The following is a 230686-nucleotide window of genomic DNA, read 5'->3' as shown; positions in this document are numbered from 1 at the left end:
TATTTTGAATGTATGAAAACTTTAAAAAATTTAAATTATACATTATATATTCACCTCGCACGTCAGCGCGGAACGACCGCATTGCTTGAGATAACTGATGGAGTTATAACACCAATATATGAAAAGGCCTTTAAAAAATAGCTTTCATCACCTTTGATACATAAAGTTATCTGATATACTGGCAACCAACGTAGTGTCCCTCCTACTTCACTTGACCATACTGACAAATCTGTTAACGTATCTGACTCTATATCTTTAACTGGTGCACAGATCACTGGATTTAATGAACTTGATTTAGTGATGTTAATCGTTTTGCTACTATCAATAACCTTATTATTTTCTGTTGACGAACTATCAAAATATACAGCCTGTACATTTAAACTTACCTTGTTGGCTAACTGACTGTCGTTTAGCAACTCATTAGTAATATCATAAATCATATTCACCTGAGACTGAGTCACAACCTCATCTTTCCCATATAGTAGCGTTCGTTCACGTAAAATAGACGCCAGAGAATAACCACTTCTAGCCAGACGACTTTCATTAGCATACAAGGTAGTAAAATCTAACAAAATTAAAGCAAGCATAATTAAAACAGGGAAAATAATTGCAAACTCAATTGTTACACTACCTCGAGTACGCCATGCGAGATCATTTAACGTAGATCTAAGAAAGGTCATTTTATCCACGCTTTGCCTCCTGAATATAAATAATCTTTCTTGTAAAAAGTGAGTCAAAATGTCCATCATTAAAAATAAAAAATAAAGGTTTATAATGATATTTTAAAGAATAGAGTGCCAGCATTTTGCTTCCTGCTGTATCATCAATAGTGCAACTACTCGTTGTATTAACCAAATCAGAAATTGTATCGCAATGAAGAACAGTAGCGTCAACGGACTGTCCAGATGCTAATAATGGCCATAACACAATATTGTCATTAAGCATTTTATTGAAAGATTGTTCATAATCAGTAACTGATGGCTCAAGTGAGGTATAGCGAGCTGATTCTGCTAACACGAGATCTATAGCAGCTGTGAGGTACATTATTCGGCATAATTCCAAAATAAAAAGTACGGACGCCAAAAAAGGAATGAGCACCAACGAGAACTCAATAGAAGCAGTACCATTATTACTAAAAATCATCCTGCATTTAGATAATAATCGAGTCATTTGATATCCCAATGATCAGCGTTAAAAAGTAACCAGTTCCGATTGACAATGCGTAAGGTACACTCACAAATTTTCCCTTTAACCGAGGAAAAACAAGCATAAATGTAGCAATAACCCCCCCGCTAAGAGACATCAATAAGAGGAAAATGAACATTAAATCGGAAGGTAATGACAGTGTGAGTGCGAAAGAAAATTTCGCATCGCCGGCCCCCCAAAAATTTAATACAAACAATAAAAAACCAATTATTAACACCATAAATGGAACAAATAGAGATAACTCAGCTCTACAATAAAATAACAATATAGATAATAAAATAATAATTAAAGAATTATAATTATATATCCTTCTATAAATAACATCTGTAATCATCGCATGAACGACGCAGAGGCAGATCAATCCGTAAATGAAAAACATAATTAACGTCTTCTACTTCTTATACCCTTACGTTTCTTTTTAGTAACAGTCTTTTTAATAGAAAAAACAATCTGTTCAACAGTATTACTCATGGATATACTGTTCTGACTAAGATTGATACCAGAGGATTTTTCAGTGATAATGTGTAAGTAAGAATCAAAATACTGATGAATCAAAGCATCTCGTTCAAGCAGAACAGGATTTAGTGGTATTGCACCAGAAATCATATCGGCATTAACCAAGAAGGCGATATCACAAAGTATACTTTCCCTAATGGAAGGGTCTGAAATATGTTGAGATAATTGTTCATTCCATATATTATACTTCTCCGGAATATTTCGTAGATAAAATTCCAAACGTTCTTCGATTAGCTGTTCACGATTATCCAGAACTGGTTTTAACGGTATAAAACCAGAACTCATATCACCTGCACATAAAATCAATGCCACCTTCATGATACAATAGTTGAGTACCATATATATCCTCCAAAGTTAGATATACGATTTAATATCATCGGAAAGTTTATTAATTAACCACAAAGCCTGTCCCAAAGAATCAATTTCTCCAGAAATAGCCATCAGTACAAGTTCCATCGATTTACCTGAAATTAAATAAATAAAAACAGAACGCTTAGCGCTGTTGAGATAAAGATATTGGTAAGTCGGGGCACCAATCTCCTGAAGCATTGCAGAGCCAATCGACTGTAGTGAACTTGACATCGCAGCAACGCGACGTAAACTTTCTTTTTGATACTCTTCCAAAACCGAAGATACCTCAAACCCATCAACCGTTGTCAAAATAACATTCTGGATATCTGGATATTTTTTAACAAACATCTTTAAAGTCTGATCGAGGCGATTCTTGATTTCTTCACTGATAACAGACTCATCCACAGGTAGGGGATACTCATGCTCATCTTCTCTTGGATGAAGAGAATTATCTGGCTCTACCTCTTGTTCTGACAGAGGATCAGCTTCTGTACTATTAAATCTGGTACGCAGTGGAAACGGCAGACCTTGTTTGGTGGGCATATCAAGCTCCTGAACCTGTAATCATATACAACAACTTATTTAAGACATTCTCAATCGTTTCTGAAGCTCTGGCATCAATCCAGAACATCGGAAAATTACTTGCTGTCGCATCAATGCGGTTTTGTAGCTGCTGTTTCTCTAATGTATTGAGTAAATCATGCTTCATAATTGCGATAACCATTGGCGTTACACCAGAACTCTTATTAATTGCGTTTGTATAATAAATGATATCGTCAACCAATGATTTATGAGTAGCGTCAGCAAGTAGAATAATTCCGGAACAACCTTTTTGTAAAATTTCCCATGAATAGGCAAATCGTTCTTGTCCAGGTACACCATACAAACGCATTAAATAATTTTGATTGGAATGCTTAACCGTAAATTCCCCATAATCTAATCCAACGGTAGTCGTATTTTTTTGCTCGCTGTAGCCTGTTGTCATTGCCACATCAGTGGCAATGACTTTACTTTGGCTCACTGCATTAATAGCGGTTGTCTTGCCCACGCCCGTACGACCGATGAACAAGATCTTATAGTCATTTTTCATGAACCAAATATCCAGCAGTTAAATATTTTCGACAGTCCCCTCAACATCCATAACTCTTCGACGAGCAAGAGCCAGGTTACTGTCACGCCGGGAAAGAACCAGATAAATAAATACAGAATCAACCTTCTGTAATGGACGTAAAATATGATACTGATTTTCAAGTGTGATAAGAATATCCTCAATCACTTCATTAATACCGAGCAGCTTAATTGTCTTAATTTTCGCTTTAATTACATCAGTATTACCTGCCGCAGCGATTTCAATGTCAATGCCCGAACCAACATGGCCCAAGATCATGCCATTACGTGTATCCACGACTGCAGCGCAAATAGCGCCATCAAGTGTCATTAAAGAATCCAGAGAATCAGTTAACTTACTCATTTTGTAACTCCTTTCAATTATAAATTATATCAAACACCAATTTATTGGTAGAAACTTTAGATAACGCTGAATTATATACACGTACTCTTTTAATTTGACGTGTTGTATCAAAGCTTAAATCTAGTGAACCACCGACTTCCTTCACAGAAATAGCATTTACAGACCTCGTGAATTTTCTTATATCACCAATGGCTCTATCAATTACTTTATTATCTTTTACATCATTAATTATTAATGAAACATGATTATCTTTCTTCCCTTGATTAGCTATACCTTTAAGTGGCTGCGGGCTTATAAAAACAAAACGAACGAATTTACCATGATCTCCAATTAGAATATTAGTGATTTCATTGTCAGTATAACCTGATAAATTTGAACTTGACAATTGACTATCTTTCTTTATTGGCATCGGTTTAATATCCGTATCTTTACTTGCTTGTCTTGCATCACTTTTAAGAGCTTGCTCTGAGTGAGATTTCAATACTGGGTTAATATTTGCCAGTCTGGAAGCCAATGCCCCCGTCGTATCATCAAGGGAATTCTGGCGGATCAGAGAATCAGCTGTAACATAGTCTCCCTTTTTAATTAGCACAAAAATTAAGTTATGTACTATTTCTGGAGAATTATAACCTCGCGAATATAAAGGCATCAAATATGAATATGCCAATGAATAATCTTCCTCTAAAATAGCAAGCATAGCTAGATTATTATTGACAATTTCTTCTGCTATAAATAGTGACCTGGCTTTTTCAAAATCCTTCTTTGCTTCTTCATATTCACCTTTTCTGGCAAGAATTTCTCCTCTGACATTATAAGCGCCTCCATTATTTGGTTCTTTTTCAAGTGCCTTTTTTACCATTACTAATGCACTATCATCATCTTCAAGAATGAGATAATTTTTGGCAGCTAACAAGTAGGACTTATCAGTGGGTGAATTATTAAGCAACTCGCGAAGGCAGCTTTGAGAAGAAGGTATATCATTTACCTTATTATAAATTTCACAAAGTTTAAATCTTACTTCAGCGGTATCTTTTTTACTTAATTGTTCACGATAAAACTGAATTAGCCCCTGATAATTGTTTACTTTTGTTAGAATATATTCCTTATCATCATTATTCAATCCCTTATTTGTACTACATGCCGCAAGTAAAAAAACAAAACATAAACTTATAATTAATTTGACCATATAGATAACATCCTAATAAACCCAGGGCCAGCCACAATTGCAAGAATAGGAAACATAATAAATAAAATCATTGGTGCAGACATTTTCGCTGATAAACTTGCAACCTTTTCTTCAACAGCAATCAATTGCATCTCCCTTATTTCCTTCGACAGTTCAACAAGTACGGGATAGATCGACGAACCAAACGAAACACTTTGCTGTAAGGTAGAACAAAACATACGAATCTCTGTACTTGGGACCTCCTCATACAGTTGATCGAGAGCCTGCGAGATGCCGTTGACTTCTGTTTTCAGGGCCGTACGTTCAAATAAAATAGCGATATCAGGGTTAATATTAGTGATATTCTTAGCTATGTAATTGAATGAACTTTCAATAGTCATACCAGACCTTACACATATTGCCATAATATCAATAGCATAGGGCAGATCTATATTGACTTTTTTAGTTTTTTGAGAAGATATTTTCTTTTTAACCTGCGCAGGGACTAGAATCACCATAAATATTGAAAATGTGCATAAAAGGACTCCTGTCTTAAAAGAAAAATTAAATATGCCAAAATAGTGAATTAAAACAGCGATAGTATTAATTAAAACAACAAGAGCAATTTTTAAAAAAGACTGTTCTTCAAAAAAATCAATTGCAGTAATAGCTTTACTGGTTCGTTTTTGAATCTTAATTAATACCGGCTCAGGATTTTCTTGACTCGTTTTACTCTTGGCTTTAGCACCAGATAATTTTTCCTTGATAATATTCTGTCGAATATCATTTCGTAATCTATGTATAAGTAGCATAACCCCAATAATAACGAAGCCGCACATAATCATTGTATACATAGATACCTCAGACAGCTTTATTCATCATATTCCAGACAATGAAAAGTCCGAACAAAACACTTGCTATTGCATAATATAAAATCAGCTGTCCTGTTGGATGATTAATTAATATTTCGAAATTTTCCGGACTTAATATTTTAAGAATGAAAGTAAAACCTACAGGTATACAAGCCAGAACTTTGACTGACATACGAGCCTCCGCAGTCATAGCATATTTTTTTCTCTCCATTACTTTGCTATCCGTAATTAATTTACTAAGTCGTGACATGACTTCTTTCACTTGTCCCCCTCCATTAATATTAAGTAGCACAGCAAGTATAAAGAAATAATATTCGCGGTATGGTAAATGTTCATAAGAATCTAGAAATATCTGTTGTGGTTCTTCACCAATACTGAGACGTCGTGACATCATCTTAAATTCCTCACCCACAATTCCAGAAATTTTTTGGCCACATTTTTCTATACCATACAATATTGTATTACCTGAACTAAGCGAACTATTTATGATAGTAAGCGCTTCCGAAAACCCATCCTCAAATTCTTCTCTTAACTTTTTTTGCCCTTTTTTATAAAAAACAACAAGGAGAAATACAATTAAAATAATCGCCACTACAAACTTGTTAAATTTAATATATTCTGTATTTATAAACATTCCTATGCAAAACGCTAATAAATATGGTACTGCTATATTTAATTTTGCGCCTCTTATAATAGAACTGACTCTTCGTTTATATTCAGAAAATATAAATAAAACCCTATCTATCAGTACAATGTATATGCTCTTGCTATTTTTGTTTATGAATATATTTCGGTGTGACTTTTCAGTCTTTATTTTCTCAACTTTTTTCAAATAGATATAAAATGCGAATATATTGATTAAACCAAGTATAATAAGCATCAGGAATAAATATTTCATAATATCCGCCCACCAAATAATTCAACCAGCGTATCAGTTAATCCGTAAACTATACTCTGTCGATATACAACCGAACGTTTTAAAAGACCATGAAATACAAATTCACCTTGAATTTTACCATGTTCATCACGTTCTGCTGCAGGCTCAAAGGTAAAAATATCCTGGAGAATAATATTCTCTCCTTCCATACCCATTACCTCTGTAATATTCATTACTTTACGCGAGCCATCTGGCATTCTTGATACCTGAATTATTAGATGGATCGCTGATGCAATATTCCTTCTGATCGCCATTAGAGGCAATGTTGCACTAGCCATCATTACCATGCTCTCAAGTCTGGACAACGCATCTCTCGGCGTATTGGCATGAAGCGTCGACATCGAGCCATCATGCCCGGTATTCATTGCCTGCAACATTTCGAATGCTTCTTCACCACGGCACTCACCAACTATGACCCGGTCAGGTCGCATACGCAAAGAGTTGATTACTAATGACCGCATTGAAACCACGCCTTGGTTCTCGGAACCAGCCATTCTAGTTTCCAGTCTTACAACATGCGGTTTAATCAGTTTTAATTCAGCCGCATCTTCCAAAGTTACAATCCGTTCGTAATCATTAATATATTGTGAAAGTGCATTTAGAAGAGTTGTTTTACCTGAGCCTGTTCCACCTGAAATAATGATATTAATTTTACAACTGGCTGCAATGACAAGAAAATTAGCTATTAACTCATCGATGCTACCAAAGCTGATTAAATCACCTAAGGTTTTTTTTCCCTTGCCAAATTTACGAATGGACATACTGGTGCCGTCCAAAGCCACAGGAGCGATAACTACATTTAATCGGCTCCCATCGGGCAAGCGCGCATCAACGAGGGGTTGTGAATCATCGATTCTACGTCCAACTTTTGATACAAGCCTTCTGGCAATATCAGTAAGCTGCTGATTGCCAAGAAAATATTTATTCGATTTTTCAAGTCTTCCACCAATTTCTACATAGACCTGGTTGGGTCCATTTATCAGAATATCACTGATGGAATCATCTTCCATGAGATCATTTAATGGGCCATAACCAGAGATCTCATCACAAACCATTTTGATTATATTTTGCTGGACTTGATTTGATATAAACTGACCATTATCAAGCGAAACCAGCTGCAGGACGTTACTAACTTCCTCTTCCAGTTCAGTTCTGTCATTTTTAACAGCATCGATCTTATCAAGATCCAGACGTCTAAAAATACTTTCTCTGAAGAATCTTAAAACATCAATATCGTATGTTTCGTTGAAGTCCATTTAATGCTCAGGCTCAGCTTTTAGATAGAATTTTAAACCAAGAAAATAATCCTTTTCTTGACTCTTTATCTTTTAATTCTTTCGCAAAAATCAGTGAATTAAGAGTGTTTAATTCTTCATTAAATTCTTTAGCTCTTTTATCAGAATTAATATGGGGAAGATACATATCAACTTTCCTTTCCAGGAAATCCTCAATATCTTCTCTCGAAAATTTATCACGACTTGTTCTAACTGTGTATTCATTGACACATATTATAATTCTTTTGGGTCTACTCTTAGTTCTCAACTCAAATTTTTTATATTCATCTATTATTTTCTTGGCTGTTCTGAATGATGAGAAGTTATTGCCAACTATCAATACTAAAACATTAGTCCTGTTAAAGACAATCTCAAGTTCTTCAGGCGAAGCACGTGAGATATTATGGTCAAAAATATTTATATTATATTGCTGATACACTGGATTATCATAATCAAAGCGAACCACTTCACTGTCTATCTTCACTGACTTTGTGGAACTAGTTTTCTGTATTTTAGCCTCTTGTATACTGACCCCCAAATTTTCACTCGATATTAAATCAAGGTCTCGACTTCCGCTACCTCCTTGTATATATAATACAGGTGCACTAATAAACTTATCTATCGAAGAAAATAAACCACTGGCGATAGTGGTATTACCACACCCTCCTTTGCAACCTAATATACTGACGTATAACGACATTCTGTCTACTGACTTCCCTTTTGAGTTAAGAATGATATCAGCTACAGAACCTAGTTGTGTATTTTTATACAGGTATCTTGCACCAAACTTCAATAACTCTGAAGAGAAAGTAATTGAATCGGTATCACCGATGAGAACATACATTACGTCATTTGGTATTCCCATGACGATGATGTCGTTAATTATCGATAAATCTTTCTCACTTTCAATGTCAACTATATACCAGCCGGCATCTCTTGTAGTCTCATCTTCACGAAATTCGTTTATGTATTGTTTCTTGGAAACGGCCTTTCCGATATTATGCATCTTCAAAATGCTACAAATTTCACTCTGAATTGATGAATTTGTGGAAATTACAACAACTTTATTCTTATCCCGAATAATCTTCGCTTCAAGATCACTATTTTCAGTTTCATTATCACTACGGAACAATTTCATTTGTATTCTCTATCTCGTGAATCCAACCTTATCCAGGAAAGTAACAACCTCATTCTCCAACCTGTTATCTCGGTCCTTATCGTTAACACCAACATTAAAAAATAACTTTGATGAAGATGTTCTCTGAAAAGATGGAATCTCAATCCTTTGTGATGAAGAAACCGGTTTTACTAAATTCACTGTTGCAAAAACAACCAACTCTGTCTTGGTACGCTCAGTACTTGTTCTTCTTCCTAAAGCGCCTAATATAGGGATGTCCCCAATAAAAGGTACCTGTGTCAATGCTTCTTTATCTGCTTCATTAAGCAGGCCCCCAATAGCAAAGCTATCACCATCCGCTAATTCTATTGTAGAATTTGATTTTCGCGTTTTTAATGTCGGAATCTGGTAATTATTATATCCGTATGTCCCAGTGACGCTACTAACCTCATTAGAAATAAATAGTTTAATCTTATTCTTCCGTTCCACTTTAGCTGCTATATTCAGTCGTATGCCATACTCTTTATAAGTTACAGTTGTTGAATCTCTGTCCTGCATTAAAATTGGAATTTCACCTCCAACAAGAAAATTAGCAGATTCACCTGATAGAACTGTTAAATTTGGCTGTGCAAGCACTCTTGCAATATTATCATTTTGTACGGCATTGATTAAAGTGCTAATATTTCGTGCATCAAAGCCATGTTTGAATCCTAATAGATTAAATGTTCCCGGTGAATTTGCTGTATAACTGTTACTCTTAAGCATGCTATCTAAAGTCAGACTACTCCATTCAATACCTAAATTATCTGTAAATTCTTTACTTACTTCTACGACTGTTAATTTGACATTTACCTGATTTGAAGATGGCAACTCAATTTTATTGATTATATTGTCGTACCTTTTATAGCTGGCAAATGGTATACCATCACTATTTACCGCCATTTCCATCTCAGCTTTAATTTTTACTTCTGTAGGGGTAGTACCAACAAGGCTACCAACCATCTGGTAAATGCTGTCCTTAATTTCCTCACTTTCTGCCATGCCAGTAAGGAGATATGATGACTTTCCATTATTGTCATTATATCTCTTTATCGAAACATCGCTCTTCGGATACTGCTGCTTAATTCTTGCTGATAGATCAGGCAAGAATGGGTCCACACTCAGATTGGCATTATAAATTACTTTAGAAGAGCCGTTATAGACTGATATTTCGGCCATACCATTTTTTTTGCCATAGAGAACTACTGATTTTTTGCTGATCACTTTATAATCGGCAATGTCAGGGGATGAAATAAAAACTGTTTTTATATTTTCCCTTGTATTGATTTGCTTCGAGCTCCCTGGTTTCAAATAGAGCTGTTCCGCATAACTTGCTGCAGAAATTCCCATCATCAGGACGACATAGAACAATTTGGTCCACATATATTATTTCCTTTAAACTGGATATACATCAGATAACCATAAAATTTTTTGGAGTGATATGCTTATTCCTAGCCTCTTAACTCATTCACACCACTACCTGTTGTTTTATTATGCATATCGTCTATCGGAACTTCTGGTAATGAGTATTGATTTTCAAGCGGACTCCCCTCATAAACAGGCAGGTAGTCATCAATATTGATGTTATCATTGGTAATTTCCTTATCACTTGCTGGTAAGAGTATTAGATGTGTATTTAATTCTAATGCCTTTAGAAGTTTAATATCTTGTTCATTCAGTTCAACAACGATCTGGCTTCCATCTGCAACGTTTTCTATTCCATTTTTCTTCTGCTTATCTGCTCTATGGATACCCAGAACTTTTTTATTCTGAATAATTCGTTTTAAACCTCGCCTCATTACTGATGATGGAGGTGACATAATTTGTTCCTGAGAAATGTCACCTCGTTGCTCGAAACCGTATATCAAATACACATCAATTCCACTTCCTGCCTTTACATTATCAAGCAAAAAGCTATCTGATTTCCCTAAGGTAAACGTATATATTATATTACCTGGTATTGTAAATAACTCGTAAAACTCTTGTGTTTCAGGACGAGCTAGATCACCAGAAGATATGCTTAATGCCTCACCTTCCGATACTACATTTTTTACAGCCCAACCAATAAACTTTTCTGTATTTTCATTTTTATATTTTTCAGCATCAGCTTTACTGACTTTTGTTATTTCAATTTTATAATCATTTTTATCGATGATCTTCCCCTTGGGAAGATCATGAGTTGCCACTGCTTTTTTAACTTCAACTGATACTGCTTGCTCGTTCATGGGAACTTCGGAACCAGCTTCCTTAACTGAGTCATTGCTGAAGCTAAATAAGCCAATTACGCCAACAACAATCATCAATATATATATTATGACAAACTTCCGTTTCATCCTCAGTATCCCATGTAATTAACCGTTATAAATATTACTCTAAATTCAACTCGACAGCTTACTTACGGTGTACCGCCACCACTGCCACCGTTCAGAGCACTGGAAACCTTAGTTTCAAGGTTTGTAAATGTATCATTCAACATCGACTTTACAGGCCCTGTATCACCGAAAATGAATAGAACAATAGCAGCTATACCTGCAACAACAATTGCATATTCGACAGCAGTTACTCCATCGTTGGTACGAAGATATTTTTTGCATTTATTGCATATTGATTCAGCAATAATCCTGCCAGTCACATATCCTTTTAGCATCAAGTTTTCTGACATAATTTCCTTCTCCCTCTCCTTTCTTATTTACTTAAACAACCACGCTACCGCCACAAACTGTGCGATTCTTTCTTCTCGCGCTCAGTTCATCTTGTACTAGAATGCCTTTCATCCTCGTTTTACTGTTCTCTTCATTTACAATATACTTACTTTCAATCAGGATTCTAGTTAACGAGCCGTTATTTATATTTTTTTATATTTCCCCTCCCATTGAGACATTTTGATAAATTTATTGCACTTTTGTTTTTTCTATAAAAACATCTCCTTTTACACTGCATAGGTAAATAATAAGACGATTGACCAATAATCCGAATCAGTACTATTTCATGAAATGTCTTTTAACTTTTTTTAAACTTCACATTGCTATTTTTTTCGTATTTATTGCTTTCTTTTTTTTGTCTGATATAGCACATGCTACTAGCTGTTATGTCAGGGCGGGCAGGTATTACAAAATTGATCCAGACCTTCTGCTGGCCATAGCGTGGAAAGAATCCCGACTTGACAAACATGCAATTGGTCAAAACCCTCATGGTGGATACGGAACGGGTCTCATGCAGGTCGATTCCCAGCATTTTAAGGAACTGAAAACTTACGGCATTACACCTCACCGGCTTCTGAATGATAGTTGCCTTAACATTTATACCGGAGCATATTATTTAGCTATTGCTTTTAGAAAATTCGGCAGGACATGGCAAGCCGTAGGTGCATATAATGCCGGTTTTAAAATTAACGAGATTCAAAATCAGCGCAGGCTTCTTTACTCAAATGATGTTAAGCGTATTTATTTAACTATTAAGAGAAAGAAATCATCTGCCATCAACAGCATTCATCTCACAAAAAAATCTGAACATTTTAACTAATCTTATTATCTTAACCTGCGTCTGATTAAATCTGACTGTTCATAACTAAAAAATGAATTTTCCTCTTATCTCTCTGTATGACCTTAAACCAGACATCCTACCAGTTTAGTATCTTTATTAGCTGCACGCGGCTGCATTGCGCTATCCGATAATTTTATGTGATTTTTCTTATGTATCATCATTACATCTATTTCTGGCATAGGGAGAGCCTATCTCTTCTGAATCAAACTTTATTTACATTTTTATATCTCGTTATTGCTCTTGATTTCAGTAAGTTAAATACTCAGTCATTAAACAAGGATTAAGTAAATGGACGACACAAAAATTATACAACTAAATAATATCAGAATTCACCATTGTCTCCTCTTCCTTACATCAAGCAAGGGATTAGAGATATCTTTTGATGATACATTAATAGTAATTCCTCCAAATACTCTTGTTTTTGTTGAGAAGAATATGTTACTGAAAGTCAGAGTTTCTTGTGGAAATTTTCCAGCAATAATCTCTCTTGATGACAGCACCATGCGTTTTGTATTTGGTTTTCTTTTGCAAGTTTTTGATATCAAAAGCATTGAAAATATGTCTGGCAAGAAAATTTATTTAAGAGAAACTGTGCCCGAGGATATCTATCTCTTTGACCGGTTAAAAAAATATATTAATGAAGGTATTCGTATTACGAAGCCAAAAGAAACCATGGCTTTAATTTTACCAATTGTTTTACATTTTCTTCTGGAATTTGACATTAATATTATCCGTTCAATCTCTTGTGTAGTCAAACCCACTACAACCGATAAAGTTTTAGATATCATTTCACAAGACTTATCCAAGCCCTGGAAGATTAGTATGATTAGCGAAGAGATGTTTATAAGTGAGATATCTTTGCGTAAGCGACTAGAAAATGAAGGTACTACTTTTATGAATATTCTTACCGATGCACGGATGATGCATAGTCTCAAGCTTCTTACTATGTCTGATTACAATATCAATACCATAGCTTATAAAGTCGGATATAATTCATCCTCATATTTCATTAAAACATTTAAGCGTCACTTTGGCCTTACTCCCAGACAAATTACTCCTACTTTCCAGTAAATTCAGGAGATACTGGAACGTAAAGATCTACTATTAATTTTGTTTTCTCTCGCATGGCACAAATATCGTATATTTCTATATCAAAAGCATTCCTCCTGTTCATATTCAGCATGGGTAATTCGTTCAAGTATACATAGTCTGACAAACTGTTATATTCTCCCCATGTTCCCTCATAATGAAAAAGGTAGTACATCCCAGCGCCAATAGTTTGCCTCTGTAAAGAGGCATCATTGGGTGCATCTTTCACTTCAAACACTGTGACATTTAGAGTAAAATTCGATTTTGCACATACACCGATCCTGTATATTATCATCATATTACTTTTTTTAGCATTTTTATTATGCAACACTAACGTACGTACGTATCTCTTTATTTCAGCTATATTGTCCTCATCATTGCCATTATTATAGTTGCCATCACTAAAATTTACTTTAAACGCCTTACTTGTTGACATAACTTCTAAGCAAGGAAGTAAAACTGGCCTTGATATCATATTTGGTCTCTCTATCGCAGCGTTAGGTGTATACCTGCTTAAAAGCCAATTTTCAGATCTTCTGTACCTGGCCGGTGGTATTCCAAATTTAATCTTAAAAGCACGATTAAACGATTGATAGGAGCCGAAGTGATATATGTTGCATATTTCAATTATTGGCATTTTAGTTATTTTTAATAGTTTAGCCGATAAACTTAGCCTCCTGTTCTTTACATAGGTATGTATACCATAACCAAGAAATTTCTTAAATAAGTATTGTACATTTCTCTTACTATATCCTGATTTAGATACAATATCATTCACATCAATATCTTCTTTTATATTTTTTTCAATCCAGATTACAATACTATCGAATACACATTTTGCTCTTTTCATTCGTATGATGCCGTCATTCATTCTTATACTTAGTTTACAACAAAGTTATCTAAAATGAGCCATTTTTTTATTACTTTTATTCCCTTTAAATCATCTTGTTACTCATACTACCTCTTCCCTTTTACTTTTTATAAAAAGAACGCATGCAATCTTATTTTGTTATTCCATAATTATATAACTTCTGTTATCACACAGATTCCCGTGATGCATAGTAATACCTTTATATCGAATAGCGATATACTTCAGTGTTATTATGATATAAATTTCTCACTTAATGGATACCTATATGGTTAAATATTCGAGAACTTTATGGTCTCAGCTCTATCGTGCAGCGACTGAAGCGGAGTGGAACGGAGATTATTACCATGCACTAATTCTGTGGAACCAGGCTCAATGGGTAGCAAATCTTTCTATTAACAGAAGGTATGCGGAGGCTAAGTCAGATGCTTGTAAGATGAAGTTAAATATAGATGTTATCAATGTATCTTGATTGACAAGTATTTTTAAGATAGTGGTTTCTCATTAGCTACATAGCCTGACGGCTAAAAATCCCCATCATTGTTCCGCAGATGCAATCCTTTTTTCAGTTTCCAAAGTTGATAACAAGAAAAGTAACGTGGCCGAGTACAAAACCTTCTGACTTCCCATCAGCCTCAAGTGCTCCAGGCCCGTGCGTGTCAGCAATCCCCCCATGCCCTGGCATTCAGGAATGACCGCCAGGGGTGCAAGAATATGCATCAGCGCCCCTCATTTGCACCATTGAATATAGCCCGGATAAACAATATATGCCCGACGGCTTTGCCTTGATGGCGGTCGAGCAGAGATAACGTCGGATATGCACTTTCGTCCTCCAATAAGGAGGCTACCAAATCGGCCTCCTTTGGTAGCCAAATGCGCGGGTTTCGACTTCCCGGATAGTACATGCATCATTCTCATCGGCGATATGAAAGGTAAAGCTGTGTGTTGTCATAATGCTCTCCTTAACGGTATTAATTCATTCCATCTTAAATGACATATTCAGGGGGGCCACTTATGAAGATATTGATTTTTCAGCTAGCAGAACAAAAAATTTGCCCTCAAAAGTTTCACCCACCGGCCATTCGTTGCTGTCCAGGCATCGCACCACGCTCAGGCCTGTATTGCCGATGAGACAGGCAAAATCGGCATCCCGCCAGGCCATCATTTGACTACCGAAACGGGTGATGCGACTGTTTTCATCTATGGCCCAGAACTGGGTCGAGCTGACTTTACTATCTTCATCCCAAGCATTTTCGGTTAATAGCAGATGAGGAACAGCAAGGAACAGCCCTTTCGGACAACGCTGCCAGCTCGCCGGCACCATGCCCTGACGTTTAACTTCATCGAATGTATGGAGTTCAATGAGCAGTTTGCCTTCCGGTTTCAACCACTGCGCGCAACCACTGATAAGGCTTTGCGCATCATTAGCGCTAAATACATTCAGCTCTCCAAACGTCATCATGATGAAATCGAAGGGGGCGTCCGGCCAGTAATCACGAATATCCTGGTGGATATAATCAATGTTCAGATCAGCGGCCTGCGCCTGCTGTCGTGCCCATTCTATGGAGGCCGGTGAAAAATCCACACCTGTGCACCTGAATCCACGCTCTGCCAGGCGGCGGGTATAAAAGCCGGGGCCACAACCGAGATCCAGAATGCGTGCGCCCGCGGGTAGCTTACTCGCTATCCATGCTACCTGTTGTTCAATCACTGGCTGCCTGCGACTGGCCCAGTCATGCTCCTGCGACAAATGATTTTCCAGCATTCGCTGGCTGAACTCCGGTTCGTCCCAGGGTATTTTGCTTTCTTCAGCAGAGAGATGAAGTCGGCCGGATATAGAAATTAGAGTGCTGAGATCCATAAATTTTTCCTTAGCGGTTATCGGGCTGTGAACGAACGTTGTTAAGCCCGGTGGTATTGATGCGGTAAGGCTGACCGTTGACGGACTTGATCAGTTTTTTGGTTTTGCGTTTTTTGAATACGGCGAGCGTACAATCGGCAAGCAACAGCCCTTCACGGCTATAGCATTCAACAGAGGTAATACGACCAATATGTGACATGACGCATCGCGGACGTGCGCAATACGTCCATCTTTTGCGAGCATGTGTAAGGTACGTTGTTCCTGACGGGATAAATTCATACTGGAAAACAGATTTCCTCTTCATGCTTGTGCAGCAGCGACTGGGGGACCCATCCAGTCTGTCCGTCTGAAGAACGCTCACACCACATCCAGCCATTGAGTGATTTTAGTCCGTAAACCTCATCCCCTCTCTTCACCTCCAGTTCCCGGGCGTTGTAATCCTCCCTTGCAATGCCCCGATACGTTCCCTCACATCTCTCGATGATCTGTCCGGGCACCCAGCCGCCAGTATGACCGGGAATTGTGCAGTAATACCAGTTATCCCAGCCTTCCTCTCCCTCATACTTTTCGTGAATTATCAGGCTGGTACCACGGGGGAAAGTAATAGGAACAGGATATTCGCTGATATGCGAATCTGTGGCGGTAAATCTTAATGGTACTGTCATAGATGCCTTCTTATTATGTGGCTGTTCTGTAAAAAAAATGCCTCGCAGCACGGAACACGAAGCATTAACAGAACAGGGAGGTAGAGTCACTCATTATAATTATTCACTGTTTCCAATATTATTCTCCTTATGGTGCTGGTTGCTCCTTTATGACTGGCCATTACACCTGTCATACCCCGGTACTGAACATCTTCTCTTGACGGAAGGTTATTAGGTACGCAGAGATATTGACAGTGCGTTATTCAGTGCTTCTTGCTCTTCTTATCCTAGGAGTATTTCACTGCTGCATGGATCTTCAATGAATCAAAAGTGCGTACTTTTACTGGCTCCTGTTTTTCTTGCTCATTTCAGTCAGAAACGTGATGGATAAAAAATTTGTAATCTAGTAAATGTAAAAATAGCGGCAGATATTATTATATTCAATGACGAGTATCACAATTCATGAATTATTTGAAATCAAAAGATATAAGTTATTTTAATAATTAAATAACAAAATTCAGGCTATGGAGCAAATGCAGATAAACGTCACTGGGCTACCCCCGAAATTTAAGGGCTGGAATACCTAATACTCGGGAAAAGCATATCTGTTGAAATATAAATCACGAATAATTAACTTATTAAAATCTTCATCATTGTTTAAGTCACGCTAACTGATTAGCAGCTCTACAACTATTCAGTAAATGATGAACGAATAGTTGAGCTAACAGTTGCTACTCAGTCACAGTAATACCTAAATCTGCCATCAATGATGACGCCTGCTCGTAATCAATTTTAACCCCCTCAAGATTGGTGCGACGGATATCAAGATCCCCCGTAACAGCTCCCCTGAGATCGCAGTTCGTCACATCAGCAGAGCTGCCAGTTGAAACTGGTAAAATCCCCTCCGGACAGATCTGACCCACTGAAATTGGCACCGGTGACGATGGTCCCGTTCCAGAGATTTTCCCACAGTTCACACTCTTCCAGTATAGCGCCTGAAAGATTAGCATAACTAAGGTTACTTTTAGTTATGAACGCACTGCACATCCAGAGACGGGGACTGATTTTTTTCATAAATCTTGCCTGACGGAAATCACATCCCATCGCGCGACAGCCCCTGATTTCAACACCGAAAAGGTCTGCATTCTTAAATATGCTCATCGTCAAATCACAGTTTACAAAACTGGCCTCCTTGAGGGTGGCCCCGCTGAAGTCACAGCCTACCTGTTTATCCGGATGCCAGAAATGGCAATTGATAAATTTCGTTTCAGTCAGATCTGTTTTCGAAAAATCGCATGAGTAAAATTTCACTCCTGAAATTTTCTCACCCGTAAACTGATTGAAAGTAAATTTTAGGGCCTCATAATTTTCTATTTTCATTTAACTACCTTTCTATAAAGGTTTCCAAAATGATAATCATGCAGTTTGTCTGGTATTCGAAAGTTATCTTGCATCAAAAGAGTTAACGTTTGATACGACGCATTGCTCATTTGAAGTTAATCAGCCTTAACGATCCAACCCTTTCCGGTGTTCAATTCCGAAGCAGGGAGAATTGGCTGAGGGTGTACACCAACGCCAATTTCTGGTGCTGATCACTTATTCATTTAATCGTGCTGGTAAAATACACTTGGAAACGACAGGGAGATATGCGTTAGCCCACCGCCGTATGTAGCCATCCTGACTGGCGTGATCTGAATAAGGAAATGAACCATGGAAAACTATACCCTCCATCGTGGCAGGCTTATCGACCATATCCAGCTTGTGACAAACAACTTTGAAGCAAGCAAAGCGTTTTACATATCTGTACTGGCTGTACTTGAGATACCTGTCGCCATTACAGATGAAAATTATATGTGGGCTGACGAACTGGTCATTTCGTCAGTAAAAAGTTCAGAATCGGCAGGAGTACCGACAGGACGGCATCATCTGGCCTTTCAGGCCATGAACCGTGAAATGGTGGATACTTTTTACCATGTGGCACTGACTCATGGAGGGAGTGACAACGGTGCCCCTGGCGAAAGAACCTACCATCCCGGATATTATGCTGCGTTTGTTCTGGATCCCGACGGTAACAATATTGAAGTTGTTTACCATGGAGAAGGCGATCGCAGCGCCCGATCCATAGAAATCAACTTTTCGCTCTGAGGAATCAGGGGTCTGATGGAGCATCTCAATTTGTAAATAGTCAATACGGGGATAATTATGAAAACAGACGATTATGATGCCATGAAAGGAGGATGTACTTGCGGAGCAGTACGTTATGCTGTAACAGCCTCCCCTCTGATTGTTCACTGTTGTCATTGTCACTGGTGTCAGCGTGAAACTGGGTCCGCTTTTGTGATAAATGCAGTCATTGAAAATATGCATGTTCACCTGACAAAAGGTGAAGTCACCGTGATCAATACACCTTCATTAAGCGGAAAAGGTCAGAAGATCGCCCGTTGCCCTAAATGCCAAATCGCATTATGGAGCCACTATTCTGGTAGCAGCAAACTCACTTTTTTGCGGGTAGGTACCCTGGACCATCCCGAGCGCATGCCACCTGATATTCATATTTATGCAGAAAGTAAGCAGCCCTGGGTGACATTACCTGAAGGCGCTATTACCCGCCCTCAGTTTTATGAACCTGATACCGTTCTGTCCAGTGACAGCCTGCGCCGTCTTGCTGCACTTTAAGACCAGTACGAATGACACCGCTCATTAACTAAACTAACCGGCGTAAAACTGAGCCAGATATTGATGAAAAGGATGCCATTAAAGCACAGTATAATGACTATGGCTTGTGTGGTACGTCGGTGTTCTGGTAGATCAGACTGGTTGCCACCCGAAGATACTCATCCTCATATGCCTCAATCACTGTCATTTTAACTAAAATACTGGGGAAAACCATATACGTATAGCGAGAAGCCTCTGATCCTAATCAAATGCATTCAATAAAGTGATATACATCAAATAGTAGTGAGAACTAAAAATGTCAAATATATAAAAATGAGAGTTGTGATAGAAGTAAAGTCTGGCCTAATTACTTTCCTGAGTTTAAGTAACATGTTACCACCTCCTGTAACCCTATGTTATCGATCTCGTAATCTAGCAAAAACGAGTAACATATAAAGATAGATTAAAACGATAAGTATTGGATGGAAAAATAAAGTGATTCTATAAAAATATGAAAATAAGACCAGAAATCAAGGTCCTGTCATGTATGGTTTCAAGTCAATAAACCTATATATATTTACAGCATACAAAATTTTAGTTATCTAAAACTATCATTGTCTGCCAAGCCAAATACTTAAAATATCCTATTCCAATAACTTACGGCATACAACATGAAAAAATTGTTTATAATCAGCCCTTGCGCATTTACCAAGAAAGGCTTTAGTAACCTAGAGTTACACGAGAAAATGTCAGATGTGGAAATCATCAATGTAGAGAGCTACGAAGAAGTCGTAACCCATATTGAAATGGAAGCCAACCCTTCCGAGCCATCACTAATTATTGTAGACATGACTATACGCTTGCGAACATTAAGAACAAGACAACTTGCCACCGTCTGGAATCTGAGACGGATAATGTATACAAATCCAAAACTGAGAAAGGTGCCATTTGTATTATTTGGAATTAAGGAACAGTCACGACTTACTTTACTGCACTGGATAAACTCACATAACTCACTCGAGTCTTTAATCGACAGAATAGATAATATCTATAAGAAATATGAAGATTACTCTAACTGTAATGGAATTAAGCAAAAAGGGCTTGAAAAAAGGCAAAGGATATTACTTGAACAACTTATGAAAGGGTACAGTATACAGAAGTTATCAATAAAAATGCATACATGTTCACATAACTTGTTTTACTCACGCGACCGCTTGATAGCAAAACTTGGGCTTTATGACCGTTATGATTTCATAGCTCTTTCAGAAGAGCTCATATTATAATGGCGTTCAAATAGAAGCCCAAAAAGAATATATAAAAAGGGGAGAATTCTCCCCAAAAATAAATAGCTCACAGATATGCTCAATTTTGAACATACTAAGAGAGTTCATTATTCGAATGATTTTTTAAACACCTAAAATTCATAACAAGCAATGCCAACAAAAGTTATACTAGCGACAAAACTAAAACTTTTCAAAATCGATTATATCATTCTGAACTTTAGCCGATACCTTTTGAAAGTTGCCACTCACCTCTAATCTGGCAGCCTCCCCCCTGACTTTTGAGCACACCGACATGTATGTAATTATTTCATTTCCCGACCGTTTCGGGACTGTCATAAATCCGCTCAAGTGCCGGGTGCTGCCATATGCTGGCGGGTGTGACCGTTTTCCTTTCCCACGGAATAAAACCCAGAAACCAGAACCGCCAGAATCTCAGGCCGGCTTCCGGGTTGTTCTTCAGTAGCTGACCAAAGGTTTCAACACTACCAACATGAATATCCAATGCCTCCCTGTAAATATCAAACACGAACTTTGAACAAAACTGCCGGGAAGAATCGTAGTTAAACCCAGTATGGTACAATTTATGCAGATGAGCGGGCATCTGTTGCATAACAGCCAGCTTCTGTTCCACGTTCAGCCCTCCCTGCAGACGACGTACGGAATAACGTTCACCGGCAGAGCGCTGAATGAAAGCAGACAGGGTGGTAACTCCGGAGAATGGAATGCGGCTTTCAGCCACGAAATAATCGTCACGGTTATGTCCAGTGATGATCCCGACATGATTGCACCAACACCGGGAGGCCATTGACACCTCACGGAACAAGGATGAACCGATACAGGTAAAAACAATATCTCCCGTTTCAAACACCGCAGGGTAATTCTTCGTCATATTTTTCTCCGTTCTGTTTCAGAAAACATTAAACGGTTTCACCACAGCCTTCCGGTAGATATCTCCACTAAACCTCGGCATTCATATCATTTCTTCGGAAAATATCGTGTATGCCCAGTGATTAATGATACCCGTGGTGTATCCCATGTTTCCTGGCTGATAATAAAAATTTAGTGAGGCCCGAAGCCCGATACTGAGATCGCCAATCTCCTCCAGTGACCCAACCAGTTCTGCTTCTACAGTCTATTACGGATCTCTTCTGAACGATTTTCGTTCGGCTTAATGTTTCCCTTTTGTCTTAAGCGCATCACGATTGCGTTCATTCCCGGGGCGGGAACGCCTTGCATCACCTCACCGAAAACGGCTCAACGCTGCTTCCCCACACCGTCTATCGCCTCCAGAACCGGGCTTAGGAGATAACTCAGGATTGTCCTTTTCCCGGTTTTTATTTCCGCCGAGACCGACATCCCCGGCTCCAGCCGGCGGGATTTTCCGTCCACAACCATATCGGTTTCATCCAGTTGAATCACCGCCCGGTAGAGCAGGCCACGCTCCTTATCTTCCACTGCGTCTGCTGACACCTTAATCAACGTCCCCTCCACCCAGCCATAGCGCGTAAAATCAAACGTATCCACCTTGACCGTAACCCGCTGGCCCGTGTGTAAAAAGCCCACATCCTGATTACTGACCAGAACTTCTGCGCTGAGCTTCTCGCCTTCCGGGACAATTTTCAGCAGTTCCTGCGTCGCCTCCACTGCCGCTCCTGCATCCCGGTAAACCAGGGCATCCACCCTGCCACTGACCGGCGCAGTCAGCTGATACAGTTTCAGTTCCGCCTCAAGCTGGGCCAGCTGACTTTCAAGTACTGCATTTTCGGTCACCAGCTCCGTTCGCTCCTGTTCCCACTCCTGTATTTTGCCGGCACGGTAGCTCGCCTCTTCTGATTCAGACAGATCCAGACTGGCCTGAATTTCCCTGACCTTAGCTCCCGCCGCCCGGGCACTGTAATCCGCCTCCAGAAGACGCTTACGGATTTCAAGCAGGCTGTCTTCACTGGTACTTCCCCGCTGGAACAGTGCCTGCAGGGCGGTAAACTGTTTACGGTAGATAACCAGCTGTTTTTCGGCCATATCCTGTTGGGCCAGATAGCCTTCCATCTGTGCATGCAGGGTTTGTTGATTATTACGATAACGCTGTATCTCCCGACGCAGCGCCTCTGCTTCTGACTCCTGACGGGCTGAGACCTGATTTTCCAGAGGAGGTGCCACAACAGACGTTATCCCGTCAGCCAGCCTGTCCGTCGATAAAGGATCGTTCCTGACACGTATCAGCAGCAGTCCGAGTCGCCGGATATTGAGCCGGTTAATCTGCTGGCGAAGACGGTTTTCCTGACGCCGGGTCGTCAGCTGGCCATCATTGAGCTGGATCAAGAGACTGCCTTTCTCAACATGCTGTCCATCCTGCACGTAAACTCTGGCAATATCGGCTGTCACGGCGCTGCTGACGGGCCGTGACAGCAGGGTGACCACCACTTTTCCCCGTGTGATGGCCACAATATCCACCTGTCCCAGCGCGGCCCAGCAGACGGACAATGTCAGTAACAGCATGACGCCCCAGAGAATAAACCGTCCAGCCGGAGAGGGCGGGGTATCCTGAATCTCCAGTACAGCAGGTAAAAACTCACGATAGTTATGCTTCATCATCCCTCTTCGACTGTAACCGGTGCAGACGGGCATAAATGCCGTCACGTTGCAGCAACTGATGGTGAGAACCCTGTTCTGCGATTTCGCCCTTTTCCATCACAATTATCCGCCCGGCCTGCCGCACGGTGGACAGACGGTGCGCAATAATAAATACCGTCCGGTTGCGGCAAATATCGGCCATATTGCGCTGGATAATTTCCTCTGACTCATAATCCAGCGCACTGGTGGCCTCATCGAGGATGAGGATCCGCGGTTGCGTCATCAGTGCCCGGGCAATGCCGATCCGCTGTTTCTGCCCGCCGGACAGTTGCCCGCCCTGCTCCCCGACAGGGGTGTCGTAACCGGCCGGGAATTCGCTGATGAAATCATGTGCGCCGGCAAGTCTGGCAGCTGCCATCACGCTGTCCAGCGGGGCATCCGGCATGGCCAGGGCAATATTGTCGCGGATAGTGCCGTTGAAGAGTTGCGTCTCCTGGAGTACCACGCCGGTCTGCTGGCGCAGCCAGCGGGGATCGATATTTGCACTGTCCGTGCCGTCAATAAAAATCTGCCCCCCGGTCGGGATGTAAAGACGCTGAATAAGACGGGTCAGGGTACTTTTTCCGGAGCCGGAACGGCCCACAATGCCAATCACCTCCCCGGGCCTGACCGACAGTGTCACACGGTTTACAACAGGGGCCATGCCGGGCTGATAAGCAAAACTCACCTCCCTGAAGCGAACCGCTCCTTTGATTGCGGAAAGCGTCACCGCGCTGCCCTGCGCCTTTTCCTGCGGCACATTCAGAATATCGCCCAGCCGTTTCACAGAGACGGAAACCTGCTGAAAATCCTGCCACAGCTGGACCAGCCGCAATACCGGTGCGTTGACCTGGCCGGCAAACATATTGAAGGCAATCAGGGCTCCCACCGTTAATTCCCCCTGAATGACCTGCTGTGCCCCGTACCAGAGAATGGCCACACTGGTAACTTTACCGATAAGCTGCGCCAGCTGGCCTGCCACATTTCCCAGATTCTGGGTGCGGAAACACCCGGAGACATAGGCCGCGATTTGTTCATCCCAGCGGCGTCCCATCTGATTTTCTACTGCCATCGCTTTTACCGGCTCGATCCCGGTAATACTCTCAACCAGAAAAGCCTGGTTACGGGCCCCCTGCTGAAACTGGACATCCAGACGCCGGCGTAATTCAGGAGTGATTGTCAGGGAGAGAATGGCGTAGGGAACCAGCGAGACGATGACGATCAGAGTCAGCGGTATGCTGTACAGCGCCATCACCACGAAGAAAACAAGGGTGAACAACAGGTCCAGACACAGAGTCAGCGCATTACCGGTAAGGAATTCCCGCACTGTCCTGAGCTCATGCACCCGCGCCACGGTCACCCCCACCTGCCGCTGGCGGAAATAAGCCAGCGGCAACGCCAGAAGATGACGGTACAGCAGGGAGCTCAGGGTGACGTCAATACGCTGTGAGGTGTGGGCCAGCTGATAGTTTCGAAGTCCACCCAGCAACACATCAAACAGACAGACACCCAGCATACCGATGGCCAGTACATCGAGCGTGGTCAGGCTCTGGTGCGTCAGCACCTTATCCACAACAACCTGAAAAAACAGCGGCGTGACCAGAGCAAGCAACTGAATAAAAAAAGAAGCCAGAAGGATCTCGCCGAGCAGTTTTTTGTAACGCATAAACGCCCGGGCAAACCAGCGCAGGTTAAATTCCCGCTCAATGTTTTCCAGGGACAGACGCCGCGTGAAGAGAAAACCGGTATAGCGTATGTCCGGCAGGGGCTCCAGAATCTCTGCACTCTCCTCTCCCTGTATCAGCCATTTCCCGTCCCTGATGGCCAGCACCACCACATATCCCCGTTCCGGTACCTCAATTAATGCCGGCAGGGGGATCCTGCAGCCCGCTTCCAGGTTCGCGACATGGCGGCATTTTAGCCCACAACTTCTGACCGCCCGGACAAACTGCAGGGTAAGATCATGGCTCTCATCAGTGAAATACCGGGATCTCAGTGAGGCAATATTGACAACTGTCTCATGGTAACGGGCAATAATGGCGAATCCCCGCCATAAACTCTGTTCTGAAGGTGACACGTTCAGTCTGTTTCCCTTGCTGATAAAGAAGCCCGGGCATCATGCCCGGGGGTTATCTCAGTAGCCGAATGAAGTTTTCTGAACGGTGGCCAGTACCGGAGCCGTGAACTGTTCAGGTGCCATCAGCAACACATCAGCATCATCCGCAGCCGCCATGAACTGACTGATTTGCTGTCGCATCAGACTCACCGGGACAGCACTGTCAGAGCCGGTATCCGCGGCCGGCAGCGGGATACCGTCATCGAGATAGCTGAGCAGGTCGTCAGCAAGCCACAGCGTCCCGTCCGCATACTGCACCTGCTGCAGGGGATTCCAGTTATCACCGGAGAAGAACCTCTCCACCAGGATACGGTCGGTACTGCCCGCCAGCGTCAGCAGCAGATCGCTGCTGCCGGAACGCTTCACCGTCACCTGGTCTGCGGTGATACCTTCCCCGAACTTCAGCGTGTTGGTCTCCGGGGTGGTGTGGTAATCCCCGCGCAGGGTGTCCTGGCCGTCACCGGGGTTAAACAGGTAGGTGTCGTTCCCGGCTCCGCCGCTCAGAGAATCGTTCCCGGCACCGCCCACGAGAATATCGTCCCCGGCCTGGCCATTGAGGACGTCATTGCCCGCCAGCCCGTACAGCACGTCGTTCCCGCTGGTCCCGGTCAGGGTGTCCGCCCCGTCCGTCGCCTGCAGTGCCTTCGCCACCAGGTCCGCCACCGTCCAGCGCGTCCCGTCCACAAACTCCACCACCTGCAGTGGGGTGTAATAACTGTCAGGCCGGTCCTGGTAGAAGAAGTCTTTTACCAGGATACGGTCGGTACTGCCCGCCAGCGTCAGCAGCAGATCGCTGCTGCCGGAACGCTTCACCGTCACCTGGTCCGCCGTAATACCGGCCCCGAACTTCAGGGTGTTGGTCTCCGGGGTGTTATGGTAATCCCCGCGCAGGGTGTCCTGGCCGTCACCGCGGTTAAACAGGTAGGTGTCGTTCCCGGCTCCGCCATTGAGAATGTCGTTCCCGGCTCCGCCCACGAGAATATCGTCCCCGGCCTGGCCATTGAGGACATCATTGCCCGCCAGCCCGTACAGCACGTCATCCCTGCCAGTCCCGGTCAGGGTGTCCGCCCCGTCCGTCGCCTGCAGTGCCTTCGCCACCAGGTCCGCCACCGTCCAGCGCGTCCCGTCCGCAAACTCCACCACCTGCAGTGGGGTGTAATAACTGTCAGGCCGGTCCTGGTAGAAGAAGTCTTTTACCAGGATACGGTCGGTACTGCCCGCCAGCGTCAGCAGCAGATCGCTGCTGCCGGAACGCTTCACCGTCACCTGGTCCGCCGTAATACCGGCCCCGAACTTCAGGGTGTTGGTCTCCGGGGTGTTATGGTAATCCCCGCGCAGGGTGTCCTGGCCGTCACCGCGGTTAAACAGGTAGGTGTCGTTCCCGGCTCCGCCATTGAGAATGTCGTTCCCGGTGCCGCCCGCCAGGATATCGTCCCCGTCACCGCCGTTGAGAGTATCATTCCCCTCCCCGCCGTACAGGGTGTCGTTCCCCGCCTGGCCGTTGAGGACATCATTGCCTGCCAGCCCGTACAGCACGTCATCCCTGTCAGTCCCGGTCAGGGTGTCCGCCCCGTCCGTCGCCTGCAGCGCCTTCGCCACCAGGTCTGCCACCGTCCAGCGCGTCCCGTCCGCAAACTCCACCACCTGCAGCGGGTTGAAATTTCCATCCGGCCGGTCAGAGGAGAAGAAGTCCTCCACCAGAATACGGTCGGTGCTGCCCGCCAGCGTCAGCAGCAGACCACTGTAACCGGAACGTTTCACCGTCACCTGGTCCGCCGTAATACCTTCCCCGAACTTCAGGGTGTTGGTCTCCGGCTTACTTTGATAATCCCCGCGCAGGGTGTCCTGGCCGTCGCCGCGGTTAAACAGGTAGGTGTCGTTCCCGGCGCCGCCGCTCAGAGAATCGTTCCCGGCACCGCCCACGAGAATATCGTCCCCGGCCTGGCCATTGAGGACGTCATTGCCCGCCAGCCCGTACAGCACGTCGTTCCCGCTGGTCCCGGTCAGGGTGTCCGCCCCGTCCGTCGCCTGCAGCGCCTTCACCACCAGGTCTGCCACCGTCCAGCGCGTCCCGTCCGCAAACTCCACCACCTGCAGCGGGTTGAAATTTCCATCCGGCTGGTCAGAGGAGAAAAAATCTTCCACCAGAATACGGTCGGTGCTGCCCGCCAGGGTCAGCAGCAGACCACTGTAACCGGAACGCTTCACCGTCACCTGGTCTGCCGTAATACCGGCCCCGAATTTCAGCGTGTTGGTCTCCGGGGTGGTGTGGTAATCCCCGCGCAGGGTGTCCTGGCCGTCACCGCGGTTAAACAGGTAGGTGTCGTTCCCGGCTCCGCCGCTCAGAGAATCGTTCCCGGCACCGCCGTACAGGGTGTCGTTCCCCGCCTGGCCGTTGAGGACATCATTGCCTGCCAGCCCGTACAGCACGTCATCCCTGTCAGTCCCGGTCAGGGTGTCCGCCCCGTCCGTCGCCTGCAGCGCCTTCGCCACCAGGTCTGCCACCGTCCAGCGCGTCCCGTCCGCAAACTCCACCACCTGCAGCGGGTTGAAATTTCCATCCGGCCGGTCAGAGGAGAAAAAGTCTTCCACCAGAATACGGTCGGTGCTGCCCGCCAGGGTCAGCAGCAGACCACTGTAACCGGAGCGCTTCACCGTCACCTGGTCTGCCGTGATACCGGCCCCGAACTGCAGGGTGTTGGTCTCCGGCTTACTGTGGTAATCCCCGCGCAGGGTGTCCTGACCGTCTCCGCGGTTAAACAGGTAGGTGTCGTTCCCGGCTCCGCCCCTGAGAATGTCGTTCCCGGCGCCACCCGCCAGGATATCGTCCCCGTCACCGCCGTTGAGAGTATCATTCCCCTCCCCGCCGTACAGGGTGTCATTCCCCGCCTGGCCGTTGAGCACGTCATTGCCTGCCAGCCCGTACAGCACGTCATCCCTGTCAGTTCCGGTCAGGGTGTCCGCCCCGTCCGTCGCCTGCAGTGCCTTCGCCACCAGGTCTTCCACCGTCCAGCGCGTCCCGTCCGCGAACTCCACCACCTGCAGCGGGTTATAGGTGCCATCCGGCCGGTCAGAGGAGAAAAAGTCTTCCACCAGAATACGGTCGGTGCTGCCCGCCAGGGTCAGCAGCAGACCACTGTAACCGGAGCGCTTCACCGTCACCTGGTCTGCCGTGATACCGGCCCCGAACTGCAGGGTGTTGGTCTCCGGCTTACTGTGGTAATCCCCGCGCAGGGTGTCCTGACCGTCTCCGCGGTTAAACAGGTAGGTGTCGTTCCCGGCTCCGCCGCTCAGAGAATCGTTCCCGGCACCGCCCACGAGAATATCGTCCCCGGCCTGGCCGTTGAGCACGTCATTGCCTGCCAGCCCGTACAGCACGTCATCCCTGTCAGTTCCGGTCAGGGTGTCCGCCCCGTCCGTCGCCTGCAGTGCCTTCGCCACCAGGTCTTCCACCGTCCAGCGCGTCCCGTCCGCGAACTCCACCACCTGCAGCGGGTTATAGGTGCCATCCGGCCGGTCAGAGGAGAAAAAGTCTTCCACCAGAATACGGTCGGTGCTGCCCGCCAGGGTCAGCAGCAGACCACTGTAACCGGAGCGCTTCACCGTCACCTGGTCTGCCGTGATACCGGCCCCGAACTGCAGGGTGTTGGTCTCCGGCTTACTGTGGTAATCCCCGCGCAGGGTGTCCTGACCGTCTCCGCGGTTAAACAGGTAGGTGTCGTTCCCGGCTCCGCCGCTCAGAGAATCGTTCCCGGCACCGCCCACGAGAATATCGTCCCCGGCCTGGCCATTGAGGACGTCATTGCCCGCCAGCCCGTACAGCACGTCGTTCCCGCTGGTCCCGGTCAGGGTGTCCGCCCCGTCCGTCGCCTGCAGTGCCTTCGCCACCAGGTCCGCCACCGTCCAGCGCGTCCCGTCCACAAACTCCACCACCTGCAGTGGGGTGTAATAACTGTCAGGCCGGTCCTGGTAGAAGAAGTCTTTTACCAGGATACGGTCGGTGCTGCCCGCCAGCGTCAGCAGCAGATCGCTGCTGCCGGAACGCTTCACCGTCACCTGGTCCGCCGTGATACCGGCCCCGAACTTCAGGGTGTTGGTCTCCGGGGTGTTATGGTAATCCCCGCGCAGGGTGTCCTGGCCGTCTCCGCGGTTAAACAGGTAGGTGTCGTTCCCGGCTCCGCCATTGAGAATGTCGTTCCCGGCACCGCCCGCCAGGATATCGTCGCCGGCACCACCGTTGAGGGTGTCGTTCCCCTCCCCGCCGATAAATGTTTTTTCTTCAGGGAAACCAATTCGCTCCTGTTCCTTACTGAAGGAAGGTAGGTAGGAGAAGTAAGCATAAAAGATATTTCTTAACCTCAGTGATTCATAGACATCTGCTTTTTCAAGCGCTGATATGCGTTCTTCAAAGGCTTTAAAATTCAGCGTTATGCCGCTGAGATCAGACTTTATATCTGGAACAATTAGTGCAAACTCAGCTTTATATTGAGTCTGAAATAAAATGCACGCCTCCACATAATGAGCAAACCTTTGATATTCTCCTTTAAGTATAGCTGCAGCATTACCCATTGGATTTGTTTCACCCAGTATCTGGTTTTTATATTTTGTTCCTGTAGCAGCTTCCAGTACCGCAAGTTGTCGGGCATCAATATAAATACCCCGGCTGCCGGGTTCGATATTTTCAACGCCAGCCCAGGCGAATAAAATGGATTCAATTTTATTTCCTTTTTTTGCGTCTTCCGGAACGGCCAGATATTCAGCAATAAGTGTTCGTAATTCTTTGTTCAGACTCATTGCAATATGTAAATCTGTCATATTGCCAAAGCCACGGACATAGGGTAAATCCCGGATACTTTCATCCACCGTTACTTCTGGGGTATACTGTGTATATCCCAGATTAGTATTAAACCAGACATCACTGGACTGCCCTTTTTTACCGTCGGTAAAAGTAAACGTACCGGTTTGTTTGTGAGCGTTATTCTGCCCGTCAACATAAGACGAAGAAATCCAGGATGTGCCGATGGATGCCACGCCAGCCTCATCAAGGGTCAATAATTCTCCCGCGTCAACCTTCCCGTTGCTGTTGGTATCCCGCCAGACCCTGATGTGCTGCCACGCCGCGTCTCTGTTGTCGAGCACCCCATCACCGTTTTTATCCAGTTCCCTGAGAGCCTCATAACCATTTTCTGCACGCTTACCATTTTCCAGAAGGGTATTGTTACCAAACAGCTCACGCCCCGTGTCAATCAGGCCGTCGCCATTGCGATCCATAACCAGTAACCCGTCATCCGGCGCGACCCAGCCGGTATTTTCTGCATATTTGTTACCATCATGGTCGAAAAATACATTCGATGACAGAGGGAGCGTTTCAACTCCATCACCATCCAGGTCGAGGATGAGAGGACTGAAGGTATTCTCTGCTTTATCCTTGCTGGGTCCTCCCGGAGGTCCGAAAAATCCCGGAAAGAGCGACAGCAGTCCGCCAGCCACTCCGTCAGGTGCCTGCATGGCACCACCAAGAAGACTCTTCAGAGCATCAGCTAAAGAGCCGGCCAGCTGGTTCAGTAAATACCCCAGCGCTTCACGGAGATAATTCCGGGCTGACTCACCCCCCTCCTGAGCCACTGAACTGAAATAGTTTTCCAGAGCACCCAGCTGTTTCTGCAGACTCTCCATCAGTTGATCTGCCAGACTGCCGGCACTGGTCGTGGCGTCAGGGGAGGTATTCGTCAGGCTATCCAGATAACGGTTCAGTTCATCGCGAACCCAGTCTCCCGCACCGTTGAGGATATTACCGACCGCATCCTGGAGAGAATCCATTCCTTCTTCATACTTATCCCCAAGCCACGCATCCAGCTGGTCTTTCAGGTCCATGGCATCTTCCAGCGCGTTATGGTCGTCCGTACCGTTTATAAGGTCAGACACTCCAAATGGCGTCTGCAAGCCATTCAGATAATCCACCCCGCCACTCTGAAGTACTTTGTCCACTGCGGTGGTACAGTTGTAATCACCGTCCCCGTCCGGGGTGATGTCGTAAGAATAGTTATGATTGGGAAAAGAATTGATCATATCCCGCATGCTCTGATACTGGGCTTCCGAAAGCGGGATAGTTTTACTTTCGGTGGGTATTCTTCCTTTAAGATCATCATCAACTTCAACTTTAGCCACCACATCCTTTCCGGTGATATTGCCTGCAAACCAGCCATCTTCAGGGGTAAAGCCAAAATATTTTTTATTTCCCTGACCATCATCGAGTTCCAGCCAGGTGTGGACATATCCTTCAGCCGTATTATTAAAGGGTTTTGAATCATTTTTAATCGTGACCTGATATCCCATAATACACTCTTTAATATAAACTTTTAATACGACAGATTATTTTGTATTGTAAATACGTCTAAAGCTCAGCGTATAGTCTGTCAATTCGTCAGAACGGCTGTATATCTCGGGAATAATCACATAGCGCCCGGGTTTCTTGATTTCAAAATTAGGAGTACCCTCACTAATTTCATACTTGTCTATGATATACATCTCATCTTGATACCGGGTCTCTCCTGTCGGAGGAATTTTAATTTCATGAAACAAACTGCGTGTATTAAAATCATAAATTAAAATCCGGCCTTTCAGGTCATTGCGAACTTTTTTATACAATACCTGCATTTTTTGATAGTCCTTCTTCCGCGTATTTTCATCGGAAGGTTGGTTGAAACCATCCCAGCCAGAAAAAAGAATTCTAACATTATACATTCCTTTTTTTTCAACATTGACCACAAACTGTCTTGGCGATATCTTATTCATACTTGGATATTCTGTGCTTTCATTTTGAGTCTGAATCTCTGCCGCTGTAGAGAGAGATAACGAGATAAAGCAAATAGTACTAATTAAACACATAATAATTAGCCCTTTGATAAAAACAAAGTAATACATCACATTACAACTCCTTCTGTGACCATATAGATGATGGCTCGCCAGTAGCATAATAAAAGTAATTACCATGATCTAATAACATAAAGAAAAAATAAAAATCTATATATTAATAAAACATTATTAATATATAGAATATTTTATATTTATATACGAAATATTGCGCTTATGATGACAATCTTTGTTACTAAAGAGACCATTTAGGATATAGAATCTATGGTCACTCCGATATCTAACTGACCTCTAAATACAGCGCCAAAGCTTACAGTTCGGGCTACCCGATTAAGCCAGAAGCGGCTGTAGTGTTAGTTGGGTTATCTGGTGCTGAGAGCTTGCTTAGCCGCAAAGCATAAAAACATGTCTCTGGTTGCTCTGATCTTTACCCTGACAACATTCTTTTTCTTCAGTATGGCTGATGCAAAGTGAGAGATAAAATGAGTGTAGTGGATCACGTTGTTCCGATCGCGATATGGATGCAGATTAGGATATAGGTTCATATCAAAGGATAACGCCCGACAGGCATTACCGCGTGCTAACCCCGAAGTATGCCGGGCACACACCAATGTATCGGTAGTCGGAAATACAGGAGAAAGAGGATGCAAAAGCACATTCCCCTTAAGGAAGGGCGGGCTCTGTTTGGCAGAGATACCAATGCCTATGAACAGGGCAGGCCTGATTACCCGTTACCTATATTTGCATTACTTAAAGAGTATTGCGGACCAGAAATCTGCCGGATGGCTTTCGAAATTGGGCCAGGGACCGGACAAGCAACGGAACATCTTCTCGATATGGGATATCAGGTAAAAGCAGTCGAACCTGACCATAATCTGGCTATAAGATTAAAGGAAAGGCTGAGTCAGTATTCTCAGGATTCATGCTCGATTATTAATTCCACTTTTGAGGAGGCAATACTACAACCGGGCTGCTTTGATCTGGGGATTGCAGCCACCTCTTTTCACTGGATAGAACCCGTTAGCGGACTCAAAAAGATATTCCAGCTTCTGCGCCCCGGAGGATGGTTTGCCATGTGGTGGAATGTTTTTGGCGACCCACATAATGCGGATGTCTTCATGAAAAGAACAGAGCACTTGTTTGCTCCCCTTAGTGCCAGTCCTTCACATAAAGCGGGTCACCACTATCCTTACCCACTACAAAAAAGAGAGAGGCAAGATGATCTGGCAAAAGCCGGGTTTACCGGAATAATTAGTGATGAGTTTAGATGGGAAGCAGAAATGGATGCCCGACAGACCAGACAATTGATTTCAACATTTTCACCGGTTGCGCGACTAAGTGAGGCAAAACGCAAGCGATTGCTCAATGAGATAGAGAGAGTTGTGAAAAAGGATTTTGGAGGAAAGGTTAGGCGTAACTTTGTTACCGCTATTTACCTTGCAAGGAAACCTTAGACCTTGTAAATAATTCTGTGTAACTGCCCCCCTTTTTAAAAAGCAGTCAAACTCTCAGCGAATCGCCGGTGCATCCCGCAGGCCGTTTCCCGTCAGTGGCCCACGGCTCCGCACATGATAGACGTTAAACTAAACGTATGTGATCACCATCTCATGCTAAGAGGCAAATGCACAACAAAAGAAAAACAGCGGCCTGTATTAACCATTTCAGAATTCAGTAAGACTGATTTTGTATATTCAGAAAGGATAAAGCAATGCGAATAATGACTGAGGGAATTAACTGGTATTACACACTGACAGGACAGGGAGAACCAGTCCTTTTTCTGCACGGCGGGCTTGATACCTGCGTCAATTACACGCGTTTACTGACAGAGCTGAAGGACAGGTTCAGCGTCATTGCCGTGGACCGTCGTGGCCACGGCAGAACAGCAGACACGGATGCGCCTTTCGACTGTGCCCTGATGGCCAGAGAACTGGCTGCATTTCTCCGCGAAATGAAACTGCCCCCGGTTCATATCATCGGCTGCAGCGATGGGGCAAACATCGGCCTGCATATGGCAGCAGGTTTTCCGGAGCAGGTAAAAAGTCTTATCGCGGTCTCGGGAAATTATAAAGGACGATCCGGCATGTCAGACGGGTGCCTTGCCATGTTTGACGCCTTGTCAGTGGAGTTTGTGCAGGAAACCATGCCGGACATTCTCAGACAGTATGGCGAACTCAATCCCGCCCCCGTACCGGAAACCTATATAGCAAAAACAAAACGAATGTGGAACCAGGAGAGTGTCATCAGCCAGGAGTGCCTTGCAGGCATAAGTGTGCCTGTACTTATTGTCGGCGGGGACAGGGATATGGTGCTGCCGGAGCAGCTTCTGGAAATGAAAACGCTTATTCCGGATGCCTCCTTACTGATATTGCCGTATTGCGGGCATTATATTTTTCAGGATTTCGCATGGAGTTCCACTGCAGCATCCACCGTACAACTGTTCAAGGAATTTATGACAACGCGTTTCTCTGGGCATAACACGATCTTTATCTGAGGGGGAAGTTTGAAGATCGGAAATTGCGGTATCGCATTTAGGTTATCCGATAAAGGTCAAATCCCTGACAACACCTTATAACGTGGGAGTACACCCCATTGCGATAGGTAAGCCTGTTCAAAAAAGGCTTACCGGGCAATACACGTGGTTCAGTCTTAATGGCAACCTTAGCGTAAACTTTAATTCCCGTTGCTTCAGCCAGTTATCAGAAAAATCCTGTCATCGATTTGAACGTAACAATTTATACCTGCATACTGTATATGCATACAGTTATTCTTGAGGTATAACATGCTGCAATTTATTCCCATAGCCTCCATTCAAGAAGCGCTAAAAATCCCTTTGTTTACAGAGCGATGTGCTGCCGGTTTTCCTTCTCCAGCAGCTGACTATACAGAAGAAGAGCTGGATCTGAATGCGTATTGTATACGTCGTCCCAGTTCGACTTTCTTTGTTCGGGCGATTGGTGATTCAATGCGGGATATGGGTCTGCATTCTGGTGATCTAATGGTGGTCGATAAAGCCGAAAACCCCATACAGGGAGATATTGTCATCGCGGAAACAGATGGCGAGTTCACCGTTAAGCGCCTGCAGCTAAAGCCCCGAATCGCCCTGTTGCCGATGAATCCTGCATACCCCGTCCTCTATCCAGAAGAGCTGCAGATATTCGGTGTCGTGACCGCATTCATACACAAAACCCGGAGTGCAGACTGATGTTCGCCCTGGCTGACGTCAACAGCTTCTATGCGAGCTGTGAGAAAGTATTTCGTCCCGATTTGCGTAATAAGCCCGTTGTGGTGCTCAGCAATAACGATGGATGTGTTATCGCGCGTTCAAAAGAAGCGAAGCAACTGGGTATTAAAATGGGAGTTCCGTGGTTTCAACTGAAAACAACCGAATTTCCTGTACCTGTCGTTGCGTTCTCGAGTAACTACGAACTCTACGCGTCGATGTCGAACCGTGTTATGGCGCATCTCGAAGAACTGGCACCTCGCGTTGAGCAGTATTCTATCGACGAAATGTTTCTTGATATCCGCAATATTGACAGTTGTATCGATTTTGAAGACTTCGGCCGGCAGTTGCGCGAGCATGTACGTTCAGGAACCGGACTGACCATCGGAGTTGGGATGGGACCGACCAAGACACTGGCAAAGTCAGCACAATGGGCGTCTAAGGAATGGCGGCAGTTTGAGGGCGTGCTTGCTCTGACTTCAGGCAATCCAAAGCGAACGGAGAAACTATTGTCACTGCAGCCAGTAGACGAAATCTGGGGGGTTGGTCGCCGGATCTCGAAGAAACTGCACACAATGGGGATAACAACTGCACTGCAGCTGGCGCGCGCGAACCCAACATTTATCAGGAAAAATTTCAGTGTTGTTCTCGAGAGAACTGTCCGTGAACTGAACGGGGAAAGCTGTATTTCACTGGAGGAGGCTCCGCCACCCAAGCAGCAGATTGTCTGCAGCCGATCCTTTGGGGAGCGCGTCACAACATATGAAGCCATGCGCCAGGCAGTCTGTCACTATGCTGAGCGTGCAGCTGAAAAGCTGCGCGGCGAGCGGCAATTCTGCAGGCATGTTGCTGTATTTGTGAAGACGTCACCGTTCACTGTGAACGAACCGTATTACGGGAATGTGGCCAGTGAGAAACTGACGACTCCCACGCAGGATACCAGGGACATCATAGCCGCAGCGGTGAAAGCACTGGATCGGATCTGGGTGAAGGGGCATAGATATGCAAAAGCGGGTTGCATGCTCAATGATTTCACACCAACCGGGATTTCTCAGTTAAATCTTTTTGATGAAGTGCAGCCGCACGAACGAAGTGAGCAGTTGATGAAAGTTCTCGACAGTATCAACCATTCAGGTATGGGAAAAGTGTGGTTTGCCGGAAGAGGGATAGCCCCTGAGTGGCAGATGAAAAGAGAGCTACTCTCTCCAGCTTATACCACTCGCTGGGCTGAATTACCTGTTGCACGATTGCGCTGAATCAGCTCATTGAGACTCAGTGAAAAAGGCTGAATTTCATGGTTGAAAATCAATACATTGCCATCTGAAGAACTGCTATCGTAGTGCCAATAACCATTCTTTTAATGTGCATGTTAACAAAAGAGGTTTAAATGAGAATAAACGTACTATTACTTACCAGTCTGTTAGTAGCTGGACCGGCGCTGGCAGGAGAAGCTCACGTTTGTAAATCACAGACGGTAGCGAACTCTGCAGCGAATGCCGAGTTGACTGATAACACGGTATTTAAATGTGGCGAAAACATTTCCGGTACTATCCCGTCACTTGCCCGGGAGGGATGGAAAATTGTGCAACAGACAGATCAGGCAGATGTCACCGATCCATCAAAAACATACGCACAATTGATCATCCAGAAGGATTAATACTGTCGTTGATAATTCATCACACTTTCGTGCACGCTCCCTGACGGGAATACCCCCGTCAGGGTAAGATTTTACGCGGGTCCGGAGACCCGCTCAGTTTTAACACTGGATCTTAAATTCTTCGTTGCTGGCCGTGATATACAGCGGTTTCCTCTCGTTCAGAATGCGGTTAATCATGCTTTCCGTCAGATTTATCGTCTCACCAAAATCATCACCCCCTACTTCTGCCCGGGCGGTATCCCACCAGGCCTCATCCTTTTCCGGATGGCATCCCTTCGCATAAGCCACTTTTCGGCCACGCGGAGTGAGCTCACCGGTTTCAGACATAATATAAACGCCATGATCCTTGACCAGTACCACGCCACAGTGGTTTTTACGTGCCTCAAGCAGTACCGGTTTTAAGTCTTTTGCACTGAATTTCAGCATGATGTTTCTCCTGTAAAAAATAAGGGGAGAAACATCCCCACCGGGAGAGTTTCTCCCCGGTGGGTTTACCGTTGATTTATGCAGCCAGTCGTGGCTGCTGTGGTACCGGTTGATCAATCACCGGCTGCTCAAACTGCTCACGTACCCAGCTGATGGCCTGGCTCATCGCCTCACCATAATCGCTGCTGGTCATCCTGTTGATGTTATTCACCTCACTGTCCCAGGTGAACGACTCCAGCAAAATGCCGTTTTTATAGTAAACATTCACCACAAAGCAGACCGGAGTAAAAAGCCCGTCCGCGACTTTGTCGACCCAGGACACGATGTATTCCGGATTGAACTCCAGAATGTCTATCTCATCGATATCCTGCGGCCCCACAAATAAACGCAGTGAACCGTACTCCCCACGGAATTCGCGCAGCTGCCTGGGCTCTGTCGTGCAGTTCGCCACAAAGCATTTCAGTTTCTGATAGCAATGCTGAGTAATGTCCTGCAACTGCTGCGCCAGCCAGCTCTCAAAACGGTGCCAGTATCGTACCGTTTTGCTGAATGTCACCTGTGGAATACGCCGGTGTGCCGGTAAATCCTGCTGGCCGGTCACCCGCAGGTACGTTTCTTCGTCCGCCTCCGTCAGCGCCGCAGGATTCCCCTTCAGCAGCAGGTCGCACTGACCACTGCTGTGAGGATGAACCCGGGGAAGCCAGTCAGGTTGTTCTGCCTCCTTCGACAGCATATCCAGTCCGGCTATCCACAGCGTCAGTACCTGCCGGCAGCGCGCCAGCGTGGTTTCATCACTGTCTAGACCGGACAGCATGACATCCATCACCGCCATCAGTTTTTCCCGGTCAAACTGTATCCGGGTATTCACGTAGTCGGAACGGCTGCGGCGAAGCTGCCAGGTAATATCCTCTTCGGTTACGTCCAGACACAGCCGCTCTGAGAAATGCTGGCTGATATATTCGTCAATAATGCTCACGGGAAAATCCTCTCTGGTTTATTAAAGGGATTTTCCCCCTCGGGGGAAAATCCCCTGAGGGTATAGTGGTTAATCAGGCGGCCAGTTTCAGTGCCGGCCGGGTTAAAGGTATCTCAACCTGCGACGTCCGTTCCTGGCGTATCCAGTCCAGGGCCTCGCTGACAACATTCTGCCAGTCGCTGACATGGGGATGCTCCACGTCAATCACGTCGGCGTCTCGCCTGAAGACGTTCAGCTCCGAATCGTTGCGGTATATTACCCGCACTTCAAAGCGAACCGGCGTCAGATTACCGGCCATAATTTCCTCCAGATAATCTTCCAGCGATGCGTCGTCATACGCGTAGAGATACTGACATTCATCAATATCCCGTCCGGACATATGCAGCTCAATACGTCCGAAAGCCAGGTTAAAGCACCGTATTTTCCTGGGCTCCACGTGCAGCTGGCGATAAAGACGCCCGAGTTGCACCAGACAACGATCCTCCACCTGATACAGTTGACGGGCTATCCACGCCATAAAACGCGTCCAGTAAGGCATCGTCGCTGCAAGCTGTTCCCGGGGGAACTGCTCTCCGGACATCAGATGACACTGGGCGGTCAGGCGTAAGAATGCATCATCCGGAAGCGCCAGCAGTGCCTGTGGATCCCCCGGCAGCAGACGATCAACTCGTCCACTGCACTCCGGAATCGTCCGGGGCAATATCGACATATCCTCAGACACTGTTGCCAGCGCGTCGAGACCACGAATCCATAGCGTCAGAATACGCTCTGCCTGACGGCATCTTTCCCGGAGCTCCGGATTAAGCGCCACGTCATCCAGCATAAACTGCATCACGGACAATAACCGGTCACGGTTCAGTACCATATCGGTATTGATATAATCCGACTCCTGATCGTCCACCTGGTAAAAAACCTCCTCAGCGTTCACACTGAGACCCAGTGCTTTACTGAGCTGCCGTTGAATATAGAAACTGGCCAGCATAAGTGACTCCTGTTCAGAACAGGAATTCTCCCCACAGGGAGAACCCTGTCGGGATGAAGATAAATACGCAACTAGGCCGCTTTACGCGTCCGTTCTGCCTGCCACCGGTGATGCCAACGACCCAGTACAAACATCGGCGTCGCCATTTCCCGCTTAATTGCCACGGTCAGACTGTTGCCGGTGGCCACAATGGCCGGGATGCCCATCAGGGAAAGCTGGATGTAACACATCATCGCGGCCACAGGGTCAATATCCACGCAGTACACCATCATCTGTTTTTGCGGATTTAACCCCGCCTCCAGCATGGCCTCCGCCATCGCCACAATCATGCCGCCCGCTCCACAGGCCGGGTCACTGACGGTGATGAAGTCACGCTCACCGGAGGTAAGCACCGACAGCCGGTCACTCAGGGTCATACGTGACATCGTGTAACAGACATTGTACGGTGTGAAGTACTGGCCATGACGGGTATTACCCAGCTCAAGGCTCATAAAAATCTGCCCGAGAAAATCTGTCGGACAGAATTCCAGCCCCTCAATCACCTCCGCCAGCAGGCGGGACATGTTATTCGCGTCCTCCTGCGAATAACGGCCAACGCGCTGCATATAGTCAGCTTCAAAATCCGCATCCCGGTGAATGGCGTTATACAACGAGCAGGCTGCCATATGGACAAAATCACTGAAGACCTGCCAGCGATTCACATCCGGTGCCATCTGGTTAAACAGGCCGACAAACCGCTGCACGTGTGGGTTATTTTTCCCCCGACGCGCAGCCCAGGGCAGCGCCACCACATTGTCATTACCGTCCGGATCATCTGGTCCGTCATCGTTCGCCGCCCCCTCTCCTTCCGACACCACCGGCGCCGGTAACAAAGGTAAACCGTCGGCCTGTTCCGTATCCGCATTCTTCTCCGGCATACCGGAGGGCGCAGGAACGCGGTAACAGGTCAGCAGTTCAGGACGTATTTCAGACAACGTCAGTATTTCACTGTCCGGACCGGCTTCGCTGAGAAACAGCGACCGCTGAGGCTGGTCGCAACGTTCCCACTGGTAAATACGGGCCAGCGCATTAATCGCCATCAGAGGCGTAATACCACACTCAAGATGGTGCTCAACCACACTGCGACAGCCCAGCGTGGTGTCGTCGAGAGGAAAGCCGTAATGCGTTTCAAGTATCAATGAGGCCATCTTCTGCCACATCTCCACCGTGGTCATCGCGGGTCTTCGCCCGCACAGCCACGTCATCGCCCTTCGAGCCGCATCCGCCGCCTTAAAAAGAAGCCAGGGGTCATCGTGTAAAAATGACACCCAGGGTGCCACGTCGTGCCGGGAGGGCTGTTTGCCGGGCAGTCCCAGGGACGCCGTCAGAAATGCCGCCCCAAGTTCAGCCACCAGGGCCTCCTGAACCTCGTCAGTCCGCATGTCCACCGTAAACCCGAAACGATGTAACCGCTGCGGGTGTCCGGTAGCCTGGACCAGCAGATTCAGCATGTCCTGCCAGTATGTCTCCTCCCCGGCATAAGCCGCCGCCGGCGGGAGCTCAATCCGGTCATGTAATGCCCGGTAGACCGGTAAAATATTGTCCCGGTGGATAACGGGGATCCCGCTGCTCTGGAGCAGGTCACGGACAACGCTCAGTGACGGTTGCGGCCGGGGTGGCAGTGGCCACCCGGGCTGCAACGTCTCCGGCAATCCGTCACACTGTTCAGGGTTAATCACCTTAAACAGCATCAACGACGGCCGGTAGCGGACCAGTGTGACCGGCTTTTCACCGGGCCTGACTTGTCCACCCAGACGGCGGAGGTCATCCCCCGTCAGCCATCTTCCTGAACGCAGCGACCGCTGCTGCATGGCCTGCCACAGCAACAGCACGTTAATGCCAGTAAATGGCACGCCCGTCAGGGCATGTTCCGGTAAACCCGGCAAGGTGTCATACCACGGTACCTGGCCTGCGGCCAGACTGTTGACAAGGCGGCCGGTAATAAACTGGCAGATATCATTCGGATGTAATGAAGTGTTCATCAGTTCTCCTGTCAGAAAAGGGAGAACACCCCACAGGGAGGTGTGCTCCCCGTGGGAAATCAATACTGTTACACTGAGTGGACTAGTGAGTTAACCGGCCAACAAAACCGAGGATACGACCAGGCAACGTTGCCAGTTCATGGCTTATCAGCTGTAACTGCTCCGGATAGAAATTCGCGTACAGTAATACTGATGTCACCACGCCGGTGACTGCCATGCCCAGCAGCAGGCGATTACGCCGCCGCCGGAACTGCGCCTCTTTTTGTTGCACCTGCAGATGCAGGTACAACCCCAGGGTCTGCAGTTCGGCAAAGCGGGCAAACTCCTCGCGCCGTAATGCCTCACATGCCTCGTCATAGCGCAGCAGCTCCGTCGGATGGTTCTTCTTCAGAAAGCTGCGATACCCGCCATCTCTCATCGTGTGGTAGTGCCGGTCAAACTCAGCCTGTAACCACTGGTTGAAACGGTTGCGGGTTCTTCGAAAAACCTCCGGCTCAGTGACCGTGGATGCCGGGGTTTCGTTAGTGGTCATTACGCTCATACAGACTCCTTTTGAGTAAAAAAATCTGACGGCGTCCCCCTCACGGGTTCCCCCGTCAGGGTAGGTGGTAAAACTGATTAACGGTCCAAAGTAAGTGTCACCTGACCGTCTGAATAATCGCGTTTAATACAGATGTTCTGCCACAGTGGCGCATTCTGGTCGCCATCAGATGGCAGGCAGAAATAGCCAAACTCCACGACTGTCTGGCCTGAAGGTGCCTGACTGAGCGCCAGAAAACCGTGATAAATCAGCCGCTGCAGCCGCTCGTTCTCACAGGCGGGTGCAAGGGGATAGCTCACCATCTGCGCCCAGACCGGCTCCTCAATAGCGACAGCCGGCGGCGTGCTGCCAAGCAGCGCCGACATATCCATCATGCAACCTCATCATTAACCGGGACCGTGGTCACGGTGTCAGTTACGAGAACAGGGACAGCAGCATTCCGCCGGTTCTGCCGCCGGTGCCGGCTGCCCAGAAACCGCAACAGCATCTGCTCTGCCACCAGAACGGACTCTTTATCGTCAACAACCTGCCGTTCACTGTAGTATGGCTCGGCACTTTCCTCACCGAAGAACAGGAGCTCAACCCCAGGTCTGAGCGTTTCGCCAGACCGGAGCACCACCGCACGCCCACAGCATGAAACATCATCGGCAAGCTGCCAGCGACCGGTATACACCGTTCGCGGCCGCCCCCCGGACGCCTGCAGTCTGGCCTGTCTTCGACGGTACAGCACGGCAATACCGTGATATACCGACAGTCCTGTCCAGCGCACAAGGCACCACAGATGTCGTAACAAAAAAACAAACAAGCGGTTAATAATCATCAGCGTATACCTCCTGTTATCAGAGCAGTCGCAGCATCAATAGTAAGATGCCCAGCATGAAGGTCCCTGCCAGCTTCAGCAGGAGCATCAGGCCAATAAGCTTTATCAGTGCCGCGCGGTCGCGGGAATAACACTCCTCATGCACCAGATGGCGTACGCGGTTTTCCTGCTCCGGAGTCAGTGTGTTGTCGGTTTTTTCGCAAACCGACGGAAAGTGAATGTGAGACATAGGCGCCCTGTAGTGAAAAAGGGACCAGCCCCTGACGGGGCATGGCCCCGGGTATGAAACAAAATCGCGTGACCGTCAGCAGTGACGATCAGAAAGTAATGAAAGCGGGAAAATCAGTCCATACCAGGCCTCCTGCGATAAATGCGGGAGCCATACAGCCAGCCATCCGCTTCGGCGGCGCAGATAGCCCGGTCAGCCCGGACTTCATTGCGCCCCAGAAGTACAGCCTGTGTCCACACCGGCTCACATAACATTTTACCCATGTTGTCAATCATGCCAGTCAGTTCATTTCCGGCTGTTGACAGAGCATCGAAATCCTCCGATTCCAGCCTTTCCATAAATTCACCGAAAGCCGTACCGCAGTTAAAAACCGCGCATTCAAACTCCGGCTCTTCTGACCTGTCGTCATAAGACGGATATAAACCGGCGTTCAGAGAAGCCCGGATACTCAGCAAATCGCCTTCCATCAGAGAAAGCCAGATAAATGCCTCAGTACGGGTTTTCAGTTGATAGACGTTCATAAATCCTCCTGTCAGTACAGCAACAGAGGGATTTATCCCCTCAGGGAAAAATCCCCTGTTGGGTAGATACGTTATTTCAGAGGAAATGCGTTTTCTAATCGGTCAGTTCCCAGGCATAGCGCAGATGCGCCAGCTCAAGAGCCTGCCGGTACGCCGTGTTCATGGCACGGTGAAAAGAATCAAACTCGCCGCAATCCACCGCCCGTTCGTGACGGGGATTGATCCAGCCGGAACGTTTATTCACGACAGCATGAAAATGGTCGTTATCATCCAGCCAGACCTCTGCCTGAAAACGCAGATAACCAGTGTGATTGGCGATCCATTCACTTTTGCCGTGACGGATACGTGGCAATACCTTACTCAGGATACTGACCAGAGAAGTCAGAAAAATGTTCATGGTTTTCTCCAGATTTAAAAAACGGAGAAAACCATCACCGTATCGGGGAGGTTTTCCCCGATGGGCAGGATGTCAGATTTGTGGTTTAAACATTTCAAAGCGAGCGATATGAACGAGCGCTGCACTGGCTTTTTGTTGCGCTTCCTTCAAAGAAGACTCTGGACCAAAATGAGCAACAGTCTGTATCTGGGTATGACCCCTGTTCATTTGCAGCTCAACAGTTGAATAGAACTTTCCCTCATTCTGACAGGTTCGGGTGCGTAAACGAAACAACCCGGTGAAGCTTTCTACCCACTCATCTCTGCGTAACACCGCAACAAACAGCGGAAAGGTGTAATGGAGACGCAGAACGAAAGCCAGAATCAGTTGAACAGAAAAGAAAAGTTCCTGAAGGAGTTTATTTAACATGGCAGTTATCCCGGAAAACCGGTGAAAAACCTGCCACAGTGGGAAGATTTCCCACCGGAAGTGCTGAAAGACGAGTATCGAAGCGTGAGTGTTGAAGATATCTTCATCGCAAAAATTGCGACAGCCATTTCCAAAGATTAAAGGGCTGTACCACCCGAAGGCGTCACCTCTCAGGCTACAGTGACATTGGTGTGCAATCACCCGAAGGCGTCCCTCTCAGATTGCCGGAACATTGGTGTTGTGATCACCCAAAGGCGTTCCTCTCAGATCACTGGAACATTGGTGGTTGCCTCAGGCAACGTTTTAAGCGCTATCATATTAACCAGAGAGAGAATGAAAATTCAAGACCGTAACTGAAGTGTATTAGCTCAGATTTGACCTGACACAGCTATGGCACAGACCTGAACCTAATCCTGACCGGCAGGTCTTTGCCAATAGTGGACATGCGGCTAAGTAAACTTTCTTAAGACATTACTGTTCCTGCAAAAAATATCTGGCCTGAATATAAACTACCCGATACTCTGAAATGCTTTGTATTTTTTGTGAACAGGAAAAAGTATGCTTAGTACATTACCCGATTTACACAGAAGTTTTGCAGAGCAACTCAGGCTTAAATTTCAGTCTGATTCGCGGATTCACTCCCTTCTCGCTGGCGGCTCAATTGTCCATGGCGGTTTTGATAAATACTCCGATCTCGATTTTGTCGTTGTCGTCGACCCTCTCCACTATGACGAAATCATGGCGCAGCGTCAGGAACTCGCCGGGACATTAGGCCATCTGCTGCATGCTTTTACCGGGGAACATGTCGGAGAGCCTCGCCTGCTTATATGCCTGTATGGCCCTGAACTCCTTCATGTCGATCTGAAATTTGTCACACTGGAAATGCTCACTCAACGCGTTGAGGAACCGGTAGTGTTATTTACCCGTGATACCACTGCTCTGGAGCGACAACTGGCAAAAAGTTGTGCTCACTGGCCTGACATGACGCCAGAATGGTTTGAGTCCCGGTCCTGGGTCTGGCTTCATTATGCAGTGGTTAAACTGGGAAGAGGCGAACTGTTTGAAGCGATGGGTATGCTGTCATTTTTCCGCGAGCAGGTGCTGGGACCCATGCTGTATCGTCGGGCAAATCTTCCGCAACGTGGGGTTCGCCGCATTGAATTCCACGGCATTGACCCTGATGGCCTGCTGACTTCCACGCTAGCAGCGCACGATCGTGATTCTGTTAGCCTAGCCATCAGAATGGCTGTTGATGCTTATATCAATCTGCGAGCGGATGCGCTGCCTGAAAATATCGCAGACGATGCGGCTCATTGGACGGTCCTTGCCATGCTGAAAGAGTATTCTGACAGGGGATAAATCCATACTCCGGCCGCTTACATGGCCGGGGTGTAGAACTATCATTGCAGATGCGGTCAAAAGCCAAATCCCGGATGGACATCTCGGTTTAGTTACTGCAATTCATGCTAAAGCCAGGTTCGGATATCCGGAGAAGGGGAAAATTCAAATGTCTGCTGAGTGCCAAAAGCAGACTTTAAGTTGTCCAAGAACAGCTCTCATATCTTGGCCTATTTATGTCGACCACCGCTTCAGTGCCTGCAGGATTTAAGGGGACAACGAGCCTGCATGTGGACACAGGTATATCGGTGAGTTAATGTCTTTAAGGGGTATCATTTGACAGTATCTTGAGGGACTTAGAGTGCGGGTTAAATCGATTAAGCTTACCAATTTCAAGAAATTCAAAGATGAATATTTTGAATTCAACGATGACGTAAATATCTTTGTAGGTGATAACAACGCCGGTAAAAGTACTATTCTGGAAGCCCTGGAAATCGTACTGAATTACAGCTATCGGGGCCGCCCCTTCAACAGCGAGTTTACGCCAGACATTTTTAATAAGGATGCAGTGCAGCTTTTTTTGGCTTCTGATAAATCGGCCATGCACTTGCCTGTCTTGGCAATAGAAGCATTCATTGAGGGAGTGCCTGAATACCGGGGTACAAATAATTTCCTTAAAGCCGATGCTCAAGGTATCACGGTGCTGGTGCGCTTTGATGACACGCTCAAGGACGTTTACGCCGACCACTTACTGACAAACCCACACATTACGAGTATCCCGATCGAATTCTACAAGCTGGAATGGCTGGATTTCGGATGGAATCCTGTTAAAGCCGTAGCGAAGAAATTCCGGGCGTTATACATCGACCCAACTCGTATCCACCCCACTCTGGGTAAGAATCAGTACATCTCTACCATACTTAATACCGCTTTAAAGAAAGAGGAACTGGTTAAGCTGACCCTCAATTATCGTGAGAATCAGCAGGTTTTTAACAACTCAGGTGAGGTCAGGACAGTCAATACCGGTCTGGATACGGACCACTTGATCACAGAAAAAAAGCTGTCCATTGCCGCAAGCACTTTACCAGCGGGCTCTATTCAGACCAGCCTTCAACTTGAAGTAGATGATGTCCCTTTCCAGTTCATTGGCAAGGGTGAGCAGAGTAATGTGCAGATCAAGCTCGCGATTCAGAACAAGTCGAAGGATATCGATTTGGTGATGATGGAGGAGCCCGAAAATCACCTTTCTCACACTAACCTCAATAAGCTGGTTCACTACATTGAAAATCAGCGGGGCGACAAACAACTCTTCCTTACCACTCACAGCTCGTATGTGCTCAACAAGCTGAGCATTGATAAAATCTGCCTGGTTCAGTCGGGATACAAACGTCTGCATAAGCTTGCCCCTGCAGTGGTCAAAACCTTAAAGCGCTTACCGGGCTATGACACATTGCGCGTGGCACTCTCGCACAAAGTCATCCTTGTCGAGGGACCGTCAGACGAGTTAGTACTCAAGAAGATTTACCACCGCAAGCACAACCGCCTGCCCGAGCAAGATGGTATTGATATCATCGTCGTGCGCGGAGTCGGGTTTGATACGTTCATCTCCGTAGGTATGGAAATTGGTACCCGAATAAACGTCCTCAGAGATAACGATGGCGACTATGAAGAAAACGTCGTGAAAGTGCGTGCCGATTATGCGGCCTATCCTAATATCAAGCTTATCTCCTCTGCCAAAAATGAGGAGTTTTCGCTTGAACCCGCGATGATATATGCCAATGCAACCGACTTGGTTACGCTGGACGCTTTCGCCAAAGTGGTGTTATCGACACAGACGTTTAACCTCTACGATAAATTAGTCGACTTAGATAAGAGACGCGACTTTCTGATCGATTGGTTTCGAAGCGTCCAGGGAAACGGTAAGGGCGCTCGCAAAGTCGATTCAGCTATCAAGCTGTTCGATGGCACTCTGAATTTCAGGTATCCACCTTTCCTCGATGAGGTGTTCGACTTTGCCTAATGAATTCTGGATTGCCGGTGCAGGATCAGGAAAAACCCAAAAAGTCATTGAGGATGCCATTGAAGTCATAAAGGCGGGCGGACGCGTATTGGTCGTCACCTACACCATGAACAACCAGGCAGAGCTCCGTTCTCGCTTTGTGGAATTGTACGGCAAACACAGCGATGATTTTGTTGTGAAAGGCCTGTTTTCATTTTACCTAGAAGACTTAGTGAGACCTTATCAAACGGCCATGTTTCCAGATCGAATCACTTCTACAATGTTCACCGAGCATAACCCTCACCTGATACCTGGTACGAGGAAATGGCATTCCAAAAGAGGGGAAAAAATTAATGGGGCGCTGAATCCTCTTCATTATCTGACGCCGTGCAAAACCAAAGCTTACACTGGACTGCTGGCGAAGCTGGCAACAAGAATCTCCGCTTCAACAAAGAATGCCCCCGCTAGCAGATTGAAAGAGATTTATCAGAGGATCTTTTTTGATGAGGTTCAGGATTTGGTTGGATGGGATTTTGACGTTATCAAAGCACTCAGTAAGGCAATGCATAACTCTATTTGCTGTGTAGGCGATTTTCGTCAAACTATTTACACGACCACGTTCGGCCACAAGGCACCGGAAACACCTGAGCAAAAGATTCAATACTTCAAAGACCTCAATTTTAGTCCGTTCTCGCTGGCGAAGAATCGCAGATGTATCCAGGAAATCTGCGATCTCGCGGATACCATTCATCCCGGTATTTATGAACAAACGCAATCAGAGGTGGGAGAAGTTCCTGCTGAGATGGCCCATCACTGCGGCTGTTTTCTCATAAAACCATCTCAGGTGAACGATTATCTCAATATATTCAAGCCTCAAGTTTTGCGATGGTCATCGCCCATGGGAAAAGGCTATTTGCCACCAGGTATCACCTGTCACACTTTCGGCTCCTGTAAAGGTCTCGGTTTTGACCGCGTACTAATTATTTCACCGGAGAAACATCTCAAGTATCTGGGTGGCGACCTTGACGTGTTCGATAAAGATAAAACGGAGGAATCTAGAAACAAGCTGTACGTGGCCATTACCCGAGCTCGTTACAGCCTGGCGTTTGTCGTTGAGGAAGAGCATTTTACAAATATAAAGCTGCCACATTGGGTTAGACCTATGTAAGTCGATGCTAACGTCTAACCATTTAACTTCCGCTTTTCGCTCATAAGGGACAACCATACTCAAATCTCCCACATTGCAGGAGATTTGAGTATGAACACGTCACCATGGAACAAAGACCGTATCATCGGCCAAAAAAGACCACTTCAGATATCTCATATCTGGGGGATCCGAATCCGGCTTGAACTGGAAGGTAAAACGCGCGATTTAGCTCTGTTCAATATGGCCCTGGACAGTAAGCTTCGAGGCTGTGATCTGGTCAAACTCAAAGTATCGGATGTGGCATATGGTAGTTCGGTTTCAAGCAGAGCAACGGTGTTGCAACAGAAAACCGGTAGCCCTGTGCAATTCGAGATAACCAAAGGGACAAGAGAAGCTGTTGCTGCATTGATAAAGCTTAGCAATTTGCACAGTAAAGACTTTTTATTTCGGTCTCGGGTCGGAACTAACCAGCACATTTCAACCCGGCAATACAACCGAATCTTTCATGGGTGGGTAGAAAAGCTTGGTCTCGAAGATTCGCTTTACAGCACACATTCCATGAGAAGAACAAAACCTTACCTGATCTACAAGAAAACCAAGAATCTCCGGGTGATCCAACTTCTGTTGGGTCATAAGAAACTGGAAAGCACAGTCCGTTATCTGGGCATTGAAGTCGATGATGCGTTAGAGATCTCTGAATCGATTGAAGTCTAAGGTTGTCAGGGCTGCAACAGCAGCCCTGTGCCAGGAGCGGACGTCGCTGTTAATAGTTTGCTCCTCAACTATTGAGCAACACCATGACATTCGCTTCATACTACAACATTATCTGGCCGGGAGCTCAAAAAGTGGACAGAACTAAAAAGGGTATATTTACAGCAATCTGGGCTGTTTACCATTCATCAATGTAAGCATTGTAAGATCTTTAATTCGTTTTTGTCATATTTGTACCAGTATATCCCCTCAAGAAAACTGGAGGCAGTTAACATTTCTTCTTTATTGAAGTCAACGAGTACTTTTTCCTGATTTGGTCCAAGAAAAATCACGCTTACTTCAAAGTCTTGTAAATTTGAGCACGGATTTTTTTTGTTAAAATCCAGTTGATGGGCTAATGAATATACTTTTTTATTAAGTACACCATCATTGAAATTACTATAAACCCACCCCAAAGCAAAGTAACTAAAAATACATGTAAAGATTATATAAATGAGTGCCCCAATGGGAAATCTAACATCACTATTTCCGTCCAATTTTAACTTAAAGTAAGAAATGATATTTATTATGCAAACAACACCTACAATAGCCAGCAGGTAAACAAGAATAGAAATTTTTTTGAAGAAAAGATAAGCAACAAGAAAACTTCTTGTAAAAGGAAAAAATGATGGATCAATATTAAATACATCATTTATTATTGAGGATGCCTCGGCGGTGCAATATACAATTAACCCTGTGAATGATAGGGATAGTATGATTTTTGTTGTTTTGAACTTCCAAAGCTCCTTGAACATTAATGTTCTCTCAATATTAATTCCGATCCATATTGTTGATAACATAATTGATATAATGTATGCGGGTAATTTTAGTGTTTCAATAAATTCAGAATCAGAGCTATTGGATGTAGAAAATATAAAAATCAATATTGCTACAATGGCCAATGTGTTAAGCGTAATGGAAGAGTTCCATTGTTCATTGTATTTTTTATTTTCACTTTCATTTTTAATAAATAAAACAGCATCTCGTATGTCTTTGATAATCTGCTTGGTGGATTTCTCATTAGTCATATTGAATAACTCTTTTTCTAGTTAAACGTAGGTTGGCTATTTGGAGAAAACCACTGTCGCTCTTCATTTAAAAACTCTGGGACAACCATCATATCTCCATTTTATTCACTTCGCCGACTTCTATTTTTCGAGCATTTGTTGCTGTGCACAAAAAACATTATTGGTAGAGAAACGTCAGGCGGATGTAAATTCTTCCTAGGTTAATCAAACCATTTTCTCCAAAAATTTTCAATCAGTTTTACGTCCGTACCTCGCTCAAAACAGACTGTCAGATTTGATTGTGTGCTGCCAGTGAAAACCGTCAGATCAAGTTGGAGCTAGTACAACTGAAGTTTTTAAGATATCGAAATTCATAGTCCATGTTCGAACTACAATCATTATGACATTTATTAAATAGTCTTTCTATTTTAGACATCTTACTCATCCTCCAGACATTTTTGACTATACACTCGCTTTATATAATCGCCCCTGCCATCACCGTGGCCTAAATCAATGGAGGTTAAAGCACTGGCTTCTTTTTGACTAAAGCCTTTTTGAAGATAATATTTTTCCGCATCCTGAGCAAAAGCGTATCGCAAAGAATGATTTGAATTTTCATATTTCAAACCGCCTACCCTGCGCATGATATTTATATAACGATCAAGCGCCTGCTGAAGGGATGGTTTGTCTATTAATTTTCCATTATTTTTATCTGCACATGTAATCGCGTTATTGATCGCCGATAATACCTTTTCTTTATCAACAATACGTGTATCTCGTGCACGGCCTCCTTTTGTGCCAAATATTACTCTTACTCTGTCGTCACCACGTAATATTGCCTGCCTCCACGTTTTGATTGATTTCACTGCCTGAACAGCTTCTTCATTACGCAATCCCAAATAACGGGAAAGTTGCATTACCGCTGCAACACCTTCATCTTTCGCTTTAATCAGAGTGAGCGCCTCGCGAAAGCGCTCGTCTGATATAGCCAATTTAGTGCCCATACGACTTGCACCTGAAATACCCAACGATTTATTGCTTAATCGTTCGTGATTCGGATCAGCCATTTTAGTCTTACCAGACAGATTAAGTATGGTTCGAATTCCGGCCATTTCGTTCTGTAAAGTCCGGTTAGAGATGCCTTCAGCCTTACGACTCTCAATATACAATTCAACATGCCGGACCTTAATCTGTTGCGCAGAACGAATTTGTACATTTAAATCCAACAACCGATGAGATAATCGCTCTACTATTTTTGAACGATCGGATACTGTTTTAAAGCTACCCTTCCCCTCTCTTGCAAGAATGACGAGCTCACGTTTTAACAATTTACTTCTCCTGGACATGACCACTCCTTAAACAAAACGTACAACAACAGACTTTCGTTCTCGTAAACGAAAACCTGTTGTTCTGCGTTCAGATGAACGAATCTGAAAATTAAATTTTAATAACATATACATCCCTCCCCCCGACGACATGGTTTGAATTGCGCTTCCAGCGTCTTAACGGATATCTGTGCATCAGGGAATGCAAGATGTTGAGGTATTGCGAGGTCCCAAATCAGTGAGAACTGACCGCAGCCGTAGCTGTACCTGTCGCCAGGTCGCCTCCGACGTCATTTTCATGACATCGCCATCGATATCGCGTTAATTATTTCCTTTTCAATAAGTTAAACGTAGGCATTACGGTTCCCCGCTTCGTACGTTGAGGTTAAATGATGTATCAGGACGTTTATCCTGTTTGGACTACGTATCATTCAGATTGTCAAACAGGTCCGTATGGCCTGATATAGCTGGTTAAATAGTTCGGCGCTTCGCGCGTCACTTTGTCGTCGTTTCACTTGAGCAAAGTGACGCGCTCGTCCTCGAAACGCTCAATGCGTCGTCCGGAAGATGCCCCAAATGTTGCGACGTTCGTTGCCCCAAATGGCTGGCATACCCGTACATGCAAAGTTTGTTCGAGCACAAGGCTAAAGAAGTAAGTACTAAAAAATACGGAATAAAACCGTAAAGAGAAGATGAACTCGTCTACTGACAGTTGAGGCAGGTAAAAAAAATACCGGAAAACGGTACATACGTAGAAAAATATCTTCGTCGCAAAATGCTGCGACAGCCGTTTCCAAAGATTAAAGGGCTGTACCACCCGAAGGCGTCACCTCTCAGGCTACAGTGACATTGGTATGCAATCACCCGAAGGCGTCCCTCTCAGATCGCCGGAACATTGGTGTTGTGATCACCCGAAGGCGCCCCTCTCAGATCACAGGGACATTGGTGGGTGCAAGTAATACACCATTTACAACATTGGTATAGTAGATCAATGATGCTCCGTTGATCAATACAACCTGGTCTCTACCTGAACACTGCCGGGGACATAATTCTTCGCCGGAGAGGCTTTGCATTCTCCCTAACCTGCAGGACGGGGTTTCACCGGCCACCTGAAAATTAATTAGCCTCAAACAGTACGCTCAGATGTTCCCCGCCCTGAAAGAACTTTGCATCAGGTAATTATTTAATGTGCCTTGTTTCGTCAGCAAGCCTCTCTTTAAGAAACTTATACTCAGGAGTGGTCTGGTTTAATTCACCCCGTAACGAACCAGCATGACCTACTGTGACATGACAGGATACGCATTTGAGTACAGAGTTCGTATTGCTCATATCTTTGTAGAGTTTATGCATTTCAAGTGATTTAGGGTTATCAGCCTTCGTCTTATCCAGTAACTGGTTGTGGCACTCAAGACAACCAGAGTCATAAACGTATGATTCTCGCTTTTTACGGTTTTCCAGCCAGTTAATATCAGACGTATCAGTAAACGTTTTTTTAATCACATCATTGGTGCCCTGTACCCCTTTAGAGATTAAGTAACCAACCGTACTGGTATGCGGCAGATGACAATCCACACATTCCACGCTGAATCCATGTGGATTGTTTCCACCGTGAGTATCCTGCTGATAGGTTTTTACCATTGGCTGCATTTCATGACATGCCCCACAAAATTCCTCATTACCCGTTGTTTTAACGACCTCAACGCCCAACAGGCTTATACCAGTGGCAACCAGAATAGTTACGCAGGCTAATAATATTACAAACCGTGTTCTGCTCATGTTATTTCCTTATTTAAGGCGTAGCCCCAAACCAGTCCCGCGTATTGTCATGGCAGGTCTCACAAAGGTTACTTGATGGTTTATGTTCGGCATGGCATTCATAACAATCCAGATCCAGGCCATCATGTAATGAGCGATGAGGATTGGTGTGGTTTACATCCATAAAGCCTGTCCGTTTCGCTACCTTCTCTGCACTGCCATGACAGGCAAGGCAATCTTTAGTTGCGAGAGGCTTAAAGGCACTGACATCTTGTTCTTTATGGCATGCAGCACAAGACAGATTGAGCTTTTTATGATGTGGCTTGAGTGCATAATTTATAGTTGAGTCACTCACGAGGCTTTCACTGCCTGATGCATTATTCTTTTCATCCGCAGCTAACACAGAATAAGAATAAAGCAAACATAATAACGCCGTTAATACCGTTAACACTTTCATTATAATTTCCTGATGTTATCAGATTAACTTTCGGGATTTTCCTTTGCCGCATTCTCTCCGGCAATCATGCCAAAAACACCACAGTCCAGGCTTCCGCAGGCTGTCAGTCGGATATAGCCATAGCTACCTGCAGATGCTTCACCACAAACAAAAATGCCCGGGATCGGTTGTTCAGTGACAACATCAAGTGGACGAGCTTCACTATTAATCATGGCTCCTCCCTGGCTGTAGTTATACCGGGGGTTTAACCACATTGCATAGAAGGGGGCTTTACCAATAGTGACAGAAGTTTTTAGCAGGCTACGTGGTTTGCCAAACTTGTCCTTATCACCGGCCATGTCTCGATTGTATTCTTCAATGGTTTGTCTGAGCTTATGAAGATCCATATTAAAATTACTGGCCAGTGCCTCTAGTGTATCGAATTTCCACATGGTACCTTCAGTCCCGTTCTTTCCTTCAAGCGAAAGATTGAGTCTCTGCTTATCATGGTAATTATCAATTCCGGTCTGGTCATAAATCAGAATGATCTGCTCACCATCAATTTTCATACGCTCGGAAAGTATTTTTAACCCCAGCCCCTGGCGATCATTATTATTGTATTCATCAACAAAACGTTTGCAGGTTCGTGGATTAACTAATATGCCCCACAGAATATCTTCCGTGGGAATAGGAAATGCAAATCTAAAAAGGGTCATATGGATGGGTTTAAGACCGGCTTTAATCATCGCCTTTAAGGCTCCGGCAGTTGCTCCGGGGTTAGCTGTTGACACCGAATTATACAGTGCTCCAACTTCATCTCCCCTGAATTTCCTGTCCTGGTTATACCCTCCGGTTGCCATTACAAGACCGCGTGTGACTCTGTAATATTTTGGTGTACCTGTACTGTTGAAGTCTGGAGAATCATTCAGGCCAAAGTCTTTAACTTCACGATTAAATATGTAGTTTTCTCTGACTCTTACACCTATTACCCGGCCGGTCTCGTTACGGATAATTTCTTCCAGCAGTACCTGTTTGCGAATATCAATATTCGGTAGATTATGTTTCGCATACTTCTGCAAACTTTTGACAATACCACTACCACCGTTCACTGGCCAGACGCAACGGGGACGAGAATGTCCTCCCAGCGCTTTAATCCCGGTGCCGTTACCAATCGTTTTATCAAACTCGACACCGTGGTCGCACAAAAAATCAAATAAAGATAACGTATTCTGTGCAATGGTTTTTGTGAGATCACTATGGTTATATCCCCGGGCCTCTTTCTCGATATCGGCCAGAAGCAGTTCCCATGAATCATCGGTGATCCCCGCTTCCTTTTGCCACTGAGAACCGACCACCGCCATATTTAATCCCGATATCAGCGATGAGCCACCCAGTCTTGACATCTTATCGGCAATCACGATTTTCATTCCAGGCGTGGTTTCCGCTGCTCTTATCGCAGCTGTGAAGCCAGCCATCCCTGTGCCGACCACTAAAATATCCATCTCCTCATCCCAGTTTATACCAGTACTTTTCCTTTGTGCACTCGCCTGAACCGGGAGAAGAGTGGCCAGTGAGCCAGCCGTCGCGGAGGCAAGGCCGAGCTGAATAAACCGACGTCTGGATGCGTTATTTTTCATATCAACACCTTTCTGAAATTCGCTTAAGTGTTGACACACTGCATTAACTTCTCGCGCCTCCCTATAGTGGTTTACCGCATAAGTTTTGAATCGTTGATATATATCAAAATAGCCATGGCTATTACAGGTAGTTTAATTAATACATCAAACAGTTAAGTGTGGCTGATATGAGATGCAGATTTAGTAACTGTCATACCCTGTACAGCATAGTTTTCATGATAATCTTATCATTCTCATCCGTCCTGCACGCTGAATCTTATCAACAGAGACATATCATCCGGGTTGGAATATTATCTTTTGACGATATAAATAAGGGGGTCTCACGGTGGCAACCTACAATAGATTATTTAAATCATACTTTCCCACAATATCAATTCATACTTGTTATGGGGGATGTAAAAAGTATCGATCAACTGGTTGCAAACGGAACGATAGATTTTGCCATAACCAATGGTGTCAAATTACTGCAGTATCAGACCGAGTATAATGCAGTAAGAATGCTGAGTTTAAATCCAGTTACAGGGGATCCGCAGCATGCCATAGGATCAGCTGTCATCGCCCGCAGCGACATGCCTGAAATTAAGGACTGGAGTGAGCTAAAGGATAAACGTATTGTTGCGACTACACCCCAGGCATTTGGAGGATATCAGATCATAACCCGCGAGTGGGTTAATGATGGTATTACCCCTGTTAAAGATTTATCCCACCTCAGATTTACAGGAATACCCCAGGAAAATCTGCTGTCCCAGTTGATAAATAATGAAGCGGATATTGCCGTACTACCAACCTGTGTACTTGAGCAGGCTATACAGTCTGGTCGTTTCAGGAATACACAATTCAAAGTCATTAAACAAAACAAACAGTCGATGTTTCCCTGCCAGAGTTCAACACCGCTATACCCACACTGGACATTTTCAAGAATGCAACATGTCCATGAGCAACTGGCCAGTGAAATAGCCATGAGCCTGTTATCGATAAAGGCCGGGGATCCCCCTGCAGTTACAGGTGAGTATAAAGGGTGGACTGTGCCCGTTAATGATAAAAGTGTCATAGCGCTCATGCAGGATATTGGACTGTCAAACAATAGCGACCATATAAAGATATTATGGCAAAAATACAGGGGGTGGCTGTTCATTGCACTGGGATATGGCCTGCTTCTGATCGGTTATCATCTGCGGGTCAATTACCTGGTGAAAATAAGAACACGCAAACTGGAAGAAATGATGGAGTTAAACAAAGCTTCAGCCGAATGGATACGTGTTCAACAGGAAAAATTCTATTCCGCACAGCGCTTTTTGTTATCAGGTGAAATGGCTGCCGGTCTCGCTCATGAACTAAATCAACCACTTATGGCGATAAATAACTATGTAGTTGGCTGCAGAATGCGTTTACAACAACAACCGCTGGATATCCAGTCTCTGGATCAGGCACTACAGCAGGCAATCCGGCATACCGCCAATGCCAAAAACATTATTCAGCGCTTAAGATTTTTCATTAAACATCACCCCGAAAAGCAGGAAGCAATCTGCCTGAATGACGTTATCTCAAATGCGTTAGCCCTGTTTTCCAGTGAAATCCATCGCGAGAAAATCACTGTCGTCATACCAGAATCTCCCAGGGTTGTTATCTTTGCCGATGAAATTCTTATTCAGCAGGTTCTTGTTAACCTTATTCGTAATGGGCTTGATGCACTTAAGCTACAAAATTCTCCGGACACCTATCCACAGATAACTTTTACGATTACGGAGTCTGACTCCAGTGTATTGCTGAAAATTCTTGATAATGGTGTCGGGCTAACTCAGGAACAGGCCGAACATTTGTTTGTGCCCTTTGTTACCAGTAAGGACAACGGACTTGGATTGGGTATGGCTATCTGTAAACGCATTATTGAAGCGCATAGTGGGCGAATCTGGGCAGAATCAGTATCTGAAGGGGCCTGCATTTGTATCAGACTACCCTTTATGAAGAAGGCAACAGCATGAGACAGAAACGTGTTTATCTCGTTGATGATGATCCCGGCATCCGGGAGTCACTGACCTGGTTAATGGGTGCTGCGGGTATTCAGTTAATCTGCTTTACGGGTGCAGAATCTTTTTTAAAGCAGGCTGACAGTACTCTTCCTGGCTGTGTGTTGCTGGATATCTGTATGCCGGGAATGACAGGCGTTGAGCTTCAGGAGCACCTGCAATGTAAGGAAAATATGCTCAGCATCATTTTCCTTACGGGGCATGCAGACGTACCAACAACCACACATATTTTTAAAAATGGTGCTTTTGATTTGATGGAAAAACCGGTGGACACAGAGGAACTGTTGCGGGGCATACATCTGGCTTTGGAGAGCAGCGAGAAAAAGTATGAATGGCATGCCGGTCGACGGCGGTTGACTGAAGCCTGGGAAGAACTGACTGACAGAGAGAAACAAATTCTGCTACTGGTACTGGAAGGTTTATCAAATAAAGTTATAGCCGATCGTCTCCATCTGGCTTTGCGCACTGTAGAGATTCATCGCCATAATATGATGAAAAAAATGGGTACTGACTCAGCTATCCAGTTAGCCCACTCAGTGTCAAAGTATATGGATATCAAAGAATTTAAGGCTGTCTCGTATTAGGGTAAAGGCAAGTAAGATGCCAGCCAAAACTGTTTGAGAAGCAGGTATGACGCGACTGAGAGGGACAGGGGACGCACGAGGGCATCCTCTGTCCCGAACATTGTGCCAATACGCGATCAGAATGCATAGGTTATACCGGTAGAAATCAGGCCACTCCAGGATTTATTGACCATCGGGCTGTCGGTAATTTCGTCAGACATACGTGTATAGCGTGCCAAACCATATACATTCCAGTTTCCCAGAAAGTTAAAGTTTGCACTCATTTCCAGATATGGGCTCCAGCTGTCATTAGGGATGTAGTTACGTAGCCCGCTACGAGTGAATTCCTTACGGGAAATACCATAATAATATTTATTCTGGTTCTTGCTGTTCCACTCAACCCCGATTCCCGGAGTTAAGGTCAGTCTCCCTGTGGAGTAGCTATAAAGCCACGCAAGATCCCAGACGATACCATTACTTTTATCCAGCGTATCACCCGCCAGGGTAGTACGCAGAAAACCTGACTGGGTATTATGAACGTAAGTCATCCCGGCCATCATAGTACTGTTTCGTTTGTCGAGACGGCGCAGATGGCGATCATTACTGTCACCAGGCTTAAAATAAACCGGAGACCAGTACGCCGTTATCGACAGTTTATCCGTTTCGTCGTTCCACAGGTAATAACCGCCTTCTAATCCACTGAACCAGAAATGTGCACTCTCATAGTCGATAACCGGAACAGGATAAATATCGGTATCGTAATCTTTGTAAGGGTGTTCAACCACACCCACGCCAGCGCCGAACGTAAATTTACTTTCAGCCTGTACCACGCCAGAAGAAACTGCAATCAACAAGAGTGCTGTTAATGTACTGATTTTATACATGATACATCATCCTTAATTACAGAATTAACGGACGACAAGTTACCGCCCGGAATAGTTTTATTTGCGATAAGATGCTGTCCGCTTTATCGAACCGTCCAGGCCGGACTGAAATCTTCTTCTTCAAATAATTCAGTCAGTCCACTTATCTGCTTCAGACGAAGAACTTCATCCCTGTCCATTCCCAGCTCCTTGCCAATACGTTCATCTGCCCATCCAAGACGGGCCAGATCTCTGACGATATCTGACATCGACGCTATCTGATGCTTCCCCCGGGCGCGGTTATGCCTGATCGTCGAGGCGATTCGTTCAGCCTGCCCCTTTCGTTCGGGATTAATACAGGTGACGGGCAGCCAGCCTTTCAGGCGTTTTCCTGCTCCTGACTCGCGTCTGCCCAGCAGCTGCCGGTGAAAACCATCCACGACCAGGTACTGCCCTTTATCTTCAGATACCACGATGGGCTGGGTAAAACCGTCCTCCTGCAGTGAGTGCTGCAGCAATTTTTTCTCTCCGGCGGCCATAACATTGGGGTTGTAATCGTTGGCCACCACTTCGCTGGCTTTCACCCACAGCACCAGGTCCACAGGCTCCCGGGAAAAGGGACTGAGTTCATGAAGTGTCTGGCGAAAATGATTAAGGGCTGCCACTTTTTCGTCATCAGAAATATGCTGACTGAAATACCGGGTAATGAGACTGGCCACCTGTTCCCTGGTTACAATATCCCCCATTCCTTCCTCCTTTGTTTCATACGCTCCTGGTAACGTTCGTAATGCCGGGGCTTGTTCGGGCTGAAAGATAATGTCCGGCACCAGAAATCATTTTTAATCAGTGTCTTGCATATCCGACGCCAGGAGGGAATATCCCTGCTGCCCAGGTCATTGTCCTGTTCATCCGGAATATCCTCCGGGTAACCGTGCGTCTGATACCAGCGCAGGTATACCGCTATCTTGTTCCGGTAATGCTCGGCTGTTTTTTGTGGCATGACATCGAGAAGAAACATGGCATAGCTGCGCCAGGTATGATGTGCTGGTCTGGAGATGCGTTTGCGCAGGGCAAAATAAGCCCCACTTTCATTAGCATAAATGGCCCCGCTTGCCGCACCGGAGACACGGGCACACATTCGCGCCCAGGTCTCAGGCTCCAGTACATGATAAAGCCACAGACCGCGGCGCTGTTCGGGGCCAAAAGGCTCACAAACACGCATATTCCGCAGGGGGACGCCGGCTCTGTACATCAGGTCATACAACGGGTTGTAAATGGCCCCCGTGCGGGCGTGGTAAATCCAGATGTCCCGGGCTTTCCAGTCATACAGTGGGCACATCGTGTAATAGAACCCCTCGGGAGAGGCGGTGGTCCAGGGTTTGTCATCGGCATAACGGAGCTTTCGCTGGCTGGTAAGGCCTATAAACCGGTTCAGGGATTCATCAGCACGAACGCCGGTCAGTATGGCCACTCCACACTGATTGCCCGTGAACCATGTCGAAAATGCTGGGACAAACTCTTCAAACGTCATGGCGTAACGGTAAAAGGGAAAATACGCCATATCAGTAATGGCATCAGCCGGTGGCTGACGAACCCACTCCACATCGGGCTCCCAACAGACCCATTCCGGCTGAAACTGTGAAACACCATTTACCGTCGTCAGCGGAAGAGCCACCCAGAAAAATGTCTCCGTCACATCACTGTAGAGAACCTTCATTTTTTGCACATGTTCAATCGTGCACTGGTACTGCGCTTCCCAGTCAATGAAGAGGACAGAGAAACGCCGGTGTTTCCTGCGGGCTATGGTGGCGACGATATGAAACAAAACGGTGGAATCTTTTCCACCTGAAAAAGACAGGCAAACCTGAGAAAAGGTATCAAATATCCACTCCACACGGTCTGTGACCGCAGACAGCACATCCTCCCCGGTTCTGATCTTCTGTATTTGATTACGTTCCATAATGACGTTGTCTGACATAAATACCCGAAGGACAAAGCCCGTTAATGTTAAAATAACTGTTATGTCATCTATTAACCCAATTGTCATTGGGATGACAATATTAAGGTGTGTTTTCTCATTTATATTTGATCTGAGCCCCGAAAATGGGAATGTAAATTTTCGAATTCAAAGGTTCCAAAATATCGATTGATATTTGTAAAGATGCATTTTGAGATATTGTAATATTAATTTCATCAGGTGTATTATCGTCATCATCTGAAATTGTAATCATTCCCATATACATAAGAAAGTCTTAAGGATAAGTCATATGTGGAAGTATTCCAGATTTAGGGTAATTTCAGCTTTAATATTTCCCCTTGTGGTTTTTAATGTCTCAGCCTCTCCTTGTTTCAGTAATAATTCTGTGACAAAAGGCACACAAATGAGCTCTAAGTTCCCCCACGACAAAGATTGTAATGATTCAAATTCACGTAAATCTGTAAGTGAAAAAATCATAGACTCTGTTGCAGAGAAACAGAAGATAAATCAGCAAATTATGACAATAGATCTTGAAATAGGATTATTGCGGACGAAGAAAGGAAGCATGACTGCACAGGATTATGAGAGTAAAATGCGTGAGCTGACAAATAAACGTTTGGCTTTAAAAAGAAAAATTAAATAGTCAACGCAATAAAACTATTTCATCTGAATTGAGATCATGTTGAGTCATTAGCCCTTAAACTGGACTGACCCTATTCAGTTAGACGCTCCTGCCCTATAGTAGGCGCTTCATCCCAAAAATGTTAAGCCAATCAATAACTCCACATTGATCGTCACAATGAACTTGATGTTTTCTTCGCCAGTTGAGATGCTGAGATTATAAAGATACCCACATTCAGGAGCGCAGCAGATGAATGCACAAGCACGCGGTGCCCGGGCTGCAAGGCTTTATAAAAGAGCTAAATCAAAACTGATTTCACACGACCAGTTCTGTGTTCAAAAAGCCAGAGAGCATAAGCTGCCCGCCTGGACTGGTCATTTCCCGGTGACTGTCCTAACAGGGATTCTTATTACTACAGTGATTTTTGGCTCACTGTTTTTTGTGAGTTTAGGTTTGCTTATATTTGCACTTATCTTGGTTACATCGTTGCATGGGCAAAACACAAACTCAGCGAACTCATGGAGTGATCACTCTTGGGGGAGTTCAATGAGAGATGGAAGCGAGGGATTTGGTCTTTACACTGGCCCGGAACATAGCCATATTCCAGCAAGTAGGATAGATAATGAGGACGACCTATAAAGCACTGCAATATTTACAGTGCTTGCACGATTTCTTATTTAACTATTCCAGAACCTACTTTATCACCAATTTTGCCACCATGCTGCCCAGCTGGCTGCACTCCCTTATTTAAGTTAGTGTCAACAATTCCACCAATCCTGACCCCAGCCCAGGAAAGCGCCCCCATCCAAACTGCCGGCAACACCAGGAACATCGTCCCCATAACAAAGTTCATGATCAGGTCATCTGCACTATTCTGAAAACCGGCCACATTCCATCGGCTATGACTGTCGGAGCCATACATGATCTCCAGAAGCCAGCTATCCAGCCAACGCGCCAGCTCCCACCAGAACGTAAGAAAATGCATCCCAAACGTCACAAAAGTGAGAGTGACTACTGTCTTATACTCATACGTCCCGAATACCAGCACAAGGGGGATTAGTACGTACATGGCCATCAATAAGAGCGCCTGAACCATCGGTAACGCCTGGCGCATGGCATCAAATGCGGGGAACGCCCCAAGGGCACCCACACTGGTCCCCAGCACCGAAGCCATGCGATTTACAGCATTATCTAACGTAAAATCGGCATTACCGCCATAACCTGCATAAGTACGTCCATTCTGTGACACAGAGAGACTTGTCGGACTGACCAGACGTCGAATTAACGCTTCCGTGTATTCCTCTTTGCTGACCATTCCCTTAAATGCTGCCGCCATGCGTGTCATCGTGGTGGTATTTACCGTATCCAGTACACGGGATTTCAGGCCGCTCTTGTTCTGAGACCACCACTCGCTACACGTCGGATACCCCCCCTGCCCGGTATTTGCGTACCCGTCATCGCGGCTTTGCGACCAGGGGAACGCTGACCTGGGCAACTTCGAATGCAGCTGCGGGTAAAAATCCTTAAAAAATATTTTCGACCCCAGCCATTCAATATCCCTGAGTACATCAATATCCGTTGTTCTCCCCGCATCCTGCCGTTTCCATAACGCAAAAGCCTGTGCATAACAGTCACTGGTAAAATCCTGCAACTCCTGCGCCAGAGCAGGATTGGTTATCTGCGTATGCTGAACGTCAAAACGCACCTGCCGCAGGTCTGGCCGGCAGGGTAAACTTGCCACAGCCGCCTGAGTGACGCCTTTGGAAATCATATGCATAAATGCCCACCACACCGGCGCCGATGCAGTCATACCACTCATTGTTGAAACCACACTACCGTAGCCTGAATCCCCGGGCTTAACCGGTGTCCAGAAACCACACTGTTTCGCACGGGTTGTATCAAACGTCAGCGTTGTCAGTGACACTGTCTGAGTGGGGACACAGCAGGCGATAATAACGATAAATGCCCCGTAAATAGCGTGCTCTATCCGTCGGGCCGACAGGATACCTTTATTACCCTCATCATCCCCTTCTTCCCGTGTTTTGATCCAGATACCAATGATTTTAAAGCCCAGAGGTAATGCAAAAAGTCCTGTGCCTGTCAGAACATCCCACAAACCGTTATTAACAACCCAGCCCAGAATCGTCAGGATGTACTCAAGATAGCTCGATGTCGTCATCTTCTACCTCAACACTGAATATTCGCAAATCGCGACAAAACCAACAGAAACGACAGCAATCCGCAGAAGACTCTGACGCAGAGCCTGAGAAGAGCCAGGGGAGTGATAACAACGCCATATCCCCCAACCAGTCACGCTGTAAAGCATCAGCCGCCACAGAAGCCACAACAACCAGGTTTCCTTCATCCAGATCCGAAACTGGGCTATTTCAGACTGATAACGAAACCCTAAATCAGCCAGTGCAAGGGACAGGCACGTAAACATAACCAGCATGAACACAAGCGTCAGAATAAATCTCAGAAATGAAGATGTTTTGATTAAGATCCTCAGTTTCATTGGCTGTCCCCTGGTTTACGTGTTTCAAGCTCACTCAGCCGGGTATCAGCATTTGTCTGCGATTCTTTTTGAGGATTGGTGACCGAACGATTTTCTTCGCGCGCAACCACAACCAACGCGGTATTTTTTGCCACTTCCCGACGCAGTTCCATCTCCAGCTTAAGAGAGTTAAGCTCGCGATCGAGAGCTTCAATACGGCGATCGGCTTCAGCCATTGCCTGAGGCTGATCAGCGGCATTGGGTTCAGACTGGCCAGTCGTTAACATGCGACGCATCGCCAGACCGGTTTCAATCGTGTCGGACATGGCCAGTTCGCCAGCCAGTCTCTGAACCAACGCACCGGCATCAGGATCGCGTTTCAGGGCATCGATGACACCACGCGTTACCTTAAGGCTGCCGCTTTTAATTTTATCCAGATTGGCCTGAGTCGGAGCCTCATTACCATTTACAAGATTTACCAGCTGTTCCAGATTCTCTTTGGTTGTATCCTCAAGCATGGGAGCAAAACCGGTACCGGCAATTGTCGTGCCCTGGGCATTATCAATCCCGCCGCTTCCGCATTCTGTGGCATCTTTACAGGTGCGAATACTCCGATCGCCCAGAACTTTTACGACCGCTGCTGCAGCTTCTTCAGAGTTTTTAAATTTCTGGCATGCTGACCCCTTGCAACTACCAGCGGATACCGTGCTGTTGCTGGTAACGCTCAGGTTATTCATCATGTTGTATCCTGCTTTAGCCAGATCACGCGTTGGCTGAATGGCAGGCTGGCCTTTCCCTCCAGCTTTCTTCCCGCCTACCCAGGTAGCGCCCTCCTTACCTGAAGCTTTGGTTCTGGCCTCTTCTGCCCGGAGCGCATCCCCGCCACTGGCACTGACCGCCTCCTTGTACTCTTCCCTCACAGCTGATTCTGTCCAGCTGCTCTTGTCACCCAAAGTGTAATCAGCCAGCTTGTTGGCCATGCTTTCACAATTCAGTTTCGATTTATCAAAAGCCAGACCTGCCTGAAGTACACCGTTGGTGATCATTTCATACAAACCCGGATTTGCTCGCTGAAGGATCATCGCCGGCATACTTGAGACCGCCCCGGTCGCACCGGTGATCACATCTCCCATCAAATCTTTGAAACCATTCGTGATGCCATTAAGCTGGTTTCCGACAGTAGTCTTTATATCAAAGTTGCCACACATCAAATCACTGCTCAGTCCGGCATCCAGCCCGATACGTTTCATTCCGTACATCGTCCCGGGAGTGGAAATCACCGAACCACCACCAATGCTGTAAAACAGCTTGTCACTAACCGCGACATTTACTGACTTTCCATATCCATCGCCACTCATCGTGGGGGCATCCAGTAATGCAGCACTTAACGGTCCCGAACTGAAGATACCCAGCATGAGACAGAGGAATAAAATGGATTGAGATCTCATTTTCGATACTCCACTTAATTTATGTCGGTGCTATAGAGAAACGTTTGCCCACGGCGTTTACAGCAGCTATATGGCTGCCAGAGTGTCCAGGCGTAATTACCGTTTTCCGCAATTTTTCCTGTATCCGGGAATACGCTGCATGACATAGAGAGCTTTGGTGATAACTGCTGCCATTTATGATTTTGCGTGCCGGTATTCTCTTTAACAGGTTCGGGAGGCCAGTAACCGGCAGACGGGTTTCCGGTGAGGGGCTTATAGACGTGGATCTGGTTAGTTCGGGTGATAATATCAGCTACACGCTGCGCAACGATTGCCCCGGATTTGTAGTCATCCTGCTGAGTAACAAAGCCGCTTCGGGGATAGAGATTTCCCCACATATTTTGTGCCGATGTGGAGCCGATTTCGCGTCTGCCAGGAATGAGTGCCTCAGGATAAACCGATTCAGGAACACCAGTACGCCAGGCAAGCGTATCAAGCGTGCTAAGAAAATAGGGTACCAGTGGTGTGGCTGCGCTGTTGCATGAATAACCTGGGATTTGGCCGCCAATAATCAATGTTGAAGGATGGCCAATGGCATCTGCATATTTAAAACGCACATTACTCTTACGGGTACCCGGGAATTTCTGTTCCTGGTTTCCGCCACCGGCAGCAAGCCCGGATAACGCCCCCGTTACAGCATTCTCTACCCCTCCGGCCGTCTGACTCACTAATGACATTTCGGTCCACGGATTTCCACCAGACGCCTGATAAGTCGAAACAACAGCTTCCGGAATAAAGTGATGCACTTTTATCGAGGTTTTTACTGTACAACCGAAGGGGGTACACATCAGCCAGTAGCAGATACCGCTGATTCTCCAGCTGATACACGACGGAGAAATACTGCTGGCCACAATCGAGGCAGTGTTCAACGCAGCCTGAACCTCCATGCCGCCGGTGATAAGCATGACTGACAGTAACGCTCGCTTCAGACGAAGAGATTTCATTGATTCTCTCCCCTGCGCAGCGCCACTGCCCGGGCTATATCAGCAGTCCCGTAAACCACGTCACGGTTGTCAAAAACCACCGCCGGATATTTCAGTAAACCAAGCTGCCATGCTTCAATCATTCCCCTGTAATGTTCGATAAGCGCTTTTTGCCGTCTCTTCCAGTCAGGAGAATTCAGCAGAGAATGAGCCTGTCTGACAGCCTGTTCAGGATCAGAAGAAAGCTCTCCAAATTGTTGCTGCAGCCAGCGTTCGCTGGCATCGAGATAAACAACCCGGATAGCCGGTGTTACACCGACCGGAGGATGCCCCTGGTCGGTGTAAACAACGATTTGCGCACTTGCAGAAAAGGAGCTGATTAATATCAGCGAAGAGAGGATTCGTTTCATGCCACGCTCCTGACGATAACTATCCGGATAGCGTGCGAAAAACGCAGAGGTAATGCAGTAATAAACTCTGTTTTGCTTTTTAATAATTCCCCACTTCAGAATATGTGGAAGCGGAATATGAAACGCCGGCTTTTACGCCAGCGAGTGTACCTGTCTACCTGATAAGCCACAGCGCCAGATAAAGGGCATCTGCGGCATCGGCAACATCGATGTACCATCGGGGATTAACGTAACTTTCCTCCGCAGGTAATGCTGTCTTTCCGCTTACCGTAATTAATATATCCAGCTTTTTTCCGCGTAAATTCTCAAGATGGATTGCCAGGCAGGCACGATGCCCGATACGCTGTGGATGACAAACCCCACGATAAGTATTGCCAAGAGCTCCCTGAATATGAGAAGTCAGACGACTCATATCCTCATCATGTTCCTTGCGGATCCACGCTTTACCCTGCGGAGGCAAACCCAGCAGCGCATCAGGCGGAATACGATGCGATTCATCTTCACCGAGAATTAACCATTGCTCATGCTTTAACAGGCTCATAATCCCCCCATTGAAATACCATCATTGAGCAAAAGAGATCCTTCACGTCCAGCCTCCCCGGACAACCACTCTGATGACATAACAATGACTCCTCTGATAGTGGTAAAACTGGTCACAGGGCTTGGCCATTGCCCGTGGCTCAGGAATTGTTTTTTCAGGCCGCTTTTTGTGGACAAAAACCCCGTGCCTCATCCAGCCTGCGGGCCACCCGGATCGCTGCCTCAAGCTCACTGCACTGATACTCTCGCATCAGCCGCTGACGTTCCGCTTTTTCCTCTTTTTCAGTCATCCCCAGGGCGAGATACAGACTGGGAGGCACAACCCGGAACAGTGCCTCAACCTGCTTTGATAAAACGACGCCCTCGGTATAACAGTTTTTGAGCTTACTGGCTGATCGCAAAATAACTTTTTGCTCCTCGCTGAGGGTTTTGAAACGGGCAATCTGCTCCACCTCATCGGGAGGCATAACCAGGCACAACCACCATTCAGCCATGTTCAGCATTTTCTGCGCAATATCAGGAAAATCCTCGAGGTTCTGTGTCGCCAGCCACAGCCATGCCCCCAGTTTTCGCCACATTTTCACAACCTTGGTCATATAGGGCGACAACAAAGGATTCGTCGTGGAAATATGGGCTTCATCAAATACGGCCACAATATCCCGGGCTGTTCCCTGGTCACGTTCGGCGATATTGTTAATCGTGTTAATTAAAGAGACCATCGCCAGCGCCATTTGTGCACCATAGCCTTCACGTGCCAGATGACCTAAATCGATCAGTGTGACATCAGCCTCTGGCCATGGTGTTCCCGGCCGGTTGAATAACTCTCCCTCAAATCCCTGAGTGAACATGGCCATGGCTTCTGCCATCTCAGCAGCACGATCGCGACGGGACTGATTCCGCATAGGCTCGCCATTTGCACCAATGGAATTATCACGTGAGATATTCCACAGGGCAGCCTGTAAATCCTCAGCCAGCATCTGATGTCCGTCCTGATATGTTTTCTCCGCCGCCATCATGATAGCTTCACGAATAAGACCGCGGTCAGCCCGGGTAAGACGTTCCTCCTCCCGCTTCTCGCCACCGGTGATCATCATCCGGGCTGCAATTTCCATTTCGCCAAGAATGTTACGCTCTTCACTATCATCTTCTGCGCTGTCGGTATTGGCTGGCTCCAGCTCAGGTAGAGCTTCCTCAGAAACCACGTTTTTCTTTGGATCCACTCGCATTAAGGAATGAGCATCAGCAAACATCGGTAAAGAAATACCGCAGCCAGGTTTGATACTCAGTACATTTACGCTCAGTCCCAGCCCCCGGAAATACTCCGCCAGCAAACCAAAACTGTTGCCGGCTTCGGCAATAAAGAGGCGTGGACGATGAACGGCCATTAACTGTGATAACGCACTACATAAGGTGGCTGATTTACCCGCCCCGGTCGGACCAAAAAGCAACAGGTGAGCATTCTGCGTTCTGTCCAGACTATTTAAGGGATCAAAAGACAACAGTTCTCCGCCACGGTTAAAAAAACTAAACCCGGGGTGTCCGGTTCCCTGGCTGCGACCGGTCACGGGAAGCAATCCAGCCAGATGCTGAACCCAGGTCAGGCGGGTATACCAGTTTTTTTTATCCAGTTGCGGGTTAAAACACATAGGAAGCGCTCGCAAATAGTCATTCAGGGGCGCCACTTCGTATTCAGGTTTCGTGGGCTGGAGCCCCGCAGTCAGCAATGTAGCGGTAAGTTGCTGTATTTTTTTATTCAGCTCACTGACATCAGGTGCACGCATCAAAAAAGTTATCGATGCACGATAAAGTTTGTGACGCATGCCCAGCAAACTCTTCACCTGCTCCACATCACTACGGGTCCGCCTGGATTCCGTGTTCTGCCCTATTGCATTTTTACCCAGCGTGTCAAACCCGGCTTCCAGCGTGTCCTGAGCCTGCGCCACAATAGTGAGCGATACCATTGTGCCCTCAGGCAATAAATCCATCAGAGTATTAATATTGTCGCCACGCTTAACCTCCCCCGTCAGATGACCGGGTCCCGGAGGGCGACGTAATGTTTCAACAGGAACGGCACGATGCGCCACATTATCAAACCACCACACACCATTTCGGGTATCAGAACGTGGAGGGTTAAACCACAACGTCTCAGTGAAATCATTGCCAAGAGGCAATGAATCAGGTACATCATCATAATAACGAGCCTCCCGGTAAAGCGTATCTTTGTCTATCCAGTCGGGCTCAGGATTGAAGTGACGTAACAACCATCGATGTATCTGCTCGCCATTCTGTCGGACACTCAGAACGCCGGCTGCAGATAAGGCTGAAGTCAGGCGCTCACAAACCTGGTTGAGAGCGGCAACCGGCGAATCATCTTTGTAATTCGCTGGCAGGTATCGATATACCACCATCCTGACGGAACGATTTTGTCCCCGCCAGGGAACCCCGGTGACAAGTGAATCAGTGAACGAACCTTCCGGCCGGGTGATATTTCGCAGATGCTGTTCTGTTTCAGCCAGCCAGGCCTTCGTAAATGCCGTCCCCTGAGCATGCGGTTTGATGTAACTGGCTAACCGATTCATATAGGCACTGAAGTCAGTTTCATCCTGACAAAAAAACTGTACTATCCATGGGTTAGAATCAAACTCTTCAAGGCTGTCCTGAAGTGCATCTTCAACCGAATCCCTTATTTCTTCCAGACGGGCAGCTGTGCGCCCCTCTGATGCCACTGGCGATATACTGTATACCGCACCGACAGACTGGCCATCGTCAAGCAGCAGGCATTGTTCGCGACTCAGGTACTCGGCCCAGGGCAAAAAATCAATAATGGACGGACGGGTTTCGTATAAACGGGATTCATCAGCGTGACTCATCATGCCCGGGCGTTTCAGTGGGTCACGGCCATGAACAGCAAAGTCACTTTCCGGTAACTCGTCAGGCTCCCGGGGAGAAGATGACTTCAGCCTGTTTTTGTTAAACAAAGAAAAACTGACCATCACAGTGCCTCCGTCCGTTCACCAGGAAGCGCATACTGGGTTAGAGCATAAAAAGGAAAGACAGTGCTGTAGCCAGGAACAGGCGTATTTCCATTAGCCAGGTGCGGAAATATGTACATCACCATATCCGGATTAGGTAACCGGGGGAAAATCTGGCTCAGCTCATTCTCCTGAGTGCGGCTGTAGCTTTCATCAATACGCCCTGAAGCCAGTGTTTCCTGAGACGAAAGACTCCGCCTGAGAGTCTCCCGCCCTTTGACAACGGCGTGAGATGTCGGAGCATTCCCCTGCCAGAGCTCCATCATTGAACTGTCTCCCGGAGGCAATAATTCATCTTTGCTGGATGAGCATCCGCCAAGCGCGACACTGAACATGCCCGCTATAAAAAATAAAACGGGAGTTATTTTCACTGTACGTGAAGTGATTTTCTGATTATCAGTCAAGACCATAATGGCCTCCTGTTCCGGGCAAGCTGAAGTCATATCGAACCTTACGACCATGGTCTTCATAATCAACGGCCAGTTGACGAGTAATATGAATAGCGACATTTGCACCAGGTGGGACATACACCGCATCAAACGTCTGTCCGTAACGTTGTTTAACCCAGTCGGTAACTTCTTTAAATCCCCCTCCCAGCGTCTGCCCCAGGACCGCCTGCCCAGCATTGCCGGTTAAGGCTGATGTCACCCCACCATTCACATTGTTCTGAGTGGTATATTGATTTTGTGTTAACGCATCACCTGCGGAGCTTCCCATCCCCAGTAACGCAACCGTTGGCAGATAAGTTGAAGCATTAGATTTGCGCTCACCACTGATACAGGGAATTCCGTTGTTATCTGATATCCAGCCAATGCTGCCCCTGTCTCGGGCGTTGTCATTATTGTTGCCCTGAGTGTTTGCTACGGGTCTGGGAAGTGTTCTTATACGTCCATCGGAAAAAACAAAAGTGATCGAATGTATCGTTCCTCTGACACACGAAAGCACCATATCCCCTGTAGCTGTCCCGGAAACAATAGCCCCTTCAACATCGGGCAATTCGATACCGTTTGCAGTTAGGTTATCCTTACCAATCAGGACTTTAAATGGATAAGGATCGGTGACTTTGTCATTAATTGGTATACGGCCAATTAATGCCGTCATCGCCTTACTGCCTACCAGGGTTGAGTTCTCAGGCAATGTATAAACAGGCCGTGTATCGGACTCTGCACCGTTTCCGTCCAGTTCCTGCTTATTTTTAACAACGCGATCGTACTCAGCTCGCTGACGACTGACGGGGTTATCATCCAGAAAAGAGGTGGGAAAGGTGAATTTATCAGTATCACTCTGGCTTTGACCCTCCGTCTTTTTAGCATCCTGAGGAGATATCCAGATCACCTCCCCCTGACTTGCAGAGGGGGCATTCTCTGGATCCAGTCCAAGGCCAACCGGGAAATCGGTTCCTGAAGAAGAACCTGTCGACACCATGTCAGTGTTTTGTCCCTGGGATTTCAGCGTTCCGGTCAGGTCATTGAGCTTCTCCAGTAAGGACGTTTTCTGTTTTTCAAGAGCCTCATTCGTTTCCTGTTTTGCGGCATTTACAGCATTTGATATCTGGAGTCCTACCGATGAATTCTCACCCTTGAGCTTATTATTTTCTGAAATGAGTGCCTTATTTTGCTTATCCAGCACAGCCTGGCGGGCCCGGACATCACGCAACGCTCCAATAAGTGTACGTAGCGTGTCTGCTGACGTATCCCCCTCAATACCCAGTGCCTTCAAATCATCCTGGCTCAACTCAGTCAATGCATTAGTGGTTTTAGCGGGTTCAGGTTCAGTAGTATCTTTTAAACCACAGGCTTTAACGCCAATAAAACAAACCACCACGATCAATACTGGAAGTAAAACCTTCATCAGGCCATTGGCTTTAATTTGCATGCTGTTCCCCTTTTTTTACTGCCGGCAATACTGCAGGTTCAGCAATAAAGGCATTCTCAGGGCGCCCTCTGATCACAAGATAAAGAGTTGTTGTATCTTCAGGCGTACCAGCCGCCCCAAGCCAACGATGCTGGAAAGTCGCACTGACAAACGATCCTGATAAAGTCCGGGCATCAAGTATCACTTTGGAGGAAGAACGATTCCGGATTTTCAGTGCAACAACATTCAGTTCCTGAATACCCCATGCCCCTATTGGCGAAACAACTACATTCTCAGACGGATATAAAGTTGTGAGTCTCGAGGGAAGGCGTAAATTTACCGGATGAATTCCGGGTACAGCTTCAACAGTGCGTAGAGGGGCATATAGACTTTGTGCAGCATAACGAGTCAACACCACTGGCAATGGAGCACTGTACACCGGCGTTTTTCTGACAGTCTGATTTTTATCTTCTGTATCCAAAGAGGCGACTGGCAACGAAGAACCCGTTTCCATTCCTTTTTCGCTCACCGATAACACTTCTCCCGAATAAACCAGGCGAACAGGCTCAAGCGCCTTATTGTCATTTTTGGCAGCAATATCCAGTAATATAATCTCGCCCGATTCAACATCCTGCAGTTGAAGTCGGGTCTGTTCAAAAGGTTCGCTGGCCTGTAAATAAACCGTACCACCGCTGCTTTGAACCCTCAGCTTACCTTTGAGCATTGCCGGAAAACCTACACGAACGTTGCGGTCGACAAAGACAATTCGCTCATGGTTAACAGAAAGTGGAATAAGCAGAGGGAGCCGTTCCCATTTCATCAGCTCCACAGCCTGTGCTGATGAAAACCATAAAAGGAGAATTATCGGCCACCATTTACACTTAAAATTAAGGACTTTAAACATCGCCATTAAAACATCCCCTTTTTCTCTGGCTCAGGGACCACTGCAGCTTCAAGTCGTTGTGGGACGCCTTTATAGCAATCAAGCGCCAGACCAAAAGCATTGCGCTCCGGATCGCCTTCCCAGCGGACAATATGCAGGGGGTATCTGGCCAGTGCCCGTTTTACAGGTTCTGTGTGATAGTATTCATCGACTACCAAATCCAGACTGACCTCCCAACTGTCATCGCTCTCAATAATGACACTTTCAGGTTTGTAACCACGTTTGGGGATCTCATAAACGACGCGAACGCGATCAAGCAACTCACCTTTTTGACTCCGTAGCTCAGCATCCTTATTCAAAAAATCCTGGCATGATGGCGTAAGATAAGGACTCAACTGGGCAATTTTCATCGGATAGTCTTTTTCTCCGTCCTTCGGCCAGGCATTAATTTGCTGAAAAATATAAAAGGCAAAGCTGTAGACCGTACTCGGAGGGACCTCCCACCATTTACGCGTACTCCCGCTGCGTAAATCTGGCGGGTTATGTATTGTCAGGTCACTGGGCGCCCGCATCCATCCTGTAATAACCAGAATCAATAAGAGAAGCAGAACTCCACACGCTAATCTCAGGGTCAAAATATGCTGATCGCGATCCTTCAGAGCATGGCGAAATCGGCTCATATTCCCCCCTTGCGTACAGGCTTACTCCTGCGTAATGACCAGCGTCGATCATGACGGACCAGAACTTTGCTCCCGATACCAATATGGCTCAGTATTTTTTGAATCCGGAGGTAGAGGTAAAAATTGGGTTTATTACGTTTAAAACGAACCAGAAAGCGTCCACCGATAAAAATAAATATCAGTGGAGTGATAAGAGTACAGGTTGGAATAATTGGCCAGCCGATCCCCGTTACAAGCATCATTATCAGGGACAAAATTAAGCCTGACACGGCACCAATAAGTGCTGCATAGCCCAGTTCTGGTGTTGTAAACCCTCTGAAAACTACCGTTTCGGCATTCAGCCTGTCCGGTAAAAACTCGATTGTTTTCATGAGGCCACCTCAATTCAAAATCTTCGCGGCTTCAGTACACAACCAGACAATGACAACGAGAATGGCTATACCGACAACGACAATCGCAACAAATTTACCCCATTCTGCTTTACCGGAGCGGATTTCTGAGAATGTCGCCAGAATAGCGCCGGAAACCATATAAAATCCGACAGCACAAATGATTAGCCCCATCAGGACGAGAAACCCAGAAAACAGAAGCTTGATCGTTTGCATCATGTCACCCCCACCGCCCCCACCGGGAATATTGACCGTAGGTAATCCTGCATGAGAGGAGAAGCTCGCCACCAGTAACAGCAGAATCAAAAGACAGGGAAGTGGTACTTTTAACCCATGTTTACTCTTTGAAAGCATCATGTTTTCCTTTTAACCAAACAAATTATTCAGCTGGCGAACATCCATACTGAAAACACAACCAAAATGGCCGTACTGATAAAAAAATGGAGAGCATTTTGCTCAGTGACTTTTCCTGCCCGCCATCCACGAAACACAACTAATACCGACCAGGCAAACCACAAAAAAAGAACGCTCAGAACAAAACCCAGAACAAACTTATTAAGTACCGTAGGGTCGATACCTGACCCTGCTTTAAAAGCGTTTGCCTGTTCAGAATTCATAGCCATCAGGGCTGCTCCTTCCTGTATTGTCCAACAAGAGAACCTTTGTCTCTTGGCTGTGCCCGGGAAGGCTCCAGATAAGTTTCAATACCCTGCTTCATGGTTTTCAAATCACGTGTTGCCCGCTCATAGTCGAAGAAGAAACGCCCGTCAGAATTGTCCTGTACCGCTACAATTTTCGCGCGTTCAAGCGCAGACTGGACCTGGTCCAGCTGCCTGAGAGCGAGGGCCAGTTCATCCTTTTCAGCTGCACTGACCATCTCTGGCAGAGAGAACAAACTGAGGACGAGTAAAACCCTTAAAGGTCTGGAAGATAATTGACATCTTTGCATTACCACCTCTGTTTCATGGAGTACGTCTGTCACAACAGAGTGGCGAAATCAGGGAGGAGATGCAGCAGGAAACTCTTTATGCTTTTTTGAAATTTATATCCTCCCGGGGGGCTGGTGCCAGCCCCCCAGAGAAGACAGTAAGTCAGCGGTTGACCCTGGCCGGTCACAGATATTTTTTGAATGTAGATGTCACTACAGTAACCGCCAGTCCCAGTAACAATGCCCCGGGCAGAAGTAACAGATTTGGATAAATCGACGCAGGCCATGACAAGTAAAGTAAGCAAGGGAGATAAACAGCCGGTTTAACGAACCGTTTGGCATGGTGATACAGAAAACTCGACTCATAACCCGCCCCGTAACGTCTCAGGTCACGACGACACAACCCGTCTATAACAGCGACGATGATAACCAGAACAAATAACGGGATGGATAAAACAAGAATTAATACCCTGACGGCAAAAACGACGGTGACATAAACCAGCGCAAGCAGATAATCGCTTAACGCTGATAATAACCAGGCCTGCACTTGTCCCAGAAAAAAAACAACAGAGTCAGAACTGCTTAATGTCTCCCTTTGTTCTTTCTGAATCCAGGTGAGTAATCCACTGTCCACAAATGCCCATTGGTAAGCTGAAGAAATCCAGCCCATCGTAGTTACTGATGGTGAAGAAAAAATAAGGCTTTGAGTAAAATCTGCTGATAAATAGCCAAGTTCTTTATTCATAACGGACTGGGAATGCAAAGCTCCCTGATCTGACCAGAAAAAAAACATTCCTGCCCATTCAATAAAAACACCAGCCATCCAGGATACCAGCAGAAAAGCCAAAAGCCTGACTGGCCAGATCCACAAAACAAGGGTCAGCAGACCTGGTGGCTTGCGCGGTGGTGGAGAACTTTGAGAGCTGTTTTTTTCTGTACTCATAGCGCATCCACCAGATTATCTCCGGGGAGCACACTCCCTGACCACCAGGTGTCTCCCGTTCGGTAGTGTTTACGCATTGTAGTGACAATACTCTGCAGGTTTACCGGCATCATTTCATCATCAACGGATGCCGGCAGCGGCATACGAATCTTCCATAATCGCCCTCCTTCCAGCAGTGCAAAAGCCTGCCCTTTAGGTAAATTCATTACTTCTGCAGGAGATAAAAGAGGAATACGTGTACTACTTACTCTGTCCTGAACGTTGGATGTGAAATCACTCCCCTGATCCGGATTGGATATATCTGTCACACCGGAAACCAGTGTTTTTGTATAAATTTCAACTTCAGGTAATTGCGTTGTCAGCAACTCAGCTGTCGTTTTCTCTCTCACACGAAGCATAATCATATTATTGAAATTGCCTGTGACCTGGGCAGCTTTAGCTGCATTACCAATTTTGGCCTCAATATCTGACCAGGTCTGGGTATAGGCTGTAACTTCAATACCTGCCCCACCGCCTTTATTTATCATCGGAATGAATTCTTCTCCCATTAACTCATTGAATTCATCACAGTGAAGACTGATGGGTAACCGCTTGCTACTCCCTTCGGGCATATCATCAGACAGTCCGAACTTATAAATATATCCAGCTGTTGAAACCAGATCGGCAAACATACTGTTACCTACCGCAGAAGCAACTTCAAAATCTGAAAGAGTATCAAGACCGACGTAAACAACACCGCCTTTCCGTATAATTTCCTGCCAGTCTATTAATGGGCGCGGATCATTCATATCACTGTAGTCAGGAGATAATAGTGCCGCAGTTTTGCCTGTGGTCAGTTTTTCCAGAAGAGGTAACAATGAAGCGACTATTTTATCGAAATATGTTCGATCATAACGTACAGCGCTACGCAACCCATCCAGTACGGGATCATATATTTTTTTGCTCTGCTCACTGGATAATGCCACTTCAATGGCCATAACCCGGATAGCATTAACCTGTCCCTGCATCGTACGTGGTAAATCATCCTCAGTCAGGATCCCCATCTGGTTTTGAACCATCAGCCACAACTCCGGAGCCTGTTGAGTCAGTAACTTCTCGGCATAGGTCTCATAAAGCTCTGCAATATTTGTTACGTACCGCAGGATAAGTGAATAATCAGGTCGCAAACCAAGAACGACAAGAGCACGAGCGATGATATTGACAAAGCGCCATGCAAACTCTTTAAACGCAGCGTTATTTCCTTCTCCCCCAAGCTGCCCGGCAACACGTGAGGCCACTTCAGATACACGTCCAAAACGGCCGACTGCATTATAACGGGCACTGATATCTGGCCAGCCAAGATGAAAGATATAAAACTCGTCGCTACGCCCAGCTCGTTTCGTCTCAGCCCACATTCGTTTCAACAGATCAGCATCACCTTTGGGATCAAAAACGATAGTGACATTTCCTCTGCGAATATCCTGCGTAATTAACAATTCTGCCAGACGGGTCTTACCAACTCGTGTCGTTCCTAATACAAGAAGATGTCCAACGCGCTCGGTCAGACTCATCAAAACATTATCTTCCTCCATCTCGACACCATGTATCGCCGAATTACCACCAACAGGGGGTAATGGGCGTACCGGATTAAAAAATGAATCTCGTCTTGTCAGGCTACATAACCCAGGGAATGTATACTCATACCGTCGTTCAAACTGACGAGCCAGGGAGTAAAAAACTGACGGCTTCAGAAAGGGAGCAACTTCCGGCCGTTTCGTCTCAAGCAAACGTTGGGTATGCTTTTGCTCCCACATAAAGCCTTTCCCCAGAAACAAAAAATGTCGGCTTACCGGTATGGATTCACTGGACATTTGATACCGGGGTAACCGACGGATATTGCGTCGATAGCGCAAGATGCGCAAACCCTGACGAGTTCTGATTGTTGTGAAAATGGCAAAACCGGCTGCAGTCACATAACTGACCTGTGGTGCTAACGCCATCGACCATGGTGCGACAACCAGAACAAAAGTGGCAGCCCCGCCAGCCGCAGCTGAATAGAGTTCTACTGCTGGCCTCAATAACGCCTCCATGACATAACGGTTACTCATAGCTTCTCCTTTCACACTGTTATGTAATAACCGGCTGCCCGGCAACTGACTTTGTTACTGGCCGGTGGTACCAGCACTGGCGCCCCGCCAGCAAATCAAGTAGTCGCTGCCCGCTGATCAGTTGTATTGTTCGCCAGCACTGCAGGTAATTAACGCTCTTTCTACCCGTCCGCCCTGTATGAATAAAAAATCCACAGCATTGCTCCCGGGTAATCAGTTCTCCGAACTCACGTATATGCTGCGGAGAAATAGTCCGTCTGTAGCGTTTTGCCTGAATTAACCAGCGCTTTCCGTCAATAAAAACCTGCCCGTCAAGTCCGCCATCGCTACTGTAGGTCTGGTTTCTCACAACCAGGAGTCCCTGCCTCTCAAACGCCAACAACAGCAGCTCTTCAAACACATACGGGTTAATTTTTCGAAGATACTTTAGACGGGCCCCGTCTGAATCAAGCGCTGTCAGACGGCACAGCACACGCTCCGCGTTCTGTCGGTAGCGCCGGTGCCGGCGGTCGCGTGCGGACGGCATTTTCTTACGCCATATGGCAGGAATGAGAAGACAGAAAAGTAAAAGAAGAATGGCTGTGATCATGAGAGCCCCCTACTGGGCCAGACCGGTGGCGGTAATCAACACCGGGTAGTGGTTGAGATGCAAACGACGCGCTATTTCGCTTGCCGATGCCGGTAGCAGAATGACATCAGGTATGATTTGCTGAAGTTCCGACAATGCGTCCTTATCGCTGACATTCACCACCAGACCTGTAGCATGAAGTCGCTTAAGCTCATCACGCCGCATAGTCAACCACTCGCGTGAAAGCGAATCATCCCCAACAAGAAAGACCGGTGTCATGCCGTTCAGATTTAACTCACGGGCTTCCACTTTCCCTGCACGCATCTCCGGTGTGGTAACGGGCAGCATATCACTTACATCCGCAGGGGCTGCGGGTACAGACGCGCCCGTGGCGTTCAGTGACCTCGGCGGAGTGAACTCGTTGTTCTTATTATTGATGGCATCAAAAAGCGGCGCTGTTGGTTCTCCGCCAAGATCAGCAATCACATTGAGTGCTGCCATCGATGATGTTGTCAGCAAAACACTGACCATGAATGTCCTGAAAAAAAAACAGACAGAATAAAGTTTCACTGACGGGACTCCCTGGGTTCAACCCATTGCAATTCACGGTTGTAGTGTGAGAAATGGCGCTGTGATGGCGATATCTGTGCGATCTGAAGTTCGGAGTACGTTACTGGCGCGTTTAAATCCAGTGTTGCCAGCTTGCGTTTCACGATGGACTTATAGATTCGTGCTGGTTTTCCACCTGCAGGATGGTGATAACACCCCGCGGCCTGTATCCAGCTTCCCGGATTGTTGTCATAACAGGATTTAAGAATACGGGCGGCAACCCGAAGGTTGGTATATGGATCCAGCGCTTCGTAGTAACTGCTGAAATAAGTTCCATTCCAGCCCAGGTTAACCTGCGCGATCCCAACATCAATCCGCTTTAACGGATAGCGACGCATGAACGACAACATTGCGTCATACGCTTCCTGGCGGGAGTTATACCGATACCCTTTCCCGGCAACATTGAGTGTCCACGGCCACGGTCGCTCTCCATGTGGTAGTTTTCGGGATGTTTCTGCAAGAGAAACTGAATACAGGGCTTCAGCGGGTACGCCAACTTCAGTTGCCACAAGGTGGTAACCCGGGGGAATTGTTTGCAAACCGCGTCCCTTTTCTGCCGCAGCTGCACTACCAACACCACCGATAAGAAGGATCAGAACAGGGACGCTGTATCTGGCTGCTGTCAGAATGCTGCGATTTGCCATCCGGAGACTCCCTGCTGAAGCATAACCGGCATATCTCCCTGACCATACTTCAGCCAGTTGCCGTTATCGTGGTTGAGGGTTATCTGCCGGCTACGAACTTTATCGACCGGAATATGATGTGCAAGCGCCCACTGGCGAATGATGTCATCACTGCCGCCACTGTCGACGAGGTAAATATCAACCGGACGGTTGTCTGCCAGAACCGCACTTACTCTGGCATCGCACGGTACACAGTTGCGCTTCACAAATAACGCCAGTCTTCCCTGTGTATCATGGGCAATACCGCTGGCATTGCCCATGTTTACGGAGAGAGTATTGGGATAAAGGCGTTTCCAGGCAGCATCCACTTCCCGCTGAAAGGCCAGCTCCTTTTCAACCCGGGCATACTCTTCCTTCACCCACATTTCAGCAAAACGCCGGCGTTCGTTTTCCGAACCGGCCTCCAGTCCCAGTGCCATCAACGGGTCAATGCCTGGTGACTGAAATGCTCTGGGACCTTTAAGTACCTGTTGATACTGCTGCCATTCTTTTTCGCTGAGTCCCCATGCCGTTCCCGACGTTTGCGTCCTTCCTTCTGTAGTCGTATTTTTCTGCTGGGGTGCGCTTACACTGCGCCCCGTACTCACTGATGCAAGAGCAGGCAGACTTACGATAACAGCCAGCATGACTGACGCAGTCCACCGTCGGGGGCAATTTAACGTTGATTTCATCGGTTTCATCCAGTATTTCTCCCTGATTCAGAGCGTTAAACGTTGTGCCTGCCCGTTAACCTGAAACTCAGCCTGGTTACCGCTGATGTTCACCAGCATCCAGCCTGACAGACTCTCTCCCGGGCTTACCATGCGCAGCTGTGTCCAGCCACTGTTCCCCGCTGGCAGAATAACGGCGTAAGCCTGCCCTCCCCTGCGTTCAATACTCACCAGTGTGAAAGGCGGCTTAATGACCCGTGGTTTTGACGGCTTTTTTGCGGCAGACTGTCCACCTCCGGGAGACGGGGTCGCCTTCGTGGCAGTCGCCACAGTGCGTTTACTCCACGAGTCTTTCCAGGACGCGAGGGTATCTATACGCGAAGTCTGCTCAGTCAGCGCTTTATGAACAGCGTCGAGCTTCATGCCCGTTTCATCCTGTCGGGCAACCGCCCTGGCAGTCGCCGCCTGAGTCTCTCTAACCTCTGTAACCAGCGTGGAAAATTGCTGCTCAAACGCGGCAAGGCGCTGCTCCTGCTCACTCAGGCTGAGCTGCCATTTTTCTCCCTGCAGTTTCGGAACGAATTGTTGCTGCCTGTCTTCTATGGCCTGCATACGATCGGGAAGTGTCTGCAGCTGTCCGCTGCGGAACGCCGCATCAAGGGTGGTAAGCTGTATCTGCTGCTGACGTACTGTCAGCCAGAGGTATAAGACAGCGCCCAGTAATACGCAGTACACCAGAACGGATGACACTTTAAATATGAAAGAACGGCGGTCTGAAGAAGGATGCCACAGACGACTCCCCTTTCCCCCCAGTCGGTGTGCAGCTGACTGTGCTGAACTGTCTGTTGTAACAGGGATTTCCGACGTATCAATAGCCGGTCCGGCAGGTTCAGTGAGGTGAGCGGATAAAGGTAAATCATTATCTGACGGAATACCGACAGAAGATGCCGTCGTGGTCGTCATGGTAAAAGTTCTCCGGAAAACGGTTTTCGCCATGACTATGAAAAAACCGTTCAGCGAATACGACAGACAAATCAAAACTGAAAAGTGAAAATAAAGGGATCCAGATAAATGTCAGGAACACAGAAAAACTGCAGCCTCTCTGACAAAATCATATTAGCTTCATCAGCTCAGAGTTGGCCTGACACCAATGTGGCACAGTTCCGGACCTGAGCTGACGATCTCCTCCATGCCAGAATCAGACATCTCAAACGATATGAGACGTTAGGTCAGATATCTAAAATCGCATACTCCACTTAGGTGAGATTTTTGCAGCAGAATGCCTTGATTGAGGTTTTGCTGTTACAGAGTTCTAGAAATCGGAAGCGTCGTTTGGTCTCAATCCAAGCCACTTTTCGAGGTACCTAAGCAGCGTTCGCAGAGCTTCTTCATGCTCAGGAAACTGGGCGGGATTAATTGCATCGCATCTGGCCTTCGCCACTTCAATGCCAATAAAATCGTTAACTGTCTCTCTGTTGAAACTGTTGTGCTGCGTTGAGACCCAATCACCATGCGTGTGGCTCATGCCCCGACTCATGAAGCGTGTGGCAACGGTTGCGAAGCCCTGATCAGTTTGAATAGCGTTCATCATCCACTCTCGTGGCTCGTTAATTGAATCGGTATACTTTTTCCAATGGTAGAGCAGGGATAGGAGATCCGGTTCAGCCATCAGCGCGTCGCCATCTGCTGCTCGGCCCCTTATCAGCCGCAGCCATTCTGTCTTCATTGCCACAACGGTATTGAGATCTAACGCTGGATCGAAGGGTCTACTATCAGCCTCATTCCGATCGGAGGGATCACTGAGATGAATCAGGATCGAGGCAACGGATAGCGCTTCGGTTTTACGAAGTGCATCGAGTGCTAAATGGCTTCGAACATTCTCAGGTATGCGCTTCAGATACCAACTAGTCGCTCGCCATGCTGCCATATATGGCGAGTCGAAAGTGCCGCTGTTCGTGCCTGCGAATTGTTCAGCGAGTCCAAACATCCCTGGGAGCAAAACTGCAGCGTGTTCGGAAGGTAATCGGTCGACGGATTCGTCGAGCCTCGCAACGAGCGAACTCAGCAGCCCGTCAGTTTCGATGGTAGAGATTGACGCAGAGCATTCGTCCTCTGTCGCTGTTGCATCGAGAAAATCAACAAAACGGCGCTCAGATAATTCTCCGACCATCGTCTGGAGCTCAAAGTAACGTGGGAAGTAGCGTGATGTGCATACTCGTTTCTCCGCCAACCAGTGGCGATGGGAGTCGTCTGCATAGCTTGTCCCTCCATATGCCCATTCGAGGGGAGGAAATAAATCTTTGAGCACATCACGAATGATATTACGGCGCTCCTCTGAGACTGTCTCAAGGAGCGCTTTAGCCTCTGCCTGGTCTAACTCCCGCCGACCATCATTGTAAAAACGCCTTTCCTGGAGAACCAATCCTCGGTCACGGAACAGTGCTTCGTGGAGGTCTGGCTCGAAGACCCGCAGTGTCTCCAGAAGCAAGAAATCTACAATGTTCACTTCGAAAACGTCGCCAACCACATGCAGTGGCATGTGTACAGCAATGGACGAGATGAGGCGACGTGAATCACGCATGTTACGAAGCAGGGGCTGGATACAGCCAATGCAAGCGTTCCCCCATCGTCTCTGAGAGAACCCGTTGGCCTCAGTTGCGTAGGGCCCCACTATTGCAGAGAGTTCTTCCTTGAAAATACGATGCACGAACGATGCCGGGAAGGCCGGTAAATCAAAGCTAACCTGTACGATCTTCTCAAGGAATGCTCTGCCGTCCCCATCAGCGACCGGATCGAGTGCCCTTTCTACAATACTGGGCTGGAACAGGAGCACAAAAACAATATTCGGTAGATTCGCATTCGCCTTTACCTGCCGAAGCAGCATCCTGATCTGCTCAGGCTCGAGTCGGTCAATGTCATCGACGAAGACAACCAGCGGCCGGTCAAGTTCGCGAAGGCGGGCTTCAAGCGATCTACGTACCTTATCGAGTGACTCGTCACTATGATCACGCCCGAGATACGACAGCACGCGTCCGACAAAAGTTACTCCAACCGAGAGAAAAGCAAGAATAATCGCAACCTTTGCGACCGCCGGAAGGCTAAATCCAATGGCTGACGCGATCGCTATAACCGAGGTATTTGTTAGCACCATCGAGGTTAGAGAGCCTTCCCCCCCAGCCTCTTTAAGAGGCTTACCCACCCCGGTGAGGAGCGCGCCATAGCGTCGCAGTGCTTCGGCACGATCAAGTGCCGCCTTTGAATGCTCGCCTCCCAAGCTATTTGCTATCTGGCTAAATAGCGCCCCGGCAATTGCATCGCCGTCCCCCCATTGCCAGGGGTTGAAGTCGAGCCAGTCAGCCCCGCTGCTCTTGGCATCGAGGCGTTCGGTGATGAGGTTTTTCAGTGATGATTTGCCAAAACCCCATCCCCCGCGAATTGCAAACACTCGGCCCTCGCGCAAACTAAGCTCCGAAAGCACATCAGCTATACGAGCCGCGAATTCAACCCTTCTGAGGCGATCTTCGGATGCTGTCCGTATAGGCACCTCCGCTCCAATCCCTTCGTCCGGTCGCTCGGTCCTTGCCACATCAACGTCAGGCTGCGAACAACGACGAGCGCACCATGCCGCCAGATGGAATAACAGCTTACTCATCGCACACTATCTCCCAATAATGCATGTTCCAAGCGTCCAATTGCCAGAAGCTTCACTGGTCGAACTTTGTCTACGCCAGTTAACTGAAGAGAGCTCGCTGCCGCAATTGCAAGCCAGTATAGCGGTTTTGTTTTCCCAACGTGGAATGGAGCTCAGACAACTACATCAACTGAGCGAAAAATACTCAGAAGAAACTGACAGGTGTGAGTTATTACCGATCCGCTTCCCATAGCTCAAGATACCCCAATGTCAGTATTCATTCCGAACATCCACTTCTCGCTCAAAGCCTCCCGTCAGGCCTGGTTAAAAATCAGGTTTACCGTAGGCCATATTCTGTTTTCCATGTGGTCCCCTGTATTGACGTTATGCGTTCGCCTCGCAAATACAGTCGCTACAGGTGTAGCCCAGTCGATGGTCACAGGAAATACCTCCTCTTTTCAGGACTCAGCATGGTTACCTGGCCAGATGCCGGATTAAGCGGACAATGCAACAGATGCCCACCCGGTAAGGCTTAAAACTGTCTCCTAAAAAGTATTTGCCCAACTTGTTGATTGGGGGAACAGAAGATATACGCCAGAAAGTGGGCAAGCCCCAATTGTTTTTAGCACCATAATACAGTCAGGAAACACGCTTAGAAGCTATTTCATCTTCATAACTTTTCCAGAAAGCTATAATAATTTCAACCTGTTGCCAGTATTCGTCTGCTTCTAAAGCTTTTTTATGACTATTTCTTTTTAAATAATCCCGGCATTCTTCGTCAAATGAGTATGAAAAGTAAACTAATGGCAACCCTCTTTCATTTAACTTGCAAAACAGTATATTTTCATTACTTTTATAATGAGGTTCTCTATACTTTTTCAACTCTTCAAGAATATAATTTTTATCAACCAGAGGGGACTCTTCTAACTTGTCAGAGGATAGATTATTATTTTCATAGATTTCATATTTTTCCTCGGGTGTAGTGAGGATCGCGTGCCTATCAAGGAACCCTTTGAAAAAATTCTCAATTTTTAAATCATCGCTCAACTTCTTAAGAAGTATTGACTTTTGATGGTGATATTTTACGGAAAATTCATTATGTAAATTAAACAAATATTCCTCAGAAAATCTATGCGATGGATTTTCATACAGCGAGGAAACAACAAGCGGGAGTGGAAATTGTATTTTACTTTTTCCCACCGGTTTTCCCTCAATAATCCTTTCAATTGTTGACATGATATCCTGACTATTTTTAGATTTAATATCCTCAAATATCTTTGTTACACTTATACTCTCATTTGCCAGTGTTTTATAAAATTGCGCGTGTTCAAAAAAAGAAAATTCATGTAGTAATTTCTGATATTTAGCATATTGATTTAGCTCACCCAGGTCATTCGTTAAAGCTGAGTTCAATGCAACCAGATACAACACGTCATTCCGTATGAGCGAGCGAATCAATGATGAGAAACCTTTTTTCTCTTCAGGAAGGGCATCTGGTTTATAAAACGCTTTATCGATGTATTTCAATAAATGATAGAGAACTCGCATGTAGGGACTGATGTAACTATGGCCATGCATTAACTCATGAGCTTGCTTAAGGGTAATCGAATCTCTTACAGACTCAAAAAATGCTTTACCATCTCTACTATCCAGATAGTCCTTAACAATCTCAAGTTGGTCATTATGCTGTTCAAGTAATAGCGTGAAATGGCGGGTAAACTCATCACGACGCGTGTTATTCATCGTATGGTCGAGGGCTTCCTGGGCTACTTTAGTGCTCTTCGATGCCGCCCTGGCTGCTTTTGCCGTATACACTAATGCCAGGGCAGTGACAAGCGCCCCAATTGCCGTTACAACACCTACGTAGGGGTCAGGTTTATTGAAATATACACCCCAGGCGTGATGCACCCATGCCATAAAAGCATCAATGAACATTTATTATTTCCTTGCGAAACTATTGCTGCGCGGGTCAGCAAAATGCTGAACCAATATTGAAATCCTGAAGACATATTACACGTATTATTCGCCCGAATACTCATGCTTTCTACTGCTCTATTTAGCAGGTCAGATACATCCAGGAGGAGAAGATGAAAGGAGAAAACCTGGATGTGGTGTACATATGAAAGATGAAATAAGCTCTGCGAAGCCCGCATTAAGCGAGCCTCTTTGAGTTTAACTATTACATGCAGTGGCAAGGACTTCTATCGGTTCAGATATATGCTCTATTGGCTTTGTCGGCCCATACCTCGGCATACCATTTAGGCACGTATGTAGGCGTTGTCAATCGTGCGAAATAGTTCAGCTATGGAGCACTCTCTCCTGACATTTAGCACGGTAATCGACAAAAAATACGCTCCTAACTCATAGCATACATGATGACAACCGCCAATCTGCTGAGAGCCACAGACGGTTATGCACAGCCATTTGTCGGGATTGATGGTAGACAGCGCACAGCTTAAACCAAATTCATGTTTTGCTTGTCTCCGACCGCTCAAGAATGTTACTCAGTTCTGGGTGTGAAGTGATTCCTGACTTACAGGCGAGATAAAACGGGAGATCAAGATAAACCCCAGTTTTAAGAGCGCGTACGAGCACTAGGATCTGCCCATCCTCAATCTTTGCAAAATCATCTGTCGTTAGATTTTCATTGGATGCACACAAAATAGTCCAATTTAGTTCTGAGTTTATATTTAGATTGAGTGAGACGCCGTCCTGGTTTGAAAGCAACACAAGGGTTACTGCATTAGGGAAACCAACAAGGCGATTGAAGTCCGGGTTGCCTTTCCTGGAGAAACATGTACTACCACGAATTTCAGGTTTATCATTGCCTTCTCGATGCCAGAGACCTTTGTATAACTCTTTGCAGTAAGCTGAATCCAGTACTTTAGATCCAAAAAGACAAAACGCAACGCCTATTGCAAGTTTACAAAGAAAACGCTGATCAAACCTCTTGTGAACCGGGACCTGCATTTTCCGCATTTGCCTACCTTCAGTATTGGCTATGAAAAATTCTTTGCGTGCAATATCCAATTGATCAGGTTGCTCAAATCCAATGCTGGCAGGATCAACACCCCCAACCTCACCGCAAAGAACCTTTTTGACCCTCCGGCCACGAAATGCTTGCTCAAACGACAGCCATGTCTTGAGTGGATCCTTGGATGTATTTTCGGAAAATAAGAAATACGCTCTTGTATCAATACTTTTCATGGTCCGCGGATTTCCGCCCACATACGCAGATAATCTCTCGTCGTGCGGGCGAAGCCAAAACACCTGTTCACCATGCGGTCCCATCCACATTTCACAGACGTGCCCCTCTGGAAGATCGGGAGGACATAGGTCAGTGTTACCCATGCACGAAAGAGACACCCCTACTGGATTATCCTTATCATAAAATGCTGATGACGCTTGTTGCAGCCAATTAGTAACCATCCAATTCTTCTCGAAAGACGCATCGACAAATAACCCAAGGTTACTGTTACAGCTTTTGCACACGCACCGAGTCTTCAGAAAGTCGGGAGCATACGCCCCACCCAGAAACTGCGGGACAACGTGCTCCAAAGTAAACTCACTATCATCTTTTTCTTCACGGCAATATATGCAATGTCCCATAGTTTTTTTCCACAAGTCTAAGAATAAATTGAGGGTAACACTTAATCTCCACGGCTTCGAGACATGAGCATCAGCGAATGGATATAGGATATAGTCTGTATTAGCGAAAGCAGTTATTACCAGGGTCTGTTTGTTAATGTAGAATGGAATTCTGCAACAGGGAAACCCTTAATTTACGTGAAATGACGTTAAGGTGACTTACCGCTGCTGAACGCACTTATATTGATGAACATGCAACCTGATAGATTGAATGACAACACTTCCTATCCTGCCACCGAGGTGACCATCATCATCAATGAGAGCGATGGCAAACTTCCGCTTGCTCATTGCGGGTATTAGCTCAGACTTTCACTCTACTATTGAGACGGCCAGAGCGTTTCTGGCGGCTCGACGGTAAAAACAGTAACAAACCACCCGAAGAATGCACGCCAGAAACGCGACCTAATAATTTACTCTATGGCTGGATATGTACTCAACAGAATCACTTCTGATTTCAATCCGATTTATCGGATTCACCACATTTTTTAGGTAATTTCAGTGGTTTCACTTGCTGATAACTTTGCGTGCGACGTGAAATCCAGGGAGGGACTGTATCAGGTTACAGCCGCCAGGTGGCGATTCTGTTGGTGACTAATCAAGCAGAGGTCTTCCTTCAGTTAAAACTGCCGTGATTTGAATTTCTTTTTTCATCTTTAACCACAAATATAAACGCTACATATTTAAGATAAAAAGACCGCCTGACCGATGCTGCGTCGGAAATTACTGGCGCCATTTTTCAATAAAAAATTGATTAATCAGGAAATACCTGGATATTCACCCTTAGATTTATCGAATATCATGGCAGGAATAACCGCCCCATTATCCAATGCCTGCATTTGTCGCGCTGAGAAAGTGAAATAACGCATTCGGATAGGAGGATATTTTTCTACTTTATTTTTTGTATACCCGCCAGGAGTGATACTGGTTATACGCCGCAATTGATTATATGCCTGCTGAACCTGCTCATCCTGCCAGTTTAGTGCCTGATATACCCTGAGGATCCCGATCGGCTCACCTGAAATAAGGGGGCGATAGCGCAGACACAACCCCACACTTTGAGGTTTACGCCCCTGCTGCCAGAAGAAAATTAACTCAACCGGATCCACTGACTGAATTGACTGCAGACGGCATAACAGAGAGGGGGTCTGCACAGCCCAGTCGCGCTGCCCGTCAGCCATATCTACCGGATAGGAAGAGTTTCCCAGCAGCCAGTTAACGTCTACATCAAACCATGTCGACAATTGCTGCAGCAAAGGTTTATTCAGGAGATCAAGCGTCCTATCCTGACTCGCTAATACACTGGCCCTTATTCCCCAGGAAGCCAGTAGCTGTGCCTGTTCGATAACATTTAATCCATGAGCATCCAACAGCAGACAGAATCGCTCATAAAGCGTGGACGTTCTGTCCGCTATACTCTCTCTCGCCTCTGCTACAATGCCATCAATACACATACCAAACATAGCGGCCCGGGATATACCCAGATGCTCTGCGCACCTGTCCAGAAATACCCGAGTTTCCGGCCGTATTCTTACTGAAAACTGTGCACTGGATGCAGGTACTGATGCCCCCGATTCAAGTGGTATTTCACCAGATCGCATTAATGCAATTAGTGCGTTATAAGTTGCATTCATATTGACAACCTTAAATATTTTACTGGATACAAAAGAGTGAAATTCAACTCATTTCATTTTTTCAAGTTCTGCGCTCCAATGTAATAGAAAGATTAATCTCATTTATTCATCAGGTATAATGAAATATTTCGATCGGTTTGATCTAATGTATGAAGAAGATTAAAACCATGTCGACGTGAAATCGACAGAAAAATATAATTCTGAAAAAAAGATTTACTCCGGCAAACGATGAATGACTACCATTATCCCCTCTTCAGAAGGCAGTTGAATAAGCCGCCACTCCTGTAGCAGCATTTGCGCAACAATAGCAACACGTTCCCAGCGCGGAAGCGTAATGGGAGCGATCCGACAGCGATATCCCGTCCTGTGTGAAAGAACCTGACAGGCAAGCGCTACCTGGGCTGGCCGCATAAGGTGTGAACGGAAAAAAATGGGACACACCGGCCGCGCCATCAGGGCTGTCTCCAGCGCCTGAACAAATGCCTGGTGATAGCGTCGGGCCTGGCGGCGGTCCATCTCCCCCACCCGATCAAGCAAGGCAAGATGTATAGCCCGGTATTGACGGCGACGATGCGTTACACTGAATACAGCAAACCCTTTCCAGGGCGTGAACAGCGCAATTAACGTAAAACACGGGCAATACAGCGCCAGACAGAACATCACAAACAAAGCGTACTCCACCCCTCCGTCCTTTTTTGCAGATAATGAACGGCAGCAGGGTACCTCCTCAACGAAGAGAATAAATCACGTAAATGACTATCCGTAACGGCAAATTTATCAGGCAGCACTCAAAAGAGGATGGATCATTACCCGCTCATGCTTGCCTTCCGGCAAATCGCCGGGGCGAGGCACACGCTCTCCCCGCTGAGCCGCATTAGCCAGCGTTCGTAGCAACAGAACACCTGCAGCCTCCAGCGCACTTTCCCTCGATGCCGCTGACACTGAAAGATTATCAAAATCGGGTAGGTGAACACGAAAACCACAACAGCCATCTGATCCTTCATTAACGGATTCAATACAGGCAGGATAAGGGACAAAATACGGAGCAATCTTTTGTGTTTGTCTTTGGCGAGCGTCAAGTTTACTGACAAGCTGGTATGCTCTGAGATGGGTATAACGTCTTAGCATATTCAGGGAACGGTGGCCGGAAATAGCAGCCACTTCCATAACGTTGAGTGTTCCCAGTTCAAACAGTCTGCTAATTGCTTCATGACGCAGATCGTGAAAATGAAGATCGGCGATATTCAGGCGCTGCAGAGCCACCCTCCAGGCACTTTTAAAACCAGATGATGAATAGTGAAAAACATTGCCGCTAAGTGCGACCGTCATTCCCTGTAGCAAATGGCGAGCTTTGCGGGATAAGGGAACATCTCGCGAACTGCCGTTTTTTGTCATTGGCAGATGGGCAACGCCATGCTGCAGGTCGATATGTTCCCATCGAAGTGACAAGATCTCTCCTTGTCTCATCGCTGTTTCAATGGCGAGGTGAAATATAGCGTGAAGGGCTGGATTCTGTTCCTGGAAGTAGCGGGATAAGCGCCGTTCCTCTTGTGATGTTAAACGTCGATCCCGTCCTCCTGATATTTTTGGCTTACGAACCATTTCAACGGGGTTAGTTCTGCATGTTCCCCACTCTACACTGGCCAGATTATACAGTGATGACAGTAAAGCGAGTTCGAGCCGGACTGTGTTTCCTGAAATACACCGTCCGGTTCGCGTATTCACCTGAGACAGCCGCTCATCGCGGTAAGACGCAATATCCACTGTTGTGATTTCATCCATCATCTTCTCTGCCAGGGGATGTCGCTGAATGACCCTAACACGATAGAATTCCTGCTGATGCCCCCGTTTATGCACAGACACAGTAGCGTAGTACTTATCTAGGGCTTTCGACAGAGACATTTTTTTTATGCGTTGTGGGCGAGACATTGCAGATACCTTTGCGAGAGGAATTGAGGTTTTTCTCCACCGTAACGAAAAACTCTAATTCCCTCAATAAACGCAAGGACATGTTCGTGCCAATCCGGTATCTGGACATCGAGCGAAAAAATGTCCTTATTTGAAATGGCTACAGGTAATGATGCGTGTGGGAAGTACATTTACTCAAAGGCCTACTGCCCAACAGGAAAACAGCTAGTCTCCGGAGGTTTTATCCTTTCAAAGTGGAGTGGTGGTAGCGGCTGGAATAGTCCCGATCTATCCATGCCGTCACCATCAGAGAATGCCTGGCAAATATATACGGGTGGTGGTGTTACGGGGGGAACATGTCTGCGCGCAATTGCATGGTGTGCCAAAAATTAAAAAGCTAATGATATCGAAATACGCTGAAAGTACCGTATTCACATCCATAGGCCATCATGCCATTTGATGTAATCGAAAATGATGCTCCATTAGGTACATCAAATGAAAAACTTCCAGATTTATGCCACTCAGAATTCCCATCTACTGAGTTTGCCACCGTCAAGCCTCCCACACTGGCAGTCAGTGAAAACGTATTTGCACAGTTATCAGAGTTACCGAAGTTGATTTTTCTCGGGGGAGGGTTGCCTCCCCATACATAGATTTTAAATTGCTTTCCGGTTGTGTTGTTTCCGCTAAAAACCCCCTTAAAAGCACCAAGATATGCGTAACTACCATCTTCTGGGTCAGAGGAACGCCACAGACCGGATTGGCACTGGGGCAAACGTGCCAATCCGGTCGTTGGGTGGGTGGTGCTAAAGCGCTGGAGCGCATGACCTGGAATATAGCATCGGGAAGCAACTATGGTGATATTTGTGCTTCGTACCTGGTAAGTTCAGGCTTGATAAACCAGGGGTGGATTGTCACGGGATCTGATGCCTGTACAGAAGATAACCGTGATTGTTCGGTGGATAATGTCAAATGTTTTGCAGTTCGACTCAAGTGATTACCTTGAATAGCGGCTTACTCCAGCTGTTTTTAAGAGCAACATTTGACATTAATCTACAGAAAAACATCAGGTGCTCTAGCCATTACTGACAACTGATGATGTAACTGCACTGTCCGCTCAAATCAGTTCGATTTGTACCAACATGGAAATTATACTCGTCATAATAGCCGCATCTAACAATGCGGTTTATATCCACATATGCCACTGAACCTGCGTAATAATTAGGCTTCCAGCCATGGGGGTTTTGCGCATTACTGACACTCCATGAGCACTGATTCTGGCTAAATCCCGGGGGCAGAGGTATCTGCTGCCCGTTGGCGATCAGTCCGGTTTTCACAGTACTCCCGGCCATGCCTTTCCACAAACCGGATTGGCACGAAAGTGTGGCACCTGCTGTATCACGACTTATTGCACCATTTACAGGACAAGCAGTGCCGGCAACATTAATCTTATACAGCGTTAAAATACCGCCTGCCGATAAGTCCCCATCCGCGCGAATCTTCCCACCGCGAATTTCACCACCGGTATAAAACCCCTTGTTATTCAGGATCCGTAACCAGTCGTTATCTGACATATACAAACCACCACCATGGGTTTCATCCATCCAACCTTTACCACTGCGGGTTACAATCCATCCCCCTGTGCTTCGAATATCTCCCCCCGCAGTGATCGGACCATTACTGACCAGACTTACGCCAAAATTCCCATTCTGGCCTGCTACATTACTGGCCGTAACAGTGCCGACGCTATTCAGGTTATTTCCTCCCATATCAATAGCTGTGTGCATCTTGTTCAAATCCGGACGACCATTGACCTGAAAACGATACAGCCTGTCCCCGTCTTCACGCGCACCTGACAGGTCATCTGTGCTCAGCATGACGGCCAGATGACCTTTTCCGGTGCTGGTTCCGTAGGAGGACAGCGCAATTCGCCAGCTGCGCATCACTCCCACCGCCGTTTGCCCATCTTCAACGTATCCCCCGAAGCCGGCGGTAATGTCTTTCGAGATCTGGCTTAGCGCTGTAAAGGGCATAGCATGACCACCGCGGCTGACCACCATGCCCTGAAGCAACTCCTGATTTTGCTGATTCCGGACTATCATCGCCTGATACTGCTGGCCATAACTGTTGGTCTCACTAAAGCTCGCCGGCAGCAAACCTGTATTCTTCAGCATTTGAGTTGTTACCACGGCAGGTGTAGTTGTGGTCGCTGATGCCAGCACAGTCGGATAAAACTTTCCGACATAGGATGAGACTGCCTGAGTGAAACGATTGGTTTGCATGGCTACAACCTGCCACTCACGGGATTTCAGATAATCTCCCATATGTCGGGCAGCCAACGAGGCCATCACCAGAACAATGAGTAACCCGGCTCCCACGCTCATCGCCACAAAGCCGCCATCATGTTTTTGTTTTTTCATCTCAGTATCCACTCAGGCTGGTACAACCTATCCACAATGACTGGTATGCACCCTGCACACAGCCAGGGGCCCAGAACCCCACAACGCAGAAAGTCCCGATGGACTATCCACTGCCACAACATAAAACCACTCAGCCCAAAAAACGCCGCCTGCAGTGCATCCGTTACCCCCATCCAGCCTACCAGGGCACAAACCAGCCAGACATCTCCCACGCCAAGCTGAGGTCGCCGTCGGTTAACACCGTGACAAATAGACCCCATCACCACCGCCATCGCCGCAGTTTCCATAAAGCGAAGTTCCGGCTCCCGATGAAAAGCGAGACAGAACAATAATCCGCTACATAAACAGGCTGCGGTAAACGGTCGGGGCAACCAACCGCTGGTCGCATCCATCACTCCCAGTTGCAGCAAAAAACTGCACATAAACAGCATTCCGATACGTGTCATCCAGACCTGAGGTGCCATAAGTATCAGCAAACCCGTTACCGCAAACAGCGAGATACCCACCACGACGGCACAATGGCGTGAGATATCCACCTGCGCTGCGGCCAGATAAAGACGTACCGGCCTTAAAAGTACCGCCCCGAAAATGGCGCACCCGATAAAAGCAGGTATGGCATACACAGGAGGAAAAATGGTACCGATAAGAGAGACTGTCATTGAGCCCCCGTTTGCCGCTGATAAATTTTCCAGATCCGGTTTGCATAACGCTCCCGTGTTTCATGCCGGTCAGGCCGGAAACCTGCGTTATAAGAGCCCAGGCAGTTCCAGCTCACCCCACAGACCTGAAAATGTTTCGCAAGGATCCACGTTCCAATCTGCACATTCAGGCAGGGTTTATTCAGTAAATCATTTTTGTCCCTGATGACGCCCATCGAGACAAGACGGGGAATATGCGTCGAATTAACCATCATCAGTCCATAATCCGTGCTTTTGATTTTCCCCGTTTTTTTGTCCCGGTTATCATTTGTTGCATGCGGATCGAGATTACTTTCACCAATGGCCATGGACTTAATCAGCAGCGGGGAGACATGGTATTTCGCCGCAGCGGCATCAAAGCAGAACGCCTGTACCCACAGCGGCACACTGCACAGCGTCATGAATAAAGCCAGTCGGGAAAAATATCCACACATCCCGCCACCTCAGCCGTTGTAGGTAAAAACCAGCGTATTGGTACCGGACCGGCCATTATCTGCCGTGCATTCACTGCTCGCGATCTCTGCCGTTACTTTCGCATCGGTGTGATTATTGCCGTTGATTTTAATACCGGACGTACCGCCTGAACGGCTCATACCTGTTGAAATGGATACGCAGGCCGACTGCGGAACTTTATTCGTGGTAATGGTGAACCCATTATTAAACCCGGTTCCCCCCGCTGTATCCGGCGCCACCACAATCTGGCCACCCCATGAGTTCCAAAGTGTCGCGGAACCGGAAGCAGGGTCTCCACTGACCGTCATCCCTTTTGCCGCCCCGGCCTGAATTAACGTGCCAGTCATTTTATCGCCACTGGTAAAAGCATAACCGTCAACGCCTTTCATCATGCCAATGGTGTTCGTGGCCAGGGTCTGATAGTTTGTCAGCTCCGTACCCGCATCCTTTTTACCCCACATCGACCAGACCGTCGCGGCTATCACCCCAATGATCACCAGAATAAACAGTGCAGTGGCACCGGCATCTGCGGACATTCCCCGGTCAGGCCTGTTGCATGGATTTAATGTTGATACCTCATTCATCATCTTTCCCTCTGTTTCATTTTTCATTGAATTGCTTAACATCAGTACTGCCCCATACTCTCGGTCATCGAAGTCACCTCAATCACCGCCACGACCACAACGCCAATAAGCGCAAATAACATCACCATTGAGAACAGCATCACGGCTATTCCCCGTCGGTTAACTCGCTTCACAGTTTCCTCGAGCCATTCCTGCCCAAAGCGCGCAATCATCTGAGCGGCCCCGTCTCCACTGACCATAGAGAGATAGTTCACGGCTTCTTTTGAGGGGAAGGCATAACCACATTCACGCAGCGCCATACCAAAAGAGGCCCCCTCCTCCACTTCCTCCATCACCGCGTTCAGACGTACAACGAGCCAGGGAGAAGCAAAGCGGTGGATAACCTGCAGCGCAGTCAGGGTTCTGACCCCGGCGCATAGCAGAGCCCCCATATTGATGAGAAAAATCGCGCCCTGAATATCACTGTAAACCGCCCAGGGTACATGTCTGTCCGCAAGACGACGCAGACGGTCCGGACGTATCCAGTTCGACAGGGACCACCTGGTCCATGCGACCAACAGTGCCAGCCCGGCCCCCATCACCACGCCATGCTCAGTAAAAAAAATCAGCAGGCCGTTAAGGCTTCCCAGCACTCCGGTCCATGTCTGCGGATCTGACATCCCGGCCAGCGTTGGAATAAGCTGCATCTGAATAACACCCAGCGTGCCACCGAGCATCGCAATGCAACCCAGGGGATAAACGGCCATCCTCATGATCGCCTGTCGGATACGCCGCCGGCAGTCAATGAGGATTTCCGCCTCTGCGAGCGCCTCAGGTAACCGACCACTGAACATACCCGCGCTGATGAGCGCCGCCTCCTCCGCCGGAACCCAGTTCGCAAGAGCATGCTCAAGGGAGTTATCCCCGCTGTTGTCAGTAAGTGCCGCCCGGCAGTCGTCCACCAGAAAACCGAAACCATGAGTCCGCTGCCCAAAATCGGTATACATATTGCTGATTTGCTCCAGCGCCTCTAACAACTTCACGCCATTTCTCATCTGCAACGACAGCATGCGGTAAAAACGCAGACGGTATCCGGACGTAAAAAAACGTCGCGCCAGCGCCCGGCGAAGACGGTATAAAGGACTCATGCAACCTCCTTCAGCGCAGCCATCCCGGCAGCAACGCCTTCTTTAATGGCTTCCTCAACGCCCTGCTTCAGCCCCTCTCTGACGCTGGCTGCAATTACCATGGCAAGGCGTTCAATCAGCGACGTATCAATGTCACTCGACGATGCAACCTGATCACTTACCACCTGCATCACCTCATCCTCATCAAGAGGAATAATCAAATCGGCATCCAGTGGGTCAACCAGCCCGTCATTCAGTTTGTGAAGCAGATGAATGCGACGGGTAATCCCCCCCATTTCACGGATCCAGTAAGCTTTTGCAGCTTCCTTACCCTGCTGTAATAACAGCCTGAAAAGCGTGGAATCCGTGCGAACCACCTCCGCCACCACACTGCGTCCGGCCACCCCCTTACCGACTGTTGCCACCTGTTTGCCACCGATAATGACCGCCTTCCGGCAGGTCGGGCACCCCTCCTCATTTCTGAAATGAAGATTTTCGGTCTGACAACCCCCCTCCACTGAACAGTACTTTTCCAGATATTCACGTTCTTCGGTGGTGAGATGTTCTTTTTTAACCGACCAGGGAATACGGCACTCGGGACACAGCACCTGAACCAGACGTTGGCTGATAAGCCCGACCAACAACTGGGTATCTGCCACCAGTCCGGCATTTGCACCCATCGTTATCATTCGCTCAGGGATGGAAAAGGCCGAGTTTGAATGCAGGGTACTCAGCACCAGATGGCCGGTCTGGGCGGCAAAAATCCCGGCCAGAATGGAGATAAGGTCACGAAGTTCACCAGGTAAAATGGCATCCGGATCGAGACGTAACGCTGAGGTCAGCGCCCGCTGCCAGGCCAGCCTGACTTCCGCCTCATCGGCTTTGTCACAGATAATAGGAGTCTGTATTGCCCCAACGATGCGTCCCTCCGGCGGATCTTCAACCGTCAGCAGGCGCTTTTTATACCGGGTACGCTTCAGATAGAGGTCGCTGCAGGCACGCAGGGTGGTGGATTTCCCGGCTCCGGTCGGGCCGGACAAAATAATCATCCCTTCCGGCAGGCGCAAAGTGCGCTTTATCAGGCGGATTTGTTCCGGCAGAAAACCGAGTTTTTCGAGCGTGGGAACCACATCACCATCATCCGGGATCACGCGCATCACAAAGTGAAGGCCATCTGCTGTCGGGGTGTGGCTGTAACGGGCGCCAAATAACCCCACCTTTCGCAGAAACTTTGCAGCCACACGACCATCCTGTTTTCGGCCGGCGTAGAACTGGGGTTCGGTCACATCACACATGGAAAGAATGATGGTGGCCGCCTGTGCTTTTCCGTCTTCTTCAGCCAGTTCCGAAACGGTCTCCAGTTCACCGTGCACACGCATCTCGATGCGCGTCAGTCCTGGCCGGGTGGTACCGTGAATATCAGACGCGCCGATATCTTTCGCGACCATAAAATATTTGAGAACATCGCCCTGACGGCTGCTGACCTCTTTTTTGATGTCCTCAAGGCGCAGTCCTTTTTCTCCCTTCTCTGACTGCTGGCGAGCCATTTCACTGTACCTGAGCAACTCTGAACGGGTCACCAGCCTCATTGTGACACCGGGGTTTTCCTCCATCAGAGACATCACCTTCTGCTGCACCGCCACGTCGGTACGCCGCTGGCTGTCAACCAACAGCTCGAGGATCGTGGTGTCCGGGTTGTGGTAAAGCAGAACCGCATCGTTGTGTTCAGACATAATTCGTCCCTAAAACGTCAGTTGCTGACCGTCGCTGAGCGTGACGGATGAGAGCGTTATTGCCTTCACCTTCAGCGACGTCCCGGGCACCAGGCTGCCTGTGTGTACCTGACTTTGTCGGCCATCCGGAAATGACAGCGTGGCCTGCAAGGCGTTACCACGGCCACTCACCTCCAGAACCGTAATTCGGCCAGTTGCAGGGGAGGTGTGAACAGGAGTCGCATTCATGTCTGCCGGCATTCCCATAACGAACGGACTGGTCGAGGGCACATTGCCAACATCCCCCAGAGTTTGTGCCGAAGTCAGCTCTTTTAGCAGCCGGGCTGCCTGAACCTTTGCCTCCAGGAGCAGGTTTTTCCCCTGCAGCGCCTCCAGCTGTCCGGCCGTCACGCTGTAACCGGGGAAAATGGGGACTGTCTCTGATAAGTCTGCAGAGGACATCGATGCCTCTGCTTCCGTAGCGGGTTCACTGGCAGACATTACAGAAATCACCTCTGCGGAAGGAGGAACTGCGGGTGTGGGTGTGGGTTGCGAAAATGCCCCTGCGCTGAACGCCATCAGGAGAACACCACTGATGAAAACACTATTTTTTGGCATAAGCATAAAGATGCCCCTCAATCTGATAAGTAAACTGTCCCTGAGGACTCAGGGTGTAGCCCACAGAACTCAGCCGTACCCCCTGCATATCGAGTCCCTGTAAAATCCACTCAGGCATGTGTTTATCAGTGATACTGAACGTGTATTCATGCCAGTCCTGTATCGGCTGGGGCGCATCGTTGCCGGCACCATCACCGGGCATCGCGGGAGGAGTTTTCACTTCGGACAGAGAAAAACTGACCTGGCGTGACTGAAACCACGACACCGCCTGCATCAACTGGGTCCCCACATCCGGCGCAGTCTCATCCTGTAATGTGAATTTCGCCCATGGAATAAACACCACACCTTCGTTGCCACCTGAAACAAGGTTGAATACTGGTGTACGCTTAAATACCTGCTTCACCCGCTCCGCAAAGCCTGCCGCCGTCCCACCGGGCTGCCGCTGGTACACCGTCTCCAGCCCCTCAGCACTGCAACGAATTCGTTCGAGACGCCAACGGTCAAGACTTACAGGAACTGCTGCGCGCCAGCGCTGACAGCGGTTCAGAAAGTGTCTGGCCACAGGCATATCTGCCCAGGGATGTGGAAGGTAAACAGGTTCAGGTGCTTTTTTAAACACATCCTGCACCGGTGGCGGTAACTCCTGCACGACAGGCACGACCGGAGGTTCGGGTAACCTGCTCCACCAGACTGCACCACCAAGCAGGGCAGTCACTGACAGCACTCCCGCACCGTATGCCCGCAAAGGATTAGACACGCCCGCCACTCTGGCAAACCGGAGCTGTGCCGAAGATACCTGACCGACCAGAGTGTCCCAGGACTGGAGGAATTCCGGTGATGAAGGTATCGTCCATCCGTCCTCAGGAGCAGGGTTGAAGGACAGAAAGAGCTCTCTCGCCCGGATAATTTGATCTGGCGTTCCGATCACATCTGCCATCGGAGATGGCATCCCCTTCACCGTGGCCAGAAAGACCTGCCTGCCATCATCAAGCTGGTACACACCATAGCCATTGGGCGTACACTGCTGGCTGAACAGCGCCGCCAGGGAATACAGCTTCTGGTGACGCCAGCCGGCCTCAATTTGCCCCAACGCGGTCAACCGGCTCTTGCCCTGCTTCACCGTCAACACAACGTTCAGAACACCCCGACGTTGTACAGGGGCTCGACGTACCGACTTTTGCTTTTCTTCCCAGCGAAGCCCCACTACCCAGTTCTGGCGCTGCCAGCGCAAAACCTGCGTACGGGGTTTGCCGGATAACGGAATATCTGCCATATCAGCCACCGTTCCCCATCAGCTCCGGGGTGATAATAATGACCAGCGTACTGCGAGAATCATCGCCGTCCCGACCTCCACCCAGCAGGAAATTACCCGGGGTAAAGGTGCCGTTTTTGGTCATCCGGGTATTACTCTGATCAAAACCTGTCAGCACCAGTGCCTGCCCTGCGCGAAGGTTAGTTTTCTGGCTGAGCGAGCGGAGTTTCGTGTACGGCATCTCGATGTACGAGTTGCCGTCTTTGGACGTAAAGTTACGAATAGTCGGTGGATCAGACAGGTTGAATGCCACCTGCAGTTGCACGTCACCACCATCCTGAATCAGTGGCAGTAACGTCATGTTGAAGCCGGTAGTCATCATACCCGGCGTCAGGGATGTGGTTGCACCCACATCGGTTGTGGTAGTAGTTGAACTCTGTGCCACGTAGACCGTCTGGTCGGCCATCTGAATAGGTACAGGTGTAAGGTTCGTGGTCACGCTACCCTGCGAGGTGACCACACTGACATCGCCCTGCTCTGACAGAGCTTTAATCAGCAGACTGGAGCCGGCAAATTTAGCCGCACTTCCGGTTGCTGAATCCAGAATAGATACCGACGCCGACGTGGCGTTGGTGATATCACCGCTGACATTATTGAGTGAAGCACCGGCTGAGCGCAGGGACTTGTAAACGATATTCCAGTCCAGTCCCAGTTGCTCCTTACGTGAAGTACTGACACTCAGTACCTGAACGTTGAGCCTGACCTGGCGGTTCATCTGACGGTTCTGCTGCTCAACATACGCCGCGATACTGTTGAGTACAGAAGGGGTATCCGTTACCGTCAGAGTGCCGGTACTGGCCGACAGCCAGAAACGTCCCTTTTGCGGAGTCACCATGGTTTCCAGCGTCTTTTTCATATCGTCATAGACATTACGGCTCTGGTCGACCGTCGTCTGCTGCGAAGAGCTTGAATCCCCTGACACCGAACTGTTTGTACTGCCACCACTGGTTCCCATACTGCTTGTTGAACCCGAGGTAACACTGGCATTACTGGTAATATTGGTATTCAGAAATGTGAACTGGAAAGTACGCGTCTCCAGGAGTGAAAACAGAATTGCCCCGTTATCCATACGCGGGGTGAGGCCTGTCCTGGCCGAAATCATGTCCAGCAGACCGGACAGTTTGCCCTGCCAGCGCAGGCCACTCAGTACCACTGGAGTGGCGGTCGCGCGTGCCGAATCAACAGCGCCGCCCAGTTGATCCAACGGAATTCTTCCATTGTTATCCGGTACCGGTAATGGACCATTCAGTGCCCGCGTGGTACCGGACGACTGACCTGCTACCAGCGCATCGGGTGAAAAAATTACCCTGACACCGCAAAGCGCAGTGATTCGCTCTCCAACTTCCGGCAGAGTCAGTCCGTCTCGTGCCAGTGTTATCTGACAGTCAGGGAAGTTTTCCTGAGTGATACCCCGTGACACTGTCGGGACGGGTTTGAGATTGACCCAGGGTTTATCCGTCCAGACCAGCGCTCCCTGTGAGGATCGCATCTGCTCACTGACATGACCGCGGGCAATATCACCGCTGGCCTGCGCACTGCGCGACATCCTGTCCATTTCCTGAAAAGTACAGGCCGGCAGCGAAAGTGCGGCGGCGATGGCTGTAGCTGCAACACGGAGCCTGACTTTGTAATATTTTCTTATCATTAAAGATTTTCCTAATTGAGGTAGACCACATCCCCGTTCTGAATACCTGCCGGTAAAGGCAACCCCGAAGCCACACCGGATAACCAGACCAGTTGCCCCTGCGTCACCGTGCCAGTTAATGCCGACCCACCTGACTGTTCACGCAGCGCATCCACCAGACCCGGGACTTCAGGCATCCAGACCCACAGCCGGTTAGCCACAATGACATGTCGGATACGGCTGTCAGGAGCCACCGGCAGGGCCAGTTCTGACAAGGCGACCGTTCCGTCCGTCAGGGTATGTCGGTAGCGCCAGTCATTAATTCCCGCGGCCAGCAATAACATTTGCCGGGCCAACAGATACGAACTCCCCGACTGCTGCGCTTTGACAACCTCGCTTCGCTGAGTGGTCTGGACATGTCCGACGACAAGCAGAAACACGGAGCCCAGAGCGACAATAAACCAGCCCATAGCTACGACCGGTCAGCCGGTTTATCCGCAACTGAGACTAGGCACTGCAGGCGGGAAGCTTCAGCAAATAAGGGCTTGTCAGCTTTCTTATAAAGGTCAAACACCTGAACCAGCGCCGTCTCAAAGTTGCCTTTAAATACCAGCGGTGCGTCAATGCGGTAATCCGTAGGGGTCTGCCAGATAACCACCCAGTGTCCTCCCCCCGGACAGTCAGCTCTTCCGGCCCAGTCAGTCAGGGACTCTTTGAGCGTGCTGCCGACAACCGCCTTCCACTCAGGGCCACTGGCCACTGCAGCTACAGGCGTACCGGTTAACGGTTTTGTTGTCGTGGCCAGTACCGTAGCCGTCGCCGGATTTACAGCCTTAACGGTTGAGGGAGACGGTGTTTTGGCCTGAGCCTTCTCTCCCACAGGCGCCGGTGAATGAGACGCCGCCAGGGTGGTCCCGGTCAGGTTTTTTCCTGTGAACGGATTGCGCGGAGCCGGAGAAGAGACTTGTTTCACGGGGGGGACAGAGGACACTCCTGACGTTACCGGTGTCCCACCAGGTCTCAGGGCAGGGACAGGAAGTGACTGACTGACCGGTTTCAGTTCAGTACCTTTCTTCGCCGCCAGGTGCTGGCCGGTGATCACGGGTTCAGCTTTATTCCCCGGCAGAACGCCGGTATAAGGATTGCGGGTGGTTTCCGGGGAGGAGGTTCTTGCGGCGCCAGTCACGGCGGGTGTGACAGATGTCAGTGCTTTAGTTTTAGCCTGTACCCGATATGCATCACGCAATACGAAACAGACCTCCCGGTTGACTTCATCCACGGACATTCGCCAGGCAGGACCGGCGACCACCTGCAGTGCCTCACTGAGTCGCATCGGCCCAATTTTGCGCTGAACGGCCGGCAATGGCCGGTTCAGCAGCTCAGAAAAGTCAGCACCATAATGTCCGCACAGGGAATAACCAGACTGAAACAGCAGGTAGCGAAATCCGTCACCGACTGAGTTAACCAGTTGCCCTGGCATAGTAATATCGATGAGCTGGTTGAGCGGTTCCCGCTGCGCATCCTCACTTTTAATACTGACCAGCGTGTAACGCCCGCTGCGAGTCACCTCCGGTGATCGCTGGTAAATATCAGAGAAGACGGAAGGCTGCTGACTCTGTGCAAATGCGCTGTCGCGAGCGGTTTGGGTGGAGGTCTGCTGTGCACACCCGGCAATCACCAGCGGCAGGCTCAGGCAGAAAAGCGCTTGTGTGTTCATGAAAAATCCCGTGGATGACCGTAATTACGGCAATCGTGCGGAGATTTGGCTTAGCGCTCAATAAACAACTCTTTATGCAAAAATGAAAAAAAACGCCAGCATCATTGCTGGCGTTCTGCATACATGAATTTACTCAATGTAGAGAAGGTCGATAACCCTTGATGTTAATGACGCGGTTGTTCCAGCGTCTCGCGGCTCAGACCTGTGGATTTAATCACCACTTCCAGGCTGACACCATTGTCAAGCAAGGCATACGCAGTTTCCAGTAACGTCTTCTGCTCACGCTCAAGGCTGGCCTGACGCTCCTGCTGAATACCCTGCTGGATACCCTGCTGGATACCTTCTTCTTTCAGTTGCTGTGCAATTGTGCCCATGATCAACTCCTTATACTCCGGGATCTCACCGGCCAGTTCGTATAAAAACGGCGTGATACTCTCGCTTGTCATGCCATTGTAGATAATATAACACAGGACGGCTTCCACCTGCTCCCGGGTATTTCCGGCTAGTCGAATCAGCTGTACAACATCACGCAGCAGCGATGCAGCGTCGCGATGCCGGATATCCCGCTGAACCAGCTCCAGTAATGCCATGCGACGGTGAGACTGCAGGTCGCAGTCCTCCATGACGCTGACATCCACCAGGGGCCACGGTCGGGAGTAAACCTCCCGCGCCAGCGCCGGTACATCGAAACAGTCCATCCAGTCTGTACTGTATGGGTAAGGCCGCACCGTTCCCTGATAAAACAGCAACGGCACCACCACCGGCAGTGTTCCGTTACCCTTTTTCAGGTGGGCATCCATCACTGCCATCGAGTAACGCATCATCCGCCAGGCCATCATCCGGTCTGCGGTCGACTGGTGTTCCACAAGACAGTATATGTACCCGGCGTGACCTTCTGCGGTTTCCACCGAATACAGTACATCCGAGTGCAGTTCGCGAAGCTTCTGATCCACAAAACTACCCGCTTCAAGCTTCAGCGTATCGAGACGAACCTGCGCGCGGATATCTGCGGGAAGATGAACTGCCAGGAAATCCCTCGCAGTGTCCGGCTCACGCAGAAAAAGCTTAAACAGGCCATCGTGCCCGGGCCGGTTATGGCCCTTTTCGTTATCCATTCCGTATCCTTCATATGTTCAAAACATAATGCCTTCCACAGGAAGGCATTATTCAGCGACAATCTTCAGGACAGCACATAAAGCGCATGTCTGGCCACACTGTGCCCGAACGGCGCGAACGGGATATCATCGTCGAAGTCCATTGGCGGCTCATTTGCAGGATGCTGTTGAGGTGGCGTCCCGCTGTGAGAAGGCGCTGCTGGTTGCTGAGGCTGACCCCTGCCGCCCTGTTGCTGCCCACTTCCCGCACTATTTCGTCCGCCCAACATCTGCATCGTACCTGACTGGCTGACGACCACTTCTGTGGTGTACTTTTCAACGCCAGACTGATCCGTCCATTTGCGGGTGCGTAATGCACCTTCGATGTATACCTGGGAGCCCTTACGCAGATACTCACTGGCAATTTCGGCCAGCTTGCCGTAAAGAACCACCCTGTGCCATTCAGTGCGCTCTTTTTTGTCACCGGTCTGTTTATCTGTCCAGGTATCTGAGGTTGCCAGACTGAGGTTTACCACGGCACCGCCATTTGGCATATAACGCACCTCAGGATCCTGTCCCAGATTTCCCACCAGAATAACTTTGTTTACACCTTTAGAAGCCATAAGTATCTCTCCTTAAGCCTGTTCACGCTGTGACCATGTGCCCTGTTTGAGCGCATGTTCTGCCTGAGACTGAGTGGAAAAGTACTCAACAGATTCACGGGATACCGGCCCTTCTTCATTTTGCGTGCCGATGTAATATCCGGCACCACTGCGAAGGACCTGTAAAGGTAAGGATAACCCGGCAAATTTTGCTGCCAGTAAACCAGTAGAAGATGATGGTGAAGTTAACATTGATTGTTCCTTTTACATTAAGTCAGGAACACACCTTCCTGACGGAAAGTGTGTTTCCATCAGGAAGGGTTAAGGAGAACTCAGAACGAATCTTCCGCGTACTGCTTCTGCGCGGGCTGGCTCTGGGCCGGAGGAGTGGATTCCGGTTTTTCTGCCTTATAGGCAATTGCACCGTCAATTTTTATCCAGTCAACCCGGATGAGGCGAGTCTTCAGGCTGACACGGTTTTCACCGGCATGATCACCTTTTGCAAGGGTAAAAATATCGGATTTGATCCCACTGAGAACAAAACCGATCATTACTTTTTTGTCCTCATCACAGGACTTCTGGCAGCGGTTAATTAAACTCGTTGCGTCTTTGCCTGCGACTGTGACATCAAAGCGGGTGTAGTCTGCATTATCTGTCGGACCACTAAGGGCATTCAGCGTACAACAGGTAAACTTACTGTTACCGTTGACAACCTGACGTACATTCGTGATATAGCCCAGACCGTTGATATTCAGATTAAAGTAGTTAGTTTCTTTAGACATGATGTTTCTCCATGGAATGAAATCGTTGCGGAGAAAACATCTACCCTGGCGGGATGATGAATTCCCGCAGGGATATCAACGCTGGCTAAACGCTGATGATCAATAAGTTTAAAATATCTTCATCGCAAAATGCTGCGACAGCCGTTTCCAAAGATTAAAGGGCTGTACCACCCGAAGGCGTCACCTCTCAGGCTACGGTGACATTGGTGTGCAATCACCCGAAGGCGTCCCTCTCAGATTGCCGGAACATTGGTGTTGTGATCACCCGAAGGCGCTCCTCTCAGATCACTGGAACATTGGTGGTCGCTAAGCGACATAAGATTCGCGACCATTTTTAGAACATTAGTTAACCCTGTCAACCCGTTAAATATTTTTTGTCTCGCCATAAAAAAATGGCCCTCGCTAACGCGAAGGCCATTTCTCAACCAAACTGTTGCACCAGAACATGAGGTAAAATCAAATCTCCGAAGCCGGTCAATGGCTCAGCGCGTTTTTCACGGAGTGATTGCGCTTTGAGGACGGATCCTTCGAGTAAAGATCGTTCTCCTGACTGGAGTTGCGAAAGGCATGCAAAGCTTTCGAACCGTTCCACAGCCATGGGTGCTGCTCTTATCAAAGCGATATAAGGCTACCAGAATTCAGCGAAAGAAAACAACCCGTTAGTCTTCTAGGCTGGCGAAGGTTTTCGTCTGCGTCCTCTGGGCCCCTTGTTACCATTGTTCACGATACCTTTGCACTCCGGATATTTCAGGCAGCCCCAGAACAAACCACTCTTTCCATTGCGCTGCAACGTCTTGCCGCCACATACAGGACAGGGGGGTGAAGGTGGCGCCTGCATACTCAGTGGCTGTGCTCTCCCCTGAGCGACCAGCTGACTGACCCACTGACTTTGCTTTGCCATAAAGTGATCCAGGCTCACCCTGCCTGCAGCTACCTCATCCAGCATCTGTTCCCACAGTGCCGTAAGGCCCGGATTCGTCAACGTTCCTGGCAACACATCCACCAGACTACGTCCAAGAGGCGTTGACCGCAGCACCTTCTTCTCCCGCACCAAAAATCCACGCTTCACCAGCGTGTCGATTATCCCGGCCCGGGTTGCCTCAGTTCCTATCCCCGCATTCTCTTTGAGCACTTTTTTCAGCGCGTCATCGGTGACGAACGCCGCCGCATTGGTCATCGCGGCAATAAGCGTACCGTCGTTGTAAGGGGCTGGCGGTTTGGTCTGCAGCGCCTTCTGCTCCGCGCCCTGTACCTGACAGACCTGACCGGCCTGCATGGCAGGCAGAACAGCCTCATCCCCCTTCTCGTCATCATCGGCCATTTTTCCAAACAGAGACTTCCAGCCGGCTTTCACCACCACATTGCCACGGGTACGAAAGAGCTGACCGCCAATATTAAAGGTGGCTTCAGTCGCGTCAACCTCCATCAGCGGCATGAACTGGGCCAGATAGTGCAGCCTGACCAGTTGATAAACATTACGTTCATCATCACTGAGTTTACTCAAATCACCGGTGTGTTTTGTCGGAATGATGCCGTGGTGAGCGGTGATTTTTTTATCATTCCAGATGCGGGACACAAACTGCGTGTCCAGCTGCGCGACCACAGGCTGTAATGCAGGGTCAGTACCCACGACCGCAGACAGAACCTGCGGAATTTCTTCCCGCATCGAGACTGGCAGATAACCGCAGTCGGTACGGGGATAACTGGTGAGCTTGTGGGTTTCATACAACTTCTGGGCGATATCTAGTACCGTCTGGGCCGGCATCCCCCAATGACGTGAGCAGGCCTGTTGCAGTGAACTCAGGCTGAATGCCAGCGGCGCGGACTGTTTCTTTCTCTCTGTCTGGCAATCAATCACGGCCCCCGTCGGTGTCTGCCGGCAAAGCTGTACCACCTGCGCCACCACGCCTGGCTGGATACAGCGTTTCTCTTCATCGCAATACTGTGCAGCCGGTACCCATTTGGATGGAAACAACACGCCATTCACGGCCAGCATGGCAATAACTTCGAAGTACGGTTTCGACACGAAGTTATCAATTTCACGATCACGATTTACCACTATCGCCAGCGTTGGCGTTTGTACCCGGCCAACTGAAAGAACGTTACCGATACCCGCCTCACGCCCCAGAAGTGTAAACAGGCGAGTCAGATTCATACCGATCAGCCAGTCAGCCCTGCTCCTGCCCACGCCAGCATAATAAAGCGATTCAGTTCGGGAAGACGGCCACAAATCAGCTAACGCTGACCGGATACTGGCATCATCCAGAGCTGACATCCACAACCGGAATACACGCCCCTGAAACTTGCAGTAATCCAGCAACTCAGGGGCGATTACTTCACCTTCCCGGTCAGCATCCGTGGCAATTACCACCTCATCTACCTGTTTAAGCAGACGGTTAATTACCGCGAATTGGGCTTTTGCATCCGCTTTGACTACCAGTTTCCACTGCTGTGGTAATAAAGGAAGCACATCGGTGCGCCATGGCTTACCATACTGTTCGCCATATACTTCCGGTTCAGCTGTCTCCAGCAGATGGCCGCGAGCCCAGGTGACTGTAACTCCCGGACCACTCAGGAATCCTTCGCCTCTTTGAGTGGCGCCAAGAAACTTCGCAATATCTCTGCCCTGAGAAGGTTTTTCACACAACACCAGACGCATGATAACACTCCTTTCAGAAAACCAGCCTTTCTGCGGGCTTAACCATCGATTCATTTCGAATCAGCGACAAATAAAGAAGGGTCAGCCACAATCTGTTCTTCTGACGGTTCTTACAGTAATTGCACAATATCTGCTTTGTCTGCTTTTGCATTTGCCGCCAGTAGAAGTTCAATACTCTCCTTACTGACTGGGGGTGAAAAAGAGGAACGTTTTTGCCCCAACAAAACAGCTTCGTCAATTTCGCCAGCGTTCCTGATTGCCTCATGGTACTGAGCATTCTGTAATGCAAAATCGCGGCGGTTCACCTGAAAAAATCGATATTTCTGAGCGGCACCATAGATCTGACGGATTAGATGCCCTCCCCGTCGAAGGCTACGGTGTAGCTCTTGCCGGGAGATAAAACCATAATGCGCAGCCTGAAAAGCCTGCATTGCCAGTTGGTCAAAGCCAACCAGAAGCCATACACATCGATAACCCAGAGGTGTACGACTGAAAACTCCAATATTTAAAGGAGAAGCACAGTTGACTTCAGAAATAGTCGCCTGAGGGGGTAGCATTGACATTGACTTCTTGAGTGCAACAAGCTCTTCATTCATCTTGACCGAAGCGGACTGCAAAAGTGTCTCAAGCTCAAGCATCTTCTGATCAGCATACGGATTGTCATTAAATGAATCGGCATTAATACGACCTGCTTTTTGAATGAAGGCTGGCATACTGAAAATAAGACTCTGACGACGCTCTTTTTTCTTCCCCTCCTTTTCCCCCTCTTCTTCCGGAGGACGCCCCTGCCACAAATTTATTGCATAATCAGTATTCAACGCTATGTTCAGCGCCGAACGTAAAGCACCCGCTTTTCTGGACACTGATACCTGTTCGTTCTCACTCATCACCAAACCCTCACCATCGAATAAAACGTATTTAGTGAGGGCGATAATTAGTCAGGTAAGCCAGAAGTCACAATGCAAAATTCTTAATCCAAAGATTAGGTTTTCAATAAGTGGTCGTTTTGTACCATGCAGCCTCGGGCAGTAAAGCTCATTTTTCAACCAATACACTTTCTGGCAGACCTGAATACAGTCTCTGGTCATTTTTTATACCGTGTTGCCACTGGCAACAAAGCTCATTTTTCAACCAATACACTTTCTGGCAGACCCAAATACAGTCTCCGGTCATTTTTTGTACCATACTGCCACTGGCAGCAAAGTGTATTTTTTAACCAATCATTGAGAGGAGTTCATTCTCTGACGAATTTGCGCCACCATCGCCTTCACGACTTCCTGACCTGCAGGGACATCAGCTTCAGCTGAGCATGTCGGGATTTTCCCGGCAGCGGATGGCTCAGCTGGCACGACAGATCTGCTCTTAACAGGCTGAGTGACAGCAGGTTCCAGACGATACAGTCCTGCCCTCGCTTGCCTGAGTGTAGTCAGCAAGTAGCCCACCGGATTGCTGATACGTTTCTGGTGCCAGCCATTCACCACGCTGAGGGCGATCTGTTCAGCCTGAACTGGTGATTTCTGTGCAAGCTGATTCAACTGTTGAGCCAGCATGGGTTGTTCACTTTCCGGCAGGATGGACTGCAGACCATCAGGCCACACGAACCCCTCGGGTATTCCGGCAACCGCATTTTTGCCGCTCTGGGGAGATACGTACGTTTTTTTAATCACACTTTGTGTAAAAGAACGTACGTTATTGCAGTCCGGTTGCCGGACTCTGTCGTAACTGTCTGATTTCAGGCTGAGTCTGCTATCCGGACTCGGTGATTTCTCCCCCCTCTCACAACCGGGTCTGTTTACCGGACTAAGTGATTTATGCTCATTTTTTATGCTATTCAGACTGAGTCCGGTACCCGGATTTTGATGAGTGCGGGCAACATCACCCACCTTTGACGGACGGGTCAGACGTTCCGCAATTTCCGTCATCCGCGAATGCCTGTGACGCATCATCGGATCATCAAGTATCCCGTTCAGAACATGAAAGGCCGTGTCGCTGACCTCTCTGTATTTGTGCTGGCAGGCTTTACCCACCATATCCAGCCATCCCGGGTCAAACATCTCTGCATCCTTCGCACTGACTGGCTCATCATGCTGAGCGTAAATGTTTCCCCGTATCCGCCCCCCGTTATCACGCACCCGCTTGCACAAACTCAACCAGCCCGTTAGTCGAAGCATGGTCAGCGCACGGCTCACCGTATCGCGTGACGCCTGTCCGGAACCGGGGGAAGAAAGCAGTTTCTGAAGTTCATCATAAGAGGGGAAGATGGCACCGTCGTTCTGCAGGGCATACTGCCGTATCATTATCCAGCACATTTTATCCAGAGGAGAAAGGCGCATATCCAGGATTAGCGCCCGCGGGTAGGCGTCGTGAATATTACCTGTAAACAGCAGTCCGTTACGCTCCTGCCCCGACGAACCCGGCGTACCGTCAAGCCGTGCCTGTATCTTCGACAAGGTGTAGTCAATGATATCATCTGCAGGCAAACGGTGAACGGATGTACCGGGTTCTTCCATCACCTGAGCCGGTGTTTGCATCGTTCTTTCTGTTGTTATCGATGCGTCTCTCATCGTTTCAGTTCCCGGTTATAGGTCTGGTGAGACATAATTAACCAGCTTTTACCTGCATCCTTACTCAGCAGACGCCAGCGTAATCCCAGATCAATCTTGAGATATCCTTTCTGTCCTATCTGGCTGTAGACTCGCTTTCCCTGCTGGTACAGGGAAAGCAGTGTACGCGCCTTTGACGTGACAGCTTTACTCACATTTCTCGGGTCAGTACGGTAAAACTGAAAGGAGGGTGCCAGTGAATCCATCAGGCTACCTCCCCCGTACACCAGTTTTTGATTAATCCCCAGATCACCGTGAGACTGACATCAGCCTCTTCCGCAATAAGCATCATAGTTTCAAGAGAGTTAAGACTTTCTATATCGCTGATATTGGCCTCATGCCAGAGACGCCATATCTTCGCTTCACACTCCTCATCAGGTGACTGACAACGTCCCTGACGTGTCTGGATACCCTCTAGCCGCCGTTTAGAACTGACATCTGAAGCATTCAGACCAAAGAAGATCCCCATCATCTCTATTGATGCACCAAGAGCAATAGCACGATCAATTCGTTCGCTACGCTTTTGCTCACGATTGGCCTGGTCCAGCATTCGTTTTAGATTTTCATGATGTATTGCTACATTTAATACAGAAACAGGGCTGCCTGACAGATAATGCAGTTCTTCCATCGTCAGGCTTCTGAGGAGACGCATTTCTTCAGGTTTCAACCCCAGCGCCTCACATCGCCGAATGTTTCCACCTCTCAGTTCCATAACCAGATTAAACAAAAGACTGTTGGCACCCTGTGCAAGTGAAAAAGTCATATCGCCTCCTGAACGTGAACACTTTCATTATCCAAGACAATTAATTGATTACAGGCCCCTGGAGCGAGAATAAACGCCAGAACGTTAACCATTGGATACCTCCTGAAGCGAATGCTCCTCACTGCGATAATCCATAGCCGGATAAATCTCAGCCTGCCTACCAGCTGTCCATGCAGCCTGCCTCACTTTTTTGGCGTTACGACACCCTTCCGGCTGCCGTACTTTCGCAGGGGTCAGATTGCGCTGCTGCTGTGTTAACCAGCGGTCGAGTAGAACTTTTTCTGATGTTTCAGGTTCAAATGACTCCAGAACCGTCCATACTCCGGCCACCCAATACAAGCGGTATTCATCCATACGGCGACGGATAGTGGAAAGTTTCAGTAACGGATGTGCGCACGCGGTATGGAGATAATGTTCGGCATCACGCTTCAACTGACGGGAGACAACGCCAAACAAATAACCCGCCACCGCCGGACGTTCACCAAACCCGTAAAATGTTACGCTGCGACGCTTCTTATGATCACTGTGCTGATACCAGCCGTAATAGCTGCGACAGCCCGCGGTCATGCAAACCACTGTAACCAGAGCATTCAGCCAACCCGGTACCGAAAGAGCATTACTGGGGATATTCCTGCAGGTCTCACTTGTTATTTCTCCCGGTACCACGCTCGCCGGGGTTACATCGTATTTCATCATCAATGCCTGGGCCTGCCGTAAAGCCACTGATGCCTCATAGGGATTACCTGTTTTTTCGGCCAGTACCATTAGCTTCTTGATACGTGAAAGAACTTTTTCATTCGCCGACACGAGTCACCTCCTCAATTTCCGGATATGCCACAATATCAAGCATCTCAGGACGAATACGGGTCAGCCTTAGCTGAACACCGCAACATGGGCAGGCATCAAATATTACCGACAGCCCGCGCTTTGCTGCATTCACTACACCTCGACTTCCGACAGGAATAACCGCCAGTCCACTGCTCAACTCCTGTGTGGTAACAACCGTGGCACCGACCCACTGATAATGCGAGCGGGGCTTTTTCAGACTCTTCATGATTTTTTATCTCCTGATTCTCGCCATTCCTCACAGTGCATGCACAGGCTTACCCCGGGGATGGACTCACGGCGTGAGTCAGGGATTTCATCACCACAGTCCCGACAATGTCGTCGTGATACATGTCCCTGAATCCGAAGAGCAGCCCGGATTTCAGCAAACCGGCTGTCAATGTTTACCTGCGATTCGTTCTGAGCCATCGCATCATCAACATCAATGCTCATGCCCCCTCCCGTCATTTTGTTCAGCCGCCATATTTCTCTGCAACTCGCGCAGACGGCGAATAACACGAATAAGGCGCAGACTCTTCACTACATGCACATCGTCAAAAACAGGCGTATCTCCCGCTGATTGGGAGCCAAAGAAGTTGAGACAGAACATAAACATGTTGAATTGTTTATTCGGCACGTGACCGGAAAGCCCTGCCAGAAAAAGAGCAAATTCTCCGCCGTGTTCTGAAACAGAGAACCCGGCCGCACTGGCATTTTTATCTTCACTGACATGAACCTCACAGCCCATCGCCTCTGCAAGTTCATAAGCAAGCCGGTAAGCCATGTCCTGCAGATGTTCGATATCATCCTGCAGAGCCGGAATGGCCCAGATATCAGTAACAGGCTCGAGCCCTACGTTGGCAAACTCAACTGAGGAAAGTGCTGGTTCTGTGGGTAAAAGTGAGAGACCTGGCATCTCGCTGGCAATACTAACGGCGTCAGAAGGAGTATCCGCAGTCAATCCCACCTGAGCGCCAGCGAAAGCTGATGCACTGACAGCGATATTTCCGGCGTCGGGAATAAAGTGGTACCCATCAGGAATAACATCACCGGTTAAAACTGAGGGTCCCCCGAGGAAATCGTTCTGGACTTCAGTTTTAGGTAAACGAGGTGATCCACAAGAATCGAACCATTCGCCGGCCACATCATCGTTATCCCCATCGTCATTATCTGGATCTGGTTGTTTAGGTAAGACAGGGGCGTTATTCAGCTTCGGTTTTAAAGAGGAACCGCCTTGTTGATTCTCATCGTTTGCAGTACCCGGCAATGATGCAGTGCTCTGCCATGTCTGGCGATCTGCATCCACCAGATGAGATGCCACAGGTTCTGGCTCACCAAATAACTTTCTCTGGTTACGTGCCTTAGGATCCAGCTCAAGTAGCCACCGATCATAGTTAAGAGAAGGGTGTGGTAAAACATTCACCAACATACCGATAAATTCATCTCTGAACATTTCGAAGGAATACACCTCCGGATCGTCAAACTGAGTACAGACACGACCGAACACCTCATTAAAATCACTATCAGTCTCAGTCATCACCGAATATTGCTGCCAAATTTTTAAAGCATCAGATCGCAGATTTAATAAATTAACTATCTGGGGCTTACCTAACCCAGAAATCAGCAACTCCGGCATAAAGGGATAAAGATACTCCACCGTATGTTCCATACGGCTGATCATTGAATAGTGAATGGGGTACCCCTGCTGTCCCAGCAGGTCCGCCAGCTCTCGCAGAGTTACCGTTCGCCCAAGAGTTTCTTCGTGAATGGCGCGAGCTTTTTTTATTCCCAACGCTTTGTCGATAAAGGTTAGATCCCCCCGTACATCATTCTCGGCCAGATGCCCTACCAGACACTCAAGCCTGCCAGGCCATGGCTTGAACAGTGCGTGAAAGCGGTAAAAGCGTTCATCCTGTGTTTCAGCAAACAGCTCTCGCAGAATGGCGTAGCGGGTGTTACCACCATCGCTGAAAATATAAGGAGAGCCGGGGATATCCGGGTTTTTCGTCACTTTAGGAACCGTATCCAGACCACGGGCTCGGATGGATTCCTTGATTTCATCGTACTTAGGATTGCGTGTTGTGCGAGGATTGTCCGGGTTAGGAGCTACCTCATCGAGCGTCAGCACCATCGGCATTTCACTGGTAGGCATAATCGCAAGAGCAGCGGTTGTAGCTGCAGATGATTCCTTCGCCCCCTGTAGCAGCGCATTATTAAGATTTAACAGTGGTGCTTTAGCCATAGCTCACCTCCCCATAACCAAGGTGATACTCCGAGAAGCGCATATACTCCCCCTCAAAGCGAACTTTGACAGTGCCCAGCGGCCCCTGACGTTGCTTGCCCAGAATGATTTCAGCTATGCCTCTATCCGGGGAGTGCTCGTTATAAACTTCATCGCGGTACAGGAACATGATGACATCCGCATCCTGCTCCAGTGAGCCGGAATCCCGAAGGTCACTGACCATCGGACGTTTATCCTGACGTTGTTCAACGCTGCGATTGAGCTGGGATAAAGCTGCCACAGGGCACCTTATCTCTTTGGCCAGTGACTTGAGCGAGCGGGAAATCTCCTGAATTTCCTGAGTGCGGTTCTCGCGTCCAGGACAACTCATCAACTGTAGATAATCGACAAGAATAAGGGAGGGCTGACCGTATTTACGCACATTACGCCGCGCGCTGATACGTAACGTGGAAGGCGTCTGATAACTGGTATCGTCTATCAGCAAACGTCCTTCCCAGGAGGTCAGTTTTGCTACGGCATCCGCAAGTAAACTCCACTGCCCTTCGCTCAGCAGACCTTTGCGCAGGTTATCGAAGGGCACTCTGGCCAGCATTGAAAGCAGACGCATTATCAGCTGCTGGGTTGGCATCTCTATGCTGTAGAACTGAACGGTCTTGCCGGGACTGCCTTCCAGCGCAGCAACGGCATGTTTCAGCGCTTCTGCCGTTTTCCCCATTGATGGCCGGGCCCCCAGTAAAATCAGGTCACCGTCCTGCCAGCCACAGGTTTTCTCATCCAGTTCAGCAAAACCTGTCGCTGTACCGGTCACACCGCTTCCCCCACTGACCGATTCCAGCCAGCTGACCGTGTCAGCGACCTGAGTCGTTACGCTCAGACAAATGTCGGGGTCACAGGCCTGCTGAGCCAGACTAAATAACTGCTTTTCGGCATTTTCAATAAGACCGGGTATATCCGCATCGCCGACTGAGGCCAGTTGATGTAGCTCATGCCCCAGCTTAACCAGTCGTCGCTTACGACTGTACTCGCGCACAATTTCGGCATAAGCAACGATATTGGCGGCGCTGGGCGTGTTTTTTGACAGTTCAGCCAGATAAGCGAACCCCCCGCACCGCTCCAGCAGATCTTTTCGCTCCATGGATTCGGACAGGGTTATCAGGTCAATGGGCAGGCCGGCACTGACCAACCGTTCTATCTCCCGAAAAATGGTCTGATGCTGGCCATAATAAAAATCTCCGGAATTCAGAAGCGGCGCAATTTCATCCCAGCGGTCGTTATCGAGCATCAGTCCGCCCAGAACACCGGTTTCAGCTCCGACATTAAACAGCATGGACTCTGCAGAAACAGATTTATGGCTCATACCTCATCCGCCCCCTGACCAAATCCGGGCTGAGGCCGGTTAACCAGAACCGCATCAAACTTATCTTTCCATTGAGGAAATAACTCACAGACCAGGTGGTGCATGGACTCCGCTGCCGGCAGGCTTACCCGGTCAGTTTTATATTCGAGACGATGAACTGGCTGCCCGCACGCATGCCCACGTTTGTAGACTTCCAGTTGCTCTATTTCGGTATTCAGCATTGATATGGCAATACGGTCTGACTGGGGGTACTGACCTTTATCCACGATTGCCTTGAGTTCGTTGAGGGTGTTTCGATCCAGTACAGTGGGTTCAACACAGTTGGCGAGAATTCGAATATCGGGAATATGGATACCGTAGGGTTCCAGAACCAGAAGTTTGGATAAAAGACGTACAGTGCCGCGTAGGAACTCACGTACATCGGGTAAAATCGGTTTAATAACACCCATGACGCTTTGAGTCGCAGCGAGCACCACGAGCTCCACCATCACCCCGCCAGCGCCTTTGGAATCGACGATTATGACGTCATATTGTCTGAAAAGAGGATGCTGCAGGACATTACGCAGACGCATTCTGCCATCAGCTGCATGCAGCATATCATTGGAAAGACGATCGTCAGGATCGTTGGAAATGATGACGTCAAGATTGGGAATAACCGTGCGGGAAATGATGCTGTCAGGGTTGTTAAGGTCAGCAGTCTGCATAAGTAATTCATACAGTCCGCAGGGTGCTTCATAGTGAAGTTTAAAAATACTGCTGGCTGTTGGCTGATTATAATCACCATCGATTAGCAGTGTTTTCAGACCAGCATCGGCGGTGTAACCCGCAATATTGCCTGCCTTGGTTGACTTCCCTTCTCCGCCCTTAGTGGATACTACTGGCAATACTACCGGGAATTGTTGCTCATCAGGGAGTAACAACGAATGCGGTGAAACCTGCTGTACCAAATGAATACTGGCGTCTGGTTTTCTTTCTACAGACTCCCCGGTTGAAACCTGGGGGGAACACTTAACGCGAGATACAGTTTGCATGCAATACACTCGAAATTTATTCGAATGTGTTCGTCTGCCTGCTACCAATTCAAAAAGTCAAAGCGGCGTCTAACTTTTTGACAAGGGGATTGAAAATCCCCGTGTCCTTGGTTCGATTCCGAGTCCGGGCACCACTATTTAAAGAACCCGCCCTAAAGGCGGGTTTTTGCTTTTATAGTTTCTGAAACTTTCCAACCGGTCATCTCTCAATATCCTCACAGCGCTTCCCCGCACAAAACCCATATGTAAGATAACCATGCCTGTTAACAAGAAGACATCTGGGCTCTATAAGAAGATGGGATTTAACGTGACGGGACGTACAGAAGTGGACGATCTCGGACGGCCGTACCCGTTACTCAACCTCGAGCGTGGGTAGCAGGACAAGCTTTTACAGGCCGGATAAGGCGGTTGCGCCGCATCCGGCAGTTTTCACTCCGTACAGACGCAAAAAAGCCCATCCGTCAGGATGGGCTTCTTCACTTGTTTGATGCCTGGCAGTTCCCTACTCTCGCATGGGGAGACCCCACACTACCATCGGCGCTACGGCGTTTCACTTCTGAGTTCGGCATGGGGTCAGGTGGGACCACCGCGCTACAGCCGCCAGGCAAATTCTGTTTATTAACCCGCCTTTAGCCGGTTAATGTAATCTGTAATCAAGCTGAATATTGTGTCTGTCTTCGCCAAAACATCTTCGGCGTTGTAAGGTTAAGCCTCACGGTTCATTAGTATCGGTTAGCTCAATGTATCGCTACACTTACACACCCGACCTATCAACGTCATAGTCTTTAACGTTCCTTCAGGAGACTTAAAGTCTCAGGGAGAACTCATCTCGGGGCAAGTTTCGTGCTTAGATGCTTTCAGCACTTATCTTTTCCGCATTTAGCTACCGGGCAATGCCATTGGCATGACAACCCGAACACCAGTGATGCGTCCACTCCGGTCCTCTCGTACTAGGAGCAGCCCCCCTCAATTCTCCAGCGCCCACGGCAGATAGGGACCGAACTGTCTCACGACGTTCTAAACCCAGCTCGCGTACCACTTTAAATGGCGAACAGCCATACCCTTGGGACCTACTTCAGCCCCAGGATGTGATGAGCCGACATCGAGGTGCCAAACACCGCCGTCGATATGAACTCTTGGGCGGTATCAGCCTGTTATCCCCGGAGTACCTTTTATCCGTTGAGCGATGGCCCTTCCATTCAGAACCACCGGATCACTAAGACCTGCTTTCGCACCTGCTCGAGCCGTCACTCTCGCAGTCAAGCTAGCTTATGCCTTTGCACTAACCTCCTGATGTCCGACCAGGATTAGCTAACCTTCGTGCTCCTCCGTTACTCTTTAGGAGGAGACCGCCCCAGTCAAACTACCCACCAGACACTGTCCGCAACCCGGGTAACGGGTCTACGTTAGAACACCAGCCATTAAAGGGTGGTATTTCAAGGTTGGCTCCACGCAGACTGGCGTCCACGCTTCAAAGCCTCCCACCTATCCTACACATCAAGGACCAGTGTTCAGTGTCAAGCTATAGTAAAGGTTCACGGGGTCTTTCCGTCTTGCCGCGGGTACACTGCATCTTCACAGCGAGTTCAATTTCACTGAGTCTCGGGTGGAGACAGCCTGGCCATCATTACGCCATTCGTGCAGGTCGGAACTTACCCGACAAGGAATTTCGCTACCTTAGGACCGTTATAGTTACGGCCGCCGTTTACCGGGGCTTCGATCAAGAGCTTCTCCTTACGGATAACCCCATCAATTAACCTTCCGGCACCGGGCAGGCGTCACACCGTATACGTCCACTTTCGTGTTTGCACAGTGCTGTGTTTTTAATAAACAGTTGCAGCCAGCTGGTATCTTCGACTGATTTCAGCTCCATGAGTAAATCACTTCACCTACATATCAGCGTGCCTTCTCCCGAAGTTACGGCACCATTTTGCCTAGTTCCTTCACCCGAGTTCTCTCAAGCGCCTTGGTATTCTCTACCTGACCACCTGTGTCGGTTTGGGGTACGATTTCGTGTTACCTGATGCTTAGAGGCTTTTCCTGGAAGCAGGGCATTTGTTACTTCAGCACCGTAGTGCCTCGTCATCACACCTCAGCGTTAATAAGGTACCGGATTTACCTGGAACCTCCGCCTACATGCTTAAACCGGGACAACCGTCGCCCGGCTAACATAGCCTTCTCCGTCCCCCCTTCGCAGTAACACCAAGTACAGGAATATTAACCTGTTTCCCATCGACTACGCCTTTCGGCCTCGCCTTAGGGGTCGACTCACCCTGCCCCGATTAACGTTGGACAGGAACCCTTGGTCTTCCGGCGTGCGGGTTTTTCACCCGCATTATCGTTACTTATGTCAGCATTCGCACTTCTGATACCTCCAGCATGCCTCACAGCACACCTTCAACGGCTTACAGAACGCTCCCCTACCCAACAACACATAGTGTCGCTGCCGCAGCTTCGGTGCATGGTTTAGCCCCGTTACATCTTCCGCGCAGGCCGACTCGACCAGTGAGCTATTACGCTTTCTTTAAATGATGGCTGCTTCTAAGCCAACATCCTGGCTGTCTGTGCCTTCCCACATCGTTTCCCACTTAACCATGACTTTGGGACCTTAGCTGGCGGTCTGGGTTGTTTCCCTCTTCACGACGGACGTTAGCACCCGCCGTGTGTCTCCCGTGATAACATTCTTCGGTATTCGCAGTTTGCATCGGGTTGGTAAGTCGGGATGACCCCCTAGCCGAAACAGTGCTCTACCCCCGAAGATGAATTCACGAGGCGCTACCTAAATAGCTTTCGGGGAGAACCAGCTATCTCCCGGTTTGATTGGCCTTTCACCCCCAGCCACAAGTCATCCGCTAATTTTTCAACATTAGTCGGTTCGGTCCTCCAGTTAGTGTTACCCAACCTTCAACCTGCCCATGGCTAGATCACCGGGTTTCGGGTCTATACCCTGCAACTTAACGCCCAGTTAAGACTCGGTTTCCCTTCGGCTCCCCTATACGGTTAACCTTGCTACAGAATATAAGTCGCTGACCCATTATACAAAAGGTACGCAGTCACACCCCAAAGGGTGCTCCCACTGCTTGTACGTACACGGTTTCAGGTTCTTTTTCACTCCCCTCGCCGGGGTTCTTTTCGCCTTTCCCTCACGGTACTGGTTCACTATCGGTCAGTCAGGAGTATTTAGCCTTGGAGGATGGTCCCCCCATATTCAGACAGGATACCACGTGTCCCGCCCTACTCTTCGAGTTCACAACATATGCACTTTTGTGTACGGGGCTATCACCCTGTATCGCCGGACTTTCCAGACCGTTCCACTAACACACATGCTGATTCAGACTCTGGGCTGCTCCCCGTTCGCTCGCCGCTACTGGGGGAATCTCGGTTGATTTCTTTTCCTCGGGGTACTTAGATGTTTCAGTTCCCCCGGTTCGCTTCATTACGCTATGTATTCACGTAATGATAGTGTGACGGATCACACTGGGTTTCCCCATTCGGAAATCGCCGGTTATAACGGTTCATATCACCTTACCGACGCTTATCGCAGATTAGCACGTCCTTCATCGCCTCTGACTGCCAGGGCATCCACCGTGTACGCTTAGTCGCTTAACCTCACAACCCGAAGATGTTTCACTTCTGATTGCAAAAATTTGAGAGACTCGAACACACCATTTTTCATTTCTTATTACGGAGAAATGAAACAGTGTGTCGTTTCAATTTTCAGCTTGATCCAGATTTTTAAAGAGCAAATATCTCAAACATGACTCGGAAGTCAGTTTTGAGATATTAAGGTCGGCGACTTTCACTCACACATACCAGCAAGTGGCGTCCCCTAGGGGATTCGAACCCCTGTTACCGCCGTGAAAGGGCGGTGTCCTGGGCCTCTAGACGAAGGGGACACTGAAGTCTCAATCGCAAGACGCCTTGCTATTTACTTTTCATCAGACAATCTGTGTGAGCACTACAAAGGTCGGTTCTTTAAGGTAAGGAGGTGATCCAACCGCAGGTTCCCCTACGGTTACCTTGTTACGACTTCACCCCAGTCATGAATCACAAAGTGGTAAGCGCCCTCCCGAAGGTTAAGCTACCTACTTCTTTTGCAACCCACTCCCATGGTGTGACGGGCGGTGTGTACAAGGCCCGGGAACGTATTCACCGTGGCATTCTGATCCACGATTACTAGCGATTCCGACTTCATGGAGTCGAGTTGCAGACTCCAATCCGGACTACGACATACTTTATGAGGTCCGCTTGCTCTCGCGAGGTCGCTTCTCTTTGTATATGCCATTGTAGCACGTGTGTAGCCCTACTCGTAAGGGCCATGATGACTTGACGTCATCCCCACCTTCCTCCAGTTTATCACTGGCAGTCTCCTTTGAGTTCCCGACCGAATCGCTGGCAACAAAGGATAAGGGTTGCGCTCGTTGCGGGACTTAACCCAACATTTCACAACACGAGCTGACGACAGCCATGCAGCACCTGTCTCAGAGTTCCCGAAGGCACCAATCCATCTCTGGAAAGTTCTCTGGATGTCAAGAGTAGGTAAGGTTCTTCGCGTTGCATCGAATTAAACCACATGCTCCACCGCTTGTGCGGGCCCCCGTCAATTCATTTGAGTTTTAACCTTGCGGCCGTACTCCCCAGGCGGTCGACTTAACGCGTTAGCTCCGGAAGCCACGCCTCAAGGGCACAACCTCCAAGTCGACATCGTTTACGGCGTGGACTACCAGGGTATCTAATCCTGTTTGCTCCCCACGCTTTCGCACCTGAGCGTCAGTCTTTGTCCAGGGGGCCGCCTTCGCCACCGGTATTCCTCCAGATCTCTACGCATTTCACCGCTACACCTGGAATTCTACCCCCCTCTACAAGACTCTAGCCTGCCAGTTTCGGATGCAGTTCCCAGGTTGAGCCCGGGGATTTCACATCCGACTTGACAGACCGCCTGCGTGCGCTTTACGCCCAGTAATTCCGATTAACGCTTGCACCCTCCGTATTACCGCGGCTGCTGGCACGGAGTTAGCCGGTGCTTCTTCTGCGAGTAACGTCAATCACTAAGGTTATTAACCTTAATGCCTTCCTCCTCGCTGAAAGTACTTTACAACCCGAAGGCCTTCTTCATACACGCGGCATGGCTGCATCAGGCTTGCGCCCATTGTGCAATATTCCCCACTGCTGCCTCCCGTAGGAGTCTGGACCGTGTCTCAGTTCCAGTGTGGCTGGTCATCCTCTCAGACCAGCTAGGGATCGTCGCCTAGGTGAGCCGTTACCCCACCTACTAGCTAATCCCATCTGGGCACATCCGATGGCAAGAGGCCCGAAGGTCCCCCTCTTTGGTCTTGCGACGTTATGCGGTATTAGCTACCGTTTCCAGTAGTTATCCCCCTCCATCGGGCAGTTTCCCAGACATTACTCACCCGTCCGCCACTCGTCACCCAAGGAGCAAGCTCCTCTGTGCTACCGTTCGACTTGCATGTGTTAGGCCTGCCGCCAGCGTTCAATCTGAGCCATGATCAAACTCTTCAATTTAAGTTTGATGCTCGTGAATTAAACTTCGTAATGAATTACGTATGTTCACTCAGAGACTTGGTATTCATTTTTCGTCTTGCGACGTTAAGAATCCGTATCTTCGAGTGCCCACACAGATTGTCTGATAAATTGTTAAAGAGCAGTTGCGACGCGCTTTAGCGCTCTGTCGCGAGGTGGCGTATATTACGCTTTCCTCTTTCAGAGTCAACCCTGAATCTCAGAATTTTTCTCTTCAATCAACCGGCTGTTTGTGTGAAGTGATTCACATCTGCCGTGTCGATGGAGGCGCATTATAGGGAGTTTCCTGCGGCCCGCAACCCTTAAATGACAGAAAAATGACTGAGTGCTGCATTCCACAGCAAAACCCCGCCTTATACCCATTTACACACAGAGTTATCCACAATCGTAAGAAAATTAGCGGTCAACATCCCTGAAAAGAAGAGAAAACGAATAAGGAAATCGCTATATAGAAAGAAACTCGCTCTACGATATATAAAGAAGGAATGCACAGGTAGTGCATGCCCCATCATCCCTACCACCTTTGAATTACGCATCCCATCAGGCGATAATACCCGTACAAACCGTGATTCCAGGACCGTGATGAGACACTCTCTGCAACGTACTGCTATACGCAAACGCCCGATGAAGCTCGGCACTACCGTGATCCTCATGGTCAGTGCGGTACTCTTCTCCGTGCTGCTTGTCGTTCATCTGATTTATTTCTCACAGATCAGCAATATGACGCGCGATGCGTTAGCAGGTAAAGCGCTTGCGGTCGCACGAACGTTGGCAAACTCCCCGGAGATCCGCCAGGGGCTAATGAAAAAGCCTGCAGAAAGCGGCATTCAGGCGATTGCTCAGGCGGTGAATAAGAGCAACGATTTTTTGTTCATCGTCGTCACCGATATGCAAAGCATTCGTTACTCCCACCCCGAAGCACAGCGAATCGGTCAGCCGTTTAAAGGCGATGACATTTTGCTGGCCCTACAAGGTAAAGAGAATGTCGCCATTAATCGCGGATTTCTGGCTAAAGCCCTGCGGGTGTTCACTCCTATATATGACGAACATCACCGGCAAATTGGCGTGGTGGCGATCGGTCTTGAGCTAAGCAGAGTTGCTGAACAGATCAATAACAGCCGCGGCAGCATCATCTGGTCCATCTTATTTGGCGTGCTGGTTGGGCTGCTCGGTACATGGATATTCGTTAAGGTCCTCAAGCGCATTCTGTTTGGTCTGGAACCTTATGAAATCTCCAATCTGTTCGAACAACGCCAGGCGATGCTGCACTCGATAAAAGAAGGCGTCATTGCCGTTGACGAGTGCGGTGAAGTGACGCTGATAAACCAGGCTGCGCAGGAGTTGCTCGATTACCACAAGTCACAAGACGATGCCCAGCTCTCCACGCTCAGCCACGCGTGGTCACAGGTAGTCGATTTTTCACAGGTACTGCATGACGGGACGCCGCGTCGCGATGAAGAGATCATGGTTAAGGATCGGCTACTCTTAATTAACACCGTTCCGGTACTCAGCAACGGTAAAATCATCGGGGCCATTTCAACGTTCAGAGATAAGACTGAAGTGCGAAAACTGATGCAACGACTGGACGGCATGGTCAACTATGCCGATGCACTTCGTGAACGATCCCACGAATTCATGAATAAATTGCACGTGATTCTGGGATTATTGCATCTGAAAAGTTATAAGCAGCTTGAAAATTACATCCTGAAGACCGCGAACAATTACCAGGAAGAGATTGGCTCACTGTTAGGAAAAATAAAATCTCCGGTGATCGCAGGTTTTTTACTCAGTAAGATTAATCGTACCTCTGATTTAGGCCATAGCCTGGTGATCAGTAATGAAAGCCAGTTGCCAGAAAATAGCAACGAAGATCAGGTGGCGGTGCTGATTACCGTTCTGGGGAATCTGATTGAAAACGCCCTGGAGGCGCTAGGTCAAGAACCTGGCGGTGAGATCAGCGTATCCTTGCATTATCGACACGGCTGGTTGCATTGCGAAGTGAATGACGATGGTCCGGGGATCGCCCCCGAACACATTGAGCACATCTTTGAGAAGGGCGTTTCGTCAAAAGGAACCGAACGGGGCGTAGGTTTAGCGCTTGTTAAACAACAGGTTGAAAACGTTGGCGGTAATATATCCGTCGAGTCTGAACCTGGGATCTTCACCCAATTTTTTGTACAGTTACCGTGGAATGGTGAGAGGGCCAGCAGATGATCAATGTCTTAATTGTCGATGACGATGCAATGGTAGCGGAATTAAACCGCCGTTATGTCGCGCAACTCTCCGGTTTTCATTGCTGCGGCACAGCCTCCACGCTGGAGAAAGCAAAAGAGATAATCTTTCATAGCGGTCATCATATCGACCTGATTTTGCTTGATATTTACATGCAAAAAGAAAACGGTCTGGATCTGTTACCTGTTCTGCACAGCGAAGGTTGCAAGTGTGATGTCATTGTCATCTCTTCCGCCGCCGACGCGACCACCATCAAAGACTCTCTCCACTATGGCGTCGTTGACTACCTGATCAAACCTTTCCAGGCTTCCCGTTTTGAAGAGGCACTGACCGGTTGGCTACAGAAGAAAACTGAAATGGAAAAGCATCAGTACTATGAACAGTCTGAGCTTGACCAGTTGATTCACGGTAGCTCCTCTAATGAGCAGGAAGTGCGGCGCTTACCCAAAGGATTAACGCCACAAACTTTACGCACGCTGTGCCAGTGGATTGATGAGCATCAGGATCAGGAATTCTCCACCGATGAACTGGCCAACGAGGTCAATATCTCGCGCGTCTCTTGCCGCAAATATCTTATCTGGCTCGTCAATTGTCACATTTTATTTACCAGCATCCATTATGGCGTAACCGGTCGACCGGTTTATCGTTACCGCGTTCAGGCGGAACATTACTCATTGCTTAAACAATATTGCCAATAAAAACAATTGGGGATTATTTGTTATTTGAAGGTAACAATTATTAAAATAATGAAAAATCCCTATTTTACTGGTTCATGCTGCAGAATTATAAATTTGCGTTAGATCAAATATATTTGTATCCGGCATGTTAAATGCGTTATTTTAATATTGATTAATGTCACACTGTTTTTAATTTCAAAATCGCTAACAAAAGTTAATTAAGTATTATCTAACTCGCAGAGTGTGTATTTTTACCCATAAAGGATTAGTCTGAAATTAACCAGACATACAAAATCTAGACTGGTAGCAATGGAGACCATGCTACGTACCATGGACACCGTACATTTTTGTGAGCAAATAAAAGTATCCGCACGCCAACCTCATCACATCATGAAATGGCGTGAGTGTGATCACATAAATAACCCACTCACTCATTCTGTCGGTGGTTCACGTAATAGCGGAAAACGCAAAACAGATAAATTACAGCGTCAACCGCGGCTCTCTATGTCCAGCTCTGCTTCCCATCGCCTGAGGATTCTCTCCTCTGATCAAAGCCACAGAAAAAAGCAAAATATCGCCATAACTTTAAATAAACATTCTAGCAAGACATTTGAACATTAATCGCAAATACGGACATATCGAATACTGACCATTTTTTGATGCCTATTCTGGCAAAAAAGAATGTGGCACAGATCCATTTTTCAAAAAATTGACTGGGTTTTTCGCGAGGGTAAATAAAATGTTATTTAGTATACAACTTCTCATAATATTAATATGTTTGTTTTATGGTGCCAGAAAGGGCGGTATCGCGCTGGGTTTATTAGGCGGTATCGGCCTGGTCATTCTGGTTTTCGTTTTCCATCTCCAGCCGGGTAAACCACCTGTAGATGTCATGCTGGTTATTATTGCCGTGGTGGCCGCATCGGCAACCCTGCAGGCCTCCGGCGGCCTTGACGTTATGCTGCAAATCGCTGAAAAGCTGCTGCGTCGTAACCCAAAATACGTTTCCATCGTCGCCCCGTTCGTGACCTGCACCCTGACGATTCTCTGCGGTACTGGCCACGTGGTATACACCATCCTGCCAATCATTTATGACGTTGCCATTAAGAACAATATTCGTCCGGAACGTCCGATGGCGGCGAGTTCTATCGGTGCGCAGATGGGGATTATCGCCAGCCCGGTTTCCGTCGCCGTTGTGTCACTGGTGGCAATGCTGGGGAACGTCACGTTTGAAGGCAAGCATCTCGAATTCCTCGACCTGCTCAGCATCACCATCCCGTCTACCCTGTTGGGTATCCTGGCGATCGGTATCTTCAGCTGGTTCCGCGGTAAAGATCTGGATAAAGATGAAGAGTTCCAGAAGTTCATTTCCGTACCTGAAAACCACAACTATGTGTATGGCGATACCGCCACGCTGTTAGACAAAAAACTGCCGAAAAGCAACTGGCTGGCCATGTGGATCTTCCTTGCCGCAATCGCCGTGGTTGCCGTGCTCGGCGCGTTCTCTGAGCTGCGTCCTACCTTCAGCGGCAAACCGCTGTCAATGGTACTGGTCATCCAGATGTTCATGCTGCTGACCGGTGCGCTGATTATTATCCTGACGAAGACCAATCCCGCTTCAATATCTAAAAACGAAGTCTTCCGTTCCGGTATGATCGCGATTGTGGCGGTGTACGGTATTGCCTGGATGGCCGAAACAATGTTCGGCGCGCACATGACAGAAATCGAAGGTGTGCTGGGCAATATGGTGAAAGAGTATCCGTGGGCCTATGCAATTGTTCTGCTGCTGGTTTCCAAATTTGTAAACTCACAGGCAGCGGCGCTGGCAGCGATTGTTCCGGTCGCGCTGGCAATCGGGGTTGATCCAGCGTACATCGTGGCTTCCGCTCCTGCATGTTACGGTTACTACATTCTGCCGACCTACCCGAGCGACCTGGCGGCTATTCAGTTTGACCGTTCAGGTACCACCCACATCGGCCGCTTCGTTATCAACCACAGCTTTATTCTGCCAGGTTTGATCGGCGTAAGCGTATCCTGTGTCTTTGGTTGGATCTTCGCCGCAATGTACGGTTTCTTGTAATTACAGTTCGCGTGCCGTCCACGTTGGTACGGCACGCCACCGTTAAGACACAGAGAATTTTAAAATTCCTGAGAAAAATGAAAAGGCTGGAAGCAAATGTCAAAAGTTGAATTCACTTACCAGGCGGCTTTCCCACTGGGGGAAGACAAAACTGAGTACTACCTGCTGACATCCGATCACGTCAGCGTCGGCGAGTTTGAAGGCGAAACAATTCTGAAAGTAGCCCCTGAAGCACTTACGCTACTGGCCCAGCAAGCCTTCCACGATGCCTCCTTCATGCTCCGCCCTGAACACCAACAGCAAGTCGCCTCAATTCTCCATGATCCCGAAGCCAGCGAAAACGATAAGTACGTGGCGCTGCAGTTCCTGAGAAACTCCGAAATCGCCGCCAAAGGCGTGTTGCCAACCTGCCAGGACACCGGTACGGCAATTATCATGGGTAAAAAAGGCCAGCGCGTGTGGACCGGCGGCGGCGATGAAGCGGCCCTCTCCAAAGGCGTATTTAATACCTATATCGAAGATAACCTGCGCTACTCGCAAAACGCGGCGCTGGATATGTACAAAGAAGTGAATACCGGCACCAATCTGCCCGCGCAAATCGACCTGTACAGCGTGGACGGTGACGAATACAAATTCCTGTGCGTGGCTAAAGGCGGTGGTTCAGCGAACAAAACCTACCTGTATCAGGAAACCAAAGCGCTGCTGACTCCCGGCAAACTGAAAAACTTCCTGGTTGAGAAAATGCGCACGCTGGGTACCGCAGCTTGCCCGCCGTACCACATCGCCTTCGTCATTGGCGGCACGTCAGCGGAAAGCACCCTTAAAACGGTGAAGCTGGCCAGCACGCATTACTATGACGCACTGCCGACTGAAGGTAATGCTCACGGCCAGGCGTTTCGCGATCTACAACTGGAACAGGAACTGCTGGAAGAAGCGCAAAAACTCGGCCTCGGCGCCCAGTTTGGCGGGAAATACTTCGCGCACGATATCCGCGTGATCCGCCTGCCTCGCCACGGCGCGTCCTGCCCGGTCGGTATGGGCGTCTCTTGCTCCGCAGATCGTAACATTAAGGCCAAGATTAACCGCGAAGGGATTTGGATCGAAAAACTGGAACATAACCCAGCTCAGTACATTCCGGAATCCCTGCGCCAGGCGGGCGAAGGTGAAGTGGTTAAAGTTGACCTCAACCGCCCAATGAAAGAGATCCTCTCCCAGCTCTCTCAGTACCCGGTCTCTACCCGCCTGTCGCTGAGTGGCACCATCATTGTTGGTCGCGATATTGCTCACGCGAAGCTGAAAGAACGTATTGAGTCCGGCGAAGGCCTGCCGCAGTACGTGAAAGATCATCCGATCTACTACGCGGGTCCGGCCAAAACACCTGCGGGTTATCCGTCCGGCTCTTTAGGGCCAACCACCGCGGGTCGTATGGACTCCTATGTTGACCTGCTGCAGTCTCACGGCGGCAGCATGATCATGCTGGCAAAAGGTAACCGAAGCCAGCAGGTGACTGACGCCTGCCACAAACACGGCGGCTTCTATTTAGGCAGCATTGGTGGTCCGGCAGCAGTACTGGCGCAGCAGAGCATTAAGCATCTGGAATGCGTGGAATACCCGGAGCTGGGTATGGAAGCTATCTGGAAAATCGAAGTAGAAGATTTCCCGGCTTTCATTCTGGTCGATGACAAAGGCAACGATTTCTTCCAGCAAATCGTCAGCAAACAATGCGCTAACTGCGCCAGGTAACCCATTCGGCCCGGCACTGGACTGACACCTGTTTTTTTGGCGTCAGTCCAGTGATCCCCCCGGGCCAACTTTATCCCCCCATTTACTGGCGTTGAATTTTTACCGCTCACAGGGAATAGTAACCTTTTCCATTACTTGTGAATTCGCAATGCTCCGCACACTGAACCCCACAATTTTGTACTCTGGCGCGCTGTTCCTGGCGTTGATTCTTATCTACACCGGAATCTCCGCCTCGGAGAAAATAACCTGGCTGATGGAAGTCACGCCGGTCATTATTGTTGTCCCGTTGCTGCTGGTGACCGTTAAGCGCTACCCGCTGACGCCGTTGCTCTACACGCTCATTTTCTTGCACGCCATCATTCTGATGGTCGGCGGTATGTATACCTACGCTAAAGTTCCCGTCGGTTTTCAGGTTCAGGAATGGCTGGATCTCAGTCGTAACCCCTATGACAAGCTGGGTCACTTCTTCCAGGGGCTGGTGCCTGCCCTGACGGCAAGAGAGATCTTAGTGCGCGGTAGTATTGTTCGTGGCCGAAAAATGCTGGCATTTTTGGTCTGCTGCGTAGCGCTGGCGATTAGCGCAATGTATGAACTGATCGAATGGTGGGCGGCGCTGGCAATGGGCCAGGGGGCGGATGATTTTCTTGGTACGCAGGGCGACCCGTGGGATACCCAGTCAGATATGTTCTGCGCTCTGCTCGGCGCATTGACAACGGTGCTGTTATTGGCTGGCTGGCACAACAGACAGTTAAAAACTGCCGGATAGCGCTCACGCTTATCCGGCAGTCTGCCCTACCCATTACGAGATTTGATAACCAGAATCGGCAAGGCGAACAACAGGGTCAGAAAGTTCGCCATGCTGACGGCAGTATCTTCAATCAATAATCCGTAAATCAGCCACAAAACCAGCCCACACACAAACATCACATACATTAAACCGGAGATACCCTGCGTGTTGCGGGTGGTAATGACCTTAATCGCTTGCGGTAAGAAAGAGAGCGTCGTCAGGCAGGCTGCCAAATACCCAATCCACGAATGCCATTCCATAGTTACGCCTTCATATCGCCTGGAGCGGCTACCGCAATAGCCGGGATATCCGGTTGCTCATCGTGCTGCGGCACCTTACGGTACTTATCCAATAAATGGATCTGGATCCTGCGCAGCGTATCGCCGTTAAGTCGGTAAAAACGGAAATAGAGCAGCAGTGTGACGATAAAAAACAATGTGGGCAGGACAATCATAATGAACTGCATTCCGAGGATTGTTTCCGCTGATTGAGGCATATTGGGTACGTAACCAATCAGCCCAAGTACCACTGCAATGAAGAATGCTGCAAACGCTGATCCCCCTTTAACCACCATGGTCTGAACCGAATAGGCAATACTCTCACAGCGAATATTGAATTTGTATTCACCGTAATCGACGGTGTCCGCCACCATAATGACCTGCAACACCCAGAAAAGCGCAGTACCGATATTCAGGAAAATCCCCGCGGTAACGATCAGGAAGGTATTGTGGTACTCCGCCAGAGCCATAATCAGCAATACGCCTGCGCTCAAAACAGGCATCACAGAAGCGCCAGCCCAGAGTATTCGACGAGAAAGCGCTTTCGCCAGGCGTGGGAAGAGGATCAGCGTTAATAAATTCGCTGCGCCGGCATATGACAGGTAATACGGGAAAAGATCTGCATCGCCAATAACATAGGTAAAATAGTAGATCGCAAATCCGGTGATAATATTGGCCGCAACATTGTAAGCCAGCGCCATCCCTAACAGGCATGAAAGCTGATCGTTTTTGTAAATCAGCCCGAGAATCGTTTTTAGCGGTAGACGACTGCTGTCCGCCGTTGCCTCGCTGTCGGAGGAATAAACTTCATGAACGTTGCGTAATGTGACGAGCGTCGACGCGATGAAGAATGCAATCAGCACCAACGTAAACATCTGGAAACCGAAGCCGCGATCGGCACCGCCAACATAGCTCACAAAAGGCAGCGTCACGCCCGCGGTGACAAACCCGGCAAGGCTGGCGAAGAAACGGGGGAACGGCACCAGTTGTTCACGCTCGCGTTTATCCAGCGTAATGGTGGGGACCAGCGACCAGAATGGAATATCCATAATGGTGTAAGTCATCCCCCATAATATATACGTCACACAAACAAATACGATTTGCGCCGTCCCCTCAAACAGGTGTGCGCTAAAAAGCAAAAACAGCACCAACGAGTTCGCCAACGTGCCGAGTAAGATCCAGGGTTTAAATTTTCCCCAACGCGACCGGGTAGCATTCACTATCCAACCCATCACCGGATCGTTAAACGCATTCCATATTTTTGCCACCAGGAACAACGTTCCAACGACGCCTACCGATAATCCCACCACGTCGGTGTAGTAATACATCAGGTACATGTACACGATACCGATGGCGAAATCCTTACCAAACGCTCCAAATCCATAACTGAGTTTTGTTGTCAGAGAGATGCTCATAGGGTATCGGGTCGCTGTTACCAGCGCCCGCCTTCTGTAAGAGGAAACGTCAGAGGTTAAACGCCGGATGCTCTGCCCGGCTTGATTGTGTGTTAACGGTGTAACCAGGCCGGCAGCCAGTCGCCGTGAGACGCGATCAGGTCATCAACCAGCGCATAAATCTCCTCAATCCCCAATACCGCAGCGGTATGCGGATCCATCATCGCCGCGTGATAAACACGATCGCGATTTTCTGTCAGGATGGCTTCCGTCAGCAGAGTCTGAACATTGATATTAGTTTGCATCATAGCCGCCAAATGCGACGGGAGAGTACCCACCTTCGTTGGCTGGATACCATTCGCATCGACCAGGCAAGCCACCTCCACACAACAGCCTTGCGGCAGGTTATCGATCAAATGGTCATTACGAACGTTGCCGTATACCACGCTCGGTTCACCGGTCCAGATAGCGTTCATGATAGTGCTGGCATATTCGCGCGACGGTTTAATATCGATTCGCGCCGCCGTTTTGTACTCCTCCAGCTCTTTGTTCCAGTTCGCCAACTGTTCCACGCAGCGTTTTGGGTACTCATCCAGTGGAACCTTATAGCGCTCAATCAGATCCTCACGCCCGGGTTTGATAAACCATGGCGTATATTCGGCGAAATGCTCCGACGACTCGGTGACGAAATAGCCGAGTTTTTTGAACATTTCATAGCGCACAATGTTCTGGCAACGCGTATTTCCGTGAATATTCGGTTTCGGCGCCTGACCGGATTCATAAGCCGCCAGCAGTTCCGGATAAAGATTCACATAGGCACCGTCAGCCGTTTTGCGCTCGAGTTCCAGATAAAACGCCATATGGTTGATCCCGGCGCAGCGATAACGCAAAGAGGCCGGGTCGATGTTCAAATCGCGGGCCAGCTCCTCCGCTGTTCCCTGCACCGAATGACACAGTCCAACCTGCTTAATATGCGGATAGCGTGCATACATTGCCCAGGTGTTCATCGCCATCGGGTTAACGTAGTTAAGCATGGTAGCCTGCGGACAAACTTCGGTCATGTCCTCGCAAATCTGCCATAAATGCGGGATAGTGCGCAGTGCGCGCATAATACCGCCAGGCCCCAACGTGTCGGCAATCGTCTGCTCCAGACCATGACGTTTACACACAGCAAAATCGGTGACGGTACATGGTTCATAACCGCCGATCTGGAAAGCCACCACCACAAAATCGGCGTCCTGTAATGCCGCTTTTTGATCGGTGTAGCAGGTGATACGTCCGGACGCGCCCGCTGAGTCCATCAACTTACGCACAACAATGTGTGACTCTTCCAGCCGAGTAGGATTAACGTCCATCAGGGCGACATGCGCAGATTTAAGCGCATCGCGATGAAAAACGTCTCCAAGGATATTTTTGACGAAAATCGTGGAACCGGCGCCGATAAAGGTAATTTTGGGTGCAGACATCATGACTCTCCAGAACATTAGTGAACACAGTCATGGTGGCACAGCGCATAGCTGAAAACTTCCGACTTCCCTGGCGAGCATTCCCATAAACTCAGATCGCCTCTTTGCCCGCTAGTGGATCTGAGTTTATGGGACAAAATTGCCCAAAAAGCAGAGTATGCGGTCCCAAAATCTCGCTATGCTCAATGATATCGGTCCGATTTGTGTCCTGATTCTCAGCCTTAATGCGCAGCAAATGACATGATTCTGATAATTCAGGAAATGGAGCAACCATGAGTACATTACCGACATCGCCTCTTCCCCCCGATCCGCACATGTGCAGTAGCGATGAAGAACAAACTCGCAGCCCATTGTCGCTGTACTCAGAATATCAACGGATGGACATTGAGCTGCGCTCACCGCATGCAATGCCTGCCAGCCACTGGCATGGGCAGGTGGAGATCAATGTGCCGTTTGATGGCGACGTCGAGTATCTTATCAACAACGAAGTGGTGCAGATAAAACAGGGACACATCACGCTATTCTGGGCCTGTACGCCGCATCAGCTCACGCGTCCAGGCAGTTGCCAAAGCATGGCTATCTTCAATTTACCGATGCACCTTTTCCTCTCCTGGCCGCTGGATCGCGAACTGATCAACCACGTTACTCATGGCATGGTCATCAAATCGCTGGCGTCGCAGCAGCTGAGCACCTTTGAAGTTCAGCGCTGGCAACAGGAACTGAGCAACCCGAACGAGCAAATTCGCCAGCTCGCCATTGATGAAATTGGTCTGATGCTCAAGCGGTTTAGCCTTTCCGGCTGGCAGCCTATCCTGGTCAATAAAACCTCGCGGACACACAAAAACAGCGTGTCCCGGCACGCCCAGTTTTACGTCAGCCAAATGCTGAGTTTTATTGCCGATAACTACGACCAGGCGCTCACGATCAACGACGTCGCGGAGCACGTGAAGCTCAACGCCAACTACGCAATGGGGATTTTCCAGCGCGTGATGCAACTCACCATGAAGCAGTACATCACAGCGATGCGCATCAATCACGTCCGCGCATTGCTTAGCGATACCGATAAAACCATTCTCGACGTTGCGTTAACCGCCGGATTCCGATCCAGTAGCCGTTTTTATGACACCTTCAGCAAATTTGTCGGCATGTCGCCGCAGCAGTACCGCAAACTGAGCCAGCAGCGTCGGCAAACAATGGCTGGCTGATATCATTCGCCAATATCAGTATCAGCCAAAAAAATATTCCCCCTGTCGATAAACGGCGGTGAAAAACCGCCAACAAGCGAACATAACCGATTGTTTAAAAACAAATTAAATACAAATCAGCCTATTTTTCATCCGCTTTACAGCTCATTTTGTCAGGATAATACTTGCCTGCGTCACATTCATACGGTGTGTCTGCAATCCATAAATTGCAACCTTTCCACAACCGGGTAAAAGATGATGAAAGTATTAATTGTTGAAAGTGAGTTTCTGCATCAGGACACCTGGATCGGTAGCGCTGTCGAACGTCTGGCTGACGCATTAAGCCGCCAAAATGTTACCGTCATTAAGTCCACCTCATTCGACGATGGTTACGCAATCCTCGCCGCCAATGAAGCCATTGATTGCCTGATGTTCAGCTATCAAATGGAACAACAAGACGAGCACCTGAACGTCAGGCAATTGATCGGCAAGCTCCACGAGCGCCAGCAAAACGTTCCCGTTTTCCTGCTGGGCGATCGCGAAAAAGCCACCGCATCGCTGGATCGCGACCTGCTGGAGCTTGTCGATGAATTCGCCTGGATTCTGGAAGATACCGCAGACTTTATCGCCGGGCGTGCCGTTGCGGCGATGACCCGTTACCGCCAGCAGCTTCTGCCGCCGTTGTTTAGCGCGCTGATGAAGTACGGCGACATCCATGAATACTCCTGGGCCGCGCCAGGCCACCAGGGCGGCGTCGGATTCACCAAAACGCCGGCCGGTCGTTTTTACCATGATTATTACGGCGAAAATTTATTCCGTAGCGACATGGGTATCGAACGCGCATCCCTTGGCTCGCTGCTGGATCACACCGGCGCGTTTGGCGAGAGCGAAAAATATGCCGCCCGCGTGTTTGGCGCTGACCGCTCCTGGTCCGTTGTGGTCGGGACTTCCGGCTCTAACCGCACCATTATGCAGGCTTGCATGACCGACAACGACGTCGTGGTGCTGGATCGTAACTGCCACAAATCTATTGAGCAGGGGCTAATCCTTACCGGAGCAAAACCGGTGTACATGGTGCCAAGCCGCAACCGGTACGGCATTATCGGGCCTATCTACCCGCAGGAAATGCAGCCTGAAACGTTACAGAAAAAAATCAGCGAAAGCCCGCTGACCAAAGGCAAAGTCGGGCAAAAACCGTCTTACAGCGTGGTGACCAACTGTACCTATGACGGTGTTTGTTATAACGCCAAAGAGGCTCAGGACCTGCTCGCGCAAACCAGCGATCGCATCCACTTCGATGAGGCCTGGTACGGCTATGCCCGCTTCAACCCAATTTATGCCGATCACTACGCCATGCGTGGCGCGCCGGGCGATCATAACGGTCCTACCGTTTTTGCCACCCACTCGACCCACAAACTGCTGAATGCGCTCTCTCAGGCATCTTACATTCACGTCCGTGAAGGTCGTGGGGCCGTGAACTTCTCACGCTTCAACCAGGCGTACATGATGCACGCCACCACCTCTCCGCTGTATGCCATTTGCGCATCAAACGACGTGGCGGTTTCCATGATGGACGGCAACAGCGGTCTGTCGCTGACTCAGGAAGTGATCGACGAAGCGGTCGATTTCCGTCAGGCCATGGCACGGTTGTATAAAGAATTCACCGCCGAAGGCGACTGGTTCTTCAAACCGTGGAACAAAGAAGTGGTAACCGATCCGCAGACCGGCAAAACCTATGACTTTGCCGATGCGCCAACCCAACTCCTGACCACTGACCAGAACTGCTGGGTGATGCGTCCGGGTGAATCCTGGCACGGGTTTAAAGACCTGCCGGATAACTGGAGCATGCTGGACCCGATCAAAGTCAGCATTCTGGCGCCGGGGATGGGCGACGATGGCGAACTGGAAGAGAGCGGCGTACCGGCAGCGTTGGTCACCGCCTGGCTTGGCCGCCACGGTATCGTACCGACCCGAACCACTGATTTCCAGATTATGTTCCTGTTCTCAATGGGGATTACTCGTGGGAAATGGGGCACGCTAATCAACACCCTGTGCTCATTCAAACACCATTACGATGCCAATACACCGCTGGCGCAGGTGATGCCGGAACTGGTTGAGGAACATCCTGAAACTTACGCCAGTATGGGCATTCACGATCTGGGCGACACCATGTTTGCCTGGCTGAAAGAGAACAACCCTGGCAGCCGACTCAACGCGGCCTACTCCGGCCTGCCTGTTGCTGACATCACCCCGCGTGAAGCCTATAACGCGATAGTCAGCGATAACGTTGAGATGGTCGCCATTGAAAATCTGCCGGGTCGTATAGCGGCGAATTCCGTGATTCCTTACCCACCGGGAATTCCAATGCTGCTGTCCGGGGAAAACTTTGGCGACGCCAATAGCCCGCAGATTAGTTATCTACGTTCGTTGCAGTCCTGGGACCACCACTTCCCTGGATTTGAACATGAAACCGAAGGAACGGAAATTATTGACGGTGTTTATCACGTCATGTGCGTGAAAGCATAATGTCGCTTTATAGATAGTCCGATGTTTAAGGTAGACATGTGATTCTTGAGTAATTCCTGAGTATTGCTGCAAAACAATAACATTGTCATACCTTTTTGCGCGGGACCACCCCGCGCTTTTTTTTATACGCAAATAGCACGTTTCCACTTGCGTACAAAATTGTGTACATAAGAAAAATCCCGCAAACATTGTAATTAATTTCAGACACGTTATTTTATTGCAGTCCTGGTTTCATCATACAATTTAAATTTAGCCGATATGGTTCATCTGATGATGGGCTACGGTGTTTTATGTTCATATTCCTGGAGTTTGGGTATGAGGGTTTGCAGCAGAGCAGCTTGTGTTGTTGTATTAGCGGAGAAGGATGTTTGGTTAAGGATTAACGGTAAAGAAGCCATCAGCTTAAAAACTAATCATATGGCGTTGGTGGCATGCGATAATAATATTATCGATTTCTCATCACTTAATAACGCACTGGTCGTACATATCAGTCGCGATATCATTAAAGACTATCTGCGATTTTTAAATAAAGACCTTTCACAGATTCCACTCTGGCAACGGAGTGCCAACCCAGTGATGACCGCCGCGTGTCTGACGCCGGATGTCTTCCGTGTTGCCGCCCAACATAGCGTTATGGACACAGTGGACGAAGGTGAAAGTGAGCGCACACGCTCGCTACTGTTCACGGTGTTATCACGTTTTCTCGGCAGCAAAAAGTTTATTTCTCTGCTCATGCATATACTACGTAGTCGTATCAGCGACAGCGTCTATCACATTATTGAGAGCGATATACATAAAGACTGGAATTTAAGCATGGTCGCCAGTTGCTTATGCCTGAGTCCCAGTTTGTTAAAGAAAAAGCTCAAAAGTGAAAATACAAGTTACAGCCAAATAATTACCACATGTCGCATGCGTTATGCCGTCAATCAGTTATTGATGGACGGCAAAAACATTTCCCAGGTATCTCAACTGTGCGGATATAACAGTACTTCATACTTTATTTCTGTATTCAAAGAGTTCTATGGAATGACGCCACTGCATTATGTCAGTCAACATAGGGAGCCATCCGCTGCCTGATTTTTAATCAGATAGCGATAAGCCATAATAATATCAGCATTAGCGATACCCCCAGTCCGTCACCATAAAATAGTCTTCTGAAGAGGTATGATTAAGCGTCATTTATCCTTATCAGGAGTTAAAAAATATGTCGACGGATGCTGATGCTCACAAAGTGGGCTTAATCCCCGTCACCCTTATGGTGTCGGGGAATATTATGGGTTCCGGTGTATTCCTGCTACCCGCAAACCTTGCGTCAACTGGCGGGATTGCAATCTACGGATGGTTGGTCACTATTATCGGTGCTTTAGCACTGTCGATGGTGTACGCAAAAATGTCGTCCTTAGACTCCAGTCCCGGTGGTTCTTATGCTTATGCCCGCCGCTGTTTCGGTCCTTTTTTAGGCTATCAGACCAACGTGCTGTACTGGCTGGCGTGCTGGATTGGTAACATCGCCATGGTGGTCATTGGCGTCGGTTATCTGAGCTACTTCTTCCCCATCTTAAAAGATCCGCTGGTCCTGACGCTGACCTGCGTCGTGGTGCTGTGGATCTTCGTATTGCTGAACATTGTCGGACCGAAAATGATCACCCGTGTGCAGGCCGTCGCAACGGTACTGGCGCTGGTGCCAATTGTCGGTATTGCCGTTTTCGGCTGGTTCTGGTTCCGCGGTGAAACCTATATGGCGGCCTGGAACGTCAGCGGCATGAACACCTTCGGCGCGATTCAAAGCACTCTGAACGTCACCTTGTGGTCATTTATCGGGGTGGAAAGCGCCTCCGTCGCGGCAGGCGTGGTTAAAAATCCCAAACGTAACGTGCCTATCGCCACTATGGGCGGCGTGCTGATTGCCGCCGTGTGCTATGTGCTCTCCACCACGGCGATTATGGGTATGATCCCTAACGCGGCGCTGCGTGTTTCAGCTTCTCCGTTCGGTGATGCCGCACGTATGGCGCTGGGTGACACCGCAGGGGCGATTGTCTCCTTCTGTGCCGCGGCCGGGTGCCTTGGTTCTCTGGGCGGCTGGACGCTACTTGCCGGGCAAACCGCCAAAGCGGCAGCCGATGACGGCCTGTTCCCACCCATTTTTGCCCGCGTGAACAAAGCTGGTACGCCAGTTGCCGGATTAATTATCGTCGGCATCCTGATGACCATCTTCCAGTTCAGCAGTATGTCGCCGAACGCAGCGAAAGAGTTTGGTCTGGTCTCTTCGGTCTCCGTTATCTTCACCCTGGTGCCGTATCTTTACACCTGCGCCGCGCTGCTGCTGCTCGGCCATGGCCACTTCGGTAAAGCGCGTCCGATGTACTTACTGGTGACCTTTATCGCCTTTGTCTACTGCATCTGGGCGGTAGTCGGTTCCGGCGCCAAAGAGGTGATGTGGTCGTTCGTTACGCTGATGATCATCACCGCGCTGTACGCACTGAACTACAATCGGATCCATAAAAACCCGTATCCACTGGATGCCCCGGTAAACAATAACTAACGCAAACAGTCGTCAGCCCGATGGCATAGGATCATCGGGCTGACGCCTTCCCCCCGTTATTCTTGAAATCAACATTAAGAACTTAAGGTTGGCTTAATTTTACTTTGAGAGGATTTGCGCCACTTAGTCGATGGAACCCCCTTAATGTTAAAGCTCCTGTTTAAAAGGCCCACTCTCGGGCTCATCAGTTGGCTTCTGCTGATCTCATTTTATCTTGCGACTTTCCTGAACATTGCGTTCTATAAACAAGTTCTGCAAGACCTGCCACTGGACTCCGTGCGCAACGTGCTGGTGTTTTTATCAATGCCGATCGTCGCATTTAGCGTCATGAATATTGTGCTGACGCTGGCCTCATTCCTGTGGCTAAATCGCCTGGTGGCGTGCATTTTCATTCTGGTTGGCGCATCGGCTCAATATTTCATCATGACCTACGGCATCATCATCGACCGCTCGATGATCGCCAACATGATGGACACCACGCCCGCTGAAACCTTCGCTTTGCTGACGCCGCAAATGCTCATCACACTCGGGGTGAGCGGCATTCTGGCCGCGCTCATTGCCTGCTGGGTCAGAATCAAGCCTATTACTCCGGCGCTGCGCAGCGTACTGTTTCGTGGCGCGAACATTCTGGTCTCCGCGCTGCTGATCGTGCTGGTCGCCGCGTTCTTCTATAAAGATTACGCCTCGCTGTTTCGCAACAATAAAGAACTGGTGAAATCCCTCAGCCCATCTAACAGCATTGTGGCGACGTCTTCCTGGTATTCGCATCAGAGGCTGGCCCATCTGCCGCTGGTGCGCATTGGTGAAGATGCCCATCGCAATCCGTTGATGGTGAAAGAAAAACGTAAGAACCTGACGATTGTGGTTCTCGGCGAGACCTCACGCGGCGATAACTTCTCGCTATCCGGCTATTCGCGCCAGACCAACCCGCGGCTGGAAAAAGATGATGTGGTCTATTTCCCCCACACCACTTCCTGCGGAACGGCGACGGCGGTGTCGGTGCCCTGCATGTTCTCCGATATGCCGCGCGCGCACTACGACGAGGAACTGGCGCAGCATCAGGAAGGCGTGCTCGACATTATTCAACGGGCGGGAATTAACGTGCTGTGGAACGATAACGACGGCGGCTGCAAAGGGGCTTGTGATCGGGTACCGCACCAGAATATGACTAAGCTGAACCTGCCAGGGCAGTGTATTGACGGTGAATGCTACGATGACGTGCTGTTCCACGGGCTGGAAGAGTACATCAATAACCTGCAAGGCGACGGGGTGATTGTGCTGCACACCATCGGCAGCCACGGTCCGACCTATTACAACCGCTATCCTGCGCAGTTCAAGAAATTTACGCCAACCTGCGACACCAACGAAATCCAGACCTGTTCACAGCAACAGTTGGTCAATACTTACGACAACACCATTCTTTACGTTGACTATATTGTTGATAAAGCAATCAATATACTGAAAGAGCACCAGGATAATTTCACCACCAGCCTGGTTTATCTTTCCGATCACGGCGAATCCTTAGGGGAAAATGGCGTCTATTTACACGGCCTGCCGTATTCGATTGCGCCAGATACGCAAAAACATGTGCCGATGCTGCTGTGGCTCTCAGAAGATTATCAGCAACGCTATCAGGTCTCTCAGACATGTTTGCAAAAACGGGCAAGCTCAGAGAATTTCTCGCAGGATAATCTCTTCTCCACCCTGCTGGGATTAACGGGCGTGCAAACACAGAAATATCAGGCGGCAGATGATATTCTGCAACCCTGCCGGGGAGGCTAAACGAATGAAAATTCTGATTGTTGAAGACGATACGTTGTTATTACAGGGACTGATACTCGCCGCGCAAACAGAAGGTTATGCCTGTGACGGCGTATCAACGGCCCGTGCAGCAGAGCAGTGTCTGGAGACCGGACATTACAGCCTGGTGGTTCTGGACCTGGGTTTACCGGATGAAGACGGCCTGCATTTCCTGAACCGCATCAGGCAGAAAAAATACACCGTGCCGGTGCTTATTCTCACCGCGCGCGACACGGTGAAAGACAGGGTCAGCGGGCTGGACGTGGGTGCCGATGACTATCTGGTCAAACCCTTCGCGCTGGAAGAACTGCACGCCCGCATCCGGGCGCTGCTGCGTCGTCATAACAATCAGGGCGAAAGTGAATTAATTGTCGGCAATCTGACGCTGAATATCGGTCGTCGCCAGGTGTGGATGGATGGACAAGAGGTCATCTTAACGCCGAAAGAATACGCGCTCCTGTCACGCCTGATGCTCAAAGCCGGCAGCCCGGTACACCGGGAAATCCTGTATAACGACATCTACAGCTGGGATAACGAACCGTCGACCAATACGCTGGAAGTACACATTCACAACCTGCGTGACAAAGTGGGCAAATCACGGATCCGCACGGTCAGGGGATTTGGCTATATGCTGGTTGCCACTGAGGAAAGCTAAGTGAAGCTGCTGCAATTTCTAAAACAACCGCTCCCGCTTCGTCATCGCCTGATGCTGACGATCGGTCTTATTCTGCTGGTCTTTCAGTTGATAAGCACCTTCTGGTTGTGGCACGAAAGCACCGAGCAAATACAGTTGTTCGAGCAGGCGTTACGCGAAAATAGAAATAACGATCGCCACATCCTGCATGAAATCCGCGAAGCCATCGCCAGCCTGATCGTCCCCGGCATCTTTATGGTCAGCCTGACGCTGCTGATTTGTTACCAGGCGGTACGGCGAATCACTCGCCCACTGGCGGATCTGCAAAAAGAGTTAGAAACGCGGGCCGCCGATAACCTGGCGCCGATTGAAGTTCACAGTTCAACCGTTGAGATCCAGGCGGTCGTCTCAGCGCTCAACGAGCTGGTAACGCGGCTCACCACCACTATCGAAAACGAACGCTTATTTACCGCCGATGTCGCCCACGAACTGCGTACACCGCTGTCGGGCGTTCGCCTGCATCTGGAATTACTGTCAAAAGCCCATAAGGTCGACGTTACGCCGTTAATTGCCCGTCTTGACCAAATGATGGACAGCGTGTCGCAACTGCTGCAACTTGCCCGCGTCGGACAGTCGTTTTCGGCCGGGAGCTACCAGCACGTCAAACTGCTGGAGGACGTTATTCTGCCCTCCTACGATGAACTCAGCACCATGCTGGAGCTGCGCCAGCAGACGTTGCTCCTGCCGCAAAGCGCGGCGGACGTTGTCGTACGTGGCGATGCTACGCTATTGCGAATGTTACTGAGAAACCTGGTAGAAAACGCGCATCGTTACAGTCCGGAAGGCACTAATATTACGATTAGCCTGAATACCGGGCATGATGCCGTCCTGGCCGTTGAAGATGAAGGACCCGGCATTGATGAAAGTAAATGCGGGGAGTTGAGCAAAGCGTTTGTGCGTATGGACAGCCGTTTTGGCGGGATTGGGCTGGGGCTGAGCATTGTCAGTCGTATCACCCAGTTACATCACGGGCATTTCTATTTGCAAAATCGTCAGGGAACCACCGGCACTCGCGCCTGGGTGGAATTAGCGAAAGGTCAGTAAGAACTCACCCATACGTACAAAAAGCTGCTGACGATCAGCAGGCTGCACACGGTGGTCAAACTTTCATAAATGCGGGTTTTCATAACACTCTCCTCCGATACTATGGAGGAGAGTTTGCCAGACACAGATTAAGTCAACCTTAAGGCATGACCTACAGAAAAAGGTTACTCATCGATACGTGGATGCTGCTGCACCAGGCGCGTACGCTTGAGCTGCAGATCGGCAATTTCCTGATCGATATCTTCGATTTTCTGCTCGATATTATCGTAGTGCTCGCCAAGGATCTCTTTCGCTTCCTGAATATCCGAAGCGGCAGGCGTGGCCCCTTTCAGCGGTTGATTGGCGGTCTCTTTCATGGTCATGCCGGTAATTAAACCAATCACCGCAATCACCATCAGATAATAAGCAGGCATCATCAGATTCTGCGAGCTTTCCACCAACCATGCAGCCAATGTCGGAGTCAGACCGGCGATCAATACCGAGATATTAAACGCGGCGGCCAGCGCACTGTAGCGAATATGCGTCGGGAACATCGCCGGTAACGTTGACGCCATCACCCCGGTAAAGCAGTTGAGGATCACCGCCAACATCAACAATCCGGCGAAAATCAGGCCGATGACGTTACTGTTAATCAGAATAAATGCCGGAATCGCCAACACAAACAGCGCAATACTGCCCATGATCACAAACGGACGACGCCCGAAGCGGTCGCTGAGCAAACCCATAATCGGCTGCACAAACAGCATACCAATCATGATGGCGATAATAATCAACACGCCGTGGTCTTCAGAGTAATGCAGGTTATGCGACAGATAACTCGGCATATAGGTGAGCAGCATGTAGTAGGTAACGTTAGTGGCAATCACCAGACCAACACATGCCAACAGGCTACGCCAGTGTTTGGTCGCAATCTCTTTAAACGAGACCTTAGGACCTTCCTGCAGCCCCTGACGATCGCCCTGCTCCAGTTTATCCACGTGCTGCTGGAACGCCGGCGTCTCTTCCAGCGCATGACGCAGGTACAGACCAATCAGCCCTAACGGTAGCGCCAGGAAGAACGGAATACGCCAGCCCCACTCAAGGAAGTTGTCCTCGCCGACGATAGTTGAAATCAGGACCACCACGCCCGCACCCAGCACAAACCCGGCAATTGAGCCGAAGTCCAGCCAGCTGCCCATAAACCCGCGCTTACGGTCTGGCGAGTACTCTGCGACAAAAATCGACGCCCCGGTATACTCTCCGCCGACCGAGAACCCCTGCGCCATCTTACACAGCAACAGCAGAATCGGCGCCCAGATACCAATCGAGGCATACGAGGGAATAAGACCGATACAGAAGGTACTTATCGACATAATCACAATGGTGATAGCGAGTATCTTCTGACGACCGTATTTATCGCCAAGCATACCGAAGAACAATCCGCCAAGCGGTCGAATCAGAAAGGGAACAGAGAAAGTAGCAAGTGCGGCAACCATCTGCACGCTGGGGTCAGCCCCCGGGAAGAACACTTTACCTAATGCGTAAGCAACAAACCCATAAACACCAAAATCAAACCACTCCATCGCATTACCTAACGACGCCGCGGTAATGGCTTTTCGCAATTTACCGTCATCAATGATGGTAACGTCGCGCAGCGTTATTGGTTTTATTTTTTTCCTTTTTAACATACCCGTCCTCATAGACTTAGCCCTGTCACGCTACAGTTCGAGTCCCCTAACGCCCATGCGTCAGGGTCATCACCGAGCGGGGAACGCACAGACGCATTCCCTGTAACAAGCGTAGCAGGTTTACTTACACTGACGAGAAACACGCAGTACAACCGAACCTGTTGACGCCTGATTGGGCGGTTAATGACCTCTTTACCCTAACAGTGTTTAAATTTGTGATCAACTTCACATATAGTTTTCCATTTCGTCAACCTGCGTAAATCAGGTCATTCTGAGTCAACTTTTTTACATGTCATGCTTGCGATTTGCTGGCAATTAAATACAAGAATAAATCGCTTTGTTGCGCCAACAATCACAATAGTCACTATTATTCTGCTAGCAAAAAAATCACCTAATCCCTTCACAAAAAGATCACAGCTTTTTTAATAATCAGAGCGTTTAAGAAATTTTGCGCGGAATATGTGATGAAGATAACTAAAACATCGTTTTATTTTGATTGAATCAACGTTCCCATGAATGCACACTAATTCCAGACGCAATATCCCTGGGAGCAGCAACACGCTCAACGTATGCCGCGTTAGATTTTATAAAACAAAGAGATAGCGATTTTCTTTGTTAAAAGACATTAGTAACCATTTGAATTTATTAATTTTTACTTTCTTGCGCGAGTATTAGCTGCGACAAGACATGAGGACGTTTATGAAAATTAAAGCCACGATTGAACGCATCCCCGGCGGAATGATGTTGATTCCCCTGTTATTAGGCGCAGTGTTAAATACGTTAGCTCCGGATACCGGTGCGTATTTCGGTTCGTTTACCAAAGGAATGATCAGCGGAACGGTACCGATTCTGGCTGTATGGTTTTTTTGTATCGGTGCATCTATTGATTTACGGGCAACCGGCACGGTATTACGCAAGTCCGGTACGTTGGTAATAACCAAAATAGCCGTGGCGTGGGTAGTGGCAATGATTGCTGCTTCCTTTATTCCTGATACCGGTATTCAAACCGGGTTCTTTGCCGGTCTTTCCGTACTGGCAATTGTTTCAGCGATGGACATGACCAACGGCGGTTTGTACGCCAGCCTGATGAACCAGTATGGAACCAAAGAAGAGTCCGGCGCATTTGTGTTGATGTCTCTGGAGTCCGGTCCGTTAATGACCATGGTGATCCTCGGCTCCGCAGGTCTGGCCTCCTTCGAGCCACACCATTTTATCGGCGCGGTATTACCCTTCCTGATTGGTTTTACGTTGGGTAACCTGGATCACGACCTGCGTTCTTTCTTCAGCAAAGCCACACCGGTGCTGATCCCGTTCTTCGGCTTCGCGTTGGGCAACACAATTAACCTGAGCGTAATCGTTGATACAGGCCTGCTGGGTATCCTGCTGGGTGTCGCGGTTATCGTTATCACCGGTATCCCACTGATTATTGCTGACCGCGTTATTGGCGGTGGGAACGGTACAGCGGGCGTAGCCGCCTCTTCCGCAGCAGGCGCTGCGGTAGCAAACCCGGTGATTATCGCCCAGATTAACCCGGCGTTCGAACCGGTTGCCGCATCCGCAACGGCGCTGGTTGCCGCCAGCGTGATTGTCACCGCCATTCTGGTGCCGATTATCACCGCGCTGTATGCCAAACGTTTTAATAAAAATCTGGTCGTCAATGAGGCTGCGGCAACCCCGGCAGACTCCCTGCACCACTAAACCTGCCTTTATCCCACTCACCGTTCCTGCTCAATTGATGAGCGGGGACGGTGCAAAAATCTCCTCAACCATCGCATCAACCAGCCGTTTAGCCGAACACAATCGCGGCATTCCCAACGCTACATTTTGCCAACGCTGCGTCACCGACCAGCTCACCGGATGACGCTGCGCATCGCACCAGTCCCCCAGCCAGCTTAACATATCGTTGTGCTCGCCCGAGCCGCCGACAACTGGCGTGCTGAGCCAATGATGATAGTAATGACGCGTGGCGGGTGCCGCATTCACGCTGTCCGCCAGCGCCTGCGCAGCCATGGTTCTCAGGTTGTCTTTTAGCATTGACACCACATCGGCATTCGCTAACCGGCAGGCGTCACCGAAGGCTCCCCAGCGTAACTCCTCCAGCGCAACAAAACAGCGTCCAGGCAACGACCAGCCGTCATACGCGCCAGCCCGCCAACGGGTAAAGATTTGCTCGCTGTGTTCGCCAGCTTGCACCGTCAGACCGCGTTGCGTCAGCGCTTTCTCTTTATAAGCACCGCGCTGGGTAAACCAGTCAGTGAGCGCACTCACCTGCTGCATCAGGCCGGGCGTGGGCAGCCCGCGAGGCTGTTCGGTTTGTTGTAAAAACCTCAGCCCTTCGGCAATGCGCACCAGCGCCAGATGACCCGGGTCGATCATGCCCGCCAGCTTCTCTACCAGCTTGAGACGCATCACCAGATGCTCGCTGGACACTCCCGCCATCACCCACGCACGCAGTTGCGTTTGGGATAATACTTCCTGCGTCAGGCGCGCACGCAGGCGCTGCTGCTGTTGCAGAAAACCGCCGGAACGTTTGGTTTCATCTCCCTGAACCAGATCGACCATAAACTTCGGGTAGACACACTCCAGCGTCCGCCCGGGGCCTTCCAGTAACACGTTAGTCATGTGTGCTCGGTTGCAAAAAGGGTATTGATATCGTCGCGCAGCAAGCGGGAATCTTCATAAAGCCATGCCGCAGTCGTAATGCGATGCTGCAACTGTTCATTCAAGGCATTCACCGCAGATTCATTTTGCTGGCGCACGGTCAGACTCTCACGCAGGCTCGCCTGTAATTGCGTCAAACACTGTGAAAAATCAGCAAAAAACGTGGCCATGCCTGCCGTAACGGAAATATCGACCTGAGCGGCTAAAGCTTTACGAATTTGTTGGCAAAACTGGGTGACGTAATGCACAAGGTTATTATGCAGTGCGCCCATATCAATGAGATAACGCGTTTTCGTTTCAACGTAATCATTCCATCCCCAGTTGGGTTGATTCAGCCAACGCGAGAAGGTATCACGCACCACGCCGCCAGGAGACGGTGTATTCTCCGCCGGAATATCCTGTTCAATGGCCTCGTTAAACAACTGGCGGGTGTTGAAGTTAAACATCGCCGCATGAAACGCCGGAAAACGGATCCGCGCCCGAAAACCCGCGTGATTCAGTTCCTCTTTCACCCGCTGTTCAATAGGGCGCATGGCATCATTAAGCGCCCGGGACAGTGTCGACTCAAGCTGTTCAAAGCGCAGGGCTAAGTCCCGGCTGATGCTTTCCTGCGCCGCCAGCAAGACCACTTCACAGGACGAACGCATTTTATCCAGCACGATTTTCGCCTGGCCTTCATCGTGCAGCACCAGCATTTCTCCGACCATTTCTGCCGAGGAGACGCCAGCCCCCAGGCCATGTTGTGACATCATCAGGACGTTTTCTTTGACAAAGAACGTGTTGATGCCGCACAAAATCTCAGTCTGTTGATCATTGAGATAGCCCGCAGCAGCCTCCAGCGCCAACTCGACCTCATGGCTGACTTCATCGCTGACCCGCCCCTGACTCACTTCTAACTGTTGCATATCCTCTTCAATATGCGTGATGTTCAGCCGCAATTTTTCATAGGCAACCGTTAATCCGTGGGAGCGAAACTCCAGATATTCGTGCGCGCTTTGTGCATAATTCAATAACTTATGCGACGCTGAGCGTAGCGCATACAGTGAAGCATTGGCGTAAGCGGCATGAATCACTTTCTGAATCGGCTGCTCAAACAGCGAATCCTCCCACAACAGATCGGCGGCATGGCGGATGTGCTCCTTATCCTCAAGATCGGTGGTGCGCCAGCGTCTGCCAAGCGCCGCTTCGGCAAAGTCCTGTACCCAGCGTTGCACCTGATGATCCGGCAGCCGCCCACGGGTCGTCAGCTCATGACGCGCCCTGTTCGCCAGATACCCCCACATCGAGGAAACTGGATAGATTCGCTCCGGGGCAATGCCGCCTTGCATCAGCGTGCCGGAAATTAACGCCCGCACCTGCTCTTCATCATCACTATTACGGTCTTTTTGATCGAACTTGTTCACCAGCGCGTATAACGGCACTGACTTACCAACCGCCATAATCGCCTGACGTACTTCTTCATCGGAAATCGACTTCAGTTGGGTGTAATCCAGCACCGCCAGCACCGCAGAAGCCCGCGCCAGCTGTTCATTCAGCATCTTTTGTAGGTGCGGTTGCCCGGCCTCATTCGGCCCTGGCGTATCCAGCAATGTTAATTGCCCCGGATAGCTCGCCTGTCCGGCCAAATGGACAAACTCAACCTCGATAACCGGAATATGCTCAATCGCGGCATAAGCGGCAAAAGGAAAATCGACCTCCAGCGCTTTTGACAAACGCACCAGGTCATTCAGGCTTTTAAGGCAATGGAAAATAGGCTGTGCGCCAAGATAATACCGTTCAAATGCCACGCCGTTTTCAATATGCTGCAGCAGGACATTCATATCCTTATCAATTTCCAGGGTCTGCGTAAGACGCTGGCGATCGCACTCGCGCACGCGCTGCTGTAAAACTTTCATTAAGGCATCAATCGGTGCGACATGTGAAAAATGCAGTACCGGCTCTTTCTGCCCCGGCGTATGGCGAATTAGCGTCGGTAACGCCGTCATGGGGCGATTACGATTAGGTAAAACTTCTGTCCCCACAATCGCATTAATCGTCGTCGATTTTCCCGCCTTCATGGTACCGACAATCGCCAGCACCATTTCCAGGCGCGTAATCTTACGCAGTTCATTATTGAGCGTTGCTTGCTGGACATCCATGCCACGCGTGCTGAAATGCATGGGTTGAACAACCTGTCGGCTATGCTCTCCTTGTTTTAGCGCGACATCATCCAACGACGTCATGGGCAATTTTTGCAATTGCCTGAGATGTTCAAGTGAGAGCATCAGCAAGCGTTCCGCTTCCTGACTTAATTCATATATTGTCTGTGTGTGCATGGAAAATTTTTCCTTAACGCAAATGGCATTGCTTTTATTTAGCCCAATCGTTTTATTTATAGATTTTTTGGCTTTTATAATTACGTGTAGAAATAATTAAAATCAAAACAACCAATTGATATTATTAAAATAAATTTGGCGTATAACCGTTGGCCTGATGCCTCTCACTTATCTAATAAGTAAGAAAGATAAACAGCGTAGTTCAGTTTTAAAAAATGCCAGTTTAATCCCCCTACTAAAATTAAGGGGGTTGGTGATATTCAATCACAATGACTTAGGCATCCGTAGGCATTGTTACCTATGAATATCAGATATTTCGCCTCACCTTATCTTAAATAACTAAGCGTAGCAATTTCCCTTAAAAAATATTCCGCCATACTTTCATTGGGGTGAAAGCAGAGGGTCTTTACAGCAGATCATTTTGCCTAATCGCGCAGTAGTCCCGACAAATGCAGGGATTTTATGTATAATTGCGGCCTTTTTCGGCAATCTGCCATTTTTTGGGCGCATTTGCCCCTGCTGACTTTTGAGGAAATCCACATGTCATTACCACACTGCCCGCAATGCAACTCCGAATACACTTACGAAGATAACGGCATGTTCATCTGCCCGGAATGCGCTCACGAATGGAACGATGCTGAACCGGCACAGGACAGCGACGAACTGATCGTTAAAGATGCCAACGGCAACCTGCTGGCTGACGGCGACAGCGTTACCGTAGTGAAAGACCTGAAGGTAAAAGGTAGCTCTTCCATGCTGAAGATCGGTACCAAAGTAAAAAACATTCGTCTGGTTGAAGGCGACCATAACATCGATTGCAAAATCGATGGCTTTGGCCCAATGAAGCTGAAATCTGAGTTTGTGAAAAAGAACTGATGCAAATTGCCTGATGGCGCTACGCTCATCAGGCTGCGCCAGCTCATCTGCCAGGCGGGAAGCTAATACTTCCCGCCTGGTTTATTTGTGCAGACAATAACTACACTTAACTGGCTTCTTTTACCTGAGGTAAAAATTATGCCGTTAAGTCCCTATATCTCCTTTGCAGGCAACTGCGCTGACGCTATCGCTTACTACCAAAAAACGTTAGGCGCAGAGCTGCTCTACAAAATCAACTTCGGTGAAATGCCCAAATCCGCGCAGGACAACGAAGAAGGTTGCCCTTCCGGAATGAAATTCCCCGATACCGCCATTGCCCATGCCAATCTGCGCGTGGCAGGCAGCGACATCATGATGAGCGATAGCGCCCCCGACGGAAATGCTCACTACTCTGGCTTTACGCTGGTGCTCGACACGCAAAACGTCGACGAAGGCAAACGCTGGTTTGATAACCTGGCAGCAAACGGAAAAATCGAAATGGACTGGCAGGAAACCTTCTGGGCCCACGGTTTCGGTAAAGTGAGCGACCAGTATGGCGTGCCGTGGATGATCAACGTCGTCAAACAACAGCAACCTACTGAGTAATCCAACGGGAGGCCCGCCCTCCCGTACTGTCATCAAAAATCGCTTAACTCTTCATCGCCGAGTAACCATCCCTTAACGAAAACGTCACATTGATCCGCCACGATGGGGCCACTTTTTTAGGGAGGCCGCATCATGCAAACGATTATTCGCGTCGAAAAACTCTCCAAATCCTTCAATCAACATCAGGCGCTCAATGCGGTTGATCTGAACATCTGTTCCGGTGAGATGGTGGCTCTGCTTGGACCGTCTGGCTCTGGCAAATCCACCCTTTTACGTCATTTAAGCGGTTTGATCACCGGTGATAAATCGCCTGGTAGCCACGTCGAGTTGCTGGGTCGCACCGTTCAACGTGAAGGCCGCCTGGCGCGGGATATCCGCAAAAGCCGCGCCCACACCGGCTACATCTTCCAGCAGTTCAATCTGGTGAACCGCCTGACGGTACTGGAGAACGTCCTGATTGGCGCGCTCGGCAGCACGCCGTTCTGGCGCACCTGTTTTAGCTGGTTTAGCCAGGAACAGAAGCAGCGCGCATTACAGGCGCTAACCCGCGTTGGCATGGCGCACTTTGCATACCAGCGCGTTTCCACGCTTTCGGGCGGGCAACAGCAGCGCGTCGCCATTGCCCGCGCGCTGATGCAGCAGGCCAAAGTGATCCTGGCCGACGAGCCGATAGCCTCGCTGGACCCCGAATCCGCGCGCATCGTGATGGATACCCTGCGCGATATTAACCAGACCGACGGCATCACCGTGGTCGTCACGCTGCATCAGGTGGATTACGCCCTGCGCTACTGCGAACGCATCGTCGCGCTGCGCCAGGGCAACGTCTTCTTTGACGGCAGCAGCCAGCATTTTGATAACGATCGTTTTGACCATCTCTACCGCAGCATGAACCGCGTCGAACAGAACGCACAGGCTGCTTAACTTTGCCCGAACTGAGGAATAAACATGAATTACAAGGCCGTTGCCGCGCTGGCGTTTACCAGCATGTTCAGCATCAGCACCTTGTTAAGCCCGGCGCATGCCGAAGAACAAGAGAAAGCGCTGAACTTTGGCATTATTTCGACCGAATCACAGCAAAACCTGAAGCCACAGTGGGAACCGTTCCTGAAGGACATGGAAAAATCGCTGGGCGTGAAAGTAAACGCCTTCTTCGCCCCGGACTACGCCGGGATCATCCAGGGAATGCGCTTTAACAAAGTTGATATCGCCTGGTACGGTAACCTCTCGGCAATGGAAGCGGTGGATCGCGCTAACGGACAAGTGTTTGCCCAGACCGTCGCCGCCGATGGATCCCCGGGTTACTGGAGCGTGTTGATCGTTAACAAAGACAGTCCGATCAACAATCTGAACGATCTGATCGCCAAACGTAAGGATCTGACCTTCGGCAACGGCGATCCTAACTCCACTTCAGGCTACCTCGTCCCCGGTTACTACGTCTTCGCCAAAAATAACATCTCCGCCAGCGACTTCAAACGTACCGTCAATGCCGGACATGAAACCAACGCCCTGGCCGTCGCCAACAAACAGGTCGATGTCGCCACTAACAACACCGAAAACCTCGACAAGCTGAAAACTTCCGCGCCGGACAAGCTGAAAGAGCTGAAGGTTATCTGGAAGTCACCGCTGATCCCGGGCGATCCGATCGTCTGGCGTAAAAACCTTTCCGAAACCACCAAGGACAAGGTGTACGACTTCTTTATGAATTACGGCAAAACGCCGGAACAGAAAACCGTACTGGAACGCCTGGGATGGGCACCGTTCCGCGCCTCCAGCGACTTACAACTGGTGCCGATTCGCCAACTGGCGCTGTTTAAAGAGATGCAGGGCGTGAAGGATAACAAAGGGCTGAACGAGGAAGAGAAAACCAGCAAAACCTCGGCGCTGAAAGCGCAGCTCGACGACCTTGACCGTCTGACCGCCGCACTGGGCGCCATGACCAGCGTCACCAAAGCGGTGCAGTGATTTGTAGACCGGATTGTAGGCCGGATAAGCGAAGCGCCATCCGGCAAAGGCGTGAATGCCGGATGGCGACGCAAAAGCGTCTTATCCGGCCTACAACGCAAACACACGTGCCAACGGAGCTAAACATGCAAACCATCACCGTCGCCCCGCCCAAACGTAGCTGGTTCTCGTTGCTGAGCTGGGCCATTCTTCTCGCCGTACTGGTGGTCTCGTGGAAAGGTGCCGAAATGGCTCCGCTCACGCTGATCCAGGATTCCGGCAATATGGCGACCTTCGCCGCCGACTTCTTCCCGCCAGACTTCAGCCAGTGGCAGGACTATCTCGGTGAAATGGCCGTTACCCTGCAAATTGCCGTCTGGGGTACTGCCCTCGCCGTGGTGCTGTCGATTCCCTTCGGCCTGATGTGCGCCGATAACCTCGTGCCGTGGTGGATTTACCAGCCGATGCGTCGCCTGATGGATGCCTGTCGCGCCATCAATGAAATGGTCTTCGCCATGCTGTTCGTGGTCGCCGTCGGTTTAGGTCCGTTCGCCGGGGTGATGGCGCTGTTTATCCACACCACCGGGGTGCTTTCCAAGCTGCTTTCCGAAGCGGTAGAAGCCATTGAGCCAGGTCCGGTAGAAGGCATTCGCGCCACCGGGGCCAATAAAATTGAAGAAATTCTGTATGGCGTTCTGCCACAGGTCATGCCGCTGCTTATTTCCTATTCGCTGTATCGCTTTGAATCCAACGTTCGCTCGGCCACGGTAGTCGGGATGGTGGGCGCAGGCGGTATTGGCGTGACCTTATGGGAAGCGATTCGCGGTTTTCAGTTCCAGCAAACCTGCGCCCTGATGGTGTTAATCATCGTCACCGTCAGCCTGTTGGATTTCCTTTCCCAGCGTTTGCGTAAGCACTTTATCTGATTAGCGAGGCATTGATTGCTATGCACTTGTCTACACATCCGACCAGTTATCCAACGCGTTATCAGGAAATTGCCGCGAGACTTGAGCAGGAGCTTCGTCAACATTATCGCTGCGGTGACTATCTGCCCGCCGAACATCAGCTTGCCGCGCGCTACGAGGTAAACCGCCACACCCTGCGCCGCGCCATTGACCAGTTGGTTGAGCGCGGTTGGGTGCAACGTCGCCAGGGCGTCGGCGTGCTGGTGCTGATGCGCCCGTTCGATTACCCGCTGAATGCCCAGGCGCGCTTTAGTCAGAACCTGCTGGACCAGGGCAGCCACCCCACCAGCGAAAAACTGCTGGCGGTGCTGCGCCCGGCCTCCAGCCACATTGCCGATGCGCTCAGCATTAACGAGGGCGATAACGTGATTCACCTGCGCACCCTGCGTCGGGTTAACGGTATCGCGCTGTGCCAGATCGACCACTATTTTTCCGACCTCACGCTGTGGCCGCTGCTGCAGGGCTTTAACAACGGTTCGCTGCACGACTACCTGCGCGAACAGTCCGGCCTGACGCTGCTGCGTACGCAAACGCGCATCAGCGCCCGCCGCGCGCAGGCCAAAGAGAGCAAGGTGCTGGAAATCCCCAATATGGCGCCGCTGCTGTGCGTGCGCACCCTGAACCACCGTGAAGGCGAAGAACACGCGGCGGAATACTCCGTCAGCCTGACCCGCGCCGACATGATCGAATTCACTATGGAGCACTGAATGCATTTCGATACCGCCACCCGCCAGCGCTGGATGCGCGCGCTGGCTTACAGCAATGCCGATGCCCTGAACGCCCGCATCAACGCGCTCAAACTGACGCCGGACTATGAACTTATTCGCGCACCGGAAAGCGGACTGATGCAGATCCAGGCCCGTATGGGGGGTACCGGCAACCGCTTCTTTGCCGGTGACACCACGCTTACCCGCGCAGTTGTCCGCCTGAAAAGCGGCACGCTGGGTTACAGCTACCTGCTGGGGCGCAACAAACAACATGCCGAGCAGTGCGCGGTGATTGACGCGCTGCTGCAGGAACAAACGCATTTCCAGAACTTAATGGAAACCTTAATTGCCCCGCTGGAAGCGGAACGCGATGCGCTGATTCGCGCACGCCGTGCCGAAGTCAACGCCAGTCGGGTCGACTTCTTCACGCTGGTACGCGGAGATAACGCATGACCTTACAAACCGCTTTTAATTTACCCGTTCAGGATGCTCAGCAGAGCTTTCGTCGCCTGCTGAAGGCCATGAGCGAACCGGGCGTAATCGTCGCCCTGCATCAACTGAAACACGGCTGGCAGCCGCTGGGCCTGGCAACCACCAGCGTGCTGCTGGCCCTGGTCGACGGCGACACGCCGGTCTGGCTGGCGCCGTCGATGGATAACGATATCGCCCGGCAGAACCTACGTTTTCATACCAACGCGCCGCTGGTGGATCAGCCGCAGCTGGCGGCCTTTGCCGTCGCCGATGAACACATCAGCAGTGAACAGCTTAACGTCCTCTCCGCCGGTTCCGCCGTCGCACCAGAGACCAGCGCCACGCTCATTGTGCAGGTCGCAGGCTTAAGCGGCGGACGTATGCTGCGTCTGACCGGCGCGGGCATCGCCGAAGAACGCATGATCGCGCCACAGTTGCCGGAATGCCTGATTCACGAACTCACCGAACGCCCGCATCCGTTCCCGCTGGGGGTTGATTTGATCCTCACCTGCGGCGAACGCCTGCTGGCTATTCCGCGAACCACCCATGTGGAGGTGTGCTGATGTACGTCGCCGTCAAAGGGGGCGAAAAGGCGATAGCCAACGCCCACGCCCTGCAGGAAAACCGACGCCGGGGCGATGAGACCATTGCTGAACTGAGCGTAGCGCAAATCGAACAGCAGATGAATCTGGCCGTCGACCGGGTGATGACCGAAGGCGGCATCGCCGATCGCGAACTGGCGGCGCTGGCGCTGAAGCAGGCCAGCGGCGATAACGTCGAAGCCATCTTTTTGCTCCGCGCCTACCGCACTACGCTGGCAAAGGTGGCGGTCAGCGAGCCGCTTAACAGTGCAGAAATGCGCCTTGAGCGCCGAATCTCGGCGGTCTATAAGGATATTCCCGGCGGACAGCTGTTGGGACCGACCTATGACTACACCCATCGCCTGCTGGATTTTACTCTGCTGGCTAATGGCGAAACGCCGCCTCTGCGCAGTGCAGACGGCGCACAGGATGCCTCCCCGCACGTCTTTTCCCTGCTGGCCAACCAGGGACTGGCAAAGCGTGAAGAGGATGATGGCGCCACGCCCGACGACGTCACCCGCACACCACCAGTTTACCCCTGTTCACGTGCTTCACGCCTGCAACAGCTGATGCGCGGCGACGAAGGCTATCTTCTGGCGTTGGCCTACTCCACCCAGCGCGGCTACGGGCGCAATCACCCGTTTGCCGCCGAAATCCGTAGCGGCTATGTGGCACTGGAAACCGTCCCGGAAGAGCTGGGATTTGCGGTGAACGTCGGCGAACTGCTGATGACCGAATGTGAAATGGTCAACGGGTTTGTCGCACCAGAAAACGAATCTCCCCATTTTACCCGCGGCTACGGGCTGGTGTTTGGCATGAGCGAACGTAAAGCAATGGCGATGGCGTTGGTGGACCGCGCTCTACAGGCAGCCGAATACGATGAAACGGTCACGGGACCGGCGCAGGACGAAGAGTTCGTGCTGGCGCATGCGGATAACGTCGAGGCGGCGGGTTTTGTTTCGCACCTCAAACTTCCCCATTACGTCGATTTCCAGGCTGAGCTGGAACTGCTCAAACGCCTGCAACAGGAGGCCCCTCGTGACCACTAACCTCTCCGGCTACAACTTTGCGTATCTTGATGAGCAGACCAAGCGCATGATCCGCCGCGCCATTCTGAAAGCGGTGGCCATCCCCGGTTACCAGGTGCCGTTTGGCGGACGTGAAATGCCGATGCCTTACGGTTGGGGAACCGGCGGCATCCAGCTCACCGCCAGCGTGATTGGCGAGCCGGACGTATTGAAGGTGATTGACCAGGGCGCGGATGACACCACCAACGCCGTGTCGATTCGCAATTTCTTCAAACGCGTAACCGGGGTGAATACCACCGAGCGTACGGAAGACGCGACCTTGATCCAGACCCGCCACCGCATCCCGGAAACGCCGCTGGTGGAAGATCAAATCATTATCTTCCAGGTACCGATCCCTGAGCCGCTGCGCTTTATCGAACCGCGCGAAACGGAAACCCGCACCATGCACGCGCTGGAAGAGTACGGCATCATGCAGGTGAAACTGTATGAAGATATCGCCCGCTTCGGCCATATCGCCACCACTTACGCCTATCCGGTGAAAGTAAATGACCGCTACGTCATGGACCCGTCGCCCATCCCAAAATTCGACAACCCGAAGATGGACATGATGCCGGCCCTGCAACTGTTTGGCGCAGGCCGCGAAAAGCGCATCTATGCCGTTCCACCTTACACCCGCGTAGAAAGTCTCGATTTCGACGATCACCCGTTTACCGTGCAGAGCTGGGATGAGCCTTGCGCCATTTGTGGCTCAACCCACAGCTATCTCGATGAAGTGGTGCTCGATGACACCGGCAAACGCATGTTTGTCTGCTCCGACACCGACTACTGCCGCCAACAGAGCGAGGCCCTCAGCCAATGACGCAACCGCTGCTTTCAGTCAACAACCTGACCCATCTCTACGCGCCGGGCAAGGGCTTCAGCGATGTCTCTTTTGACCTGTGGCCTGGCGAAGTGCTGGGTATCGTCGGCGAGTCCGGTTCCGGCAAAACCACGTTGCTGAAATCAATCTCATCACGGCTGACGCCGCAGAACGGTGAGATTTTGTATCAGAACCGTTCACTGTACGGCATGAACGAGGCCGACCGCCGCCGTCTGCTGCGCACCGAGTGGGGCGTGGTGCACCAGCATCCGCTGGATGGCCTGCGCCGTCAGGTCTCCGCAGGCGGCAATATCGGCGAACGTCTGATGGCCACCGGCGCGCGCCACTACGGCGACATCCGCGCCACCGCGCAGCGTTGGCTGGAGGAGGTAGAGATCCCTGCCTCGCGTATCGACGATCTGCCCACCACCTTTTCCGGCGGCATGCAGCAGCGCCTGCAGATCGCCCGTAACCTCGTCACCCACCCCAAACTGGTGTTTATGGACGAACCCACCGGCGGGCTGGACGTTTCCGTACAGGCCAAACTGCTGGACCTGCTGCGCGGCCTGGTGGTGGAACTGGATCTGGCGGTAGTGATTGTCACCCACGATCTGGGCGTGGCGCGCCTGCTGGCCGACCGTTTGCTGGTGATGAAGCAGGGTCAGGTGGTGGAAAGTGGGTTAACCGACCGCGTGCTCGACGACCCGCATCATCCGTATACCCAGTTGCTGGTGTCGTCGGTTTTGCAGAACTGATTTTTTTGTTGTGCCGGATGGCGGCTGCGCCTTATCCGGCCTACGGAGCGGCATCGCTTGTGCCGGATGGCGGCATTGGTTGTAGGCCTGATAAGCGAAGCGCCATCAGGCAATCAAACGAAAAAACGCTTAAAGAGGCTAAAAATGAACGCGATCCGCGTTGAAAATGTCAGTAAAACCTTTGTCCTGCATCAGCAAAACGGCGTGCGTCTGCCGGTGCTGCAAAACGCCACGCTGGACGTTAAAAACGGCGAATGCGTGGTGCTGCACGGTCACTCGGGCAGCGGCAAATCCACGTTGCTGCGTTCGCTGTACGCCAACTATCTGCCTGATGAAGGCCACATCCACATCCGCCACAACGATGAATGGGTCGATCTGGTGCAGGCTCCGGCGCGTAAAGTGCTGGAAGTTCGTCGTTCAACCATCGGCTGGGTGAGCCAGTTCCTGCGCGTGATCCCGAGGATTTCCGCGCTGGATGTGGTGATGCAGCCGCTGCTGGATCTCGGCGTATCCCGTGAAGAGTGTGCAGCCAAAGCAGCTAACCTGCTTACCCGTCTGAACGTGCCGGAGCGGCTGTGGCACCTGGCGCCTTCGACCTTTTCCGGTGGTGAACAGCAGCGCGTCAACATCGCCCGCGGGTTTATCGTTGATTACCCAATTCTGCTACTCGATGAGCCTACCGCCTCGCTGGACGCCAAAAATAGCGCCGCCGTCGTCGCATTAATTGAAGAAGCGAAAGCCCGCGGCGCAGCAATTGTCGGCATTTTTCACGATCAAACCGTGCGCGACCGCGTAGCGGATCGTCTGCATCTGATGGGAACAACAGCATGATTATCAATAACGTAAAGCTGGTACTGGAAGATGAAGTGGTGCAAGGATCGCTGGAAATTGAAGGCGGAACGATCCGCGCCTTTGCCGAAAGTCAAAGCCAGCTGCCGCAGGCGCTGGACGGCGAAGGCGGCTGGCTGCTGCCAGGGCTTATCGAACTGCATACTGACAATCTCGACAAGTTTTTCACCCCGCGACCGAAGGTCGACTGGCCTGCCCACTCGGCGATGAGCAGCCACGATGCCCTAATGGTGGCCAGCGGCATTACCACCGTGCTGGACGCGGTGGCGATTGGCGATGTGCGCGACGGCGGCGACCGTCTGGAAAATCTGGAGAAGATGATCAATGCAGTGGAAGAGACGCAAAAGCGCGGGGTCAATCGCGCCGAACACCGCCTGCATTTACGCTGCGAGCTGCCGCACCACACCACCCTGCCGCTGTTTGAAAAACTGGTCGGTCGTGAGCCGGTGACGCTGGTATCGCTGATGGATCACTCGCCAGGCCAGCGTCAGTTCACCAATCGCGAGAAGTACCGCGAGTATTATCAGGGCAAGTATTCACTCACCGACGAGCAGATGGCCCGCTATGAAGAAGAACAATTAGCCCTGGCTGCGCGTTGGTCACAGCCCAACCGCACGGCGATTGCCCAGATGTGCCGTGAGCGCCAGATTGCGCTGGCGAGCCATGACGATGCCACCAGCGAACATGTGCTGGAATCGCACCAGCTTGGCAGCGTGATCGCCGAATTTCCCACCACTTTCGCGGCGGCTGAAGCCTCACGCCAGCATGGCATGAACGTACTGATGGGCGCACCCAACATCGTGCGCGGCGGCTCTCACTCCGGTAACGTGGCGGCCCATAAGCTGGCTGAGCTGGGTCTGCTGGATATTCTCTCCTCCGACTACTACCCCGCCAGCCTGCTCGATGCGGCATTTCGCGTGGCGGACGATAACGCCAACGGCTTTACGCTCCCGCAGGCGATTCGCCTGGTGACCCACAATCCGGCGCGGGCATTAAATCTCGACGATCGTGGCGTTGTTGCCGAAGGCAAACGCGCGGATCTGGTGCTGGCGCACCGCAAAGGCGGCAACATCCATATCGACCACGTCTGGCGTCAGGGAAAAAGGGTATTCTGACTATGGGTAAACTGATCTGGCTGATGGGGCCCTCCGGCTCCGGTAAGGACAGTCTGCTGGCAGAACTGCGCCAGCAGGAACCGACACAACTGCTGGTGGCGCACCGTTACATCACCCGCGCCTCCAACGCTGGGAATGAAAACCATATCGCGCTGAGTGAACATGAATTTTTTATCCGCGCCGGGCAGAATCTGCTGGCGCTGAGCTGGCACGCGAACGGCTTCTACTACGGCGTCGGCGTAGAGATAGACCTCTGGCTGCACGCCGGCTTTGATGTGGTGGTCAACGGCTCGCGCGCGCATCTGCCCCAGGCGCAGGCCCGTTATGGCGCTTCTTTGCTTCCCATTTGCTTACAGGTTTCTCCGGCAATTCTCCGCCAGCGCCTGCAGGCGCGTGGGCGGGAGAGCGAAACGGAAATCGCTGCCCGCCTTGAACGCGCGGCGCGCTACGCACCGTATGACTGCCACGTCCTGAATAACGATGGTAGTTTGCTACAGTCTGTCGATACACTGCTCGCACTGATGGGACGCAAGGAGAAGAAACATGTCTGTCTGTGAATTACGCCGCGCCACGCTCTACGATACCGATGCGGTTTACGCGCTGATCTGCGAGTTGAAGCAGGGTCAATTTGACCTGCAGGCTTTTAGCGCTGGTTACGCCGCAAATCTGCAAGATCCCAATATGCACTACCAGTTGGCGTTAATCGAGGGACAGGTCGTCGGCTTGATCGGTCTGCACCTACAGTTTCATCTGCACCACGCTAACTGGATTGGCGAAATCCAGGAACTGGTGGTGATGCCGCAGGCGCGAGGGTTAAGGGTCGGCAGCCAGTTACTGGCCTGGGCCGAAGCCGCCGCGCGCGAAGCGGGCGCAGAAGTCACCGAGCTTTCCACCAGCACCCAACGCCTTGACGCACATCGTTTTTACCAGCGCGAAGGTTATACCATGAGCCATTTTCGCTTCACCAAACCGGTGTAGGGGGAGCCATGAGTCTGACCATTACGCTGACGGGAACGGGCGGCGCGCAGCTGGTGCCGACATTTGGCTGCGATTGTGCGGCCTGCCAACGAGCACGCTTACAGGTGCAATACCGTCGACGCCCTTGTAGCGGGGTGGTCAAATTCAACAATGCGGTGACATTGCTGGACGCGGGGATCCCACATCTGATGGACGACTGGCCAGCGGGCAGCTTCCAGCAGTTTCTGCTGACCCACTATCATATGGATCACGTGCAGGGACTATTTCCGCTGCGCTGGGGCGTGGGGGCAACTATCCCGGTGTACGGACCGCCGGATGATCAGGGTTGCGACGATCTGTTTAAGCATCCCGGCATCCTCGATTTTAGCCATACCATTGCGCCATTTGTGGTGTTTGACCTGCAAGGGTTGCAGGTCACGCCGCTGCCGCTCAATCATTCAAAGTTGACGTTTGGCTATCTGCTGGAGTCCGCGCACAGCCGCGTGGCGTGGCTCTCCGATACCGCCGGACTTCCCGACAAGACGCTGAAGTTTCTCCACAATAACCAGCCTCAGGTGATTATCATCGACTGCAGCCACGCCCCGCGCGCCGAACCGCCGCGCAATCACAGCGATGTAAATACCGTTATCGCCTTAAACGAAGTTATCCGCTGCCCACGGGTGATCCTGACGCATATCAGCCATCAGTTTGACCTGTGGATGATGGGAAATCCGCTACCAGTAGGGTTTGAAGCCGGATATGACGGAATGGAGATTGTGCTGGAGTAAGGAAATTAGCCGGATGCGATGAAAACATCTTATCCGGCCTACAAGCTGACAGTCAGGCGACTTTTTTAGACTCGCCATTTCGCTGAGCGATAAAATCTTTAACCGAAACAATGCGGTTCAGTTCTTCTTGCGCCCGCATGTCATTTTCAACTTCCCACAGGTCAACCGCCGACTGTAAGTTACGCCAGAAATCAACGGAGGTATCGAACGCTTTGGCCAAACGAAACGCCATATCCGTTGTTAATTTGCGATTATTGTTGACCAGTGCGCTCACCGTATTGCGATGAACATGCAGTATTTCAGCCAGATCGTTAATTTTCAGCTCGAGCGGCTCCAGGTATTCATATTGCAGGATATCACCCACAGTAGTTGGTTTTCTGGTTGCCTGTTTCATATCTTTACCTTAGATTTTCTCTAGTTCTAGTAGATGTGTGGATCTAAGTACACATCTTCGGCCTTACCGTTAATCCATTTGAATATTAATCGGTACTGCTTGTTTACTCTAATTGAAGAATATTCCTGCAACTTTCCGGTTAACTCTTCATATCTGTTACCGGGTGGCGAGCGCAAATCCCGATGCGAAACAGCCGCATTAATAATATCCAGCTTTCTGGCTAATGCAGTATGAATATCCGCAGGTATTTTTCTGTGCGATGTCGCCCGCTCAAAAAAATCTTCAAGCCATGTATCCCGAAAACTTCTGATGTTTAATGATTTAGACATTCCATTGCCAGCTCCTCTTCCATAAGCATAGAGAGATTGTAACGCACACACGCACTGTGCTCAAGTGCATTTCTTGACATAAAATGGCGAAATATTTAGCTGACAGGTGAATCCCTGCCTGGGAGACAAAATACTCATATATTTAAAGCGTTATAGCTAACGATCGTAATCTTCTTCCATTCTGCGTTCTTCGTCTTCTAACTGACGCCGTTCCTGATCGAGCTGGCGCTGGCGGTCATCCAGTTGACGGCGTCGGTCTTCAAACTGGCGGCGGCGGTCATCATATTGTCTGCGACGATCGTCACTCATCTGACGCTGCCAGCTTTCATCACGAGAGTCGTCATAATCCCGCCCGTTGTCCGGTTTGTATGCGTCGTTAATCGCCTGCTGAATATTGCCGATGGCGTCATCGATAATATCCGCCTGCGCCGAAACGGTGGTCATCAGCAGAGTGAAAAGTAAGAATGTCGTGGAGCGTTGCATAAAACCAGCCTCATCGAGAAACTCGCTCCACGGTAATCAAAGCGTATTTTCGCGGGTAGCGGAGGAATCTCAATTACGCGAATGCCGCAGCGCCTGCGCCAGTTCTCCTCGGGTAAAAGGTTTACGCAGTAATGCCACATCCGGCAGCGCCGGGTTATGCGCCGGACGTAAATCCTGACCGCTAATCAGCAGGATGTTCAGTTGCGGATAATGTGCCAGCGCATGATTAACCACATCCACGCCGCTTAATCCCCCCGGCAACATTAAATCGCTGATAAAAATATCAATCTCGGATGAAGCCGCCAGCATATGCATCGCCTGTTCGCCGTTGGCGGCCTCTAACGTCAGATAGCCCAGCAGGTGTAACTGCTCACATAACGTCTGGCGCACATCGGCTTCATCTTCAAGTACCAGCACCAGTTTTTCATCGCTGCTCGCCGCATGTACCGCCACCGGTTCTGCCTGAGCCTGCACCGGCACAACGGCGCGAGGAAGCTGCAATCTGACCGTCGTTCCCTGTCCGGGCGCGCTTTCAATCTCCACCCGGCCACCGGACTGGCGCACAAAACCGTAGACCATCGATAGCCCCAGCCCGCTGCCGCTACCGGTCTGTTTAGTGGTGAAAAACGGTTCGAAGACCTGAGCTTTCACCTCCTGCGACATCCCGCTTCCCTGGTCGGCAACCTCCAGCATCACCATATCCTGCTTACGCCCATCGCTACGCGTGACCCGCTGATTCCAGGTACGGATTTTAATCGTGCCCGCCTGCCCGTCCATGGCGTCACGGGCGTTCATCACCAGATTGATAATGGCGTTTTCCAGTTGGCTGACGTCAATCCACGCGGGCCAGGCGGGAGACTGGGCTTCAATCTCCAGCGTCAACGTGGCCGGAAGAGAGTGGCGCATCAGTTCGCCCAGGTTTTCCAGCAGCGTTTTCAGCTCCACCGCATGAGGGTGCAACGACTGTTTGCGCGAAAAGGCCAGCAGCCGCTGGGTAAGCAGCGCCCCGCGCTCGGCGGCTTTAAGCGCCCGATTGACCCGCGGCGCATCGGGCGAGTCTGGGTTCACCAGATCCAGGCTGCCAATAATCACCGCCAGCAGGTTATTGAAATCATGCGCTAATCCGCCCGTCAGTTGCCCCACCGCCTTCAGCTTTTGGCTATGCAATAGCGCTTCCTCCAGCCCCTGGCGCTCGGTGCGGTCGATTTCCATCTGGCTGGTTTTTTCTTTTAGCAATCGGGTGGTGTGCTCCAGCGACGCTGTATTACGGGCAAAGACGCTAAAGGCGCGGGCCAGCTCACCCAGCTCATCGCGACGCTGCAGGGCCGGTACGCTGACGTCCGATTCACCGTGCGCCAGCCGGGTCATCGCCCGTGAAATGGCCGTCAGGTTGGAACCGAGGTTACGGTAGATATACCACCCGGCAAAGCCGGTGATCACCACCGCCAGCAGCGCAAACGCCAAAATAAACAACGCGCCAGATTGCAATTCCTGATGGCTTTGCGCCACCCGCTGTTCGGAGATCAGCGCCACCTGCGAGGCATACTGGTTGATATCGCTGTTGAGGATCGCCACCAGCGCTTTGATATGAAACATATACCAGTTGATCGCCAAATCGCTTTGTTCCAGCGCGGAAGAGAGTGGCTCCAGCTTATGCAGTTCCTGGTTGAAGTCGTTGAGGATGTGGCTAATCAGCGGATTATTGGCTTGCAAAGGCAGCGCAGGCATCACGCCATTCAGTTGTTTCACCACCGAACGCGGCGTGGGTGTTTCAATGGCGGCGATAATTAATCGGTCTATTTGTCCCAGCAGCACGTCATCCTGCGCGCCGGTGAGCTTTTGCAGATGACGTAAATAACTTTGATTCTGATACAGTGAACTGAGCAACGCGTTACGTTCCAGGTGTCGCAGTTGCCCGCGCTGCAGCATACCTTCCACGCTGCTTTGTAGCTCCTGACTACGCTGGATAATACGCTCAACCAGCACCGGCTCCTGCTGAGCCAGCGGCGCATTAGCCAACTGTTCCAGCGAATCCTTCAGCGCCCGTTGCGTCTCCTGCAGCCGCTCCGCTTCACCTTTGTATTCCAGCGCGCCAACCACCTGCGACAGCCGCACCGCCGCCGTCGCCACGTTCGCCGTATCCCGCGCCAGGTTCATGCTGCTGGTCATGTCATCAACGGTTTGCTGCTGCACCTGCTCCTGGATCTGACTGGCGTGCTGAAACCCCAGCACCGCCACGCCGCTCACCATCAGCGTAACCGCGACGACCAGCAGATTGAAGAACAGCAATCGTCCGCGCGCACTGGCGAAAAAGTGACGTCCCGGTTGCGGCATATCACGCTCCGTGAAGAAAAATCGCAATATGACAAATATGAACGGCTTCTGACATTTTGCATTTACATTCCTGTGATGGACTGCTGATATCGGCCACCCCACAGGAGATCCGCCATGAGCAGGACACCGGTTCTGGAGATGCGCAACATTGCCAAAGCGTTTGGCAAATTTTACGCGCTAAAAGGGGTCGATTTAACGGTCTGGCCGGGTGAGATTCATGCCCTGATGGGTGAGAATGGCGCGGGGAAAAGCACCCTGATGAAGATCCTCGCGGGTGCCTATACTGCCACCAGTGGTGAGATCCTGATTGACGGTCAGCCGTTCCACATTCGTGGGCCAAAAGATGCGCTCAGCGCGGGCATCACGCTGATTTACCAGGAGATGCAGCTCGCGCCCAACCTGACGGTAGCGGAAAATATCTTTCTTGGCAGCGAGCTGTCGCGCGGCGGTCTGGTCCAGCGTAAAGAGATGGTGATGCAGTCGCAGAAAGTCATCGACCGACTCGGTGCCCAGTTTAAGGCCAGCGACCGTGTGATGACATTGACTATCGCCGAACAGCAACAGGTGGAAATTGCCCGCGCCCTGCACCGTAACAGCCGCATTCTGGTGATGGATGAACCCACCGCCGCCCTCTCCTCACGTGAAACCCACCGCCTCTTTGAACTGATCATGCGCCTGCGCGATGAAGGGATGGCGATTATTTACATCAGCCATCGCATGGCGGAAGTGTATGAACTCTCGGATCGCGTCAGCGTCCTGCGCGACGGGCAATATGTTGGCAGCCTGACCCGCGACAAGCTCAACGCCGCGGAGCTGGTGCGCATGATGGTGGGCCGTCCGCTAAGCGATCTGTTCAACAAAGAACGCGATATTCCCTTAGGGAAAGCGCGCCTCAACGTCCACCACCTGACCGACGGCCATAAAGTCCAGCCGTGCAGCTTGCTGGTGCGCTCCGGGGAGATCGTCGGCCTGGCCGGACTAGTCGGCGCCGGACGTTCTGAACTGGCTCAGTTGATTTTTGGCGTGCGTAAAGCCATCGGCGGCATGATTGAAGTAGACGGTGAGCCGGTGGTGATCCACTCCCCGCGTGAGGCGATTGACCACGGCATTGGCTTTCTGACGGAAAACCGCAAAGAGCAGGGACTGTTTTTAGAGCTGGCAGCGGCAGAAAACATCACCATGGCGACGCTGGAGCGTGATGCCAACTGGGGCATGCTCGATCGCAAAAAGGCGCAGGCTATTTCCGATGACGCCATCAAATTGCTCAACATCCGCGTGCCGCACGCGCAGGTACGCGCAGGCGGGCTGTCCGGCGGTAATCAGCAAAAACTGCTGATTTCGCGCTGGGTCGCGATCGGCCCACGTATTTTGATCCTCGATGAACCCACGCGCGGCGTGGATGTCGGCGCCAAAAGCGAGATCTACCGGATCATGAACGATATGGCGCGCAAAGGGGTGGCGATCCTGATGATCTCCAGCGAACTGCCGGAAGTCGTCGGCATGAGCGATCGCGTGTACGTCATGCGCGAAGGCAGTATTGCCGGCGAGCTGAACGGACAAAGTATTACCCAGGAAAATATTATGACGCTGGCTACCGGCGTGAACGACTCCCACCATCAGGCGGTGCCCCATGAATAATCCAACCCCTCCCCAGCAGGTGGCGAAATCCGCCTCCGCGAAAAGAATGCTGATGAGCGATCTGATGCAAACGGTCGGCATCTTACCGATTCTCATCCTGATTGTGGCGGTCTTTGGCTTTATCGCGCCCAACTTTTTTACCGAAAGCAACCTGCTGAATATAACCCGTCAGGCGTCGATCAACATCGTGCTGGCGGCTGGCATGACCTTCATTATTTTGACCGGCGGGATCGACCTCTCGGTTGGCTCGATTCTCGGCACCACCGCCGTCGCAGCCATGGTCGTTTCTCTTATTCCTGAGCTTGCCATACTGTCGATTCCGGCGGCGCTGATGCTCGGCCTGGTGCTGGGGTTGTTTAACGGCGCGCTGGTCGCTTTTGCCGGACTACCGCCGTTTATCGTCACGCTTGGAACGTATACGGCGTTACGCGGCGCGGCCTACCTGCTGGCCGATGGTACGACGGTGATTAACTCCAACATCAGCTTTGAGTGGATTGGTAACAACTATCTCGGGCCGATCCCATGGCTGGTGGTGATTGCGCTGGCGGTGGTGGTGGTGTGCTGGTTCATTCTGCGCCGTACCACGCTCGGCGTTCATATCTACGCGGTCGGCGGCAACATGCAGGCCGCACGCTTAACCGGGATCAAAGTGTGGCTGGTGCTGCTGTTCGTCTACGGCATGAGCGGTTTGCTTTCAGGTCTTGGCGGGGTGATGAGCGCCTCGCGGCTGTATAGCGCCAACGGCAACTTAGGTATGGGTTACGAGCTGGACGCCATCGCGGCGGTGATCCTTGGCGGCACCAGCTTTGTCGGCGGGATCGGCACCATCACCGGCACGCTGGTGGGAGCGCTGATCATCGCTACGCTCAACAACGGCATGACGCTGATGGGCGTCTCCTATTTCTGGCAACTGGTGATCAAAGGGGCGGTGATCATCATAGCGGTGCTGATCGACAAATACCGTACCCGACACCATCAAAGTGCATAGACAAACTTGCCGGATGGCGGCGCAATCGCCTTATCCGGCCTATAACAACAATACCCTACGTGAGGAAACGAGTATGCGTTTGAAGCCATTAGTGACCGCGCTCTGTGCTGGCGCACTGCTTGCTGCAGCTCCGTTTGTGCAGGCAAAAGAACTGAAATCGATCGGCGTTACGGTGGGCGATCTCGCCAACCCGTTCTTCGTGCAAATAACCAAAGGCGCGGAGCTGGAAGCACGCAAACTGGCGGGGGATAGCGTTAAAGTGACGCTGGTGTCCAGCGGCTACGATCTGGGGCAACAGGTGTCGCAAATCGACAACTTTATTGCCGCCAAAGTCGACATGATTATCCTTAACGCCGCCGACTCTAAGGGCATCGGCCCGGCGGTAAAACGCGCGAAAGACGCCGGGATTGTGGTGGTGGCCGTTGACGTGGCGGCGGAAGGCGCAGACGCGACCATCACCTCCGATAACACCCAGGCGGGTGAAATGGCCTGTAAATACATTACCGACCGCCTGAAAGGCAAAGGCAACGTCGTCATCATCAACGGGCCGCCGGTTTCCGCCGTCCAGAACCGCGTGGAAGGCTGCCAAACCGAGTTCAAACGCCACCCGGACATCAAGGTGCTGTCGCATAACCAAAACGCCAAAGGCAGTCGCGAAGGCGGGCTGGAGATCATGACCGCGTTGCTGGCGGCGAATCCGAAGATCGACGGCGTATTCGCCATTAACGATCCGACTGCGATCGGTGCCGATCTGGCGGCAAAACAGGCGCAGCGTAGCGAATTCTTTATTGTCGGCGTAGATGGATCCCCAGACGGTGAAGAAGCGCTGAAGCGCGAAAACTCACTATTTGTGGCGACTCCGGCACAAGATCCGCAGGTGATGGCTGCCAAAGCGGTCGAAATCGGCTATGACATATTGCAGGGAAAACCCGCCCCGAAAGAACCCGTGCTGATCCCGGTGACGATGATCGATAAAAACAACGTCGGCAGTTATAAGGGGTGGACAGTGAAATAAATCCTGAACCGACTAAGGCTCCTGCCACAAAAAGAGTCAAAGAAGTAAGAGCGCCCGTCAGGGCGCTTACCTCATAAAAACTGAGAGTAATAAATATCCATTTTCTCCTCTATATTATGACTCAGTATAAAAGAAAAAATCATAACCGCCGTGTAAATAACCAGAATACCAATAACCAAAGGTGTAAACGTATACCAGGGGTGACTTTGGAACAGTTCCAGTGGTACGAGACTTACAAATCCCATACACCATAAAATAATTGCGCACAATTTTATGACTCTCCAATAATCATGGAAATCCAGCTTATCAAGTGCCGGATAAGATCCTGGATATTTAGCCGCTATTATGCCGGATTGAATAGCATTTGCGGATGTACTGGCGAATAACTGATGTCCTTGCCCATATTTTGCAGCATCCGCAGCCAATGCCAATACAACCCAGCGCTGAACCTCTGTGCTTTGCCCAGTGACGGCCTCCAGTTCATATCGGCTATCGGCCAAAATGCTCGTTTTTGCGTTTTCTATCCCACTAAATAATACGAACTTTGACTGCTTATCCAGTGAGTTGAACCATAGTTTTTTAATTTTACTCACATCAACTTGCTGTGCAGAAAGATATGTACTCACTATTTCATCAAGATAGTAAGGGGTACTGTCCATCATGCGCAATAAATATAAAGGTGTGTCTTTATCTTTAAGCAGTTGTGTATTGGTAAAAATAAAAGCATTAGCACTTTCAAAAAAGTCAAAATTATTTTCATCATGCAGTTCAACTGCAATAACCAGGTTATTTTCAGAAATATTTAAATCAACCCAGTCATTAATTAAGAAATAATCAGGGCACTCGTGAAGGATATTAATTTTTCCGACTTTATCGTTGGGGACGCTCAGGCTTGCCAGCACCGCCTTGAAACTACTGCCGATAGTGTCATCCGCTCCCTTAACGTACAGCCAGGTATTAAAAGGCCGATAATCCCTGACAAGAGAATATTTGAGGGGCTCTATCAATTGCCTTAGCACTTTATCAACTCTGGTGTCATCCATTGAGTCAACTTCAATATCAATGCGTAACGGCGTTGCAGAACCTGCTGGCGCTTCCCCCTCTAGTTTCTGAATTTTTAATGCCAGTTCAGGTACCGGCAGAATGGATGAATAGTCTAAAAGAGGCAATGCCCGTATTGCCCAGTTTTTCCACTGATTCATACCATACTGCTCAAGATAACCCGCATAGTAACATGGAAAAGATATAACACCGTAAGTGATTACCATCACACACCAGATTGCCAACACTATTAGCGATGGGATACCTATTGCATTCCATATCAGATCATCAGGAACTTTCTTGTCCTGCAACCAGTTGAATATATTGTATGTTATAAAAAACAGAAAGATAGCACAGCTAATGATCAGCATAATATTCAGCGGGAATTTTTCTGGTTCTTCATAGGGATTCTTGTTTGGTATCTTCCATTTCCTCATTTGCTTGTCCCCGCTGTTGGCAGTGTGGTTTTAATTGCACAACCACATGCGGCCCTACAACCATCCACAACGACGCCTTTGCCATCCATTGTCCAGGTTGGCTCAAAATCAAGTATTGGGAAGGTACCTTTGTGCAGAATACAAACCACAGTATCCCCCATTAAGGCGACAGCAATTCCCATAAACTTGCTACCAGAAGCTTTATTAACATATCCGCCATTTTCCAGCGGATCGTTTAGCCTGATTACACCTTTCATATTATTTCCCCGCATCCATATCGCAGTGCATCCGGGTCCAGCCCTTATAGCCCACCACTTCCGGTTCTTTGTCCGGCAGGTTTTGATAGTTGGCCTTATAACCTTCCGTTAAATGGGCTAAAGATGCTTTCATAAACACCACCGTTCCCCACGCAGCACCTGGAAACTCAGGACTGGTATGACCGTCCACATACTCGCCACTGGATTTATGCTTGCCCGGTTTGTAGAGATAATACGTGTCATCAAAGTATTGATAATCTATACCCGGACCACCCGGCGCCAGACGCGGGTCGTCAAAAGGGTATGAGCTCATATACAAATGTCCTTGTGCAGTGGAAATAAATGCCTGATTATTAACCACCACCACTCTTTTTATTTCTTTTCCTTCAGGGCTGTCACGCATAATACCATCTGAGTTTTTCTCCAGCGCTGGGAAAGAAGCCATATATGTTGCCACCTGCCACGTTTGCCCGTAATCTTTAGATATTTTATATGCTCCCGGCTCCCATTCAGGGACCAGAATGTACTGCTCTGAAGGATGGATAAACTCACCCGAGAAAACCCTATAGATTGGATTGCCATAAATTGATTTGTGGACCTTTCTTTTTATGTCATGGTAAACAACATATCCTTCACAATCATAACCGATCAACTCCAGGTAGCGATTATCATCAAACCGGTAAATTACTTGTGATGGTATTTTTTTTGTACAGGCAGTGATAGCGCATAGTGAAACTGCGCCGATTATTATTCCTAACGTATTTCCCAGTTTCATAATTTATCCTTAAACGTTAAGCGGTTTGGGCATATCCCATTGCAGATTATTTCCCTGCATCCATATCGCAGTGCATCCGGGTCCAGCCCTTATAGCCCACCACTTCCGGTTCTTTGTCCGGCAGGTTTTGATAGTTGGCCTTATAACCTTCCGTTAAATGGGCTAAAGATGCTTTCATAAATACCACCGTTCCCCAGGCGCGCCCTGGCGATTCAGGTCTCATATGGCCGTTCACATACTCGCCACTGGATTTATGCTTGCCTGGTCTGTAGAGATAATACGTGTCATCAAAGTATTGATAATCTATACCCGGTCCACCCGGCGCCAGACGCGGGTCGTCAAAAGGGTATGAGCTCATATACAAATGTCCTTGTGCAGTGGAAATAAATGCCTGATTATTAACCACCACCACTCTTTTTATTTCTTTTCCTTCAGGGCTGTCACGCATAATACCATCTGAGTTTTTCTCCAGCGCTGGGAAAGAAGCCATATATGTTGCCACCTGCCACGTTTGCCCGTAATCTTTAGATATTTTATATGCTCCAGGTTCCCATCGCGGTATAAGAATATACTTATCTGACGGATGAATATATACCCCGGAAAATATCTGATACGTTGAATAAATGCCATTCACTAATTCTTTATGTATATTCCGCCTGGTATCATGATACCAAAGCGCTCCCTCACAATTATAGCCTTTTAATTCCAGATATCGGTTATCATCATAGCGATAAATAACCTGTGAGGGAGCTTTTTTTGTACAGGCAGCGATAGCACATAGCGAAATAGTTCCGATTATTATTTTTAACGCACTTCCCTTATTCATAATTTATCCTTAAACGTTAAGCGGTTTGGGCATATCCCATTGCAGATTATTTCCCCGCATCCATATCGCAGTGCATCCGGGTCCAGCCCTTATAGCCCACCACCTCCGGCTCTTTGTCCGGCAGGTTTTGATAATTCGCTTTTTCTGACTCAACAAGATTATCCAGTCCTTTTTTCATAAAAATAACCATACCCCACGCATACCCTGGAGATTCAGGTCTGATATGCGCGTTCACATACTCGCCACTGGACTTATGCTTGCCAGGTCTGTAGAGATAATATGTATCATCAAAGAATTGATAATCTATACCCGGTCCACCCGGCGCCAGACGCGGGTCGTCAAAAGGATATGAACTCAGATATAAATGCCCCTGCGCCGTGGTAATAAATGCCTGGTTATTGACCACCACCACTCTTTTTATTTCTTTTCCTTCAGGTCTGTCGACCATATTTCCATCTGAATTTTTCTCTTGCCCCTGAAATGGAGACATATAGGTTGCGACCTGCCACGTTTGTCCGTAATCTTTAGATATTTTATATGCCCCAGGCTCCCACTCAGGCACAAGTATGTACTGTTCTGAGGGATGGATAAACTCACCCGAGAAAACCCTATAGATTGGATTGCCATAAATTGATTTGTGGACCTTTCTTTTTATGTCATGGTAAACAACATATCCTTCACAATCATAACCGATCAACTCCAGGTAGCGATTATCATCAAACCGGTAAATTACTTGTGATGGTATTTTTTTTGTACAGGCAGCGATGGCGCATAGTGAAATTGCCCCAACGATTACTCTTACCCTAATTCCTGGTTTCATAATTCATCCTTAAACGTTAAGCGGTTTGGGCATATCCCATTGCAGATTATTTCCCTGCATCCATATCGCAGTGCATCCGGGTCCAGCCCTTATAGCCCACCACCTCCGGCTCTTTGTCCGGCAGGTTTTGATAGTTGGCCTTATAACCTTCCGTTAAATGGGCTAAAGATGCTTTCATAAACACCACCGTTCCCCACGCAGCACCTGGAAACTCAGGACTGGTATGACCGTCCACATACTCGCCACTGGATTTATGCTTGCCTGGTCTGTAGAGATAATACGTGTCATCAAAGTATTGATAATCTATACCCGGTCCACCCGGCGCCAGACGCGGGTCGTCAAAAGGGTATGAACTCAGATATAAATGCCCCTTCGCCGTGGTAATAAATGCCTGATTATTAACCACCACCACTCTTTTTATTTCTTTTCCTTCAGGTCTGTCGACCATATTCCCATCAGAATTTTTCTCTTGCCCCTGAGATGGGGACATATACGTTGCGACCTGCCACGTTTGTCCATAGTCTTTAGATATTGTATATGCACCGGGTTCCCATTCAGGAATAAAGATGTATTTATCCGATGGATGGATATATATCCCAGAGAATATCCTGAAGGAAGCAAATACTCCATCATATATCTCTTTATGAATATCTTTTCTAATGTCATGATACCAAAGCGCTCCCTCACAATAATAGCCTTTTAACTCCAGATAACGATTATCGTCATAACGATAAATAACCTGTGAGGGTGTTTTTTTTGTACAGCCAGAGATAACACATAGTGAAATTGCTACGACGATTACGCTTACCACATTTCCCATTATCATAACTCATCCTTAAACGTTAAGTATTTTGGGCATATCCCATTGCAGATTGGGTGTCTCGGTATTATATATTTCATTATGTCTGGCAGGTTTAACCGTTGTTGAATGGCAATATTCGTTAACCACGCCAAACGTTCCTGTCGGTAAAATATCATCTGGTTTATTCATATATATTTTTGTTTTCCTGTCGTTTAGCTCTCCTGATTTATAATATTCAACTGCTTCCTGAAGACCATTACGCTTCATACGCCAGTCCCCGCGCAGGAGTAGCTCGGTCCAGAATTCTCCGCAGCGGTGATCAAATGCTCTGCATATTCCCACCGCCAGATCGAAAGGCATCGCTTTCGCGGGGGCATCTTTCGACATAACAATAGAGGAATGCTGGCTGTAACCAACCTGCTCTGATTGCATCCATTCTTTTTGCAGCTCATCCGGCGTTTTTTCATAAATCAACTGAACGGTCTTATTGTATCCCCCGCCCAGAACAACGCCTTTGGTATAAGGCTTGCCATATTTTTTGGAGAATATCGCAAGTTCAGTGGGCGTTAATTCCTGGCCCGGCTGTAAATAATCGAAACCTGCGCTGCTGAGATTTTTGAAATCTGTCTCAGTGCGCGCAATAACCGTGGCTTTTGCAGAAAATGAGATGTCCTGATCGGGTGAACCTGGCGCTATCGAATATTTATACTGACTTCCCGCACCCTGTAACTGGTGTCTGAAGGTGACGGGGAGCTGCTCACCATTCACAACAACATCCGCAAACGTATATTGTCTGGTCGCGCCCGTATCCTGATTAAAGCTATTCTTTTCTAACGCCGGCATTTCAAAAGGCACGCTCAGCGGGCTGCCGCCTATTTCCGGACCATTTTCACAGAAAACCCGCTGGCGCAGATTTTCTATGCCGCTGGCAATGTTATGGGGGACTCCCCGCCAGCCCAAACCCTGGACGTTAAGTAATGAAACCACGCTGTCATTGGGGCAAAAATAGTTATATACCTTGCCAAAGTTATTACGCGTATAAAGTTTATTCTTGCGCCACTGTGAATTGGTTTTACTCAGGCACAGCGCGCCTTCTAATTCATCAATCTCGGCCTGCGTGTGATATTGCCCCTTACCGTATCTGGCGTTGGTCGCCATCAAATGACAGAAATTGCGGAACGTCTGCTGCCGGGCGCGATCCGTTTGATGATGTCCGGGCGTCATGCTTTCAGCAGCCGTTTTTTCCAGTGCGTAGGGAGAATGGTTAAGTATCACGCAGTCAGCGGGTTTCTCATTAGCCTGCATGACCAGCATATTGGCGAGCATAGTGATAATAGTCCCCTGTGAATGTGCAACAATATTAATTGGGTCCAGTTTTGTTGCTGGTTCTCTTCGAATCATCAGCATTAAATCAGCCAGCCGCTGCGCGGCAAAAAACTGATAAATACGGTGCGGATTATCATAAATAGGGTGCGTAAAATCCCCGGCATTCATATACAGTGATGCAAATCCTGCCGCACCGTTCGCCAGGCCGCCGGAGCCCGGCCCTAACATATCCGGAATAGTGGTTGTCGCATTGGCAAAGGTACCCCCGCCTTTGGCGTACACATCATCGAGAACATTACCGAAATTATCATTCTGATATTTCAAGGTGGTTTGGGGAATATGGCCCAGTTTTTCCAGCTTTGTGTTGTCATCTTCCTGATAGGCGTTGTAAGGCAGTTTTGCGGCGTCTCCTGATTTAGCCCGTTCTTCGCGATAACGCCGCTGGTCTTCTATATACGTCGCATGATCGACGGGTTTATACCCCCAATAAAATGGAATGACCGGGCTGCGTCCGGGCATTTTTATATTCTGCTGCTCGCCATCGCCCATATCCATTTTGTACTGCTGCCATTCATGCGGATACATATCCGTGCGACCCATACGTTCATTCAGGCCAGCGATAATACCCTCCTCCTGATTCTGATAGGCCTCGCCCACATCGTTGACGCCGTGCACAAGGATCACAATGCAGGGCATGGAATACTTAACGGGCACGTCGCAGACCGCCATTTTTCCGCCCGTAGATTTAGGCACGCCCTGTACACCTGTCGCCACCACCTGCGGATTAAAGGGATTGTTACTCATTTGGCAAAATCTCCATTTTCATTTCGTCCATTTCAGTCATATCCAATAACGGCGTCATTCCTTCATCGTCTGTGACGCCTTCAATGGTTTTGCCTGATGCCTTAGTCAGTCTGAATTTTGTATTTTTCAGAACATCGTCTGGGTTGCCAGAGCCATGTAATTTAATGCGGCGATGAAACTGTTCTTCCTGAAAGACAGGGGTTTTGTCTTTTGCCGACTCCGGTCCGCTCCAGTCAAGAGTGGTGCCTTTCAACTGCACTTTTGCGGGAGAGAATATTTTTACTGAGCCGTCTTCATTTATTCTGATACCGCCACCACCGCACAAAAGCTGGATATTCTTCCTGGCGCTGATGGTCACGTTGCCGTTCATACTCTGAATATGAAAATGCTTATCAGAAAGCAGGCCCATTTCCCCGCGCTGCGCCTGGACGGAAATATCATCTTTTGCGGCGATGATTTTGATTCCGATAGCTCTGCTGAAAAGTGACAGGCCCTGCCCAACGGCCATTGAGAGTTTTTTAAAGACGTTAAAACTGCCGTTGCTGGCGGCGTTTAGCGACAAATCTTTGTCTGCTGATAATGCCATCGTTTGCGGTGTCAGCAGGGCCATACCGTGATCGGCGTAGGCCACCAGCCCCGAGCGGGTAAGCTGTTCAAGCGCGGCGTTAAGCTGCTGCTGCGGTCCCAGTTCGACATTTAACGCCTGTGCCGTCAGCGCGCTCTGCTGAAGCGACGTTGCCAGCGTAAGCGCGGCCTGAAGCTGCTGAACCACTGCGCTCATATCGAGCTGCTTACCCTGGGCTTTTGGCTGCGCCTCAGTCGTGAGTAGTATCCCCTTTGCCGCCCTCAGGACCGCGCGGTCATCGGTGCGCAGTTCTGCGCCTTCGCCGCGAGGTTTACCGCCAGCATCTACAAGATGGCCCATGTTCAACTGCGTTTTGCCGTACTCGGTACTCAGTTTGACGTGTTCCTGCCCGCGCCGGTCCTCCATCCGCAGCTTATTAAGACCCGCAGTGCGGATGACGTTACGAGTATTGTTGCGGCTGGTAACGGGATCAGGCTTTGGAGCATGATGCAGAGCGTGCGCAATAAAAGGTCTTTCCGGATCGCCGCCTTCAAACGCAATGGCGACCTCTGTGCCCTGGATTAACGGAAAGTGATGACCATAAGTATCACCGGCATAAACCCGCGCCAGACGAACGGGCATGCTTTCATAACCTTGCCTGTGCTGGTCGAGGTCAAAATCAAACTTCACCCAATAGCGACCCTGCACATCGATATGAGCATATTGGTCATTGTCTATTGGTGATGAAACGATCGCGGGAACAGTACCTGCAATACGTGGCCGGGGTAGCGGCTGCGGTCGAAAACAAACGTTCTGGCTGTAGGGAATACCGATAAGCCGGGACTGGAGCGCTGCATCGCGCCTCCCCGTCACCTGCATTGCCGTTACCACAAATCCAGAGGCGAAGGCATGTGGAATGGCGCCGTCAATTTCCAGCACCATCCCCGGCACGATCGACGGACTGGTGGTCACACCGGTTAAAATGGATTGATTATTAAGAATAATTTCGTGATGCAGTTTGGCGTAAAACCAGCTGGACTCGCCTGGCTGCGCCTCGGCAAATTGCGATCCTGGCTGATGATGGATATCCGCATAGCGATACTCTGTGCCATATGCCGTAGCCCTTTCCGCAGACACATCGGCGTCAGCGTTTAGCATCTGCGAGTTTGCCAGCCTGTAATCAAAGTTCTTCACTTTAACGCCAGCGGAGACAACGTTGTGCTTTGATACCAGCTGATCGATCGAATACTCATTTGATGTCAGCCCGGCATGGGATGAGTGCATAATCTTTTGATCAAAGAGGTATTGGCATTGTGAATCACTGAAGATAACCACCATAATGTGCGAAACAGCATGATGATTTGCGATCCTGAACCAGATCCCAACTTCTGACAGGATGCGGCTGATAAACGCTAAATCTGACTCCTCCCACTGAACAATCATTTCCCGGTTGGGATAGATACAAACAAGATTATCAAAGTCGATTTCATAATCGGCAAAAGCATGTTCTTTGAGGATCTGCGTGACCAGTTTCGGCACATTTATGTTCAGGTAAATAGCCGAACGCTTGCATCGTGAGAGTAATGCCAGCTTATGCTCTAACCTGATTTCGTACAGTGACTCATCCGCTGATGTGCTAATAAGCGAAAATGACGTAATGACGCCTTCAATTTGCCGTTCATATAGCCACTTCTCAGAACCTTGAATATATTTATTCCAGTTATGATTAGGTGCTCTGATTTTCAGCGAGCCTTCAATGTTAAGAAGTGAGTCAGGAGGGATGTTTTTTTGTTTTGATGTGAATGTAATTTTATAACTGTATGGTTTACTTAAATTTTCATGACCTTCAATTGTTTCAACATCCAGCAACCCTAACTTACCCTCGTCCCTAACAGAGAATAAATACTTATTTATACTCTCCTCTGAAACTATACCTTCCAGATTATAGAACCCTGATCCTTTTTTCATTATCGCATCCCTTACCAAAAGAAAGTAATACATAAGAAATAAAGTCCAGTCAGCATATCAACAATAATAAAAAAAGGGTTATTTTTTTACTGGAAACAAATCTGGAAAGTGAATTAATTATTATTAGTTAAACGTGTAATATAATCCTGACATATAAATAAACGATTAACTGGCGCGAATTTAGATTCAATGACATCATTTTCTAACAAAACGGTTTATATAGCCCAGCATTCGTTTTTTCATCGTAAGGCAACAATCCAATAATCACATCCAAATGGTTCCAAAAACTGAGGCGCGACTAAAAAAACAAGCATTAAGACAATGATTTTTAATAACATTTATAAAAACAGCCTTTTTATTTATTATTTTATTGAATAAATCACATCCTTCCATAAAAAAACACAATAAAATATAACTATTCCCTATTCTGCTGTGAGGGGAGAGGTAACTGGATTATGCCCATGTGTTCACCAGGAAAGATTTTGGTTTTCTCCCTCTCCCCTTGAGAGAGGGCCGCATAAAGGTCATCTTATCAGCCACAGGAGAATCAATGAAACGCTCCGCAATAAACGAGATCCTTGGCCACACGCGCCAGTTTTTCTCTCAGCACGACGTGCATCTCCCCCCTTTTGCCAGTTTCCCGCCGACCCAATGGCGCAAGCTTGATGCCTCTGCCTGGGGCGAAGTGTTCGACCTTAAGCTCGGTTGGGATGTCACCGCGTTTGGCGGCAACAATTTCGCCGCGCAAGGGTTAACGCTGTTCACTCTGCGTAACGGCTCGCCGAAAGGTATGCCTTATGAGAAATGCTACGCCGAGAAAATCATGCATGTTCGCGATGCACAGGTCACGCCGATGCATTTTCACTGGCGCAAGCGCGAAGACATTATCAATCGCGGCGGCGGCAATTTAATAGTGGAACTGTGGAATGCGGGGATCCGGGAGCAAACGGAGCAGACCGACGTAAGCGTGGTGATTGACGGCTGTCGGCAAACCCATGCGGCAGGCAGTCAGTTGCGCCTGACGCCGGGTGAAAGCATCTGCCTGCCACCGGGCCTGTATCACAGCTTCTGGGCGGAAAAAGGTTTTGGCGACGTGCTGGTCGGCGAGGTTTCGTCTGTTAATGACGACGACCACGATAACCACTTTCTGCAACCGATCGCCCGCTATAACGACATTGAAGAAGACGAACCTGCGCAGCTGGTGCTGTGTAACGAATATCGCCTGTTCCGCTAACCAAGGAGCGCATTATGCCGTTGATATCTCTCGCTGATGGCCTTGCCCATGCCCGTGAGCATCGCTATGCCTTAGGGGCGTTTAACGTTCTGGACTCCCACTTCCTGCGCGCGCTGTTTGCCGCGGCAAAGCAGGAACGTTCGCCGTTTATCATCAACATAGCCGAGGTGCACTTTAAATATATCTCCCTGGATTCTCTGGTCGAAGCGGTCAAATTCGAAGCCGCGCGGCATGACATTCCGGTGGTATTGAACCTTGACCACGGCCTGCACTTTGAGTCGGTGGTTCGGGCACTACGCTTAGGGTTCAGTTCAGTGATGTTCGATGGCTCCACGCTGGAGTATGAAGAAAATGTCCGCCAGACCCGCGAAGTGGTAAAGATGTGCCATGCCGTCGGCGTGTCGGTGGAAGCCGAACTGGGCGCGGTGGGCGGTGATGAAGGCGGCGCGCTGTATGGTCATGCCGACGAGTCGTTATTTACCGACCCGATGATGGCGCGTGATTTCGTCGACAGAACCGGGATTGACGCACTGGCGGTCGCCATTGGCAATGCGCACGGAAAATATAAAGGCGAACCGGTGCTCGACTTCCCGCGTCTGGACGCTATTCGCCAGCAGGCGGCAATCCCGCTGGTACTGCACGGCGGTTCCGGCATCAGCGACGACGATTTCAAGCGCGCGATTGAACTCGGCATTCATAAAATCAACTTCTATACCGGCATGTCGCAGGCGGCGCTGTCGGCAGTAGAGACGCGGATGGCGAATCGTCAGCCGCTGTACGACGAATTCGCCGAACTGCTGCTCGGTATTGAAGAAGCCATTACCGATACCGTTTCAGAACAGATGCGCATTTTTGGCAGCGCGGGACGGGTCTGATGGAACGCAAAGGCGTTATCGCTGCAGGCAACATGCTGGTCGATCATGTACATCAAATTGTGCAGTGGCCGGAACGCGGCTGGCTGGCGGAAATCACCCGTAGCGAACGCGCCACGGGCGGTGCGCCGCTCAACGTGCTGCTGACGCTGGCGAAAATGCACGCCGGACTGCCGCTACAGGCGGTGGGGTTAATCGGTCAGGACAGCGACGGCGACTACATCATGGCGATGCTGGAGCAGTATCACGTTAATCGCCAACACGTGCAGCGCACAACATTCGCCCCCACGTCGATGTCGCAGGTAATGACCGATCCCAGCGGTCAGCGCACCTTTTTCCACTCGCCTGGTGCCAACCGACTGCTGGATCTGCCCGCTTTTGAGCAACTGGATACCTCGATGAAAATCTTCCATCTTGGGTATCTGCTGCTGCTCGACAGTCTGGACATGCCGGATGAGGAGTACGGGACGCGTAGCGCCCGGCTGCTGGCACAAATGCGCGACAATGGCTTTGAAACGTCGCTGGATCTGGTCTCACGCAAGGGTGACCCGCGTTACCAGCCTCTGGTGATGCCGGCCCTGCGCCATCTCGACTATCTGGTGATTAACGAGCTGGAAGCCGGGGAGTTCAGCGGGCTGGAGATCCGCCAGCCCAACGGCGAACTGCATATTGCACACATCGCCACCGCTGCGCGCGAGCTGTTGAATGCAGGCGTACGCCAGCGGGTGGTTATTCACTGTCCGGAAGGTGCCTGGGGTGAAGCGCCGGACCTGCCGGGCGTCTGGATCCCGTCACACTATCTGGCGCAGGAGGAGATCGTTGGCAGCGTTGGGGCGGGAGATGCGTTTTGCGCCGGATTTTTGTATGGCTGCCATGAGCGCTGGTCGCTGACGGACAGCGTCAGACTGGCGCACGCCTGTGCGCGGGCCAGTTTGCTGTGCGCCAACGCGATAGACGGCGCGAAAACGCTGGCAGAGTTAGAAGCCGGGATGGCTGATGCCTGATGCGCTGCGCTTATCAGGCCTACGGGGTCGTTATCACTTTTGTAGGCCGGATAAGGCGTTTACGCCGCCTTATCGTGATGCTGCACGTCGGCGGCAAACACATAACCCAGCCCGCGCAGGGTTTTGATCAACATTGGCTGGTGCGGGTTGATCTCTATTTTTCGCCGCAGCCGCATGATTAACACATCAATGGTGCGGTCAAACACCTCGACGCTGTCGCTGCGCGTCAGTTCCAGCAGTTGTTCCCGACTCAGCACCCGGCGGGCGTTTTGGGCCAGCGCCAGCAGCAGGCTGTATTCCCCCTGCGTCAACTCCACCTTCAATTGCTGGGGATTATGTAGCTGGCAACCGGCAGTATCGAGATGCCAGCCGTTAAAAGAAAGCCCCGAAGTTTGAGGGCCGCCGCTCTCTGCCATTAACACGCCGACGCGTCTGAGCACCGCCTTTACCCGTGCCACCAGCACCCGCGCATTGAACGGTTTACCGATGTAGTCGTCAGCGCCCATCTCCAGCCCGACAACCACATCCGACTCGCTGCCAAGCCCCGTCAGCATCACCACCGGTAATCCGGGTCTCATCTTTTGCACCTGCTGCAGCACCATCAGACCGTTAATATCAGGCAACATCATGTCCAGCAATACCAGAGCGATTTCCGGCTGAGTCTCAATGCAGCGCAGCGCCTCCTGCCCGGTGTGACAAGCGGTCACCGCAAAGACGTGTTCGCTTAGCACATCCTGTAAAAGTGTGCAGACAGCGATGTCATCATCCACAACCAGTATGGCTGGCTTCATTGTTTTTCCCCATTTCTGGCCAACTTAAATGAGTGTGATTGATTCTGCACAGAGTGACAGCGATAAGGCACAAGGATGTGTGGGAAACATAACCTCGGTCACACTGCCGGGCCGTCACGTATTGGAGATTCGTCACGTCAAATATGACGACAGCCTGTTTTTCGTCAGGGTTTTGCGCAAAATTCGCCCGTAATATCAACTAATGCCCCTGATAAAAACATGGCATAAAAGATGCATAGCTAAAGCGACAAGCGCGTATGCGCGATTTGATTAACTGGAGCGAGACCGATGAAAAAAGTCGTCACGGTTTGCCCATATTGCGCATCAGGTTGCAAAATCAACCTGGTGGTCGATAACGGCAAAATCGTCCGGGCTGAAGCGGCGCAGGGGAAAACCAATCAGGGTACCCTGTGTCTGAAGGGCTACTATGGCTGGGATTTTATCAACGATACCCAGATCCTGACCCCTCGTCTGAAAACCCCAATGATCCGTCGCCAGCGTGGCGGCAAACTGGAATCTGTTTCCTGGGATGAAGCGCTTGATTACGTCGCCACTCGTCTGAGCGCCATCAAAGCGAAGTATGGCCCGGACGCTATTCAGACGACCGGTTCATCTCGCGGTACGGGTAACGAAACCAACTATGTAATGCAAAAATTCGCGCGCGCCGTTATTGGTACCAATAACGTTGACTGCTGCGCTCGCGTCTGACACGGCCCATCGGTTGCAGGTCTGCACCAATCGGTCGGTAACGGCGCAATGAGTAATGCTATCAATGAAATTGATAATACAGATTTAGTGTTCATCTTCGGGTATAACCCGGCGGATTCCCACCCGATCGTGGCGAATCACGTGATTAATGCTAAACGTAACGGGGCGAAAATCATCGTCTGCGATCCGCGCAAAATTGAAACCGCGCGTATTGCCGACATGCACATCGCGTTGAAAAACGGCTCGAACATCGCGCTGCTTAACGCCATGGGTCATGTCATCATCGAAGAAAAACTGTACGACCAGGCGTTCGTCGCCTCCCGTACAGAAGGATTCGAAGAGTACAGCAAGATTGTCGAAGGCTACACGCCGGAGTCCGTCGAAGATATCACTGGCGTTAGCGCGCAGGATATTCGTCAGGCTGCACGTATGTATGCCACGGCAAAAAGCGCGGCTATCCTGTGGGGCATGGGTGTTACCCAGTTCTATCAGGGCGTGGAAACCGTGCGTTCACTGACCAGCCTCGCAATGCTGACCGGTAACCTCGGTAAGCCAAGCGTGGGCGTTAACCCGGTTCGTGGCCAGAACAACGTTCAGGGCGCATGCGACATGGGCGCGCTGCCGGATACCTATCCGGGCTATCAGTACGTTAAGTTCCCGGAAAACCGCGAGAAATTCGCTAAAGCCTGGGGCGTGGAAAGTCTGCCTGCGCATACCGGTTATCGCATCAGCGAACTGCCGCACCGTGCGGCGCATGGCGAAGTACGCGCGGCGTACATTATGGGTGAAGATCCATTACAGACCGATGCTGAACTCTCCGCAGTGCGCAAAGGCTTTGAGGATCTGGAACTGGTCATCGTGCAGGATATCTTCATGACCAAAACTGCCGCTGCCGCAGACGTTATTTTACCGTCTACGTCATGGGGCGAGCATGAAGGTGTCTTCTCTGCGGCTGACCGTGGCTTCCAGCGCTTCTTTAAAGCCGTTGAGCCGAAGTGGGATCTGAAAACGGACTGGCAGATTATCAGTGAAATCGCCACCCGTATGGGCTACCCGATGCACTACAACAACACCCAGGAAATCTGGGATGAGTTGCGTCATCTGTGCCCGGATTTCTACGGTGCAACTTACGAGAAAATGGGCGAACTGGGTTATATCCAGTGGCCTTGTCGCGATACCTCAGAAGCCGATCAGGGTACGTCTTACCTCTTCAAAGAGAAGTTCGACACCCCGAACGGACTGGCGCAGTTCTTCACCTGCGACTGGGTAGCACCAATCGACAAACTCACTGAGGAGTACCCGATGGTGCTGTCTACAGTGCGTGAAGTCGGCCACTACTCTTGCCGTTCGATGACCGGTAACTGTGCGGCGCTGGCCGCGCTGGCGGATGAACCGGGCTATGCCCAGATCAACACCGCCGACGCAGAACGCCTGGGCATCCAGGATGAAGAACTGGTATGGGTTAATTCGCGTAAAGGCCGGGTCATCACCCGTGCGGCAGTCAGCGATCGTCCAAACAAAGGTGCGATTTACATGACCTACCAGTGGTGGATTGGCGCATGTAATGAGCTGGTAACCGAGAACTTAAGCCCGATTACCAAAACGCCGGAGTATAAGTACTGTGCCGTTAACGTTGAACGCATTGCCGATCAGCGCGCTGCCGAGCAGTATGTCATTGATGAGTACACTAAGCTGAAAGCCAGCCTGCGCGAAAGCGCGATGGGTTAGTCCGTTTACGTACCTGTTCTGCAACAGCCTCCGCCCGGAGGCTGTTTTTTTATCCATACGATCTCTTTATACTGTTCATTCCGTACCCTAAATAAAACTCAAAATGAAACAACTCATTGCATTGATGTTCTTTATGACATTCTTTGCCCATGCCAGTGATACTGAACCAGGAAGCCAGTACTTACAGGCCGCTGAGGCAGGGGACCGTCGCGCACAGTACTTTCTTGCCGATAGCTGGTTCAGTTCAGGCGATTTGAGCAAAGCCGAGTATTGGGCGCAAAAAGCCGCCGACAACGGCGATGCCGACGCCTGCGCGCTACTGGCGCAAATCAAAATTACGAATCCGGTCAGTCTGGATTACCCCCAGGCCAAAACGCTGGCGGAAAAGGCAGCCAAAGCGGGCAGTAAAGCGGGAGAACTGACCCTGGCGCGGATTCTGGTCAACACCCAGGCAGGACACACAGATTATCCTAAAGCTATTACCTTGCTGCAAAACGCCTCCGAAGACCTGGAAAATGATTCCGCCGTCGACGCGCAAATGCTGCTCGGACTGATTTACGCCAACGGCGTGGGTATTCCCGCAGATGATGAGAAAGCGACATGGTATTTCAAGCGTAGCTCAGCCATTTCCCGCACCGGTTATTCCGAGTACTGGGCCGGAATGATGTTCTTAAACGGTGAACAGGGTTTTATCGTGAAGAATAAACAGAAAGCGTTGCACTGGCTGAATCTGAGCTGTATAGAAGGGTTCGATACCGGCTGCGAAGAGTTTGATAAGTTAACAAACGGGTAATGGTTTGCATTGCCGGATGAACGTAGTCGCTGTAGGCCTGATAAGCATAGCGCCATCAGGCAACCCGGAGCAGGTTGCCGGATGGCGGCGTTGCCTTATCCGGCCTACAAGGCAGTCTTATCAAATTTACCCAGCATCTCGCGCTCGTAGGCCAGCGCTTTTTTGCGGTCAAATTTGTGTTCCCACTTGGCGATAACCAGCACCGCCAGCGCGTTACCCACTACGTTCAGCGCGGTACGCGCCATATCGAGGATACGGTCAACACCGGCGATAAACGCCAGTCCTTCCAGCGGGATCCCCACGCTGCCAAGCGTAGCCAGCAGCACCACGAATGATACGCCCGGCACGCCCGCAATCCCTTTTGAGGTCACCATCAGCGTCAGCACCAGCACGATTTCCTGCCACAGCGACAGGTCGATACCGTACAACTGCGCGATAAAGATAGCAGCGATGCTCTGGTACAACGTTGAACCATCAAGGTTGAATGAGTAGCCGGTCGGCACCACAAAGCTGGTGATTGAAGCTGGCGCGCCATAGGCTTCCATCTTCTCGATAATACGCGGCAGTACGCTCTCGGAGCTGGCGGTAGAGTAAGCCAGAATCAGCTCATCTTTCAGAATGCGGATCAGGATCCAGATGCTCAAACCGCAGATACGCGCGACAATCCCCAGCACCACCAGCGCGAAGAACAGGATGGCGAAATGCACCAACAGCACCAGCTTCGCCAGCGGCCACAGGGAGGCAAAACCGAAGTTCGCGACGGTAACGGCAATCAGCGCAAAAACGCCGACTGGCGCGTAGCGCATCACCATGTGAGTCACTTTAAACATGGTTTCGGAAATAGAGCGGAACACGGTAACCAGCGGCTCGCGGTGAGTTGCCGGCAGGGACGACAGACCTAAACCGAACAGCACTGAGAAGAAGATAATCGGCAGCATATCGCCTTTTGCCATCGATGCGACGATATTGGTCGGCACCAGTGACAAAATTGTCCCCATCAGGCCATGCGCGTGGCTCTGTACTTCTGCGGTCGTGCTTTGATATTTCGAAATATCCACGGTCGCCAGTTGCGACATATCAATCCCGGAACCCGGCTGGAACACATTGGCCAGCGTGATCCCAAGGATAATCGCCACGGTGGTGATCACTTCGAAATAGAGAATTGTTTTGGCGCCAATGCGGCCCAGCTGTTTGGCATCACCGACCCCGGCAATACCGACAATCAGCGTAGAGATGACAATGGGCACAACGATCATTTTGATCAGATGGATAAAGATATCGCCCGCCGGTGACAGCAGGTTTACAACCAGCCATTCACGGCTGTCGCTATGGTAATGCAGGTAACTCCCTAGCAGAATGCCCAGCACCATGGCGATTAGAATCTGCCATGCCAGGCTGACTTTCAAATTTTTCATAACAACGGACTTCCTCGATGGAGCGCTATTCCACATGCGGTGTGTGGGAATAGTACATACTGAAAGGGTATGAATTGTGTTGCGTTCGTTTATGGAGTTTTTTAACGCTTATTATCATTATCATCTGCATGGCATTCCGCGCAACCCTCTAAGAACAGGGCCTTTGGCTGAATTTATGCATAAAAATGCGATTTTATCGCGGTAACAATGAATAACTTTTTGTTATAAAAGAATTTTAATATGTTCAAAAATGAAGAAGTCATGGCATGATTTTTTTTTGCTCAATTGTTCGTTTGCCTATTTTTTAAACAGACAAAATGATACAAATCACAAAAAAAACAAATTTATTTTTGCCGATTCTGCAACAACTTCGCCATATTAATAGAGTCAATGAGCTGCGCCCGGTTCACCCTCGGCGAGTTTAAATCCATAACTTTTTGCCACACTGATATAGCCTGGGCGTATTCTGCCTGCATAAACGCATCTGAAGCTAACAGCATCAAGGCGGTGACCTCTGCCGGGTCCAACGCCAGGGCCTTATCAATCATCTCGCGAGTGGTCGGCGTCATATGTTGTCCGGCCTGGTAGTACAATACCGTTGCCATCGCTGAATAGATCTCAGCATTTTCACCACCTACACGCAGCGCCTGCTCATAGGCCAGCAGTGCATTATGGTACGCGTTTTGCCAAAGATAGTACTCCCCAAGTTGCGCCCATTTCACACCGTCCTGTGGATTGGCGCGAATTTGCGTTTGCAGCAAAAGCAGCTGTTTTTCCTGAAGGTTCTCATCGGAGAACGCATGTAAAGGGTCCGCCAGCCGCGCCTGCTCCTGACGAACCGCCTGCCATTTTGGCGTCGACAGGTAACCTCCTATGCAGACCGCAACCATCAGCACCGCTACAGCAGTCAGCCGCTTCACAGGCATTGGGCGTAACGGCGCAGTGGAGTGTTCGCCCTGATTCATTGCTCACCCTCCTCTACGCGCTGACGACTTCTCACCCGCCAGACCACCACGCCCACCAGTAATAACAGCAGGCACGGCAGCGCCCACAGCAGCAGCGTTTGCTCATTCAACGGCGGGTTGTAGCGCACGAAATCACCGTAACGGTCGGTCATCCACGTCGTTATCTCGGCTTCACTTTTCCCTTCCGCCACCATGCTATAAACCTGATGGCGCATACTGACCGCTACCGGCGCATTGGATTCCAGCAAGTTTTGGTTTTGACACTGTGGACAGCGCAGTTGGCTGGCAATAGACAGCGCTTTTTCCTGCTGTTGCGGGTTGGCAAACGTCCATGTGTCCACCACCTGGGCATGGGTGGCAAAAGGCAGAAAAATCAGTAAAGCCACAAGTAACATCGTTTTGCCGGATGGCGGCGTGAACGCCTTATCCGGCCTACCCTGCTTTTCACTCGTAGGCCTGATAAGCGCAGCGCCATCAGGCAATAACTCAGGATGCTTCCTCCCTCGCCATGCGCTCAGCAACGCGCCAAACACCATCAACAATCCCCCTCCCCAGATCCAGCGCACGCCAGTCTGCACGTATAAGCGCATGGCGTAACGGTCCGCTCCGGTTTTTTCGCCTATTACCGCGTACCAGTCATGCATCAGGTTCCAGCTGATCCCCGGCTCCATCATCTGTTGACGGCGCGCGGCATAGAAGCGTCTTTCTGGCTGCAGGGTGCCAATGCGTTTCTCATCCTGCCACAGCGTGATCTGCGCTTTTTCACTGGTGTAGTTACCTTTTGCTTCCAGGTCGAGACGCTCAAAACGAAAAGTGTATCCCGCCAGTTCCACCTGCTGCCCCGGGCTCAGATTCAGGCTTATCTCCTGACGACTGCCGCTGGAGAAAACGATCCCCGCAGCAAACACCAGCACCCCGGCATGCGCCAGCAGCGCCGGAAGTTGACAACGCACAGACACTTTGCGGCTTCTGATCGTTGCCAGCACGATAACCAGCAGCATCAGCAGGCCAAAAGGCAGCGTGGCGCGGTTAAAGTACGGCGAGCCCACGGAGAGCCGCCCCCAGCCAAACAACCCGTAAATCATCGGATAGAGGGTACCAATCAGCACAATCAGCAGCACCGCGCAAAAAAGTAATAACGCGACCAGAATCAGCATCTCGCGCGACCAGCCGCCAAAACGCCCACTCTGGCGGACTTGCTGGCCTCGCCAGGCGTACAGCCCAAGCGACGCCAGGCTCAATACGGTAAACAGCGCAAACAGCGGCGCGGCGCGAACGTTATCCAGCGCGAAAGCATGCACCGAAACGAGAATGCCGGAGCGCACAATCAGCGTCCCGAGCAGCGATAAAATCAGCGTGACGATCGCCAGCAACAGCGACCAATGGCGGAAGATCCCCCGCTGGCGCGTGATGTACAGGCTATGCAGCAGCGCGCTGGCGGAAAGCCAGGGTAATAAGGAGGCATTTTCTACCGGGTCCCAGAACCACCAGCCGCCCCAGCCCAGCTCGCAGTAGGCCCACCAGGAGCCGAGGATAATCCCCAGCGTTAGCGCGCACCAGCCGGGCAGCGCCCAGCGCCAGCACACCCAGGCGCTCTGCGCATTAAAGTCACCACGTAGCAGCGAGGCTAGCGCCACGCCTGCCGCCACCATTAAACCACCGTAACCCAGGTACAGCAGCGGCGGATGGAGGATTAACCCGAGATGTTGCAGCATCGGATTAAGGTCGCGCCCTTCGATGGCCGGCGGGAAGATGCGCACAAACGGATCGGACCATACCACCACAAACAGCAGCAGCAAGGCCGTAATCATTGAGAGGACGCTGAGCGTCAGCGGAAACAGCGCGTCGGAATCACGCCGATAGCGAAAAGCAAACAGCGCGCTCCAGCCGGAAAGAAACAGCACCCACAGCAGCAGCGATCCTTCATGACCGCCCCACACCGCCGCCAGTTTTAATCCCCACGGCAGCAGGCTGTAGCTGTGCTGAGCAACGTAGACCACCGAAAAGTCGCTGGTCAAAAAGCAGAATACCAGAATGGCAAAAGCCAGCAGCAGCAGCGCAAATTGCGCCCATACTCCCACGCTTGCCAGACGCATCACCCCTTGCCAGCGCTGGCGGACACCCACCAACACGGCAAGCGGGGTCAACACATTGACCCCGAGGCTTAATAACAACGCCAGAAAACCGGCTTCAGGAAGGAGAACGTCCAGATATCACCTTACGCAACGGTTAGCTGACCCGCATAGAGTATAAAAAAGCGCAGCAGCAGTACGCCGGTCAGGCTGGCGCCGCACACTGCCAGCACGCCATGAAACGTCGAACTGCGGTTGGCCCAGGGTTTTAGCAGCATCGGCAGTATCAGCCCAAGCCCAGCTACGCCAAGCCAGAACCACCAGGTCCAGAATCCGCCGCCCAATGCCGCGGCCAGCGCGCGCATTTTACCGTCATCGCCCAGCGCCAGACCAACAAAGAACGCCGCCAGCAGGAAGATCTCCAGCCATACCACCGGAACCTCCATGCGATGCACAAAGTGCGCTTCAGTGCTGTGGGGATTGCTACGATGTCGTAACGCCATGGCGATCAGCGCCACCGCCGCGCCGGAGGAGATCCCGGAGAACAGGAACAGCACCGGCAGGATCGGGTTATTCAGGAACGGGTAGGATTTCAGTGCCGACAGCAGGAACCCGGTATACGCCCCGAGCAGGACCGCCAGCACCAGCATTAACGTCTCCAGCGCGCGATGAAATGGCGTTATCAACGTCAACACTTTCTGCACGATTCCTAACCGCGGCAGCCAGCGCTGTTGCAGGGCAATCACCTCTTTTTCAAAGATTTTTGCCAACCACAATACTAATACCACCATGTACAACTGGAACAGCATAACCCCCATCGACATCACCGAGGTGAAGCTGTAATGGAACATCAGTTTCCAGAAGGTCCATGGACGCGTCAGGTGGAACACCAGAATTAACAGACCGAAGATTATCGCCCCCGGCCCTAACACCAGCGTAGTGCGCAGCAGCGTGCTGTCCGAACCGCCCGCCTCCGGATGGAAACGACGTAGCAGAATCGCCAGCGTGACCAGTCCGGCAGAGATGCCAATCAGGAACAGATAGATGGCAATGGGCCAGTCCCACACCAGTGATTCAAAATGAAATGCAGAAGCGGATGTCATTGGCTCACCTCCCCAAATTTAAAGGGAACGCGGTAGACCTTCGGTTTTGTACCCAACGCCAGCTTGTAACGGTAGGTGGTTTTCTGCTGCAACAAACGGGAGATATCGCTGTTGGGATCGTCCAGATTACCAAACGTCAGCGCCTTCGTCGGACATGACTCAACGCAGGCGGGCTGTTTGCCCGCTTTCAGGTTGGTTTTCCGGCAGAAATCGCATTTATCCGCCGTTTTGCTCACCGGATGGATAAAGCGCACGCGATAAGGACACGCGGCGATGCAGTACTGACAGCCAACACAAAGGTCCGGGTTCACATCCACAATACCGTTGGCTGCATCGCGATACGATGCCCCCGTCGGGCAGACGTCAACGCAGGGAGCGTGGTCGCAATGCTGGCATGAGTGGCGAAAGAAGCGATACTTCACATCAGGAAACGTTCCCTGCGGCTCGCTGCGAATAATCGTCAGACGCGATACGCCTTCGGGCACGTTGTTGACTTCCCGACAGGCATCCATGCAGGCCGTACAACCGATGCATAATGACTCATCATGTACCATACCGTAACGCACGCCGTTGATGTTCAGCGTCTGCGCCACAACGCGTCCCGCCGTCCCGCTCACTGCCACCAGCGCGCCGACGCCGGTGATAAACTGGCGACGAGAGCAACTCATGGATGCTCCTTAAGCAACGGAACCGACGCCGGGTTAAAGTTCGGATTGTTACGCTGATCGCTGTGGCAATCGACGCAAATTTTGATCCGTCCTTTATCACTTAGCGTCTGCATCGTGTCTTGCTTCGGATGCAGTGAGTGACAGCTGGCGCACGCCACTTTGGTTACGTGGACATCGTGCGGCCAGAACGCTTTTTGCAACTGCTCAGGCAGGTGACAAGACATACAGACGCTGTTCTGCTGTTCCACGTTGTACATCGGCTCATTAAAGCGCATCACATCCTTCACCCCCTCACGGTGGTTCGGTGACGGCTGGCCGTGACAGTTGGTGCAGGTGACCGGCAGTTTGTTATTCGGGTTGATGACTTCCGCATGCTTACCATGCATGCCCTCGGTATCCGGCTTGTGACAGTCCAGACAAGCGGCATCCGGATTACGCTGTTGGGTAACCGTCCAGCGTTGATCCGACTCCTGCGGCGTTGGCGTGGCAGTGATTCCACTCAGGCTCCATAACAAGCCTGACGCCAGCACCCCAGCAGTTAATAACGAACGTAATACGCTCATATTCACTCCGTTGAGTTATCCGCCCCTTGCGGGGCGAAATGGGGTTATTGGCTTAACAGACCGTTTTTACGCGCCTGATCTTCCCACTGCGGAATCACCGTCTTGATGAACTCCTGCTTCTCAGCATTGATTTGCTGCATGTTCAGACCAATCGCTGCCTGAGCTTTCTCTTTAGTAGAGATATCCGGTAACGGGATTTCATGCGTGATGCCTTTGGTCGCCAGCAGACGGACCAGTTTGGTACGCGCATCGGCGGCTTTATCCATTGCGCTACCCAGCATCCGCAGACCTTCTTCCGGGGCGTGCATGTGAATACCATGTGAGGCGATAGACAGGTCCCAGCGCCATTGCGCGTGGCGGATATCTTCCAGAATCGGTTTCATTTCCGCTTCGGTTGCGCCCGCATCCCATGCGGCTTTCGCTTCGAAGTGCGCATGTACCAGTTGATCTTCAACCTTGATTTTCAGGTCATGAATGGCCTGTTTACGCTCGGCGACCACTTTTTGCAGGGACGCTTTGTCCTGGGTATGGCAGTTCGCGCAGGTCTGAGGGAAGTTATCGAACGGGTTACCAATCTTATGGTCGGTGTAGATCTTGCCTTCCGCGTTTTGCACTTTTGGCATGTGGCAGTCGATACAGGTCACGTTGTTCTTGCCATGAATACCTGCGCTCCAGGTTTCATACTCCGGGTGCTGCGCTTTCAGCATGGGTGTTTTAGACAGGGAGTTGGTCCAGTCAGAGAAAGCAATGTTGTCGTAGTATTTCTCCATGTTCTCGACTTTCATGCCGTCGTCCCACGGAAACTTAACGGCTTTGTTTTTACCGTCGAAGTAGTATTCCACGTGACACTGGCCGCAGACCATGGATTGCTGGTCAAAGCGACCGGCTTTCTCGAACGGTTTGCCGATCGCTTCCATCGCGCGTTCTGCATAAGGACGCGACAGGGTCAGCTCTGGCTTGCCTTTGGCGAAGTCGGGTGACGCGGTGTTATGGCAATCTGCACAACCGAGGTTGTTAACAATTTCCGGACCGCCGCGCGCCCATTTACCGTGGAAGTAGCCATCTTCACCGTCTTTCTGGATAAGACGCGCTACGTCCGGGCTTTTACAGCTCCAGCAAGCCATCGGCAGCGGGCCGTCTTCTGCCGTTTTTGGTGCGCCGGTACGTAAGGTTTCACGGACATCGGTCACGGCATACGCATGTCCACGCGGTTTGTTGTAATCGCGCGAGAATGGATATCCCGCCCACAGGATCACCAGACGCGGATCTTCTGCCAGCGCATCTTCACGGGCTGATTGCTCAGACGTGGCTTTCCAGGAGAGATATTGATCGGGATGCTGAGGAGCGAAGGTTTCATTTTTCGCTTCAACGGTGACGGTTTTTGCGGGTACAGAAGTTTGTTCAGCGTGAACAGCAGAAATAAATAATAAAGGTAATAACAGGCTGAAGAAACGGCGTACGCGTGATTTTATCCTTGCCATAGGGGTCTCATCCAGATGACGCCATTATCTGCAATGGCGGTTCTTTTATTGTTTTCCACAACAGCAACCACACGATACTGTCATGACATTGCTCCACCCTATTTGTAACAAGAAACCACACTGAAAATGTTGTCTTTAATCAATTGTAAGTGTATGTAAAATACCACTTTAGAGTTATAACACCCCTCAAACCTCTCACTCTTTGGTCTAATTCAGAGACAGATCACCTTTTCAACAATCCTTTAGATAACTACATGTTATCGCGAGATTTAATCAATTTTTGCTAGTTCCCTTCAAAATTCAGTTTGTCGCTAATTTGCACAATTCGTTTATTGCGTGATCTGCCGCGCAAATACTAAACAAAACTCTCAATGCCCCTACATTTAACGTTTATGAGACATATTATTAACATCCTACAAGGAGAACAAAAGCCATGAGCCAAATACATAAACACGCTATTCCCGCAAACATTGCGGATCGTTGCCTGATAAATCCGGAGCAGTACGAAGCGAAGTACCAGCAATCTGTTAACGAACCCGACACATTTTGGGGCGAGCAGGGAAAGATTCTTGATTGGATCAAACCGTACAGCCAGGTGAAGAACACCTCGTTTGCGCCAGGCAACGTGTCTATTAAATGGTACGAAGACGGCACGCTAAACCTGGCAGCGAACTGCCTCGACCGTCATCTGCAGGCAAATGGCGATCGTACCGCCATCATCTGGGAAGGCGACGACGCCACCCAAAGCAAACATATTACCTACCGCGAGCTGCATCGCGATGTCTGTCGTTTTGCCAATACATTACTGGATTTAGGCATTAAAAAAGGTGATGTGGTGGCAATTTATATGCCGATGGTGCCGGAAGCTGCGGTCGCCATGCTGGCCTGCGCCCGCATTGGCGCGGTGCATTCGGTCATCTTCGGTGGTTTCTCACCGGAGGCCGTCGCCGGACGTATTATCGACTCTAATTCACGCCTGGTTATCACAGCCGACGAAGGCGTGCGCGCCGGACGCGCTATCCCGTTGAAAAAGAACGTCGATGATGCGCTGAAAAACCCGAACGTGAAAACCGTTGAACATGTAGTCGTCCTCAAACGTACTGGCGGTAAAACGGAATGGCAAGAAGGCCGTGACCTGTGGTGGTCCGATCTTATCGAGAAAGCCAGCCCGGAACATCAGCCAGAAGAAATGAACGCGGAAGATCCGCTGTTTATCCTGTATACCTCCGGTTCAACTGGCAAACCGAAAGGCGTGCTGCACACCACCGGCGGGTATCTGGTCTACGCCGCAACCACCTTTAAGTACGTGTTTGACTACCATCAGGGCGATATTTATTGGTGTACCGCTGACGTAGGTTGGGTAACCGGACACAGCTACCTGCTGTACGGTCCGCTGGCCTGCGGCGCAACCACGCTGATGTTCGAAGGCGTGCCAAACTGGCCTACTCCGGCACGAATGTCGCAGGTTGTGGACAAGCACCAGGTCAATATTCTGTATACCGCACCGACCGCCATCCGCGCCCTGATGGCAGAAGGCGATAAAGCGATTGAAGGTACTGACCGTTCGTCGCTGCGTATCCTGGGTTCCGTTGGCGAGCCGATCAACCCGGAAGCATGGGAGTGGTACTGGAAGAAGATCGGCAACGAAAAATGTCCGGTCGTCGATACCTGGTGGCAGACTGAAACCGGGGGATTCATGATCACCCCGCTGCCGGGCGCCACCGAGCTGAAAGCCGGTTCCGCAACCCGTCCGTTCTTTGGCGTACAGCCTGCGATTGTCGATAACGAAGGTAATCCACTGGAAGGCGCGACCGAAGGCAACCTGGTAATTACCGACTCGTGGCCGGGCCAGGCGAGAACGCTGTTTGGCGATCACGAACGCTTTGAGCAAACCTATTTCTCCACCTTCAAGAATATGTACTTCAGCGGCGACGGCGCACGCCGTGATGAAGATGGTTATTACTGGATCACCGGCCGTGTGGACGATGTGCTGAACGTCTCTGGTCACCGTCTGGGAACGGCAGAAATCGAATCGGCGTTGGTGTCGCATCCGAAGATTGCCGAAGCCGCGGTAGTCGGTATTCCGCATAATATTAAAGGCCAGGCGATCTACGCCTACGTCACGCTGAATCACGGCGAAGAGCCGTCACCTGAGTTGTACGCCGAGGTTCGCAACTGGGTGCGTAAAGAAATTGGTCCGTTGGCAACGCCAGACGTGCTGCACTGGACCGACTCACTGCCGAAAACCCGCTCCGGCAAAATCATGCGCCGTATCCTGCGTAAAATCGCGGCGGGCGATACCAGCAATCTGGGCGATACCTCGACCCTCGCCGATCCGGGCGTGGTAGAGAAACTGCTCGAAGAGAAGCAGGCCATCGCGATGCCATCATAACCATAACCGTGAAATGCCCGATGGCGCGCTGCTTATCGGGCCTACAAATCCTATCCCTACCCCTCCCCTGAGCGGGAGGGAAATATAAAAACCCTCCCCCAAAGGATTTCGCGTTGCAGGGCTGCGACAGCAGTCAGGTCATGCCTGCTGCGCGAAAGACGAAGGGGACCTCTGGAGAGCTCTGTGATGAATGACAATATTTATCAGCGGATAGAAGACAGTGCGCGTTTCAGGGAGTTAGTTGAAAAACGGCAACGGTTTGCCACCATTCTGTCCATCATCATGCTGGCAGTTTATATCAGCTTTATATTATTGATTGCCTTTGCGCCGGGCTGGCTGGGTACTCCGCTACACGCGGGAACCAGCGTCACCCGCGGTATTCCGATTGGGGTCGGTGTGATCCTCATCTCTTTCATCCTGACCGGGATCTACATCTGGCGGGCAAATGGTGAATTCGATCGCCTGAACAATGCGGTTCTGCACGAGGTTAAAGCATCATGAAGAGAGTCCTGACGGCGCTTGCCGCCACGCTGCCCTTCGCCGCAAACGCGGCGGATGCTATTAGTGGTGCAGTCCAACGCCAGCCAACCAACTGGCAGGCGATTGTTATGTTCCTGATTTTCGTCATCTTTACGCTCGGCATTACCTACTGGGCGTCTAAGCGCGTACGTTCGCGGAATGACTACTACACCGCTGGCGGTAACATCACTGGTTTCCAGAACGGGCTGGCGATTGCGGGCGACTATATGTCGGCGGCATCGTTCCTCGGGATTTCCGCGCTGGTGTTTACCTCGGGTTATGACGGGCTGATCTATTCCCTCGGCTTCCTGGTTGGCTGGCCAATTATCCTGTTCCTGATTGCTGAGCGTTTGCGTAACCTGGGTCGTTACACCTTTGCAGACGTTGCTTCCTACCGTCTGAAACAAGGCCCAATCCGTATTCTGTCGGCCTGTGGTTCCCTTGTGGTGGTCGCGCTGTACCTGATCGCCCAGATGGTCGGCGCAGGTAAGCTGATTGAGCTGCTATTTGGTCTGAACTATCACATCGCCGTCGTGCTGGTTGGCGTGCTGATGATGATGTACGTTCTGTTTGGCGGCATGCTGGCGACCACCTGGGTACAGATCATCAAAGCCGTTCTGTTGCTGTTCGGCGCCAGCTTTATGGCCTTTATGGTGATGAAGCACGTCGGCTTTAGCTTCAACAACCTGTTCACCGAAGCGATGGCGGTACACCCGAAAGGTTCAGCCATTATGAGCCCGGGAGGACTGGTTAAAGATCCGATCTCCGCGCTGTCGTTAGGTCTCGGCCTGATGTTTGGTACGGCAGGCTTGCCGCACATCCTGATGCGTTTCTTCACGGTCAGCGATGCCCGCGAAGCGCGTAAGAGCGTGTTCTACGCCACCGGTTTTATGGGTTATTTCTACATCCTGACCTTTATCATCGGCTTTGGCGCAATCATGCTGGTAGGGGCTAATCCGGCGTACAAAGACGCTGCAGGTGCGTTGATTGGCGGTAACAACATGGCAGCGGTTCACCTGGCGAACGCGGTGGGCGGTAACCTGTTCCTCGGCTTTATCTCAGCCGTGGCATTTGCCACCATCCTGGCGGTGGTTGCCGGCCTGACGCTGGCGGGTGCATCGGCAGTCTCTCATGACCTGTACGCCAACGTGTTCCGCAAAGGCGCAACCGAACGTGAAGAGCTGAGAGTCTCGAAAATCACCGTACTGGTGTTGGGCGTGATTGCTATTCTGCTCGGCGTGCTGTTTGAGAACCAGAACATCGCCTTCATGGTAGGCCTGGCGTTTGCTATCGCGGCCAGCTGCAACTTCCCCATCATTCTGCTCTCCATGTACTGGTCAAGACTGACCACGCGTGGCGCGATGCTGGGCGGCTGGTTAGGTCTGCTGACGGCGGTGGTGCTGATGATTCTTGGCCCGACGATTTGGGTCCAGATCCTCGGTCACGAAAAAGCCATTTTCCCGTATGAGTATCCGGCGCTGTTCTCCATTAGCGTAGCATTCCTCGGGATTTGGTTCTTCTCTGCTACCGACAACTCAGAAGAAGGCAATCGCGAACGCGAGCAGTTCCGTGCTCAGTTCATCCGTTCCCAGACCGGGTACGGCGTAGAACAAGGTCGCGCACACTAACTCCTCCTCTTCCCCGGTCATTTTGGCCGGGGAAGACATTCAGCAAATCATCCAGGATTCTCATCCGTTATAAAGCGACGAGCAGGTACAGCGATAAGCAACAGGAAAACAATCGCACACACAAGATTTAGCCACTGCCAGCCCATAAATAAATCATTAAGCATTTTTAACATCCTTTTCTATTTTTATTCCATTCCATCTGTAATACGTCATTAGTCTGCAGTAAAACTCCCCGTCAGTCGCAGTTTGCCATCAACCAGCTTGAACATATATGACGTCGCGCCGTCACAATTTTCTGAAAGACCGGGGAGTTGCTCATTTGCACTTGTCCCCTGCGAAGTAAAAAGAATACCGTCTGTAAGTTCCCCTTGAGCGATGGTATCGCATGTTCCTGTAACGGTATGACGTTTACCGTTTTCTTCATAATAAAACATGCCATCTTCATCCGCTGGAAAATAGCGACGTTGCTGCTCACGTTCCGAAAGTGTGTTAATTCTGTACTCGTTTATCATCAGGGATTCAGCATCAACGCCGATATTGGTCAGCATCTGCAGATGCGCCATAATCTGCTGCGAATTTTGATCAAATACAGCCTCGGTAAGTACTTCTTCCTGACGATTTTCGTCATAAGCAATAAAGTCAAATAGCGTCCCCTGCAAAGGAAAGACAAAATATGTTTTCAACGCGACAACATTTTTCTCCCGCAACGCCTGTTGGAACTGTTGAAACTGAATTAGCGCGCTTTTCTTTTGTTCTGGCGTGGTGATGGGAGTAACGTTTTTGGCGCTATCAAGAATAAGCAGCACAGAAGTAAAGTGACGACCCGTCTGGGCATACATCGTTTTCCCGGTCAGGATGACATCTTTTCCCAGAGAAGGAGCAAGATCGGCGTAACCAGGCTTATTTTTGCCCATCAAAATAAGCTGTACTAGCGGAACACTTTCACGCTCACCAGTAACATCGCACTCAAACGGTTGATCCAATTTAAGATAATCATAAGTTACCGCCTCATCGCCATCTTTAATGCTTTCGTAATTTGGCGGACCGGGTAACGTCTGTTGTATTAATGTTCCCTGCAATGTCACCCGTTGGTCTTCATCAGGACACCAGGCCAAAACGGCATGACTGAACAAGAGAGCAGATAACCACAAATATTTCACGCTGCGCGTCCTTACAATGGCGAGTAACATTTATCACTATTCTAAGGCGTGAACATAAATTTAAACATAGCCTCTAAGAAAATAAGAATCTCGCCCCCTCCGCCGATCATTTTGGTCGGGATCACATTTTTCCCTCTACGTTGTATCCATCTTCCGCATTAGCGCTATTGTACAAAAATCAAATTGAAACACTGTTTTTATTACATCGATACTGCAATTCATTTTTGAAGGATGAGGATGTTATGAAGAAATATGCCCTGGTAGGAACCGGCGGGCGCGCGGGACTTTACATCAGCGCGATTGGCGGGCAATGGAAGGAAAATGCTCGTTTGGTTGCCTTTTGCGACACCAATCAAACGCGTATGAATTACGCTAACCAGCTTCTGAAGAACGAAGGCGCAGCCCCTGTCTCCACATGGAAAGCGCAGCAGTTTGAAGAGATGATCCGAGAAACTCGCCCGGATATCATCATTGTAACCACCATGGACCGGACTCACGACGACTACATCGTGCGTGCGCTACGCGCGGGCTGCGATGTAATCACCGAAAAACCGATGACCATCGATGAGCAACGCGCCCTGCGGATTCTGGACGCCATTGAAGAGACCGGACGTCAGGTACGCGTCGCCTTTAACTATCGCTATGCGCCGCACCACAGCAAAGTTCGCGAACTGCTGATGAACGGTACGATTGGCGAAGTTTATTCGGTTCACTTTGAATGGTTGCTCAATACCGAGCACGGTGCCGATTATTTCCGCCGCTGGCATCGCGAAAAACGGAATAGCGGCGGCTTATTAGTGCATAAATCCACTCACCATTTTGATCTGATGAACTTCTGGCTGGGCAGTTATCCGGAGCGGGTGTATGCCGAAGGTAGCCTGCGTTTCTACGGAAAAGAGAACGCCGAACGCCGGGGCGTGACGCAATTTTACCCGCGCACTCACGGCTATGCGCAGGCCAAAGACGATCCGTTTGCGCTGCATATGGCCGAGAATCCTCAGCTTAAAGCGCTCTACCTGGATGCCGAACACGAAGATAACTATTTCCGCGACCAGAGCGTGTTCAGCGACGGTATCACCATTGAAGACACCATGTCGGTGCTGGTGAAATATCAGAATCAGGTGCAGCTTACCTATTCACTGAACACCTGGCTGCCATGGGAAGGCTTGAACGTGGTGTTTAACGGTAGCGAAGGCCGCCTGGAGATGAAAATCGTTGAGAAATCCTACGTCAACGCCGGAGGGGAGCGGGACAACGAAGGCAGCCTTGAAGCCTGTGACATCACTGTTTTCCCGATGTTTGCCGCGCCGTGGCAGGCTGATTTTACCCTCGGCGAAGGCGGTCACGGTGGCGGTGATAACGCCATGCTGGCGGATCTGTTTGGCGAGCCGCGGCACGATCCGTTGCAGCGTGCCGCCGGCCATCGCGCCGGCGCCATGTCGATTTTGACCGGTATCGCCGGGAATATTTCCATGCAGCAACAGCGGCCGGTGAATTTTAAAGAATTCTCGCTGATTTCACGCTTGAAATAGCACACCGCCGCTGGTCAGAACATCAGCCTTGCGACCAGCGGCGCTACCAGCACCATCACCACGCCAGAAAGCATCATCACCAGGCTGGCAACCACGCCCTCCTGCTGGCCGAGCTCATATGAGCGTGCCGTGCCTGCGCCATGCGATGCGGCGCCAAATCCTGCGCCTTTCGCCATCCCTTCGCGAATGGAAAGTCGTAAAAACAGCACATCGCCGACCGCCATACCGAATACACCGGTCACCACCACGAACAATGCCACCAGGTCCGGCTGCCCGCCCAACGGCTCTGCCGCCGCCAGCGCAAACGGCGTAGTGACGGAGCGCACCGCCAGACTGCGCTGGATTTCATCAGGCAGCATAAACAGACGCGCCAACCAAACGGAACTGGTGACAGCCACCAGCGTAGCCGTCACTACGCCCGCCGTCAGCGACATCCAATGGCGCTTAATCACCGCAAGGTTGTCATAAACCGGCACGGCAAAGGCGATGGTTGCAGGTCCCAGCAGCCACAGCAGCCAGTGCGATTCACCAATATAGTTTTGCCAGGAGATGTGCCCAAAGACCAGCATCAGCACCAGCAGCGCCGGAGTGAGCACCAATGGCATCAGCGGTAATTTACGAAAACGGCGATACAGACGCTTGTTGGCAAAATAGATGCCCAGCGTAATCACCAGACACAGCACGCTTAGCTGGAAATTACTCACGGTTTAGCCTGCTCATTTCATAGCGATACACTTTATCCACCACCCACGCCGTTGCGCCAAGCACCATCACCGTACTTAGCGCAATGACGGAAAATATGCGCCAGCCATCGACCAACAACAGCTGCGTGTAGTTGACGACGGCCACCACCGCTGGGACAAAAAATAGCAGCATTTCAGCCAGTAACCAGCGAGCCCCAGCGCGGATCCACTTCAGCGGGATAACCCGACAGACAATCAACGCCAACATCAGCACCATCCCCACCAGGTTGGCAGGAAGCGGCAAATGCAGCCAGGAGACAAGATATTGAGCAAATACAAATAGACCTGCGTACAACAGAACCTGAACGGGTATCTGAAGTCGATGAATAACAGCAGGCGTCACGCGGCTTATCGCCACAGCCATGAGGGTATGTCCTTAAAAAATAGAGAGCGCCAGTATAGAGACCCCCCATCCAGGACTGAAATGAATTAAACTCATTGCAGGCATAGTCTTAAGGAATAATCATGGATATCAGAACGCTGCGCTATTTTGTTGAGGTGGTTCGTCAGCAGAGCTTTACCCGCGCAGCGGAGAAGCTTTTTGTCACCCAACCCACCATCAGCAAGATGTTGAAGAACCTTGAAGACGAGCTTAACTGCACGCTGTTAATCCGCGACGGTCGGCGGCTGCTGTTAACCGACACCGGGCAGGTCGTTTTCGAACGTGGCCTGGCGATCCTTGCCGAGTTTCGCCAGCTCGAAGCCGAACTTAGCGACATTAATCATCTCAACAAGGGCGTGCTGCGCCTCGGTATCCCGCCCATGGTGGGTATGTTGATGGCCGGGCCGATCGGCCTGTTTCGCCAGCGCTATCCCGGCGTTGAGCTGAAGATATCTGAATTTGGCGGCTTAACCGTTCAGCAGGCGGTGATAAACGGCGATCTGGATGTCGCGATGACTGCGTTGCCAGTTGAGGAAGAGAGCGGTCTGGCGACCTTACCGCTTTTTAGTCATCCGCTCTGCGTGCTGGTCCCCCGCTCCGGTCAGTGGACAACGTGCGAATCTATTTCCCCCGAGGCGTTAGCGGAGCATCCGCTGCTTATCTATAACGAAGATTTCGCATTGAGCCGCCAATTGCTTAAGCTGTTTAGCCAACACAACGTCAAGCCCCGCATCGCGGTTCGCAGCGGGCAGTGGGATTTTCTGGCGGCGATGGTGCAAGCCGGTGTCGGGATTGCTATTTTACCGGAGCCGATTTGCCAGCGCCTGGATAAGCAGACGCTGCGCTGGATCCCCCTGGAGAGCGATTTACGTTGGCAGTTGGGTATGATTTGGCGCGACGGCGTATATTTGTCGCACAGCGCCAAGGCGTGGCTCAAATGCTGTGAAGGGTTTTGGCTAACCCAAGAGGTGTAAAATGCCGGATGCGGCTTAACGCCTTATCCGGCCTACATCGGTATGCCAGTGTTGTAGACCTGATAAGCGTAGCGCATCAGGCACGTTCACCCGCATTAAAATCCATGATTTCACCTGCCCAATCTTGCGGGTACAAACCATGCATCACATCACGATGAAATGTTGAAAAAGGCCAGTCCTGTACCTGTTTTACCCAGCCGTGCTTCACCGGGTTAATGTAAATATAATCAACATGCTGGCGATAATCATGTTCATCACGGATGGTGTGCTCCCAAAAGCGAGATTGCCAGATATGTCGGGAAGACAATGAGTGGGTGAAATGCTTCTTAATTTCCCGCCAGCGAGAGGAATAATCCGCATCATTGTCAGGTAACGTCCATATGCAATGCATATGCTCGGGTAAAACGACCCACGCATTAATGCGAAAAGGCCTAACCTTTTTGACCGCAGCGATTGCACACCGAAGCGCGTGAATGTTGGCAGTCAGAAGATGGCTTCGACGGTCCTGCAGATTTACCGTAAAAAACCAGGTTCCCCCATTAATGTAATTTCGTCGATAGTTGGACATGTTTCCCCCTTTCCTCAACCGTATGGAGAAAAGAGGGAATCGACAAGAGGGATGGATTCGTTCAGGAAAGCCGCTCGCAAATTACACGATGAATAATTTCTTGCAGCCAGTTGCGCGCCATTTGGCACACCCTTCGCCGGATGCGGCTAGCGCCTTATCCGGCCTACATCGCTGTTGCCGGTTTTGTAGGCCTGATAAGCGTAGCGCATCAGGCACGCTCGTTTACTGGTTCTCGATCAACAGCGCTTCCAGCAAATCCAGATCGTGCAGCAGTTTTTGCAGCGTTTCATTGCTGATTTCCCGCGTGGCGCGCAGATGATAAAGTTCCGCGCGCTCTGAGCGCAGCGCTGCCAGGCGGAAACGCCGTTCGAGATTTTCTTCCTGCATCGAGCTTTCCACGTCATTGCGTCCGTCGGCACGTCGACGCAGGTTACCGATGACGCGTGAACTCACCTCGGTGAGCAACTGGTTGTCGATGTTCTCTTCGCTGTCCGCAGCCAGACGTTCCTCCATTTTCTGGATGGCGACAATCGCCACTTCCGCCGTAGCTGCGCGGGCAATACGTTCCTCTTTCTGCTGCTGCGAGTGGTCTGCCACTTCCAGATGCTGTAGCAGAATCGGCAGCATCACCACGCCAACAAACAGCGAGAACAGAATCACGCCCGCAGCCAGGAAGATCAGCTCATAGCGCGCCGGGAAGCCGCTACCATCCGGTAGCAGCAGCGGAATGGAGAGCACACCGGCAAGGGTAATAGCCCCACGCACCCCCGCAAAGGAGGCTATCAGGATTTCACGCGTCGTCCAGGATCCAAACTCCATCGGTTTTTTCTTCAGGAAGCGCAGGCTGAACTTCTTCATGGTCCACAGCCAGCCAAAACGTACCAGCATCAGCGCCACGTAAATCAGCACGATATCGGTAAACAGCATCCAGATTTCAACGTTCGGGTCGACTTCTGCCGCCGCCAAAGATGACTCCAGAATTCCCGGCAACTGCAGTCCTAACAGCAAGAACACCATGCCGTTAAACACAAATTCCAGCATCGCCCAGGTGCTGTTAGCGCGCAAACGCATCGCCAGCGGCGCACGGCGCATTACTCCAGAACGGGTAATCGTCATCCCGGCAGCGACCGCCGCGAGGATGCCTGAAACACCAATGTGTTCCGCAATCAGATAAGACGCAAACGGCAGCAGAAACAGCAGAACGATTTGCGTTGCTGGCTCATCACCGCCCCAGCGGCTAAGAAAACGCAGGGAGCGCCCGTACAGCCAACTGACGACAAAACCGGCCAGGATGCCGCCAATCGCCACTTTGAAGAACTCAACCGTCGCGCCGCCGACGGTAAATACCATCGTGCCCATCGCCACGGCTACGGCAAATTTCAGCGAGACCAGGCCGGACGCATCGTTCATCAACGCTTCGCCCTGCAGGATGCCCATGATTTTCTTCGGTATGCGTCCCTCCCCCACAATGCCGGAGAGCGCCACGGCATCGGTTGGCGACAGAACGGCGGCCAGCGCAAAGGCCGGGATGAGAGGGATCCCCGGCACCAGCCAGTAAATCATAAAGCCAATCCCGACCACCGTAACCAGAACCAGCGCCAGCGCAAGGCCGAAGATCTCTCGCCCGTGCTCGAGAAACTCACGCGTTGGCGTCTTCCAGCCATCAGCAAAGAGCAACGGCGGGATGAACAGAACCAAAAACAGCTCAGGATCGAATTCCACATGCAAACCAAACGTCGGCCACGCCAGCAAGGCGCCGATGGCGATCTGCATAAGGGGTAAAGGGAGTTGGAAGGGCAATACGCGAGTAAATACCCCCGACAGCGAGACCACAAGGGTCATGATGAGTATGGTGAAAAAGATTTCCATGCGTTCCCTGTTTGCGATGTTTCTTATGATTGGTGATAAAGGCGTCGTGCCTTAATTCTATCTACTTGAGAGTAACGCAAAAGACAACGAGTGTGTTCTGAAAATAAAAACGGGCGGCCAAAGCCACCCGTTTTAAGGATCTTCAGCGGATGAGGATCAGATAGCCCAACCACCTGCGTAGAAGGCCACCAGCGCGATGGCGATGACCACAGTGCCGATGTTCAGTTTGCGCCATTCGCCAGAGACGATACGGCCAATCACCAGGGTAGCAAAGCCAATCATAATGCCGGTAACGATATTACAGGTCAGCACGATAAATACGGCTGTTACCAGTCCAGCCATAGCGTCAACAAAGTCAGCAAAGTCGATTTTCGCGACGTTGCTCAGCATCAACAGACCCACATACATCAGCGCAGGAGCCGTTGCGTACACAGGTACAAGATAAGAGAGCGGAGAAAGGAACAGGATCAGCAGGAACAGTACGCCAACGGTGATCGCCGTCAGGCCGGTTTTACCGCCTGCCGCCGTACCCGCTGCGGATTCAATATAAACCGCAGCCGGTGCAGCGCCCACCAGACCAGAGAACACGCTGCTCAGTGAGTCGGTGGTCAGCGCTTTGCCGCCATCAATAATCTGTCCGTCTTTATCCAGCAGGTTCGCCTGTCCAGCCACCGCGCGGATGGTTCCGGTCGCATCGAAGACAGCGGTCATGACCAGCGCCAGCACGCTCGGCAGTACGATCGGGTTCAGTGCGCCCATAATATCCAGGCTGCCAATCAGCGAGTTGCCGTTCTCGTCGCTGAGCGACGGCATGGCAAAAATACCGGAGAAATGCACGGCTGGGTCAAAAATCAGGCCGACGATGGAAATACCGATAATGGTCAGCAGAATGCCGCCCGGCACTTTCAATTTTTCGAGACCAATAATCACCGCCAGACCAATCAGCGACATAATCACCGGGAAGGTATCGAAGTCGCCCAGCGCAACCGGCAGGCCGTCCAGCGGGTTCTTAATCACCAGACCAACACCGTTTGCCGCAATCAGCAGCAGGAACAGGCCGATACCAATCCCCGTACCGTGCGCAACACCTTGCGGCAGATTGCGCAGGATCCAGCTACGAATACCGGTCGCGGAAATAATGGTAAACAGGACACCCATCAGGAACACTGCGCCCAGCGCAACGGGCACGCTGATATGCTGCCCCAGCACCAGGCTGAATGCGGTAAACGCCGTCAGAGAAATGGCGCAGCCAATTGCCAGCGGCAGGTTTGCCCACAGGCCCATCACAATAGAACCGACGCCCGCGACCAGACAGGTCGCCACAAATACGGCGGCAGGCGGGAATCCGGCTTTACCCAGCATCCCCGGAACCACGATAACGGAGTAAACCATGGCCAGGAACGTCGTTAATCCGGCAACGACTTCCTGACGAACGGTACTGCCGCGAAGCGAAATTTTAAACCAGGCGTCGAGTGAACCGCCGGTACGCGCTGAAGGCGTAGACATAGAAAACATCCCCTGAGAGTTTATTTTTTCGTCATTATGCGTGCTGGACAATCCACTGCCTGCTAAACGTTTTCTCCATGTGCCAGGTTTGCGTCAATAGGGGTGTCGCAAAAAAGCAAACGTTTAGCTCCGCGCATAAAAAACGGGTGGTAAAAAAAAGCAAACGATTATCCAGCGATCATACGCTGGTTTTCAACTGAACTTTGCCGCTTTTTACTCATTTCTTCTTATAACGCGCAATAAATAATCAGTCGATGCGCAAACGTTATCGTCAATGCGCAATCTGGCAACAAATTTCGCGGAGTTATTACAACATCGGAGTTCCTTTTTCGCGCAAACTTGCGCAAGAAAATCGGTGAAGATGCGGAAAATTTTTTGGCTAAAAAAACAGCATTTCACTGGCAAATGGAGAGAGGTGGCTTACACTTACATTATCAACACAGGCCGGAACCTCCCCTAATGTGCTCGACCGAGGGGTGTTGATGTCGGGGGAAACCCTCCCGTGAACCAGCGGGATAGAGTGAAAGACAAAGACCGGAACCAAACTAAAGCGCCCTCTGTGGCGCTTTAGTTTTATACCCGTCACATTTTTGAACCAATCAATCATCTTCCAGCAGGCGCGCCCCGGTCCCCTGCTCGCCAAGCTGATCGCCAGGGTTACGCAACGGGCAATCACTGCGTGACAAACAACCGCAACCAATACACCCATCCAGCTCATCGCGTAGCGCCACCAAAGTATGAATGCGTCGGTCCAACTCTTCACGCCATTGCGAAGAGAGTTGCTTCCACTCTTTAGCACTGAGTGAATGTCCTTCAGGTAATACGCCGAGCGCGTCACCGATCGTGGCCAGAGGGATCCCGATGCGTTGAGCAATCTTGATAATCGCCACATAACGCAACACATCACGTTTATATCGGCGCTGATTGCCGCTATTGCGCATACTGCTGATTAACCCTTTGCTTTCATAGAAATGCAGGGTTGATACCGCCACGCCGCTACGCCTGGCGACTTCACCTGGCGTGAGGAGCGCTTTTATCCGGGGTAATTTCTTTTCCATAAATCGCTTTACCTCAAGTTAACTTGAGGAATTATACTCGCCCGCAGACAAAACGACGAATCGAATACTGAGAAAGAGGCAGCCCTATGTCCCATCAGCAGATTATTCAGACCCTTATTGAATGGATTGACGACCATATCGATCAGCCGCTGAACATTGAGGCGGTGGCGAAAAAATCAGGTTACTCGAAGTGGTATTTACAGAGAATGTTCCGCACGGTGATGCGCCAGACGTTGGGTGACTACATCCGTCAGCGTCGACTTTTACTGGCCGCTGTTGAACTGCGAACGACTGAGCGACCTATTTTCGATATCGCGATGGATCTTGGTTATGTATCGCAACAAACCTTCTCGCGCGTGTTTCGCCGCGAGTTTGATCGTACCCCCAGCGATTACCGCCATCGCCTGTAAGATTATTGCCCGCTCTGCGTCAGTATAGCGGGCGACCGTTGTATCCACTGCATGAACTCCTGCGACGGCAGTGCTTTCGCGAAATACCAGCCCTGACAATACTGTACGCCGTGTTCGCGCAGCCACTCGATTTGCTCACTCGTCTCTACCCCTTCCGCAATCATCTTCAGATGTAAGCTTTGCGCCATTTCGATGATATGTTCGGCAATCAGGTGACTGGTGCTGTTAGTGGACAGTGTGCTAATAAACGATTTGTCGATCTTCAGGATATCGATATTCAACGCGGATAAATTATGTAGATTGGAATATCCCGTGCCAAAATCATCAAACGCCACTTCATAACCCGCCTGGCGAAACGCCTGGATTACCGGGGTCATTTTATCTATATCAATAAACCCGCGCTCCGTTACCTCGACTTTAATTTGCCGGGGCGCCACAGAGTACTCACGGTTTTTGTCGGTAATCAGGGCAATGAGTCGGGATGAATGAAAGTCAGAAGCCGAGAGATTTATCGAGATATAAAGTTGAGGATGCGCGGCAAGAAAGTATCCTAAATCGTTGAACACCTCTTCAACTACATAATCCGTGATCCGCTCAATCATTCCCTCTTGTTCAGCCAGCGGAATAAACTCGGTCGGGCTCATCACTTCACCATTACCGCCAGGCCAGCGCAGCAGAGCCTCAGCCCCAACGCACTGACCGTTTTTGATATCAATGATCGGCTGGTAGTGCAGACGCAGTTGACGTTTTTTGATTGCGCGTTTTAACAAGCGGCGAGGAGATAAGTATTCCTGGCGCGTGCGCCACCATATTAACAGCATCAGGATGCTGCAGATGACCCCGAAAGGAATCGTTACTGCAGCCTCGTGATAGAAAATCGAATTTATGCGTTTATCTGAGGTCGAGGCAATAATCGCAATCGGACGTTTTTCTGAATGCACGATGGTATAGAAGCGATCGTCCAGTTGGAAGGTAGAGGCTTCACCGCGCACCAATGGCAGTAATTGCGCAATATGCGCCCCTTCGCTGGCAGAGAAAAAGGTGTCCGTTACCGTGTCGTACACGCCCCAGGACAGATCCGGATCCTCTGACATGACTTCGCTGTATGATAATGGGTTGATGACGACAACGTAGTTTCCACGTTGCATATACGTCATTCGGTAGCCAGCGAAAAAGGGGGTATCGCGATAGTAATAGATGGAGACGTCCGGCGTACGTTTATAGTCGGCGGTCGGCATAATATAGGTGACAGGCGGCACCATCGACGTAGAGCACAAAAAATGATCGCCCTGCGCATAAATTAGCTCGCTGATATATAAACGGCCACGAATAATATTTAGCATATTTTTCTGATGTGCCGGGGTACACATCTTACCCTGATACAACTGGGCCATATCACGCGCTAAATCGGCTTGTTGGATCACCAGTTCAGTTTTATTTAACACCAGTTGAGCAAAAGAACGAAGTTGATTACGGGTTTCGGACATTGCCCTGATTTGAGCAAACCATAACGCCAGTACCACGGGGAGCAATACCACCATGAATGTTCCCAGGAACTTCAGCATCTTGCGACGCGCACTGTGATTCATGTCAGCCCAATTTCCCTGTTTCGTATATGCCAGAACCCATTAAGGCAAGATGCAATAAACACCGACTGATTAAGTTGCATGAATCTATCAGTATTAGCAACAGACTTCTCTATGTAAAAGTCTGATAATAGTTGATGATGATATTATTTTTCCGTAAGGCAAACTTAAAGTTATGCTTATTTCATAACGTTATTATCCCCAAGGAGTAATTTTTTATGAGCATTATCCTGGTAAGATTTAAGAAATTCATTAAATTTTTTTAACGATTAATTTAGGATAAATTAAACAGGTAATGTAAATGCACCTTTAAGATTGGTTATTTAGTATCATTACCTGGTTGAATATAACCACACAGTAAACAGGGTTTTCATCCTGCAAAAATCACGTCCAGTACTGGTGAACAAACGAGCATATGTGATATAGTTCACAAAAATTATGTAACAGAAACAATGTTTCATTCATGTTATTGCCCGTCGATAGCCAGAGTACTACACCCTCGGTGAACACCCCCGCGCTGTCCTGGGCATCCAGACTTTCTGAGGACGTTTTTCATGGCAACGATAACAACTGGTGTGGTTCTACTGCGGTGGCAATTACTCAGCGCGGTGCTGATGTTTTTAGCCAGTACGCTCAATATCCGTTTTCGTAAATCAGATTATATTGGCCTGGCCGTCATTAGCAGCGGTTTAGGGCTGGTTTTTGCCTGCTGGTTTGCAACCGGATTACTCGGCATAACCCTGGTGGATATGTCCGCAATCTGGAAGAACATTGAAACCGTGATGGTTGAAGTGATGAGCCATACACCGCCAGACTGGCCGATGGTGTTGAACTAATAACGGAATTGCATATGGCTACCCCAATCCTGAGGTAGCCATAATTGTCAGCGAAATGCAGAGGGATTAGAACGGAATATCGTCGTCGAAATCCATCGGCGGCTCGTTAGAAGGCGCCGCCGGAGCTGACTGCTGCGGACGAGACTGCGCGCCGCCGCTGAACTGATTGCCGCCCTGAGGCTGCTGAGGCTGACCCCAACCACCCTGCTGCTGGCCGCCACCTGCCGGAGCACCACCACCCTGACGACCGCCCAGCATTTGCATGGTGCCGCCAACGTTCACCACAACTTCAGTGGTGTACTTTTCTACGCCGGATTGGTCGGTCCATTTGCGGGTACGCAGCTGACCTTCGATATAGACCTGGGAACCTTTACGCAGATATTCGCTGGCCACTTCAGCCAGTTTGCCAAACAGCACAACACGGTGCCATTCAGTCTGCTCTTTCATTTCGCCGGTCGCTTTATCACGCCAGGATTCGGAAGTAGCCAGCGTAATGTTGGCGACTGCGCCACCATTCGGCATATAGCGTACTTCCGGGTCCTGGCCCAGATTACCGACGAGAATCACCTTGTTTACGCCTCTGCTGGCCATGATCGTGTCTCCTGAAAAACGTTACTGAATAAGTGTAAGCGCGGGATTGTAGCATTTCCAATAGCGCTTTTACTACGTTGCGAGATCGATTCCAGTAAACAACCCCGGACGGACATTGTTGCACAGGCATCTGCGTTTTGCATTCCAATACTGTATATCCATTCAGGTCAGGTTGTGTCATAATTAACCGTTTGTGATCGCCGGTAGCACCATGCAGCCAGGCAAAAAAGCGTTTAATCCGGGAAAGATGAATGGATAAGATCGAAGTTCGGGGCGCCCGCACCCATAATCTCAAAAACATCAACCTCGTCATCCCGCGCGACAAGCTGATTGTCGTCACCGGGCTTTCGGGCTCAGGCAAATCTTCGCTCGCTTTCGACACCTTGTATGCCGAAGGGCAGCGTCGTTACGTTGAATCCCTTTCCGCGTACGCGCGTCAGTTTCTGTCGCTGATGGAAAAGCCGGATGTCGACCACATTGAGGGGCTGTCTCCCGCCATCTCAATTGAACAAAAATCGACGTCCCACAACCCGCGATCCACGGTAGGTACCATTACCGAAATTCACGACTATCTGCGCCTGCTGTTTGCCCGCGTTGGCGAGCCGCGCTGCCCGGATCACGACGTCCCCCTGGCGGCGCAAACCGTTAGCCAGATGGTGGACAACGTCCTGTCGCAGCCGGAAGGCAAGCGTCTGATGCTACTGGCGCCGGTAATTAAAGAGCGTAAAGGGGAGCACACCAAAACGCTGGAAAACCTGGCAGGCCAGGGCTATATCCGCGCCCGTATCGATGGTGAAGTGTGCGACCTTTCCGATCCGCCCAAGCTTGAGTTGCAAAAGAAACACACGATTGAAGTGGTGATTGACCGCTTTAAAGTACGCGACGATCTCACCCAGCGCCTGGCGGAATCCTTTGAAACCGCGCTGGAACTGTCCGGAGGTACGGCGGTGGTCGCCGATATGGACGATCCAAAAGCGGAAGAACTGCTGTTCTCCGCCAACTTCGCCTGCCCGATCTGCGGCTACAGCATGCGCGAACTGGAACCTCGTCTGTTCTCGTTTAATAACCCGGCTGGCGCATGCCCGACCTGTGACGGTCTCGGCGTGCAGCAGTATTTCGATCCTGACCGGGTGATCCAAAATCCGGAACTGTCGCTGGCCGGCGGTGCTATCCGCGGCTGGGATCGTCGTAACTTCTATTACTTCCAGATGCTTAAGTCACTGGCGGAACACTATAAGTTCGACGTCGAAGCCCCATGGGCCAGCCTCAACCCTGCCGTGCATAAAGTGGTGCTGTACGGTTCCGGTAAAGAGAATATCGAATTTAAATATATGAACGATCGCGGCGATACATCCGTACGTCGCCATCCGTTTGAAGGCGTATTGCACAACATGGAGCGTCGTTATAAAGAGACGGAGTCCAGCGCGGTACGTGAAGAACTCGCCAAATTCATCAGCAACCGACCATGCGCCAGCTGTGAAGGGACGCGTTTACGCCGGGAAGCCCGCCACGTATTTGTTGAAAATACGCCGCTGCCCGCGATTTCCGACATGAGCATCGGTCATGCGATGGATTTCTTCAACAATCTGAAGCTTGCGGGTCAGCGGGCGAAAATTGCAGAAAAAATTCTTAAAGAGATTGGCGATCGTCTGAAATTCCTGGTCAACGTCGGCCTCAACTACCTGACGCTGTCGCGTTCAGCGGAAACGCTCTCCGGCGGCGAAGCCCAGCGAATTCGTCTGGCAAGCCAGATCGGCGCAGGTCTGGTCGGCGTAATGTACGTACTGGATGAGCCGTCTATTGGTCTGCATCAGCGCGATAACGAACGTCTGCTGGGTACGCTTATCCACCTGCGTAATCTGGGTAATACGGTTATTGTGGTCGAGCACGATGAAGACGCGATTCGCGCCGCTGACCACGTTATCGATATCGGTCCCGGTGCTGGCGTTCACGGCGGCCAGGTGGTTGCCGAAGGTACGCTGAAAGATATCATGGCGGTGCCTGAGTCGCTGACCGGCCAGTACATGAGCGGTAAGCGCAAAATTGAAGTACCGAAACAGCGCGTGGCAGCCGATCCGGAAAAAGTGCTGAAGCTCACCGGCGCGCGCGGCAACAACCTGAAAGATGTCACCCTGACGCTGCCGGTTGGTTTATTTACCTGCATTACCGGGGTTTCCGGTTCGGGTAAATCGACGCTGATTAACGACACGCTGTTCCCGATTGCGCAGACAGCGCTGAACGGCGCTACGCTGGCTGAACCTGCGCCATATCGCGACGTTCAGGGTCTGGAACATTTCGACAAAGTGATCGACATTGACCAAAGCCCGATTGGCCGTACGCCGCGCTCTAACCCGGCGACCTACACCGGCGTGTTTACGCCAGTGCGCGAACTGTTTGCCGGTGTCCCGGAATCGCGTGCGCGCGGTTATACGCCGGGTCGTTTCAGCTTTAACGTTCGCGGCGGACGCTGTGAAGCCTGTCAGGGCGACGGGGTGATCAAAGTCGAAATGCACTTTCTGCCGGATATCTATGTGCCGTGCGATCAGTGCAAAGGCAAGCGCTATAACCGCGAAACGCTGGAGATTAAGTACAAGGGCAAGACCATTCACGAAGTGCTGGATATGACCATTGAAGAAGCGCGTGAGTTCTTCGATGCCGTTCCGGCGCTGGCGCGTAAGCTGCAAACGCTGATGGACGTTGGCCTGACGTACATTCGACTGGGTCAGTCCGCTACCACGCTCTCAGGCGGTGAGGCGCAGCGCGTGAAGCTGGCGCGCGAGCTCTCCAAACGCGGTACCGGGCAAACGCTGTATATTCTCGACGAACCGACCACCGGTCTGCATTTTGCGGATATTCAGCAACTACTGGACGTGCTGCACCAGCTCCGGGATCAGGGCAACACCATCGTGGTGATTGAGCACAATCTGGACGTGATTAAGACCGCAGACTGGATTGTCGATCTTGGTCCGGAAGGCGGAAGCGGCGGTGGAGAAATTCTCGTCTCCGGTACGCCAGAAACGGTCGCTGAGTGTGAAGCCTCACACACGGCACGCTTCCTCAAACCGTTGTTGTAATTGCGCAACACTTGTCTGGCCTACAGAATATGCATAATTGCTTGTAGGCCGGATAAGGCGCTTGCGCCGCATCCGGCGAAACGGATCAGGGCTGCGCCAGTATCCGGCGTTTATCTTCCGGCAGCGTGTTGACGGCCTGCTGATAGGAGGCGTCTACCAGATAGTAGATTTGCGAATCCGGCAGCGAGCCATCCAGATACACCGTACTCCAGTGCGCTTTATTGAGATGTCGGCTTGGTCGTACATCGCTATGCTGCTGACGTAACAACTCTGCCAGCTCCGGGCTGGTTTTCAGAGACACCGCAGGGCGTTCTTCCACCTCTTTTACCATGGCAAAGAGCACATCTTCGACTTTGATCTGGGTGGCCTTCCAGTCACTGTGAACGCTCTGCTCCGCGCCCGTTTTTGCCATGCAGTATTGCAGCAACTCCGAATTCGTCATCTTTATTCCCCTTACCAGCATATTGCCTAATGAGAACATCTTTTATTCAGTGTGCAGCAAGTCCGCAAAAGGTAAAAGCCGTGAACGTAAATTTGTTTAAAAAACCAGCAATCGATGGTCTCAGTACTCCGAGTTGACGATCACCTCTTCACCAAACGCACCGGCCTGCGGCAGCGGTTTATACGTGGAATTAGAGGCGCGCAAAATACGAATACCGCGAATACCTACGTCGCGAGCGGCGGTGATGTCATTATCAGAGTCACCGTAGAACATGCGGACATTTTTATCCTGCAGCCACTGCGTTTTGGTGTTCTGACCCGGCTTATCACCGGCAAAAATGACTGGATTCATATTACCAGCCGGGATGTGAAAGTTATCGGACAGCGTTTTCGACACGGTTTCCGTTTTCGTCTGGCTACGCCCGGTTACGAAAAAAATGCTGTCGCCGCGACGCACGTGCATGTCAATCAGCTGACGAGCGACCTCTTTTGGAATGCTGAATTCGTCCCAGCCATTGTTCATTTTTTCCCAGAAAGCCGGATTCTTCAGGTAATCCTCACTATCCGGGGAATACGTTTTTTTACCGCGCCAGAAGCCAGGGCTGGAAAAGAGGACGGTGTCATCAATATCAAACCCGACGGCCATCGGCGGGCGTCCGGTCAGACTGTTTTCAATTTGTGCCACGGAGACCCAGTGAATGGGTGCCTGCTCAGCGAGTTTTGCAACGTTGGTGCCTGGATTAAGCTGAGAGGGAGAGGAAACTAACGCCTGGGCTGGCTGATTTAGCGTGAACAATAAACAAACGGCACTCAGTGCCAACGTAAACTTGCGCATATTTTTCCCTAAGTAGTCAGTTAGTTATCATTTTTTTATTAACAACTGGTCAAAAAACTATCTGACCTTACCCCTTAGGAGAAGGGAAAGGAAGGATTTTCTCTGGTTTTGTCCTGGAAAAGGAGCACGATCACACAGGAAAGTGCGCCTGATGGCACTACACTTATCGGCCTACAAACGAAAATCCATATCCATTTGTAGGCCGGATAAGGCGTTCACGCCGCCATCCGGCAACACACAAAGCCAATTACATGACGGCGGCAAATGCCTTCGCCACGCGCTGCACGTTACCGTGATTCAGCCCGGCCACGCACATACGACCGCTGGCTATCAGGTACACACCGAACTCATCGCGCAGGCGATCGACCTGAGCGGCGCTAAGCCCGGTATAGCTGAACATTCCGCGTTGTTGCAGCAGGTAATCAAAGTTGCGACCAGGGATCTCCGCATTTAATACCTTAACCAGCTCCTGGCGCATCGCCAGAATGCGGGTACGCATCTCTTCGACTTCCGCCAGCCAGTTAGCTTTCAGCGCGTCATCCCCCAACACCGCGGCAACCACCTGCGCACCAAAGTTTGGCGGGCTGGAGTAGTTACGGCGCACCGTCGCTTTTAGCTGCCCTAAAACGCGGCTGGCGGCATCAGCGTCTTCACATACTACTGACAGTCCGCCGACACGCTCGCCGTACAAAGAGAAAATCTTCGAGAATGAGTTGCTGACCAGAGCAGGCAATCCGGCACTGGCAATGGCGCGGATCGCATAGGCATCGTCTTCCATTCCACCGCCGAAACCCTGGTAAGCAATATCCAGGAATGGGATCAGATCGCGTGCTTTCAGGATCTCTATGACGCCATCCCACTGCGCGGGAGTTAAATCCGCCCCCGTCGGGTTATGGCAGCACGGATGCAGCAGTACGATGCTGCGCGCCGGTAAGGTATTCAGCGTGGTCAGCAGGTCGTTGAAACGCACACCGTTGGTCGTGTCGTCATACCAGGGGTAAGTACCTACTTCGAACCCTGCGCCTTCAAAAATCGCGATGTGGTTTTCCCAGGTCGGGTCGCTGACCCACACGCCAGAATCAGGGAAATAGCGTTTCAGGAAGTCTGCGCCAACTTTTAGCGCGCCGGAGCCGCCCAGCGTCTGAATCGTTGCGACGCGCTGCTGCTGGAGAACCGGATGATCTGCGCCAAACAGCAGCGGCGCAATAGTATGGCGATACGTGTTCAGACCTTCCATCGGCAGATACAGCGAAGCGCCATGCGGTTTGGCATTAAGTCGGACTTCGGCTTCCGCCACCGCTTTAAGCTGAGGAATAATGCCGTCTTCGTTGTAATACAGGCCGATACTGAGGTTCACTTTGTCGCTACGTGAATCTTCTTTGAAACGCTCCATGAGCGATAAAATCGGGTCGCCGGCGTAGGCGTCAACTTTTTGAAACACGTGTGGTTCTCCAGGTTTACAGGCAGGGGTTAAGAACACAATAAACCGGAAGCGGGAGAAGATCGAGAGGATGTTGAGAGGAATATTGCCGGAAGGCGGCGTCACCGCCTGTCCGGCACTTCATGCTGTTAATCGATATACTTCATCGCCACCCTTGAGGTCAGGCGCGTAATAAGTTCGTAAGCACTTACTTTCGTCATTTCAGCAATGCGTTCAACGGGCAGGCCCTCGCCCCACAGAATCACCGAATCACCCGCTTTGTCCTGCGCCTCGGGGCCTAAATCGACGCAGATCATATCCATCGCGACGCGACCGACGATAGGTACTTCACGGCCATTAACCAGGACTGGCGTCCCGGACGGCGCTGCGCGCGGATAACCATCGCCATAGCCCATCGCCACCACGCCCAGACGCGTGTCGCGCTCGCTCAGCCAGGTTCCACCGTATCCAACCGGTTCGCCCGCTTTGTGCTCACGCACCGCAATCAGGCTGGAGGTCAGCGACATCACCGGCTGGCAGCCAAAATCGGCGCCGATAGAGTGGTTTTCCAACGGCGATACGCCATACAAAATCAGCCCCGGACGCGCCCAGTCGAAGTGAGACTGCGGCCACAGCAAAATCCCCCCCGACGCGGCAATCGAACGCTGCCCCGGTTTGCCTGCGCAAAAACTATTGAAGATATCGAGCTGTTTTTCGGTCGCGCCACATTCAGGCTCGTCCGCACGTGCAAAGTGGCTGACGATATTGACCGGCTGGCGCACGTTTTCACATTGCGTTAAGCGCTGATAAAACGCCTCGGCCTGCTCAGGACGCACGCCCAGGCGGTGCATTCCCGTGTCGAGCTTCATCCAGACGGTGACAGGTTCAGCCAGTTCAGCGGCTTCCAGAGCGTCAAGTTGCTCCTGGTTATGGACAGCAGTATGCAGACGCTGCGCGGAAATAGTCGGCAGATCGGAGGCATCAAAAAATCCCTCCAGCAGCAGGATGGGCTGCGTGATCCCTCCCGCTCGCAAGCGCAGGGCTTCTTCAAGACGAGCGACACCAAAAGCGTCCGCATCGGGGAGCGTTCGCGCGGTCTCTAACAGACCATGGCCGTAGGCGTTCGCTTTCACGACCGCAACCAGTTTGCTGGCGGGAGCCAGTTCACGCAGACGTTGCAGGTTGTGTCGCAGAGCGCGGCGGTTAATGACTACAGTTGCCGCTTGCATTTGTATTCCTTTATAAAAGAATCTTCTAAATCATTCGTGTTGCTGGAGGGCGACAAGCCTGAGAATCCCCGGAAGCTCAGTAAACTAAGTGACCGGGATGAACGGGCGTAGTCAACGCATCTGCAGCATGAAGGATGACGGAGATTTATTCGTCGTCGTATTGTGGGCCCGCATAGTTATCGAAGCGCGACCACTGACCGTTAAACGTCAGGCGCACTGTGCCGATCGGGCCGTTACGTTGCTTACCAATAATGATTTCCGCGATCCCTTTCAGGTCGCTGTTTTCGTGATAAACCTCATCACGATAAATAAACATGATTAAGTCGGCATCCTGCTCGATGGAGCCGGACTCACGCAGATCCGAGTTAACCGGGCGCTTGTCGGCGCGCTGTTCCAGAGAGCGGTTAAGCTGCGACAGCGCCACCACCGGCACATGCAGTTCTTTCGCTAACGCTTTCAGCGAGCGGGAGATTTCTGCAATTTCCAGCGTACGGTTGTCGGAGAGCGACGGCACACGCATCAGCTGCAGGTAGTCGATCATGATAAGTCCGATGCCGCCGTGTTCACGGGCGATACGACGAGCACGCGAGCGCACTTCCGTTGGCGTCAGGCCGGAGGAGTCATCAATATAGATGTTTCGTTTCTCCAGCAAAATACCCATTGTTCCGGAAATTCGCGCCCAGTCCTCATCATCCAGTTGACCAGTACGAATTTTGGTTTGGTCTACGCGTGAGAGCGAGGCCAGGGAACGCATCATGATCTGTTCTGAGGGCATTTCAAGACTGAAGATAAGAACCGGCTTATCCTGCAACATCGCCGCATTTTCGACGAGGTTCATTGCAAATGTCGTTTTACCCATCGACGGACGCGCAGCGACAATAATTAAGTCTGACGGCTGCAAACCAGCCGTCTTTTTATTGAGGTCGTCATAACCGGTGTTTACTCCGGTGACGCCGTCGTGCGGCTGCTGGAATAACTGCTCGATACGCGCGACGGTTGCGTCGAGCACATCGGTGATATTTTTCGGCCCTTCGTCTTTGTTGGCGCGGCTTTCTGCAATTTTAAAGACGCGGGATTCCGCAAGGTCCAGCAGATCTTCACTGGAACGGCCTTGTGGATCAAACCCAGCTTCCGCGATTTCATTCGCGACCGAAATCATGTCACGAACAACTGCACGTTCTCGGACAATATCAGCATAAGCGCTAATATTCGCCGCACTTGGCGTATTTTTAGATAACTCAGCCAGATAAGCAAAACCGCCGACGCTGTCCAGTTGCCCCTGAACCTCCAGCGATTCAGCGAGCGTGATCAGATCGATGGGTTTTCCCATCTCCTGCAGGCGATGCATTTCCGTGAAGATATGCCGGTGCGGTCGGGTATAAAAATCCTCCGCCACCACACGCTCGGCGACATCGTCCCAGCGTTCGTTATCCAGCATTAAACCGCCCAACACCGACTGTTCCGCTTCAATCGAGTGCGGCGGTACTTTCAGCCCGGCGACCTGGGGATCGCGCTCACGAGCATCAGTCTGTTGTTTGTTGAAGGGTTTATTTCCTGCCATAGTGAATGGAGTTACCGAGATAATGATTGGGTCGAAAGATTACCACATTTCTTTTGGAGGAAGCATGGCAACACGTATTGAATTTCACAAGCATGGTGGCCCTGATGTACTCAAGGCTGTGGAGTTTACGCCCGTAGACCCGGCGGAAAACGAAATCCAGGTCGAGAACAAAGCGATTGGGATCAACTATATCGACACCTACATCCGCAGTGGTCTTTATCCACCGCCTTCTCTGCCCAGCGGTCTGGGAACCGAAGCCGCAGGCGTGGTCAGCAAAGTCGGTAGCAACGTGACGCACATTAAAGCCGGCGATCGCGTGGTTTACGCTCAGTCCCCCCTGGGCGCCTACAGCTCAGTGCATAACGTTCCGGCTGATAAAGCCGCCATCCTGCCTAACGCTATCTCGTTTGAACAAGCCGCCGCCTCATTTCTTAAAGGGCTTACCGTATTTTATCTGTTACGTAAAACCTATGAAATTCAGCCTGATGAACCGTTTTTGTTCCATGCTGCTGCGGGCGGCGTCGGTATGATTGCCTGCCAGTGGGCAAAAGCATTAGGTGCGAAGCTGATTGGAACCGTCGGCAGTGCGCAAAAAGCGCAAATTGCGCTGCAGGCCGGCGCATGGCAGGTCATTAACTATCGTGAAGAAAGCATTGCTGAACGAGTGAAAGAGATAACTGGCGGAAAAAAAGTGCGGGTGGTGTATGACTCGGTGGGGAAAGATACCTGGGAAGCCTCGTTGGATTGTCTGCAGCGCCGCGGACTGATGGTCAGTTTTGGCAACGCGTCCGGACCAGTGACCGGTGTAAATTTAGGGATTCTGAATCAGAAAGGTTCGCTATACGTGACCCGTCCCTCTCTGCAGGGTTACATCACCAACCACAACGAATTAACCGAAGCCAGTAATGAGCTTTTCTCATTGATTGCCAGTGGGGTAATAAAAGTGGATGTCGCACCTGGTCAGACATTTGCGCTGCACGACGCACAGCGTGCCCATGAAGTGCTGGAAAGTCGCGCCACGCAGGGATCGAGTTTACTCATTCCGTAACGCCATCACTTTCCCCTAAATAATTTAAGCTCCAGGACGGCGGCAATTGAGTGAATCCCCAGGAGCTTACTGGAGTAAGTGACTGGGGTGAATGAAAGCAGCCAACACACCTTGAGTTTGAATTATGACGAGGAAAGAAAGAATTAGGGCTTCCCGCAGGAAGCCCTTTCTTTTTTTAGTTCGGCTGTATGTAGGGTACAGCTCGATGAATTCGTTAACCTGGCAATAGTGACAGATTTGATAATCAATTCCTATTTGGTTCTAAAGGCAATGTTGCAGGTTGTGACGCACCGCTCAATACCTTAGTAAAATCGGCGGTTATTGCGCTGATACTGTGGGACTTTTGGCGCTTTTATCGCCTTGATAACCCACACCACGGCAACGGCCAGCAGCAGCCAGGGAAGCAGTTTAATCATCAAGGCAAATAGTCCGCCTAAAAACATCACTGCCGTAGCTACCACCAATGCGGCCAACACCCCCAGCAAAGATACGCCGGTGACCATCAGCATGATAAAAAATCCAATCACAAAAAGTAGTTCCAGCATGGCTCTCTCCCGAAATGAAGTACTCTCCATAGCTTTACAAGAAACATGCCAAAATTAATATATTGATTTATAAAGAAAACGCCCCGCGACAAAGTGCAGGGCGTGGTGAAATTAACTAACTTTTGGCGAAAACTTAACGCTTGTCAGCGACCAGCTTCAGCGCATGTTCCAGAACGTTAATATCTGCCCCAGCTTTATGCGCATTTTCGCTCAGATAGCGACGCCACTGACGGGCCCCTGGAATCCCCTGAAACAGCCCCAGCATATGGCGCGTCACATGTCCCAAATAGGTTCCCTTACTCAGTTCACGCTCAATGTACGGGTACATGGCGCGCACCACGGCAACCGGATCGGCATCTTCGGTGGCAGCAGCAAAAATCTCACGGTCAACGGACGCCAGAATACCTGGGTTTTGGTAAGCTTCACGCCCCACCATCACGCCATCCATATGTTGCAGATGAATTTTTGCTTCTTCCAGCGATTTAATGCCGCCGTTGATCGACATCGTCAGATGCGGGAAATCACGCTTTAGCTGATAAACGCGGTCATAATCCAGCGGTGGGATCTCGCGGTTTTCTTTCGGGCTTAACCCGGATAGCCAGGCCTTGCGGGCGTGAATAATAAACATCTCACATTCGCCGTTGCCAGATACCGTGTTGATGAAATCGCACAGGAATTCGTAGCTGTCCTGATCATCAATACCAATACGCGTTTTCACCGTAACCGGTATCGACACCACGTCGCGCATTGCTTTGACGCAATCGGCGACCAGTTGTGCATTCCCCATCAGACAGGCGCCAAACATGCCATTCTGTACGCGGTCGGAAGGACAACCCACGTTGAGGTTAATTTCGTCATAGCCCCGCTGTTCAGCGAGCTTCGCACACTGCGCCAGCGCTGCCGGATCGCTCCCACCCAATTGTAATGCTACTGGGTGCTCTTCTTCGCTATACGCCAGATAATCGCCTTTACCATGAATGATCGCGCCGGTGGTTACCATCTCCGTATAGAGCAGCGTCTGGCTGGACAGTAAACGCAAAAAGTAGCGACAGTGTCTGTCCGTCCAGTCGAGCATCGGCGCGATAGAAAAACGATGAGCGGGAAAAGCGGTAGACTGAGATTCAGGCAGCATGGCGAATATTCAAGCATCCGGTTAAAAAAGGGGCGCTACTATAGCATAGACCGTTACGATAGTGAGCCACATCCTCGCGGTTATCCCTCCGTAGCCCCCACGCGCGCTATTTACGCCCGGGTTTTCCGTCATGAGAGCCAAAAAACTGCGGCGGATGGTCGACCCAGCGATCCTCGCGCGTAGCCGCATAGACAGGGTTAAGCGGGTAATATATGCGGTTATGTTTTTTATTCGCTTCACCTACGACCAGCAGACGCACCTCTTCACTGGTGTTATTGATAAAGGTGTGACACACGCCGGTGCCCGCCGGGAAACCAACGCTGTCGCCCGGTTCCAGCTTCCATAAATAACCGTTAATCCAGGCCTCAGGATATCCTTCCAGCACATAGATAAACTCTTCCTCATCGCTTTCAGCGTGCGGGTACGACGTGCGCCGCCCCGGCGGCAGGCGTTCATGATGAATACCGAGCCGCCCTAACCCGAGCTTGCGGGCAAGCGGCGCGCCAATCGAAAACAACTCATTGCTGTCGGGATAAGTGGCGTCATCAGCCCCCTCAACTTCTCGCCAGTGGCGAATACAATCGGGTCTTTTCATGTTTATTTTCCAGTATTGCGATGCGTCAGGTATAGCACACCACGGTGGATCTCGGCGTTTTAAGCAGAACATGTTAAAGTAAGGGATTAACCTTCCACGCAAATCGAGGCGCCAAATGGACAAAACCACTACGCAGGAGTTATTGGCTCAAGCTGAAAAACTCTGTGCGCAACGCAACGTGCGACTTACGCCACAACGCCTCGAAGTGCTGCGCCTGATGAGCCTGCAGGAAGGCGCAATTAGCGCCTATGACCTGCTTGACCTGCTGCGGGAAACCGAGCCACAGGCGAAACCGCCGACCGTGTATCGTGCGCTCGACTTTCTGCTGGAACAAGGGTTTGTGCATAAGGTGGAATCCACCAACAGCTATGTGCTTTGCCACCTGTTCGATCAGCCAACCCACAGTTCCGCAATGTTCATTTGCGATCGCTGTGGCGTGGTAAAAGAAGAGTGTGCGGAAGGCGTGGAAGACATCATGCATACGCTGGCGGCAAAAATGGGCTTTGCCCTGCGGCATAACGTTATTGAAGCCCACGGGCTGTGCCCGGCCTGTGTGGAGGTTGAGTCATGCCGTCATCCTGGCGAATGCCAGCATGACCATACGATTCAGGTGAAGAAGAAAGTTGGGCGCTAGATAAGGAGGAGAGCGTACATCCTTGTACTCTCAGGAGGGAGGGGTTAATTACCAGCGGTAATCATTACGTTTTTCCCAATCATTAACTTCTTTTTCCGCCTGATCTTTCGCGTAACCGTAACGCTCCTGGACTTTACCGACCAGTTGGTCACGTTTACCTTCAATGACCGTCATATCATCATCGGTCAGTTTGCCCCATTGCTCTTTCACTTTACCTTTAAACTGCTTCCAGTTGCCGCCGACTTCGTCTTTATTCATCATCAAGTCCTCATCGTTAGGTTGTGAATAGCGAGAGTGCCATGTCCAGACACATGCTGTTTTTGCTGGACGTGAGAATAAGTGTAGTCAGGGATTCTGGGTTTTATTTACTATTCGGAATTTTTAACCATCCTGCTCAGGCGAACCAGGTTCCATTACGCCAGTGGCGTCGCCAGATAATGGCCAGTGAAAGCCCACGCAACGTGAGGAAAACGCTTAATGCCAGCCACAAACCATGATTTCCAAGCCACGGTAAAGCGAGCAGCGTTAATGCGAATCCCACTGCGGCAACGGCCATACTGTTACGCATTTCTGCAGCCCGCGTCGCGCCAATAAACATCCCGTCGAGCAGATAACACCACACCCCCACCAGCGGCAAAACCACCTGCCAGAAGAGATAGCGATCGGCCAGCAGTTGGATCTGCGGCAGCGAGGTCAGCAGCGCCACAATCTGCTCGCCAAACAGGGCATAAACCAGCGAAAACAAAATAGCCACAATACCGGACTGTCGACAGGCCGCCCGCCAGACGTCCAGCAACTGGCTACCATCTCGCGCCCCATAGGCCTGACCCGAATGCGCTTCCACGGCATAGGCAAATCCGTCCAGCGCGTAGGCGGTAAAAGTCAGCAAGGTCATCAGAACGGCATTAACCGCAATGATATCGCCTCCCAGACGCGCACCCAGCACCGTGATAGCGCCAAAACAGAGTTGTAGCAGCAGCGAGCGCAGCATGATGTCGCGGTTGAGCGCCAACAAACGACGGAAGTTGCCACGCCACGCCTGCTTCAGCATTGCCAGTGAAATGCCACGTATATGCAGGACTTTACGTACCATCATCAGGCCAATCAGCAGGGTGGCATATTCGGCAATCACCGTCGCCAGCGCCGCTCCCTGCACGTTCATATGCAGGCCCATCACCAGCCATAAATCGAGTACGATGTTGAGAATATTACCGACAATCAACAGGATAACCGGCGCACGCGCATACTGAACGCCAAGCAGCCAGCCGAGCAGCACCAGATTCGCCAGAGACGCGGGTGCGCTTAACCAGCGAATTTCCAGGAAACGTCGGGCCTGCTCCAGTACCGCTTCACTTCCCCCGACAATATGCAGAGCCAGATCGATAATCGGTGTACGAAACAGTGCGATAAGCAGCCCCGCTCCCAGCGCCAGCATTAGCGGCTGCACCAGCGCGCGCGCCAGCGCCTGCGGATTTTTCGCGCCAAATGCCTGCGCGGTAAGACCTGTGGTACTCATGCGCAGGAAAAGCAGCAACATAAAGAGAAAACTGGTCGCCGTGGCGCCAACCGCAACGCCGCCAAGATAGACTGGGCTATCCAGATGACCAATCACAGCGGTATCCACCAGTCCCAGCAGGGGAACGGTGATATTGGAAAAGATCATCGGTAAGGCGAGGTGCCAGAGTGCTTTATCAGAAGAGGTAAAGAAAGGCATACAGGAGAGCCTGGAAGAAGTTAGAGGTACTGAAAAAAATGTTGTCCATGCCCGACAAGCGCAGCGCCATCGGGCACGTTGCCGGATGGCGACATAAACGTCTTATCCGGCCTACAGGGCATTAACAGAAAATTACAGCCATTCACCGTTACGAATAACGCCTACCGCCAGTCCTTCGATAGTGAAGTTTTGCTCACGCAGGTCGACAACGATGGGTTTAAATTCGCTATTTTCTGGCAAGAGTTCAACCTTGTTGCCCTGTTTTTTCAGGCGCTTAACGGTGACTTCGTCATCGATACGGGCAACAACGACCTGACCGTTACGCACGTCCTGTGTTTTATGCACAGCGAGTAAATCACCGTCCATAATACCGATATCTTTCATCGACATACCACTAACGCGCAGCAGAAAATCGGCGTTCGGTTTGAACAGTGAAGGATCGACCTGGTAGTGGCCTTCGATGTGCTGCTGCGCCAGCAGTGGCTCACCTGCAGCCACACGCCCAACAAGCGGTAACCCTTCTTCTTCTTCCTGCAGCAGTCGAATACCGCGCGATGCACCGGATACAATTTCCAGCACCCCTTTACGCGCCAGCGCTTTCAGATGTTCTTCAGCAGCGTTTGGGGAACGGAACCCCAAACGCTGCGCGATCTCCGCACGCGTCGGTGGCATACCTGTCTGGCTGATGTGATCCCTAATGAGATCAAACACCTCTTGCTGCCTGGCCGTTAACGCTTTCATTCCGCCCCCTGGGTGTATATACAGTTATGCTGTGAGTATATACAGCTAAAGGTGATTTTGGAACCGCAAACTGCACAAAAAACAGGAGATTTATGCAGTTGTGGAATCTTTATCGCAAATGCGACCACAACAGGATGCCCCAGGTGATCAGAGCGACAAAAATAGACAGCAATACCGCCGCCGACCCCATATCTTTTGCCCGACCGGAAAGTTCGTGATACTCAGAGCCAATACGGTCAACCACCGCCTCAATCGCACTGTTGAGGATTTCAACGATCATCACCAGCATCACGGACCCAATCAACAGCACGCGGGTAATCGCATCGACGTCCAGCCAGCAGGCGATGGCTACGCCCAACAGGACGGCAACGCTTTCCTGACGGAATGCCGCCTCATTGATCCATGCGGCGCGAAAACCTTTCCAGGAATAGCCTGCAGCTTTGATAATTCGGGTGAATCCAGTGGTATTATTGGCCATCAAAAAGAACCTTTTTACATTATTAGCGTCAATGTCATTGTAACGTTACCCCGTTTGTTTCAGGGTGTGGCAAAGCAGCGCGAAGTATGACGGGATACCACAGAAATTAACTAAACTTTCTGATATCCTTGCAGCGCATTTGCATTATTAACCAGAGGCTTTACATCGTTTATGTCCGGCTGGCCACGAATTTACTACAAATTACTGAATTTACCATTAAGCGTCCTGGTAAAAAGCAAGTCTATTCCGGCAGAACCTGCCCCGGAATTGGGACTCGATACTTCTCGTCCCATTATGTACGTCTTACCGTACAATTCAAAAGCAGACTTGCTGACGCTGCGTGCCCAATGTCTGGTGCACGATCTCCCCGATCCCCTGGAACCGCTGGAGATAGACGGAACTCTGCTGCCGCGCTACGTGTTTATTCACGGCGGCCCGCGTGTGTTCACCTATTACACGCCGAAAGAAGAGTCCATCAAGCTGTTCCATAACTATCTCGATCTGCATCGCAGCAATCCAGACCTGGATGTGCAGATGGTGCCGGTTTCGGTGATGTTTGGCCGTGCGCCAGGGCGTGAAAAAGGCGAAGTCAATCCGCCGCTGCGCATGCTGAACGGTGTACAGAAATTCTTTGCTGTGTCCTGGCTGGGACGCGACAGTTTTGTCCGCTTCTCCCCGTCAGTCTCCTTGCGTCGCATGGCGGATGAACACGGTACGGATAAGATCATTGCTCAGAAGCTGGCTCGCGTGGCGCGCATGCACTTTGCTCGTCAGCGTCTGGCCGCAGTTGGCCCGCGCCTCCCTGCCCGCCAGGACCTGTTTAATAAGCTGCTGGCCTCAAAAGCTATCGCTCGCGCGGTAGAAGACGAAGCGCGCAGTAAAAAAATCTCCCACGAAAAAGCGCAGCAAAACGCCATTGCGCTGATGGAAGAGATTGCCGCCAACTTCTCCTACGAGATGATCCGTCTGACCGACCGTATTCTGGGCTTTACCTGGAACCGGCTGTATCAGGGGATTAACGTTCACAATGCGGAGCGTGTCCGTCAACTGGCGCACGATGGGCACGAAATCGTGTATGTCCCGTGCCACCGCAGCCATATGGACTATATGCTGCTGTCGTACGTTCTGTACCACCAGGGTCTGGTTCCGCCGCACATCGCTGCCGGTATCAACCTGAACTTCTGGCCAGCGGGTCCGATTTTCCGCCGTCTGGGCGCATTCTTTATTCGTCGTACCTTCAAGGGTAACAAGCTCTATTCCACCGTTTTCCGCGAATACCTGGGCGAACTGTTCAGCCGCGGCTACTCGGTTGAGTATTTTGTCGAAGGTGGCCGTTCACGTACCGGTCGTTTGCTCGACCCGAAAACCGGCACGCTGTCGATGACTATTCAGGCGATGCTGCGCGGCGGAACGCGTCCGATTACCCTCGTACCGATCTACATCGGCTATGAGCACGTAATGGAAGTAGGCACCTACGCCAAAGAGCTGCGTGGCGCGACGAAAGAAAAAGAGAGTCTGCCGCAAATGCTGCGTGGCTTAAGCAAGCTGCGTAATCTGGGTCAGGGCTATGTTAACTTTGGTGAACCAATGCCGTTGATGACTTACCTTAACCAGCACGTGCCGGAGTGGCGTGAATCGATTGATCCTATCGAGTCTATCCGCCCGGCCTGGCTGACGCCGACGGTGAATAACATTGCCGCCGATCTAATGGTGCGCATTAACAACGCAGGCGCGGCCAACGCCATGAACCTGTGCTGTACTGCGTTACTGGCTTCCCGCCAGCGCTCTCTGACCCGTGAACAGCTGACCGAGCAGCTTGACTGCTATCTCAGCCTGCTACGCAATGTGCCGTACGCGGCAGAT

210 protein-coding genes, 1 tRNA gene, 3 rRNA genes and 8 pseudogenes (2 of these 222 only partly in view) are annotated in these 230686 nt (G+C 50.0%); 68 read left to right on the top strand and 154 right to left on the bottom strand.

What is annotated here, in order from left to right; translation table 11 throughout:
- The 16 genes from LA337_01350 to LA337_01275 all read right to left on the bottom strand — a co-directional run.
- A protein-coding gene (locus LA337_01350) for a VWA domain-containing protein (protein UBI16378.1) crosses the window boundary here: on the bottom strand, positions 1-43 show its 5' end (the start). It extends 1658 nt beyond the left edge of the window; only the first 43 of its 1701 coding nucleotides appear in the window; its start codon is at positions 41-43; its stop codon lies beyond the left edge, outside the window.
- Between the two features lie 19 nt (positions 44-62).
- On the bottom strand, positions 63-680 hold the full coding sequence (locus LA337_01345) for a pilus assembly protein (GenBank protein UBI18376.1): 618 nt from the start codon (positions 678-680) through the stop codon (positions 63-65).
- 1 nt (position 681) lies between these two features.
- A complete protein-coding gene (locus LA337_01340) occupies positions 682-1170 on the bottom strand; it encodes a pilus assembly protein (protein UBI16377.1) in 489 nt (162 codons plus the stop codon).
- A complete protein-coding gene (locus tag LA337_01335; GenBank protein UBI16376.1) occupies positions 1151-1585 on the bottom strand; it encodes a prepilin peptidase in 435 nt (144 codons plus the stop codon). Before LA337_01335 ends, LA337_01340 begins: the two co-directional genes overlap by 20 nt.
- Positions 1586-1587: 2 nt before the next feature.
- Positions 1588-2061 (bottom strand): hypothetical protein, encoded by a 474-nt coding sequence (locus LA337_01330; protein ID UBI16375.1) that lies wholly within the window; start codon positions 2059-2061, stop codon positions 1588-1590.
- A 15-nt stretch (positions 2062-2076) separates the two neighbouring features.
- The gene (locus LA337_01325; protein ID UBI16374.1) at positions 2077-2616 is read right to left on the bottom strand and encodes a roadblock/LC7 domain-containing protein; all 540 of its coding nucleotides are present in this window, start codon (positions 2614-2616) and stop codon (positions 2077-2079) included.
- Between the two features lies 1 nt (position 2617).
- A complete protein-coding gene (locus tag LA337_01320; GenBank protein UBI16373.1) occupies positions 2618-3163 on the bottom strand; it encodes a 50S ribosome-binding GTPase in 546 nt (181 codons plus the stop codon).
- 18 nt (positions 3164-3181) lie between these two features.
- Positions 3182-3544 (bottom strand): hypothetical protein, encoded by a 363-nt coding sequence (locus LA337_01315; GenBank protein ID UBI16372.1) that lies wholly within the window; start codon positions 3542-3544, stop codon positions 3182-3184.
- Positions 3545-3557: 13 nt separating this feature from the next.
- Positions 3558-4730, bottom strand: coding sequence for a tetratricopeptide repeat protein (locus LA337_01310; GenBank protein ID UBI16371.1), 1173 nt, complete (start codon positions 4728-4730; stop codon positions 3558-3560).
- Positions 4718-5563, bottom strand: coding sequence for a type II secretion system F family protein (locus LA337_01305; GenBank protein UBI16370.1), 846 nt, complete (start codon positions 5561-5563; stop codon positions 4718-4720). Before LA337_01305 ends, LA337_01310 begins: the two co-directional genes overlap by 13 nt.
- Positions 5564-5570: 7 nt before the next feature.
- Positions 5571-6479: a type II secretion system F family protein gene (locus LA337_01300; protein UBI16369.1), complete on the bottom strand. Its 909-nt coding sequence runs from the start codon at positions 6477-6479 to the stop codon at positions 5571-5573.
- On the bottom strand, positions 6476-7774 hold the full coding sequence (locus LA337_01295) for a CpaF family protein (GenBank protein ID UBI16368.1): 1299 nt from the start codon (positions 7772-7774) through the stop codon (positions 6476-6478). The genes LA337_01300 and LA337_01295 overlap by 4 nt, the downstream gene beginning before the upstream one ends.
- Before the next feature lie 13 nt (positions 7775-7787).
- Positions 7788-8930: a hypothetical protein gene (locus LA337_01290; GenBank protein UBI16367.1), complete on the bottom strand. Its 1143-nt coding sequence runs from the start codon at positions 8928-8930 to the stop codon at positions 7788-7790.
- A 9-nt stretch (positions 8931-8939) separates the two neighbouring features.
- Positions 8940-10331 carry a pilus assembly protein N-terminal domain-containing protein gene (locus LA337_01285; protein UBI16366.1) on the bottom strand — a complete coding sequence of 464 codons (1392 nt, stop codon included), beginning with the start codon at positions 10329-10331 and terminating at the stop codon, positions 8940-8942.
- Between the two features lie 68 nt (positions 10332-10399).
- On the bottom strand, positions 10400-11281 hold the full coding sequence (locus LA337_01280; GenBank protein ID UBI16365.1) for a hypothetical protein: 882 nt from the start codon (positions 11279-11281) through the stop codon (positions 10400-10402).
- Between the two features lie 62 nt (positions 11282-11343).
- The gene (locus LA337_01275; GenBank protein ID UBI16364.1) at positions 11344-11610 is read right to left on the bottom strand and encodes a Flp family type IVb pilin; all 267 of its coding nucleotides are present in this window, start codon (positions 11608-11610) and stop codon (positions 11344-11346) included.
- A gap of 359 nt (positions 11611-11969) precedes the next feature.
- Between LA337_01275 and LA337_01270 the strand changes: the two are divergent.
- Positions 11970-12407, top strand: a pseudogene (locus tag LA337_01270) (transglycosylase SLT domain-containing protein).
- A gap of 372 nt (positions 12408-12779) precedes the next feature.
- Entirely contained in the window at positions 12780-13562 is a 783-nt protein-coding gene (locus LA337_01265; protein ID UBI16363.1) for a helix-turn-helix transcriptional regulator, read from the top strand.
- Here LA337_01265 and LA337_01260 read toward each other — a convergent pair.
- From LA337_01260 to LA337_01235, 6 genes and pseudogenes are all read right to left on the bottom strand, one after another.
- Positions 13549-14430 carry a helix-turn-helix domain-containing protein gene (locus LA337_01260; protein UBI16362.1) on the bottom strand — a complete coding sequence of 294 codons (882 nt, stop codon included), beginning with the start codon at positions 14428-14430 and terminating at the stop codon, positions 13549-13551. The two genes, LA337_01265 and LA337_01260, sit on opposite strands and share 14 nt — an antisense overlap.
- A gap of 607 nt (positions 14431-15037) precedes the next feature.
- Positions 15038-15400: pseudogene (locus LA337_01255) on the bottom strand (N-acetyltransferase).
- 63 nt (positions 15401-15463) lie between these two features.
- Positions 15464-16309: pseudogene (locus LA337_01250) on the bottom strand (class I SAM-dependent methyltransferase).
- A gap of 10 nt (positions 16310-16319) precedes the next feature.
- A pseudogene (locus tag LA337_01245) lies at positions 16320-16588 on the bottom strand (YjhX family toxin).
- Positions 16585-16974, bottom strand: a complete 390-nt coding sequence (locus tag LA337_01240; protein UBI16361.1) for an SH3 domain-containing protein — start codon at positions 16972-16974, stop codon at positions 16585-16587. The pseudogene LA337_01245 and the gene LA337_01240 overlap by 4 nt, the downstream one beginning before the upstream one ends.
- A 710-nt stretch (positions 16975-17684) precedes the next feature.
- A pseudogene (locus tag LA337_01235) lies at positions 17685-18333 on the bottom strand (Qnr family pentapeptide repeat protein).
- Between the two features lie 330 nt (positions 18334-18663).
- Between LA337_01235 and LA337_01230 the strand changes: the two are divergent.
- The 3 genes from LA337_01230 to LA337_01220 all read left to right on the top strand — a co-directional run bounded on the left by LA337_01230 (position 18664) and on the right by LA337_01220 (position 20891).
- Positions 18664-19098, top strand: coding sequence for a VOC family protein (locus LA337_01230; protein UBI16360.1), 435 nt, complete (start codon positions 18664-18666; stop codon positions 19096-19098).
- Positions 19099-19155: 57 nt separating this feature from the next.
- On the top strand, positions 19156-19629 hold the full coding sequence (locus LA337_01225) for a GFA family protein (protein UBI16359.1): 474 nt from the start codon (positions 19156-19158) through the stop codon (positions 19627-19629).
- A 650-nt stretch (positions 19630-20279) separates the two neighbouring features.
- Positions 20280-20891, top strand: a complete 612-nt coding sequence (locus tag LA337_01220) for a hypothetical protein (protein UBI16358.1) — start codon at positions 20280-20282, stop codon at positions 20889-20891.
- Between the two features lie 307 nt (positions 20892-21198).
- Here the strand turns inward: LA337_01220 and LA337_01215 are convergent, their stop codons facing one another.
- The 6 genes and pseudogenes from LA337_01215 to LA337_01190 form a co-directional block, all read right to left on the bottom strand.
- Complete coding sequence (locus LA337_01215; GenBank protein UBI16357.1) at positions 21199-21780, bottom strand: YebB family permuted papain-like enzyme; 582 nt, start codon at positions 21778-21780, stop codon at positions 21199-21201.
- A gap of 365 nt (positions 21781-22145) precedes the next feature.
- Positions 22146-23483, bottom strand: coding sequence for an HlyD family type I secretion periplasmic adaptor subunit (locus LA337_01210; GenBank protein ID UBI16356.1), 1338 nt, complete (start codon positions 23481-23483; stop codon positions 22146-22148).
- Positions 23470-25578, bottom strand: a complete 2109-nt coding sequence (locus LA337_01205) for a type I secretion system permease/ATPase (protein ID UBI16355.1) — start codon at positions 25576-25578, stop codon at positions 23470-23472. The genes LA337_01210 and LA337_01205 overlap by 14 nt, the downstream gene beginning before the upstream one ends.
- A 57-nt stretch (positions 25579-25635) precedes the next feature.
- Complete coding sequence (locus LA337_01200; GenBank protein UBI18375.1) at positions 25636-29667, bottom strand: hypothetical protein; 4032 nt, start codon at positions 29665-29667, stop codon at positions 25636-25638.
- A 72-nt stretch (positions 29668-29739) separates the two neighbouring features.
- A pseudogene (locus LA337_01195) lies at positions 29740-29880 on the bottom strand (hypothetical protein).
- A gap of 2109 nt (positions 29881-31989) precedes the next feature.
- Complete coding sequence (locus LA337_01190) at positions 31990-32544, bottom strand: hypothetical protein (protein ID UBI16354.1); 555 nt, start codon at positions 32542-32544, stop codon at positions 31990-31992.
- A gap of 590 nt (positions 32545-33134) precedes the next feature.
- Between LA337_01190 and LA337_01185 the strand changes: the two genes are divergently transcribed.
- From LA337_01185 to LA337_01165, 5 genes are all read left to right on the top strand, one after another.
- Positions 33135-33944 carry a class I SAM-dependent methyltransferase gene (locus LA337_01185; GenBank protein UBI16353.1) on the top strand — a complete coding sequence of 270 codons (810 nt, stop codon included), beginning with the start codon at positions 33135-33137 and terminating at the stop codon, positions 33942-33944.
- Between the two features lie 254 nt (positions 33945-34198).
- Positions 34199-34981 carry an alpha/beta hydrolase gene (locus LA337_01180; GenBank protein ID UBI16352.1) on the top strand — a complete coding sequence of 261 codons (783 nt, stop codon included), beginning with the start codon at positions 34199-34201 and terminating at the stop codon, positions 34979-34981.
- Between the two features lie 288 nt (positions 34982-35269).
- The gene (umuD, locus tag LA337_01175) at positions 35270-35692 is read left to right on the top strand and encodes a translesion error-prone DNA polymerase V autoproteolytic subunit (GenBank protein UBI16351.1); all 423 of its coding nucleotides are present in this window, start codon (positions 35270-35272) and stop codon (positions 35690-35692) included.
- A complete protein-coding gene (locus LA337_01170; GenBank protein ID UBI16350.1) occupies positions 35692-36966 on the top strand; it encodes a Y-family DNA polymerase in 1275 nt (424 codons plus the stop codon). The genes umuD and LA337_01170 overlap by 1 nt, the downstream gene beginning before the upstream one ends.
- Positions 36967-37097: 131 nt before the next feature.
- On the top strand, positions 37098-37367 hold the full coding sequence (locus tag LA337_01165; protein ID UBI16349.1) for a hypothetical protein: 270 nt from the start codon (positions 37098-37100) through the stop codon (positions 37365-37367).
- 99 nt (positions 37368-37466) lie between these two features.
- Here LA337_01165 and LA337_01160 read toward each other — a convergent pair whose 3' ends face one another.
- From LA337_01160 to LA337_01110, 11 genes are all read right to left on the bottom strand, one after another.
- The gene (locus LA337_01160; protein UBI16348.1) at positions 37467-37793 is read right to left on the bottom strand and encodes a DUF3085 domain-containing protein; all 327 of its coding nucleotides are present in this window, start codon (positions 37791-37793) and stop codon (positions 37467-37469) included.
- A 76-nt stretch (positions 37794-37869) separates the two neighbouring features.
- Positions 37870-38769: a hypothetical protein gene (locus LA337_01155; GenBank protein ID UBI16347.1), complete on the bottom strand. Its 900-nt coding sequence runs from the start codon at positions 38767-38769 to the stop codon at positions 37870-37872.
- A gap of 73 nt (positions 38770-38842) precedes the next feature.
- Positions 38843-39751, bottom strand: a complete 909-nt coding sequence (locus LA337_01150) for a hypothetical protein (GenBank protein ID UBI16346.1) — start codon at positions 39749-39751, stop codon at positions 38843-38845.
- Positions 39752-39822: 71 nt separating this feature from the next.
- Positions 39823-41772, bottom strand: coding sequence for an ssDNA-binding domain-containing protein (locus tag LA337_01145; GenBank protein ID UBI16345.1), 1950 nt, complete (start codon positions 41770-41772; stop codon positions 39823-39825).
- Positions 41773-41854: 82 nt separating this feature from the next.
- The gene (locus tag LA337_01140) at positions 41855-42313 is read right to left on the bottom strand and encodes a hypothetical protein (GenBank protein ID UBI16344.1); all 459 of its coding nucleotides are present in this window, start codon (positions 42311-42313) and stop codon (positions 41855-41857) included.
- 77 nt (positions 42314-42390) lie between these two features.
- On the bottom strand, positions 42391-42684 hold the full coding sequence (locus LA337_01135; GenBank protein ID UBI18374.1) for a hypothetical protein: 294 nt from the start codon (positions 42682-42684) through the stop codon (positions 42391-42393).
- Positions 42684-43133 carry a hypothetical protein gene (locus LA337_01130; protein UBI16343.1) on the bottom strand — a complete coding sequence of 150 codons (450 nt, stop codon included), beginning with the start codon at positions 43131-43133 and terminating at the stop codon, positions 42684-42686. Before LA337_01130 ends, LA337_01135 begins: the two co-directional genes overlap by 1 nt.
- A gap of 19 nt (positions 43134-43152) precedes the next feature.
- Positions 43153-43362, bottom strand: coding sequence for a hypothetical protein (locus LA337_01125; GenBank protein ID UBI16342.1), 210 nt, complete (start codon positions 43360-43362; stop codon positions 43153-43155).
- A 113-nt stretch (positions 43363-43475) separates the two neighbouring features.
- Complete coding sequence (locus LA337_01120; protein UBI16341.1) at positions 43476-43883, bottom strand: hypothetical protein; 408 nt, start codon at positions 43881-43883, stop codon at positions 43476-43478.
- Positions 43884-43977: 94 nt separating this feature from the next.
- Entirely contained in the window at positions 43978-44280 is a 303-nt protein-coding gene (locus tag LA337_01115) for a hypothetical protein (protein UBI16340.1), read from the bottom strand.
- Between the two features lie 72 nt (positions 44281-44352).
- Entirely contained in the window at positions 44353-44688 is a 336-nt protein-coding gene (locus LA337_01110) for a hypothetical protein (protein UBI16339.1), read from the bottom strand.
- A 558-nt stretch (positions 44689-45246) separates the two neighbouring features.
- Between LA337_01110 and LA337_01105 the strand changes: the two genes are divergently transcribed.
- From LA337_01105 to LA337_01090, 4 genes are all read left to right on the top strand, one after another.
- Positions 45247-46047: a nucleotidyltransferase domain-containing protein gene (locus tag LA337_01105; protein ID UBI16338.1), complete on the top strand. Its 801-nt coding sequence runs from the start codon at positions 45247-45249 to the stop codon at positions 46045-46047.
- A gap of 340 nt (positions 46048-46387) precedes the next feature.
- Positions 46388-48046, top strand: coding sequence for an AAA family ATPase (locus LA337_01100; GenBank protein ID UBI16337.1), 1659 nt, complete (start codon positions 46388-46390; stop codon positions 48044-48046).
- Positions 48039-49193, top strand: a complete 1155-nt coding sequence (locus LA337_01095) for a UvrD-helicase domain-containing protein (GenBank protein ID UBI16336.1) — start codon at positions 48039-48041, stop codon at positions 49191-49193. The genes LA337_01100 and LA337_01095 overlap by 8 nt, the downstream gene beginning before the upstream one ends.
- Before the next feature lie 90 nt (positions 49194-49283).
- A complete protein-coding gene (locus LA337_01090) occupies positions 49284-49886 on the top strand; it encodes a tyrosine-type recombinase/integrase (GenBank protein ID UBI16335.1) in 603 nt (200 codons plus the stop codon).
- A 185-nt stretch (positions 49887-50071) separates the two neighbouring features.
- Here LA337_01090 and LA337_01085 read toward each other — a convergent pair whose 3' ends face one another.
- The 5 genes from LA337_01085 to LA337_01065 form a co-directional block, all read right to left on the bottom strand.
- Positions 50072-50950, bottom strand: a complete 879-nt coding sequence (locus LA337_01085; GenBank protein UBI16334.1) for a hypothetical protein — start codon at positions 50948-50950, stop codon at positions 50072-50074.
- Between the two features lie 416 nt (positions 50951-51366).
- Complete coding sequence (locus tag LA337_01080; protein ID UBI16333.1) at positions 51367-52275, bottom strand: integrase domain-containing protein; 909 nt, start codon at positions 52273-52275, stop codon at positions 51367-51369.
- A gap of 1158 nt (positions 52276-53433) precedes the next feature.
- A complete protein-coding gene (locus LA337_01075) occupies positions 53434-54030 on the bottom strand; it encodes a NapC/NirT family cytochrome c (GenBank protein ID UBI16332.1) in 597 nt (198 codons plus the stop codon).
- 13 nt (positions 54031-54043) lie between these two features.
- Positions 54044-54466: a cytochrome c3 family protein gene (locus LA337_01070; GenBank protein ID UBI16331.1), complete on the bottom strand. Its 423-nt coding sequence runs from the start codon at positions 54464-54466 to the stop codon at positions 54044-54046.
- A 23-nt stretch (positions 54467-54489) separates the two neighbouring features.
- Positions 54490-56082 (bottom strand): FAD-binding protein, encoded by a 1593-nt coding sequence (locus LA337_01065; GenBank protein UBI16330.1) that lies wholly within the window; start codon positions 56080-56082, stop codon positions 54490-54492.
- A 215-nt stretch (positions 56083-56297) separates the two neighbouring features.
- On the opposite strand from LA337_01065, the gene LA337_01060 reads away from it, so the two are divergent.
- Entirely contained in the window at positions 56298-58064 is a 1767-nt protein-coding gene (locus LA337_01060; protein UBI16329.1) for a PhnD/SsuA/transferrin family substrate-binding protein, read from the top strand.
- Entirely contained in the window at positions 58061-58693 is a 633-nt protein-coding gene (locus LA337_01055; GenBank protein UBI16328.1) for a response regulator, read from the top strand. Before LA337_01060 ends, LA337_01055 begins: the two co-directional genes overlap by 4 nt.
- 116 nt (positions 58694-58809) lie before the next feature.
- Here the strand turns inward: LA337_01055 and LA337_01050 are convergent, their stop codons facing one another.
- From LA337_01050 to LA337_01040, 3 genes are all read right to left on the bottom strand, one after another.
- Complete coding sequence (locus LA337_01050) at positions 58810-59556, bottom strand: MipA/OmpV family protein (GenBank protein ID UBI16327.1); 747 nt, start codon at positions 59554-59556, stop codon at positions 58810-58812.
- An 83-nt stretch (positions 59557-59639) separates the two neighbouring features.
- Positions 59640-60281 carry a ParB/RepB/Spo0J family partition protein gene (locus LA337_01045; protein UBI16326.1) on the bottom strand — a complete coding sequence of 214 codons (642 nt, stop codon included), beginning with the start codon at positions 60279-60281 and terminating at the stop codon, positions 59640-59642.
- Positions 60266-61513 (bottom strand): phosphoadenosine phosphosulfate reductase, encoded by a 1248-nt coding sequence (locus LA337_01040; GenBank protein UBI16325.1) that lies wholly within the window; start codon positions 61511-61513, stop codon positions 60266-60268. The genes LA337_01045 and LA337_01040 overlap by 16 nt, the downstream gene beginning before the upstream one ends.
- Before the next feature lie 289 nt (positions 61514-61802).
- Here LA337_01040 and LA337_01035 point away from each other — a divergent pair, with 289 nt between their 5' ends.
- Both LA337_01035 and LA337_01030 read left to right on the top strand, forming a co-directional pair.
- On the top strand, positions 61803-62156 hold the full coding sequence (locus LA337_01035) for a hypothetical protein (protein UBI16324.1): 354 nt from the start codon (positions 61803-61805) through the stop codon (positions 62154-62156).
- Positions 62157-62384: 228 nt separating this feature from the next.
- Positions 62385-62774, top strand: a complete 390-nt coding sequence (locus LA337_01030) for a DUF3742 family protein (protein UBI16323.1) — start codon at positions 62385-62387, stop codon at positions 62772-62774.
- Between the two features lie 34 nt (positions 62775-62808).
- Here the strand turns inward: LA337_01030 and LA337_01025 are convergent, their stop codons facing one another.
- The 23 genes from LA337_01025 to LA337_00915 all read right to left on the bottom strand — a co-directional run bounded on the left by LA337_01025 (position 62809) and on the right by LA337_00915 (position 84947).
- Complete coding sequence (locus tag LA337_01025) at positions 62809-64314, bottom strand: conjugal transfer protein TraG N-terminal domain-containing protein (GenBank protein UBI16322.1); 1506 nt, start codon at positions 64312-64314, stop codon at positions 62809-62811.
- 3 nt (positions 64315-64317) lie between these two features.
- The gene (locus tag LA337_01020; protein ID UBI16321.1) at positions 64318-64650 is read right to left on the bottom strand and encodes a hypothetical protein; all 333 of its coding nucleotides are present in this window, start codon (positions 64648-64650) and stop codon (positions 64318-64320) included.
- On the bottom strand, positions 64647-66044 hold the full coding sequence (locus tag LA337_01015; GenBank protein ID UBI18373.1) for an integrating conjugative element protein: 1398 nt from the start codon (positions 66042-66044) through the stop codon (positions 64647-64649). The genes LA337_01020 and LA337_01015 overlap by 4 nt, the downstream gene beginning before the upstream one ends.
- A gap of 47 nt (positions 66045-66091) precedes the next feature.
- Positions 66092-67060 carry a TIGR03756 family integrating conjugative element protein gene (locus LA337_01010; protein ID UBI16320.1) on the bottom strand — a complete coding sequence of 323 codons (969 nt, stop codon included), beginning with the start codon at positions 67058-67060 and terminating at the stop codon, positions 66092-66094.
- Positions 67057-67449, bottom strand: coding sequence for a TIGR03757 family integrating conjugative element protein (locus LA337_01005; protein ID UBI16319.1), 393 nt, complete (start codon positions 67447-67449; stop codon positions 67057-67059). The genes LA337_01010 and LA337_01005 overlap by 4 nt, the downstream gene beginning before the upstream one ends.
- Before the next feature lie 154 nt (positions 67450-67603).
- Positions 67604-67990 (bottom strand): hypothetical protein, encoded by a 387-nt coding sequence (locus LA337_01000; GenBank protein ID UBI16318.1) that lies wholly within the window; start codon positions 67988-67990, stop codon positions 67604-67606.
- A 154-nt stretch (positions 67991-68144) separates the two neighbouring features.
- The gene (locus LA337_00995; protein ID UBI16317.1) at positions 68145-70982 is read right to left on the bottom strand and encodes a conjugative transfer ATPase; all 2838 of its coding nucleotides are present in this window, start codon (positions 70980-70982) and stop codon (positions 68145-68147) included.
- Positions 70982-71431 carry a TIGR03751 family conjugal transfer lipoprotein gene (locus tag LA337_00990; protein ID UBI16316.1) on the bottom strand — a complete coding sequence of 150 codons (450 nt, stop codon included), beginning with the start codon at positions 71429-71431 and terminating at the stop codon, positions 70982-70984. Before LA337_00990 ends, LA337_00995 begins: the two co-directional genes overlap by 1 nt.
- On the bottom strand, positions 71418-72896 hold the full coding sequence (locus LA337_00985) for a TIGR03752 family integrating conjugative element protein (protein UBI16315.1): 1479 nt from the start codon (positions 72894-72896) through the stop codon (positions 71418-71420). Before LA337_00985 ends, LA337_00990 begins: the two co-directional genes overlap by 14 nt.
- Entirely contained in the window at positions 72886-73785 is a 900-nt protein-coding gene (locus tag LA337_00980; GenBank protein ID UBI16314.1) for a TIGR03749 family integrating conjugative element protein, read from the bottom strand. The genes LA337_00985 and LA337_00980 overlap by 11 nt, the downstream gene beginning before the upstream one ends.
- Entirely contained in the window at positions 73785-74438 is a 654-nt protein-coding gene (locus LA337_00975; GenBank protein ID UBI16313.1) for a TIGR03746 family integrating conjugative element protein, read from the bottom strand. The genes LA337_00980 and LA337_00975 overlap by 1 nt, the downstream gene beginning before the upstream one ends.
- Positions 74435-74809, bottom strand: coding sequence for a TIGR03750 family conjugal transfer protein (locus LA337_00970; protein UBI16312.1), 375 nt, complete (start codon positions 74807-74809; stop codon positions 74435-74437). The genes LA337_00975 and LA337_00970 overlap by 4 nt, the downstream gene beginning before the upstream one ends.
- A 9-nt stretch (positions 74810-74818) precedes the next feature.
- Positions 74819-75184 (bottom strand): TIGR03745 family integrating conjugative element membrane protein, encoded by a 366-nt coding sequence (locus LA337_00965; protein ID UBI16311.1) that lies wholly within the window; start codon positions 75182-75184, stop codon positions 74819-74821.
- 26 nt (positions 75185-75210) lie between these two features.
- The gene (locus LA337_00960) at positions 75211-75450 is read right to left on the bottom strand and encodes a TIGR03758 family integrating conjugative element protein (protein ID UBI16310.1); all 240 of its coding nucleotides are present in this window, start codon (positions 75448-75450) and stop codon (positions 75211-75213) included.
- A complete protein-coding gene (locus LA337_00955) occupies positions 75450-75776 on the bottom strand; it encodes a hypothetical protein (GenBank protein ID UBI16309.1) in 327 nt (108 codons plus the stop codon). The genes LA337_00960 and LA337_00955 overlap by 1 nt, the downstream gene beginning before the upstream one ends.
- 163 nt (positions 75777-75939) lie before the next feature.
- Positions 75940-76698, bottom strand: coding sequence for a TIGR03747 family integrating conjugative element membrane protein (locus LA337_00950; GenBank protein UBI16308.1), 759 nt, complete (start codon positions 76696-76698; stop codon positions 75940-75942).
- Complete coding sequence (gene traD, locus LA337_00945) at positions 76695-78785, bottom strand: type IV conjugative transfer system coupling protein TraD (GenBank protein ID UBI16307.1); 2091 nt, start codon at positions 78783-78785, stop codon at positions 76695-76697. Before traD ends, LA337_00950 begins: the two co-directional genes overlap by 4 nt.
- A 19-nt stretch (positions 78786-78804) precedes the next feature.
- Positions 78805-79374 (bottom strand): restriction endonuclease, encoded by a 570-nt coding sequence (locus LA337_00940; GenBank protein ID UBI16306.1) that lies wholly within the window; start codon positions 79372-79374, stop codon positions 78805-78807.
- 9 nt (positions 79375-79383) lie between these two features.
- A complete protein-coding gene (locus LA337_00935; GenBank protein UBI16305.1) occupies positions 79384-79884 on the bottom strand; it encodes an integrating conjugative element protein in 501 nt (166 codons plus the stop codon).
- Positions 79885-79919: 35 nt separating this feature from the next.
- Positions 79920-80606: a transglycosylase SLT domain-containing protein gene (locus tag LA337_00930; GenBank protein UBI16304.1), complete on the bottom strand. Its 687-nt coding sequence runs from the start codon at positions 80604-80606 to the stop codon at positions 79920-79922.
- The gene (locus tag LA337_00925) at positions 80585-81325 is read right to left on the bottom strand and encodes a TIGR03759 family integrating conjugative element protein (protein UBI16303.1); all 741 of its coding nucleotides are present in this window, start codon (positions 81323-81325) and stop codon (positions 80585-80587) included. Before LA337_00925 ends, LA337_00930 begins: the two co-directional genes overlap by 22 nt.
- An 18-nt stretch (positions 81326-81343) precedes the next feature.
- Complete coding sequence (locus tag LA337_00920) at positions 81344-82258, bottom strand: hypothetical protein (protein UBI16302.1); 915 nt, start codon at positions 82256-82258, stop codon at positions 81344-81346.
- Positions 82259-82607: 349 nt separating this feature from the next.
- Positions 82608-84947: an NTPase gene (locus tag LA337_00915; GenBank protein UBI16301.1), complete on the bottom strand. Its 2340-nt coding sequence runs from the start codon at positions 84945-84947 to the stop codon at positions 82608-82610.
- 246 nt (positions 84948-85193) lie between these two features.
- On the opposite strand from LA337_00915, the gene LA337_00910 reads away from it, so the two are divergent.
- On the top strand, positions 85194-85424 hold the full coding sequence (locus tag LA337_00910; GenBank protein UBI16300.1) for a hypothetical protein: 231 nt from the start codon (positions 85194-85196) through the stop codon (positions 85422-85424).
- A gap of 141 nt (positions 85425-85565) precedes the next feature.
- Here LA337_00910 and LA337_00905 read toward each other — a convergent pair whose 3' ends face one another.
- The 32 genes and pseudogenes from LA337_00905 to LA337_00750 all read right to left on the bottom strand — a co-directional run bounded on the left by LA337_00905 (position 85566) and on the right by LA337_00750 (position 118315).
- On the bottom strand, positions 85566-86861 hold the full coding sequence (locus tag LA337_00905; protein UBI16299.1) for a putative phage abortive infection protein: 1296 nt from the start codon (positions 86859-86861) through the stop codon (positions 85566-85568).
- A 531-nt stretch (positions 86862-87392) separates the two neighbouring features.
- Complete coding sequence (locus LA337_00900) at positions 87393-88355, bottom strand: hypothetical protein (protein ID UBI18550.1); 963 nt, start codon at positions 88353-88355, stop codon at positions 87393-87395.
- Positions 88356-88535: pseudogene (locus LA337_00895) on the bottom strand (HNH endonuclease). It abuts the gene before it with no gap.
- Between the two features lie 794 nt (positions 88536-89329).
- Positions 89330-90205 carry a hypothetical protein gene (locus LA337_00890; GenBank protein UBI16298.1) on the bottom strand — a complete coding sequence of 292 codons (876 nt, stop codon included), beginning with the start codon at positions 90203-90205 and terminating at the stop codon, positions 89330-89332.
- A gap of 213 nt (positions 90206-90418) precedes the next feature.
- Positions 90419-90886 (bottom strand): hypothetical protein, encoded by a 468-nt coding sequence (locus tag LA337_00885; GenBank protein ID UBI16297.1) that lies wholly within the window; start codon positions 90884-90886, stop codon positions 90419-90421.
- Between the two features lie 96 nt (positions 90887-90982).
- Positions 90983-92134, bottom strand: a complete 1152-nt coding sequence (locus tag LA337_00880) for a site-specific integrase (GenBank protein ID UBI16296.1) — start codon at positions 92132-92134, stop codon at positions 90983-90985.
- 1061 nt (positions 92135-93195) lie between these two features.
- The gene (gene pilV, locus LA337_00875; GenBank protein ID UBI16295.1) at positions 93196-94533 is read right to left on the bottom strand and encodes a shufflon system plasmid conjugative transfer pilus tip adhesin PilV; all 1338 of its coding nucleotides are present in this window, start codon (positions 94531-94533) and stop codon (positions 93196-93198) included.
- Positions 94530-95192, bottom strand: a complete 663-nt coding sequence (locus LA337_00870; protein ID UBI16294.1) for a prepilin peptidase — start codon at positions 95190-95192, stop codon at positions 94530-94532. Before LA337_00870 ends, pilV begins: the two co-directional genes overlap by 4 nt.
- Positions 95189-95632 carry a lytic transglycosylase domain-containing protein gene (locus LA337_00865; protein ID UBI18372.1) on the bottom strand — a complete coding sequence of 148 codons (444 nt, stop codon included), beginning with the start codon at positions 95630-95632 and terminating at the stop codon, positions 95189-95191. Before LA337_00865 ends, LA337_00870 begins: the two co-directional genes overlap by 4 nt.
- A 42-nt stretch (positions 95633-95674) precedes the next feature.
- Positions 95675-96220: a pilus assembly protein PilX gene (locus LA337_00860; GenBank protein ID UBI16293.1), complete on the bottom strand. Its 546-nt coding sequence runs from the start codon at positions 96218-96220 to the stop codon at positions 95675-95677.
- 89 nt (positions 96221-96309) lie between these two features.
- Positions 96310-97395 (bottom strand): type II secretion system F family protein, encoded by a 1086-nt coding sequence (locus LA337_00855; GenBank protein ID UBI16292.1) that lies wholly within the window; start codon positions 97393-97395, stop codon positions 96310-96312.
- On the bottom strand, positions 97392-99107 hold the full coding sequence (gene tadA / locus LA337_00850) for a Flp pilus assembly complex ATPase component TadA (GenBank protein ID UBI16291.1): 1716 nt from the start codon (positions 99105-99107) through the stop codon (positions 97392-97394). Before tadA ends, LA337_00855 begins: the two co-directional genes overlap by 4 nt.
- Before the next feature lie 9 nt (positions 99108-99116).
- Positions 99117-99710 carry a type IV pilus biogenesis protein PilP gene (pilP, locus tag LA337_00845; GenBank protein UBI16290.1) on the bottom strand — a complete coding sequence of 198 codons (594 nt, stop codon included), beginning with the start codon at positions 99708-99710 and terminating at the stop codon, positions 99117-99119.
- A complete protein-coding gene (gene pilO2 / locus LA337_00840) occupies positions 99691-100977 on the bottom strand; it encodes a type 4b pilus protein PilO2 (protein UBI18371.1) in 1287 nt (428 codons plus the stop codon). The genes pilP and pilO2 overlap by 20 nt, the downstream gene beginning before the upstream one ends.
- A 1-nt stretch (position 100978) precedes the next feature.
- Positions 100979-102661 (bottom strand): PilN family type IVB pilus formation outer membrane protein, encoded by a 1683-nt coding sequence (locus LA337_00835; GenBank protein UBI16289.1) that lies wholly within the window; start codon positions 102659-102661, stop codon positions 100979-100981.
- 11 nt (positions 102662-102672) lie between these two features.
- Positions 102673-103110 carry a type IV pilus biogenesis protein PilM gene (gene pilM / locus LA337_00830; GenBank protein ID UBI16288.1) on the bottom strand — a complete coding sequence of 146 codons (438 nt, stop codon included), beginning with the start codon at positions 103108-103110 and terminating at the stop codon, positions 102673-102675.
- 2 nt (positions 103111-103112) lie between these two features.
- Complete coding sequence (locus LA337_00825; protein UBI16287.1) at positions 103113-104357, bottom strand: TcpQ domain-containing protein; 1245 nt, start codon at positions 104355-104357, stop codon at positions 103113-103115.
- A gap of 164 nt (positions 104358-104521) precedes the next feature.
- Positions 104522-105472, bottom strand: coding sequence for an Rpn family recombination-promoting nuclease/putative transposase (locus LA337_00820; GenBank protein UBI16286.1), 951 nt, complete (start codon positions 105470-105472; stop codon positions 104522-104524).
- Between the two features lie 65 nt (positions 105473-105537).
- On the bottom strand, positions 105538-106074 hold the full coding sequence (locus tag LA337_00815) for a single-stranded DNA-binding protein (GenBank protein ID UBI16285.1): 537 nt from the start codon (positions 106072-106074) through the stop codon (positions 105538-105540).
- Positions 106075-106086: 12 nt separating this feature from the next.
- Positions 106087-106305, bottom strand: a complete 219-nt coding sequence (locus tag LA337_00810) for a hypothetical protein (GenBank protein UBI16284.1) — start codon at positions 106303-106305, stop codon at positions 106087-106089.
- Positions 106306-106385: 80 nt separating this feature from the next.
- Positions 106386-106835: a DUF3577 domain-containing protein gene (locus tag LA337_00805; protein UBI16283.1), complete on the bottom strand. Its 450-nt coding sequence runs from the start codon at positions 106833-106835 to the stop codon at positions 106386-106388.
- A gap of 667 nt (positions 106836-107502) precedes the next feature.
- Positions 107503-109494, bottom strand: coding sequence for a DNA topoisomerase III (gene topB, locus LA337_00800; protein UBI16282.1), 1992 nt, complete (start codon positions 109492-109494; stop codon positions 107503-107505).
- A gap of 110 nt (positions 109495-109604) precedes the next feature.
- Complete coding sequence (locus LA337_00795; protein ID UBI16281.1) at positions 109605-110381, bottom strand: TIGR03761 family integrating conjugative element protein; 777 nt, start codon at positions 110379-110381, stop codon at positions 109605-109607.
- 333 nt (positions 110382-110714) lie between these two features.
- Positions 110715-112025: a helix-turn-helix domain-containing protein gene (locus LA337_00790; GenBank protein UBI16280.1), complete on the bottom strand. Its 1311-nt coding sequence runs from the start codon at positions 112023-112025 to the stop codon at positions 110715-110717.
- Positions 112026-112054: 29 nt separating this feature from the next.
- Positions 112055-112303: a hypothetical protein gene (locus LA337_00785; protein UBI16279.1), complete on the bottom strand. Its 249-nt coding sequence runs from the start codon at positions 112301-112303 to the stop codon at positions 112055-112057.
- Positions 112303-112860, bottom strand: a complete 558-nt coding sequence (locus LA337_00780) for a DUF2857 domain-containing protein (GenBank protein UBI16278.1) — start codon at positions 112858-112860, stop codon at positions 112303-112305. Before LA337_00780 ends, LA337_00785 begins: the two co-directional genes overlap by 1 nt.
- A gap of 84 nt (positions 112861-112944) precedes the next feature.
- Positions 112945-113667: a DUF2786 domain-containing protein gene (locus tag LA337_00775; protein ID UBI16277.1), complete on the bottom strand. Its 723-nt coding sequence runs from the start codon at positions 113665-113667 to the stop codon at positions 112945-112947.
- Entirely contained in the window at positions 113654-113914 is a 261-nt protein-coding gene (locus LA337_00770) for a hypothetical protein (GenBank protein UBI16276.1), read from the bottom strand. Before LA337_00770 ends, LA337_00775 begins: the two co-directional genes overlap by 14 nt.
- A complete protein-coding gene (locus LA337_00765; protein UBI18370.1) occupies positions 113911-114114 on the bottom strand; it encodes a TraR/DksA C4-type zinc finger protein in 204 nt (67 codons plus the stop codon). The genes LA337_00770 and LA337_00765 overlap by 4 nt, the downstream gene beginning before the upstream one ends.
- Before the next feature lie 13 nt (positions 114115-114127).
- Positions 114128-115927 (bottom strand): ParB family protein, encoded by a 1800-nt coding sequence (locus tag LA337_00760; protein UBI16275.1) that lies wholly within the window; start codon positions 115925-115927, stop codon positions 114128-114130.
- Entirely contained in the window at positions 115920-117284 is a 1365-nt protein-coding gene (gene dnaB, locus LA337_00755; protein UBI16274.1) for a replicative DNA helicase, read from the bottom strand. Before dnaB (LA337_00755) ends, LA337_00760 begins: the two co-directional genes overlap by 8 nt.
- Positions 117281-118315 carry a ParA family protein gene (locus LA337_00750; GenBank protein ID UBI16273.1) on the bottom strand — a complete coding sequence of 345 codons (1035 nt, stop codon included), beginning with the start codon at positions 118313-118315 and terminating at the stop codon, positions 117281-117283. The genes dnaB (LA337_00755) and LA337_00750 overlap by 4 nt, the downstream gene beginning before the upstream one ends.
- 265 nt (positions 118316-118580) lie before the next feature.
- On the opposite strand from LA337_00750, the pseudogene LA337_00745 reads away from it, so the two are divergent.
- Positions 118581-118691: pseudogene (locus tag LA337_00745) on the top strand (GNAT family N-acetyltransferase).
- A 113-nt stretch (positions 118692-118804) separates the two neighbouring features.
- Here the strand turns inward: LA337_00745 and rrf are convergent.
- From rrf to LA337_00725, 4 genes are all read right to left on the bottom strand, one after another.
- Positions 118805-118920: ribosomal RNA gene (rrf, locus tag LA337_00740) — 5S ribosomal RNA — on the bottom strand.
- A gap of 96 nt (positions 118921-119016) precedes the next feature.
- Positions 119017-121924 (bottom strand): 23S ribosomal RNA (locus LA337_00735).
- 211 nt (positions 121925-122135) lie between these two features.
- Positions 122136-122211: transfer RNA gene (locus LA337_00730), tRNA-Glu, on the bottom strand.
- Between the two features lie 85 nt (positions 122212-122296).
- Positions 122297-123838 (bottom strand): 16S ribosomal RNA (locus LA337_00725).
- Together the 16S, 23S and 5S rRNA genes with 1 tRNA gene alongside form the textbook arrangement of a ribosomal RNA operon.
- Before the next feature lie 600 nt (positions 123839-124438).
- Between LA337_00725 and LA337_00720 the strand changes: the two genes are divergently transcribed.
- From LA337_00720 to LA337_00700, 5 genes are all read left to right on the top strand, one after another.
- The gene (locus LA337_00720; protein ID UBI16272.1) at positions 124439-126070 is read left to right on the top strand and encodes a sensor histidine kinase; all 1632 of its coding nucleotides are present in this window, start codon (positions 124439-124441) and stop codon (positions 126068-126070) included.
- Positions 126067-126786, top strand: coding sequence for a two-component system response regulator DcuR (gene dcuR / locus LA337_00715; protein ID UBI16271.1), 720 nt, complete (start codon positions 126067-126069; stop codon positions 126784-126786). The genes LA337_00720 and dcuR overlap by 4 nt, the downstream gene beginning before the upstream one ends.
- Before the next feature lie 718 nt (positions 126787-127504).
- On the top strand, positions 127505-128845 hold the full coding sequence (dcuB, locus tag LA337_00710; GenBank protein ID UBI16270.1) for an anaerobic C4-dicarboxylate transporter DcuB: 1341 nt from the start codon (positions 127505-127507) through the stop codon (positions 128843-128845).
- A gap of 96 nt (positions 128846-128941) precedes the next feature.
- On the top strand, positions 128942-130588 hold the full coding sequence (locus LA337_00705) for a fumarate hydratase (GenBank protein UBI16269.1): 1647 nt from the start codon (positions 128942-128944) through the stop codon (positions 130586-130588).
- 148 nt (positions 130589-130736) lie between these two features.
- Positions 130737-131354 carry a DUF2238 domain-containing protein gene (locus LA337_00700; GenBank protein ID UBI16268.1) on the top strand — a complete coding sequence of 206 codons (618 nt, stop codon included), beginning with the start codon at positions 130737-130739 and terminating at the stop codon, positions 131352-131354.
- A 26-nt stretch (positions 131355-131380) separates the two neighbouring features.
- Here the strand turns inward: LA337_00700 and LA337_00695 are convergent, their stop codons facing one another.
- The 3 genes from LA337_00695 to melA all read right to left on the bottom strand — a co-directional run bounded on the left by LA337_00695 (position 131381) and on the right by melA (position 134516).
- Complete coding sequence (locus LA337_00695) at positions 131381-131635, bottom strand: SemiSWEET transporter (GenBank protein ID UBI16267.1); 255 nt, start codon at positions 131633-131635, stop codon at positions 131381-131383.
- A 2-nt stretch (positions 131636-131637) separates the two neighbouring features.
- Positions 131638-133068, bottom strand: a complete 1431-nt coding sequence (gene melB, locus LA337_00690; GenBank protein UBI16266.1) for a melibiose:sodium transporter MelB — start codon at positions 133066-133068, stop codon at positions 131638-131640.
- 92 nt (positions 133069-133160) lie between these two features.
- Positions 133161-134516: an alpha-galactosidase gene (gene melA, locus LA337_00685; protein ID UBI16265.1), complete on the bottom strand. Its 1356-nt coding sequence runs from the start codon at positions 134514-134516 to the stop codon at positions 133161-133163.
- A 269-nt stretch (positions 134517-134785) separates the two neighbouring features.
- Here melA and melR point away from each other — a divergent pair, with 269 nt between their 5' ends.
- The 7 genes from melR (at position 134786) to pmrB (ending at position 144303) form a co-directional block, all read left to right on the top strand.
- The gene (gene melR, locus LA337_00680; GenBank protein UBI16264.1) at positions 134786-135718 is read left to right on the top strand and encodes a transcriptional regulator MelR; all 933 of its coding nucleotides are present in this window, start codon (positions 134786-134788) and stop codon (positions 135716-135718) included.
- 237 nt (positions 135719-135955) lie between these two features.
- Positions 135956-138223, top strand: a complete 2268-nt coding sequence (gene adiA, locus LA337_00675; protein UBI18369.1) for an arginine decarboxylase — start codon at positions 135956-135958, stop codon at positions 138221-138223.
- A gap of 315 nt (positions 138224-138538) precedes the next feature.
- Entirely contained in the window at positions 138539-139300 is a 762-nt protein-coding gene (locus LA337_00670) for an AraC family transcriptional regulator (GenBank protein ID UBI18368.1), read from the top strand.
- Between the two features lie 127 nt (positions 139301-139427).
- A complete protein-coding gene (gene adiC / locus LA337_00665) occupies positions 139428-140765 on the top strand; it encodes an arginine/agmatine antiporter (GenBank protein ID UBI16263.1) in 1338 nt (445 codons plus the stop codon).
- 144 nt (positions 140766-140909) lie between these two features.
- Positions 140910-142547, top strand: a complete 1638-nt coding sequence (gene eptA / locus LA337_00660; protein ID UBI16262.1) for a phosphoethanolamine transferase EptA — start codon at positions 140910-140912, stop codon at positions 142545-142547.
- Between the two features lie 4 nt (positions 142548-142551).
- Positions 142552-143220, top strand: coding sequence for a two-component system response regulator PmrA (pmrA, locus tag LA337_00655; GenBank protein UBI16261.1), 669 nt, complete (start codon positions 142552-142554; stop codon positions 143218-143220).
- Between the two features lie 9 nt (positions 143221-143229).
- Positions 143230-144303 carry a two-component system sensor histidine kinase PmrB gene (gene pmrB, locus LA337_00650; GenBank protein ID UBI18367.1) on the top strand — a complete coding sequence of 358 codons (1074 nt, stop codon included), beginning with the start codon at positions 143230-143232 and terminating at the stop codon, positions 144301-144303.
- On the opposite strand, the gene pmrR is transcribed toward pmrB, so the two are convergent.
- Together pmrR and proP are read right to left on the bottom strand one after the other, a co-directional pair.
- Positions 144297-144386: an LpxT activity modulator PmrR gene (pmrR, locus tag LA337_00645; protein UBI16260.1), complete on the bottom strand. Its 90-nt coding sequence runs from the start codon at positions 144384-144386 to the stop codon at positions 144297-144299. The two genes, pmrB and pmrR, sit on opposite strands and share 7 nt — an antisense overlap.
- An 81-nt stretch (positions 144387-144467) precedes the next feature.
- Positions 144468-145970 carry a glycine betaine/L-proline transporter ProP gene (proP, locus tag LA337_00640; protein ID UBI16259.1) on the bottom strand — a complete coding sequence of 501 codons (1503 nt, stop codon included), beginning with the start codon at positions 145968-145970 and terminating at the stop codon, positions 144468-144470.
- Between the two features lie 699 nt (positions 145971-146669).
- Here proP and kdgT point away from each other — a divergent pair.
- Positions 146670-147668, top strand: coding sequence for a 2-keto-3-deoxygluconate transporter (gene kdgT, locus LA337_00635; protein ID UBI16258.1), 999 nt, complete (start codon positions 146670-146672; stop codon positions 147666-147668).
- A gap of 30 nt (positions 147669-147698) precedes the next feature.
- Here kdgT and LA337_00630 read toward each other — a convergent pair whose 3' ends face one another.
- Both LA337_00630 and crfC read right to left on the bottom strand, forming a co-directional pair.
- On the bottom strand, positions 147699-148592 hold the full coding sequence (locus LA337_00630) for a YjcZ-like family protein (GenBank protein UBI16257.1): 894 nt from the start codon (positions 148590-148592) through the stop codon (positions 147699-147701).
- Positions 148589-150946: a clamp-binding protein CrfC gene (gene crfC / locus LA337_00625; GenBank protein ID UBI16256.1), complete on the bottom strand. Its 2358-nt coding sequence runs from the start codon at positions 150944-150946 to the stop codon at positions 148589-148591. Before crfC ends, LA337_00630 begins: the two co-directional genes overlap by 4 nt.
- Positions 150947-151486: 540 nt before the next feature.
- Here crfC and LA337_00620 point away from each other — a divergent pair.
- From LA337_00620 to phnP, 16 genes are all read left to right on the top strand, one after another.
- Positions 151487-151822: a phnA family protein gene (locus LA337_00620; GenBank protein ID UBI16255.1), complete on the top strand. Its 336-nt coding sequence runs from the start codon at positions 151487-151489 to the stop codon at positions 151820-151822.
- A 138-nt stretch (positions 151823-151960) separates the two neighbouring features.
- Positions 151961-152407 carry a VOC family metalloprotein YjdN gene (gene yjdN / locus LA337_00615; GenBank protein UBI16254.1) on the top strand — a complete coding sequence of 149 codons (447 nt, stop codon included), beginning with the start codon at positions 151961-151963 and terminating at the stop codon, positions 152405-152407.
- Positions 152408-152539: 132 nt separating this feature from the next.
- On the top strand, positions 152540-153328 hold the full coding sequence (phnC, locus tag LA337_00610; GenBank protein UBI16253.1) for a phosphonate ABC transporter ATP-binding protein: 789 nt from the start codon (positions 152540-152542) through the stop codon (positions 153326-153328).
- A 24-nt stretch (positions 153329-153352) separates the two neighbouring features.
- Entirely contained in the window at positions 153353-154369 is a 1017-nt protein-coding gene (gene phnD, locus LA337_00605) for a phosphonate ABC transporter substrate-binding protein (GenBank protein UBI16252.1), read from the top strand.
- Positions 154370-154494: 125 nt separating this feature from the next.
- Positions 154495-155274, top strand: coding sequence for a phosphonate ABC transporter, permease protein PhnE (gene phnE, locus LA337_00600; GenBank protein ID UBI16251.1), 780 nt, complete (start codon positions 154495-154497; stop codon positions 155272-155274).
- A 20-nt stretch (positions 155275-155294) separates the two neighbouring features.
- On the top strand, positions 155295-156020 hold the full coding sequence (phnF, locus tag LA337_00595; protein ID UBI16250.1) for a phosphonate metabolism transcriptional regulator PhnF: 726 nt from the start codon (positions 155295-155297) through the stop codon (positions 156018-156020).
- Complete coding sequence (gene phnG, locus LA337_00590) at positions 156021-156473, top strand: phosphonate C-P lyase system protein PhnG (protein UBI16249.1); 453 nt, start codon at positions 156021-156023, stop codon at positions 156471-156473.
- Positions 156470-157054: a phosphonate C-P lyase system protein PhnH gene (gene phnH / locus LA337_00585; GenBank protein ID UBI16248.1), complete on the top strand. Its 585-nt coding sequence runs from the start codon at positions 156470-156472 to the stop codon at positions 157052-157054. The genes phnG and phnH overlap by 4 nt, the downstream gene beginning before the upstream one ends.
- Complete coding sequence (locus LA337_00580) at positions 157054-158121, top strand: carbon-phosphorus lyase complex subunit PhnI (protein UBI16247.1); 1068 nt, start codon at positions 157054-157056, stop codon at positions 158119-158121. Before phnH ends, LA337_00580 begins: the two co-directional genes overlap by 1 nt.
- Positions 158111-158959 (top strand): alpha-D-ribose 1-methylphosphonate 5-phosphate C-P-lyase PhnJ, encoded by an 849-nt coding sequence (gene phnJ / locus LA337_00575; protein UBI16246.1) that lies wholly within the window; start codon positions 158111-158113, stop codon positions 158957-158959. Before LA337_00580 ends, phnJ begins: the two co-directional genes overlap by 11 nt.
- The gene (gene phnK, locus LA337_00570; protein UBI16245.1) at positions 158956-159714 is read left to right on the top strand and encodes a phosphonate C-P lyase system protein PhnK; all 759 of its coding nucleotides are present in this window, start codon (positions 158956-158958) and stop codon (positions 159712-159714) included. Before phnJ ends, phnK begins: the two co-directional genes overlap by 4 nt.
- Before the next feature lie 144 nt (positions 159715-159858).
- Positions 159859-160545, top strand: a complete 687-nt coding sequence (gene phnL, locus LA337_00565) for a phosphonate C-P lyase system protein PhnL (protein ID UBI16244.1) — start codon at positions 159859-159861, stop codon at positions 160543-160545.
- A complete protein-coding gene (gene phnM / locus LA337_00560) occupies positions 160542-161678 on the top strand; it encodes an alpha-D-ribose 1-methylphosphonate 5-triphosphate diphosphatase (GenBank protein UBI16243.1) in 1137 nt (378 codons plus the stop codon). Before phnL ends, phnM begins: the two co-directional genes overlap by 4 nt.
- Positions 161679-161680: 2 nt before the next feature.
- Positions 161681-162235 carry a ribose 1,5-bisphosphokinase gene (gene phnN, locus LA337_00555; GenBank protein UBI16242.1) on the top strand — a complete coding sequence of 185 codons (555 nt, stop codon included), beginning with the start codon at positions 161681-161683 and terminating at the stop codon, positions 162233-162235.
- Positions 162222-162656, top strand: coding sequence for an aminoalkylphosphonate N-acetyltransferase (gene phnO / locus LA337_00550; protein ID UBI16241.1), 435 nt, complete (start codon positions 162222-162224; stop codon positions 162654-162656). The genes phnN and phnO overlap by 14 nt, the downstream gene beginning before the upstream one ends.
- Positions 162657-162664: 8 nt before the next feature.
- The gene (gene phnP / locus LA337_00545) at positions 162665-163423 is read left to right on the top strand and encodes a phosphonate metabolism protein PhnP (GenBank protein ID UBI16240.1); all 759 of its coding nucleotides are present in this window, start codon (positions 162665-162667) and stop codon (positions 163421-163423) included.
- 52 nt (positions 163424-163475) lie between these two features.
- On the opposite strand, the gene LA337_00540 is transcribed toward phnP, so the two are convergent.
- The 4 genes from LA337_00540 to LA337_00525 all read right to left on the bottom strand — a co-directional run bounded on the left by LA337_00540 (position 163476) and on the right by LA337_00525 (position 166963).
- Positions 163476-163817: a HigA family addiction module antidote protein gene (locus tag LA337_00540; GenBank protein UBI16239.1), complete on the bottom strand. Its 342-nt coding sequence runs from the start codon at positions 163815-163817 to the stop codon at positions 163476-163478.
- Positions 163818-163843: 26 nt separating this feature from the next.
- On the bottom strand, positions 163844-164146 hold the full coding sequence (locus LA337_00535; GenBank protein ID UBI16238.1) for a type II toxin-antitoxin system RelE/ParE family toxin: 303 nt from the start codon (positions 164144-164146) through the stop codon (positions 163844-163846).
- 156 nt (positions 164147-164302) lie between these two features.
- Positions 164303-164629, bottom strand: coding sequence for a hypothetical protein (locus LA337_00530; protein ID UBI16237.1), 327 nt, complete (start codon positions 164627-164629; stop codon positions 164303-164305).
- A gap of 69 nt (positions 164630-164698) precedes the next feature.
- A complete protein-coding gene (locus LA337_00525) occupies positions 164699-166963 on the bottom strand; it encodes a response regulator (protein ID UBI16236.1) in 2265 nt (754 codons plus the stop codon).
- Positions 166964-167077: 114 nt separating this feature from the next.
- Between LA337_00525 and LA337_00520 the strand changes: the two genes are divergently transcribed.
- The 3 genes from LA337_00520 (at position 167078) to LA337_00510 (ending at position 170604) form a co-directional block, all read left to right on the top strand.
- Positions 167078-168601, top strand: coding sequence for a sugar ABC transporter ATP-binding protein (locus tag LA337_00520; protein ID UBI16235.1), 1524 nt, complete (start codon positions 167078-167080; stop codon positions 168599-168601).
- Entirely contained in the window at positions 168594-169589 is a 996-nt protein-coding gene (locus tag LA337_00515; GenBank protein UBI16234.1) for a ribose ABC transporter permease, read from the top strand. Before LA337_00520 ends, LA337_00515 begins: the two co-directional genes overlap by 8 nt.
- Before the next feature lie 73 nt (positions 169590-169662).
- Complete coding sequence (locus tag LA337_00510; protein UBI16233.1) at positions 169663-170604, top strand: ABC transporter substrate-binding protein; 942 nt, start codon at positions 169663-169665, stop codon at positions 170602-170604.
- Positions 170605-170675: 71 nt separating this feature from the next.
- Here LA337_00510 and LA337_00505 read toward each other — a convergent pair whose 3' ends face one another.
- Genes LA337_00505 through vgrG form a run of 8 tightly spaced genes read right to left on the bottom strand, consistent with a single transcriptional unit; the run spans position 170676 to position 180225 of the window.
- Complete coding sequence (locus tag LA337_00505; protein ID UBI16232.1) at positions 170676-172082, bottom strand: hypothetical protein; 1407 nt, start codon at positions 172080-172082, stop codon at positions 170676-170678.
- Positions 172079-172339 carry a PAAR domain-containing protein gene (locus LA337_00500; GenBank protein ID UBI16231.1) on the bottom strand — a complete coding sequence of 87 codons (261 nt, stop codon included), beginning with the start codon at positions 172337-172339 and terminating at the stop codon, positions 172079-172081. The genes LA337_00505 and LA337_00500 overlap by 4 nt, the downstream gene beginning before the upstream one ends.
- Before the next feature lies 1 nt (position 172340).
- On the bottom strand, positions 172341-173114 hold the full coding sequence (locus tag LA337_00495; GenBank protein UBI16230.1) for a hypothetical protein: 774 nt from the start codon (positions 173112-173114) through the stop codon (positions 172341-172343).
- A 46-nt stretch (positions 173115-173160) separates the two neighbouring features.
- Complete coding sequence (locus tag LA337_00490; GenBank protein ID UBI16229.1) at positions 173161-173940, bottom strand: hypothetical protein; 780 nt, start codon at positions 173938-173940, stop codon at positions 173161-173163.
- A gap of 46 nt (positions 173941-173986) precedes the next feature.
- Entirely contained in the window at positions 173987-174760 is a 774-nt protein-coding gene (locus LA337_00485) for a hypothetical protein (protein UBI16228.1), read from the bottom strand.
- Between the two features lie 46 nt (positions 174761-174806).
- A complete protein-coding gene (locus LA337_00480; protein ID UBI16227.1) occupies positions 174807-175586 on the bottom strand; it encodes a hypothetical protein in 780 nt (259 codons plus the stop codon).
- Between the two features lie 9 nt (positions 175587-175595).
- Positions 175596-177692, bottom strand: a complete 2097-nt coding sequence (locus LA337_00475; protein ID UBI16226.1) for an alpha/beta hydrolase — start codon at positions 177690-177692, stop codon at positions 175596-175598.
- Positions 177685-180225 carry a type VI secretion system tip protein VgrG gene (gene vgrG / locus LA337_00470; protein UBI16225.1) on the bottom strand — a complete coding sequence of 847 codons (2541 nt, stop codon included), beginning with the start codon at positions 180223-180225 and terminating at the stop codon, positions 177685-177687. The genes LA337_00475 and vgrG overlap by 8 nt, the downstream gene beginning before the upstream one ends.
- Positions 180226-180775: 550 nt before the next feature.
- Between vgrG and LA337_00465 the strand changes: the two genes are divergently transcribed.
- Genes LA337_00465 through LA337_00455 form a run of 3 tightly spaced genes read left to right on the top strand, consistent with a single transcriptional unit; the run spans position 180776 to position 183335 of the window.
- A complete protein-coding gene (locus LA337_00465) occupies positions 180776-181459 on the top strand; it encodes a D-lyxose/D-mannose family sugar isomerase (protein ID UBI16224.1) in 684 nt (227 codons plus the stop codon).
- 14 nt (positions 181460-181473) lie between these two features.
- Positions 181474-182334 (top strand): ketose 1,6-bisphosphate aldolase, encoded by an 861-nt coding sequence (locus LA337_00460; GenBank protein UBI16223.1) that lies wholly within the window; start codon positions 181474-181476, stop codon positions 182332-182334.
- Positions 182331-183335, top strand: coding sequence for a carbohydrate kinase family protein (locus LA337_00455; protein ID UBI18366.1), 1005 nt, complete (start codon positions 182331-182333; stop codon positions 183333-183335). The genes LA337_00460 and LA337_00455 overlap by 4 nt, the downstream gene beginning before the upstream one ends.
- A gap of 59 nt (positions 183336-183394) precedes the next feature.
- Here the strand turns inward: LA337_00455 and LA337_00450 are convergent, their stop codons facing one another.
- Positions 183395-184126, bottom strand: coding sequence for a response regulator transcription factor (locus tag LA337_00450; protein UBI16222.1), 732 nt, complete (start codon positions 184124-184126; stop codon positions 183395-183397).
- A gap of 288 nt (positions 184127-184414) precedes the next feature.
- Here LA337_00450 and fdhF point away from each other — a divergent pair, with 288 nt between their 5' ends.
- Positions 184415-186562, top strand: coding sequence for a formate dehydrogenase subunit alpha (gene fdhF, locus LA337_00445; GenBank protein ID UBI16221.1), 2148 nt, complete (start codon positions 184415-184417; stop codon positions 186560-186562).
- Positions 186563-186665: 103 nt separating this feature from the next.
- A complete protein-coding gene (locus tag LA337_00440; GenBank protein UBI16220.1) occupies positions 186666-187355 on the top strand; it encodes a sel1 repeat family protein in 690 nt (229 codons plus the stop codon).
- Between the two features lie 104 nt (positions 187356-187459).
- Here LA337_00440 and gltP read toward each other — a convergent pair whose 3' ends face one another.
- The 7 genes from gltP to nrfA all read right to left on the bottom strand — a co-directional run bounded on the left by gltP (position 187460) and on the right by nrfA (position 195622).
- Positions 187460-188770 carry a glutamate/aspartate:proton symporter GltP gene (gltP, locus tag LA337_00435; protein UBI16219.1) on the bottom strand — a complete coding sequence of 437 codons (1311 nt, stop codon included), beginning with the start codon at positions 188768-188770 and terminating at the stop codon, positions 187460-187462.
- Positions 188771-189114: 344 nt separating this feature from the next.
- A complete protein-coding gene (nrfG, locus tag LA337_00430; GenBank protein UBI16218.1) occupies positions 189115-189735 on the bottom strand; it encodes a heme lyase NrfEFG subunit NrfG in 621 nt (206 codons plus the stop codon).
- Positions 189732-191945, bottom strand: coding sequence for a heme lyase NrfEFG subunit NrfF (gene nrfF, locus LA337_00425; GenBank protein UBI18365.1), 2214 nt, complete (start codon positions 191943-191945; stop codon positions 189732-189734). The genes nrfG and nrfF overlap by 4 nt, the downstream gene beginning before the upstream one ends.
- 8 nt (positions 191946-191953) lie before the next feature.
- Positions 191954-192910 carry a cytochrome c nitrite reductase subunit NrfD gene (gene nrfD, locus LA337_00420; GenBank protein ID UBI16217.1) on the bottom strand — a complete coding sequence of 319 codons (957 nt, stop codon included), beginning with the start codon at positions 192908-192910 and terminating at the stop codon, positions 191954-191956.
- Positions 192907-193578, bottom strand: coding sequence for a cytochrome c nitrite reductase Fe-S protein (gene nrfC / locus LA337_00415; GenBank protein UBI16216.1), 672 nt, complete (start codon positions 193576-193578; stop codon positions 192907-192909). Before nrfC ends, nrfD begins: the two co-directional genes overlap by 4 nt.
- The gene (gene nrfB / locus LA337_00410; protein UBI16215.1) at positions 193575-194141 is read right to left on the bottom strand and encodes a cytochrome c nitrite reductase pentaheme subunit; all 567 of its coding nucleotides are present in this window, start codon (positions 194139-194141) and stop codon (positions 193575-193577) included. The genes nrfC and nrfB overlap by 4 nt, the downstream gene beginning before the upstream one ends.
- Before the next feature lie 44 nt (positions 194142-194185).
- A complete protein-coding gene (nrfA, locus tag LA337_00405; protein UBI16214.1) occupies positions 194186-195622 on the bottom strand; it encodes an ammonia-forming nitrite reductase cytochrome c552 subunit in 1437 nt (478 codons plus the stop codon).
- 433 nt (positions 195623-196055) lie between these two features.
- On the opposite strand from nrfA, the gene acs reads away from it, so the two are divergent.
- The 3 genes from acs (at position 196056) to actP (ending at position 200161) form a co-directional block, all read left to right on the top strand.
- Positions 196056-198014: an acetate--CoA ligase gene (acs, locus tag LA337_00400; GenBank protein ID UBI16213.1), complete on the top strand. Its 1959-nt coding sequence runs from the start codon at positions 196056-196058 to the stop codon at positions 198012-198014.
- A 186-nt stretch (positions 198015-198200) separates the two neighbouring features.
- Positions 198201-198515 (top strand): DUF485 domain-containing protein, encoded by a 315-nt coding sequence (locus LA337_00395; GenBank protein UBI16212.1) that lies wholly within the window; start codon positions 198201-198203, stop codon positions 198513-198515.
- Positions 198512-200161, top strand: a complete 1650-nt coding sequence (gene actP, locus LA337_00390) for a cation/acetate symporter ActP (protein ID UBI16211.1) — start codon at positions 198512-198514, stop codon at positions 200159-200161. The genes LA337_00395 and actP overlap by 4 nt, the downstream gene beginning before the upstream one ends.
- A 212-nt stretch (positions 200162-200373) precedes the next feature.
- On the opposite strand, the gene LA337_00385 is transcribed toward actP, so the two are convergent.
- The gene (locus tag LA337_00385) at positions 200374-201321 is read right to left on the bottom strand and encodes a DUF4431 domain-containing protein (protein ID UBI16210.1); all 948 of its coding nucleotides are present in this window, start codon (positions 201319-201321) and stop codon (positions 200374-200376) included.
- Between the two features lie 242 nt (positions 201322-201563).
- Between LA337_00385 and LA337_00380 the strand changes: the two genes are divergently transcribed.
- On the top strand, positions 201564-202853 hold the full coding sequence (locus LA337_00380; GenBank protein UBI16209.1) for a Gfo/Idh/MocA family oxidoreductase: 1290 nt from the start codon (positions 201564-201566) through the stop codon (positions 202851-202853).
- Positions 202854-202867: 14 nt separating this feature from the next.
- Here LA337_00380 and LA337_00375 read toward each other — a convergent pair whose 3' ends face one another.
- Together LA337_00375 and LA337_00370 are read right to left on the bottom strand one after the other, a co-directional pair.
- Positions 202868-203557, bottom strand: a complete 690-nt coding sequence (locus tag LA337_00375; GenBank protein ID UBI16208.1) for an LrgB family protein — start codon at positions 203555-203557, stop codon at positions 202868-202870.
- Positions 203550-203960 (bottom strand): CidA/LrgA family protein, encoded by a 411-nt coding sequence (locus LA337_00370; GenBank protein UBI16207.1) that lies wholly within the window; start codon positions 203958-203960, stop codon positions 203550-203552. The genes LA337_00375 and LA337_00370 overlap by 8 nt, the downstream gene beginning before the upstream one ends.
- Before the next feature lie 101 nt (positions 203961-204061).
- Here LA337_00370 and LA337_00365 point away from each other — a divergent pair, with 101 nt between their 5' ends.
- Positions 204062-204952: a LysR family transcriptional regulator gene (locus tag LA337_00365; GenBank protein ID UBI16206.1), complete on the top strand. Its 891-nt coding sequence runs from the start codon at positions 204062-204064 to the stop codon at positions 204950-204952.
- A 76-nt stretch (positions 204953-205028) separates the two neighbouring features.
- Here LA337_00365 and LA337_00360 read toward each other — a convergent pair whose 3' ends face one another.
- From LA337_00360 to soxR, 4 genes are all read right to left on the bottom strand, one after another.
- Positions 205029-205520 (bottom strand): transposase, encoded by a 492-nt coding sequence (locus tag LA337_00360; GenBank protein UBI16205.1) that lies wholly within the window; start codon positions 205518-205520, stop codon positions 205029-205031.
- Positions 205521-205742: 222 nt separating this feature from the next.
- Positions 205743-207389, bottom strand: coding sequence for a Na+/H+ antiporter (locus LA337_00355; protein UBI16204.1), 1647 nt, complete (start codon positions 207387-207389; stop codon positions 205743-205745).
- A 156-nt stretch (positions 207390-207545) separates the two neighbouring features.
- Positions 207546-208895: a guanine/hypoxanthine transporter GhxP gene (ghxP, locus tag LA337_00350; protein UBI16203.1), complete on the bottom strand. Its 1350-nt coding sequence runs from the start codon at positions 208893-208895 to the stop codon at positions 207546-207548.
- A 599-nt stretch (positions 208896-209494) separates the two neighbouring features.
- The gene (gene soxR / locus LA337_00345) at positions 209495-209953 is read right to left on the bottom strand and encodes a redox-sensitive transcriptional activator SoxR (protein ID UBI16202.1); all 459 of its coding nucleotides are present in this window, start codon (positions 209951-209953) and stop codon (positions 209495-209497) included.
- A gap of 86 nt (positions 209954-210039) precedes the next feature.
- On the opposite strand from soxR, the gene soxS reads away from it, so the two are divergent.
- Positions 210040-210363, top strand: coding sequence for a superoxide response transcriptional regulator SoxS (gene soxS / locus LA337_00340; GenBank protein ID UBI16201.1), 324 nt, complete (start codon positions 210040-210042; stop codon positions 210361-210363).
- 2 nt (positions 210364-210365) lie between these two features.
- On the opposite strand, the gene LA337_00335 is transcribed toward soxS, so the two are convergent.
- A complete protein-coding gene (locus LA337_00335; protein UBI16200.1) occupies positions 210366-211952 on the bottom strand; it encodes an EAL domain-containing protein in 1587 nt (528 codons plus the stop codon).
- Between the two features lie 551 nt (positions 211953-212503).
- On the opposite strand from LA337_00335, the gene LA337_00330 reads away from it, so the two are divergent.
- Positions 212504-212785, top strand: coding sequence for a YjcB family protein (locus LA337_00330; GenBank protein UBI16199.1), 282 nt, complete (start codon positions 212504-212506; stop codon positions 212783-212785).
- A 66-nt stretch (positions 212786-212851) separates the two neighbouring features.
- Here LA337_00330 and ssb1 read toward each other — a convergent pair whose 3' ends face one another.
- Positions 212852-213376: a single-stranded DNA-binding protein SSB1 gene (gene ssb1 / locus LA337_00325; GenBank protein ID UBI16198.1), complete on the bottom strand. Its 525-nt coding sequence runs from the start codon at positions 213374-213376 to the stop codon at positions 212852-212854.
- Between the two features lie 251 nt (positions 213377-213627).
- Here ssb1 and uvrA point away from each other — a divergent pair, with 251 nt between their 5' ends.
- A complete protein-coding gene (uvrA, locus tag LA337_00320; GenBank protein ID UBI16197.1) occupies positions 213628-216450 on the top strand; it encodes an excinuclease ABC subunit UvrA in 2823 nt (940 codons plus the stop codon).
- 85 nt (positions 216451-216535) lie between these two features.
- Here the strand turns inward: uvrA and LA337_00315 are convergent, their stop codons facing one another.
- The 5 genes from LA337_00315 to dnaB (LA337_00295) all read right to left on the bottom strand — a co-directional run bounded on the left by LA337_00315 (position 216536) and on the right by dnaB (LA337_00295) (position 221936).
- A complete protein-coding gene (locus tag LA337_00315) occupies positions 216536-216892 on the bottom strand; it encodes an MmcQ/YjbR family DNA-binding protein (GenBank protein UBI16196.1) in 357 nt (118 codons plus the stop codon).
- 120 nt (positions 216893-217012) lie between these two features.
- Entirely contained in the window at positions 217013-217726 is a 714-nt protein-coding gene (gene aphA, locus LA337_00310; GenBank protein UBI16195.1) for an acid phosphatase AphA, read from the bottom strand.
- A gap of 247 nt (positions 217727-217973) precedes the next feature.
- A complete protein-coding gene (tyrB, locus tag LA337_00305; GenBank protein UBI16194.1) occupies positions 217974-219167 on the bottom strand; it encodes an aromatic amino acid transaminase in 1194 nt (397 codons plus the stop codon).
- A 128-nt stretch (positions 219168-219295) separates the two neighbouring features.
- Positions 219296-220375 (bottom strand): alanine racemase, encoded by a 1080-nt coding sequence (gene alr / locus LA337_00300; GenBank protein UBI16193.1) that lies wholly within the window; start codon positions 220373-220375, stop codon positions 219296-219298.
- Between the two features lie 145 nt (positions 220376-220520).
- Positions 220521-221936, bottom strand: a complete 1416-nt coding sequence (gene dnaB, locus LA337_00295) for a replicative DNA helicase (GenBank protein ID UBI16192.1) — start codon at positions 221934-221936, stop codon at positions 220521-220523.
- Between the two features lie 64 nt (positions 221937-222000).
- Here dnaB (LA337_00295) and LA337_00290 point away from each other — a divergent pair, with 64 nt between their 5' ends.
- Positions 222001-222984, top strand: a complete 984-nt coding sequence (locus tag LA337_00290; GenBank protein ID UBI16191.1) for a quinone oxidoreductase — start codon at positions 222001-222003, stop codon at positions 222982-222984.
- Positions 222985-223286: 302 nt separating this feature from the next.
- Here the strand turns inward: LA337_00290 and pspG are convergent, their stop codons facing one another.
- The 3 genes from pspG to LA337_00275 all read right to left on the bottom strand — a co-directional run bounded on the left by pspG (position 223287) and on the right by LA337_00275 (position 225256).
- The gene (gene pspG, locus LA337_00285) at positions 223287-223529 is read right to left on the bottom strand and encodes an envelope stress response protein PspG (protein ID UBI16190.1); all 243 of its coding nucleotides are present in this window, start codon (positions 223527-223529) and stop codon (positions 223287-223289) included.
- Between the two features lie 133 nt (positions 223530-223662).
- Complete coding sequence (gene dusA / locus LA337_00280) at positions 223663-224661, bottom strand: tRNA dihydrouridine(20/20a) synthase DusA (protein ID UBI16189.1); 999 nt, start codon at positions 224659-224661, stop codon at positions 223663-223665.
- Positions 224662-224767: 106 nt separating this feature from the next.
- Positions 224768-225256, bottom strand: coding sequence for a cupin domain-containing protein (locus LA337_00275; GenBank protein ID UBI16188.1), 489 nt, complete (start codon positions 225254-225256; stop codon positions 224768-224770).
- A 115-nt stretch (positions 225257-225371) separates the two neighbouring features.
- On the opposite strand from LA337_00275, the gene zur reads away from it, so the two are divergent.
- Positions 225372-225890 carry a zinc uptake transcriptional repressor Zur gene (zur, locus tag LA337_00270; protein ID UBI16187.1) on the top strand — a complete coding sequence of 173 codons (519 nt, stop codon included), beginning with the start codon at positions 225372-225374 and terminating at the stop codon, positions 225888-225890.
- Positions 225891-225938: 48 nt separating this feature from the next.
- Here zur and LA337_00265 read toward each other — a convergent pair whose 3' ends face one another.
- The 4 genes from LA337_00265 to LA337_00250 all read right to left on the bottom strand — a co-directional run bounded on the left by LA337_00265 (position 225939) and on the right by LA337_00250 (position 228823).
- Positions 225939-226148, bottom strand: a complete 210-nt coding sequence (locus tag LA337_00265; GenBank protein ID UBI18364.1) for a CsbD family protein — start codon at positions 226146-226148, stop codon at positions 225939-225941.
- Between the two features lie 136 nt (positions 226149-226284).
- The gene (gene dinF / locus LA337_00260; GenBank protein UBI16186.1) at positions 226285-227604 is read right to left on the bottom strand and encodes an MATE family efflux transporter DinF; all 1320 of its coding nucleotides are present in this window, start codon (positions 227602-227604) and stop codon (positions 226285-226287) included.
- A gap of 132 nt (positions 227605-227736) precedes the next feature.
- Positions 227737-228345, bottom strand: coding sequence for a transcriptional repressor LexA (gene lexA, locus LA337_00255; GenBank protein UBI16185.1), 609 nt, complete (start codon positions 228343-228345; stop codon positions 227737-227739).
- Between the two features lie 109 nt (positions 228346-228454).
- A complete protein-coding gene (locus tag LA337_00250) occupies positions 228455-228823 on the bottom strand; it encodes a diacylglycerol kinase (GenBank protein ID UBI16184.1) in 369 nt (122 codons plus the stop codon).
- Positions 228824-228994: 171 nt separating this feature from the next.
- Here LA337_00250 and plsB point away from each other — a divergent pair, with 171 nt between their 5' ends.
- Positions 228995-230686, top strand: partial view of a glycerol-3-phosphate 1-O-acyltransferase PlsB gene (gene plsB, locus LA337_00245; GenBank protein UBI16183.1) — the 5' portion only. 729 nt of this gene lie beyond the right edge of the window; 1692 of the gene's 2421 nt are visible here — the first part of the coding sequence; it begins with the start codon at positions 228995-228997; the stop codon falls past the right edge of the window.

It is taken from the genome of Citrobacter europaeus, assembly GCA_020099315.1.
GTDB classification, from domain to species: domain Bacteria; phylum Pseudomonadota; class Gammaproteobacteria; order Enterobacterales; family Enterobacteriaceae; genus Citrobacter; species Citrobacter europaeus.
This window is presented reverse-complemented; position numbering and strand designations above follow the sequence as displayed.

Excerpts from the sequence above, each read along its gene's own strand:
- LA337_01345 (UBI18376.1), bottom strand. The coding sequence starts at position 680 with ATGACCTTTCTTAGATCTACGTTAAATGATCTCGCATGGCGTACTCGA.
- LA337_01340 (UBI16377.1), bottom strand. The coding sequence starts at position 1,170 with ATGACTCGATTATTATCTAAATGCAGGATGATTTTTAGTAATAATGGT.
- LA337_01335 (UBI16376.1), bottom strand. The coding sequence starts at position 1,585 with ATGTTTTTCATTTACGGATTGATCTGCCTCTGCGTCGTTCATGCGATG.
- LA337_01330 (UBI16375.1), bottom strand. The coding sequence starts at position 2,061 with ATGGTACTCAACTATTGTATCATGAAGGTGGCATTGATTTTATGTGCA.
- LA337_01325 (UBI16374.1), bottom strand. The coding sequence starts at position 2,616 with ATGCCCACCAAACAAGGTCTGCCGTTTCCACTGCGTACCAGATTTAAT.
- LA337_01320 (UBI16373.1), bottom strand. The coding sequence starts at position 3,163 with ATGAAAAATGACTATAAGATCTTGTTCATCGGTCGTACGGGCGTGGGC.
- LA337_01315 (UBI16372.1), bottom strand. The coding sequence starts at position 3,544 with ATGAGTAAGTTAACTGATTCTCTGGATTCTTTAATGACACTTGATGGC.
- LA337_01310 (UBI16371.1), bottom strand. The coding sequence starts at position 4,730 with ATGGTCAAATTAATTATAAGTTTATGTTTTGTTTTTTTACTTGCGGCA.
- LA337_01305 (UBI16370.1), bottom strand. The coding sequence starts at position 5,563 with ATGTATACAATGATTATGTGCGGCTTCGTTATTATTGGGGTTATGCTA.
- LA337_01300 (UBI16369.1), bottom strand. The coding sequence starts at position 6,479 with ATGAAATATTTATTCCTGATGCTTATTATACTTGGTTTAATCAATATA.
- LA337_01295 (UBI16368.1), bottom strand. The coding sequence starts at position 7,774 with ATGGACTTCAACGAAACATACGATATTGATGTTTTAAGATTCTTCAGA.
- LA337_01290 (UBI16367.1), bottom strand. The coding sequence starts at position 8,930 with ATGAAATTGTTCCGTAGTGATAATGAAACTGAAAATAGTGATCTTGAA.
- LA337_01285 (UBI16366.1), bottom strand. The coding sequence starts at position 10,331 with ATGTGGACCAAATTGTTCTATGTCGTCCTGATGATGGGAATTTCTGCA.
- LA337_01280 (UBI16365.1), bottom strand. The coding sequence starts at position 11,281 with ATGAAACGGAAGTTTGTCATAATATATATATTGATGATTGTTGTTGGC.
- LA337_01275 (UBI16364.1), bottom strand. The coding sequence starts at position 11,610 with ATGTCAGAAAACTTGATGCTAAAAGGATATGTGACTGGCAGGATTATT.
- LA337_01265 (UBI16363.1), top strand. The coding sequence starts at position 12,780 with ATGGACGACACAAAAATTATACAACTAAATAATATCAGAATTCACCAT.
- LA337_01260 (UBI16362.1), bottom strand. The coding sequence starts at position 14,430 with ATGAAAAGAGCAAAATGTGTATTCGATAGTATTGTAATCTGGATTGAA.
- LA337_01240 (UBI16361.1), bottom strand. The coding sequence starts at position 16,974 with ATGACAGTACCATTAAGATTTACCGCCACAGATTCGCATATCAGCGAA.
- LA337_01230 (UBI16360.1), top strand. The coding sequence starts at position 18,664 with ATGGAAAACTATACCCTCCATCGTGGCAGGCTTATCGACCATATCCAG.
- LA337_01225 (UBI16359.1), top strand. The coding sequence starts at position 19,156 with ATGAAAACAGACGATTATGATGCCATGAAAGGAGGATGTACTTGCGGA.
- LA337_01220 (UBI16358.1), top strand. The coding sequence starts at position 20,280 with ATGAAAAAATTGTTTATAATCAGCCCTTGCGCATTTACCAAGAAAGGC.
- LA337_01215 (UBI16357.1), bottom strand. The coding sequence starts at position 21,780 with ATGACGAAGAATTACCCTGCGGTGTTTGAAACGGGAGATATTGTTTTT.
- LA337_01210 (UBI16356.1), bottom strand. The coding sequence starts at position 23,483 with ATGATGAAGCATAACTATCGTGAGTTTTTACCTGCTGTACTGGAGATT.
- LA337_01185 (UBI16353.1), top strand. The coding sequence starts at position 33,135 with ATGCAAAAGCACATTCCCCTTAAGGAAGGGCGGGCTCTGTTTGGCAGA.
- LA337_01180 (UBI16352.1), top strand. The coding sequence starts at position 34,199 with ATGCGAATAATGACTGAGGGAATTAACTGGTATTACACACTGACAGGA.
- umuD (UBI16351.1), top strand. The coding sequence starts at position 35,270 with ATGCTGCAATTTATTCCCATAGCCTCCATTCAAGAAGCGCTAAAAATC.
- LA337_01170 (UBI16350.1), top strand. The coding sequence starts at position 35,692 with ATGTTCGCCCTGGCTGACGTCAACAGCTTCTATGCGAGCTGTGAGAAA.
- LA337_01165 (UBI16349.1), top strand. The coding sequence starts at position 37,098 with ATGAGAATAAACGTACTATTACTTACCAGTCTGTTAGTAGCTGGACCG.
- LA337_01160 (UBI16348.1), bottom strand. The coding sequence starts at position 37,793 with ATGCTGAAATTCAGTGCAAAAGACTTAAAACCGGTACTGCTTGAGGCA.
- LA337_01150 (UBI16346.1), bottom strand. The coding sequence starts at position 39,751 with ATGCTGGCCAGTTTCTATATTCAACGGCAGCTCAGTAAAGCACTGGGT.
- LA337_01145 (UBI16345.1), bottom strand. The coding sequence starts at position 41,772 with ATGAACACTTCATTACATCCGAATGATATCTGCCAGTTTATTACCGGC.
- LA337_01140 (UBI16344.1), bottom strand. The coding sequence starts at position 42,313 with ATGAGCGTAATGACCACTAACGAAACCCCGGCATCCACGGTCACTGAG.
- LA337_01135 (UBI18374.1), bottom strand. The coding sequence starts at position 42,684 with ATGGATATGTCGGCGCTGCTTGGCAGCACGCCGCCGGCTGTCGCTATT.
- LA337_01130 (UBI16343.1), bottom strand. The coding sequence starts at position 43,133 with ATGATTATTAACCGCTTGTTTGTTTTTTTGTTACGACATCTGTGGTGC.
- LA337_01125 (UBI16342.1), bottom strand. The coding sequence starts at position 43,362 with ATGTCTCACATTCACTTTCCGTCGGTTTGCGAAAAAACCGACAACACA.
- LA337_01120 (UBI16341.1), bottom strand. The coding sequence starts at position 43,883 with ATGAACGTCTATCAACTGAAAACCCGTACTGAGGCATTTATCTGGCTT.
- LA337_01115 (UBI16340.1), bottom strand. The coding sequence starts at position 44,280 with ATGAACATTTTTCTGACTTCTCTGGTCAGTATCCTGAGTAAGGTATTG.
- LA337_01110 (UBI16339.1), bottom strand. The coding sequence starts at position 44,688 with ATGTTAAATAAACTCCTTCAGGAACTTTTCTTTTCTGTTCAACTGATT.
- LA337_01105 (UBI16338.1), top strand. The coding sequence starts at position 45,247 with ATGCTTAGTACATTACCCGATTTACACAGAAGTTTTGCAGAGCAACTC.
- LA337_01090 (UBI16335.1), top strand. The coding sequence starts at position 49,284 with ATGAACACGTCACCATGGAACAAAGACCGTATCATCGGCCAAAAAAGA.
- LA337_01085 (UBI16334.1), bottom strand. The coding sequence starts at position 50,950 with ATGACTAATGAGAAATCCACCAAGCAGATTATCAAAGACATACGAGAT.
- LA337_01080 (UBI16333.1), bottom strand. The coding sequence starts at position 52,275 with ATGTCCAGGAGAAGTAAATTGTTAAAACGTGAGCTCGTCATTCTTGCA.
- LA337_01075 (UBI16332.1), bottom strand. The coding sequence starts at position 54,030 with ATGAGCAGAACACGGTTTGTAATATTATTAGCCTGCGTAACTATTCTG.
- LA337_01070 (UBI16331.1), bottom strand. The coding sequence starts at position 54,466 with ATGAAAGTGTTAACGGTATTAACGGCGTTATTATGTTTGCTTTATTCT.
- LA337_01065 (UBI16330.1), bottom strand. The coding sequence starts at position 56,082 with ATGAAAAATAACGCATCCAGACGTCGGTTTATTCAGCTCGGCCTTGCC.
- LA337_01060 (UBI16329.1), top strand. The coding sequence starts at position 56,298 with ATGATAATCTTATCATTCTCATCCGTCCTGCACGCTGAATCTTATCAA.
- LA337_01055 (UBI16328.1), top strand. The coding sequence starts at position 58,061 with ATGAGACAGAAACGTGTTTATCTCGTTGATGATGATCCCGGCATCCGG.
- LA337_01050 (UBI16327.1), bottom strand. The coding sequence starts at position 59,556 with ATGTATAAAATCAGTACATTAACAGCACTCTTGTTGATTGCAGTTTCT.
- LA337_01045 (UBI16326.1), bottom strand. The coding sequence starts at position 60,281 with ATGGGGGATATTGTAACCAGGGAACAGGTGGCCAGTCTCATTACCCGG.
- LA337_01040 (UBI16325.1), bottom strand. The coding sequence starts at position 61,513 with ATGTCAGACAACGTCATTATGGAACGTAATCAAATACAGAAGATCAGA.
- LA337_01035 (UBI16324.1), top strand. The coding sequence starts at position 61,803 with ATGTGGAAGTATTCCAGATTTAGGGTAATTTCAGCTTTAATATTTCCC.
- LA337_01030 (UBI16323.1), top strand. The coding sequence starts at position 62,385 with ATGAATGCACAAGCACGCGGTGCCCGGGCTGCAAGGCTTTATAAAAGA.
- LA337_01025 (UBI16322.1), bottom strand. The coding sequence starts at position 64,314 with ATGACGACATCGAGCTATCTTGAGTACATCCTGACGATTCTGGGCTGG.
- LA337_01020 (UBI16321.1), bottom strand. The coding sequence starts at position 64,650 with ATGAAACTGAGGATCTTAATCAAAACATCTTCATTTCTGAGATTTATT.
- LA337_01015 (UBI18373.1), bottom strand. The coding sequence starts at position 66,044 with ATGCTGGGTATCTTCAGTTCGGGACCGTTAAGTGCTGCATTACTGGAT.
- LA337_01010 (UBI16320.1), bottom strand. The coding sequence starts at position 67,060 with ATGAAATCTCTTCGTCTGAAGCGAGCGTTACTGTCAGTCATGCTTATC.
- LA337_01005 (UBI16319.1), bottom strand. The coding sequence starts at position 67,449 with ATGAAACGAATCCTCTCTTCGCTGATATTAATCAGCTCCTTTTCTGCA.
- LA337_01000 (UBI16318.1), bottom strand. The coding sequence starts at position 67,990 with ATGAGCCTGTTAAAGCATGAGCAATGGTTAATTCTCGGTGAAGATGAA.
- LA337_00995 (UBI16317.1), bottom strand. The coding sequence starts at position 70,982 with ATGGTCAGTTTTTCTTTGTTTAACAAAAACAGGCTGAAGTCATCTTCT.
- LA337_00990 (UBI16316.1), bottom strand. The coding sequence starts at position 71,431 with ATGGTCTTGACTGATAATCAGAAAATCACTTCACGTACAGTGAAAATA.
- LA337_00985 (UBI16315.1), bottom strand. The coding sequence starts at position 72,896 with ATGCAAATTAAAGCCAATGGCCTGATGAAGGTTTTACTTCCAGTATTG.
- LA337_00980 (UBI16314.1), bottom strand. The coding sequence starts at position 73,785 with ATGGCGATGTTTAAAGTCCTTAATTTTAAGTGTAAATGGTGGCCGATA.
- LA337_00975 (UBI16313.1), bottom strand. The coding sequence starts at position 74,438 with ATGAGCCGATTTCGCCATGCTCTGAAGGATCGCGATCAGCATATTTTG.
- LA337_00970 (UBI16312.1), bottom strand. The coding sequence starts at position 74,809 with ATGAAAACAATCGAGTTTTTACCGGACAGGCTGAATGCCGAAACGGTA.
- LA337_00965 (UBI16311.1), bottom strand. The coding sequence starts at position 75,184 with ATGATGCTTTCAAAGAGTAAACATGGGTTAAAAGTACCACTTCCCTGT.
- LA337_00960 (UBI16310.1), bottom strand. The coding sequence starts at position 75,450 with ATGGCTATGAATTCTGAACAGGCAAACGCTTTTAAAGCAGGGTCAGGT.
- LA337_00955 (UBI16309.1), bottom strand. The coding sequence starts at position 75,776 with ATGCAAAGATGTCAATTATCTTCCAGACCTTTAAGGGTTTTACTCGTC.
- LA337_00950 (UBI16308.1), bottom strand. The coding sequence starts at position 76,698 with ATGAGTACAGAAAAAAACAGCTCTCAAAGTTCTCCACCACCGCGCAAG.
- traD (UBI16307.1), bottom strand. The coding sequence starts at position 78,785 with ATGAGTAACCGTTATGTCATGGAGGCGTTATTGAGGCCAGCAGTAGAA.
- LA337_00940 (UBI16306.1), bottom strand. The coding sequence starts at position 79,374 with ATGATCACAGCCATTCTTCTTTTACTTTTCTGTCTTCTCATTCCTGCC.
- LA337_00935 (UBI16305.1), bottom strand. The coding sequence starts at position 79,884 with ATGGTCAGTGTTTTGCTGACAACATCATCGATGGCAGCACTCAATGTG.
- LA337_00930 (UBI16304.1), bottom strand. The coding sequence starts at position 80,606 with ATGGCAAATCGCAGCATTCTGACAGCAGCCAGATACAGCGTCCCTGTT.
- LA337_00925 (UBI16303.1), bottom strand. The coding sequence starts at position 81,325 with ATGAAACCGATGAAATCAACGTTAAATTGCCCCCGACGGTGGACTGCG.
- LA337_00920 (UBI16302.1), bottom strand. The coding sequence starts at position 82,258 with ATGACGACCACGACGGCATCTTCTGTCGGTATTCCGTCAGATAATGAT.
- LA337_00915 (UBI16301.1), bottom strand. The coding sequence starts at position 84,947 with ATGAGTAAGCTGTTATTCCATCTGGCGGCATGGTGCGCTCGTCGTTGT.
- LA337_00910 (UBI16300.1), top strand. The coding sequence starts at position 85,194 with ATGTCAGTATTCATTCCGAACATCCACTTCTCGCTCAAAGCCTCCCGT.
- LA337_00905 (UBI16299.1), bottom strand. The coding sequence starts at position 86,861 with ATGTTCATTGATGCTTTTATGGCATGGGTGCATCACGCCTGGGGTGTA.
- LA337_00900 (UBI18550.1), bottom strand. The coding sequence starts at position 88,355 with ATGGTTACTAATTGGCTGCAACAAGCGTCATCAGCATTTTATGATAAG.
- LA337_00890 (UBI16298.1), bottom strand. The coding sequence starts at position 90,205 with ATGAATGCAACTTATAACGCACTAATTGCATTAATGCGATCTGGTGAA.
- LA337_00880 (UBI16296.1), bottom strand. The coding sequence starts at position 92,134 with ATGTCTCGCCCACAACGCATAAAAAAAATGTCTCTGTCGAAAGCCCTA.
- pilV (UBI16295.1), bottom strand. The coding sequence starts at position 94,533 with ATGAAAAAACAAAAACATGATGGCGGCTTTGTGGCGATGAGCGTGGGA.
- LA337_00870 (UBI16294.1), bottom strand. The coding sequence starts at position 95,192 with ATGACAGTCTCTCTTATCGGTACCATTTTTCCTCCTGTGTATGCCATA.
- LA337_00865 (UBI18372.1), bottom strand. The coding sequence starts at position 95,632 with ATGACGCTGTGCAGTGTGCCGCTGTGGGTACAGGCGTTCTGCTTTGAT.
- LA337_00860 (UBI16293.1), bottom strand. The coding sequence starts at position 96,220 with ATGTCCGCAGATGCCGGTGCCACTGCACTGTTTATTCTGGTGATCATT.
- LA337_00855 (UBI16292.1), bottom strand. The coding sequence starts at position 97,395 with ATGAGTCCTTTATACCGTCTTCGCCGGGCGCTGGCGCGACGTTTTTTT.
- tadA (UBI16291.1), bottom strand. The coding sequence starts at position 99,107 with ATGTCTGAACACAACGATGCGGTTCTGCTTTACCACAACCCGGACACC.
- pilP (UBI16290.1), bottom strand. The coding sequence starts at position 99,710 with ATGCTTATGCCAAAAAATAGTGTTTTCATCAGTGGTGTTCTCCTGATG.
- pilO2 (UBI18371.1), bottom strand. The coding sequence starts at position 100,977 with ATGGCAGATATTCCGTTATCCGGCAAACCCCGTACGCAGGTTTTGCGC.
- LA337_00835 (UBI16289.1), bottom strand. The coding sequence starts at position 102,661 with ATGATAAGAAAATATTACAAAGTCAGGCTCCGTGTTGCAGCTACAGCC.
- pilM (UBI16288.1), bottom strand. The coding sequence starts at position 103,110 with ATGGGCTGGTTTATTGTCGCTCTGGGCTCCGTGTTTCTGCTTGTCGTC.
- LA337_00825 (UBI16287.1), bottom strand. The coding sequence starts at position 104,357 with ATGAACACACAAGCGCTTTTCTGCCTGAGCCTGCCGCTGGTGATTGCC.
- LA337_00820 (UBI16286.1), bottom strand. The coding sequence starts at position 105,472 with ATGGATAACGAAAAGGGCCATAACCGGCCCGGGCACGATGGCCTGTTT.
- LA337_00815 (UBI16285.1), bottom strand. The coding sequence starts at position 106,074 with ATGGCTTCTAAAGGTGTAAACAAAGTTATTCTGGTGGGAAATCTGGGA.
- LA337_00810 (UBI16284.1), bottom strand. The coding sequence starts at position 106,305 with ATGTTAACTTCACCATCATCTTCTACTGGTTTACTGGCAGCAAAATTT.
- LA337_00805 (UBI16283.1), bottom strand. The coding sequence starts at position 106,835 with ATGTCTAAAGAAACTAACTACTTTAATCTGAATATCAACGGTCTGGGC.
- topB (UBI16282.1), bottom strand. The coding sequence starts at position 109,494 with ATGCGTCTGGTGTTGTGTGAAAAACCTTCTCAGGGCAGAGATATTGCG.
- LA337_00795 (UBI16281.1), bottom strand. The coding sequence starts at position 110,381 with ATGAGTGAGAACGAACAGGTATCAGTGTCCAGAAAAGCGGGTGCTTTA.
- LA337_00790 (UBI16280.1), bottom strand. The coding sequence starts at position 112,025 with ATGCAAACACCGGCTCAGGTGATGGAAGAACCCGGTACATCCGTTCAC.
- LA337_00785 (UBI16279.1), bottom strand. The coding sequence starts at position 112,303 with ATGGATTCACTGGCACCCTCCTTTCAGTTTTACCGTACTGACCCGAGA.
- LA337_00780 (UBI16278.1), bottom strand. The coding sequence starts at position 112,860 with ATGACTTTTTCACTTGCACAGGGTGCCAACAGTCTTTTGTTTAATCTG.
- LA337_00770 (UBI16276.1), bottom strand. The coding sequence starts at position 113,914 with ATGAAGAGTCTGAAAAAGCCCCGCTCGCATTATCAGTGGGTCGGTGCC.
- LA337_00765 (UBI18370.1), bottom strand. The coding sequence starts at position 114,114 with ATGGCTCAGAACGAATCGCAGGTAAACATTGACAGCCGGTTTGCTGAA.
- LA337_00760 (UBI16275.1), bottom strand. The coding sequence starts at position 115,927 with ATGGCTAAAGCACCACTGTTAAATCTTAATAATGCGCTGCTACAGGGG.
- dnaB (UBI16274.1), bottom strand. The coding sequence starts at position 117,284 with ATGAGCCATAAATCTGTTTCTGCAGAGTCCATGCTGTTTAATGTCGGA.
- LA337_00750 (UBI16273.1), bottom strand. The coding sequence starts at position 118,315 with ATGCAAACTGTATCTCGCGTTAAGTGTTCCCCCCAGGTTTCAACCGGG.
- LA337_00720 (UBI16272.1), top strand. The coding sequence starts at position 124,439 with ATGAGACACTCTCTGCAACGTACTGCTATACGCAAACGCCCGATGAAG.
- dcuR (UBI16271.1), top strand. The coding sequence starts at position 126,067 with ATGATCAATGTCTTAATTGTCGATGACGATGCAATGGTAGCGGAATTA.
- dcuB (UBI16270.1), top strand. The coding sequence starts at position 127,505 with ATGTTATTTAGTATACAACTTCTCATAATATTAATATGTTTGTTTTAT.
- LA337_00705 (UBI16269.1), top strand. The coding sequence starts at position 128,942 with ATGTCAAAAGTTGAATTCACTTACCAGGCGGCTTTCCCACTGGGGGAA.
- LA337_00700 (UBI16268.1), top strand. The coding sequence starts at position 130,737 with ATGCTCCGCACACTGAACCCCACAATTTTGTACTCTGGCGCGCTGTTC.
- LA337_00695 (UBI16267.1), bottom strand. The coding sequence starts at position 131,635 with ATGGAATGGCATTCGTGGATTGGGTATTTGGCAGCCTGCCTGACGACG.
- melB (UBI16266.1), bottom strand. The coding sequence starts at position 133,068 with ATGAGCATCTCTCTGACAACAAAACTCAGTTATGGATTTGGAGCGTTT.
- melA (UBI16265.1), bottom strand. The coding sequence starts at position 134,516 with ATGATGTCTGCACCCAAAATTACCTTTATCGGCGCCGGTTCCACGATT.
- melR (UBI16264.1), top strand. The coding sequence starts at position 134,786 with ATGAGTACATTACCGACATCGCCTCTTCCCCCCGATCCGCACATGTGC.
- adiA (UBI18369.1), top strand. The coding sequence starts at position 135,956 with ATGAAAGTATTAATTGTTGAAAGTGAGTTTCTGCATCAGGACACCTGG.
- LA337_00670 (UBI18368.1), top strand. The coding sequence starts at position 138,539 with ATGAGGGTTTGCAGCAGAGCAGCTTGTGTTGTTGTATTAGCGGAGAAG.
- adiC (UBI16263.1), top strand. The coding sequence starts at position 139,428 with ATGTCGACGGATGCTGATGCTCACAAAGTGGGCTTAATCCCCGTCACC.
- eptA (UBI16262.1), top strand. The coding sequence starts at position 140,910 with ATGTTAAAGCTCCTGTTTAAAAGGCCCACTCTCGGGCTCATCAGTTGG.
- pmrA (UBI16261.1), top strand. The coding sequence starts at position 142,552 with ATGAAAATTCTGATTGTTGAAGACGATACGTTGTTATTACAGGGACTG.
- pmrR (UBI16260.1), bottom strand. The coding sequence starts at position 144,386 with ATGAAAACCCGCATTTATGAAAGTTTGACCACCGTGTGCAGCCTGCTG.
- proP (UBI16259.1), bottom strand. The coding sequence starts at position 145,970 with ATGTTAAAAAGGAAAAAAATAAAACCAATAACGCTGCGCGACGTTACC.
- kdgT (UBI16258.1), top strand. The coding sequence starts at position 146,670 with ATGAAAATTAAAGCCACGATTGAACGCATCCCCGGCGGAATGATGTTG.
- LA337_00630 (UBI16257.1), bottom strand. The coding sequence starts at position 148,592 with ATGACTAACGTGTTACTGGAAGGCCCCGGGCGGACGCTGGAGTGTGTC.
- crfC (UBI16256.1), bottom strand. The coding sequence starts at position 150,946 with ATGCACACACAGACAATATATGAATTAAGTCAGGAAGCGGAACGCTTG.
- LA337_00620 (UBI16255.1), top strand. The coding sequence starts at position 151,487 with ATGTCATTACCACACTGCCCGCAATGCAACTCCGAATACACTTACGAA.
- yjdN (UBI16254.1), top strand. The coding sequence starts at position 151,961 with ATGCCGTTAAGTCCCTATATCTCCTTTGCAGGCAACTGCGCTGACGCT.
- phnC (UBI16253.1), top strand. The coding sequence starts at position 152,540 with ATGCAAACGATTATTCGCGTCGAAAAACTCTCCAAATCCTTCAATCAA.
- phnD (UBI16252.1), top strand. The coding sequence starts at position 153,353 with ATGAATTACAAGGCCGTTGCCGCGCTGGCGTTTACCAGCATGTTCAGC.
- phnE (UBI16251.1), top strand. The coding sequence starts at position 154,495 with ATGCAAACCATCACCGTCGCCCCGCCCAAACGTAGCTGGTTCTCGTTG.
- phnF (UBI16250.1), top strand. The coding sequence starts at position 155,295 with ATGCACTTGTCTACACATCCGACCAGTTATCCAACGCGTTATCAGGAA.
- phnG (UBI16249.1), top strand. The coding sequence starts at position 156,021 with ATGCATTTCGATACCGCCACCCGCCAGCGCTGGATGCGCGCGCTGGCT.
- phnH (UBI16248.1), top strand. The coding sequence starts at position 156,470 with ATGACCTTACAAACCGCTTTTAATTTACCCGTTCAGGATGCTCAGCAG.
- LA337_00580 (UBI16247.1), top strand. The coding sequence starts at position 157,054 with ATGTACGTCGCCGTCAAAGGGGGCGAAAAGGCGATAGCCAACGCCCAC.
- phnK (UBI16245.1), top strand. The coding sequence starts at position 158,956 with ATGACGCAACCGCTGCTTTCAGTCAACAACCTGACCCATCTCTACGCG.
- phnL (UBI16244.1), top strand. The coding sequence starts at position 159,859 with ATGAACGCGATCCGCGTTGAAAATGTCAGTAAAACCTTTGTCCTGCAT.
- phnM (UBI16243.1), top strand. The coding sequence starts at position 160,542 with ATGATTATCAATAACGTAAAGCTGGTACTGGAAGATGAAGTGGTGCAA.
- phnN (UBI16242.1), top strand. The coding sequence starts at position 161,681 with ATGGGTAAACTGATCTGGCTGATGGGGCCCTCCGGCTCCGGTAAGGAC.
- phnO (UBI16241.1), top strand. The coding sequence starts at position 162,222 with ATGTCTGTCTGTGAATTACGCCGCGCCACGCTCTACGATACCGATGCG.
- phnP (UBI16240.1), top strand. The coding sequence starts at position 162,665 with ATGAGTCTGACCATTACGCTGACGGGAACGGGCGGCGCGCAGCTGGTG.
- LA337_00540 (UBI16239.1), bottom strand. The coding sequence starts at position 163,817 with ATGAAACAGGCAACCAGAAAACCAACTACTGTGGGTGATATCCTGCAA.
- LA337_00535 (UBI16238.1), bottom strand. The coding sequence starts at position 164,146 with ATGTCTAAATCATTAAACATCAGAAGTTTTCGGGATACATGGCTTGAA.
- LA337_00530 (UBI16237.1), bottom strand. The coding sequence starts at position 164,629 with ATGCAACGCTCCACGACATTCTTACTTTTCACTCTGCTGATGACCACC.
- LA337_00525 (UBI16236.1), bottom strand. The coding sequence starts at position 166,963 with ATGCCGCAACCGGGACGTCACTTTTTCGCCAGTGCGCGCGGACGATTG.
- LA337_00520 (UBI16235.1), top strand. The coding sequence starts at position 167,078 with ATGAGCAGGACACCGGTTCTGGAGATGCGCAACATTGCCAAAGCGTTT.
- LA337_00515 (UBI16234.1), top strand. The coding sequence starts at position 168,594 with ATGAATAATCCAACCCCTCCCCAGCAGGTGGCGAAATCCGCCTCCGCG.
- LA337_00510 (UBI16233.1), top strand. The coding sequence starts at position 169,663 with ATGCGTTTGAAGCCATTAGTGACCGCGCTCTGTGCTGGCGCACTGCTT.
- LA337_00505 (UBI16232.1), bottom strand. The coding sequence starts at position 172,082 with ATGAGGAAATGGAAGATACCAAACAAGAATCCCTATGAAGAACCAGAA.
- LA337_00500 (UBI16231.1), bottom strand. The coding sequence starts at position 172,339 with ATGAAAGGTGTAATCAGGCTAAACGATCCGCTGGAAAATGGCGGATAT.
- LA337_00495 (UBI16230.1), bottom strand. The coding sequence starts at position 173,114 with ATGAAACTGGGAAATACGTTAGGAATAATAATCGGCGCAGTTTCACTA.
- LA337_00490 (UBI16229.1), bottom strand. The coding sequence starts at position 173,940 with ATGAATAAGGGAAGTGCGTTAAAAATAATAATCGGAACTATTTCGCTA.
- LA337_00485 (UBI16228.1), bottom strand. The coding sequence starts at position 174,760 with ATGAAACCAGGAATTAGGGTAAGAGTAATCGTTGGGGCAATTTCACTA.
- LA337_00480 (UBI16227.1), bottom strand. The coding sequence starts at position 175,586 with ATGATAATGGGAAATGTGGTAAGCGTAATCGTCGTAGCAATTTCACTA.
- LA337_00475 (UBI16226.1), bottom strand. The coding sequence starts at position 177,692 with ATGAGTAACAATCCCTTTAATCCGCAGGTGGTGGCGACAGGTGTACAG.
- vgrG (UBI16225.1), bottom strand. The coding sequence starts at position 180,225 with ATGAAAAAAGGATCAGGGTTCTATAATCTGGAAGGTATAGTTTCAGAG.
- LA337_00465 (UBI16224.1), top strand. The coding sequence starts at position 180,776 with ATGAAACGCTCCGCAATAAACGAGATCCTTGGCCACACGCGCCAGTTT.
- LA337_00460 (UBI16223.1), top strand. The coding sequence starts at position 181,474 with ATGCCGTTGATATCTCTCGCTGATGGCCTTGCCCATGCCCGTGAGCAT.
- LA337_00450 (UBI16222.1), bottom strand. The coding sequence starts at position 184,126 with ATGAAGCCAGCCATACTGGTTGTGGATGATGACATCGCTGTCTGCACA.
- LA337_00440 (UBI16220.1), top strand. The coding sequence starts at position 186,666 with ATGAAACAACTCATTGCATTGATGTTCTTTATGACATTCTTTGCCCAT.
- gltP (UBI16219.1), bottom strand. The coding sequence starts at position 188,770 with ATGAAAAATTTGAAAGTCAGCCTGGCATGGCAGATTCTAATCGCCATG.
- nrfG (UBI16218.1), bottom strand. The coding sequence starts at position 189,735 with ATGAATCAGGGCGAACACTCCACTGCGCCGTTACGCCCAATGCCTGTG.
- nrfD (UBI16217.1), bottom strand. The coding sequence starts at position 192,910 with ATGACATCCGCTTCTGCATTTCATTTTGAATCACTGGTGTGGGACTGG.
- nrfC (UBI16216.1), bottom strand. The coding sequence starts at position 193,578 with ATGAGTTGCTCTCGTCGCCAGTTTATCACCGGCGTCGGCGCGCTGGTG.
- nrfB (UBI16215.1), bottom strand. The coding sequence starts at position 194,141 with ATGAGCGTATTACGTTCGTTATTAACTGCTGGGGTGCTGGCGTCAGGC.
- nrfA (UBI16214.1), bottom strand. The coding sequence starts at position 195,622 with ATGGCAAGGATAAAATCACGCGTACGCCGTTTCTTCAGCCTGTTATTA.
- acs (UBI16213.1), top strand. The coding sequence starts at position 196,056 with ATGAGCCAAATACATAAACACGCTATTCCCGCAAACATTGCGGATCGT.
- LA337_00395 (UBI16212.1), top strand. The coding sequence starts at position 198,201 with ATGAATGACAATATTTATCAGCGGATAGAAGACAGTGCGCGTTTCAGG.
- actP (UBI16211.1), top strand. The coding sequence starts at position 198,512 with ATGAAGAGAGTCCTGACGGCGCTTGCCGCCACGCTGCCCTTCGCCGCA.
- LA337_00380 (UBI16209.1), top strand. The coding sequence starts at position 201,564 with ATGAAGAAATATGCCCTGGTAGGAACCGGCGGGCGCGCGGGACTTTAC.
- LA337_00370 (UBI16207.1), bottom strand. The coding sequence starts at position 203,960 with ATGGCTGTGGCGATAAGCCGCGTGACGCCTGCTGTTATTCATCGACTT.
- LA337_00365 (UBI16206.1), top strand. The coding sequence starts at position 204,062 with ATGGATATCAGAACGCTGCGCTATTTTGTTGAGGTGGTTCGTCAGCAG.
- LA337_00360 (UBI16205.1), bottom strand. The coding sequence starts at position 205,520 with ATGTCCAACTATCGACGAAATTACATTAATGGGGGAACCTGGTTTTTT.
- LA337_00355 (UBI16204.1), bottom strand. The coding sequence starts at position 207,389 with ATGGAAATCTTTTTCACCATACTCATCATGACCCTTGTGGTCTCGCTG.
- ghxP (UBI16203.1), bottom strand. The coding sequence starts at position 208,895 with ATGTCTACGCCTTCAGCGCGTACCGGCGGTTCACTCGACGCCTGGTTT.
- soxR (UBI16202.1), bottom strand. The coding sequence starts at position 209,953 with ATGGAAAAGAAATTACCCCGGATAAAAGCGCTCCTCACGCCAGGTGAA.
- soxS (UBI16201.1), top strand. The coding sequence starts at position 210,040 with ATGTCCCATCAGCAGATTATTCAGACCCTTATTGAATGGATTGACGAC.
- LA337_00335 (UBI16200.1), bottom strand. The coding sequence starts at position 211,952 with ATGAATCACAGTGCGCGTCGCAAGATGCTGAAGTTCCTGGGAACATTC.
- LA337_00330 (UBI16199.1), top strand. The coding sequence starts at position 212,504 with ATGGCAACGATAACAACTGGTGTGGTTCTACTGCGGTGGCAATTACTC.
- ssb1 (UBI16198.1), bottom strand. The coding sequence starts at position 213,376 with ATGGCCAGCAGAGGCGTAAACAAGGTGATTCTCGTCGGTAATCTGGGC.
- uvrA (UBI16197.1), top strand. The coding sequence starts at position 213,628 with ATGGATAAGATCGAAGTTCGGGGCGCCCGCACCCATAATCTCAAAAAC.
- LA337_00315 (UBI16196.1), bottom strand. The coding sequence starts at position 216,892 with ATGACGAATTCGGAGTTGCTGCAATACTGCATGGCAAAAACGGGCGCG.
- aphA (UBI16195.1), bottom strand. The coding sequence starts at position 217,726 with ATGCGCAAGTTTACGTTGGCACTGAGTGCCGTTTGTTTATTGTTCACG.
- alr (UBI16193.1), bottom strand. The coding sequence starts at position 220,375 with ATGCAAGCGGCAACTGTAGTCATTAACCGCCGCGCTCTGCGACACAAC.
- dnaB (UBI16192.1), bottom strand. The coding sequence starts at position 221,936 with ATGGCAGGAAATAAACCCTTCAACAAACAACAGACTGATGCTCGTGAG.
- LA337_00290 (UBI16191.1), top strand. The coding sequence starts at position 222,001 with ATGGCAACACGTATTGAATTTCACAAGCATGGTGGCCCTGATGTACTC.
- pspG (UBI16190.1), bottom strand. The coding sequence starts at position 223,529 with ATGCTGGAACTACTTTTTGTGATTGGATTTTTTATCATGCTGATGGTC.
- dusA (UBI16189.1), bottom strand. The coding sequence starts at position 224,661 with ATGCTGCCTGAATCTCAGTCTACCGCTTTTCCCGCTCATCGTTTTTCT.
- LA337_00275 (UBI16188.1), bottom strand. The coding sequence starts at position 225,256 with ATGAAAAGACCCGATTGTATTCGCCACTGGCGAGAAGTTGAGGGGGCT.
- zur (UBI16187.1), top strand. The coding sequence starts at position 225,372 with ATGGACAAAACCACTACGCAGGAGTTATTGGCTCAAGCTGAAAAACTC.
- LA337_00265 (UBI18364.1), bottom strand. The coding sequence starts at position 226,148 with ATGAATAAAGACGAAGTCGGCGGCAACTGGAAGCAGTTTAAAGGTAAA.
- dinF (UBI16186.1), bottom strand. The coding sequence starts at position 227,604 with ATGCCTTTCTTTACCTCTTCTGATAAAGCACTCTGGCACCTCGCCTTA.
- lexA (UBI16185.1), bottom strand. The coding sequence starts at position 228,345 with ATGAAAGCGTTAACGGCCAGGCAGCAAGAGGTGTTTGATCTCATTAGG.
- LA337_00250 (UBI16184.1), bottom strand. The coding sequence starts at position 228,823 with ATGGCCAATAATACCACTGGATTCACCCGAATTATCAAAGCTGCAGGC.